General features: G+C 64.9%; 172 protein-coding genes, 1 tRNA gene and 15 pseudogenes (1 of these 188 running past the window's edge). 115 read left to right on the top strand and 73 right to left on the bottom strand.

Going from position 1 to position 197,984, the window contains the following annotated elements:
* Window positions 1-669 precede the first annotated feature (669 nt).
* Window positions 670-1,377 carry a hypothetical protein gene (locus tag KXC42_RS25475; RefSeq protein WP_064257648.1) on the top strand — a complete coding sequence of 236 codons (708 nt, stop codon included), beginning with the start codon at window positions 670-672 and terminating at the stop codon, window positions 1,375-1,377.
* Between the two features lie 639 nt (window positions 1,378-2,016).
* Window positions 2,017-2,349, top strand: a complete 333-nt coding sequence (locus KXC42_RS27670; RefSeq protein WP_306840015.1) for a hypothetical protein — start codon at window positions 2,017-2,019, stop codon at window positions 2,347-2,349.
* Between the two features lie 88 nt (window positions 2,350-2,437).
* Here the strand turns inward: KXC42_RS27670 and KXC42_RS25465 are convergent, their stop codons facing one another.
* The 3 genes from KXC42_RS25465 to KXC42_RS25455 all read right to left on the bottom strand — a co-directional run bounded on the left by KXC42_RS25465 (window position 2,438) and on the right by KXC42_RS25455 (window position 4,974).
* On the bottom strand, window positions 2,438-2,809 hold the full coding sequence (locus KXC42_RS25465; protein ID WP_064257650.1) for a helix-turn-helix domain-containing protein: 372 nt from the start codon (window positions 2,807-2,809) through the stop codon (window positions 2,438-2,440).
* A complete protein-coding gene (locus tag KXC42_RS25460; protein ID WP_064257651.1) occupies window positions 2,809-3,207 on the bottom strand; it encodes a hypothetical protein in 399 nt (132 codons plus the stop codon). Before KXC42_RS25460 ends, KXC42_RS25465 begins: the two co-directional genes overlap by 1 nt.
* Window positions 3,208-3,579: 372 nt before the next feature.
* The gene (locus tag KXC42_RS25455) at window positions 3,580-4,974 is read right to left on the bottom strand and encodes a DUF4041 domain-containing protein (RefSeq protein WP_064257652.1); all 1,395 of its coding nucleotides are present in this window, start codon (window positions 4,972-4,974) and stop codon (window positions 3,580-3,582) included.
* Window positions 4,975-5,894: 920 nt separating this feature from the next.
* Between KXC42_RS25455 and KXC42_RS25450 the strand changes: the two genes are divergently transcribed.
* From KXC42_RS25450 to mcrC, 3 genes are all read left to right on the top strand, one after another.
* The gene (locus KXC42_RS25450) at window positions 5,895-6,467 is read left to right on the top strand and encodes a hypothetical protein (protein ID WP_219130582.1); all 573 of its coding nucleotides are present in this window, start codon (window positions 5,895-5,897) and stop codon (window positions 6,465-6,467) included.
* Window positions 6,468-6,717: 250 nt separating this feature from the next.
* A complete protein-coding gene (locus KXC42_RS25445) occupies window positions 6,718-8,961 on the top strand; it encodes an AAA family ATPase (protein WP_082921202.1) in 2,244 nt (747 codons plus the stop codon).
* On the top strand, window positions 8,958-10,010 hold the full coding sequence (mcrC, locus tag KXC42_RS25440) for a 5-methylcytosine-specific restriction endonuclease system specificity protein McrC (protein ID WP_064257655.1): 1,053 nt from the start codon (window positions 8,958-8,960) through the stop codon (window positions 10,008-10,010). Before KXC42_RS25445 ends, mcrC begins: the two co-directional genes overlap by 4 nt.
* 10 nt (window positions 10,011-10,020) lie before the next feature.
* On the opposite strand, the gene KXC42_RS25435 is transcribed toward mcrC, so the two are convergent.
* A complete protein-coding gene (locus KXC42_RS25435; protein ID WP_156666277.1) occupies window positions 10,021-10,314 on the bottom strand; it encodes a hypothetical protein in 294 nt (97 codons plus the stop codon).
* Here KXC42_RS25435 and KXC42_RS25430 point away from each other — a divergent pair.
* The 4 genes and pseudogenes from KXC42_RS25430 to KXC42_RS25415 form a co-directional block, all read left to right on the top strand.
* Window positions 10,307-11,188, top strand: a pseudogene (locus KXC42_RS25430) (IS256 family transposase); the annotation flags it as partial. The gene KXC42_RS25435 and the pseudogene KXC42_RS25430 overlap by 8 nt on opposite strands.
* Before the next feature lie 137 nt (window positions 11,189-11,325).
* The gene (locus tag KXC42_RS25425; protein WP_068158111.1) at window positions 11,326-12,681 is read left to right on the top strand and encodes a helix-turn-helix domain-containing protein; all 1,356 of its coding nucleotides are present in this window, start codon (window positions 11,326-11,328) and stop codon (window positions 12,679-12,681) included.
* Window positions 12,678-13,499 carry an IS21-like element helper ATPase IstB gene (gene istB, locus KXC42_RS25420; RefSeq protein WP_068158116.1) on the top strand — a complete coding sequence of 274 codons (822 nt, stop codon included), beginning with the start codon at window positions 12,678-12,680 and terminating at the stop codon, window positions 13,497-13,499. The genes KXC42_RS25425 and istB (KXC42_RS25420) overlap by 4 nt, the downstream gene beginning before the upstream one ends.
* Window positions 13,500-13,561: 62 nt before the next feature.
* Window positions 13,562-13,996, top strand: a pseudogene (locus KXC42_RS25415) (transposase); the annotation flags it as partial.
* A gap of 24 nt (window positions 13,997-14,020) precedes the next feature.
* Here the strand turns inward: KXC42_RS25415 and KXC42_RS25410 are convergent.
* The 4 genes and pseudogenes from KXC42_RS25410 to KXC42_RS25395 all read right to left on the bottom strand — a co-directional run bounded on the left by KXC42_RS25410 (window position 14,021) and on the right by KXC42_RS25395 (window position 17,590).
* A complete protein-coding gene (locus KXC42_RS25410) occupies window positions 14,021-14,176 on the bottom strand; it encodes a hypothetical protein (protein ID WP_156666319.1) in 156 nt (51 codons plus the stop codon).
* Between the two features lie 125 nt (window positions 14,177-14,301).
* Window positions 14,302-14,538, bottom strand: a pseudogene (locus KXC42_RS25405) (transposase); the annotation flags it as partial.
* A gap of 44 nt (window positions 14,539-14,582) precedes the next feature.
* Window positions 14,583-16,538 carry a tyrosine-type recombinase/integrase gene (locus KXC42_RS25400; protein ID WP_064257806.1) on the bottom strand — a complete coding sequence of 652 codons (1,956 nt, stop codon included), beginning with the start codon at window positions 16,536-16,538 and terminating at the stop codon, window positions 14,583-14,585.
* Window positions 16,535-17,590 (bottom strand): tyrosine-type recombinase/integrase, encoded by a 1,056-nt coding sequence (locus KXC42_RS25395; protein ID WP_064257805.1) that lies wholly within the window; start codon window positions 17,588-17,590, stop codon window positions 16,535-16,537. The genes KXC42_RS25400 and KXC42_RS25395 overlap by 4 nt, the downstream gene beginning before the upstream one ends.
* Before the next feature lie 93 nt (window positions 17,591-17,683).
* Between KXC42_RS25395 and KXC42_RS25390 the strand changes: the two are divergent.
* A pseudogene (locus tag KXC42_RS25390) lies at window positions 17,684-17,941 on the top strand (transposase); the annotation flags it as partial.
* A 114-nt stretch (window positions 17,942-18,055) separates the two neighbouring features.
* On the opposite strand, the gene KXC42_RS25385 reads toward KXC42_RS25390, so the two are convergent.
* The 7 genes from KXC42_RS25385 to KXC42_RS25360 all read right to left on the bottom strand — a co-directional run bounded on the left by KXC42_RS25385 (window position 18,056) and on the right by KXC42_RS25360 (window position 22,531).
* Window positions 18,056-18,670 carry a DUF2510 domain-containing protein gene (locus tag KXC42_RS25385; RefSeq protein WP_024100410.1) on the bottom strand — a complete coding sequence of 205 codons (615 nt, stop codon included), beginning with the start codon at window positions 18,668-18,670 and terminating at the stop codon, window positions 18,056-18,058.
* A gap of 623 nt (window positions 18,671-19,293) precedes the next feature.
* Window positions 19,294-19,653, bottom strand: a complete 360-nt coding sequence (locus tag KXC42_RS25380) for a hypothetical protein (RefSeq protein WP_064257446.1) — start codon at window positions 19,651-19,653, stop codon at window positions 19,294-19,296.
* A complete protein-coding gene (locus tag KXC42_RS27525; protein WP_231912113.1) occupies window positions 19,650-19,937 on the bottom strand; it encodes a hypothetical protein in 288 nt (95 codons plus the stop codon). Before KXC42_RS27525 ends, KXC42_RS25380 begins: the two co-directional genes overlap by 4 nt.
* Before the next feature lie 14 nt (window positions 19,938-19,951).
* Complete coding sequence (locus tag KXC42_RS27520) at window positions 19,952-20,116, bottom strand: hypothetical protein (RefSeq protein WP_231912114.1); 165 nt, start codon at window positions 20,114-20,116, stop codon at window positions 19,952-19,954.
* A gap of 161 nt (window positions 20,117-20,277) precedes the next feature.
* Window positions 20,278-20,727 carry a hypothetical protein gene (locus KXC42_RS25370; RefSeq protein WP_064257447.1) on the bottom strand — a complete coding sequence of 150 codons (450 nt, stop codon included), beginning with the start codon at window positions 20,725-20,727 and terminating at the stop codon, window positions 20,278-20,280.
* Window positions 20,728-20,836: 109 nt separating this feature from the next.
* Window positions 20,837-21,508 carry a hypothetical protein gene (locus KXC42_RS25365; RefSeq protein WP_082921156.1) on the bottom strand — a complete coding sequence of 224 codons (672 nt, stop codon included), beginning with the start codon at window positions 21,506-21,508 and terminating at the stop codon, window positions 20,837-20,839.
* 9 nt (window positions 21,509-21,517) lie between these two features.
* The gene (locus KXC42_RS25360) at window positions 21,518-22,531 is read right to left on the bottom strand and encodes a hypothetical protein (RefSeq protein WP_156666232.1); all 1,014 of its coding nucleotides are present in this window, start codon (window positions 22,529-22,531) and stop codon (window positions 21,518-21,520) included.
* 70 nt (window positions 22,532-22,601) lie between these two features.
* Here KXC42_RS25360 and KXC42_RS25355 point away from each other — a divergent pair, with 70 nt between their 5' ends.
* The gene (locus tag KXC42_RS25355; RefSeq protein WP_082921157.1) at window positions 22,602-23,249 is read left to right on the top strand and encodes a TetR/AcrR family transcriptional regulator; all 648 of its coding nucleotides are present in this window, start codon (window positions 22,602-22,604) and stop codon (window positions 23,247-23,249) included.
* Window positions 23,250-23,822: 573 nt separating this feature from the next.
* Here KXC42_RS25355 and KXC42_RS25350 read toward each other — a convergent pair.
* Both KXC42_RS25350 and KXC42_RS25345 read right to left on the bottom strand, forming a co-directional pair.
* Window positions 23,823-24,560 carry a hypothetical protein gene (locus KXC42_RS25350; protein WP_197481929.1) on the bottom strand — a complete coding sequence of 246 codons (738 nt, stop codon included), beginning with the start codon at window positions 24,558-24,560 and terminating at the stop codon, window positions 23,823-23,825.
* Window positions 24,557-24,907, bottom strand: a complete 351-nt coding sequence (locus tag KXC42_RS25345; protein WP_197481928.1) for a hypothetical protein — start codon at window positions 24,905-24,907, stop codon at window positions 24,557-24,559. Before KXC42_RS25345 ends, KXC42_RS25350 begins: the two co-directional genes overlap by 4 nt.
* A 385-nt stretch (window positions 24,908-25,292) precedes the next feature.
* Here KXC42_RS25345 and KXC42_RS25340 point away from each other — a divergent pair, with 385 nt between their 5' ends.
* The 5 genes from KXC42_RS25340 to KXC42_RS25320 are packed head-to-tail and all read left to right on the top strand — an operon-like array spanning window position 25,293 to window position 28,695.
* Window positions 25,293-25,691, top strand: coding sequence for a helix-turn-helix transcriptional regulator (locus KXC42_RS25340; protein WP_064257451.1), 399 nt, complete (start codon window positions 25,293-25,295; stop codon window positions 25,689-25,691).
* Window positions 25,688-26,785, top strand: a complete 1,098-nt coding sequence (gene arsB, locus KXC42_RS25335; RefSeq protein WP_064257452.1) for an ACR3 family arsenite efflux transporter — start codon at window positions 25,688-25,690, stop codon at window positions 26,783-26,785. The genes KXC42_RS25340 and arsB overlap by 4 nt, the downstream gene beginning before the upstream one ends.
* A gap of 3 nt (window positions 26,786-26,788) precedes the next feature.
* A complete protein-coding gene (locus tag KXC42_RS25330) occupies window positions 26,789-27,202 on the top strand; it encodes an arsenate reductase ArsC (protein ID WP_082921158.1) in 414 nt (137 codons plus the stop codon).
* A gap of 16 nt (window positions 27,203-27,218) precedes the next feature.
* Window positions 27,219-28,265 carry an ArsO family NAD(P)H-dependent flavin-containing monooxygenase gene (locus KXC42_RS25325; RefSeq protein ID WP_064257453.1) on the top strand — a complete coding sequence of 349 codons (1,047 nt, stop codon included), beginning with the start codon at window positions 27,219-27,221 and terminating at the stop codon, window positions 28,263-28,265.
* A 22-nt stretch (window positions 28,266-28,287) separates the two neighbouring features.
* Window positions 28,288-28,695 carry a low molecular weight phosphatase family protein gene (locus KXC42_RS25320; RefSeq protein ID WP_064257454.1) on the top strand — a complete coding sequence of 136 codons (408 nt, stop codon included), beginning with the start codon at window positions 28,288-28,290 and terminating at the stop codon, window positions 28,693-28,695.
* 52 nt (window positions 28,696-28,747) lie between these two features.
* Here the strand turns inward: KXC42_RS25320 and KXC42_RS25315 are convergent, their stop codons facing one another.
* Window positions 28,748-29,239: an ArsI/CadI family heavy metal resistance metalloenzyme gene (locus KXC42_RS25315; protein WP_064257461.1), complete on the bottom strand. Its 492-nt coding sequence runs from the start codon at window positions 29,237-29,239 to the stop codon at window positions 28,748-28,750.
* A 97-nt stretch (window positions 29,240-29,336) separates the two neighbouring features.
* Here KXC42_RS25315 and KXC42_RS25310 point away from each other — a divergent pair, with 97 nt between their 5' ends.
* From KXC42_RS25310 to KXC42_RS25300, 3 genes are all read left to right on the top strand, one after another.
* Window positions 29,337-29,696 (top strand): Rv2640c family ArsR-like transcriptional regulator, encoded by a 360-nt coding sequence (locus KXC42_RS25310; protein WP_060654893.1) that lies wholly within the window; start codon window positions 29,337-29,339, stop codon window positions 29,694-29,696.
* Between the two features lie 535 nt (window positions 29,697-30,231).
* A complete protein-coding gene (locus KXC42_RS25305; protein ID WP_064257462.1) occupies window positions 30,232-30,459 on the top strand; it encodes an Arc family DNA-binding protein in 228 nt (75 codons plus the stop codon).
* Window positions 30,456-30,875, top strand: coding sequence for a type II toxin-antitoxin system VapC family toxin (locus tag KXC42_RS25300; RefSeq protein ID WP_064257455.1), 420 nt, complete (start codon window positions 30,456-30,458; stop codon window positions 30,873-30,875). Before KXC42_RS25305 ends, KXC42_RS25300 begins: the two co-directional genes overlap by 4 nt.
* Before the next feature lie 203 nt (window positions 30,876-31,078).
* On the opposite strand, the gene KXC42_RS25295 is transcribed toward KXC42_RS25300, so the two are convergent.
* The 6 genes from KXC42_RS25295 to KXC42_RS25270 all read right to left on the bottom strand — a co-directional run bounded on the left by KXC42_RS25295 (window position 31,079) and on the right by KXC42_RS25270 (window position 38,363).
* Complete coding sequence (locus tag KXC42_RS25295; protein ID WP_082921159.1) at window positions 31,079-32,083, bottom strand: DUF2637 domain-containing protein; 1,005 nt, start codon at window positions 32,081-32,083, stop codon at window positions 31,079-31,081.
* Between the two features lie 224 nt (window positions 32,084-32,307).
* Complete coding sequence (locus tag KXC42_RS27515) at window positions 32,308-32,748, bottom strand: hypothetical protein (RefSeq protein WP_257606234.1); 441 nt, start codon at window positions 32,746-32,748, stop codon at window positions 32,308-32,310.
* 274 nt (window positions 32,749-33,022) lie between these two features.
* Window positions 33,023-34,204, bottom strand: coding sequence for a hypothetical protein (locus KXC42_RS25285; RefSeq protein ID WP_064257457.1), 1,182 nt, complete (start codon window positions 34,202-34,204; stop codon window positions 33,023-33,025).
* A gap of 115 nt (window positions 34,205-34,319) precedes the next feature.
* On the bottom strand, window positions 34,320-35,729 hold the full coding sequence (locus KXC42_RS25280; protein WP_064257458.1) for a ParA family protein: 1,410 nt from the start codon (window positions 35,727-35,729) through the stop codon (window positions 34,320-34,322).
* Window positions 35,730-35,731: 2 nt separating this feature from the next.
* The gene (locus KXC42_RS25275) at window positions 35,732-36,082 is read right to left on the bottom strand and encodes a hypothetical protein (protein ID WP_064257459.1); all 351 of its coding nucleotides are present in this window, start codon (window positions 36,080-36,082) and stop codon (window positions 35,732-35,734) included.
* Window positions 36,083-36,206: 124 nt separating this feature from the next.
* The gene (locus KXC42_RS25270; RefSeq protein WP_219130581.1) at window positions 36,207-38,363 is read right to left on the bottom strand and encodes an FtsK/SpoIIIE domain-containing protein; all 2,157 of its coding nucleotides are present in this window, start codon (window positions 38,361-38,363) and stop codon (window positions 36,207-36,209) included.
* A gap of 990 nt (window positions 38,364-39,353) precedes the next feature.
* Here KXC42_RS25270 and KXC42_RS25265 point away from each other — a divergent pair.
* From KXC42_RS25265 to KXC42_RS25240, 6 genes and pseudogenes are all read left to right on the top strand, one after another.
* The gene (locus tag KXC42_RS25265) at window positions 39,354-39,662 is read left to right on the top strand and encodes a hypothetical protein (protein WP_064257743.1); all 309 of its coding nucleotides are present in this window, start codon (window positions 39,354-39,356) and stop codon (window positions 39,660-39,662) included.
* A gap of 47 nt (window positions 39,663-39,709) precedes the next feature.
* On the top strand, window positions 39,710-40,120 hold the full coding sequence (locus KXC42_RS25260) for a hypothetical protein (RefSeq protein ID WP_064257742.1): 411 nt from the start codon (window positions 39,710-39,712) through the stop codon (window positions 40,118-40,120).
* Entirely contained in the window at window positions 40,104-43,181 is a 3,078-nt protein-coding gene (locus KXC42_RS25255; RefSeq protein ID WP_064257741.1) for an ATP-binding protein, read from the top strand. Before KXC42_RS25260 ends, KXC42_RS25255 begins: the two co-directional genes overlap by 17 nt.
* A gap of 98 nt (window positions 43,182-43,279) precedes the next feature.
* A pseudogene (locus KXC42_RS25250) lies at window positions 43,280-44,638 on the top strand (hypothetical protein); the annotation flags it as partial.
* Window positions 44,639-44,709: 71 nt separating this feature from the next.
* A protein-coding gene (locus tag KXC42_RS25245) for an IS3 family transposase (RefSeq protein ID WP_153008490.1) occupies window positions 44,710-45,959 on the top strand; the annotation gives its coding sequence in 2 pieces (ribosomal slippage) (window positions 44,710-45,040 and window positions 45,040-45,959; 1,251 coding nt in all).
* A 12-nt stretch (window positions 45,960-45,971) separates the two neighbouring features.
* On the top strand, window positions 45,972-46,520 hold the full coding sequence (locus KXC42_RS25240; RefSeq protein WP_257606233.1) for a transposase: 549 nt from the start codon (window positions 45,972-45,974) through the stop codon (window positions 46,518-46,520).
* 519 nt (window positions 46,521-47,039) lie between these two features.
* Here KXC42_RS25240 and KXC42_RS27510 read toward each other — a convergent pair.
* Window positions 47,040-47,237, bottom strand: a complete 198-nt coding sequence (locus KXC42_RS27510) for a histone-like nucleoid-structuring protein Lsr2 (protein ID WP_231912171.1) — start codon at window positions 47,235-47,237, stop codon at window positions 47,040-47,042.
* A 116-nt stretch (window positions 47,238-47,353) separates the two neighbouring features.
* Here KXC42_RS27510 and KXC42_RS25230 point away from each other — a divergent pair, with 116 nt between their 5' ends.
* Complete coding sequence (locus KXC42_RS25230) at window positions 47,354-48,157, top strand: IS5 family transposase (protein WP_219130572.1); 804 nt, start codon at window positions 47,354-47,356, stop codon at window positions 48,155-48,157.
* 7 nt (window positions 48,158-48,164) lie between these two features.
* On the opposite strand, the gene KXC42_RS25225 is transcribed toward KXC42_RS25230, so the two are convergent.
* Together KXC42_RS25225 and KXC42_RS25220 are read right to left on the bottom strand one after the other, a co-directional pair.
* Entirely contained in the window at window positions 48,165-48,323 is a 159-nt protein-coding gene (locus KXC42_RS25225) for an Lsr2 family protein (protein ID WP_257606232.1), read from the bottom strand.
* A 307-nt stretch (window positions 48,324-48,630) separates the two neighbouring features.
* Window positions 48,631-49,904, bottom strand: a protein-coding gene (locus tag KXC42_RS25220; RefSeq protein WP_156354424.1) for an IS3 family transposase whose coding sequence is annotated in 2 segments (ribosomal slippage) — window positions 48,631-49,625 and window positions 49,625-49,904 — 1,275 coding nt in all. Because the reading frame shifts where the segments join, the coding sequence is not laid out codon by codon here.
* Window positions 49,905-50,509: 605 nt separating this feature from the next.
* On the opposite strand from KXC42_RS25220, the gene KXC42_RS25215 reads away from it, so the two are divergent.
* The 10 genes from KXC42_RS25215 (at window position 50,510) to KXC42_RS25170 (ending at window position 67,446) form a co-directional block, all read left to right on the top strand.
* Window positions 50,510-51,675, top strand: a protein-coding gene (locus KXC42_RS25215; RefSeq protein WP_112320133.1) for an IS3 family transposase whose coding sequence is annotated in 2 segments (ribosomal slippage) — window positions 50,510-50,782 and window positions 50,785-51,675 — 1,164 coding nt in all. Because the reading frame shifts where the segments join, the coding sequence is not laid out codon by codon here.
* Window positions 51,676-52,406: 731 nt separating this feature from the next.
* The gene (locus KXC42_RS25210) at window positions 52,407-52,751 is read left to right on the top strand and encodes a hypothetical protein (protein WP_064257745.1); all 345 of its coding nucleotides are present in this window, start codon (window positions 52,407-52,409) and stop codon (window positions 52,749-52,751) included.
* A 4,547-nt stretch (window positions 52,752-57,298) separates the two neighbouring features.
* Window positions 57,299-57,994, top strand: coding sequence for a ParA family protein (locus KXC42_RS25205; RefSeq protein ID WP_080597800.1), 696 nt, complete (start codon window positions 57,299-57,301; stop codon window positions 57,992-57,994).
* A complete protein-coding gene (locus KXC42_RS25200; protein ID WP_219130580.1) occupies window positions 57,994-58,902 on the top strand; it encodes a peptide transporter in 909 nt (302 codons plus the stop codon). Before KXC42_RS25205 ends, KXC42_RS25200 begins: the two co-directional genes overlap by 1 nt.
* 54 nt (window positions 58,903-58,956) lie before the next feature.
* Window positions 58,957-60,771: a hypothetical protein gene (locus KXC42_RS25195; protein WP_064257726.1), complete on the top strand. Its 1,815-nt coding sequence runs from the start codon at window positions 58,957-58,959 to the stop codon at window positions 60,769-60,771.
* Window positions 60,772-61,566 carry a hypothetical protein gene (locus KXC42_RS25190; protein WP_064257727.1) on the top strand — a complete coding sequence of 265 codons (795 nt, stop codon included), beginning with the start codon at window positions 60,772-60,774 and terminating at the stop codon, window positions 61,564-61,566. It begins immediately after the preceding gene.
* Window positions 61,567-61,760: 194 nt separating this feature from the next.
* Complete coding sequence (locus tag KXC42_RS25185; RefSeq protein ID WP_064257728.1) at window positions 61,761-63,752, top strand: cutinase family protein; 1,992 nt, start codon at window positions 61,761-61,763, stop codon at window positions 63,750-63,752.
* Window positions 63,753-64,165: 413 nt separating this feature from the next.
* Window positions 64,166-65,053 (top strand): replication initiation protein, encoded by an 888-nt coding sequence (locus KXC42_RS25180; protein ID WP_064257729.1) that lies wholly within the window; start codon window positions 64,166-64,168, stop codon window positions 65,051-65,053.
* Window positions 65,050-65,319, top strand: coding sequence for a helix-turn-helix domain-containing protein (locus tag KXC42_RS25175; protein WP_064257730.1), 270 nt, complete (start codon window positions 65,050-65,052; stop codon window positions 65,317-65,319). Before KXC42_RS25180 ends, KXC42_RS25175 begins: the two co-directional genes overlap by 4 nt.
* Before the next feature lie 1,041 nt (window positions 65,320-66,360).
* Window positions 66,361-67,446 (top strand): IS110 family transposase, encoded by a 1,086-nt coding sequence (locus tag KXC42_RS25170; protein ID WP_331712487.1) that lies wholly within the window; start codon window positions 66,361-66,363, stop codon window positions 67,444-67,446.
* Window positions 67,447-67,471: 25 nt separating this feature from the next.
* Here KXC42_RS25170 and KXC42_RS25165 read toward each other — a convergent pair.
* The 8 genes and pseudogenes from KXC42_RS25165 to KXC42_RS27665 all read right to left on the bottom strand — a co-directional run.
* Window positions 67,472-68,839 (bottom strand): annotated as a pseudogene (locus KXC42_RS25165) (ISL3 family transposase).
* 128 nt (window positions 68,840-68,967) lie between these two features.
* Window positions 68,968-70,365, bottom strand: coding sequence for an IS1380 family transposase (locus tag KXC42_RS25160; protein WP_064257011.1), 1,398 nt, complete (start codon window positions 70,363-70,365; stop codon window positions 68,968-68,970).
* 187 nt (window positions 70,366-70,552) lie between these two features.
* Window positions 70,553-70,782, bottom strand: a pseudogene (locus KXC42_RS27505) (acyl-CoA dehydrogenase family protein); the annotation flags it as partial.
* Window positions 70,783-70,915: 133 nt separating this feature from the next.
* A pseudogene (locus KXC42_RS25155) lies at window positions 70,916-71,347 on the bottom strand (transposase); the annotation flags it as partial.
* Between the two features lie 1,391 nt (window positions 71,348-72,738).
* Complete coding sequence (locus KXC42_RS25150; protein ID WP_156666130.1) at window positions 72,739-72,897, bottom strand: hypothetical protein; 159 nt, start codon at window positions 72,895-72,897, stop codon at window positions 72,739-72,741.
* A 28-nt stretch (window positions 72,898-72,925) separates the two neighbouring features.
* Window positions 72,926-73,833 (bottom strand): annotated as a pseudogene (gene fdhD, locus KXC42_RS25145) (formate dehydrogenase accessory sulfurtransferase FdhD).
* A complete protein-coding gene (locus tag KXC42_RS25140; protein ID WP_156666129.1) occupies window positions 73,821-73,979 on the bottom strand; it encodes a hypothetical protein in 159 nt (52 codons plus the stop codon). The pseudogene fdhD and the gene KXC42_RS25140 overlap by 13 nt, the downstream one beginning before the upstream one ends.
* A 12-nt stretch (window positions 73,980-73,991) precedes the next feature.
* A pseudogene (locus tag KXC42_RS27665) lies at window positions 73,992-74,272 on the bottom strand (hypothetical protein); the annotation flags it as partial.
* 387 nt (window positions 74,273-74,659) lie between these two features.
* Between KXC42_RS27665 and KXC42_RS25130 the strand changes: the two are divergent.
* From KXC42_RS25130 to KXC42_RS25085, 10 genes are all read left to right on the top strand, one after another.
* A complete protein-coding gene (locus KXC42_RS25130) occupies window positions 74,660-75,469 on the top strand; it encodes an ATP-binding cassette domain-containing protein (protein ID WP_064257010.1) in 810 nt (269 codons plus the stop codon).
* A 342-nt stretch (window positions 75,470-75,811) separates the two neighbouring features.
* Window positions 75,812-76,642, top strand: coding sequence for an ABC transporter permease (locus tag KXC42_RS25125; RefSeq protein ID WP_064257009.1), 831 nt, complete (start codon window positions 75,812-75,814; stop codon window positions 76,640-76,642).
* Entirely contained in the window at window positions 76,639-77,502 is an 864-nt protein-coding gene (locus tag KXC42_RS25120) for an ABC transporter permease (protein ID WP_156665294.1), read from the top strand. The genes KXC42_RS25125 and KXC42_RS25120 overlap by 4 nt, the downstream gene beginning before the upstream one ends.
* A 74-nt stretch (window positions 77,503-77,576) precedes the next feature.
* Window positions 77,577-78,566, top strand: coding sequence for an MlaD family protein (locus KXC42_RS25115; protein ID WP_082899731.1), 990 nt, complete (start codon window positions 77,577-77,579; stop codon window positions 78,564-78,566).
* Between the two features lies 1 nt (window position 78,567).
* Complete coding sequence (locus KXC42_RS25110; RefSeq protein WP_064257006.1) at window positions 78,568-79,563, top strand: MlaD family protein; 996 nt, start codon at window positions 78,568-78,570, stop codon at window positions 79,561-79,563.
* On the top strand, window positions 79,563-80,579 hold the full coding sequence (locus KXC42_RS25105; RefSeq protein ID WP_064257005.1) for an MlaD family protein: 1,017 nt from the start codon (window positions 79,563-79,565) through the stop codon (window positions 80,577-80,579). Before KXC42_RS25110 ends, KXC42_RS25105 begins: the two co-directional genes overlap by 1 nt.
* On the top strand, window positions 80,579-81,676 hold the full coding sequence (locus KXC42_RS25100; protein WP_064257022.1) for an MlaD family protein: 1,098 nt from the start codon (window positions 80,579-80,581) through the stop codon (window positions 81,674-81,676). The genes KXC42_RS25105 and KXC42_RS25100 overlap by 1 nt, the downstream gene beginning before the upstream one ends.
* Before the next feature lie 80 nt (window positions 81,677-81,756).
* Window positions 81,757-82,731, top strand: a complete 975-nt coding sequence (locus tag KXC42_RS25095; RefSeq protein WP_257606231.1) for an MlaD family protein — start codon at window positions 81,757-81,759, stop codon at window positions 82,729-82,731.
* Window positions 82,728-83,678, top strand: a complete 951-nt coding sequence (locus KXC42_RS25090) for an MlaD family protein (RefSeq protein ID WP_082899729.1) — start codon at window positions 82,728-82,730, stop codon at window positions 83,676-83,678. The genes KXC42_RS25095 and KXC42_RS25090 overlap by 4 nt, the downstream gene beginning before the upstream one ends.
* 16 nt (window positions 83,679-83,694) lie before the next feature.
* A complete protein-coding gene (locus KXC42_RS25085; RefSeq protein WP_064257003.1) occupies window positions 83,695-84,291 on the top strand; it encodes a hypothetical protein in 597 nt (198 codons plus the stop codon).
* A 57-nt stretch (window positions 84,292-84,348) separates the two neighbouring features.
* Here KXC42_RS25085 and KXC42_RS25080 read toward each other — a convergent pair whose 3' ends face one another.
* The 4 genes from KXC42_RS25080 to KXC42_RS25065 are packed head-to-tail and all read right to left on the bottom strand — an operon-like array spanning window position 84,349 to window position 88,119.
* Window positions 84,349-85,335, bottom strand: coding sequence for an alpha/beta hydrolase (locus tag KXC42_RS25080; protein ID WP_082921083.1), 987 nt, complete (start codon window positions 85,333-85,335; stop codon window positions 84,349-84,351).
* Window positions 85,332-86,192, bottom strand: coding sequence for a short-chain dehydrogenase/reductase (locus KXC42_RS25075; RefSeq protein WP_064257002.1), 861 nt, complete (start codon window positions 86,190-86,192; stop codon window positions 85,332-85,334). The genes KXC42_RS25080 and KXC42_RS25075 overlap by 4 nt, the downstream gene beginning before the upstream one ends.
* Window positions 86,189-86,641, bottom strand: a complete 453-nt coding sequence (locus KXC42_RS25070; protein ID WP_064257001.1) for an SRPBCC family protein — start codon at window positions 86,639-86,641, stop codon at window positions 86,189-86,191. The genes KXC42_RS25075 and KXC42_RS25070 overlap by 4 nt, the downstream gene beginning before the upstream one ends.
* Entirely contained in the window at window positions 86,641-88,119 is a 1,479-nt protein-coding gene (locus KXC42_RS25065) for an NAD(P)/FAD-dependent oxidoreductase (RefSeq protein ID WP_064257000.1), read from the bottom strand. Before KXC42_RS25065 ends, KXC42_RS25070 begins: the two co-directional genes overlap by 1 nt.
* A gap of 105 nt (window positions 88,120-88,224) precedes the next feature.
* On the opposite strand from KXC42_RS25065, the gene KXC42_RS25060 reads away from it, so the two are divergent.
* The 7 genes from KXC42_RS25060 to KXC42_RS25030 all read left to right on the top strand — a co-directional run bounded on the left by KXC42_RS25060 (window position 88,225) and on the right by KXC42_RS25030 (window position 97,682).
* Window positions 88,225-88,884 carry a TetR/AcrR family transcriptional regulator gene (locus KXC42_RS25060; RefSeq protein WP_219130578.1) on the top strand — a complete coding sequence of 220 codons (660 nt, stop codon included), beginning with the start codon at window positions 88,225-88,227 and terminating at the stop codon, window positions 88,882-88,884.
* Between the two features lie 192 nt (window positions 88,885-89,076).
* Window positions 89,077-90,594 carry an aldehyde dehydrogenase family protein gene (locus KXC42_RS25055; protein WP_082899726.1) on the top strand — a complete coding sequence of 506 codons (1,518 nt, stop codon included), beginning with the start codon at window positions 89,077-89,079 and terminating at the stop codon, window positions 90,592-90,594.
* Window positions 90,595-90,692: 98 nt separating this feature from the next.
* Window positions 90,693-92,450, top strand: coding sequence for a long-chain fatty acid--CoA ligase (locus tag KXC42_RS25050; protein WP_064256998.1), 1,758 nt, complete (start codon window positions 90,693-90,695; stop codon window positions 92,448-92,450).
* Between the two features lie 46 nt (window positions 92,451-92,496).
* Complete coding sequence (locus KXC42_RS25045; RefSeq protein WP_064256997.1) at window positions 92,497-93,639, top strand: acyl-CoA dehydrogenase family protein; 1,143 nt, start codon at window positions 92,497-92,499, stop codon at window positions 93,637-93,639.
* Between the two features lie 23 nt (window positions 93,640-93,662).
* Window positions 93,663-94,874: an acetyl-CoA C-acetyltransferase gene (locus KXC42_RS25040; RefSeq protein ID WP_064256996.1), complete on the top strand. Its 1,212-nt coding sequence runs from the start codon at window positions 93,663-93,665 to the stop codon at window positions 94,872-94,874.
* Window positions 94,875-94,885: 11 nt separating this feature from the next.
* Complete coding sequence (locus tag KXC42_RS25035) at window positions 94,886-97,066, top strand: 3-hydroxyacyl-CoA dehydrogenase NAD-binding domain-containing protein (RefSeq protein ID WP_064256995.1); 2,181 nt, start codon at window positions 94,886-94,888, stop codon at window positions 97,064-97,066.
* A gap of 13 nt (window positions 97,067-97,079) precedes the next feature.
* Entirely contained in the window at window positions 97,080-97,682 is a 603-nt protein-coding gene (locus KXC42_RS25030; RefSeq protein ID WP_064256994.1) for a TetR/AcrR family transcriptional regulator, read from the top strand.
* A gap of 49 nt (window positions 97,683-97,731) precedes the next feature.
* Here KXC42_RS25030 and KXC42_RS25025 read toward each other — a convergent pair whose 3' ends face one another.
* Window positions 97,732-98,667: an ABC transporter substrate-binding protein gene (locus KXC42_RS25025; protein WP_064256993.1), complete on the bottom strand. Its 936-nt coding sequence runs from the start codon at window positions 98,665-98,667 to the stop codon at window positions 97,732-97,734.
* Window positions 98,668-99,074: 407 nt separating this feature from the next.
* On the opposite strand from KXC42_RS25025, the gene KXC42_RS25020 reads away from it, so the two are divergent.
* Genes KXC42_RS25020 through KXC42_RS24990 form a run of 7 tightly spaced genes read left to right on the top strand, consistent with a single transcriptional unit; the run spans window position 99,075 to window position 105,908 of the window.
* Window positions 99,075-100,220, top strand: a complete 1,146-nt coding sequence (locus tag KXC42_RS25020) for a thiolase family protein (RefSeq protein WP_064256992.1) — start codon at window positions 99,075-99,077, stop codon at window positions 100,218-100,220.
* Window positions 100,217-100,999: an enoyl-CoA hydratase/isomerase family protein gene (locus KXC42_RS25015; RefSeq protein WP_064256991.1), complete on the top strand. Its 783-nt coding sequence runs from the start codon at window positions 100,217-100,219 to the stop codon at window positions 100,997-100,999. Before KXC42_RS25020 ends, KXC42_RS25015 begins: the two co-directional genes overlap by 4 nt.
* Window positions 100,996-102,003 (top strand): nitronate monooxygenase family protein, encoded by a 1,008-nt coding sequence (locus KXC42_RS25010; protein ID WP_257606229.1) that lies wholly within the window; start codon window positions 100,996-100,998, stop codon window positions 102,001-102,003. The genes KXC42_RS25015 and KXC42_RS25010 overlap by 4 nt, the downstream gene beginning before the upstream one ends.
* A complete protein-coding gene (locus tag KXC42_RS25005) occupies window positions 102,000-102,764 on the top strand; it encodes a crotonase/enoyl-CoA hydratase family protein (protein ID WP_064256990.1) in 765 nt (254 codons plus the stop codon). Before KXC42_RS25010 ends, KXC42_RS25005 begins: the two co-directional genes overlap by 4 nt.
* Window positions 102,761-103,795, top strand: a complete 1,035-nt coding sequence (locus KXC42_RS25000) for a CaiB/BaiF CoA-transferase family protein (protein ID WP_156665292.1) — start codon at window positions 102,761-102,763, stop codon at window positions 103,793-103,795. The genes KXC42_RS25005 and KXC42_RS25000 overlap by 4 nt, the downstream gene beginning before the upstream one ends.
* Before the next feature lie 16 nt (window positions 103,796-103,811).
* Window positions 103,812-104,960 (top strand): acyl-CoA dehydrogenase family protein, encoded by a 1,149-nt coding sequence (locus KXC42_RS24995; RefSeq protein ID WP_064256988.1) that lies wholly within the window; start codon window positions 103,812-103,814, stop codon window positions 104,958-104,960.
* Between the two features lie 36 nt (window positions 104,961-104,996).
* Window positions 104,997-105,908, top strand: a complete 912-nt coding sequence (locus KXC42_RS24990) for a LysR family transcriptional regulator (RefSeq protein ID WP_064256987.1) — start codon at window positions 104,997-104,999, stop codon at window positions 105,906-105,908.
* Here the strand turns inward: KXC42_RS24990 and KXC42_RS24985 are convergent.
* Window positions 105,842-106,738: a LysR family transcriptional regulator gene (locus KXC42_RS24985; protein WP_064256986.1), complete on the bottom strand. Its 897-nt coding sequence runs from the start codon at window positions 106,736-106,738 to the stop codon at window positions 105,842-105,844. The two genes, KXC42_RS24990 and KXC42_RS24985, sit on opposite strands and share 67 nt — an antisense overlap.
* A gap of 159 nt (window positions 106,739-106,897) precedes the next feature.
* On the opposite strand from KXC42_RS24985, the gene KXC42_RS24980 reads away from it, so the two are divergent.
* From KXC42_RS24980 to KXC42_RS24955, 6 genes are read left to right on the top strand one after another with little or no spacing between them, the layout of a single operon-like run.
* Window positions 106,898-107,971: an MBL fold metallo-hydrolase gene (locus KXC42_RS24980; RefSeq protein ID WP_064256985.1), complete on the top strand. Its 1,074-nt coding sequence runs from the start codon at window positions 106,898-106,900 to the stop codon at window positions 107,969-107,971.
* The gene (locus KXC42_RS24975) at window positions 107,952-108,848 is read left to right on the top strand and encodes an SDR family NAD(P)-dependent oxidoreductase (protein WP_064256984.1); all 897 of its coding nucleotides are present in this window, start codon (window positions 107,952-107,954) and stop codon (window positions 108,846-108,848) included. The genes KXC42_RS24980 and KXC42_RS24975 overlap by 20 nt, the downstream gene beginning before the upstream one ends.
* The gene (locus tag KXC42_RS24970; protein WP_064257017.1) at window positions 108,848-109,693 is read left to right on the top strand and encodes a MaoC/PaaZ C-terminal domain-containing protein; all 846 of its coding nucleotides are present in this window, start codon (window positions 108,848-108,850) and stop codon (window positions 109,691-109,693) included. Before KXC42_RS24975 ends, KXC42_RS24970 begins: the two co-directional genes overlap by 1 nt.
* Window positions 109,690-110,109 carry a Zn-ribbon domain-containing OB-fold protein gene (locus KXC42_RS24965; protein WP_082899724.1) on the top strand — a complete coding sequence of 140 codons (420 nt, stop codon included), beginning with the start codon at window positions 109,690-109,692 and terminating at the stop codon, window positions 110,107-110,109. Before KXC42_RS24970 ends, KXC42_RS24965 begins: the two co-directional genes overlap by 4 nt.
* The gene (locus KXC42_RS24960; protein WP_064256983.1) at window positions 110,106-111,242 is read left to right on the top strand and encodes a hypothetical protein; all 1,137 of its coding nucleotides are present in this window, start codon (window positions 110,106-110,108) and stop codon (window positions 111,240-111,242) included. The genes KXC42_RS24965 and KXC42_RS24960 overlap by 4 nt, the downstream gene beginning before the upstream one ends.
* Complete coding sequence (locus KXC42_RS24955) at window positions 111,193-112,839, top strand: AMP-binding protein (protein ID WP_219130577.1); 1,647 nt, start codon at window positions 111,193-111,195, stop codon at window positions 112,837-112,839. Before KXC42_RS24960 ends, KXC42_RS24955 begins: the two co-directional genes overlap by 50 nt.
* Before the next feature lie 194 nt (window positions 112,840-113,033).
* On the opposite strand, the gene KXC42_RS24950 is transcribed toward KXC42_RS24955, so the two are convergent.
* Complete coding sequence (locus KXC42_RS24950) at window positions 113,034-114,461, bottom strand: aldehyde dehydrogenase (protein ID WP_064257015.1); 1,428 nt, start codon at window positions 114,459-114,461, stop codon at window positions 113,034-113,036.
* Window positions 114,462-114,492: 31 nt separating this feature from the next.
* Complete coding sequence (locus tag KXC42_RS24945; protein WP_169833867.1) at window positions 114,493-115,506, bottom strand: zinc-binding dehydrogenase; 1,014 nt, start codon at window positions 115,504-115,506, stop codon at window positions 114,493-114,495.
* A 209-nt stretch (window positions 115,507-115,715) separates the two neighbouring features.
* On the opposite strand from KXC42_RS24945, the gene KXC42_RS24940 reads away from it, so the two are divergent.
* The 6 genes from KXC42_RS24940 (at window position 115,716) to KXC42_RS24915 (ending at window position 121,471) form a co-directional block, all read left to right on the top strand.
* Window positions 115,716-116,807 (top strand): ABC transporter substrate-binding protein, encoded by a 1,092-nt coding sequence (locus KXC42_RS24940; RefSeq protein WP_169833866.1) that lies wholly within the window; start codon window positions 115,716-115,718, stop codon window positions 116,805-116,807.
* Window positions 116,808-117,025: 218 nt separating this feature from the next.
* Window positions 117,026-118,219 carry a thiolase family protein gene (locus KXC42_RS24935; RefSeq protein WP_064256979.1) on the top strand — a complete coding sequence of 398 codons (1,194 nt, stop codon included), beginning with the start codon at window positions 117,026-117,028 and terminating at the stop codon, window positions 118,217-118,219.
* A gap of 11 nt (window positions 118,220-118,230) precedes the next feature.
* Window positions 118,231-118,995: an SDR family NAD(P)-dependent oxidoreductase gene (locus tag KXC42_RS24930; RefSeq protein ID WP_064256978.1), complete on the top strand. Its 765-nt coding sequence runs from the start codon at window positions 118,231-118,233 to the stop codon at window positions 118,993-118,995.
* 63 nt (window positions 118,996-119,058) lie between these two features.
* On the top strand, window positions 119,059-120,420 hold the full coding sequence (locus tag KXC42_RS24925; protein WP_082899721.1) for an AMP-binding protein: 1,362 nt from the start codon (window positions 119,059-119,061) through the stop codon (window positions 120,418-120,420).
* A complete protein-coding gene (locus KXC42_RS27850; RefSeq protein ID WP_169833865.1) occupies window positions 120,335-120,568 on the top strand; it encodes a hypothetical protein in 234 nt (77 codons plus the stop codon). The genes KXC42_RS24925 and KXC42_RS27850 overlap by 86 nt, the downstream gene beginning before the upstream one ends.
* A gap of 18 nt (window positions 120,569-120,586) precedes the next feature.
* Window positions 120,587-121,471: a LysR family transcriptional regulator gene (locus tag KXC42_RS24915; protein ID WP_064256977.1), complete on the top strand. Its 885-nt coding sequence runs from the start codon at window positions 120,587-120,589 to the stop codon at window positions 121,469-121,471.
* Here KXC42_RS24915 and KXC42_RS24910 read toward each other — a convergent pair.
* Window positions 121,427-122,299, bottom strand: coding sequence for a LysR family transcriptional regulator (locus KXC42_RS24910; protein ID WP_064256976.1), 873 nt, complete (start codon window positions 122,297-122,299; stop codon window positions 121,427-121,429). The genes KXC42_RS24915 and KXC42_RS24910 overlap by 45 nt on opposite strands.
* A gap of 120 nt (window positions 122,300-122,419) precedes the next feature.
* Between KXC42_RS24910 and KXC42_RS24905 the strand changes: the two genes are divergently transcribed.
* The 5 genes from KXC42_RS24905 (at window position 122,420) to KXC42_RS24885 (ending at window position 128,318) form a co-directional block, all read left to right on the top strand.
* On the top strand, window positions 122,420-123,226 hold the full coding sequence (locus tag KXC42_RS24905) for an enoyl-CoA hydratase/isomerase family protein (RefSeq protein ID WP_064257014.1): 807 nt from the start codon (window positions 122,420-122,422) through the stop codon (window positions 123,224-123,226).
* Window positions 123,223-125,205: an acetate--CoA ligase family protein gene (locus tag KXC42_RS24900; RefSeq protein WP_064256975.1), complete on the top strand. Its 1,983-nt coding sequence runs from the start codon at window positions 123,223-123,225 to the stop codon at window positions 125,203-125,205. Before KXC42_RS24905 ends, KXC42_RS24900 begins: the two co-directional genes overlap by 4 nt.
* On the top strand, window positions 125,202-126,431 hold the full coding sequence (locus tag KXC42_RS24895; RefSeq protein WP_064256974.1) for an acyl-CoA dehydrogenase family protein: 1,230 nt from the start codon (window positions 125,202-125,204) through the stop codon (window positions 126,429-126,431). Before KXC42_RS24900 ends, KXC42_RS24895 begins: the two co-directional genes overlap by 4 nt.
* The gene (locus KXC42_RS24890) at window positions 126,428-127,486 is read left to right on the top strand and encodes an acyl-CoA dehydrogenase family protein (protein ID WP_064256973.1); all 1,059 of its coding nucleotides are present in this window, start codon (window positions 126,428-126,430) and stop codon (window positions 127,484-127,486) included. Before KXC42_RS24895 ends, KXC42_RS24890 begins: the two co-directional genes overlap by 4 nt.
* Window positions 127,487-127,547: 61 nt before the next feature.
* A complete protein-coding gene (locus KXC42_RS24885) occupies window positions 127,548-128,318 on the top strand; it encodes an IclR family transcriptional regulator (protein WP_064256972.1) in 771 nt (256 codons plus the stop codon).
* A gap of 74 nt (window positions 128,319-128,392) precedes the next feature.
* Here the strand turns inward: KXC42_RS24885 and KXC42_RS24880 are convergent, their stop codons facing one another.
* From KXC42_RS24880 to KXC42_RS24865, 4 genes are all read right to left on the bottom strand, one after another.
* Entirely contained in the window at window positions 128,393-129,547 is a 1,155-nt protein-coding gene (locus KXC42_RS24880; RefSeq protein WP_064257013.1) for an acyl-CoA dehydrogenase family protein, read from the bottom strand.
* Between the two features lie 20 nt (window positions 129,548-129,567).
* A complete protein-coding gene (locus tag KXC42_RS24875) occupies window positions 129,568-130,845 on the bottom strand; it encodes an acyl-CoA dehydrogenase family protein (protein WP_197481880.1) in 1,278 nt (425 codons plus the stop codon).
* 43 nt (window positions 130,846-130,888) lie between these two features.
* Window positions 130,889-132,085, bottom strand: a complete 1,197-nt coding sequence (locus tag KXC42_RS24870) for an acyl-CoA dehydrogenase family protein (protein WP_064256971.1) — start codon at window positions 132,083-132,085, stop codon at window positions 130,889-130,891.
* A gap of 71 nt (window positions 132,086-132,156) precedes the next feature.
* Window positions 132,157-132,699: an ABC transporter permease gene (locus tag KXC42_RS24865; protein ID WP_257606238.1), complete on the bottom strand. Its 543-nt coding sequence runs from the start codon at window positions 132,697-132,699 to the stop codon at window positions 132,157-132,159.
* A gap of 106 nt (window positions 132,700-132,805) precedes the next feature.
* On the opposite strand from KXC42_RS24865, the gene KXC42_RS24860 reads away from it, so the two are divergent.
* Window positions 132,806-134,215, top strand: a complete 1,410-nt coding sequence (locus KXC42_RS24860; RefSeq protein ID WP_102032069.1) for an IS1380 family transposase — start codon at window positions 132,806-132,808, stop codon at window positions 134,213-134,215.
* 98 nt (window positions 134,216-134,313) lie between these two features.
* On the opposite strand, the gene KXC42_RS24855 is transcribed toward KXC42_RS24860, so the two are convergent.
* Both KXC42_RS24855 and KXC42_RS24850 read right to left on the bottom strand, forming a co-directional pair.
* On the bottom strand, window positions 134,314-134,565 hold the full coding sequence (locus KXC42_RS24855) for a hypothetical protein (protein ID WP_219130575.1): 252 nt from the start codon (window positions 134,563-134,565) through the stop codon (window positions 134,314-134,316).
* Between the two features lie 140 nt (window positions 134,566-134,705).
* The gene (locus KXC42_RS24850; RefSeq protein ID WP_260783036.1) at window positions 134,706-135,404 is read right to left on the bottom strand and encodes an ABC transporter ATP-binding protein; all 699 of its coding nucleotides are present in this window, start codon (window positions 135,402-135,404) and stop codon (window positions 134,706-134,708) included.
* A 1,655-nt stretch (window positions 135,405-137,059) separates the two neighbouring features.
* Between KXC42_RS24850 and KXC42_RS24845 the strand changes: the two genes are divergently transcribed.
* The 8 genes and pseudogenes from KXC42_RS24845 (at window position 137,060) to KXC42_RS24810 (ending at window position 148,662) form a co-directional block, all read left to right on the top strand.
* Complete coding sequence (locus KXC42_RS24845) at window positions 137,060-137,542, top strand: helix-turn-helix domain-containing protein (protein WP_231912074.1); 483 nt, start codon at window positions 137,060-137,062, stop codon at window positions 137,540-137,542.
* Between the two features lie 842 nt (window positions 137,543-138,384).
* A pseudogene (locus KXC42_RS24840) lies at window positions 138,385-139,401 on the top strand (IS256 family transposase); the annotation flags it as partial.
* 116 nt (window positions 139,402-139,517) lie between these two features.
* A complete protein-coding gene (locus KXC42_RS24835; protein WP_064257805.1) occupies window positions 139,518-140,573 on the top strand; it encodes a tyrosine-type recombinase/integrase in 1,056 nt (351 codons plus the stop codon).
* On the top strand, window positions 140,570-142,525 hold the full coding sequence (locus KXC42_RS24830; RefSeq protein WP_064257806.1) for a tyrosine-type recombinase/integrase: 1,956 nt from the start codon (window positions 140,570-140,572) through the stop codon (window positions 142,523-142,525). Before KXC42_RS24835 ends, KXC42_RS24830 begins: the two co-directional genes overlap by 4 nt.
* A gap of 47 nt (window positions 142,526-142,572) precedes the next feature.
* Window positions 142,573-142,812, top strand: a pseudogene (locus tag KXC42_RS24825) (transposase); the annotation flags it as partial.
* Window positions 142,813-143,438: 626 nt separating this feature from the next.
* The gene (locus KXC42_RS24820) at window positions 143,439-145,523 is read left to right on the top strand and encodes a transglycosylase domain-containing protein (RefSeq protein WP_057478324.1); all 2,085 of its coding nucleotides are present in this window, start codon (window positions 143,439-143,441) and stop codon (window positions 145,521-145,523) included.
* Window positions 145,524-145,636: 113 nt separating this feature from the next.
* Window positions 145,637-147,085, top strand: a complete 1,449-nt coding sequence (locus KXC42_RS24815) for a glycosyltransferase family 87 protein (RefSeq protein WP_064257180.1) — start codon at window positions 145,637-145,639, stop codon at window positions 147,083-147,085.
* Window positions 147,086-147,117: 32 nt separating this feature from the next.
* Window positions 147,118-148,662: a carboxylesterase/lipase family protein gene (locus tag KXC42_RS24810; protein ID WP_064257156.1), complete on the top strand. Its 1,545-nt coding sequence runs from the start codon at window positions 147,118-147,120 to the stop codon at window positions 148,660-148,662.
* Here KXC42_RS24810 and KXC42_RS24805 read toward each other — a convergent pair.
* On the bottom strand, window positions 148,655-149,521 hold the full coding sequence (locus KXC42_RS24805; RefSeq protein WP_057479216.1) for an Fpg/Nei family DNA glycosylase: 867 nt from the start codon (window positions 149,519-149,521) through the stop codon (window positions 148,655-148,657). The two genes, KXC42_RS24810 and KXC42_RS24805, sit on opposite strands and share 8 nt — an antisense overlap.
* Window positions 149,522-149,550: 29 nt before the next feature.
* Between KXC42_RS24805 and KXC42_RS24800 the strand changes: the two genes are divergently transcribed.
* Genes KXC42_RS24800 through KXC42_RS24790 form a run of 3 tightly spaced genes read left to right on the top strand, consistent with a single transcriptional unit; the run spans window position 149,551 to window position 151,238 of the window.
* Entirely contained in the window at window positions 149,551-150,351 is an 801-nt protein-coding gene (locus KXC42_RS24800) for a thymidylate synthase (RefSeq protein ID WP_064257181.1), read from the top strand.
* Entirely contained in the window at window positions 150,348-150,857 is a 510-nt protein-coding gene (locus tag KXC42_RS24795) for a dihydrofolate reductase (RefSeq protein ID WP_064257157.1), read from the top strand. Before KXC42_RS24800 ends, KXC42_RS24795 begins: the two co-directional genes overlap by 4 nt.
* 54 nt (window positions 150,858-150,911) lie before the next feature.
* Window positions 150,912-151,238 (top strand): cupin domain-containing protein, encoded by a 327-nt coding sequence (locus KXC42_RS24790; protein WP_032395790.1) that lies wholly within the window; start codon window positions 150,912-150,914, stop codon window positions 151,236-151,238.
* Here the strand turns inward: KXC42_RS24790 and KXC42_RS24785 are convergent.
* Both KXC42_RS24785 and KXC42_RS24780 read right to left on the bottom strand, forming a co-directional pair.
* The gene (locus tag KXC42_RS24785; RefSeq protein ID WP_064257158.1) at window positions 151,231-152,091 is read right to left on the bottom strand and encodes a universal stress protein; all 861 of its coding nucleotides are present in this window, start codon (window positions 152,089-152,091) and stop codon (window positions 151,231-151,233) included. The two genes, KXC42_RS24790 and KXC42_RS24785, sit on opposite strands and share 8 nt — an antisense overlap.
* 98 nt (window positions 152,092-152,189) lie before the next feature.
* Entirely contained in the window at window positions 152,190-153,221 is a 1,032-nt protein-coding gene (locus KXC42_RS24780) for an acyl-ACP desaturase (RefSeq protein WP_245687989.1), read from the bottom strand.
* A gap of 234 nt (window positions 153,222-153,455) precedes the next feature.
* Here KXC42_RS24780 and KXC42_RS24775 point away from each other — a divergent pair, with 234 nt between their 5' ends.
* The 9 genes from KXC42_RS24775 to KXC42_RS27660 all read left to right on the top strand — a co-directional run bounded on the left by KXC42_RS24775 (window position 153,456) and on the right by KXC42_RS27660 (window position 164,062).
* Window positions 153,456-154,655: a CdaR family transcriptional regulator gene (locus KXC42_RS24775; protein ID WP_230592574.1), complete on the top strand. Its 1,200-nt coding sequence runs from the start codon at window positions 153,456-153,458 to the stop codon at window positions 154,653-154,655.
* 87 nt (window positions 154,656-154,742) lie between these two features.
* Entirely contained in the window at window positions 154,743-155,444 is a 702-nt protein-coding gene (locus tag KXC42_RS24770; protein ID WP_057479335.1) for an ABC transporter ATP-binding protein, read from the top strand.
* Window positions 155,445-155,494: 50 nt separating this feature from the next.
* Complete coding sequence (locus tag KXC42_RS24765; RefSeq protein WP_156665550.1) at window positions 155,495-157,912, top strand: FtsX-like permease family protein; 2,418 nt, start codon at window positions 155,495-155,497, stop codon at window positions 157,910-157,912.
* A 170-nt stretch (window positions 157,913-158,082) separates the two neighbouring features.
* Window positions 158,083-158,709 (top strand): isochorismatase family protein, encoded by a 627-nt coding sequence (locus tag KXC42_RS24760; RefSeq protein WP_064257161.1) that lies wholly within the window; start codon window positions 158,083-158,085, stop codon window positions 158,707-158,709.
* Between the two features lie 114 nt (window positions 158,710-158,823).
* A tRNA-Arg gene (locus tag KXC42_RS24755) sits at window positions 158,824-158,899 on the top strand.
* 75 nt (window positions 158,900-158,974) lie between these two features.
* Window positions 158,975-159,733: a CPBP family intramembrane glutamic endopeptidase gene (locus KXC42_RS24750; RefSeq protein ID WP_156665549.1), complete on the top strand. Its 759-nt coding sequence runs from the start codon at window positions 158,975-158,977 to the stop codon at window positions 159,731-159,733.
* Between the two features lie 76 nt (window positions 159,734-159,809).
* Entirely contained in the window at window positions 159,810-161,165 is a 1,356-nt protein-coding gene (locus KXC42_RS24745) for an HNH endonuclease signature motif containing protein (RefSeq protein ID WP_082900148.1), read from the top strand.
* Between the two features lie 222 nt (window positions 161,166-161,387).
* The gene (locus tag KXC42_RS24740; protein WP_057479224.1) at window positions 161,388-162,791 is read left to right on the top strand and encodes a DEAD/DEAH box helicase; all 1,404 of its coding nucleotides are present in this window, start codon (window positions 161,388-161,390) and stop codon (window positions 162,789-162,791) included.
* Window positions 162,792-163,018: 227 nt separating this feature from the next.
* Window positions 163,019-164,062: a DUF2232 domain-containing protein gene (locus KXC42_RS27660; RefSeq protein WP_269454825.1), complete on the top strand. Its 1,044-nt coding sequence runs from the start codon at window positions 163,019-163,021 to the stop codon at window positions 164,060-164,062.
* A gap of 97 nt (window positions 164,063-164,159) precedes the next feature.
* On the opposite strand, the gene KXC42_RS24730 is transcribed toward KXC42_RS27660, so the two are convergent.
* Window positions 164,160-164,594 (bottom strand): hypothetical protein, encoded by a 435-nt coding sequence (locus KXC42_RS24730; protein ID WP_197481895.1) that lies wholly within the window; start codon window positions 164,592-164,594, stop codon window positions 164,160-164,162.
* Window positions 164,595-164,900: 306 nt separating this feature from the next.
* Window positions 164,901-165,359 (bottom strand): hypothetical protein, encoded by a 459-nt coding sequence (locus tag KXC42_RS24725; protein WP_064257162.1) that lies wholly within the window; start codon window positions 165,357-165,359, stop codon window positions 164,901-164,903.
* Window positions 165,360-165,525: 166 nt separating this feature from the next.
* Between KXC42_RS24725 and KXC42_RS24720 the strand changes: the two genes are divergently transcribed.
* From KXC42_RS24720 to KXC42_RS24695, 6 genes and pseudogenes are all read left to right on the top strand, one after another.
* Window positions 165,526-165,990, top strand: coding sequence for a hypothetical protein (locus tag KXC42_RS24720; protein ID WP_064257163.1), 465 nt, complete (start codon window positions 165,526-165,528; stop codon window positions 165,988-165,990).
* The gene (locus KXC42_RS24715) at window positions 165,990-167,870 is read left to right on the top strand and encodes a hypothetical protein (protein WP_064257164.1); all 1,881 of its coding nucleotides are present in this window, start codon (window positions 165,990-165,992) and stop codon (window positions 167,868-167,870) included. The genes KXC42_RS24720 and KXC42_RS24715 overlap by 1 nt, the downstream gene beginning before the upstream one ends.
* Before the next feature lie 17 nt (window positions 167,871-167,887).
* A complete protein-coding gene (locus KXC42_RS24710; RefSeq protein WP_156665547.1) occupies window positions 167,888-168,235 on the top strand; it encodes a hypothetical protein in 348 nt (115 codons plus the stop codon).
* Between the two features lie 138 nt (window positions 168,236-168,373).
* The gene (locus tag KXC42_RS24705; protein WP_064257166.1) at window positions 168,374-168,724 is read left to right on the top strand and encodes a hypothetical protein; all 351 of its coding nucleotides are present in this window, start codon (window positions 168,374-168,376) and stop codon (window positions 168,722-168,724) included.
* A gap of 616 nt (window positions 168,725-169,340) precedes the next feature.
* Window positions 169,341-169,792 (top strand): annotated as a pseudogene (locus tag KXC42_RS27480) (hypothetical protein).
* A 128-nt stretch (window positions 169,793-169,920) separates the two neighbouring features.
* The gene (locus tag KXC42_RS24695; RefSeq protein ID WP_169833943.1) at window positions 169,921-170,622 is read left to right on the top strand and encodes a restriction endonuclease; all 702 of its coding nucleotides are present in this window, start codon (window positions 169,921-169,923) and stop codon (window positions 170,620-170,622) included.
* Between the two features lie 179 nt (window positions 170,623-170,801).
* On the opposite strand, the gene KXC42_RS24690 is transcribed toward KXC42_RS24695, so the two are convergent.
* From KXC42_RS24690 to KXC42_RS24660, 7 genes are all read right to left on the bottom strand, one after another.
* Window positions 170,802-171,890 carry an IS630 family transposase gene (locus KXC42_RS24690; protein WP_071936304.1) on the bottom strand — a complete coding sequence of 363 codons (1,089 nt, stop codon included), beginning with the start codon at window positions 171,888-171,890 and terminating at the stop codon, window positions 170,802-170,804.
* Window positions 171,891-172,032: 142 nt separating this feature from the next.
* On the bottom strand, window positions 172,033-172,365 hold the full coding sequence (locus KXC42_RS24685; protein WP_064257168.1) for a hypothetical protein: 333 nt from the start codon (window positions 172,363-172,365) through the stop codon (window positions 172,033-172,035).
* 37 nt (window positions 172,366-172,402) lie between these two features.
* Window positions 172,403-172,639 carry a hypothetical protein gene (locus tag KXC42_RS24680; protein WP_064257169.1) on the bottom strand — a complete coding sequence of 79 codons (237 nt, stop codon included), beginning with the start codon at window positions 172,637-172,639 and terminating at the stop codon, window positions 172,403-172,405.
* A gap of 151 nt (window positions 172,640-172,790) precedes the next feature.
* Entirely contained in the window at window positions 172,791-173,615 is an 825-nt protein-coding gene (locus tag KXC42_RS24675) for a hypothetical protein (RefSeq protein WP_064257170.1), read from the bottom strand.
* A gap of 169 nt (window positions 173,616-173,784) precedes the next feature.
* Window positions 173,785-174,417 (bottom strand): hypothetical protein, encoded by a 633-nt coding sequence (locus KXC42_RS24670; protein WP_211270239.1) that lies wholly within the window; start codon window positions 174,415-174,417, stop codon window positions 173,785-173,787.
* Between the two features lie 179 nt (window positions 174,418-174,596).
* Entirely contained in the window at window positions 174,597-174,764 is a 168-nt protein-coding gene (locus tag KXC42_RS24665; RefSeq protein ID WP_156666162.1) for a hypothetical protein, read from the bottom strand.
* 217 nt (window positions 174,765-174,981) lie between these two features.
* Window positions 174,982-175,242: a hypothetical protein gene (locus KXC42_RS24660; protein WP_064257172.1), complete on the bottom strand. Its 261-nt coding sequence runs from the start codon at window positions 175,240-175,242 to the stop codon at window positions 174,982-174,984.
* A gap of 1,791 nt (window positions 175,243-177,033) precedes the next feature.
* Here KXC42_RS24660 and KXC42_RS24655 point away from each other — a divergent pair.
* Window positions 177,034-178,224, top strand: coding sequence for a DUF6461 domain-containing protein (locus KXC42_RS24655; protein WP_064257173.1), 1,191 nt, complete (start codon window positions 177,034-177,036; stop codon window positions 178,222-178,224).
* 20 nt (window positions 178,225-178,244) lie between these two features.
* On the opposite strand, the gene KXC42_RS24650 is transcribed toward KXC42_RS24655, so the two are convergent.
* Genes KXC42_RS24650 through KXC42_RS24640 form a run of 3 tightly spaced genes read right to left on the bottom strand, consistent with a single transcriptional unit; the run spans window position 178,245 to window position 180,465 of the window.
* Window positions 178,245-178,469 carry a hypothetical protein gene (locus tag KXC42_RS24650; RefSeq protein ID WP_064257174.1) on the bottom strand — a complete coding sequence of 75 codons (225 nt, stop codon included), beginning with the start codon at window positions 178,467-178,469 and terminating at the stop codon, window positions 178,245-178,247.
* A gap of 25 nt (window positions 178,470-178,494) precedes the next feature.
* A complete protein-coding gene (locus KXC42_RS24645; RefSeq protein WP_064257175.1) occupies window positions 178,495-179,613 on the bottom strand; it encodes a hypothetical protein in 1,119 nt (372 codons plus the stop codon).
* Window positions 179,614-179,634: 21 nt separating this feature from the next.
* Entirely contained in the window at window positions 179,635-180,465 is an 831-nt protein-coding gene (locus KXC42_RS24640) for a hypothetical protein (protein ID WP_156665545.1), read from the bottom strand.
* A gap of 846 nt (window positions 180,466-181,311) precedes the next feature.
* Here KXC42_RS24640 and KXC42_RS24635 point away from each other — a divergent pair.
* Complete coding sequence (locus tag KXC42_RS24635) at window positions 181,312-181,716, top strand: hypothetical protein (protein ID WP_219130573.1); 405 nt, start codon at window positions 181,312-181,314, stop codon at window positions 181,714-181,716.
* 480 nt (window positions 181,717-182,196) lie between these two features.
* On the opposite strand, the gene KXC42_RS24630 is transcribed toward KXC42_RS24635, so the two are convergent.
* A complete protein-coding gene (locus tag KXC42_RS24630; protein WP_064257178.1) occupies window positions 182,197-182,970 on the bottom strand; it encodes a helix-turn-helix transcriptional regulator in 774 nt (257 codons plus the stop codon).
* 185 nt (window positions 182,971-183,155) lie between these two features.
* Here KXC42_RS24630 and KXC42_RS24625 point away from each other — a divergent pair, with 185 nt between their 5' ends.
* A complete protein-coding gene (locus KXC42_RS24625; protein WP_064257179.1) occupies window positions 183,156-183,983 on the top strand; it encodes a hypothetical protein in 828 nt (275 codons plus the stop codon).
* Between the two features lie 750 nt (window positions 183,984-184,733).
* Window positions 184,734-184,976, top strand: coding sequence for a hypothetical protein (locus KXC42_RS24620; protein WP_064257834.1), 243 nt, complete (start codon window positions 184,734-184,736; stop codon window positions 184,974-184,976).
* A 438-nt stretch (window positions 184,977-185,414) separates the two neighbouring features.
* On the opposite strand, the gene KXC42_RS24615 is transcribed toward KXC42_RS24620, so the two are convergent.
* From KXC42_RS24615 to KXC42_RS24605, 3 genes are all read right to left on the bottom strand, one after another.
* A complete protein-coding gene (locus KXC42_RS24615; RefSeq protein WP_219130572.1) occupies window positions 185,415-186,218 on the bottom strand; it encodes an IS5 family transposase in 804 nt (267 codons plus the stop codon).
* Between the two features lie 127 nt (window positions 186,219-186,345).
* Window positions 186,346-186,564, bottom strand: coding sequence for an alpha/beta fold hydrolase (locus tag KXC42_RS24610; protein WP_257606237.1), 219 nt, complete (start codon window positions 186,562-186,564; stop codon window positions 186,346-186,348).
* 106 nt (window positions 186,565-186,670) lie between these two features.
* Window positions 186,671-187,944 (bottom strand): IS3 family transposase gene (locus tag KXC42_RS24605; RefSeq protein ID WP_156354424.1). Its coding sequence is split into 2 segments (ribosomal slippage): window positions 186,671-187,665 and window positions 187,665-187,944, totalling 1,275 coding nucleotides; the frame shifts between segments, so codons are not numbered across the junction.
* Window positions 187,945-188,405: 461 nt separating this feature from the next.
* Between KXC42_RS24605 and KXC42_RS24600 the strand changes: the two genes are divergently transcribed.
* The 7 genes and pseudogenes from KXC42_RS24600 (at window position 188,406) to KXC42_RS24570 (ending at window position 195,094) form a co-directional block, all read left to right on the top strand.
* Complete coding sequence (locus tag KXC42_RS24600; protein WP_012477009.1) at window positions 188,406-189,659, top strand: IS256 family transposase; 1,254 nt, start codon at window positions 188,406-188,408, stop codon at window positions 189,657-189,659.
* 218 nt (window positions 189,660-189,877) lie between these two features.
* Window positions 189,878-190,198: pseudogene (locus KXC42_RS24595) on the top strand (IS21 family transposase); the annotation flags it as partial.
* A gap of 173 nt (window positions 190,199-190,371) precedes the next feature.
* A pseudogene (gene istA, locus KXC42_RS24590) lies at window positions 190,372-191,933 on the top strand (IS21 family transposase).
* Complete coding sequence (locus tag KXC42_RS24585; RefSeq protein ID WP_064257509.1) at window positions 191,930-192,682, top strand: ATP-binding protein; 753 nt, start codon at window positions 191,930-191,932, stop codon at window positions 192,680-192,682. The pseudogene istA and the gene KXC42_RS24585 overlap by 4 nt, the downstream one beginning before the upstream one ends.
* A 193-nt stretch (window positions 192,683-192,875) precedes the next feature.
* Window positions 192,876-193,715: a hypothetical protein gene (locus KXC42_RS24580; protein WP_219130571.1), complete on the top strand. Its 840-nt coding sequence runs from the start codon at window positions 192,876-192,878 to the stop codon at window positions 193,713-193,715.
* Window positions 193,712-194,506: an IS21-like element helper ATPase IstB gene (istB, locus tag KXC42_RS24575; RefSeq protein ID WP_064257511.1), complete on the top strand. Its 795-nt coding sequence runs from the start codon at window positions 193,712-193,714 to the stop codon at window positions 194,504-194,506. The genes KXC42_RS24580 and istB (KXC42_RS24575) overlap by 4 nt, the downstream gene beginning before the upstream one ends.
* Window positions 194,507-194,713: 207 nt before the next feature.
* On the top strand, window positions 194,714-195,094 hold the full coding sequence (locus tag KXC42_RS24570) for a hypothetical protein (RefSeq protein WP_156665538.1): 381 nt from the start codon (window positions 194,714-194,716) through the stop codon (window positions 195,092-195,094).
* 44 nt (window positions 195,095-195,138) lie between these two features.
* Here the strand turns inward: KXC42_RS24570 and KXC42_RS24565 are convergent, their stop codons facing one another.
* The 4 genes in view from KXC42_RS24565 to KXC42_RS24550 are tightly spaced (at most 46 nt apart) and all read right to left on the bottom strand, a layout consistent with a single transcriptional unit that may run on beyond the window.
* Window positions 195,139-195,939 (bottom strand): IclR family transcriptional regulator, encoded by an 801-nt coding sequence (locus tag KXC42_RS24565; RefSeq protein ID WP_219130570.1) that lies wholly within the window; start codon window positions 195,937-195,939, stop codon window positions 195,139-195,141.
* A gap of 46 nt (window positions 195,940-195,985) precedes the next feature.
* The gene (locus KXC42_RS24560) at window positions 195,986-196,735 is read right to left on the bottom strand and encodes a class II aldolase/adducin family protein (protein ID WP_219130569.1); all 750 of its coding nucleotides are present in this window, start codon (window positions 196,733-196,735) and stop codon (window positions 195,986-195,988) included.
* Window positions 196,732-197,967, bottom strand: a complete 1,236-nt coding sequence (locus KXC42_RS24555) for an NAD(P)/FAD-dependent oxidoreductase (RefSeq protein WP_219130568.1) — start codon at window positions 197,965-197,967, stop codon at window positions 196,732-196,734. The genes KXC42_RS24560 and KXC42_RS24555 overlap by 4 nt, the downstream gene beginning before the upstream one ends.
* A protein-coding gene (locus KXC42_RS24550) for a ferredoxin (RefSeq protein ID WP_006897055.1) crosses the window boundary here: on the bottom strand, window positions 197,964-197,984 show its final stretch. It continues 177 nt past the right edge of the window; the window shows 21 of its 198 coding nt (coding positions 178-198); the start codon falls outside the window, past its right edge — the gene reads right to left on this strand; its stop codon occupies window positions 197,964-197,966. Before KXC42_RS24550 ends, KXC42_RS24555 begins: the two co-directional genes overlap by 4 nt.

Here is a 197,984-nt window from a genome sequence, read left to right as displayed (position 1 = left end):
CGCTGCGCGGCTCGACGGTACTCCCGTCACGTTGCCGCCGAACGCGTCGCTGCGCTCCGCTCAAAATCAAAATAACAGTCTCACCAACACAATTCATCGACACGCTATTGACTCCCCCCACCCGAATGAGAGACGGGGACGCACTGCCCCCGTCTCTCTCAACCCGTCCCGATGTCACGCACCCATCATACCCCACCACACCAGACACACCCGGACACTATACGAACCAGATAGCATTGAAATACTCATGCTACCAACCAAATACGACACAACACCAATGTTCCTATGCGCAAAGTCACTCAAAATCACTGTACGACAATATATTTATATAGATATATTGCAGCACAACATAATTCAAAAACGCCCAAAACCAGCATCACCAGGCCCCGCGCGCACCCCGACGCTCCGACCCCCGCACGCATCCGCCGGCCCCAGTCTCCGGCACCCCACCACAACGGGACATGGCATCACCCCAGGTCACAACCAAAAAACACCCACCAGCACCGACACCACACTGCAACCAACCCACCGGAGGCGGCCCGGGTTCCCCGGAGCGGTGGCGCAGTGCAATCCGCAACAAGGATCCACGCACGGCCCAACCAGCGTCAAACGGTGTGGAAGCCCTTACCGGCGATCTTTCTGTCAGGGGTAGTTGCTAGGTTGCCCGCCATGAGCGCACTCTCCGACTTCTTCACGCAGCCCGGCTTCTGGTGGGGCGTTCCCGCGGGCACCCTCCTCGGTGCGGTGGTAACTGGAGGATTCAACCTGGTCTCGACCAAGAAGAGCGACCTTCGCAAGATCGATCAGGAGAACGATCTCGACGCCCGAAAAGCGGAACGCGAGCAGGAGCAACGCAATCAGGCGATCGTCTTCGAAGCCGCCAGCAGCTACGCCACCACGGCATCAGACATGCTTCTCGCTGTCATCGATGAAAATAAACTCTTCAACTTTCTTCGCGACCAAGTGCTGTCCGATGCCGGAGAGATCGACCCAAATGCCATGGAGAAGATGGCGTTCGTGGAGACCCAGGTGACCGAGTTGAAACGTCTCGGTTTGTCGCTGAGCAACCTGAAGCTGTTCGCCTCCACTGAACTGCAGGATGCAGCAGTACGCGTCTTCGAGGCACTCCGGACGGTAGTCAGCCAGACCACCGAGCCGATGGCGAAGAACGCGGCGATGCAAGCCGCAGCGATCGAGCTGGACAAGTTCGTCAATGTCTTCCGCCAGGAACGCGGGCTACCCAAGTACGAGACTTCCGACGCGGCACGGGCGCAGGCAGGGTATGTCGAGACCTTAAAGGAACAGGTCGAGACGTTTCAGGAAGAAGCACGGCAACACATGCGTGCAGCAGGGTTCACCTCGACGCCGTGGGACTAACGAACACCCGCATTCAAGCTGCACGGCGCACCCCTTCCGCGGCAACGACGGGGGCATCAGTGCGTACCTCAGCTATCCAGCGCTCAACACCAACGCGCCCGCCTACACAGAAAACCGCCAACCTACACAGAAAACCGCCAACGTTCGGCAGGTCGACATCCGGGGCGTCGATATCGGCACGTCAATGTAGATGTCGTGATTCGGGTCATCCTCGGTGTTGGGCAGACGGTCCAGGCCGTACTGCTCCTCAAGCTCCCTAAGGCGCTCAGCTGCCTCCTGGGCTCGGCGTTCTTCATCAGTGCGACAGATCCTGGTGGCGCCGACTCTCATGTTCCATACAGACACTTCCGCACACCCTCGAGCGGATCGGTGCCTCGGTGGCCTCGGCCCGCTCCGCCGGTACCCGCCGCACCTACGCCCCGGTACGGCGGACATTCACCACCTGGTGACGAAGCGAGGGACACGCCGCGTTGCCGGCGCATCCGGTGACCCTCGCCGCATATCTGGTCTCCGCCGCCGACACCCTCACTCCGGACGGCACCCGCGCCTACGCCCCCGGCCACTTTGGCGCACCATCTCACGGCGATCGCGCATCATCACCGCGAAGCCGGACACTCCAGCCCCACCGGCGATGACCTGGTGCGGCAACGATGTCCAGGATCCGCCGCGACTACGCCCACCGCCGGAGACCGACCCCGCAATCCGCGGGCACCGCTACTCACCGCCGACGTCCTCACCATCGTCGACAAAGCCCGCTCGAGCTGCCGGAGTCGGGCCGATGAGGTTCTGGAACGCCGCGATGCCGCGATCCTGCTGCTCGGTTTCGCGGGGGCGGTCCGGCGCAGCGAACTCGTCGCCCTCACCTGCAGGGACATCGCGGTGCATCGGCTCGACGGGTTGCACATCCGGCTGCGCAAATCCAAGACCGACCAGGAGGGCCGCGGCACGATTCGGGCCCTCGCAGTGCACTGACGACTGACAATGACCGGCCCATGCGAGCAGCTGACAACCAGAACGAGACGGCGTCCCGGACGATGCCGTCCGGGACGCCGCTACCGCATCATGCGGGTGTCGATGACGCGAAAGTGTCGAGGTCGAGAGCGATCTCGACACCGTCCTTCTCCACGACGATCTTCGCGTGCACCGCACCGGTTGCGGCCAGGTACTGCCGCAGGGTCGAGAGCAGCAGATCATCCCGGTTCTCAATCCTCGACACTGTGCCCTGGTCGGTGTCGAGGATCTTCGCAACTTCGGTTTGCGTCAGGTTGCCAGCCTTGCGGATGTCCGCGAGACCTTGAGCATAGATCCGGTTGACCTCCGCACGTTCGGCCGCGTAACGGGCGACGTCGTCGGCGATTAGCGGGTCCGCGGCCAGTCGGTCGATACGGTCGTTTCCGCGGGTGAATCGGGTCCGGTCCAACGGTTCGGCCATCACTGATCTCCTTCTTCTGCCTGGAACTTCCATGCTCGGATCGCGGTATCGGCTCGGGGGCCGACACTGTTGTAAAACACGTCACCGATCCTCGACTTGTCGCCCGCAAACAGCGCCACCACCACGGTGTTGCTGTTCGGCGGGAACCAACAGATCAAGCGGAACGCAATGCCAGGGTCGAAAGGACGGGCTGTGCGCCACACCGGATACCGACCCAACTGACGTACCCGCTTGAGGTCAGGCTTGTCCTCGTCCGGAGGCCCGGGCAGATCCCGCAGCAGTTTCAGTGCGTCGACAGCCCGAGCAAGGATGCGCCGAGAATGCTCGTCACCTCCTCTGGCTTTGACTTCGATACGGTCGAGCCAGTCCCAGAACCCTTCCGGGGCATCTACGTCCACACCCCCAATATGGCATCAAAACCATATGTCGTCAAGGCCATACAAAGTGATGTGTCAGCCGCGACCTCGGCCCCAGATCAACACACCACCAGCAAGACGGGCCGACATCGCACCGGGTGCACACAAGGCGAACGAACCCCTCTGTCCAACCTGCCAGTGACGATGTCACCGCAGTCATCCCGGCACCGTCGCGCAGATCCGTCGGCGCCCGCAAACTGTAGACGAACAAGGGGCAGCGCTTGTCGTGAGTCACCATGAGCCTCACGGGATCGGGAGCTCTTGTCGATGGGTGTGCGTCGTCAATATTCCACGCACGCAGATGTATCCGAGCCGGCCCCAACTATCCGCCGGGGCCGCCCCACAGTCCACCGGTCAGAATGCGGCGTCCTTCTTCCCGATGCTGAGAAGGTATTCCTCCGCCTCGGGTTCGGCGGTGAACGAAAGCACCTCGCCGACGTGCCGACCTAGCACTTCGAGGACATCCTCGGGAGTGGCGTAGAAGAACTCGCGTCTCGGGTTCACCTTGTTGACCCGCCGTTCGGCGAATGCTTCGTGCAGTCTGGCTTCGACGGTCACCGCGTCCTCGGAGAAGAACAAGGCGTGCACGTCGAAGCGGAACGGCACCGATGCGTCACCGAGTTCACGCACCCTGTCCATCGGGTCGAGCCTGCGGGTCATCCCGATCTTGACCATGTTGATTCCGAAAGCGCCCATATTCGAGATGACGTAGACGTACCCGGCGCGGATGTTCGCTGCCCGATAGTCGACGTCATCGATGGCGCGCTGGACATCAACGAGCTTGGATCTCAGGCGTTCGGCAGCAGCGCTGTCGCCGTTCGCCTCCAACGTGGCCAAGGCCGATTGGTAGTGCGCCAATTCCTTGTCCAGCTTGGCGCGTTCGGCGGCCAGTTCCTGCTCGGCTTTGCGTTGCTCGCGCAACTCCTCGCGCCGCGCGCGTTCGGCTTCCTTTTCCTCCTGGACCTTCTGGTGGACATCGGCGGCCAGTTCGAGTTCCCGCAATCGAAGGCGGTGATAGTGATCTGTTACGCGTAGAGCGATCATCTGCCCCTGACGGGCAATCTGTTCGGAAGCCTTGAACAGTCGTGCGGACGCCGCCGCGAGATTTCCGGCCTTGACGGTCTTGACGCAGTTCTCCGCCTCGGCGTTGTAGGCGCGCAGCATGATCTTCGACATCTCCGAGACGAACTTTCGCCCCTGCGTTGCGGAGTTGTTGAACGTGAAGTTCGAGGTGGCGGTGATCGCGGTCTTGTCGCGCACCGCCTGTTTGATCGCTGCCTGCACGCGGGCGAGTTCATCCTTGAGCTGTACGGACGTTTCTGCCGGGTGGTGATACCGGTACAACGCCACGGTCTGGAGTTCTTGCTGACTGTGGGCTTCGACGAGTTCCGCTCGTGCTGCGGTGATCTGCGCGGCCAGGTTGGTGTGTTCGGCGCGCAACGCGGCAACCTGGTCGTTCAGGCGCGCGGTTTCGGCATCGAGCGCTGCTACCCCACCGAGCCCCATCTGATCGACCAGACGGCGCAAGCGATCCACCTCGGACTGCAGCTCCTGGGCACGCTTCTTCGCATTGAACAGCGTGATGCGCTGCTGCGAGGACTCCGGCGAGCTCGACGGCGGTAGGGACTCGGACGGCTGTACAGATTCCGGAACGAGCGGTTGGGTCGCAGAGGTCCACTGGGTTCCGTCCCACCAGCGCAGCTGCGCGGCGCCTTCGGGATCGGGATGCCATCCAGGTGGTGCAGTCATCGCCAACAGATATCAGATCCCACCGCGCTCGTGTCATCGGGGATATGCCATCTGCGTGGCATTTCGCCGTGCCCCACAGACAAGACCGGACAAATCCGGTAACCGTTCCGGACCGTCCGACGATCCACCGGATATGAAGACCGCGTTTCGACTTGCTGCCCTCGGGCTCGCCGCTTTCGGCGCACTCACGGCCTGCGGCAGCGGTGCCGCACCGAACCCCTCGATCCCGTCCCTGGCCAGCACTCCGAGCCACCACGCTCGCCGAGCTGGGACAGGTGCTCGGGCTCTCCCTCAGCGAGCTCGTGCGGTCGGTCCTGGGCCGAAACGGGGTGCGGGCACTGCCCGACGAGTTGATCGCCGAGGTCCGTGCCGCACGCATACCGGTCAGCGCGGTCCAGCGGTGGGTGTGTAGTCGGAAAACAGCCGGCGGTGGATCGCGTCCGTCATGTTCGGTCCGGGCGCGGTCTGCTCCGCCGTGGGGTCCGGCCGGCGCCGAGGCTCGCGCGGGTCACGGCGACGGTCGGATGCGTCGGTGCTGCGATAGTCCATGTGCCATCACGCTTTCTGCTCGATGAACGACGCGGAGGGAATCGGGGTCAGCATCGATGATGCCATCCCCAGCACCACACCGTCGTCGACCACGAGGCCGCATCCATCGACCCCGGCACCGAACCGCGCAGCGGAGAGCCGTCACCGGCGCTCGAATCACGTACGTCGGTACCGACGGAACACAATGGGGTTTCACCGTCGACGCTCCCGGCGGTGGTAGCGGTATCGCCCGGGCGAACGATGGCTCCATCGTCTACACGGTGGGAAGTTCGCTCTCACGTACGGGAGAGGTGGCGCCCGGCTGGGTGACTCGAATCCCTCCAGGTGGTGGTGCCGCCCAGATCCCTCTCGCAGTCCACAACCCCTGCGATGTGGCCACTGACAGCACCGAACTCGTGGTCCTCGACTGCGGGACCGGCAATGACGACGCGCAGGTCATCCGAGCGGACATCACCAGTGGCGACATCACTCAAACGGTCACCGGATTCGTACAACCACGCGGTGTCGATCTGGACCGGGCCGGCAACATCCTGATCGGGGATGCGCAGTTTCGGGACGGAGATTCGGCGGTTGTGACAGTCAGGCGTGATGGAACCCGCACCGAGACCGCGGTACCCGGGTTCGACCTGCTCGATGTCGCCGCTGCAACTGACGGATCGCCCGTGCTCGCGGGTGCAGAAGGCGACGCTCCCCGAATCGTCCGCCTCGGAGCAGATGGCACCCGCACTGCGCTGCCCTTCACCGGTGTCGTCTATCCTACCGGTGTTGCAGTCGGACCCCAGGATGCGGTCACCGTCTCGTATCTCGAGGGCAGCAGCACCACCTCCACCAGCCGTGTCGTGAAACTCGTTCCGGATCCCGCCCCCGAACCGGAACCAGAGCCGGAACCGGAACCCACCCCGGTATTACCGCCGATTCTCGGCAGCAGTGGCAGCAGCGAATAGCTGACATCCCGCCCTTTCCCGTCGTCGATCAGCATCGTGTCCTTGATCGACGACGGGCCAGCTGGTAGCACGATGCAGCTTTACGCAAAGTTTGGGCCGGAGTTCAGTGGAGAGCCCTTGCGTATCGGCTCGTTCGACCCCGTCGTCGACCAGAGCCCTGCGTCTTTGCCGCCGCGACTTGAGGTTTTCATCGCTAATCGCGGGGGGACGCCTATACCTTGCGCGGGTAACGATCGGGCAGACTGCAGACATGGCCAATGATCATTTTGATGTCGACTCAGAGTTTGCCCTCGAATCTTCACGGCCGGTCCCTGACATGAAGATCGCGCGCGAGATCGGCGAGGTGTTCACTCATATGCTCGGAGACGGTCGGTCCGTGATCGACCCGGCGACCACGATCTGGACAGCTGAGGCGGCAGAAGAACTTCGGGCCAGAATTGGGGACAACCCCATCGTCGGAAAGGACCAGGGCCAATGGGAAAAGCTCGACCGGCAACTTCAAGGAGCATCTCGTGAGGTCGTGCTCCTTGCGGCCGAACTCGTCTTCCTACGAGAGCACGCGCTTCGGTCGGCCCGCCCCGAGACACGCAGGGCCCATGTCGACCGGGTGCTGACGCATCTCGACTCCCCTTTGGCAATCCCGGAGCCAATGTCCACCTGGCTTGACCGCCCGGCCGGGACCGCAGGGTTCGACCCCGGTTCCTGGTACAACGGGGTACTGTGGCGACACGTCATTTGGGCTTCGACCTTCGTGCGCCACTGGACTGGCCTGTCGGAGGCCGAGCGCGAGTCAGCGCGGAGCGATCCGTGGGAGCTGCAGCGCGTCATGCTCGCCTCCGGTGACGACCGCTCCGACATCCGCAACGCCCTGCAGTTCCTTGCGCGACCCGATGTGTTCGAGCCGATCTCTTCGGCCTCGATGAAGGTGAAAATCCGTGATGGTCTGGCCGATCGAATCGGCGGGGCGTCAGGCGGCACCCCTGGCTCGATCGACCGCGATCTACTCGCGATCCGCGCCGCCCTCGCTCACGAGGTCGAGGGACCGTTCCACTTCTGGACACCTGGGGTAGCGGAGCTCTGGGACGCCTCCCGCGCTGAATCGACTCTCACAGACGTTGAAGTCGGTGAGCTGGTTGAGCCTCGTCCACGCCACTACTGGCTTTACTCCCCTGGGCCGCAAGCTTCGGAGTGGGAGGAGTTCTCGTCCAGCGGCATCATGGCGATCGGTTGGGACGAGCTCGACGACCTCGCTACGTACCCGAGTCGAGAGTCGATTCGACAGGCACTCGACGTCGAGGGGACCGGCGGGTCGTTGAGAAACGACGTTCTTGCAGTGTGGGAGTTCCAGAACGAGATCGCCGTGGGCGACATCGTCTATGCCAAGCGCGGGCGGCGCGAGATCGTCGGGCGCGGCGAGGTCACCTCCAGCGCCCGGTTCGAGCCGGGTCGCACCTCGTATCGCCATGTGCGCTCAGTGAAGTGGACCCATATGGGGTCCTGGGAGCACCCCGGGGATGCCGCAATCAAAACACTGACCGATATTACGAGCTATCACGACTACGTCGAGAACCTTGAAGAGCTCATCGCCGGCGAGGAAGAGCCGGAGTTGCTCGGGACTCCGACGCCACTTCCGGCTTACGACAAGACGGCATTCCTCAAGGAGGTCTATCTGCCGGAGGAGCGATACGAACGTTTGCGCTCTCTGCTGGCGCGGAAGAAGAGCGTCATCCTCGCTGGCCCGCCCGGTGTCGGGAAGACCTTCGCCGCAAAGCGCCTGGCATACTCGATCATGGGGGTGAAGGATCCGAGTCGGGTCCAGATGGTCCAGTTCCATCAGAGCTACTCGTACGAGGACTTCATGATGGGATACCGGCCCACCGAGACCGGTGGTTTCACGCTCACTGAAGGGCCGTTTTATCGCTTCTGCGAGAAGGCCCGCGCCGACGACACCGACCGGCCGTACTTCTTCATCATCGACGAGATCAACCGCGGCAACATCTCCAAGATCTTCGGCGAGCTGCTCATGCTCATCGAAGCCGACAAACGCGGACAAGACCTCCGACTGTTGTACAAGAACGAGACGTTCTCCGTCCCCACCAACGTCCACATCATCGGCATGATGAACACCGCCGACCGCAGCCTTGCCGTCCTGGATTACGCACTGCGTCGTCGCTTCGGATTTTTCGAGATGACCCCGGGCTTCCACTCTGCCGGATTCACCCGTTGGCAGCAAGACGCTGGAAGTCCCACCCTCGACCGCCTCGTCGAAGTGGTCATCGACCTCAACAAGACCATCGCCGACGACCCCGCACTCGGCCAGGGCTTCGCCATCGGACACAGCTTCCTCTCCAGCCCTCCAGAAGGCGCCACCGACGATGAATGGCTGTACTCGGTGGTCGAGGACGAACTCATCCCCCTTCTCGACGAGTACTGGTTCGACGAGCCGACCACGGCCGAGGAGTGGGCCAGCAGGCTCAGGGCCGCCGTCGCATGACCGAGAGGTCCATCGCTATCCGTAACGTGTACGTGATGATGGCCTATGCCTTTCGAGCGATCCGCAGCGAAGGCAACGACCGAATCGCGGCCGAGGCCTTCGACCATCTTCACGATCTGTTCGCGGAAATTCTCGTGCGTGGCGTCGGCACACAGGTCAAGCGCGGTCTTCATCGCGACTACCTGCACCGCAGCGAAGCGCTCGCCACCATTCGCGGACGTATCGATATCACTCGCACCGCAGCCACTCGCTCTACGTTCCGAGGAAGGCTGGTGTGCGAGTTCGACGAGTACGAGCTCGACACGCCCCACAACAGGGCGCTGAAGTCGGTCATCGTCCTACTCCTCCGCCACGGTGATGTCGCCGCGCCCCGCCGGGCTGCGCTGCGTCGGCTTCTGCCATACCTGGACGCGGTGACGCTGATCGCGCCGACATCGATCCGCTGGCGCACGCTGACCTACCACCGCGCCAACGCCACATACCGGCTGTTGCTCGGTGTCTGTGAACTGATCGTCCGCGGGCTCCTCCCCACACAGGATGCCGGAAGCACCAAGCTCACCTCATGGGTCTCGGACGACGCGATGAGCAGCTTGTATGAACGATTCCTGCGCGAGTACTACATCGTCCACCACCCCGAACTCTCCCCCACCGGCTCCACCGTCAAGTGGGACTACGACGATGCAGGCGCACTCGGAGCCGAACAGCTCCCGGCAATGCGCACCGATGTCACACTGCGGCGTGGACACCGGGCACTCATCATTGATGCGAAATATTACGGCCGATCGATGCAGGCCGGGATGTGGGGCAAGCCGACTGTCCACTCGACCAATCTGTACCAAGTATTGACGTACGTGAAGAACGCCGACGTGAACCGCGACGGCTCGGTCAGCGGGCTATTGCTCTATGCGCGTACCGAAGCACCTGCGCAGCCCGGACTGGACGTCGTCGTCCAAGGCAACCGCATCGGCGCTCGAACACTCGACCTCAACCGTCCATGGAACGAACTCAGCACTCAGCTCGAAGACATCGTCACATGGCTTCAGAACTAACACATTGTTCCTACAAGGACGTAATGCATCGAAGCTGACTTCCAACCCCGTATTTCCACCACAAAGAACTCTCGGCGGCGGCAGGTAAGGCGGAGAGCAGGGCACTGATCGACATCCACCGCGGGCTGACGTCATCGGCGCCGACCTTGTCGAACTTTGTGACACATCCGTACAGCGCACGAGCAATGATCAGAACCTGTGGATCCCGGGCGGGCGTGCCTTCCCGGAAGATGATCTGCAAGGAATCCGAATTCTGATCAAGACCAGCGTTGGCGCGCTGGCGGGAAGGCACGCCCGTGCTCACGGTAGTAGACAACAACGACGACTCCAACGAGACCCGCAATGCGGCCGGTGCGGGCCGGTCGTTGCTCGACCAGATCGTCCGCGACGGTGCCCGGCAGATGCTGGCCGCGGCGTTGCAGGCCGAGGTCGCCGACTATGTAGCCCGGTATGCCGGTGAGGTCGACGAACACGGCCACCGACTGGTGGTCCGCAACGGATACCACGCCGAACGTGAGGTCGTGACCTCGGCGGGTGCGGTGGCGGTGAAGGCGCCCCGCGTGAACGACAAGCGGATCGACCCCGATACCGGCGAGCGCAAGCGGTTCTCCTCGGCGATCCTGCCCGCCTGGGCTCGCAAGTCCGAGCAGGTATCGGAGGTGCTGCCGCTGCTGTACCTGCACGGCCTGTCAACCAGTGACTTCGGGCCGGCGCTCGAACAGTTCCTCGGCACCGGCGCCGGACTGTCCGCATCCTCGATCACCCGGCTCACGGCCCAGTGGCAGGACGAGGCGAAGGCCTTCGGCACCAGGGACCTCTCGCAGGTCGACTACGTGTACCTGTGGGTCGACGGAATCCACCTGAAAGTCCGCCTCGAGCAGGAAAAACTCTGCCTGCTGGTAATGCTCGGGGTCCGCGCCGACGGCCGCAAGGAACTCGTCGCACTCACCGACGGCTACCGCGAATCGACCGAGTCGTGGGCCGATCTGCTGCGCGGCTGCCGCCGCCGCGGGATGCGCGCCCCGGCGTTGGCGGTCGGCGACGGTGCGCTCGGGTTCTGGAAGGCGCTGCGGGAGGTGTTCCCCGACACCCGCGAGCAACGCTGCTGGTTCCACAAGCAAGCCAATGTTCTTGCTGCGCTCCCGAAGTCGGCGCATCCGGGCGCGTTGGCGGCGATGTGATGGCGCTCTTTGATCCTGCTCAGACCTGCTCACCGAAAGTGCTCACCCGTGTGGCTCCGCCGATGAGGGCGGGTCTCCTTCGATGCTGGTGGTCTCTGACCACGCACCAGCACCCCGAAGGAGACCGCTTTCTCATGTTGACATGGGAGGAAGACGTGGAGATCCACGCACTGCACAAACGAGGCTGGACGATCTCGGCGATCGCCCGGCACACCGGCCGAAACCGGCGCACGATCCGCAACTATCTGAACGGCACCACCACCCCCGGCATCCGTAAACCCGCTGGTGAGGATCCGTTCGAACCGTTCGTCGACTACGTCACCGCTCGTCTGACCGAGGATCCGCATCTGTGGGCACGGACCTTGTGCGACGAACTCGAAGACCTCGGCTACACCGCCTCGTATCAGACGCTGACCCGCCAGATCCGGCAACGCAAGCTCCGGCCCGTCTGCCAAGCCTGCGCGTGCGCGACCGACCGCCCCAACGCGGTCATCGACCATCCGGCGGGGGCGGAAACCCAGTGGGACTGGGTCGAGCTGCCGAACCCACCCGCCTCGTGGGGCTGGGGTAAGACCGCATATCTGCTGGTCGGATCGCTCGCGCATTCGGGTCGGTGGCGCGGGGTGCTCGCCCCGGCCATGACCCAGCCGCATCTGATCGACGGCCTCGACCGGATCTGCCGAAAACTCGGCGGCCTGACCCACACCTGGCGATTCGATCGAATGTCGACGGTCTGTTACCCCGACAGCGGAAAAGTCACTGCCTCCTTCGCCGGGGTCGCCAAGTATTACGGCGTGTTGGTGGCGATCTGCCCACCGCGGTCCGGCAATCGCAAGGGTGTCGTCGAGAAGTCCAATCACACTGCGGCCCAGCGATGGTGGCGCACCGTGGCGGACGAGCTCACCGTCGAGCAGGCCCAGGCGAGCGTGGACAAATTCTGTAGTCGACGCGCCGATGCCCGGATGCGGGCCACCGCCGACGGCAAGGCCCCGGTGCGCACCGTCGCCGACCGGGAACCGTTGACGTCGATGCCGAGCAGTCCGTATCCGGTGGTGCTCAGCGAACCGCGCACCGTCTCGAGGCAGGCGTTGGTGGCCTACCGCGGCAACCGCTACTCGGTGCCCCCGGAACTGGCCGCAGCGCAGGTCACCGTCACCCGGCAGCTCGGCGACGAGGTGATCGACATCGTCACCGCCTCGCAGATCACCGTCGCCCGCCACCGGTTGGCGCCGGACGGGGCCGGCGCCGTGGTGCGCGATCACGGCCACGTTCACGCCCTTGAACAGGCCGCGATGGCCGGTGCCGCGGCCGGAGGCCGACCGCACCGCCGCAAAGAACGCATCCCACCCGGACCCGAGGCGCTCACTGCGGCAGCAGCATTGCGCACCAACACCACGGACCGCCACCCACCGTCGACGACACCGCGATCGACGGTGGTCGACCTGGCCGCCTACGAGCGCGCAGCCCGCGGAAGGAACACCCTCGTATGACCACCACCCCCGACACCACCGCGACCTCGGCAAGTCTTTATCAGCGTCTGCGAGGACACTTGGCGACGCTCAAGTTGCACGACGCTGCCGAAGCGCTGCCGTCGGTGCTCGACCGAGCCCAGAAGGACGGTCTGTCGATGACCGCAGCGCTCGAACAGCTGCTGTCGATCGAGGTCGACGCCACCGAAGCCCGCCGCCTCGCCGGGCGGTTGCGGTTCGCGTGCCTGCCCACCCCGGCCTGTCTCGAGGACTTCGACTTCGACGCCGCCCCCGGCCTCGATCGGGCATTGATCGCCGAGTTGGGCACCTGCCGGTTCCTCGAAACCGCGACGAACGTCCTGCTCATCGGGCCGCCGGGGGTCGGAAAGACCCACCTGTCGGTGGGCTTGGCGCGGGCGGCCGCGCATGCCGGTTATCGCACCTACTTCACCACCGCCGCCGATCTGGCCGCCCGCTGCCATCGCGCTGCGATCGAAGGCCGGTGGGCGACGACGATGCGGTTCTACGCCGGCCCGACGCTGCTGGTGATCGACGAACTCGGCTACCTACCCCTGCCCGGCGAGGCCGCCTCCGCACTGTTTCAGGTTGTCGCGCAACGCTATCTGAAGACCTCGATCATCATCACCACCAACCGGGGTGTCGGAGAGTGGGGTGAGGTCCTCGGCGATACGACCGTCGCCGCCGCGATGCTCGACCGGCTTCTGCACCGATCGGTGGTACTCAACCTCGACGGGGATTCCTACCGGCTGCGTGATCACCACGCCCGGTCGGAAAAGCTCCGTCAAGCCACCACCGGCACCCGGCAACCGCTACAGTGAACCCGCCCACGAGTGGGCACTTTCGACGAGCACAAGCGAGCACCTTCGCTGAGCCTCATCAGATGAAGGAGATCTACAACGCGGAGGACATCGACAAGGCCCAGTTGGCGATCGCGGCGTTCGAACGCGACTACGGCGCGAAGTACCCGAAGGCGGTGAAGAAGATCACCGACGATGCCGACGTGCTGCTCGAGTACTTCCGGTATCCAGCCGAGCATTGGGTGCACCTACGCACCACCAACCCGATCGAATCCACCTTCGCCACAGTGCGATTGAGGACCAAAGTGACCAAGGGCCCGGGTTCGAGGGCGGCGGGGATGGCGATGGCCTACAAGCTGATCGAGGCCGCGCAGTCCCGGTGGCGGGCGATCAACGCGCCACACCTGGTCGCGCTCGTACGGGCCGGCGCTCTGTTCCACAAGGGCAAGCTCCTCGAACGGCCCGTCGATATCACCCCCGAACCGTCACCTGATTCGCCGGTGTCCGAGGTCGCCTGACGACCCTCGATCCACAGGATTTGACTATTTCTCACAGCGCACCGGGGCGGGAGTTGACAACAACAGATTGCCGTCCCGACCGGCGAACGGCACGAACTCGGGCACAAACGTCCCCGTCGCCTCACCCGTGGCATTACCGGTGAGCGATTCGGCGTCGGCGTCTTCATCGAGCTCGCCCACACATCTCCAACTCCAGTCGACGCTCGTCCACTACCCGATCCAGATCGAACGATAGCGCCCCGTGGAGTGGTGGACTTCGGATTGGCTCTGCAGCACACGTAGCGATCAACGAGTCGTGCTGAATACTATGCTGTTTCGCTTGAGCCGGTCAACGACAACGCCGGTTCGGTAGCGTGTTCCTTCGCGGCGATCACCGCACGGAGCTCGTCCATGCTCACATCCGAGACATAGCGGCGGGTGACCTGCCATTCGTCGTGCTGCTCGATGACCACCGCGGTCGCCAGACGCAGGAACGCCGCCGGGTTCGGGAAGATCTCCACGACATCGGCTCGACGCTTGATTTCCTTGTTCAACCGCTCGATTATCCGGCCCTCAGGGATGAGATCAACCCTGATCTCACATCGAATCAGCGATCGAGACGCTGCAAGTGGTCGGTCAACGCCTCAGCGACACGATGATGCCGGGCAGCTTCATCGGGCCATCCACGGTCACGAGCATCGACCTCGAGAGCCTGGATGTCGGTGCGTTGCGCCTCGAGCGCGCCGCGGAACTCAGGTCCGGTGACGAAGTTGTCGCAGGTCTCGCAGATGTTGGCATAGGGACACGCACCCGCGCTCTCGTGACGGGAACAGTAACCGTGGGCAACACGCGTTTTGAGCATCTCACTGCCGAGCCAACTCACCGCGTCGGGGACGATCGGTTTGCCGACCGGAGTGAGCGTGAACCGCCGCCGCATCTTGCCCATCGCCTGGTCATAGGCATCCCGCAACGTCGGTGAAGCCAAAGTGGCGTAACGCAAAGTCATCTGCGGAGTGACATGCCCGAGCAACGCCATCAACGCCTGCAGGCTCATCCCGGCGTTGGCGAGTTCGGTGGCCCAAGTATGCCGCAGCTGATGCGGGGTCACCACCAACGGCGCACCCCCGGCCCCACGCAGTCCGCAAGCCTCGACGGCAGCGAGCAGACCGTTGCGCAGCCGGGTCTGGCTGAGACGGCGGCCGTGTGCGACGAACAGGAAATCGGTCAACTCTCCGGTGCGGGGATGCGGCAATGGCCGACAGATACCACGCCCGCCGGTCCACTCGTCCAACGCGGCGATAGTGGTCGCCGAGAGCGGGACCATGCGTTCGGTGGCGAGCTTGCCCAACGGAACCTTGAGCCAGGTCCCGGCCGGGCCGTAATCGATGACGCTGCCGAGCTCGAGATCCAGTAGCTCCCCGACCCGCAGACCGGCTCCGCGCAGCACCGTCAACCCGATACGAGCGAACGAATCATCCAGCTGGGAAACCGCATTCATCACCGCAGCATCGATGTCGGGCGGCAATGCCCGCGGAAGCGGTTGGTCGAGTTTCGGGACGTCGGCGGCGAAGACCAGACGGCGCGGTGGGGCCTGCTCCCAGCCCCATTCGGTGATGTCCTCGAGCAGGTTGCGCACGCTCAGTACCGTCGATTGGATCACGGCCTTGGAGATGATGCGCCCGGCCCCGGCAGCGGCGCGTTGCCCACGCCAGGTGCGGGTGCGATTCCAGACGAGGAAGCCCTCGATGTGACTGCGGTCGAGATCCTCGAGGGAGGTGACCTCGGGATGGTTGGTGGTGAGGTAGTCCGCGAACGGCAGCAGGTCGTTGATCAGCGATTCGGCCGATTTCGGGCGGAGCACCGATGCCCGGACGGTGACGTAACGCAACAGGGCCTCGCGGATCGGATCGGCCATCGGGGCGTCGGCGAAGCGTTGGGCGTAGGTGCGGGCCCACGGTCGGCGCCGTGGTGGGGTGTCGACGATGCGGGCCTGAAACAGCATTTGTCGCAGTCCCGCGATACGGTTGCGGTAGGCGCGTTTCGATGTATCCGGGATTGACTGTGTGGCAGCCAATGCGGCGTCGAACTCGCCGACGGTCTCGGCGCTCACACCGCTGACGGAACCGCCGTGCCAGGCGAGCAGCACCGCCAGGCACTCGCCGAGGACGGTCTCGACCCATTGCGGTGTCCACCCCAAAACCAGGCCGGCGGCCCGGACCGCGGCGAACCCGTCCGGGTCGCGGTCCTCGACGGCCCGGCCGAGTCCGGTGAGGTTCTTGACGGCCGCGAGTTCGAGGTCGAGCCGCAGGTTGCCGCGTCCGATGAGGTGACACAGCAGTGGCCAGGCCCCGGTGCGGCGTAGTTCGGCCAGCCGGTCGGCAGCGGGTCGGGTCATCCAGTCCCGCAAGTCCGGATGCGTGGTGAGGAAGGTGGTCGCGATGAGGGTGCGAGCGCGCACCGACCTGTCGCTGAGCCCGAGGCTGGCGACGTGCTCGAGGTAGTCGGTGAGCACCGCACCCGGTCCGGCCGGCAGGACGACCGTCGCAACCACCGCGGTGCTCATTGTCGTGTTCCGGCGAGACTGGCGCGGGCCGCGCCGTATTCGGCGGCGAGCTGCTCGACCGACAAATGCACATATTCGGCAGTGGTGTCCGGAGACACATGCCCCATCAATTCTCGCAGCACCATCAGATCGATTCCGGCGGCAGCGAGTTCGGTGCCGTAGGTGTGGCGCAATCGGTGCGGACGCACCCTCGTCGCACCGGAGAGGTCCCGGTGCCGCCGGAACAGCGACCGCAGTCCCGCCTCGGTCACCGGCGCCCCCGCGGTGGGGCCGCGCAGCACCACGAAACACTCCTCGGTCGCCAACCCCGGTGGCCGTTCGAGGCGCAGATAGGCCGACAGTTCGGTGAAGAACACCGCATCGACCGGCACCACCCGTTCCTTGCAGCCTTTGCCGAGCACCCGGAGTCGTCGCTGGCCGAAATCGACGTCTGCCAACCGCAGGGATCGCACCTCGGCGTTGCGCAGCCCGCCGAACAGCATCGCCCACAACATCGCTCGATCCCGATGGGTGCGCAGCGACGCCGCAAACTGCTCGATCGCGTCGGCGTCGAGGGACTCGGGCAGTAGCCGCGGTTGGCGTACCAGCCTGCCTCCGGCTCGGGGTCGGCCCGGCCCGAGGTGTCCGAGCAGTCCTCGCGCTGGTGGTCGCAGTCCCTGTCCGCGCCGCGGTGAGGGCACCGGATTTTCGGTGCGTATCCCGGTCATCACCAGGTATTCGAACAATGCGCGTATCGCCGCGACTCGTCGGTTGATCGTCGATGCCGCAGTGCCCCGATCACCTCGTGTCGCCATGCCTGGGCGGGGTTTGCGGTGCACGTTCTGCCAGTCGACCCACTCGAACACCGTCACCGGCGTCACCGCAGCCACCGTGAGGTCGCGATCGAGCAGGAATCGGGCCAGATTGAGCACGTCGAACGCATATGCCCGCACCGTTGCCGAACTGAATCCGCGTCCGGCCAGATGCGTCAGGAACGCGTTTGCTGCTGCGCATCCTTCCCATTGGCCGTCGATCACATGCCCGTTGCTGCTGATGCGCACCCGAACGGTCATTGTCCGCCGCCTTTCGATCGGAGCCGACACCGCCAGCATGCGCCTCAACCGGTCGTCGGCTCAGGACCTCACGCTGCAACCGTGATCGTGTCGTGGGAGGGCCGGTTAACCGAGCGGCTCAACCGCGAGATCCGCCGCCGCACCGACGTCGTGGGCATCTTCCCCAACCGGGATGCCATCGTCCGCCTCATCGGCGCCGTCCTGGCCGAGCAGACCGACGAATGGGCCGAAGGCCGCCGATACCTCGGCCTAGAAGTGCTCAGCCGCTGCCGGCTCACCCTGACCACCAACACCGACACCAGCCAGGCGACGGAGGTGAGCACCGATGAACTGATGCAACTACCCGCCTGACCACCAACGAAGGATCAAAAACGAGTTACACCACTACCAGGGGCTTGACCCTCAGCAACACCCCTCACGCAGCACCGTGACGGCAGTCGGCGCCGGCATGAGCTCCTGCTGCGCTCAGAAGGTGTCGTTGATGGTGATCCTGTCGTACGTCGCTGGGAACTTGTCGCCACTGGAGCAGTTCAAGGACGTGGTTTGACCGACCGGGATCTGTTCTGTCGTGCAGTCGACGAGCGCCACTACCTCGTTTCCGTCCATGAACTTGATCTCCACGAACGCGCCGTCCCTGTCACCTCGCGCATTGGTCACCTTCAGGCCCTCTATCTGGACGTAACCGAGTCCGTCCTGCGTGACGGACCATCCGGGTGCGTACTGGAAGCCCGAAACCTCGAAGGGTTGACCCTCGGAAATCGTCAGGGGGTTATCGGGCCCGCCAGGGGCAGAGTCCTGGGCCTCCGCGGTTTCGATTGCCTCGTTGACCTCGTTCGCGGCAACAGCGAGGAATGCGATACAGCCACCGATCGCCAATACACCCACTGCGACCAGCGCCAATAAGATGTTGCGCACGGTGTGCGATTTCTTGGGCGGCTGAGGTGCCGACGGAGGCGGTCCGCTGTTCTGTACGCGATCGGTCCACCGGCTTCCGTCCCACCATCGCATGACACCGGATGGGTCAGGGTAGTAGCCGGGTGCGGGCGAACCGGCACCGCCGGGATTCGATGCGTCAGACATCAGTGGAATCCTTTCCGCTGGTGGACGTTCGGTTTCCATCGAACGTAGTCACGGGAAGTACGTTCGGTCGCGTTTTCGGTCACGATGTAGTCCCGCATCGGTGAGATGAATCCTTCGAGATGCACAGGCGCTTTCCGGTTGGGGTCTCGATGTCGCCGATGTTCAGGAGGATCCCTGAGCATCTCGATGGAGCGACCCGCACGACCATCAGCAGGATTGCCCGGACCGAGTTGCTCGTCGTGGGCGAGATCGGGATGCTGCCGCCGGGGTCAGGCTGCCGCCGAAGCGTTCACTGTCTCATCGGTGTTGCCGATTCGCGGCGCGGCGTCGTGGTGATCAGCAACCTGCATCTGTCCGGGATCGACACGATCGTGCCGAAATTCTCGCGTCGGCTGCCGTCGAGGGCTGTTTGCAGCGCGGCGGTACCGCGGCCCCCGCGAGATCGAAGCACGGGCGCACACAAAGGAAGCAGTACGCGCCAAACTGATTCCGCGTCGACAGATGCATCAGTCGGCGTGACGGGTCGATAAGGCCGGTCTGCGAAGCGAAGAACAACGCGGGACTGTGGTCCGCATAGTCACACAGCCGAGTACGCATTCGATGACAACGTCCTCCTTGAAAGATCACTCCATCTTTTCGGGGTGCGCTGTACCGGCATACCTCAACCACAACGTGCGCCGCTCGACGTCCATCAGATACCAGATTCGCCTGTCGGCAGTGACCTCGTACTGCCACTGCTCCCTCTCACTACCGTTGCGCACCCCGGACGCGAGCGTGCCTTCGAGCCGGTGATGACGCGTGGTGGGCACTTGCTCGACCTCGCGGCGCCGCATCTCCTCGTAGGCCACCAACGTGTTCGCCGGCGCCTGCCGACACAGCTCGTCCCAGCCTTTCGCAGCCTCGTTGGTCGCGAACCGCAGCTCCCACAGAGAATCGGAATCGGATGCCGGCAGCGCGACCTGCTTCCCTCGTTCAGGGCTCACAGCTCCGGCACCGGCACAGTTCCGAAATCGCCCTCGGATGGCGTCGACAGGATGCGGGCGAGCTCCGGGTCGGCATACACCTCCGCGGTATGACGCCACATCTCGATGGCGCGGGCCGCGAGAGCCGGATTGTCCAGGGATGAGCCTGCGCACAGCGATGTGATGAGCTCGTTGATGAAATCGGCGCCTTCCTCGTCGGAGAGGTAGCTCACCCACGGAAACGCCGCCTCGACGACAGTGCGGACAAGCCCGGGATTGTTCGCGTGCAGCAGGGCATCGACCATGGCCGTCGCCGCTGTCAGGACCGCACGTTCCTGTCGGCTCGGGTCGCTGTGATCAGGACCAGATCTTCGTCATCGCGTCGGGTCACGCGCAGCGGGCGCGTGCCTGAGCGCTGCCACGCCGACAGCGTCGCTTTGCCCTTGTTCTGGATGTCCGAGAACGGAACCTCATGCGCCGACATACTTTCAATTTACTTTTAAAGTATGCATTCGGCGAGGTGGTCCTAGGGGTAGGCCGTGCTCGGTGGGAGTCAGCCGAAGTCGACGCCGATCCCGCTATACCGTGCGCGTCGTTCCAGCGATCGGGGTCGAACGCGCTCGCGGGGCTGAGAGGGTCACCGGCTCACGTGTGCCGCCGCTGACGCTGTGTGGGGGCGCTCCTGGTCGTCGTGGAAGCCGGTTCAAGGGTGACCTGCACGCTGATCCGAGGTCCTTCCCGCTTGATCTCGACGCGGACCTGCGCCCCCGTAGGTGCCGGTAATGCCTTGTCGAGCAGGTAGGCGCAGATCAGGCGGTCGTGGATTTCCGGCGCGACGCCGAGTACGACTGTGCTCGAGACGGCTGCAGCGCCATTCGATGCGCGGAAGGCGGTAACGAGTTCGTCGACGATGCGGTCGAGCCGCAGCGCGGTTGCTGTGGTCACCTTCTGGCGGCGCCCCAGAGTGTTCGGTGCACCCTGGCGGGGTGCGACCCATCCTGCGCTGCCGAGTGTGGAGGTCCAGCGCGCGGCATGGGCACGCCGAAGTGCGGTGGACGCAGTCCGTGCACGCAGCGGCAGAGACGATCTCGCCATCAGTCGATCCTTATCCGTGGATGTAACGCTGGATCAGGGCGCCGAAGCGCGCATGCGCCATGCGCAGGCCGGTAATACGTTGTCCCTTGTCCGCCATAGTCGCTAAGCCTCAGAGGACACGCGCGGCGTCTTTTCGAGAACCTGTGCAGGGTTGGTCGAGTTTCCATACCTGGAGATCGTCTCGGTGTTGGTGGACGATGGCCATCAACGAGCTCAAGTCTTCGACATCCTTCGGGTGATGGCGGCTGTTCCAGGCGAGAGCTTTGAGCACGACCGCCGATTCCACGTCCGGTATGCATACGGTGAACGTGGTGGAATCACCGTTGTAGAGCTGGGCGTGGACCGTCACGTCGAGCGGCTGGGAGTGCAGTGCGAGGGACAGTCCGGGAATGGCGTCGAAGCCGAATTTCTTGTCGCCGAGGAATTTTGTTTCTCGTCCTTGTCCGGAGGTCGCTGGTACCAGCAGGTCGACTGCGAGGGGATGGTCGGGATCGCCGGAGGGGGCCTCCCATCTGTTCCCCCGGACGCGCGTGTATCCGCGGCCTACGAGTTTGGTGTCGAGGTCGGGACTTCCTGCGATTTCTGGCGAGATGCCGGCGTCCGCGTCGGCGGTGGCACGTTGGTGTGCGTCGCTGGTGGGATAGACGTAGGTGAGCAGATGGACCATGTGGCCACCGATGACCCGATAGTCGAGACCTGCGGCTGCGGCGGCCAGGTCCGCAAGGGCGCGAAGACCGAGATCGGCTGCGTTCGATGCTGATTGGACGACGATGTCGGTCACTGCCGGCGGCTATCTACGTACCGCGCCATGAAGGATCGCGTCCTGTAGGTGTTCGGCTGCGTCGAGTGCGTCTGTTCCTTCACCATGCATCACATCGTGCAGCGCAATGATCGGGTCGACGAACTCGGGGGTTGAGTCCGTGAGGACGGCGGCGGTACGCCAGAGGGTGGGATCTTCTGGGACGGTTGCTGTGAAAGTGTACTCCTCGCGGGAAGCGACGCTGAAGCCAGCAGGAACGAAATCGAGAAGTTCGCGCATATAAAGCGCCGCAGTGACCGGCATGCGCCACGGTGCGTAATGGTCAGCGGCGATGTCTCCCGTCTGGAGACAGCAAACGTCCATGTCGCGGCACAGTTGTCGTGCATCGGTGATCTGCCCAGTGGGCGCGTCGAGTCCGTACCAGTAGGTGCAGGCACCTCCCGGGCCGGGATATTCGTCGAGGAAGCGGGTCAACAGCTCTTGCCGTCGGTGGACCGTCCAGCCGCCTTCTACCGGTTCGACATACTCGTGGCCTTTGAGAGCTTTCGACACAGCTTGGGGTGTGGTGTGCAGGTGGCTGGCCAGGATCCTCTGGGGCAGCGGTTGGGGGGACAAGAGCAGGAGGCGTTCGATCGCCCACCGGATCCACGGCGGTCGCCCCCTGCGGCGGAGCGGTATGTGGTCGGGTGTGGGTTCTTGATTGATCGTCGTGGAGTAGTCGGTGCCGTCGACGATCAGACGCCGTTCATCTACAGCGAGCAGGTGGACGGCCGAAGCATGGGCCAACTGTGTGAGATGTGAAGTGGCGCGCGCAACAACGAGAAAGAGCTTCACGTCGCGTTGCTTCTTACGTTGCGCGTCGACAAGCTTTTTCAGGGCGCTGGGCGTGGGAGGCGACGCGGACGCTTTCATCCGCACCGGTAGTACTCGCTGGGCCGGAAGGGCGAGCATCCAGTCCCCGAGGGAGCCGTTCGTTTCCACCCGGACGTCGGCAGCGCGAAGCACGCTCAGTGCGTCCGTGACCAGCTCACTTGTCGATCGCATGGCTCCTACCAGATCAACTATTACTCTGCAAACAACTTATAGTGTAGACGACTGAATTAGGTTGATCAGCATGCCGCGCTGGCATTCATGGCTGGGTAAGCTCCTGCAAGGCCGCAGGGAAGAACTGTGCAGACGACGAGGGCCACATGCGTACAACCTCCGCCGGGCGCGGCCATCTCGTAGCTACATGTATCGGGAAGGCTATGCCGGTACGAAGCTGTCCGACATCGCGGAGATCGCCGGAATCAGGACCCCGGCGATCTACCGGTACTTCCCTTCACGTGAAGACCTCGTCGATGAGGTGATGGCCGTCGGGCACCACCGGTTCATCGAGCATGTGACTTCCGTGATCGACGCGCTTCCTCCCACGGCGACGCCACTGGACCGCGTACTCGCAGCGGTAGCCGGGCACCTCGAAGTCGCCTTGACGATCTCCCACTATGCAGCGGCGTCCACGCGCAATATGAGCCAGATGCCCGAGAGCATCCGGGATCGGCAACAGGAACTTCGCCGCGAATACGGTGCGATCTGGCGACGTCATCTCGTGGAGGCCGAGGAGGCCGGCCAGTTGCATCCCGATCTGGATCTGCGAGCTGCTCAAGGGCTGATCATCGGCGCGCTGAGCTGGTCCAATGAGTGGTGGGATCCTGAACGCGGCACCCTCCAATCGCTGATCCGCAATGCTCAAGCTCTCGTCCGCAACGGCAACGGCCGTTGAGACCTCATCCCGGAGGATCTGCGTTTGTTCTCCCCGGCCCAGCATGGTCGGGCCGGTAGTCGTACTCGGACAGTAGGTGCAGGCACCTCCGGCGTCGGATTCTCATCGAGAAAACGCGTCGACAGCCCCTGCCGTCCGTGGACCGTCCAGCCACCTTCTGCCGGTGCCACATACTCGTGGCCTTTGAGCGCTTTCGACCCAGCCTGGGGTGAGGTGTGAAGGTGGTCGGCCAGGACCTCGGGCTCGATGTCCGCCGTGCCCTCCTGGTGGATGCAGCACCTCGCACCGCACCTGCGGGTCATCCTCGATGGCAACATCGGACCGATGGCCAACGCCAAAGCCGACCGCAACTTCATGGGTTGGTCGGCCATGCCATCCGATCCCATACTGTCAGCGGTCCTCGACGCAATCTCGAGGCAGAAGGAAAGACGAGAGCAGGAACCAACGTGTAGTTCCTTCCCGCCGCGTCTCATGGATTCGGTTGATGCCGAACACCGTGGCCTCGCCGTCGGTGAGGCCGTCAACGCAACAGGTCGGGCCCCGACCTCCCGGGTGGGGCCGTCATCGCCAAGCTCAGGTTCCGCGCTGTTCCCCTCTCGGGTCCTTCGGTCCAACATCTGCTCGATCGGATGCGGATGCCCAAGGGAGTGCAGCTGTAATCTCGGGTCCAGCAGTCGGCGGTGACGTGGGTGTGGCGCGACTTCCGTCGGACCGCACCACAACCCGGCTCGACAGGTGGTCCAACCAGCTCTGAGCTCTGGCGAGGGACCGTTCCTGGTCTTCGATGTAGGTCGGTGGCCAGTCGATACCGCTCGCGATGCGGTCCTGGATCGCGGTGGCCGTGACGAGCTGTTCCGTCACGAGTGCCGCGACGAACTCGTAGTCCTTTTCTCTGCCGGCGATCGTCTTGGAAACGCACAGATCCACCGGGTCCAAGCACAACCCGGTCCGCCCGTACCGGGTGGACGCGTCGTCGTCGACGACGAAGTGGACGAGCCGATTGTCCCAATTCTTCGGGAGGACCACGACATCCTTGTGAATGCCTTCGACATAGAACCCGAAGGCAGTATGAAAAGGTGAGTCCTCACCAAGTCGGGCATCGAGCAGCAGCAGTTTGTCCTCGACCGAGGGCGGGTCCGTGATCCCACTCAACGGCAGAATGTCGACTTCACGAGACAAGAAGGTCGCCGGGGGCAATTCATCGGTGTCGAAACTGCCGAGGATCGATTGAGAGCCCAGGACGATCACACGCGGCTCGTCGAGGTTGGCACACGCAGCTTTGATCGCGCGCCCGAGTTCTTCCCGATTCACCGTGTCGCGGTACCCCTGAGCCGGGTTCCGAACTCGTTGAGCACACGTTGGCGTTCGTCGTCGCTGAGCAGCACCGACAGCGGCGACAGATTCCGCATCTCCCGGCTGGTGTCGTCGTCCGACTCGACGATCGTGCGGATACCGTCGATGTCGTTGTCGCGGACGATCCTGTCCCAGCGGTCGAGGTAGCGGTCCATCAGCGGACTGCGCCCCACCTGCCGGCGGATCGTCCGGAGGTTCCGGCGCACGGGTTCGGTGTCGACCGAGATGCCGCTGCTCATGATCTTGTCCAGGACCGCGGACTGCACGAGTTGTTGACGCAAGGTCTTCGGCGTGACGACGCTCATCTGCCTCACCCCTACTCCGACTTGCCGTGCTCTGCCGTGACCCTTCCCATGATAGGGGGGACTGTACAGCGGTTTTGAGGACCACTTCAGGTAAGCCGGCTCGGGACATTCCGACGCTGTCCTCGAACCTGGACTGCTCGAGGACAGCGGCAAGAAGCGCGAACCGCCGGTCGGTCTGGGACCACACCCGATCACGGTTCATCAGAGAGTCAGGATCATCCCAGGCATGCCTCGAATTCGTACGCTTCGGCTCCCCCGCCTGCGTCGTACGCCGCCACGTGGCTCCTGACCCAGTCGTTCGGGCTGAGCTCGCACTTTCCGGTCCTGCTCCGATGGGGCGTGGTCCCGGTTTGCCCGTTGATTCGATCACTGTCAATATTGATGGGTGTCGATTCAAATTGATAGTGACGACCTCTGTTGCGCGCCACTGGTACGGGAACCTCTGACGGAGGACTGGGCCGGAGAGTTGGCTCGGATGTTCAAGGCGATCGGAGACCCGGTGCGCCTACGAATGCTCAGCCTGATCGCCAGCCATGAGGGCGGCGAGAGTTGCGTGTGCGACATCAGCCCGGCCTTCGACCTGTCCCAGCCGACCATCTCGCATCACCTCAAAGTGCTGCGCGAAGCCGGTCTGCTCGACTGCGAACGCCGCGGAACGTGGGTGTACTACCGGGTGATCCCATCGGCCTTGGCCCAGTTGTCGGCCGTGCTGTCCCCGGAACGCGGAGTCGTACCAGGCTCGGACTGCGCCATCGTCAACGATGCAGCGGAGGCGACGCGATGACCACGACGAACACCGATCACCCGGCGGTCGTCGGGAAGATGTCGACCCTCGACCGATTCCTGGCCGTGTGGATCGGCGCCGCCATCGTCGTCGGCCTGCTACTGGGCCGGATGATCCCCGGACTCGGCGAGGCTCTGAGTTTCATCGAGATCGACGGCATCTCCCTGCCGATTGCCCTGGGCCTGCTGATCATGATGTATCCGGTGCTGGCGAAGGTGCGTTACGACCGTCTCGATACCGTCACCGGCGACCGCAAACTCCTCATCAGTTCCCTGATCTTGAACTGGATCCTTGGCCCCGCCCTGATGTTCGCCCTCGCCTGGCTGATGCTGCCGGATCTGCCCGAGTACCGCACCGGCCTGATCATCGTCGGTCTGGCCCGCTGTATCGCGATGGTGATCATCTGGAACGACCTCGCGTGCGGGGACCGCGAAGCCGCAGCAGTGCTGGTCGCGATCAACTCGGTCTTCCAGGTGATCATGTTCGCCGTCCTCGGCTGGTTCTACCTGTCGGTGCTGCCCGGCTGGCTCGGACTCGAACAGGCCACCCTCGATGTCTCGCCGTGGCAGATCGCCAAATCGGTGCTCATCTTCCTCGGAATCCCCCTGATCGCCGGTTTCCTCACCCGCCACTTCGGCGAAAAGGCCAAGGGCCGTACATGGTACGAGGACACCTTCCTGCTGAAAATCGGACCGTGGGCGCTGTACGGTCTGCTGTTCACCATCGTGATCCTGTTCGCGCTGCAGGGCGAGCAGATCACCTCCCAGCCGCTGGACGTGGTGCGCATCGCGCTGCCGTTGCTGGCGTACTTCGCGATCATGTGGGGCGGGGGTTATCTGTTCGGCGCCGCGATCGGCCTCGGCTACGAGCGCACCACCACGCTCGCGTTCACCGCGGCGGGCAACAACTTCGAACTGGCCATCGCCGTGGCGATCGGCACTTTCGGGGTGACCTCCGGACAGGCGCTGGCCGGAGTGGTCGGGCCACTTATCGAGGTGCCGGTCCTCGTCGCCTTGGTGTACGTCTCCCTCGCCCTGCGCAACCGCTTCACCCGTCACGAGTCGGCACACGTGCCCGCATCGAAAGAGGTTTGAGCCGTGAGCACACCGAGTGTGTTGTTCGTCTGTGTCCACAACGCCGGCCGCTCACAGATGGCCGCCGGTTTCCTCACCGCCCTCGCCGGTGACCGGATCGAGGTGCGCTCGGCCGGCAGCGCCCCGGCCGATCAGGTCAATCCGGCCGCGGTCGCGGCGATGGCCGAGGTCGGCATCGACATCTCCGGTCAGAATCCGAAGATCCTCACCACCGAGGCAGTGCACGCCTGCGATGTGGTGATCACGATGGGGTGCGGGGACACCTGCCCGGTATTCCCGGGCAAGTCATACCGGGACTGGGTGCTCGACGATCCGGCCGGTCAAGGCGTCGAGGCGGTGCGCCCGATCCGCGACGAGATCAAGGCCAAGGTCGAAGCCCTCGTCGCCGAGTTGACCACCCCGTCCTCACCGCGCTGACCTGCGAGGTTCTTCGATGACGACGAACGTCGAGGTGCTCGTGATCGGCGGTGGGCAGGCGGGTCTGGCTGCCGGCTACTACCTGCGCCGGGCCGGGCACCGCTTCGTGATCCTCGACGATCAGCACAGCCCAGGCGGGGCGTGGCCGCACATGTGGCCGTCGCTGCGACTGTTCTCCCCGGCGGAATTCGCGTCGCTGCCGGGGTGGCCGATGCCGCGCTGGCCGGACGGTTTCCCGCCGGCACGTCATGTCGTGGACTATCTCACCGCCTACGAAGCCCGCTACGGCCTGCCGATCGAGCGGCCGGTGCGGGTGCAGGCGGTGCGCCGCGACGGCCCCGCTGTGCTGGTCGACACCGACCGTGGGCAGTGGCGGGCGCGCCGGGTGATCAGTGCCACCGGCACCTGGCAGCGACCGTTTCGGCCGAGCTATCCGGGCGCGGGTCTGTTCGCCGGGCGGCAACTGCACACCGTCGACTACCGCACCCCGACCGAGTTCACCGGCGCCGATGTCGTCGTGGTCGGGGGTGGCAACTCCGCCGCCCAGCTCGTCGCCGAGATCTCCACCGTCGCGGCAACCACGTGGGTCACCACCCGTCCGCCGCGGTTCCTGCCCGATGGTGTCGACGGCCGGGCCTTGTTCGAGCTCGCCTCCCGCCGTGCGGTCGCTCTGGCTGCGGGCCGGCCCGATCCTGGTGGCATCGCCGCCCTCGGGGACATCGTGATGGTTCCGGAGGTCCTCGCTGCACGTGAACGCGGCGTCTTGACCGCCCTGCCGATGTTCGATCGGCTCACCGTCGACGGCATCGCCTGGGGTGAGCGCCATCAGCGGGCCGATGTCGTGTTGTGGGCGACAGGTTTTCGTCCCGCCCTCGCACACCTGCGGCCGTTGCGGCTGCGCGACCACACCGGCACGGTGCCGGTCTGCGGCACCCGCTCGTTGAAGGAGCCGCGCTTGCATCTGCTCGGTTACGGCGATTGGACCGGTCCCGGTTCGGCCACCATCCTCGGCGTCGGCCGCACCGCCAAGGCTGCCGTCGCCGACCTCGATCTCGACAATTGACCTGCGTGAAAGGGCCTCGCCTGTGAGCACACCCTCGGTGTTGTTCGTCTGTGTGAAGAACGGCGGAAAATCCCAGATGGCCGCCGGGCTGATGAAAGCCGCTGCCGGCGACACCGTCGCGGTGCACTCCGCCGGCACGAAACCCGGTACCAGCATCAACGCTCTGGCAGCCGAGGTGCTGCTCGAAGTCGGCGTCGATATCACCAGGCAGATCCCGACACCGGTCGATCCGCACTTGGTCCGCGATGTCGATTTGGTGGTCACCCTCGGCCGCGAAGCCCGTCTCGATCCGGTGGCCGGGACACGGTTCGAGAACTGGGACACCGATGAGCCATCCGAACGCGGCATCGACGGCATCGAACGGATGCGGCTGGTCCGCGACGACATCGCCGCTCGTGTCGCCGACCTCGCCCAGCGGCTTCGTCGCTGACGACATCGATGTCGGCCACCCGAACCTGGGTGGCCGACATGAGGTGGGTTGTTCAGCAGCAGGACGTTGTAGTTGGGGTCTGCTGCGTCCCTTCGGTCGGGGCGGCGGCGGTGCCGCAGCACACGCCGCCTTCGGCGGTAGCCGGGTCGTCGAGGTGCTGTGGGCTCGAGCCGAAGGTGTCCGAATCGGCGAGGACGGTGTAGACCTCCCATTTCTCCCCGGCGGGGCCAGTGACCCACACCTTGTCCTGGGTGGCGAAGCAGCAGGTGGTGCCGATCTCCTCGTCGGTGAACAGTCCTTCGCCGGTCAGGCGGGCGATCTCGGCGTGAACCTTCTCGCTGGATTCGACCTCGACGCCGAGGTGATTGATGGTGCCGCCCTTGCCGGGGTTTTCGAGCAGTACGAGCTTGAGCGGCGGTTCGGCGATCGCGAAGTTCGCATAACCGGGCTTGAGCTTGGCCGGTTCGACACCGAACAGTTTGGTGTAGAAGGTGACCGCTTCGGTCAGGTCGTCGACGTTGAGGGCGAGTTGTGCGCGGGACATGACATCCTCCACCTGTGTGACATATATCGAAGTACTGGACGCCTACAGAATGCGCCACCTTTTCGACGTATGTCAAGAAAGTAGATAAGCTCGAAGGATGCCGAAAGCCCTACCCGTCATCGACGTCAGCGCCCCCATCTGTTGCGCGCCGGTCTCGGCCGCCCCCATGAGCGACGATGCGGCCCTCGAACTCGCCCTGCGGTTGAAGGCCCTCGCGGACCCGGTCCGCATCAAACTCGTGTCGATCCTGCTCACCGCCGACGACGGCGAAGTGTGCACCTGCGATCTCGCCACCGGCGTCGACCTGACCGAATCCACCGTCAGTCACCACCTCGGCCAGCTCCGCAAGGCCGGCATGGTCGAATCCGAACGACGTGGGATGAACGTCTTCCACCGCGCCCGCACCGAAGCCCTCGACGCGTTACGTGCGGTGCTGGACCCGAACTGCTGCCGCTGACCCCTCATCGACCGCGTGGGCCGATCGTGTTGCCCGGCGTTCGAGGGCACGCCGCCGCGCAGCAGTGGCGCGGAAGCACCAGGAACGGGTGACCGCTCCCGCCCGAACTCACCGATCGAGCTCTGGTCCGCGCCCTCGGTCGACTCCGCAGGAAAAGGCGCCGTTGTCGTCGGCCCTCGGGGTCACCCTCGAGGACCGCCCCAGCATCTCCCGGAATGCTGCGGGGGTGAGCCGTCGCTGCGGCCAAAAGCCCGTCGAGCACAGCGCGATAGTTCTCGGCCGAAGGCTCGGCAACCGACTGCCCCACCTCCGCCGCGGGTGCCCGATCAGGAAGGAACGATCCGAGCCAGTTCGTCACGCGGGTAAGGACAAGATCGCGGTCATCGGTATAGACGGCCGGCCACTGAATTCCGACCGCGGCGATGCGGTCCAGGATGTCGCCAGCGCCGACGATGCCGTCCCGGATAAATCACCGGGTCGCGGTTCTCCGACATTCCTGGGTGATATCACTAGTGTGATATCGGAGGTGGTCACGGTGGAACAGATCCTGATCCGCAACCTTCCCGCGGGAACCAAGGCTGCCCTGCGGGCGCGTGCTGAGCAGCATCACCGGTCGGTCGAGGCGGAGGTACGCGACATCCTCGGCGAGGCCCTCGAGCGGGAGCCAGTCACGCTCGTCGACCTCTTGAGCACCGATGAGGGTGCCGACATCGAGTTCGAGCCCGAGCGCCTCGGTTTGACCGCCCGAACCGCCGAGTTGTGAAGTACGTTCTGGACACCAACGTGGTGTCCGCGCTGCGAGTTCGGGGCCGTAACCGGTCGGTCGAGATTTGGGCGGCGTCGGTGCCGGTGGCCGACCTGTTCGTGACGGCCATGACTATTGCCGAGATCGAACGAGGCGTAGTCGCCAAGGAGCGATCCGACCCGAATCAGGGAGTGGTCCTGCGCCGGTGGTTCGACGAACGGGTCCTGCCCGCCTTCGCTGACCGTGTGTTGCCGTTTGATCTGCCGGCCGCCCGGGTGCTGGCCACCTACCGGGCGCCCGAACATGCGCCGTTCGACGCCGCTCTCATCGCCGCTGTCGCCCAGGCCGCCGAGATGACCGTGGCGACGCGCAACACCAAGCACTTCGACCCGCTCGGTGTCCGGTGTGTCAACCCGTGGGAACCGAATCCCTGAAGGCCCGACTTCGGTGCAAACGCCCGTCGACCGGGCTCGAGTGCGGTCAATGAGGCTCGCTGAGCTGTCCGGTACGGCCGGCCTCGCTCAGGGGAGCATGAGGCACCGACGCATGACATCGCCCTGAAAGTGGGGACGCGAGCGGGAACGCGAAGTCGGGAAGGTTGCCGCTTCACGGACCGCAGCAACCCCTCAGACATGAGTCACGCGGGTTGCAGTTCCCGCACCGGTCCGGTGCTGTCGACCGCCGGGAGCGGCGGCACGGCGAAGCCTTCAGCTTCGGCGGCCGCAACGAACGAGCGCCACCGACGACTGACCGTGGACTTATCGACGTGCAACCGCCGCGCAACCTGGGTTTGCCGCAGGTGCGGCTCGTCGATGAGCATCGCCGCCACGCGTTTGACCGGGTCGGTGAAACTGCCGTCGGCGAGGAACTGCTGCAACCCGGCCGCGGTATGCGGGTAACCGTTGCGCGTTGCATCGGCGCCGCGGGCGTTCCCGACAACATCGGCGTCCACGGTCGTCTCGGCGAGGGCAACACCCGCAACGCCGGACTTGCGTGAGGTGCCGGGTGATGCACTCTGCGCTTCGTGGTGCACCTCGTGGGCGCGGCCGGCATCGATTGCGCTCTCCGGCGTTGCCACCGCGGCAAGCGTGAAATCGTGCTCCGTCGTCTTCTCGGTCGCGGGGCGGATCGGTGCAGCGGTGGTGCCCTCACGGTGCACGAGCTGATCCACCGTTGCAGCATCACGGCGTTGGGCGCGTTCGTCGATGACAACCTGCAACATCATGGTGAACAGGTGAAACAGTGCCAGCCACAACAGCGGGAAGATCGCCGCAATGACCGCGGCAATGGCTGGGGGTTGTGGGATGAACCCGAGGTGCTCACCCGCTGCAACGCGTGCGAGGTTGCGGGCGGCGAGTTGATAGGAGTGGTACGAGTTGCCCACCACACTCAACGCGACGGTGACGACCGCCAAGCTCATGCAGTAGCGCCGCGCCCAAAGGTGCCGGTTGGCAACGCGGAAGATGACGTAGCCGGCTGTTGCAGCGGCCTGTGCAACGTCGATGGCAACCGGGGCCATCCATGCACGACTCGGATGCACGTTGATTTCGATGGCCAGTGCCCGCAACGCATCGAACGACAGCGTGAACGCCAACGCCGCAAGAAGCAACGCCATCGTTGCCACCGCGGCGACACCGAGCATCTTCGAACGCACCGGCCGCGCATCGTGGCGCAACGGCGGTGCGGACTGAGGGGAGTCATCGGACACGACGGAAGCCTCTTTCTACGACATTCTCTAGAGGGGTGCTGATTCGACTACTGACACGTGCTCTTGGCATCTCACTCCCCTACCCGGGGTGCGGACAGGACATCGACGAGGTGCGCCGCACGAACCTCACGGAAACGGGCGGGTTGCCGAGTCGGTGGTCAGTTGAAGACGTCGACGAACCATGTGCCGTCGATCTGCTGGGTGGTGACGGTCTGGGTGATGCGTTGCACGCCGTCGGGGCGCAGTTCCGACAGGTCGACGAGATAGACATCCTCGGACAAGGCCTTGGTGCGGACGCAGTAATTGGTGCCGACGGGGATCTCGTCGATGAACGGCTGCAGCTGCTCGGCCGGGACGACGGAACTATTCGGGGTGGCCAAGGCGCGGGCGGCGACCGCGTCGCGCCGGACGTAATAGGCGTAGTTCCAGGCGGCGATCACCCCGGCGCCACTGCGCTGGTCACCCCGGTCGGCGCGGCAATCGTCATCGAGATCCGACGCCGGCGCCGTCGGCGTTGCGGACAGTTCGAGCATCGGTGTGCCCACATCGTCGGACGGCGGTGCTGCCGCTGCGGACTCTTCGCCGCGTGCATTCCACATCACCCCTATGGTGACGGCTGCAACCCCCACTGCAATGGCGATGGCAACCGCTGCAACGCGGCCGGTGCGCCTCGCTGTGCGCGGCACAGGTCGCTCGTGTGGGGTCACCGCCGGTGCAACCAATGCACCGTCGATCGCATCGCCGGGTGCAACCGGATCGGCGGTTGCACCCGAGGGTGGGGTGGGTGCACCGCCGAGGAGGTCGACGACGGCCGGATGCCGAAATGTTGTCTTGCCGAGTTTCATCGGGGTGCACCCACATCCTTTCGTACGGTCAGGCGGAGACCGGGGCGCCAGCGCCCTGTCCGACGGCGGTCGAGATCATCTCGGCGGCAGTGCCGGCCGAACCACCGAAGAACGCCTCCAGGGTGGTGTCCACGGCGGCGATCACGTTCTCGCCGCCGGGTTGCGCCGTGACCCATTCGCGGGCTTGTGAATCGATGTGCGGTGCTGTCTGCACCGCGCTGTGCACGACCTCCGCAGTGGCGGCACCGACCGGTCCGGAGGTCTGCCACTGCTCGACCGTCGCCGCGGTCTGCTCGGTGATCACGTCCTGCTGCACGTCCGGCAACTCGACCTCGATCGGCTGTCCTTCGTCGTCCCCGGCACCGAAGGCGGTACCGGCAGCGAGGCCGACTGCACCACCGACGAGCGCGCCGGGGACTGCGCCGACGGCGCCACCGATCGCCGCACCTGCCGCGGTTCCTGCGACACCGGTCGTGATTTCGGGCAGCACCGGGATCGGCAGCGGCACCACCCCGCCAAGGGCGGCGCCGCCGATGCCGCCGATGGTGCCGCCGATCAGCGCACCCGGTACCGCACCGGCCGCGGCGCCTGCGGTCGCTCCGGCGGCGACACCGCCGATCTGTGCGGCGGCGACGCGGTCGGCGCGATCAGCGTGGACACCGACGGAACGCCAGAAGGTGGCCACCTGGGATCGGGTCAGGCCGGCGGTGTTGTTGGTGCGCTCGCGGTCGGCGTCGGTGACCCAGTTCGGCTGGGTGAGGTGGTAGTCGCCGATCATGATCTTCTCGGGCGGGGCGATGTAGATCGGGGCCTGCTCGACCGGGGTCGGGGCGTGCAGCGTCGACAGGTCCAGCGGCGGGGTGTACGTGGTCTGCCGGTTGTAGCGGCCGGTGTCGTAGTCGTAGTTCGGCAGCGGCTCGTACTGCGGCTGCACTGCAGGCGGGGCGGACCAGTAGATCGGCTCGGACGGCGCCTGCGGCACAACTTCCACCTCGGTCTGCGGTGCCGGGGTCGCGGTGGTGCCGCCTTGCGTCCCGCCGCCGGTAGTGCCGCCCTGGGATGGGGCCGCACCGGCGGTCGGGGCCAGCACCAGTCCTGCCGCCACTGCGGCGATCGCGACGAACGCGGCCGTGGCCTGACGCTGGACTGTGCGGTGGCGACTGGCAGCGCGGCGTGCGGCGCGGTTCGGGGTGGGGTTGTCGTTACTCATCGGGCATTGCCTTTCATCGGTCGGCCACAGGGAGGGCCGGGTCTGGTCGGGGATCGAAAAGGATGACGTGGAGCAGCCTTAAGCCCGGACCGAAAATGGTTCCGGACCAACGGGATCAGGGGTCGTCTGCGATCAGGTCGACGACGGTGGCGGCGAGGACGGTCAACGCCTCGCAGGTGTCGCGTCGTAACTGGCTCAAGGTGATGCGCTCACCGGAGGCGAACAGCGGCTCGAACGGCATCCGGCACACCGGCACACCGAGTGCGGAGAACGCATCGACGGCATCGGTCTCGACCATCGGCACATCCCCCGGCCCCTCGGTGATGACCACGACCGTGCGGACGAGCACATCCGGGCGGACGGCGGAGATCGCGGCCAGGGTGCGCTGGGCAGCGACCGCGCTGTCGCGGCGCAGCGGCACCGGAACGATCACGGCGTGCGCAGCGGTGATCGCCCACCGCCAGCTGCCGGCGTGGCGCGAGTTGCCGGTGTCGGCGACCAGCAGGTCGTAGTGGTGTCCGAGGATCGCCGCCACCGTCGCGGCGTCGTCGTAGCTCACCGGTGCCACCGCCCCGATTCCGCCGGCGACGACATACGAGCCGCACGGCTGACGGGTCAGATACCGAGTGAGCACGGAGGAGCGCACCGGCTGCGCCTGATCACCGAGATCGGCGAGCAGCGACGCCACGTCCTGCCCTGCGGCCGGGGGAAGCGCGATCCGATCGGTGAAGCTGCCGCCGACCTCCCCGAGGTCCAGGCACGCGATCGTGGCGGGGCCGCGATACTCGGCCAGTGTCTCGGCCAAGCCGATCGCCATCGGGGTTTTACCGACGCCGCCTTTGACGTTGGCGACGGTGACGAGCGCGCCGTCCGGCAGCGGCCGGGCGATCGTGGTGTGCGCCGCGCGCAGCCGCATCTCGATCGAGTCGGGTTTCGGTGCAAGCGCCAGGCCGAGCATCGCGTTGAGCCGTCCCCGCATCCCGAGGCGGGCGGGTTCGCCGGCCGCTGGGTTGACGCGGGGTGCGGACAGCGCCGACAACGCCTCGATCCGGCCGCTGAGCGGCTCTGTGGCCAATTCTGGGGGTGGTATGGACTTCGGACCCCGCGATCGTGTCGGCGCGGCCTGTGCAGGCTCCTGAGCGGGCGCCCGGTCGACCAGTGTCGATGTCTCGTAGGTGAACGGTTCGGCAGCCACGGTCACCGGCGCGGCCAGCACTGTGTGAACAGCCTCGGCGGCCGCCGAAGCGGGTTCGCTCACCACGACCGGAATCGGGACGCTCGGAGCACTTTCGGTGAGCTTGCCGTCAGGGCCGACCGTGAGGAACCGGGTGTCCTTGCCGGTGCGATAGACGACCTCGACGGCGGACTGCTGCTTGGCTGCGAGGGTGCGCACGAAGTCGTGCACGACAGCGGCCAGCGCCCTGTCCTCGGTTGCCGCCAGTTCCATCGGTGGCACGTCGGCGCCGGTGAGCCTCGCGCGCGCGGTGGTCGCGGAGGTCGCCTCGATCTCGACGGTCGGCGCCATGGTTAGTTGATCCCGCCGAAGGCACCGGCGCCGGCCAGCGCGGTGTCCATCTCGTCGATGACAGCATCGGTCTGCTCGAGCTCGGCCAACGCGTTGGTGCGGGCTTTGCCGTCGGGCAGCGCTTCGATGACCACGCGGCGCTTGGCCGACGCCTCACGGATTTCGGCGAGGCGTTCGCGCGTGAGTTCCTGCCTCTCGTCGAGTTTGGCCAGCCACACCGGCGAGGTCTGTTTGAAGTACTCGCGCAGCGCCTTGATCACCGGATCGTTGGCGCCCTTGGAGACGAACGGGCCACGCAACGCGGCGACGTCCTCGGCAGTAGGGGTGATCGACTGAGAAATGCGACGAGTCATCGGGTTCCTTCCGGTGGTGATTACGGGCGTGGTTCACGGGGCCGACGAGCGGTCACTACGGGGTTGATGCGATCGCGACGACACGGACAGCGATCAGACTCTCGTGCGGTGGGTCGCCCGATGCTCATGCGCTGCGTCCCACGAGGTCGGGTTCGGGCAGGACAACGACGCCGTTCGCGTCGAAAGCAATGCGGGTGGTGACCCGGTCGGCGCCGATGGTCAGGACGGTCTCGATGACCTCGCCTCGGCTGCCGCGACGCACATCGACCGCATCGACGGTGACCGGCACCAGGTCGCCGTCCTCGTTGTCGATGAGCACGGTCTGCCCGGCGGTCACGCTCGAGGCCGGGATGACATCGGCGAAGTCCTCGTCCGCAGGATCAAGTTCCGGTGCGGCTTCGGCTCCAGTCTTGGCCATCGACACGGTGCCGATACCGCCCGTACTCGTACCGCCGAGGACGATCGGCTCGGGCACGCTTCCGTAGTTGCGTGCCCGCCGCGCCAGGGCGCGTTCGGATTCGATGAACTCGGCCAGCTCCGGCGAGTAACAGGTGAACTGCGGCGCCTCGGCCGGCATCAATCCGTCGATGATGGATTTCTCGTTCTCCGACAGCTGGTTCCACTTGTTCGGATGCTTGTCGACGTTCGGGGTCCACCACATCTGCGCATCGACGGGCGAGCCGTCGTCACCGAGCGCGATCCCGCGGCCCTTGACCGAGGTGTCGACCTCACGGCCCACCGTCGAATCCCCCCACATCATCAACGCCCCGTCCTGCGAGAGATTGCCGAGCGAGATGCGGGTGCCGAAGTTGTCACGCGCGTTGCCGGAGGCACCACCGAACAGGGACGCATCCGGACGCTGCACACCGAGCAACAACCGGATGCCGGCCGAACGCGCGAGCACCGCCAGATCCGCCCACGCACCGAGCGGATCGAGTTCCTTGAGCAGAGTCTTGGTTTCGTCGTCGCCGGTCTTGGCCAGACGCTGCCACTTGCCGGAGAGGATGAAGAACTCGTCGAGCACCGCGATCATCAGCGGCAGCTGCGAACCTTCGATCTTCATCTGATGGATGTAGGCGTTGCGCGCCATCATCTCCGTATGCAGGGCGCGCACGAACATCGCCGCGCGCAGCGCGTCGTAGATGATCGCCCCACAGCCGGGGTAGCCCTCGAGGCCGTCGAGTTCGATCATCTTCGGATCGACCCCGACGAACGGAACCCCGCGACGCGCCGCTTCGGTCAGCAGCGTGCGGATCACCGAGGTCTTACCGCCGCCGGTGGGGCCGACGATCAAGCAGTGCGGCTTGTTCGAACTCGTCGAGACATCCCAGAACATGATCCGGTCCGCCGCGCCGGTCGCATAGGGCAGGTGCCGCAGGTTCTCATCGACCAGTTCCAGGGGGTGGTCGACGCGCTCGGGCATGGCGGTGACCAGACGCATCACCAGATAGCCCTTGTTCGGATACCAATCGCAGGTCCAGTTCCGGCCGGATTCGTGCGGGCCGGCGAGCGAGGCGAGGGCTTCGTCGACCTTGGCCTGAAAGCCCGGTGCTCCGGCGTTCATCGACTTGGCGAAGGCGATGCGGTAGCCGGTCTCGATGCCGTCCTCGTCGATGGTGTCGACGCTGACCTTGGGACTTTTGAAGATCGTGGCGCCGTCGAGCGCATCCTGCAGGACCTTCTGTCGTTCGCTGCGGGTGTCCGGGGAGATCGGCGTGCGGGTGATGACGAGCCGGTCGCGGTGCGCGTCGTGCCGCACCGTCACCGCCGAAGTCTCGCTGGTCCCGAAGGCCGTTTCGACCGCACGCGAGAGCGCCTCGAATTGCTTGGGGCGGATCACTGCACCGCGCGAGAGCTTGATCGTCGCGCCTCGCATCGAGCGCCCGGTGGTGGGCCGCGAAATCGAGACCTTGGTGGGTATATGCCCGGTGCTCTGCTGAACCATCGCGTCGAGCATCTGTGACCACCGGTGAGTGCGGTGCCGCGAAATATCCAGGGCGATCAACGGAGCGGTGGCTACTGCCAGCGGCCACCGGTAGTCGTACAGCCCGGTCAGCGCCTCGACGACCGAAGCGTTTCCCGCGACAGAAGCAATGAGGATGGGGCTGGAGAAGGCAGCTGCGGCAGAGATTGCCGTCAGCGGCGAGAACGGCACGAAGCGGGACACGCACGTGGTCCGCCCGTCGCCGGTCCGATCGCCGCGAGCGTCGGTGGTGTCGCCGAACGTGTCGCGCCATGCAGCGACGAGCCAGTCCTTGAGTGGGTCTGGAGTTGCGCTCACTGCATGCGCCTTTCACTCGTGCTCGTCTTCGCCGGATGCCGTCCGGTGCGGTGTGCGAGCACAGTGGCAGAGGGGCCGAGTTTTCACCAAGCAGGTGACGGCATTCCGAACTGACGCAGGTGATGCGCTCGGATCCGCGAGTGCCCAGCTCGATGAATTTGTGCCTCAACGTGTTCGGCGCTCACCTGAGAAGATCTCCACCACAGCGCTTGCAACGCGATGTCACCGAGCGCTTTTTCGACTGCTGATCCCAGCGCTCGCATACCGGTTCAGCGAGCGTTCATCCGAGCATGCTTATGGGCACTTGCACGTGGTGTTCCGAACGCTCCACAGCCGCCCTCCCCGTGTGGTTATCGAGCGTGGGCACGACCGCCGCAGTCAGCGCTCCGAAGAGCGTTCGACGTGGTCGGTTGCGAATACCGTTGGCGCCGCGCGCAATTCTGGATTACACTCCCCCCAAGGAACGCCGGGGGGAGTGACCCCGTAAGGGGTGGGCGTCGCGAGCGCTCTGCGCAGCACTGGGATTCACCGCTCGAATCCATCGCCCATCTCACGCGCTCTGTCGAGCGCCATGATGCGCACTCCCCCACTCCCCCACGATCACCCCTGCCTCCCCCAGCCCGATCACGGCCCTGCGAACCTCTCTCGCACAGGGCACACACCTGGCGTTGATGCATGTTCGTCCACCGCCCCGGCCGGCACTATCGCTCGGGTCGCTGTTCAGGCATCGAAGACGCATCGACGATCACCTCGCTTCATGTGCGGTGACGGCGCGCGTGAACATCGCTGCTCCGCACTCCCCGCCACGTGCGCTCGGCATGGCTGTCCGGTCTCGATCGTGGAGGTGTTTCTCGCGCTCGTTCTTCCCCGTCGACCTCGCCGGATGTGTGCGCTGTGTGCATTCACCTGTTTGGGCGAGATCGCGTGCTCGTTTTACGTTCTCGGCCGTCGCCTTTCGGGCGTACCGACCGAACCATCACTGGAGTGCTCATGTCTCTCGCGCCAAGTCTTGCCGAACTGGCGATCACGACCATCCCGAGTGGTGACGTGCTCGCCCAGACCACCGAGGTCACCACGACCGGGGTCCGCGCTTGGATCGAAGACAACATCGTCTTCACCATCCTCGTGTTGATCGCGTGCGTGGTCCTGATGGGTGGGCTGCGCGGCAACCTCTCGAAGGTCGTCACCGTCGGCGGCCTGTCGCTGGTGGGCATGGCGTATCTGGGCATCGCGACGAACACCACCGCGGCAACCGGCATCGGCAATTGGCTCCTCGGTCTGGTCGGCATCCAGGTCTGACCACCGCACGCAAGTACCGGCCGACGACCGCAAAAGGGGTACCGATCGTGATCGACAACGACGACATGCTGCACCGCGTGGACCGGCACTATCTCGGCCCGACCGGCTTCACGCTGCCGTTCCGCCTCCGCTACGCCGCAGTCGGACTCGGCGCGCTCATCACCGCGACGGTGTTCGTCCTCGCCCGCGCGGTCGTGCAGGTGCCGCTCGGCTTCCAGTCTCTGGTGGTGATCGTCGGGATCGGTGTCGTGATCACTGCGCGGGTGACGAAGTACGTCAACGCCGACCGTTCGGTCCGGTCGGTGATCCGAGCTGCGTGGAACGACCTGACTGCACCGCGCCCGCCCAAGGCAGGACAGACCGTCGTCTTCACCATTCCCGCTGCTATGCGTGCCTCGCGCAGTACGCCCCCGCAGCGTCGAGCGAAGGGAACTGCTGACGATGGCTGTCCAGCCTGACAACGACATTGCCGCGTTGTTCGATCCGAATTTCGACGAGCCCGCACCGGCGATCGTGCCGCCGGGTGCGTTGCCCCCGTCGTGGGCGGCGGCGATGGCAGCACACCGCATCGCCTCCCCGCCCCCGGTTCCGGATCCGAATGCGGACGCGACGCAGGCCGCGGAGCTGGCGTGGTCCCAGGTGCCCGACAGCAGCATCACCGCCCCTGCTCCGGTGACCACTTCCACCACCGCAGCGAGTGCAGACGCACCGCCCGCACAGCGCAGGCGCGGCCGCACCAAGCGCGGCACGTCTGCCGACACCGACGCGGAGTTCACCCGGCAAACCAAGACCGCCGCCAAGCGCGCCGCTCGCACGCGCAAAGCAGTGCGGCTGCAACTGATCGGGGTCGAAGGCAACATCACCCGCACCCGTAGCCAGTCCACAGCGTGGTTCGTCCAACCACCAGGGCCGTGGAACATGCGCCCGGTCGCCCGGCAGCGCCGCTACATCCGCAGCGAAGCGTTGGTGCTGGCGAACCTCGCCGAAGCCGGCGTCACCGGTCTACACCGCCGGCTGGTGCGTACCCCGTGGCCGGTGCGCCAGTGGGCGCAAGCTCACGACGGGTGGGCCGAACCGATCGCGGATGTGCCGCGCGCGTTGTCGTGGCCGGACTATCTGCGCGGTCAGCAGCACGCCATGCTGTGGGGCAACCCCACTCTCAAGGGCCGCTACTGGGGCATCGAACTACCCCCGCGCTCGGCGCTCGCGGTCGGGCTCGACACCATCTCCGAATGGTTGCTGCCCGCCGTCGATACACCGCTGCTCGGCCGGATCGCGAGACTCGTCCGCTCGTGGGCGCACACGGCGTTCCTCAACGAGCAGAAGGCGCTCGCCGAGCACCTCGCCACGATCGAACGCATCCTCTCGGGACAGGGGGTGCGTGCCAAGCCCGCCACCGCCGCGCAGATGGACTATCTGCTGCTGCGCTCGGCCTCACTGGGGTTGCCGCTCGATGCCGAGGGCGTGATCTCCGGCGGTGGGGACTGGGAACACTCCGATGTTGCTGCGCTCGAGGACCTCACCGACCTCGAATTGACCCCCGGTGACGGGTACACCACTGTGCGCGGACAGGTCGGTGGCCGGGACTACACCGGCTACGCGATCGTGCTCACGGTCGGGCGCATGGCGCCGTTGCCGATCCCGGAGCGGATGCTGCCCTGGCAGGTCATCGGCGACTCCTCCGGTGAACCGCTCGAATGGTCCGAACGCATCCGGTTGAAGACCAAGAGCCAGACCATCCGCAGTCTGCGCCGGCTCACCGCGCGCATCGAGGCGCAGTTCGACCACTACACCGTCGAACACGACCAGGTACCACCGCAGGAACTCGCCGAACAGCACGCGCTCGCTCAACGGGTGCTCTCCGACATCGAAGACGACCACTCCGGCCTGTCGGTGCGCACCGACGGCTGGTACCGGGTGCTTGTCGTCGGCTCGTCCCCGGACGAGGCGAAGCAGAAGGTCTCGATGCTTCAGGAGATGTACGCCCCGCGCATCCGCCTCGAACACGAGCACGGCCAGTACCAACTGCTGCGCGAATTCCTCCCCGGTGAGCCGCTCGCCAACATCGCGCACTGCCGGCGCATGAGTGTCGAAACCGTCTCCGCCGGGATGGCCGCGGTCGGCGACCGGATCGGGGACCGCACCGGCGTGGTGATCGGCGAAACAGCCTCGATCGCGCCCCGACCCGCGGTGTGGGATCTGTTCGCCGCGCATGAGAAGAAACACAAGTCCGGTCTGACCCCGATCGTGGCGGTACCCGGCTCGGGCAAAACGTTCCTGGCCGGGATCCTCGTCTACCAAGCGGTACGTGCCGGCGCCTACGGGGTGGTGCTCGACCCATCCGGACCGCTCAAGAAACTCGCGCAGCTCCCCGAGTTCCGGGGTATCGCCGAAGTTCAGGCGTTGACGGGGCGCACCTCGCGGCCCGGCTCCCTCAACCCTTATCGGGTGATCGTCGATCCGCGCCGCGACGACCCCGACTACGACCCGACCAATCCGGACTACGCCGACGATGCCGATCCCGTCACCGCAGCCCAGTCGCAGTACGAAGCCGACCTGCGGGCCGCGCAGGCCGAGCGGATCTCGGTGGCGGTGTCGGTGCTGAAGATGATGCTCTCCCCCGCCCGGCTCGAGCACGAGTGGACCGAAACCGTCCTGCAGACCGCGGCGAACACCGTCGGCGGCGGACGGCACCACAACCTGCGCGAAGTCCTCGACGCGATCGCCGCGCTCGGTCGCGACGACGAGAACCTTGATCTGCGTACCTGTGCGCGCAGCGTGCATCAGGAGTTGTCGATGATGGCTGATCTCGCCGAGGCCCGCGTGCTCTTCCCCGAAGCGGGCACCACCGGTGAGCCGGAGGACATCGTCGACAACAACACTCGACTGACGGTGTTGACGATGCCCGGCTTGCAGCTCCCACCCACCGGCACCGACCCGTCGCAGTGGACCCCGCAGCAACGCATGGCCGGCCCGCTCATGCACATGGCCGCGTGGCTTGCGAACCGGCTCGTCTACGAACTGCCCCGCTTTGAGCGCAAGGTGCTGTTTCTCGACGAGAACAAGTACCTCGAACAAACCGGTGCCGGCCGCACCCTGAATCTGCGCATCGCCCGCGACTCGCGCAAGTACAAGGTTCGCGCGTTGGTGTGCTCGCAGCTGCCCGACGACTATCTCGGCGTCGGCGGCAGCGACGACAAGTCCGCATTGACCTACGAGGTCATCATCGGCGATCTCGGTGGCAACACCCATGCCATCGACGGCGCCCTCAAACTACTGAACCTTCCTGCCGGGGAAGGCTACGAAGCGTTGTTGGCCGATCTCGGTGGTGGCGGAGAAGACACCCTCGATGAGGACACCGACACCGAGCACCTCGACCAGGCACGCCGGTTCATCGTGAAGATGGCTGACGACATCGAACTGGTCCGCTCGGACTGGACCCACTTCGTCCACCTGGCACACGTATTCGCCGCGCTCGATTCCCGCGCGACCCGCGCCGCGATGGACACTCCTGCATGAGCGCGCAACGAGCACGCCGGATTCTCCCGGCACTGTCACTCTCCGTCCGCTACGTCGGGCAGCCTGTGGGGCTGGTGGTCCGTGTTCTGGTCGTACTGATGTTCGCTGCGGTCGTCCTGATTGGGGTCGGCACCGGGGTGGCCACAGCCAGCGGCTTCGACTGCAAGGACGTACCGGCCCCGGAGTTCCCCAATGAGACCGTCGAGACGACCTTCGACTCGTCCAGCGCCAACCGGCCGCCGATCGAAGGTGGGGGTGGCACGGGTTATGAAAGCTACGGTTGGGCCGGACTGAAATGGCACACCTACGACCTCGGCTGCGGTGAGGATCTAGTGCGCGCTCCCGGCGCGGTCAACGACACCACGCTGGGCAACACCTTCCTGACGATCGGGAAGTCACTGGCGGCCGCGGCGTTCTGGCTCGACGACCAAACCAAGACCGGACGCGACGCGCTTGATGCCGGGGTCGACTCGGCACTCGAACAGTTCGACCGGATCGTCTACTCGATCAGCGACGGCATGCGCGGGGTCTACGGACAGTGGCTGGGGATTGCACTGACTGTCGTCGCTGTGATCGTGCTGTGGAAGTCGCTGAAGGCAGACACCGCCGGCGTTACCCAAACCTCGGCAATCGCAGCGGCCGGGCTGATGCTCGGGGCGCTGATGGTCGGTGCACCGCAAAAGGCGGTTCAGGTCACCGACGACACGTTCGGCTCGCTGATCACCGATACTCAGGATCAGATTTTCTCGGTCCAGTTCGGGGACGGCCCGGGCGGCGGCACACTTACCGGTGGACCGACCGACCCGCGCAACGTGCTGATCGACCAAGTTTTCCTTCCCGATTGGCGCACGGGTTGGTTCGGCACCAATTACGACGATGCGGACACAGCCGGGCTCGGTCCGAAGTTGCGTGATTCGCTGGCGTTTTCGTACGAAGAGCAGGAGCGCGTCAAGAACGACCCGGACGCCCAGGCCGAACTCGCCGCCCAGAAGGCCGACACGTTCCGCGAGATCGTCGCGTCGCTGGAATCCGACCATCAGTTGTCCTACTACCAGTTTCAGGGCAAAGACTCCGGCCGCACCTCGACCGGTTTCATCGGCATGATCAAACTGGCGATGCCATCGATGCTGTGGATCGGCGCCTCGATCCTGAAGATCACCGCACTGCTCGCGATCCGCTTCGCCATCCTGTTCGCGCCACTGTGGGTGCCGTTCGCGATGATCGCCGGTGGTTGGCTGGGCCGCATCCTGCGCATGCTCGCCACCGCCTATGTGTGGGGCGTGGCCGGTGCAGTCATCGTCGCGCTGTACCTGATGGCGCTCGTGCAGCTCTACGTCGATGCCGACGGACAGGTCGACGGGTCCTGGCGATTGTGGTTCATGGTGCTGCTCACCGTTGTGTGCTGGGCGATCATGCGCCCATTCAAACGGGTAGGCCAGACGTTCACGCAGAACAGCTGGGGGTAGCCCCTGGGTGGTGAACACGCTGACACTGGCCCATACTGGGCCGGAGAATGCAGGACATCACCATGACGAAGAAGAAATACTCTGACGAGTTCAAGGCCGACGCCGTGCGACTCTACGAGAGTCGCCCGGAAGTGTCGTACTCGTCGTTGGCCGCGGATCTGGGAGTCGCTCGGGGGTCGTTGAAGACGTGGGTGCATTTGGCGCGTAAGAAGGCCGCGATGGCGCGGTCTGCGCCCGAGAAGAGCGTGGATGCCTCGGAGACACCCGAGGAGCAGTGTGCGCGGATGCAGGCCGAGATCGAGCAGATTCGGGCCCGCAACCAGGCTTTGGTCGCGGAGAACGACAAGCTCAGCGAGGAACGAGACATCCTGCGCAAGGCCACGAAATATTTCGCGGCAGAGACGAACTGGTGATCCGCTTCCGGTTCGTTGACGACCACCGAGACACCCATGAGGTGAAGCGGATGTGCACGGTGCTCGGCATCCACCGGTCGAGCTACTACAAGTGGCGAGCCGGAAAGGCGGCTCGGCGTGCCCGCCAGCAGGCCGATGCGGCGCTTGTCGACCGAATACGTGCCCACCACCAGGAATGGGACCACACCCTCGGTTACCGGCGGATGACCGCCGAACTGGCCGATGATGACGCGGTGCCGGGCACGGTCAATCACAAGCGGGTAGCCAGGTTGATGCGACAGAACAACATCGTCGGTGTGCACCTGCGTAAACCGAAGAACACGACGATCAAAGATCCTGGGGCGCAGGTCTTCGAAGACCTGGTCAACCGTGATTTCACCGCTGACGAGCCTGGACGAGTATTCGTTGGTGACATCACCTATCTTCCGCACAGCAGCACCGGTGAGTTCCTCTACCTGGCGACCGTGATCGACGTGTGTTCCAAACGGCTCGTCGGCTGGTCGATCGCAGATCACATGCGTACCGAGCTCGTGGAGAACGCGCTCGACAATGCGGCGGCGGCCCGAGGGTCGCTGGAAGGAGCTATTTTTCACTCCGACCACGGCCGTCAATTCACCTCCTCGGACTACCAGGCGACATGTCGCCGGCACGGCGTGCGGCAATCGATGGGCCGGATCGGGTCGAGCGCCGACAACGCGATGGCCGAGTCCTTCAATGCGTCGTTGAAGCGGGAGACGCTTCAGGGCGCGAAACGCTGGATCGACGAAGCGCAATGCCGCACCGAGGTTTTCCGCTGGATCACTCGATACAACACACGCCGACGGCACTCATCACTGCGGAACCGATCACCACTTGACTTCGAGGTCGACCATGGGTCTACCCTCGATCAGGCCGCTTGACGTACACACCCAGTGTCCACTATCCAGGGGCCACGCCCGTGCACCGATGGCACCCGCCTGACGGCGGAGATCACCGAATGCGGCTACCGGGGTAGTGCCAAGACCGTCCGTCGGTTCCTGGCACCACTGCGTGCTGCGCATCGGACGCGCCCGGCACCGCCGCCGGTGCCATCCGTCCGGCAGGTCACGGGGTGGCTGACCGCCCGACCCGACCGTCTCACCGACGTCGACAGCCACCGTCTCGCCGACATCCTCGAACGCAGTCCCGCACTGAACGCGCTGCAGGGACACGTTCGCGGCTTCGCCGAGCTCATGACCGAGCGGCGCGGACACGAACTCCCCGAGTGGATGAGCGACGTCGATGCCACCGGATCACCGGCCCTGCAGTCCTTCACCACCGGCCTGCGCCGTGACCTCGATGCTGTCACCGCCGGACTAACCCTCGAACACAACTCCGGGCCGGTCGAAGGGCACGTGAACAGAATCAAAATGCTCAAGCGGCAGATGTACGGGCGAGCCAACCTCGACCTGCTGCGCAAGCGCGTCATCCACCTCGAATAACGAAGCGTGGCAGTGACTTCACGGAAAGTGCGCCAGATCCAATTACGCGACGGTCGACAGCACCGCCCGTATCAAAGCGGCATTCGAGATAGACCACACCCGGCGAGAGACGACGGTGCGGTTGCGGACTCGCACATCACCCGAGGGCCTACGCTCTGCCGTGTGCCCCAAGACGCCGGGACAGTAACTACCGAAACAGCTGAATGGATAGCGACGACATCGGTCAGCATCGAAGGACGTCGATACTCTCGACGCGAGCACCTCACCGCGCCCTTCTTATCCCTGACATTCTGTCCGCGACAAAAACACAAAAGTGCCCTGCCGATCGGATACGGCAGGGCACTCGAGCAGTGTCGTCCAGTTATCGCCACCCGAAGACGGCCACGCATTCTCCCTATTTCCTCATTGTCGATCGCACTGACTCGACCTCCCTAGATTTGGCCCATCACGAGTGCTCCAACCACGGTGGACGAAGACGGCGCGAAGCAGTGAGCCGATGCTACTGCAGAGAGCTAGTTGTCAGTGAGCAGCGACGTACTCGTCGACGAGGGATTGAGGCAGACGTCCTCGGGCGGGAACCTCGAAACCTTCTTCAACCGCCCACTCTCGAATCTCCTTGGAGCTCGGAGAATTCGGATCGGATGACCGAGCCGTTCCGGCTCGCTTCTTGCGTCCTCCGACGCGGGTCGCACGCTCGACGTAGTGAGGTTTTCTCACCAGAGAGTCACCGACGACAGCAAAGACATCCGAACGGTGTGGCGTGAAAAGAGGACGTGGGGTCCTGCCTGGTAGGGATTGTTTCGAGCAAGAAGCAACCCGGAGCAGGACCCCACGTGATTACCTATCGTGCCACGCTCGACGTGCCCGAGCACACCCTGACCTTCGTCGCCCGTATCCTCGCTGCCCACCGCCGCAGGACCGATCGCCGGCCGTGGCAGCGGGCCGCGACCGTCTACGTCCAGGCTCTGATGGTGCTGCGGTGGTTTCGCGACGGCACCGCTGTCGCCACCCTGGCGCGCGATGCCCGCATCTCGCAGGCCACCGCCTACCGGTATCTCCATGAAGGTATCGACGTGATCGCTGCGCACGCCCCGGACCTGCACGACGTGCTCGAACGTGGGATCGAGTCCGGCTGGGAGCATGTCTGTCTCGACGGCACCCTCATCGCCTCGACTCGCTGCCGGGAGCGTTCCGAGTCCGGGCACGACGTGTGGTACTCGGGTAAACATCGCCGCCATGGCGGCAACGTCCAGGTCCTGACCGATCCGACCGGCTACCCGATCTGGGTGTCCGAGGTTGCCCCCGGTTCGGTGCACGACCTCACCGCTGCTCGTCGGGGCGGGATCCTCGGCGCCCTCTACCACGCTGCCGCCGGCGGGATGCCCACCCTCGCCGACAAGGGGTACACCGGTGCCGGGATCGGTGTCCACGTCCCGACGAAAGGCCATGGTCTCGATGCCGGCGCCCGTTGCCGCAACACGGTGTTGTCTGCGATGCGTGCTCCGGCCGAACGCGCGAACGCGCTGCTGAAGACCCGGTGGAAGGCGCTGCAGCGAATCAGTCTGTGTCCGTGGAGGATCGGCTCGATCGCTGCTGCGGCTCTCGTTCTTCTTCACCTGCAAGCACCGGCCTGGTGAGAAAACCTCAGTAGTCGATCTTCTTCCGGAAGTCGCGAGCGTTCTTCTTGTTCAGGTCGATGGTGTACTCCACCCCATCGACAGCGAAACTGATGGTTTCTCCGTCATCGTCCAACGCAGTTCCATCGATGTCGTCGAAAGTCTCAACGATTGTTCTACGCGCCACAGGTTGATCTCCTCTTCGAATGCATCCGGCCGGAGTCTAAGTAGCCTCTTGTCACCAAAGCCAAACCAACTCCGAAACCCACATCATTGACATGAACAACTCTACTCAGAAATTATCGCACGACTGCGACGATCCAGCGCCTCAGAACTCATGGCCGACAAGCCACATAGAGGTCCGTAATCCCATGCCTATCGCGGTTCGTCACCGCATGCGACATCAGACGACCGAGGCCTTTCTGTTTATGCAGCCCGTCACACGCCACCTCGGCCCGTGAGAGCACTGATCCCTCCCGGCGTTTCCGGAGAGCTCATGGTGTGAGCGCTTCCTCCGGATTGAGGGTGCGCATGCGATCGTAGTGGAGTTGCTCTGCCCGGTCGGGGGTGAGGTCGTGGCAGTAGCTGTGTGGTCGTTCTCGGTTGTAGAACGCCACCCATTCGGCGGTGCCCAGCGACAACTCAGTGGCTCCATGGAACAGGGGCTGGTTGTCGACCAGTTCGTTCTTGTAGTCCGAGTTCACCGATTCGGCCAGGGCATTGTCGAAACTGTCCCCGACGGTGCCGATAGAGGCCGCGATCCCTTCCTCGGCCAATCGCTGCCCGAACACGATGGCAGTATACTGCGATCCGGCGTCGCTATGATGGACGAGTTTGCTCAAATCGACTACCCCGCAACGTTTTCTGTTGTCGATCGCATTGTTGATCGCATCGGTCACCAAGTTCACCGTCATCTCCGTGGCCACCTTCCAGCCGACGATCTTGCGGGCGAACACGTCAGTCACGAAGGCTGTGTACGCCCAACCGGATTCGGTGCGGCAGTAGGTGAAATCGGCCACCCACAGGCGGTTGGGTGCCGCGGCATAAAACTGCCGGTCGACCAGATCCGTCGGCCGCTTGGCCGCCGCGTCAGGGATGGTCGTGCGCACCCGTTTCTTCTTGATCGCGCCGTGCCATCCCATCTCCCGCATGACCCGTTCAACCGTGCAACGGGCGACATCTAATCCGTTGCTGCGCAGCATTATCCATGTCTTTCGTGAGCCCAGAACGCGGGTCAGGGGTTTGTTCTTGCGGAGCATGAAGATCGCATCGATGACCTGCGCGTCAGCGAGCATACGGGCGCTCGGCCCGCGGTTGATGTGGTCGTAGTATGTGGACGGGGCGATGCGCCAGCCGTGCTCAGAGAGCACGGCGCACATCGAATCGACACCCCAGATAAGACCATCCGCACCCACCCGATGTCCCTGGTGGGTGCGGATGAAGTCCACAATTACCGGTGTGGCCGGTCGATTTCGGCCGCGAAGAAAACCGACGCCGCTTTCAGGATGCCGTTGGCCCGTTTGAGTTCGGCGACCTCCTGTTTGAGCCTGCGGATCTCCTCGTTGTCGGCCCTCGAGGCGCCTTCCGCATCAGCGGCCGGGGCCTTACGAACCCACTGACGGACAGTCTCCGCCGAGGTCACCCCCAACAGATCTGCGGTCTTGCGCATCGCCGGCCACTCCGCCGACCCGTGGGCCACCAACTGGGCCACCATGTCCACGGCGTCTCGCTTCAACTCAGCCGAGTACCGCTTCGATCCTGCTGCCATAGGTTTCATCCTCCCTTGAGAGGAGCCCTCCGGAAATCCCGGGAGGGATCACACCGTGATCCGCAAAATAGTTGAGTAGACGCGACCACACAAAACAGCGGCAGCGGTCCGGATCGCGTCCTTCGCGTACTCCGCGCCCATCAGGTCCATGCCCTGCGCCCGAGATGCCATATGGGCGATCGCATCGACCCTCAATTCCTACAGCCACGTTCGCCGCTCGGGAACCCCGCGAATCAGCAAGCACGACACCAGACTTCGAAACAAAGGTACGTCTTGTAAACCCTCTGGCATCGCATCGGCCACGAAAGTGTTCGATTGGACACCACCGCAGTAACCATCGCGGCCGGCCGGAACGAATCCGCAATTCGGTTCGCGCAGCGGCCCATCGGTGTCGTTCGCACCACCGCCAGAGCGAGCGATCCGAAGCAACCAACAAGCTTCGACGTAGTTTCACGTCCCCACGACAGGATTTCAACGACCGACGCGTAGGGATTCTGAACACAAACGTTCTCACTTGATCGGACCGCCGGAAATATGGGACTGCTGCACGGATAGGTGACATCTGAACTGTGGTGCCGTGAGGCACTGCTGGAAGGATGGACCCCGTGCCCAAGCCCTATCCGAAAGAGTTCCGCGACGACGTCGTCCGCGTGGCCCGCAACCGCGAACCAGGTCAGCACCTGCGGCAGATCGCCGCCGACTTCGGCATCAGCGAATCCTGCCTGACCAACTGGCTCAGGAATGCCGACGTCGAGGACGGCACCAAGCCAGGGACGACGAACGAGGAGTCCAGAGAGAACCGCGAGCTGAGAAAGCGGATCCGGTTGCTTGAGCAGGAGAACGAAGTGCTGCGGCGGGCCGCGGCGTATCTATCACAGGCGAATCTTCCGGGAAAATGATGTACCCGCTCGTCCGCGAGCTGGCCGCCGGCGGGATTCCCGTCGCGGTGACGTGCCGGGTTCTGGGGATCGCGCGCCAGCCGTACTACCGGTGGCTCGCCGACCCGGTCACCGACGCCGAACTCGAGGAGGCGTACCGGGCGAACGCCCTGTTCGACGCCCACCGCGAGGACCCGGAGTTCGGCTACCGGTTCCTCGCCGACGAAGCCCGCGATGCGGGCGAGTCGATGTCGGACCGCACGGCGTGGCGGATCTGTTCGACCAACAGGTGGTGGAGTGTGTTCGGCAAGAAACGTGGCTCGAAGAAGGGCCGCTCCGGGCCGCCGGTGCACGATGATCTCGTCGGCCGCGTCTTCACCGCGGATGCTCCAAACACTTTGTGGCTCACCGATATCACCGAACACAGAACCGAGGAAGGCAAGCTCTACCTGTGTGCGGTCAAGGACGTGTACTCGAACCGGATCGTCGGCTACTCGATCAGCGATCGGATGAAATCCCGTCTGGCTGTCACGGCCCTCGAATCGGCAGTGGCACGGCGGGACTCGGTTGCCGGATGTGTGGTTCATTCCGACCGTGGATCGCAATTTCGCAGCCGGAAATTTGTCCGCGCCCTCGCCCGCCACGACCTGGTCGGATCGATGGGTCGGGTGGGTGCGGCCGGCGACAATGCCGCGATGGAATCGTTCTTTGCGCTGCTCCAGAAGAACGTCCTCGACCGGCAGAGATGGGCCACACGCGAGCAGTTGCGCATCGCGATCGTGACTTGGATCGAGCGGACCTATCACCGCCGGCGACGTCAGCTCCGGCTCGGCAGATTGACGCCTGTCGAGTTCGAGACCATCATGACCACACCAGCCACACAGGCTGCGTGACCGAATCTGTCACCGGATCGTGCAGCAGTCCCTATGACCCCGTGAGCCGATCACGGTTCGAGCCGGACTCCCCGTCAATTAGCTCAGCACCGGCCACGACCTGATGCCTGGACCAACACAGTGAAGAAACCGGCAACAGTAGGTGCGGCCTACGAAAGCCAGCCATCTCACATCACGATCGCGCACGACTACTGACGCCACACTCCACAAGGGACCGCAGACACTGCAGCGAAGGCCCAATAGAACCCGAACCCTTGCCCCGACAGTAGCGACGGGTTGATCGAGCCCTTCCTCATCATTGGGCGACAAGAACTGTCTACGGCTCGTCCTTCCAGCAAGACCAGCCTTGGCACGGGTCCCGCATCGCGAAGACCCGAACGCGGACCGCGGACTGCACCGATCCGCAGCTGCGTTCACCAGGCCACTCCCCCACTCGAGTCGACACCGACCCACTCGAAGCTGACTCCGCCCAGTTAGGTGCTCATCCCGGACAGGTTCCCTGAATTCAAGCTGCCGCACGACGAACGTCAACTCTCCTGCACGCGTGAGGCACCTCCGGGCGACCCTGTCGGCGACGCACGAACCACTAGTACACCCGACTCGCAGACACCCTGAATCGCCCCGAGATCCGTGTCCGCTCTCCCGCGCGACACCAGCAACTCGAGGTCACCCACTGCGATCGTGCGCGCAGCGCAGGCGTCACGCCGGACCCTGTCCCCTACTCCGTACGGATGAAGTACGCTCCATCCGCCACCGCCCAGCGACTCATCGAAGCCAAGGCACTACCCTCGGACTCCTCGACCCCCGGACTTCTCGACCCCCGGACTCCTCGACGCAGTTTCACCCGAGCACGGCGCGCAGAGACCTACTCCCTCGGAGAGTCCAAGGAGCCCATCTCTGCCGACATCCACCGCGCGGAGGGACGTGTTCTCCTCCACGACGTGCTCGTCGGCGACTTCGTCTACGGCCACACCTGTACACACGCTCCGCCCTGGATCATCCACGCCACTCCTGTGCGATTCGAGGACGTCGAGAGCGGTCCGATCGCGTGCTTCGGCCGTCTCACTGTCAGCTAGTAACGTGCGCCGCCGGTTCGCCTACGACCTGCGCGGCGCCCGCCCTCGAGTGCGCACCGCGCCCGATGTCGCTGCAAGATGGCTCACGGCACGCCGGGTACGGTAGGCACTGATCTTTCACTCCCTCCCCCTGATTTCACCGGTCTCCGCGAAATCGGGGATGTGAGGGCACGATTCGTAATTACAGTCCGTCAATGCGTCTGCCCGACTCTCGCATACCATCGACCCGTGAAAATAAATTCGAGCCGGTGCGCGACATGAGAGGGATCATGTGATGAAATTACTGCCAGGAATATAAACCGACGGGAGGAGATCGAACCGTACCCATCGCACACAACTACATGACGCTTGGACAGCACATGACAAAGCCCCCTTGCGGAGGCTCGTCATTCGGTCGAACTTTGCCGAGATCGACCGGAACTCCGAACACCTAACGGCGTTAGTTTTCACCCTCACCGTCAGGTGTCCTTTTGGGGACGAAGTTGCCGCTTCGACTCCATTTTGTGCTTTCACCAGGGATTTCCTTGCCGAGATCCCCGATTCCCCGAAGGGACTTACCGTGCCTGGTACGTCTCAGGGTACCCCATGCCCTGAACAGCAAACAACCTTTTCGACGACCTCCGATGAGCAGATCACACGCCCAGAGGACGAATTCGCCGTTTCCCCTGTCGCCAATTTCGGCGATATTCAATATTCCGACGCCGTATCTCGGGCTAAAGAAAATATCGAACGCGTCGAAAAAATGAATGAGGAAAGCGATCAGCGCGGCCGCACGTGGTCAATTCCCGTCTCGCCGCAATTGCAGGCCAAAACCCCAATATGGTCAGGTCGCACACAATGGCAACGCCAAGTCCGCGAGATTCTCAACCGCGAAGAGGGCAGAAATCTCTGCCGGCGCCATCACGCCGACCCCGAACGTGTCTTTGCCGTCGCGGTGAGCATGGCATCGTTCGCGGATCAGCGGACAGGCCGACGCGTCACAGCGTCCCGCGAAGTACTCGCAGAACGCGCAGGGGTGTCTGTCACTGTTCTCAAGCGCGCTCGACGAGTGCTGGTCGAGTTCGGGTTGGCCCGCGAGATGGTCCGAGGACGTTTCCTACGTACACTCGAACAGTGGGCAGCTGAAGCGCATCATGGACGTAAACAGATCAAGGCCACCAGCGTCTGGGCTCTGCTCTCCCCCAGATCAGTCGTCCTTCGGACCACCCGCGACCGCCTGCCCCAGGCGACGTCTCCCGCGCAGCGCTGGACCAGGACGCCCGCGGCAACCAACGAACCGCGGCGGCCGCGTTATCCCCAGAGCCGGGACCGTGGCCCCCAATCTGTTGCTCTATCTTTTAGTACTTGTACTTCTGTTAAGAAGTACAAGACAACGCGCGCGAGCGCGCGCTGGCAGGATGACTCTCAAGAACAGCCCCGAGAGCCGCGCCCAATCAGCCTCCAGAAGGCTGCTGCGGGATTAATTGCGCATGCTCCATGTCTGGACACCGGCGAGCATATCGGGTCCGTCTGTGAGGCTCTCAGAGACCATTACGTCGATCCGGAGCGTTGGAGTGGTCGCGATATCGCCGTTGCGCTCACTGAAGACACTCGGCGACGTGGTTGGATGTGGCCTACGCGAGGTTCGCTAAAGCATCCTGTCCGATACCTTCGATGGAGACTCTCCGCGATCGACTGGTCACTCCCCTCCCCCACCGAGCGTGCCGAGGCCGCGAAACGACGTCGCGATGCCGAACGTCATGCAGCTGCACTCGCGATGGTGGAACGAGCGCAAGAGACTGCATCGGAAAGCGTTCGGCGTACCGCGATGGCGCGGATCCGCAGCGTGTTGCAAGAGAAACGCGCTTAGGACGCCCGGAATGTGTTGACTGACGGCACGCTCGAGTGTCGCCACCAGCAGGTAAGTTTGACGAACCCAGACCTCATCCTTGAGCGGTGTGTCGGCCCAGCGATGAGTGCGTGCCCATGGTTTACCGCGGTAAACCATGAGATTTCCCTGTGCGGCGGAGTGGGCTATTGCCAAGGTGCGTCTTCGCGTAGGAGTTGACTCCGCGGTTTACCGCGGTAAACCCGACCTCTCCACCCCCTCATCTGATCTCCAGTGATCTCGTCCTGTTCTCCGTGGCGGTGATGGCTATCACTTCCGAGCCCGCTATGGGCTCCTAGGCTGTGCTATCGCGGTCAGGCGGCAAGGTGGTTCAAAAGCACGTCTCGGACGAGCCCAAACCACCTTAGGTGTGTCTTCGGTTTACCGCGGTAAACGACAGGCTCGACGACCACCGGCTTACCTCTGAGTTGCTCGACGGCGGGATACCCTGCCTCCGCTTAATTGGTTTACCGCGGTAAACCACGGGCAAGAAGCGAATCCTCTCGCCGGCTATTCACCGACCATGGCAGTTGCTCGACCGTCTGCGCCCTTCGATCGGTTGCGCTTCGCATCAACGATCTTCTTGCAGCGGCCCGCTGTTTACCGCGGTAAACAGCAAGTCCGTGTCCAGTCGACGTCCACCCCTGAACCGTTCCTGGTTTACCGCGGTAAACCAGGAACAGAATCTCCTGAGCGAGAGCGCCAGGATGCGAGCTTGATCAATGTTGTCGCGGTACTGGTTTACCGCGGTAAACCAGTACCGCGGAAGACAGTCCTGCTCCGCTGTTCGCATCTCGGCTTGTTCAGTGCATTGCCCCTTCCTTGCCGGTTGCACCCAGACCGCTAAGAGACATCGCATCTCGGACAGGTCACTGACATCGAGGGTATGTTCCGTCGAGACGAGTAATCTTCGGTCCCGAATAACTCGCCTTGGCGGTTTACCGCGGTAAACCGCCAAGGCGAGTTGGATTCTGCTAGCGCACTAGAGCTGGAGAAGGACACGATCAGATAGTCCGGGGCCAGTGCGGTTTACCGCGGTAAACCGCACTGGCTATAGGGGTTCTGACATAGAGCGTCTCGGTATCTATAGTGAGATCCACTCTCGCCGGCACGAATCGGAGCCTCGGTTGTAGGAGTGAGCTACGCGGAGGACCGACCACAGGTCCGCGTTGTTTACCGCGGTAAACAACACCAGTGCACGGTGGGAGAGGCGAATCGAACACGAGACGCACGTTCGGTGCATTCTGTCTCACCTCCCGTCAACCGTGACTCTGCTGCAACAGGTTGCCCCGAAACCCGTTCAGGCGGGGGAGTGGGGCAGGGATTCGTTTACCGCGGTAAACCCGCATAGATCGACCCACGCCTCATGATCTCGCGGACGGATATCGGCGGATAACGGAAAGGCGGATTGAGCGGCACACATTCGTCACTGGAGGACATAGGCTGGGCTGGTTTACCGCGGTAAACCCCTTGCGGATGTTGTCTGTCCAGAGGTGAAGCGCATCTGATGCGGGCCGCGACGAGCTCCCAACGCAAGCTAGAGGCGACCTTTGCGACTGCCTCGTTTACCGCGGTAAACGAGGCAGTCGCATCGAGACACGACATGCGACGACACTCCGCGGATGCACTCACGCAGTCCAGTTTTGTAGGGATGGGTTGCTAGGAGTGGTGGTCGGGGAGGATTGAGAAACCAACGCCACTGTAGTTAGATCCGTGCCACCGGGCATCGGCCAAGGTTCGGTTGTTCCTTGGTTGTGAGGAGCCGGGGAGGTCACGCGTTCGGCTGTTCGAGCCCTGAGTCGACCCGTGTATGAACGAGCAGCGCAGGTGACACATCGGTTGCGTGCTCAAGACAACGGCATGGAAATGAGGATCTTCCTGATAATATCCGTCGATGGACGGAGCGCCGAGGCCAAAACCTACGGCAGTTTACCGCGGTAAACTGCCGCTTCGGCAAACGGTATCGGGCGACCATTGAAGCGGAATGCGCCGATCGGCGACGGCGCAAGGAGCGCCGGGATACTGTCCTCCTTCAGCGAGTTCCACCAGGGCAGTGTTGCGTATAGCGCCGAAAAGCATCGTGCACGCTTTGTCGCGCATGACGGTCGGCGTGATAATTCATCGTCACTGTGACGAAATGGAATCAGGGTAGAGGTAACCCTCGAACGGTAGAATCAACACCGCGTTCCGCCTCATGCATGATGCCTTCGCAACGGTGCCGGTGACACGCCGAAGCGATCAAAGTTTTTCGGCCCAGAACCGAGGCGGACTCGAGTCGGGGGAGTGCCCTTGTGTACCCTTCGACCTCGACCCGGCCGCGTTTCCATCCACGCGTCGACAGTCTCAGGGAGCCAACCGAACCGGGGCCCGATCGACGCATCGGCTTGCGGCAGAACGCCTTTCCGTAGATAGCCTTTGGCGGTGTTGTAGGTGATGCCGACACGGTCGGCAACTTCGTGCAAAGTCAGGTAGCGAAGCACATCTGCGATGATACGGCGAAAGCTTGTTCGGTAGACCCGTAAGGGTCTATTGTACGAGTTGCGCGCCTCATGAAACTGCATCGGAACCGTTACAGTGGTGCAGGCGCAATCGTCATCTCCGCCAAACGATGACGACGCGAGTCCGAAGTAGCCCCACCCTGGGGTGAAGCATACGGAGGTAACCTGTGGCTGTTCATGTCATGCTCAACCAAAAAGGTGGCGTCGGAAAATCGACGCTCACCATGAACCTCGCCGCCGTCAAAGCGGATGTCCTCACCGCAGGTGACGACGACGATGTTCAGTCCCCGGTCGCCGCGATCTCGGTCGACCCCCAGGGCTCCGCAGTCTGGTGGGCTTCGCGCGTCGAGGAGTTGCCGTTTCTGATCGATCAGGTCCACGACAACCTCGACGTGCTACGTAATCTCGACAAGCTGCCCGGCATCAAGCACGTCTACGTCGACACCCCGGGCTGGATCGACCTGTCCGGCGCCGACGACGGCACCGATGTGCTCGGCACCGGCAGTTCCGCCGACGCCCTGCGCGCCGTGCTCGAGGTCGCCGATCTCGTCATCGTTCCGATCGAACCCGAACCGCTGTGCTTCGATCCCACCGCGCGCACCATCAAGCAGGTCATCGAACCGCTCGGCAAGAAATTCATTGTTGTGGTGAACAATTGGGATCCCCGCGACGGCAAGGTCGACCTCGAGCAGACCCGCGAGTTCGTCCAGGCCAACGGCTGGCCGCTGGCGCGAACGGTGGTGCGGCACTACAAGGTCCACACCCGCGCCGCTGCCGAAGGCCGTGTGGTCACCGAGTACGAAGCCAACCGCGTCTCGTTGCAGGCGCGGGAGGATTTCTACAAGCTCAGCCTTGAGCTCGCGGACGGTGGTCGCTGATGCCGCCCAAGGGTGGGCGCGCGAACTTCGCCTCCCTCGTCGGAGCAGTCGGCGACAATTCTCCGGTCGACCGCAAGCGTACCCCCACACCCACGAAGACGAAGACGACGATCGAGCCGCTCGAAGGCCAACTGCTCGCCGATGTTCCGGTCGATCAGCTCATCGCCAACCCCCGCAACCCGCGCGACGAACTCGGTGATCTGTCGGATCTGGCCACGATCGCCGACCGGCAGCTGCAACCCGGCACCGTCGTCAGCCGCACAGCCTGGCTGAAACTGTGGCCCGAAGACGAAGACGACCTCGGTGCAGCGCAGTACATCGTTGTCAACGGCAACCGCCGGCTCGCCGCCGCCCAGAAATACGGCCGCCCCGGCCTCGATGTGGTGCTACGCGACAGCATCGCCGTCGACAAGGGCGAAATCCTGTGGGCGGCAACGAGTGAGAACATCGACCGCCGCGACTTCGACGTCCTCGAAGAAGCCAAGGCCGTCGAGTTGATGGTCTCCGAGTTCGGGAGCGCAGACGCGGCAGCGAAGAAACTCGGCCGGTCCAAAGGCTGGGTGTCCCAACGCCGCGCTCTGCTCAAACTCGCCCCCGAGCTGCAAGCAGCCCTGCGTGCAGGTGATCTCGCTGTGCGCCAGGCCCGCTCGTTAGCCCGGGTTCCGCTCGAGGAGCAGGTCGCGGCGTGGGAAGCGGCCCAGAATCCGGAGCCGGAAGCCGACGCAGAGACTGCGGAGCCCGACGCGCCGCAGCCGAAAGAGCCTGCGAGCAAGCTCGAGCCGGTGGACAAGGTGGCTCAGGCGCTCAAGCGTCTGGGGGCGGATCCGGATGTGCTGGCCGCGGCGGTGCGGAAGCACTTCACCGACGACGAGCGCCGCAAGCTCATCGATGCACTCGAGCTCCGGTAACCGCGACTCGGAGACAGGTTCGGTGGATCGCAGAAGGACTGCAGTGGTGAGCCGATGAGCGGAATCGACGACCAGATCGCCCTTTTCGACCTCGACCCCGAACCTGAAAAGCCGCTGAACGGTTCGGTCGCACCCGAAGACACAGCGACCGAGGCACCACCGCCACCAGCAAAGGACGACCTGCAGTCGGCCGATGCAGAAACCGCCCCACCCGACCCCGTTGACGTTGCCGACATCGATGAGGTGGAGAAGCCGGCGACCGAGGTCCGCCCGTGGGAATCCCTGCCTGTGACCGAGGACGCGGACGGTCACGCGATCATTGTCACCGCCGCAGCGACGTACACACCCTCGGGCGTTCGGCTGACCGGGCCGGTCGACTCGATCGAGAAGCTGGACAAGCTGCTGCACTGGGCAGCGCTGACCCCCCACGGACTCACCGCCCAGGTGTGGTTCGTCGGTATCGACTCCTGCGCCCAGCTCGGATGGACCATCGATCCCGGCAGCGAAGACGACGTCGACGACCTCGAACAACTCCGTCAACGCGCAGCGACCGAACTGACCCACGCCATCGCCGCAACCCTGCCGCCTCTGATTGCTGCAGGATGGGAACTCCGCGGCGACCCCGGCTACGTCATCCACCTCATCCGCAAGGTCGGCAAGGCCACCCAGATGGTCGACCTCGTCCTCGAGCCCTACGTATGGACGTATTGGAACAAGGACTTCGGTTGGGGAAACCGTGTCGGAGACATGGGCATCCTCGGCAATCCCGCCGCTGGCACCTATCTCCCTGACGACGACCTTCCCGCCGCCCGCGAACTCGGCCGCCGCCTCGCCTGGTCCATCAAACACCTCGACACCCTGCCCGGACCGACTCCCGCCCGCACCGGCGCTGCAGTCCTGGACAAGATCCGCCGCGAACGCCTCCGCACCGGCAAGGGCATCGTCGTCACCGCCGGCGGCCCGATCCCACCGATCGACGGAGCCCCACGCGGAGACTTCGAACCCCCCGCCGGCTGGTCCCGCATCCCGGATACCGACGATCTCGACGGTGCCACCTCACTGGTCACCATCGACCAGCGCGCCGCCTACCTCGCCTCCGCAGGAATGTTGTCCTTCGGCTACGGCCGAATCCGCAACCTCCTAGGTGCCGACGCCGCGGCCGCGGCAGCAGTCGACAAGCCGGCATTCGGAATCTGGCGCGTGACTCTGCCCGCCGCCGCGCAGTACGCGCTGCCGGAAAAACTGCCGCTGCCGCACCCGGCGATGCTCGACGACCAACCCGTACGAACATGGATCACCACCGTCAGCCTCGACGGATTGTGCGCACCCATCGCAGACGGCGGGATGGGCCTGGACGTCGATGACCTCGACATCACCGAGGCCTGGGTCTACGAAGAACAAGGCCGCGCCCTCGACAAGTGGGCCAAAGTGCTGCGCGAGGCCCGCGCTGTCACGGCCGAGACCGGCGATGTAGCGATGAAACGGTTCCTCGGCGCCTGCTACAAGGGCTACGTCGGCCGGATGGTAAACCCCGACATGTGGACCGCCACCCGCATGCAGCACCACCACCAGCCCCTGTGGCGTGCGGCGATCATGGCGCACTGCCGCTGGCGTGGACGCCGAGTGGCGATGCGCATCGCCCGTGAAACCGGACGCTGGCCGATCCGCACCATGACCGACTCCTGGGTGTATCTAGTGGGGGAGGAGCAGGATCTCGCCGACGACAGCGACGCGCTCGGCAAGATGACCTTGGAGAAGCAAGTAGCGCTGACCGACGAGATGCTCCTGGCGTTCGCGGCCGCAGAGACCACCCATGACGTTCGTCTCGCGATCGCCGCAGCCTACGGTTCACCGGACCAGGAGGACTAGGTGGCACTGCACCTACCGAAGCCGCGGTCGAAATCCGTCCCGCAGAAAACCGTCGGCCTCGACGGTATGAACGTCACTGTTGCGGCTGCGGCAGCCGAGGGAGTCGCCAAAGCACAACAAACAAGTAGGGGGCTGGCCGGATTGACCTCGAGGGTCTCGGTCAGACAGCTCCGGACCGAGATCGGGAACGACGGTTTGCGGCAGGCCGCCATCGATGCCGGCCGTACACCGCCGTCGGACCGGACTCTGCGCCGCTGGGCGCAGCAAGGACGCATCCCCCATGCCGAGGTGGTCGAGTTGGCCCAACGTCGCGCCGCCATCGCACGGCTCGGGGGAGTGAACGAGGTAGCCAAGAAGATCGGCCGCAGCCCGTCCTCGGTACGCAAGTACATCTCCGGAAAGACCAACGAGCTGCGCAACGATGCACGGTCGAAACTCAAGGATGTCAAGGCCAAGGACATCATGGGCAAGGCCGGGGTTCTCAACCCCGACGGCACACCGAAGATCGCCACCATCCGGGTCACCGGACGCGTGCACGTCCGCAACGGCGATGAATCCGGCTACGATTACCGCACCCGCACACTGGATTTCGGTAACTCCGATATCCCCTTCAGTGCCGCAGAATCGCAAGCGTTGGCTGCAGCGCTGGCCAACGACGACCAAGCCCGAGTCGTTGCTATCCTCGAACGCCACGCGACGATCGACTATCCCGAGAACAAGGGATTCGATGTCTACAGCGATCAGTTCGGCTTCCACTTCGACGCCATCGACAAGATCGACGTCACCTGGCACTGAGGCAAGGTCACCGAGGGCCGCTTCCGCTATGCGGGGCGGCCCCTCCACGGTTCGGCGCGTGTCTTTGAGGCCGGTCATGTGCGCGGTTCAAGCAGCGAAAAGCGGGTCCGAGAAGTAGTTCACCCCGTTGGGAAAAACCCCGGTTGTGGGTGAACGTATGCAGGCACATCCCCATTCGGTCATCAGAGGTACCCATGCCTGTCAGACATTCGAGGTCCCGCCGCACTGTTGCGCTGGTTGCCACCGCGACCGTCGCGAGCGGAAGCGCGCTACTCACTGCACCTGTGATCGCGCATGCGGCTCCGACCAAGTGCGCGGCGACGTTCAACCTCTTCATTCCCGGCACCTGGGAGACCGACGAAAACGCAGACCCCAGTCAGCCGGTGGGCATGCTCAAGCCGATCGCCGACGCGCTTGAGAACACCCACGGCAGTGCCGTCGAGGTCTACACGTTGCCGTACATGGCCAGAGCCTTCGACAACGGCCACACCTACGCCGACAGCAAGGCCGACGCGGTGTCGAAGGCCAAGCAGGTCCTCGCAGACGTCGCGAACTCGTGCCCCCGAACCAAGTTCACGATGATCGGCTACTCGCAGGGCGCCGATGCCGCCGGCGACATCGCTTCCGACATCGGCAATGGTAGAGGGCCCGTCGACGCCAGCCGTGTACTCGCAGTCGGTCTGTTGGCAGATCCTGGGGCAGGAACGAAAGGGTCAGCGACCGTGGGCCCGCGCACGTCCGGGCAAGGCATCGCTGATCCGCGACCCCAGGGAATGGGGGCCCTGTCCGGCCGCGTCGCCTCGATCTGCGACCCGGGGGATCTGTACTGCTCGATCGAGAAGGGATCGAGCCCGTTGCTCGGCTCACTGGGGTCGATCCTGAGCAAGAGCTCGAGCGTCGGTGCTGTCCCCACTGCGGAATCTGGGGTCCACACGCAGCTCGCCGCGGCCCTGACCTCCGACTTCTCTGATGCGGATCTGCCGGCCCTGGGGACCGAGGTGGCCACTGTTGGGCAGCAGCTGACGGCACCGACTGTCGATATCGACCAGGTGGCCGACACCGCCCGATCCATCGCGAAGACCCTCGCTCCGCTGACCGATCTCCTCAGTTCCGGTGCAGCGAACCCCGCGGCGAACGGCCAGCTCCTCGCCGCGCCGGTCGGGACCGCCGAGCACACTGCTGGTGAAGTCCTCACCCGCGCGGGGCAATCCGACCTCAAAAGTGCCTTCAACGCGGCCCTCGAGATCGCGGACACCGCGAGTACCCTTGCCGGGGGCGCCTCCGCCAGCCTCCCGTCCTCTGCGCCCGAGATCCAGACGCTTGCCGACAATGCAAACCTGCTGACCGGCCAGGTCGGACCGCTGGTTTCCACCCCCGCTGAGGCGCTCAGTTCGGCCACCAGTGTGCTGTCGGTGCTCAAACCGACCGTGGTCGTCAACCAGGTTCTTAACGTCGCGACCGGCGTGACTTCCCTGGACCTGCCCGGCATTCTCAACAACCTGACCCTGCTGCCGCAGAAGGTCGCTGCGCTCGACGCGCACGGAGCCCACCAGATCGCAGGCGAGCTGAACAACCAATTCTCGCCGTTGGTGACGATGGCCGCGGAGGTCGACATGCGATGGGTCTCGCACATCCTTGCGGTCATCCCGGACCCATCCGGCGCGACGCAGATCGCTGCCCTCGTGGCGTCGATCTTGTCGAACGTCGATGTGATCAGGCTGGCCAACATCGTCGGCCAGATTCAGGAGATCGCCTGGGCAGCTCTCGAAAAGCTCTTCCCGCCGCCGGGGATCGCGCCTGATCCAATCGGTGCGGGGGCTGCCATGACCGGCCTGCTGCCGGTGGGGCTGGATCTGGCATCGGTTGCGGTTGACATGCTCTCGGGTAAGGCCACCAAGACCCCGCCGGAGCTGCTGGGCAAGCAGACGAACGCGGTGTCGACGAGTATCACCACCGAGGCCGCGAACCTGGATCTTCCGCAGCTGTCGGACTCTGTGGTCACGCTCTCGCAATCCCCGGGTGCTCAGGATCTTGCCGCACTGGTCAGTGAAGGGCTCAGTGCTGCGAGTTTCTTCACCTCCGGTGCTCACACCAACTACAACACTCTCGTGGTCGACAACGCCGGGCGAAATGCCATCCAGTGGCTTTCCGACTGGCTCAATCTTCAGATCGGACGTGCCGTATGAGTTCCCGTGCCCACAATCCGTCTGCCCGCTGGATCTGGTGCGCTCCATGCGCTCACCGGGGATATCTCACCCGTGGTGACGCGCGGGCGGTCCGAAAGCGTCACCGGGGGGAGAAGGGTCTGGCGGTGTTCGCGTGCCCTCACATCGACGGCCTGTTTCACATCGGGCACCGTCCTGACGCGTTGAGTAGCGGGGAAATAGGTCGTGGCCTGCTGCGCACTCAGGCGGTGCGGGCTGCGGCGGCAGAGCGGTGGACGTCGTGAACAAGGCTGTGCTCGTGGTTTGGGGTGCATTCGCTTTCGTCGAGCTCGGCGAGGCGAGAGGTCCGGGGACCAAGGACTCCCCGGGGATACCTGATATGGCTCGGCTTGGCCTACCCGAACAAATGATCTTGGTGATGCACAGTATTCGGCATGGATACCGCGAAGGTGTTGCTCCTCAGTGATGAACAGTGGGGCAGCGAGGTGCTCCTTCCGCATCGTCCGTTCGCGACGAAGCAACTCGAACACGGTCAATACAGGATGAGCCGCGACGACGCCTTGACGATGCGTTACATCCAGCACTCCCCACACGCCTTGCTCGGATCGATCGTCATCGACTGCGACCACCCCGACGCGGCGCTGCGGGCGTTCGAAAAACCCTCGGATCATCCGGCACCGAGCTGGGTGTCCCAGTCCCCGTCCGGTCGCGCGCACCTGGGCTGGTGGCTCGGCGACAACCGCATCTGCCGCACCGATTCGGCGCGCATGATGCCCCTGCGCTTGGCGCATCGCATCGAGCGGGGCCTATGCCTGTCCGTAGGTGGGGATTTCTCCTACGGCGGGCAGCTGACCAAGAATCCGATTCATCCCGACTGGGAAACCCTCTACGGGACCGCCGATCCGTACGCCTTGCGGGACTTGGTCACCATCCACACCCCGCGTCAGGCGCCGCGCCGACCAGACCGCTCTGCCGGGCTGGGCCGCAACGTCACCATGTTCGACACCGCCCGCAAGTGGGCCTATCCGCAGTGGTGGAGCCACCGCAACGACACCCTCAACCAGTGGCTCCAGCTCGTGCTGCAACGCTGCCACGCCGTCAACACCGAGTTCACCGACCCGCTGCCCTTCGTCGAAGTCCGCGCCACCGCGTATTCCATCGGCAAATGGATCTGGCGCAACTTCGACGAGACCACCTTCCGCGCCCGTCAGGCCGTACGAGGCAGCAAAGGCGGCAAGGTCATGACCGAGGCCAAGCGGGAGGCCAACCGTAAACGCGCCACCAAGTTCGATCTGGCCACGGCCTTGGAGTACGCGCTGTGACCGGCGGAGCGAGGGCGAAGCAACGCCGAGCCATCACCGCCAAAGAACTCGCGCAGCGGCTCGGCTCCTCCGAACGCACCGCCCGGCGATTAGTAGCCGAGCCCCGAAAAGACTTCCTCGAACGCGCGCAAGCACGCCGTACACAAGTCGTCGAACTACGTGAACAGGGGATGAAGTACCGCGAGATCGCCGACCAAATGGGTATCTCCACCGGCGCGGTCGGCAGGATCCTGCACGATGCCCGCGAAGCGAAAAGAAAGCACTAGTAAATTGCCGAGTGTTGACACTGATGTCAGCGCTGAGCCAGCACGCCCACGTTGTTCATGAATATATTTCTCGGTTCAGTGATACGACATGTTCCGGTATCATATGGAATATTAGCTGTCATATGGACTATTAGTGCCCATAGTGGTGGGTTAGCGTCCCCGACGGACTGATGGTCGTTGAAGTCGACGCGTCAGAGAACGCAGCGGGAGGGAATATGAGCAACGCCAGAGATCGAGAAGCGCACTATGCGCGGCATTGCTGATGCCGTAAAGGCTGGCGCCTACGAGGTGGTCGATCACTCCGTGGAGGTTCGTCCGGGCTATCGCCCCCGCCGGCCGCGCCGTGGGGACGCGGCCGAAGAAACCTGGCCCCTGGCTGTTCGACTGACCGACGCCGATCGGCAGCGACTGGCGGAGTATGCCGATCGGATGGGCAACCGATGAGCGCGGTCATCCAGGCGGCTATCGACGAGTACCTCGGCAACCACCCAGCCGCCTGAGCTCGCGAATCGAACCTTCACGTGGGTCGTAACCGCGTCACCGGCCGCGCAGCGTGTCGCATGAGCGGATCGTCAAACGCGACACTCGTCGCGCGGCTGAAGACCGCTGCTCTGATTTGTGCATTCGGCTGGATTAGGCGCTGCGAATACCTACATCTAAGCCTGAATCCACCGACTGGCCGTTGATGTAGGCGTTCGGAAGTGCACGGCGGTCCGGTGGTGGCCGAGACCGGGGGGGTATCCGCTGGTCTACCCAGCTTTTCCGGCTCTTCACTATGGATCTCGTGGACCGGTTGGTCTGACTCCTTGATGGGCGTGACGGTCTCGGCTCGGTGGGCGCAGGATGGGTCTGGTGGGCGGGTCTGGCTCACGGCTCTTCTGACGCCACTGCAGGTTGGTGGCTGTCCTGTCTGCGACGTGTCGACCGGCTCGGCTCACTCGTTTGAGTGCAGCCCGGCGGGCCGTCATGTCCTGATAGGAGTCTGGCGAGATCCCCGATAGTGAACTGACTGACGCCCGGCCGGACTGCGCACCCGACAAGATGGAAGGGCGCAGTCCCATGGTGAATCAGGATCACCTCGAGGTCTACGGCGGAATCGATACCCACGCCGACACCCACCACGTCGCAGCGATCGATGCCACCGGACGACGACTGGCAGATGTACAGGTCCCAGCGACCGCGGCCGGCTACCAGGCGGCGTTGCGGTTCCTGCGGTCCTGGCCTGGGCTGGTGAAGGTAGGCATCGAGTGCACCGGCTCGTACGGGGCTGGGGTCAGTCGTGCGATGCAGGTCGCGGGCATCGCGGTCAGTGAGGTCAACCGCCCCAACCGGTTCGATCGCCGGATTCGCGGCAAGAGCGATCCCTTCGACGCCTATTCGGCCGCTGAGGCGGTGCTGTCGGGTCGAGCCAGCGCCGCACCCAAGGGTGGCGATGGGTTGGTGGAGTCGCTCCGGGTGCTGCGCACCTCGAGGTCGTCTGCACTGACCGCCAGGACAGCGACGATCAACCAGATCAAGGGCATGCTGATCACGGCGCCAGAGGAGCTGCGTTCGCGTTACCGGGGCCTGTCGAACACCAAGTTGATCGCTGCGCTGGCGGCGTCACGACCGACACCTGCGCCGGTGACCGCAGCCGAGGCCACGGCCTACAGCCTGCGGCTGCTGGCGCGGCGCTGGCAAGCACTGACCGAGCAGATCGAGGACTTGTCCGGGCACCTGCAACGGCTACTCGAAGACCATGCCCCGGACCTGATGAGCGTCTTCGGCTGCGGCCGAGACACCGTGGCGCAGCTGCTGATCACCGCCGGCGACAACCCTGACAGGCTACGCTCGGAAGCCGCGTTCGCGGCACTGGCCGGAGCCTGTCCGATACCGGCGTCGTCGGGCAAGACCAACCGTCACCGACTCAACCGCGCAGGCGACCGGCAGGCGAACTCAGCGCTCTACCACATCGTGCTCGTGCGGCTGCGCTACGACCAGCAGACCCGTAACTACGCGACACGACGGATCGCGGAAGGCAAGACGAAGATGGAAATCATCCGCTGCCTGAAACGGTATCTCGTTCGGCAGCTCTATCCACTCATCGTCCAGACGCTGCAGCCTCGACGCCAAACGACCGCCGCTTGACAGCAAGTCAATAGGAGTGTCGCAGTTAGCAGTGGCATTGGCGCCGGCTGGATGCGACCCGACGTGATCGACGAGTGCAGGCCCACCGTACCCGGCGGCGTTGGTTCTCCGGGGTACGGAATCCGAACGCGATGCGGCCGACGTGCTTGACGATGCGGTTGTAGCCTTCACTGCGCGCATTCGACAGGCCGGAGGTGATCGCCAGGATCATCGGTTCCTGCCACGCCGAGATGGTCGTCGCCAGCTTGCCGATCTCCGGGACCCGGCATGCCGCGCAGAACGTGTAGAACCGGTGCAGCGCATCTCGGATCTCGTATCGCAGACCACCACGGTCGGTGCAGCGCAACACATCGCGCAGCAGTTCCTTCGCTATCCATGCGGCGGCGATGTCCCCGTGCGGGTCGGCGGAGGTCAGCTTCTCGAACAGTGTCGATCGTTGCTCATCGGTTAGGCGCTCCGCGGCCCGCAGCAGCCGGCGGCGATTAATCCATTCGACATCGCTCTTGCGGCCGCGCCGACCCCGCTCGGCCTGGGTGACCCTGCGCCGGACGGTATCGACCATCTCGTTGGCCTTCTTGACCAGGTGGAACCGGTCCACCACCAGCTGCGCGTGCGGCAGTGCCTCGCGCACCGCCTTCGCATACACCGACGACATATCGATCGCGACATGGGTGATCTGCGCCTTCCATGCCTCGTCGCGGGCGTCGAACCAGTCGATCACCACGGCGGAGGTGCGTCCGTTGACCTGCGCCAGCAACCCTTGATCGCCGGTCAGGTCGACCAGTCCGGTGTCCCACCGGTCCACCCATCTCCGTTCCCCGGTCTCGGGGCAAGTTTCCCATTTCGCCTTCCCGCGTCGGGTCTCATCGATCCCGAGGACGACCACCGGTTCGGGTTCGTCGCCAGGGCGGCGTCGGCGACCACGACGAGGTGGCCGTGGACAGTGTGCCAGGCGCACCCGTAGTCGCCGGCGACCGCGGACACCGACCGGTCCCCGTCGAGGACCGCCTCGACCAGCAGCGCCTTCGCTCGGGGCGTGACCCGTGCCCGGGACGGCACCCCCGGCGTCGACTCGGTGAACACCTTACGGGCACAGGAGGTATTGGTGCACAACCATTTCCGTTTCCGCCACACCAACAGCGGACGGTCGGGTCCGACCTGCACATCCCGCGGTCTGGTGGTGACCCAACCCTTCGAACGCGTGGACTTCTGCCCGCACTGCGGGCAGACCCCGACCCATTCGGGTGCCGTTGCGATCTGCACGATCCGGCTGCCCTCGACCGTGCGCTGCACCGATTCGACGATGACGCCGTCGAGATCGAGCAGCAATGAACTACCGTGGTGCATGCCCGCGTTCCTTGCTGTCCTGGATGCCTGAGAACACCCAGCTCACAAGGGCGCGGGCCCTTTTTCAATCACCGACACGGCAACGGGGTCGATCGGCACCAGCCCCTACCAAGTGCGAAGAGCCGCTTTTCCACTGCGAGCGAGTTCGACCGACGGTGTCGGGGATGGTTGAGGTCAGGCAACCACAGAGGGCCGATAGTCGATCGTGTTGCGCCACAACTGCAACCAGTGTGAGGCGTACGGCCAGTGGCTGGGTAGGTGCAGGATCGGCTTTCGTTGCGGCCGGGCCAGGCGTGCCGGGACGGCGACGATCTTGCGGCGCAGCGTCGCTCCTCGGGCGCGGCCGTATCGACCGCCGGCGAGGACGCCGGTGGCGCGCAGCAGATTGTGGGCGATCGCGGCGCAGAGCACCCAGGCGGAGTTCGCCCCGAACGACCCGGACGGCATGTGGGCGAGCGGACCGTCGATCAGGTCGGCGAACACGGTTTCGATGATCGCGTGTCTGCGGTGGACGAGGTCGGCCTCGGTGGTGGGCAGGGTCGAGTTGGTGAAGAACGGGTGATACCGCCACACCGGGATCAGGGCATCGGGATAGCGGGCGTCCTTGACGCGGCGCACCACCAATCGGGCGGTAGTGCGGTCTTTCGTGTAGGCGAAGGCGGTGTAGGAGATTTCGGCGACCTCGGCGTCGGAGATCCAGGCTCCGGTGTCGGGGTCGCGGACCGCGTTCGGGTATTGCACCGGCGTCCATGCGTTGTCGTCGATCGCGGCGATCGCCTTCTTGATCGCCGGATTCTTCGTCATCACCAGGGAGAACTGGGCGTCGGTGCGCAGGCAGGCGCGCACGACCTTGCGGGTGCCGTAGGCGGAGTCGCCGCGCACCAGGACGCGTCCGGTGGCACCGGCGGCCCGGGCGGTGGCGATCGCTCCGGCCACCATGTGCCCGGCGCCCTTGCCGGATCCGGTCTTGCCCGAGCGCAGTCGCATCCCGGCGATCACCGGGGCACAGTCGTCGGTGCTGAGCACCGCGGCGAGCGGGGACAGACCTTTGCGCAGCACCTGCTTGCCGGCGATCTTGGTGTGTCCGTAGCTCGCGCCCTGCTTGGCGTGGCCGTAGACCGGGCGGAGCAGCGAGTCGATGTCGAGATACACCTGCTTCGTGCCGCCGGGCAGCAGATCGACCCGGTCCGAGAGGGCGGCCAGATGTGTACGCAGCACCGATTCGAGTTGGCGGGCGTGTCCGAAGCTGAACTCGCGCAGCAGGGTTCCGATTGTCGACGGCGCGTACACCCGATCGAACAGGGTGGTCATGCCACCGGAGCGCAGCACATCGACATCATCGATGCTGTCCGCGCCGGCGCACATTCCGGCGATGAGTGTGGTCAGTTTCGGGGCCGGGTTCGCCGCTCCGGATGTGATCTTCGAGGTGGTGATCGTGACCTTCTCGGCCAGCAGATGCGGCAGGCCGGTCTGTTCGGCCAACGTCATCACCGGCACCAGGCCGCCGTAGGACACGAGGTTGTCGTCGTCGAACATCGCGGACCTCGCGCCGAACCTGTGGGACACTTGCACCGGAAGTGCCTTTCTCGAACCGGACCGATTGTTGCCTGAAGAACATCAATCATCCCAGTTCAGGGGGCACTTTCTTCAATTCGACACGCCGCTATCGGACATTGCCGTCGGTGGATTGAGGCTAAGGCCTTCAGGTCTTGGGTTTCAGGCGCTACGGTCTCCGCTCGCCGGCCACCCTTCGCGACGGTTACCGATATTTGCGGAGTTCGTTCTTGGCGAGGGCCTGCACGTGGACTTCGTTGGGGCCGTCGACGATGCGCATGGCGCGGTGTCACCCGTACATCACGGCCAGGGGGACGTCGTCGCTCACACCGGCACCGCCGTGGACTGGATGGCGCGGTCGATGACTTCCAGCACCACGCGGGGAACTGACACCTTGGCGGCCGAGGCGTACGGGGCGGCGGCCTTGTTGCCGTGCCGTGGAGCGTACGCATCCCGTCACGCCAGTGGTCGTAGAGAGACTCGCGCATGAGCGCGATTCGGTATATCACGGCGTTGAGTTGTCAGTTTCCTTTGCCTGAGAGGCGATGTCGAGGATGATTCGACGACCATCGAGGCCCGCGCAGATCCGCGAGACCTCCGACCTCGAAATCCCTGACCTGACCCCCAACGCGCCGACCACATCGTCGACGCTGCGGGTGGAGACGCCGTGCACATAGGCCTCCATAACGACCGCGTACAGGGCCTTGTCGATGCGGCGGCGCCGCTCCAGCAAGGATGGGAAGAACGACCCCGACCGCAGTTTGGGGATCTTGACCTCCACATCGCGGCTGGTGGTGGCCACGGTCTTAGTGCGATGGCCGTTGCGATGGGTGGTGCGGGTGTCGGTGCGCTCGTAGCGGCCGGCGCCGAGCTTGTCGGTGGCTTCGGCTTCGATCAGCGCCTGCAGGCCGGTGCGGATCAGTTCGGCGAACACGGTGGCGCTGTCGGCACCGGTGAGTGCGTCGTGTTGGGCGAGCAGTGCAGAATGGTCGTGGGTCATCGCGTGGTTGCTTTCTGTGCGTCACTTTGGTCGGTAACTCGTTGATCACTACGCGATGGCCCACTCTCGGCGAGGGAGCGACACGCCACGGACCTGGCCCGATGCCCTCAACCGATTCCCACCACTCCCTGGGACTTACCCTGGTCGAGCCTTCGAAAGACGCAGCACTATGGCAGATTACAATCGTGAAGGACGCCTTGGCAGAGCTACTGAAGGTTGAACAGGCAGAAGCTCCCCGGAAGTGATGAAGCTTCCCGTTCGCTGGAGCAGGAAAGTGGACCCACCGCCATGGCCCTTGCAACGCTGAACGGTCGGACCGACCGAGTTCCGTCTGCGAATCCGGCACCAGCAGCGGTATGGGAGTCGACCGCGCGGCCTGCACCGTCACCACCGCCGAAGTTACGCACGAGTGCGCACGTAGTTGCGCACACTCGCCGGCTCTGGCATCGTGGACTGTGCCCAGGGCAGTAGCACTGGTGGAGTGGACCCGGCAGCCTTCCGGACGGTTGGCGAGCCGGGTTTCGCGTTTCTATTCCACGATCATCGTCTTGCCGATCAGCGGCCGCACGTGAGCGGACCATTCGCCCCCTTTTGGCCAGGCACCACGCGACCGCATCCGGAATCCACAGCATCAATTCCTGCTTGGCCCGCAGATGGTGATAGGTCAGCCGGTCACGCAGCCCGTGCTTGCCGGTGCCATCGAACAAGACTCGCCGATCGGACCTGACCGTCGAATCGTCCTCCTCGAGCACCAACCGGGAGAGCGGTAGCTCGGCCAGGTCGCCGACGAGTGCTTCGAGGCATCGGGGACGTCCGATTTTGGGTGCGAGTTCGGCGGCATGGTAGACGCGGACGTGTATATCCAAGGTCACCAACGCCGAGCAGATCGCACGCCGGCGTGTGTCGCGCTCGGACTTGAAGTGAATGCGTTCTTGGCCTTTCAGTCGCAACGCCGTCAATGTCCGACGGGCCCGGTCCAGCGGACGGGTCGGCCACCGTAGCGACCACCATGATGCCGCGGACGGTGTTTTCGTCGATGAAGGCCTGCACGGCTACCGAGCCTAGAACGAACGCGATCACCGTCTGCCGAGCCTACCGCTGAGACCGGCAAGACGGGCTGACACGAAGGTCTTCTATGGCAGGAACAGCGCGTGTACGCATTGCACGCATTGCACGCGGAGCGTGGGACGCAACCATTGCCAGCATTGCTGGCGACGAGTGGGGATCGTCAGCAAAAGCAGTACCGACGTGACGGTGTGCGTTTCATGCCGAGGGGCCGGGCCCGGTATGGAATGGAATGAGTACCGAGAGCCGTCGATCCGGTGATACGCGGGGTGTCCAGGGTTGGCCGCCCAGTCGAGGGGTCCTCGCGACCGTCCCGGCCTCGGTGATCAGCGGCGAGTGTCACGTCGCGGTGCGCGGTGCTTTGAGTCAGATTCGGCATAGTCGAAGGATTCGCCGGTCAGAGCCTCGACCACTGCGGCGAGGTCGGTGTCGGTGAGAGCGTTGTTGTCGGTGACGGGGTCGACGGTCTTGCGGCGGTATGTCATCTGGAGGTCCTGTGCTCGATGGGAGTGTCTATCTGTGTTCTCGTACAGATGGTCGAAGGGGCAGGTCAGGTCGGGCTCTGGTGCAGAGGAGCGAAGCATTGATGGATCGGTCGCAACTGTGTAGCCGGTTCGGGTGGGTGTAGATGTTCATGGTGTTCCCGCGGAGGAAACCGACGAGGGTCGGTCCGGCGTCGTGGGCGAGGTCGAGGGCCCGGGAGGAGGGGGCGGAGACGGCGGCCAGGATGGGGATGCCGACCATGACGGCTTTCTGGTCAGTTCGAAGGAGGCGCGTCCGCCCACGACCAACACGGTGCGGCGCAGCGTTAACCGTCGATTTTCGACGGCCCAGCCGATGATCTTGTCGACGGCGTTGTGCCGTCCGATGTCTTCGCGCAGGTCAAGCAGGTCACCGTCGGTAGTGAACAGGCCAGCGGCGTGCAGTCCCCCGGCGCGGTCGAAGGTCGTCTGGGCGTGTCGGAGCGTGTCCGGCATCGTCACCAGGACGCCCGGATCGACGACGACGGGGTCGTGGGCGGGGGAGTGGCGGGTGCGTTGGCGGATCGCATCGAGGGAGGCTTTGCCGTACACCCCGCACGAGGAGGTGGTGTAGAAGTTGCGTTCGAGGCCGGTCTCGGGCAGGTCGACGCCGGGGGTGAGGTCGATGTCGAGGACGTTGTAGGTGTTGCGTCCGTTCTCGTCGGTGCTGTTGCAGTAGCGGATCGCGGTGATGGCGTCGCGGTCGGTGATGATGCCCTCGGTGAGCGGGAATCCTTGGGCGAGTTCGATGTCGGAGCCGGGGGTGCGCATCGTGACCGACAGTGCGGTGCCGTTGAGGCGGAGTTCGAGGGGTTCTTCGACGACCACGGTGTCCGATCGCACCGACCGGCGTTGCGCCTCGAGTCGGGTGATGCGGGTGTGGGTGGTTACTCGTCCCATGGATCGAAGCCATCTTCGTGAATGCCGTAATGGCCTACCGGTACTCGCTGTTCGATCCCGGGTGCAGGCAGCGGTACGGACACCCCGAGGTAGCGCAACGGCAGGTGGATGGCCGCAACGACGGCGTGGGCGATCAAGGTCAGCATCGGACATCGGCCTTAGATGGGAGTGGGTTCGAGTTCACGGCGGGAGATCTCCGGTGTGTCCTTGGATCTCGTGTGGGGTTCGAGGCGGATGGTGATCGCCTTGGAGACGGGGGTGTTGGATTTGCGGGCCACGTGATCCAACGGGACGAGGGGATTGGTTTCGGGATAGTAGGCGGCGACGTTGCCGGCCGGGGTGGATAGGAGACGAACCGGAAGTTCTCGGCCCGGCGTTCCTCCACGGCTCCGTCGGGGCGGGTCCATTCGAAGATCAGATCTACCCGGTGGCCCGGAGCTGTAGGATCTCCCGCCCCCAGGCACCGGCAACCAGTACAGATTGTTAACCGCGAACATGGCTTTTCCGGCTCTAAAACTGCAGGAGGTTGTTGACGGAGGGTTCACCAGTCTGGAGGTAGGTTACCGCAGAATTCAATCGACCGAAAGACTCACCGCGGCAGATCTATTCGGGTTCAGCATAAGGTCACGCATTCGTGGGCCTGCTTCACCCTGAACGGGATACTGCTGCCTCGACGCAGGGACCGAGGGGCGGCTGAAATGGGACGGATGATGCGAGATGGGGGACTGGGGTAGGGAGGTCTCCACTGAGGTGGTGTTGACAAATTGGCGTGACCCGGGTCATAGTCATTCCTAAGTACGCATGGACGTTCCTATATAAGCATGGAGTGAGCGTGGATCAGGTATCGCAGGGCTCGATCGATCTGCCGCAGCCGACCGGATACCCCTCCGTACCGTCGCTGCGCTTGGTCGACATCAAGAAGTCCTTTAGCGGGAACGCGGTTCTGGCGGGGATCAACCTCGACCTTCGGGGCGGTGAGATCGTAGGGCTGATGGGCCCCAATGGCGCCGGCAAATCGACCCTGATCAAAGTGCTCGATGGCTACTACACAGCGGATAGTGGTCACGTGGAGGTCGATGGACGGCAGGTCGATTCCCTGGCAGGACGCCCGGATGTTGCCTTTATTCACCAAGATCTGGGGTTGGTTGAGGATCTGAGTGTTGCCGACAACCTTCGACTCGGACAGCCGAATACCTCACGGTTCGGTCCACTAATCGACCGCCGAAGGGAAGCTCCTCTTGTGCGTGCGGCCTTGCAGTCAGTCAGCCTCGACATCGATCCGTCGGTTCTGATTAGGGAGCTGTCGCCAGGGCAGAGGACCTTGGTTGCGGTTGCTCGTGCTCTCGCACTGGGAGCGAACAAGGTGTTCGTCGATGAGGCGACCTCGAACCTCACTAAGGCTGACTCGCTGCTGGTCCTCGGAGTCCTTAAAGAACTCGCCGCAGCGGGAGCTTTGATTGTTGTAGTCACGCACAAGCTATCGGAGGTGTTCGAGTGCGCGCACCGCGCCGTGATTCTCATGGACGGTGCGATCGCCGCCGATGACCGGATGAGTGATCTGGACCGACCCGCCCTCGTGAGCAAGTTGCTCAAGCATGAGGAGGAAGCAGGGGCTGCCCTGAGCGCTGGGAAGTAGTGCCCCATAGAGTGGTGTAACTCGGTGGCCGAGATCGCTCGAATCGGCTGGCTTGCATGCTACGGCCCGGTTCCGCCGAACCTCAGCTGACGGGGTGTCTCTGTCGTGGTGAGAGTCGTCAGAGTCGAACGAGAAGCGCGCAGGGTTCAGCAGGCTCCGGGGATCCGGTGCCACATTCGGATCCGCTCGTCAGCGGAAGCGCGCGCCGCCCGGGGTTGGCGAGATGACCCTCGCGCGGCCACAACAACTGCTTGACGCTCCAGAAGAGGGGCATACATACTGTCGGACATTGTGTTCGATTCGGCGGGTGTCGTAGAGAACTTGTCGATCAGGGGGTTAACCATGGACGGTTCGATGCGCGCTGCCGCACAGGTACTCCGGACCAACTTCACCGATGTCGTGGAATCCGGACTGCGAACGTTCGGGCGGGCCGTCGAGCTTGCGGCAACCGTTGTCGGCGGTTCGGTCACCGACACAGTGCGAGGACGGTTCCGCTGGAAGGACGCGCTTCAGCAGGCGTGGTTCCTGGTGACCGTCACCGCGGTACCAGCCGTGCTCATCGCGATTCCCTTCGGAATCATCGTTTCGATCCAGGTCGGAAACCTCATTGAACAATTGGGCGCTGATGCATTGCTAGGAGCCGCAGGTGGTATGGGCGTGATCAAGCAGGGCGCCCCCATGGCGACCGGCTTCCTGCTGGGCGGGGCCGGCGCGGCCGCGATCGCCGCCGATCTCGGTGCACGAACGATTCGCGAGGAGATCGACGCTCTACGAACACTCGGCATCGACCCAGTGCGTCGCCTGGTGGTACCCCGTTTCGTTGCCATGGTCGTCGTAGCCCCGATGCTCAACGTCCTGATCATGGCGGTCGGCATCCTGTCCGGCTATCTAGCGGCAGTCATCGGGCGTGGCGTCACCCCCGGCAGCTACTGGGGAACGTTCGGCGCGTTCGTCACCACGAGCGACATCTGGGTCTCACTCGGAAAGTCGGTCGTCTTCGGGTTCCTCGTCGTGATCATCGCCAGTCAGCGTGGCCTCGAAGCGAAGGGGGGGCCGCGAGGAGTGGCCGACGGCGTCAACGCGTCGGTCGTTCTGTCGGTCGCCTCGATCGTCCTCGCGAACCTCGCGATCACGCAGATTCTTGCGCAGCTGCTGCCCCCGAGGCTGGCGTGATGGCGTCGTCGTACGTGCCCCGTGGTCTCGAGGGTGTCGTCCGTGCCGCTCGTGCGGGTCTGCGCGTCAACCCTGTCGAGTCGCTCGGCTTCACCCTCGTCTTCTGTTGGCGGGTGATCGCGTCGGTTCCATTCACTGTCGTCCACTACCGGCATCAGACGGTGCGCGCGATCACTGACATGACATGGGGTCGCGGATCCGTTTTCGTCGGTGGCGGCACTGTGCCGTTGCTCGCTGTTCTCGGGCTGGCGATGGGTGCACTGATCGGTATCGAGTCCTACACGACCCTGAACATGGTCGGACTCGGCCCGCTCACCGGGATCGTCTCATCGTTCGCAAGCACTCGCGAACTCGCGCCCATCGCCGCCGCAATCGGTTTCGCGGCGCAGGCTGGCTGCAGGATCACTGCCGAGATCGGATCCCAGCGAATCTCCGAGGAGATCGACGCTCTCGAGTCGATGGGACTGAGGTCGCTCCCGTTCGTCGTCACGACACGCGTGGTCGCTGGTGGTGTGGCGATCGTGCCCACCTTCCTCATCACGCTGATTCTCAGCTACTTTGCGTGCCGGTTGCTGACGATCACGGTGCACGGTCAGTCAGGTGGCGTCTATGACCACTACTTCCTGCAGTTCGTCAGCGGACCGGACATCCTCGCCGCCACGGCGAAGGCGGTCGTCTTCGGTGTGGTGGTGATCATGATTCACAGCTACCACGGCTTCTTTGCCTCGGGTGGCCCGGAAGGGGTGGGGTTGGCCTCAGGCAGGGCCGTGCGCGCCAGTTTCGTGGCGATCGTCGCTCTCAACATGCTGATGAGCCTCGCGCTGTGGGGATTCAACGCGACAATCATGTTCACGGGGTGACGACGATGCCAAATTACGCAGTGCCGGGAGTCCCCACGACCCGACCGGAAGCCACGAGGACCGGAGTCGTCGTCGTGGTTCTCGCCGTTGCCATCCTCCTGGTGTGGCTTGGACCGTTGACGTCCGCCGACGACCCGCGCATGCACGTTGTGGTGGAGACGGAGCTGCTCGGCGACGGAGTCGGCGAGGGCACTTCGGTGCGCTCCCGCGGAGTGGACGTCGGAACTGTCGAGGGTGTCACCGCCGCCGGCAATGGGATCGTGACACTGGATCTGGCGCTTGACCGTGATCGCCTGTTCGGGATCGACGACAGTCTTCGCGTCGATTACGCGCCATCGAACCTGTTCGGAATCAGCGGGGTGGAACTGGTGTCCGGACCCGGTGGCGCCGAGCTTCGAGACGGAACGACGATCGACCTGACCGGTCCCCGCGCTGGCGACGTCTACGACGCCACGATGAGTGCGTTACTGCGGCAGTTCTCGAGCATCACAGGTCAGGCTCTGACCCCGCAGCTGACATCGGCCCTGACACAGCTGTCCGCCGGCATCGATTCTTTCGCACCGCTGCTGCGGGCGGGCATCGCTGTCGCCAGCGTGGTCGAAGAGACTCAATGGATGCCAGCCTCGGAACTGGCGGGGGAATATGGCCGCGCTGCTACGGGGCTGGGCGACTTCACGGCCGCCACCATTGGGGTCTTCGACGTGCTGCGATCCAACCAACCGCTGCGTGAGGACCGCGAGCACTTCGACGCCACGGTGGACGCGATCGTGAACGACCTGCTACCTGCCGGCACCGCTCTCGGACTAGCCGGCGAGGACAACCTCACAGGATTCACAAATCTTGTTGTGCCCCTTCTGAATGCGGCGACCGCCTCGGTGTCGACGCCGCAACGGACCTCTGCGGAGCTTGCCGAGCTTCTCCGTCGGCTGAACCGGGGATTCACCGACGGCCCCGCCGGGCCGGTCTTGCAGGCCGAGGTGAACGTCGACACCGCGCCCGGAGTGGCGCACGTGCTGCTCGGACCGCTGGCCTCGATGGCGGCCCCGAAACCTGTGGGGGAGTGACATGTTGCGAACCGGAATGAAACTGGGCATCTTCGGCGTCCTGATCGTGGTCCTTCTCACGGCGGTGATCACCGCCGTGCAGCGACCTGTCGATGGGGACACCGACAGTTACGAGGGCATGTTTACCGATGCCAGTGGCCTTGCGACCGGTGACGACGTCCGAATGTTCGGTGTCGCCGTGGGCAAGGTGGAGTCGGTGGTCCTCGCGGGCAGCCTGGCCCGCGTGCGGTTCACGGTGCTGTCGAACCACTCGGTATTCGACAACTCGACGCTCGCGATCCGCTACCAAAATCTGACCGGTCAAAGGTATCTGGATGTGCAGCAGGCACCCGAGCCTGGGTCGCAGATCGGCCCTGGTACGTCGATCGACACATCACAGACGGTGCCCTCGTTCGACATCACCTCCGTGTTCAACGGGCTTCGACCGGTGTTGAAAGAGCTGTCCCCGGAATCGTTGAATCAGTTGACACGCAGCGTGATCGCAGTCATCGAAGGCGACGGCACCGGCATCGGCCCGGCGATGGATTCAATCGGCCAGTTGAGTGAATACGCGACCGACCGCCAAGTGGTCGTGTCGACGTTGATTCGCAATCTGTCGATCATCTCCGAACAACTCGGAGGTCGGTCCCCTCAGGCCATCGTCCTGCTCACCCAACTCGCCAATCTCTTCGACGAGTTGCAACGCAAGGTAGAAGGCGTCGTCGACTTCGCCCTCACGGCGCCAGCCGTGATGGCGCCGCTGGACAGTCTTTTGGCGAACCTTGGGTTGACGCCGGAGTCGAATCCCGATCTCGATGAACTCGTCCGAACTGTTTTTCCGAACCCAGCCGCGGCCGTGGACTCGCTGCGCAGGCTCCCCGTGGTGCTCCAGTCACTCGACATGCAGGCTGCGACCGGCGGGACAGGTCTCGACCTCGGATGCAGTCGAGGGCCAGCGGAGTTGCCGACGCAGCTTCAGGTCTTGATCTCGGGGCAGCGAGTGGTGGTGTGCCAGTGATGGTTCGACGGCTTCGCGAGCGCCGGTCACGGGAATCGCAGGCAGGTTTCACAGAGCGCCGCGAACTCCGGCGAGGGTTGCTCGGTGTCAGCGTGGTGGTTGCCCTTCTCGGCGCTGCGGGCCTGTTCTCGGTGCTTCCGGTCGGCAAGCACACGTACACGGCTTTCGCGACCGAGGCTCAGTCGATCGCGGTTGGCGACGGGGTGAGAGTCGCCGGAATATCCGTCGGCACGGTCACCGAACTCGAACTCGAACCCGACCACGTGCGGTTGACGTTCACCGTCGACCGTGACGTCTTTGTCGGCCGTGAGTCGAGTCTCGACGTGCGCATGCTGACCATCGTCGGTGGCCACTACATCGCACTGCAGCCGGCTGGCGACCAGCCCTTGGGAGATCAGCCGATACCTGCAGATCGAGTGCGGTTGCCGTACAGCCTCAACCAGGTCTTCCAGGACGCGATCCGCCCATTGGACGCCGTCGACGGCGGCTCGGTCAACGAGTCACTGACACTGTCCGGCGCGGCGCTCGAGGCCGCACCAGACAGTGTGCGACAGGTAGTTGAGGGGCTAACGTCGTTCGCCGACATACTCGACCGCCAGAGCGACCAGGTGTCAGAGGCCCTCGCGGTTGTCGAGGAGTACTCCGGTGCACTGGAGCAGACCAAAGCACAATTGGCGAGATTCGTCGTCAGCGTGAACCAGTTGGAGACGACGGTACTGGACAAGCAGGCCGAGATGCAGTTGGCCGGAACGCTGACAGTGAGCGCCATCCAGCGGATCGAGGGCCTGGAACCCGCGTGGCAAGCGACGGTGAAGCCCCTCGTCCCCGTGTTGAAGGAACTGGCCCCAGAACTTGTCCGCATCAGCGAGAACCTCGACACGATGCTGGCCACAGTCCGGTCGCTCGCGACGCGGACGGACCAGATCCTCGCCACCGATGACCCTGTCATCGACGACTCCGGCACCGTCGTCGTCGCACCTCGCCTGTGTGTACCCGTCCCAGGAAGAAGCTGCTGATGATCCACCGCCTGCTCGGCTCCCGGGCACTCATGTCGATCATCGGAACCGTTGTTCTTGCCCTCGTCGTGATCGTCGGCTTCACCGTCTATTCCGGTCCAGACGCGCGCAGTCTGTCGTACTGCGCGTTGATGCCGGATTCGATCGGACTTCACAAGGACAGCAAGGTAACCATCCGCGGCATCGACGTCGGTGCCGTCACCGCAATCCGTGGCAACGGCGCCACGGTTCGTGTCGACTTCACGGTGGAGGAGAAGCACGCACCGGTGGGCGAGGTGTCGGCGACGACGGTCTCCGACAGCATCGTCGCCGACCGTGATCTCACGGTGTTCAGCGACGGTGCCGGACAGGCGTGGAATCCCGACACATGTATCACCAGTACGTTGACGCCACAGAGCCTCACCACTGCACTGGACGCCGTGGCCCACCTATCGGACGAGCTTCGTGGGACCGAAGTCGGCACCGAGTCGGATCTAGGAGAGTCGCTGCGGGCCCTGGACAATGCGCTGTCGGGTACCGGTGGCGAGGTGAACACGATGATCAACACGCTCGGAGGAGCGCTGGGTTCGGCTGATGTCGACATCGCACGGATCGGCCGGATCATCGATGCGTTGTCGTCGCTCGCAGCGAGTGCGAACCGCGGGTGGACGGACATCCAGGCAATGTTCACCCGGTTCCCCGAGACCTTCGAGGTGCTCGACAACCAGCTGTTCCCGATGGTCGTGGAGTTGGGCGACGCACTAGCGAAGGTGCTCCCGATGTTGAACGAACTGAGTGTGCTGGCCGGAGGATCTGTGAGTAAGGAGCTCGAATCGACGGTTCCATTCCTGCGGTGGGCGGCGGCGAACGTCGACGGTCTGCGTGGTCTCCTGGACATGGTGCCAGGCATCGCGGCCGGGTTCGGGAATGTCACGGACCCTGTCACAGGGCGGGTCTCGATCGGATACGCGGCACCGAAAGTCGCGCTCCGCGGCGACGAGGCGAGCGCTCTGTGCACCGCAGTGAACGCGGCCACTCCCGGCCGCTGCCGGGACGTCGACGGTATACCGACGACGGACCTTGCGCAGTTGGTGCTCGGGGCGGTGACGTCCCGATGAGGCATCCCTCGACGGTGGCGCTATGCGCTCTGTCAGCGGTGGCGGTCACTGTCGCTGGCTGCGGAGTGGACCCGGCGACAGTGCCCGTCCCCGGCACCGGCGTGACGGGCGACACCTACACGGTGCACGTCGAGTTCACCGACGCTTTGAACCTGCCGATGCGCGCCAAGGTGTTCGCGGACGGCGCGCAGATCGGCACCGTGATGGATGTCTCGGTGGTCGACCCGTCGCCCGGACCGGAACCCGAAGCCGGCTACGCCGTTGTCGATCTCGAGTTGCTCGAGTCGGTCAGGCTCCCTGCGACGACCCGAGCGGAACTGCGACAACAGACCATCCTCGGAGACATCCACGTTGCGTTGATGACCAGTGGAGACGACCAATCGGGCGATGCCCTCACCGACGGGGCGACCATTCCTCGCAGCCGGACCCGGCCGACGAATCAGATCGAGGACACCATGGCCGCGCTCGCGCTGTTCGTCAACGGCGGCGCGGTCACCACTTTCCAGGAGATCGTCGACGAGCTGAACTCCGTTCTCCCTGCGGACGCGGCGCAGACGAGGCGGATCTCGGAGAATCTGGCTGCAAATGCGCGGGACCTGGCGTCGAACCAGGACGATCTCGACGTCTTGCTCGACGGGCTCGGCGGCGCGACCCAGCAGGTCGCCGACAAGTCCCCGCTCCTGGCGGACATTCTCACTGACGGTGAGGTGGAACAGCTCGTGGACGCGGTGTCGTCGCTCCTCAGCGCGCTCGGGCTGTTCGGCCGCATCGCCGAGATCAGTCGCGCTCTGTCCTGGCTGGCCCCTGTGCTCACCGCGAGTGACGGCGCAGCGGAGGCGTTCATGCCGTTGGCGTTCGCTGCCCGCCCGTTCAACCTGGACGACCCGTCGAACCTGAAGCTATTAACGGAGCTACTGCGGGACAAAATCCTGCCGTGGTTCCAGTACGGCCCGAAGGTGAATGTGCAGACTGTCACCGTGGGCGACCCGATGTCGACGGACGACCAGGTGGATCAGATCGTCGACACTCTCCGGATGATCGGGGTGGTCCGGTGACCCGCGGGATGTGGTTGTCGCTGGGCGCTATTGCTGCGGTTTTCGTTCTCGGCGCCTCCTATCTGTTCCTCGGCGTGGCGCAGATCGATCCGTTCCGGCGGCATATCACCGTCATGATGGTTCTCGACGATGCCGCCGGTCTCCTTCCAGGGTCACCTGTGCTGGTACGCGGAATCGAGGTAGGGGAGGTGAGTGCCGTCGACGTCGCGCCCGGCGGGGTGCAGGTTATGCTTGCGCTCGACGAGGCTGAACAGGTTCCCGCTCAAAGCTCGGTTCGCGTCGAGAACCTGTCGGCACTTGGCGAAACGTATGTCGACTTCCGTCCGTCGACTACCGACGGGCCGTATCTGATTGACGGTCAGCTCGTCTCATCGGAGTTGATCGACGCCTCGATGTCGATTCCGATGGTGGCGCGGTCGGTCACCGGCTTGCTTAACGAACTCGACCCGACAGTGCTCGCGTCCTTGACGAATACCCTCGACGAATCGCTCGCCGGCACGGGTAGCGTGACACCGAAGCTCCAGCGTTCGGCGGAACTGTTGTCCGCTACGTTGCTGACGCGGCTGCCGGAGATCAGGCAGTTGTCGGTCGACTTGCAGGCGATGGGCGGGAACATGTCGTGGCTGGAACCGTCCGCCCGGGCGTCGTCGCCGCTGTGGACCCTGTTCGCGCAGCGTTTCAGTGAGATCGTCGACTCCCTGGCTCGTGTCTCGAAGGCCGGTGACGCGCCGCGGATGTACGTCGAGGGCGACGGCCTGATACCTCAGCTGGAGCGCGTCACCGACTGGGTCGAGCGGGAGGGGCCGACGCTGGCCGCGATCGCCCCGGTCCTGCAACCCCTGGTCAGCGGTGGGCTGCAGCCGATCGACCTCAGTGCGCTGATAACACAGGCATTGGGCGCGGTCGACGAAGATGGCGCGGTTCGCGTGGAAGTGAACCCGAAATGACGAACGGAGTTTGGTAATGGACAAGACGCCGTCGGCCCTCGACGAGTCGCCGGCCGAGGGGGGCTCCCAGGCAACGCAGCCCGGGCCCGCTACGGTGACCCTCCGGCGGTCCGTGCTGATCTGGGCAGGTGTCGGCGGTGTCGTTCTCGCCGCGGCGGCGGCCGTGTTCGGTTCGCTCTACGTGTCAGAGAGTGGAGCACGGAACGACGACCGCGCTGCCGCAGCGGACCGCGAGCACGCAGAGCAACTCGCCGAGGACTACGCTGTCGGTGCCGCGACCGTGGACTTCCAGGATCTGGACGCGTGGCTGGGCCGACTCAAGGAGGGGACATCGGACGAGCTCGCTGCTCGCTTCGAGGCGACGTCCCCACCCCTACGGGAGATCCTCCTACCTCTGCAGTGGAAGTCGACTGCGAGCCCCATCGCTGCGACCGTCGAGACGGAGGCGGACGGGGTTTACACGGTGAACGCGTTCGTGGATGTGGACTCGACGAGCGTGCAGAACCCGGACAGCGCGCAGTCCACGGTCACCTACTCGGTCACGATCGACCGGAACGCTGGGTGGGAGATCACCGACGTCGGCGGACTTGACGGTGCGATTCCTGGACGGTGAGCGACGCCGCCGACCGGATGGGCCGATCGGCGGCATCGAAGAGGTGGTTTGGTCGCACTACCCGGCGATCCGGTCGGCCCCTGGCCTGACCAGAGGGAGTACGAACTGCGCGGCGGCCCGGTGCGCTCGCGTGGCTTCGGGAACCAAGTTCACGAGTAGTTGGAAGACGTGCATCTGGCCCGGCCACAGTTGCAACTCGCAGCTGGCTCCCGCGCGACGCAGTCGGTCCGCGAGTTCGACTGCGTCGCCGGTGAAGAGCTCGCAGTCGCTAGCCTGGACGAGGACAGGCGGGAGGGCGCTGCCGGGGGTCGGCCGCAGGTCGGGCACCGCGCTCCGGCCGTCGAGGTAGTGGGCGACTGCGGCCCGCGCGACCTTCAGGGACAGCAGGCCGTCGTCGTTCGCCCGGTCCGGGGTGACGAGACCGAGGCCGAGGTCGGTCATCGGGGAGAACAGCACCAGTGCTGCGGGCGGGGTGAGACCTCGATCTGCCCGTGCCAGCATCAATTCGGTCGCGAGGTGACCGCCAGCAGAGTCTCCGGCGACGACGATGCGATCCGCGGCGAAGCCTTGTCGGACAAGCCATTCGAAGGCCGCGTCGATGTCGTCTCCGGCAGCCGGATTGCGGTGTTCCGGCGCCAATCGATAGTCGACGACAAAGACGGGCAACCCGAGTGCCGCGGTCAGCCGTCCCGCGACACCCCGGTAGCCGCGAGGTGACCCGGCGACGAATCCGCCGCCGTGCACGTACAGGACGGCGGCGTCGCTGGAGACGACCGGCGGCCTGGTCCATTCGCCCCGGACCGTTCCTGCGACGACGACCTCCACCGTCGTGCCGTGCACGGGGAACGCCGTCAGGCGCATGACCTGGTCGATCACGACTCGCGCGCGCCGGATCGCCCGGGGGTCGACCTGTGCTCGATCGGCCAGACGCTTGACTGTCGATCGTGAGGCGCCGCGGAGCAGTCGTGAGCGTACGGACGGCCGCAGCGGGACGAGGTTCGAGGTGTAGGAAGGGTAATCGGAGGTCGGGCGTCGCCGCTTCACCGCTCGCGTTCCTCCAGCGTGCGCAGCAGACCCTGTAGGTGCCGGTCGGCGCTCATGCGGTGATCGAGTAGTGGGTTGACTATTCCGCGTAGCCACGAGTACTGCCGCCACCCCGCGGGGGCGATGGTGGTGGGGGCTCGGTTCACCATGCCGTCGACGATCGTCTTGGCGGCCTGCCGTGCCGTGATGCGGCGGCTGAGCGGCCAGGGGAGGAGTCCACCGATCTCCTTGCCGAGGTCGTCGGAGTCGAGCATGTCGTGGGTCATTGCGGTGTCCACGATGCCGAAGTAGGAGACTCCGGCGGTCGCGCCGTGCACTGCGAGTTCCACACGGAGTGCCCTTCCGAACTGTTCGATCGCCGACTTGCTGATCATGTACGGCGATCCGCCCGCGCCTGGGGCGAACGCCGCACATGAGGAGACCACGACGACGTGCCCTCTCTGCTTGATGATGTGGTCGAGGGCGGGGCGGACCGTGTTGTAGACGCCGGTGAGGTTGATGCCGATCACGCGGTCGAAGTCGGCATCGTCCATGGTCCGGATGGTGGACGGAGACGGTGTCACGCCGGCGTTCGCGACAACCGCGTCGAGGCGGCCGAAGTGGGCAACGGTGTCGGCGACTACCTTGGCCATCGCGGACCGGTCCCGGACGTCGGCTACCAGGCCGAGCGCGTTGGGCCCGAGCGTGGCAGCCGCCAGGTCGACGGCGTCCGGGTTCACGTCCACCAACGCGACTGCAGCGCCGCGTCCGACGAGGATCTCGGCGACGCCGAGCCCGATTCCTTGCGCGGCACCTGTGACTAGGACGGTTCGGCCTCGGAGGTCCAGTTGAGTTCGCTGTGGTCGCAAGATGGTCATGGACGAATCCGTTCCGCGTTCAGGGACCGCTGCGCGGCCGCGAGGATGAAGAGAAAGCCGGGGGCGAGCAGCGCGCCGAGCAGGAAGCCGGCCAGTGGACCGACGACGGGTACGTCGATGCGGGTGTCGAGCCGCCAGCGGACGCGGGTTCCCTTCGGGGTCTCCGTCAGGGAAACTGTCGCTCCCCGGTGGGGTAGTCGGGGCCGCGTCTTCTCGACGGTGTAGGAGATTCGGATGGGGCGTGCGAATTCGGTTACCACCTCGTCGAATTCGACGCCGGCGGCGCAGATCGTTCGGCGGGAGCCGACTCCAGACGGTTCGGTGCTGCCGGGCCCAGTCAGGTCGACGCGGGTGATCGGTAGTGCGGCAAGGTAGTTGGTGGCGTCTGCAAGCCAGTCGAAGACGCGGTCGATCGGTGCGTCGAGTGTACGGGCGATGGTAAACGGCATCAGCGGGTACTCACCGTGTAGGCGTCTGAGTCGAACTTCTCCACGCGGCGCTTGTACTCGAAACTCCACCCTGGGTAGAGGCCGGCGTTCTTGCCGTCCGCAGTGTGGTAGTAACTCGTGTCGCAGCCACCGGTGAGCCAGACCGTTCCGTCGCTGCGCCGGTTCATCTCGTCGACGAATCGATCCTGGACGTCGTCTCGGACCTCGACGCGGGTGAGTCCACGGCGCCGCATGGTGCTGACTGCGTCGACGATGTACTTGACCTGGGCCTCAATCATGTAGATCACCGACTGGTTGCCTACGGCACCGAATGCGCCGAGTGTGTTGAAAAAGTTGGGGAACCCGGCCACGGCCATGCCGAGATAGCTCTGCGGGGCCTTGCGGTACAGGTCTGCGTAGGTGATTCCGTTCACGCCCTGGATCCGCTCGTAGACGGCGGGGGGAACCTGGAACCCGGTGCCGTAGACGATGGTGTCCACCTCATGCTCGATGCCATCGCGGGTGACGACCGAGTGCGGACGGATCTCCGCGATGCCGGTGGTGACGACGTCGACGTTCTCGCGGGTGAGCGCCGGGAGGTACTCATCGGAGAAGATCGCGCGCTTGCAGCCGATCATGTAGTCCGGCGTCAGTGTCTTGCGCAGTTCGGGGTCGCGGACCTGGCGACGCAGCTGGTAGCGGCCCATCAGCTCGTAGGGGAAGCGGAACTTGTTGCTGACGAAGCCGACCAACCCGAACCCTTCGATCACACCGTAGAAGAGCGCGCGCATCGCCTTGCCGACGAGCGGAATGCGGCGAATCAACTGGCGCTCGAACCGGGAGGTGATCCGATCCATCCGGGGGATGATCCATGGCGCGGACCGCTGGAAGACCAACAGCCGCCGCGCCGTCTTCTGCAGTTCGGGGACGAACTGGACGGCCGAGGCCCCGGTCCCGATGACGGCGATCCGATCGCCCGTCGGGTCGTACGAGTGGTCCCAGTGCAGCGAGTGGAACGCGGTGCCGGTGAAGGTGTCCCGGCCCGGGATGTCGGGGTACTTGGCCTCGCCGTATACGCCAGCGGCGGTGACAACCACACGTGCAGTGACGGTGCCGGCACTCGTCTCGAGCGTCCACATCCGATCGGCTTCGTTCCACTGCGCGCCGAGCATCTCGACCTCGTACCAGATGTGCCGTTTCACATCGTAACGGTCGGCAACCTGGTGCAGGTAGGCGAGGATCTCCTCCTGTTTGCCGTAGGTCCGGGTCCAGTCCGGGTTCTGTGCGAACGAGTAGCTGTAGAGCTGTGACGGGACGTCGCAGGCGCAGCCAGGGTAGGTGTTGTCGCGCCAGGTGCCACCGAGAGCGGCGGCACGCTCGAGGATCACGAAGTCGTCGATCCCCGCTTCGCGGAGTTTGACGGCCATCGCGATGCCGCCGAAGCCAGCGCCAATGACGACGATCTCGTGGTCGGCTGCGGTCACATTCTGATCAGGCATCGGTGTCCTTGGGTGTCGAGCCGGTGGTGTCGAGGCGGGGGTCCGCGCCTCACTGGAAACGTATGTTTCCAGTACTGTTGGCATTGAGTCAAGAGTGCGATGGCCGTGAACTGCGATACCTGGGAGGGTGAAGGCATGGAGAGTCCCACTGTCTGGCGTGGTAGCACCCTGGGCGAGCGTGCGCAGGATCGCCGCGAGCAGTTCATAGCAGCGGGCTTTCGGCTGATCGGCGCGGACGGCACAGGGGCGGCCGCCGTGCGCGCCCTGTGCCGCGAGGCCGAATTGAGCGCGAAGTACTTCTACGAGACCTTCGACAGTCGTGGCGATCTCGTCATCGCGGTCTATGACCGGGTGGTCGGGGAGCTCGTCGAGGTGATCGGTGCCGCTGACATCCATGGCAAGTTGCCCGAGCGCCTGCGTATCACGTTCATGGCGGCGGCGGCGTACTTCGAGGAGGATCCGCGGCGCGCCCGCATTCTCTTCCGGGAGACGCTCGTTGACGACGTTCTCCGCGACCACGCTGTGGCGGCGATCCCGGTATTCGTGCTCCACGTCGCGCAGGTGGTGTGGCGGGACGGCGGCAGCGCGGGCCTCGCCGACCCGGACAAGCTCGGCCTCGTCGTCAGCTCATTGTCCGGGGCGCTGGTGATGGTCTTCCTGAACTGGCTCGAGGGTCGGATTTCCGCGACGGCCGATGAGGTCGCGGATCACTGCACCGACCTCGTGCTCGCCCTGCACGAGTTGGGGACCCGTACGCGCGGCTGATTCGCAGACTTGTTGACGCGGCGCCAATAGGCTGTCTATATTTGGCGCGGCGTCAACAGAGTGGACGTGAGGGTCGGTGCGGGGTAGGGGGCCGTGCCGGCGGCGACCGCTGATCCTCCTGTTACAGGCGAGATTTCGACTCCTTGTTGACGCCGTCAACGTCCACCTTGCGTTGTTTCGAGGAGTGGCCCCATGACAACCGATCCGACTTCAGCCGTCCCCATGCCGAATCCCGGGCAGGGCTCACTGACATCGCGCGAGCCCGCCACCGGCGAGATCGTCGCCGTGTTCCCGGTGCAGTCCGCACGGGATGTCACCGAGGTCGTCGATTCTGCGCGTGCAGCAGCGTCGTGGTGGAGCGTTCAATCGGTCAACGAGCGCAGCAGGCACCTCGAACGCTGGCGCCGCCACATCTGGCGGCGTCGGCGTGAACTCGCCGATCTGATCCACCGGGAGAACGGCAAGCCCGTGGACGACGCCATCGTCGAGATCGGGTTGACCGTCGAGCACATTCGCTGGGCGGAGCGTCACGCGAAACAGGTCCTCGCTTCGCGCCGGGTGTCGCCGGGGATTCTGCTGGCGAACTTCGCTGCTCGGGTCGATCACGAGCCGCTTGGGGTGGTCGGTGTGATCTCGCCGTGGAACTATCCGCTCTATGCCGCGAACAGTTCGACGGCCTTCGCTCTCGCTGCGGGCAATACGGTGGTGATTAAGCCGAGTGAGTACACCCCGGCCGTTGCCGACTGGTACGCCCGGGCGTTCGGATTCGCGAATCCCGCTGCGCCGACGGGCATTGTCACGGTGGTGACAGGTTACGGCGACACCGGTGCCGCGCTGTGCAGATCCGGGGTCGACAAGATCGCGTTCACCGGGTCCACCGCGACCGGTCGCGCTGTGATGGGGGCATGCGCGGAGACGGTGACGCCGACGGTGCTCGAACTAGGCGGAAAGGACGCCGCGATCGTGGCCGAGGACGCGGACCTCACCGAGGCCGCGAAGGCTATCGCATGGGGTGCCTTCACCAACGCCGGTCAGACCTGTGTCGGAGTCGAACGCGTCTACGTGGTGCGCTCTGTCGCTGACCGGTTGCTCGACCTTCTCATCTCAGAACTGCGCGGCGTCCGCGTCGGCACCACCTACGGTGCGATGACGATGCCGAAGCAGATCGACACCGTGCAGCGGCACCTTGCGGACGCCGTCGCAGTAGGCGGCGAGGTTGTGTTCGGAGGTATCGAGACCCCGCGCACCGATGGATTCCTCGACCCGGTCCTGCTCGCGAACGTTCCCGAGTCGTGTTCGGCAATGCGCGAGGAGACCTTCGGCCCTGTCCTCACAGTCAGGACGGTGGAGTCGATCGACGAGGCAGTCGAACTCGCGAACACTGGTGACTACGGTCTCAGCGCCTCGGTGTTTGCAGGTGAGCAGCGCGAGAAGATCGCGCGCCGCCTCGACGCCGGCCAGGTCTCCATCAACTCCGTTGTCGCGTTCGCGGGCATGGGTGCAGTACCGATGGGCGGAACGAAGGGCAGTGGCTTCGGTCGCCTGCACGGCCGCGAGGGACTGCTCGAATTCGTCCGGCCGAGGGCAGTGGTGCGTAAACGCTTCCGCATACCGGGTTTCGAGCCGATCACCTTGCACCGACAGCGTCACGTGGTACCCCTGACCGCCCTCGTTCTCAGCCTGCGCCACGGCGGGCTCCGCCGCCGGTAACCGACTCCGTCACAGCAGAACATGTCGCCGAAGGATCTGCTCGGCGCGTCCATCTTCACCCGCAGCGAATCGATGCGGGTCCCAGCAAGGAGGCAGAGTTGTCGGACAGCTTGTGCACGCACTTCCAGCGGCGCGTCGCCCGGAACGGCCACCAACCCGCCGTTCGCAATGCGGACGGCACCGTCGCGTACACCTGGGCGCAGTACGGTGCCCAGGTCCGTGAGCTCGCCGCCGGACTCGTCGCACTCGGCGTACGGAGCGGTGACACCGTCGGCATCATGCTGACCAACCGCCCTGAGTTTCACCTCGTCGACGCCGCGGTGATGCACCTCGGCGCCGTCGGGTTTTCGATCTACAACACAAGCAGCGTGAACCAAATCGCCTACCTGCTCGGCAACGCTGCGCCACGAGTTCTGGTGACCGAATCCCAGTTCCTGGAACGGATTCGAGAGGCAACCACAGACCGTGCGATCTCGACGGTCTGTGTTGACGCGACCGAACCGGACACGATCGGCCTGGACGAGATGATCGCCAGCGCCGATCCCGGCTTCGACTTCGACGCGGCATGGCAGTCGATCGGCCGCGACGATGTCCTGACACTCATCTACACGAGCGGCACGACCGGAAATCCGAAGGGTGTCGAGCTCACCCACGGAAACCTGCTGTACCAACTGGGGGTCGTCGAAGAGATCATCGGCGACCTCACCGCCGGTCGAGTCGTCTCATACCTGCCGGACGCGCACCTGATCAACCGGTGGCTGTGCCAGTACGCCCCCATGTACTTCGGCATGTCCGTGGTCGACGTCGAGAACCCGAAGACACTCATCGACGTGCTGCCCCAGGTGCGGCCGACGGCGTTCGCCGCGGTGCCGATGCTCTGGTACAAGATCAAGGGCAGCGTCGAAACCACACTGGCCGCCGAGTCCGGCATCAAGGGTGCCCTGGCGCGATGGGCGGTCGCAGCGGGTCGGAAGAAGGCGAAGGCGACCATCGCCGGCACGCCGCTCGGACGAGTTGACACGCTTGCCGCCACGCTTGCGGACAAACTGGTGCTCTCCAAGCTGCGAGCGAAGCTCGGGTTGGACGCCATCGATTCGGCCGTGTCCGGGGCCGCCCCGATCGACGTCGCGGCGCTGGAGTTCATGCTCGCCCTCGGAATCCCGGTGATGGAGGCCTGGGGTATGTCCGAGACCTCCGCCGTCACCACCGTGAACCCCGCCGCGCGGCCGAAGTACGGCACTGTCGGCAAAGCCATTCCCGGTACCGACGTGAAACTTGCGGAAGATGGAGAAATCCTCGTCCGCGGCGACGGCGTGATGCGCGGCTACCGAAACGATCCCGACCGGACGGCCGAGGTCCTCGACGGCGCCGGGTGGATCCACACCGGCGACGTCGGGCTGCTCGACAACGAGGGCTACCTGACGATCATCGACCGCAAGAAGGAACTGATCATCAACTCCGGCGGAAAGAACATGTCGCCGAGCAACATCGAGGGAGCGCTCAAAGCAGCGAGCCCACTCGTCGGCTCCGTCGCCGCGATCGGCGACAACCGACCCTATGTCACCGCGTTGATCACCCTCGACCCCGACGCGGCCGCGGCGTTCGCCGACCGCCACGGCATCGCCGACCCGACACCGGACACCCTCGCGAAGCATCCTGAGGTCCTCGCCGCGCTCGACGAAGCCGTCACAACGGCCAACGGACGACTCTCGCGCGTCGAAGGCATCCGTCGGTGGAAGGTGCTGCCGACCTTCTGGTTGCCCGGCGGCGACGAACTCACCCCGACCATGAAACTGCGCCGAGTACCCATCCGAGACAAGTACGCCGCAGACATCGCCGCGCTCTACGAACGCTGAACGCCAACAGCGCATCTCCACCACATCCTCGAGAGGAACCCCAGTCATGTCGCTGGACCATTTGACGACCGAACTTGACGATCTCACCGCACTCGCCCGCGACTTCTTCACCAAGGAGGTCGCACCCCGGCGCGAGGAGTTCGCCGAATCCGGGCAACCCGACCGCGCGCTCTACCGCAGGGCCGGTGAACTCGGCCTGCTCTGCATGTCCGTGCCGGAGGAGTACGGCGGCGGCGGCGCCACCTTCGCGCACGAAGCGGTGCTGTTCCGCGAGCAGGTCCGCGGCGGAGAAATGTCGATGCAGCTCGGCGTGCACACCGGCATCGTCCCGCACTACATTCTCGCCTACGCCAACGAAGAGCAGAAGCGACGCTGGCTGCCGAAGCTCGCCAGCGGTGAGTGGATCGGCGCGATCGCGATGACGGAGCCGGGAACCGGCTCCGACCTCCAGGCGATCACCACCCAGGCCGTCCGCGACGGCGACGACTACGTGATCTCCGGTGCCAAAACGTTCATCTCCAACGGCGCCACCTGCGACCTGATCATCATCGCGGTCAAGACCGACCCCAAGCAGGGCGCATCCGGGATCTCGCTGCTCGCCGCCGAGGTGGGCGACGAGACCCCGGGCTTCGTCCGCGGCCGCAAGCTCAAGAAGATCGGCCAGAAGGGCCAGGACACCACCGAGCTGTTCTTCGACGGACTCCGGGTACCGGCCGCGAACCTGCTCGGGACCGCCGAGGGGCAGGGCTTCATCCAACTGATGCAACAACTGCCCCAGGAACGCCTCATCGTCGGCGTGGCGGCACTCGGCGCGGTCGAGTCGGCATACGAGCACACACTCGCCTACGTCCGGGAACGTCACGCGTTCGGCAAACCGCTGTTCGCCCTGCAGAACACCCGCTTCGAACTCGCGGAGATCACCACGACCCTCGAGGTCATGCGAACCTTCGTCGACGATGCCATCGAGCGGCACCTGCGCGGCGAACTCGACGTCAAACGCGCCGCAATGATCAAGCTCTGGTGCTCCGACCGGCAGACCGAGGTCATCGACCGATGCCTGCAGCTGCACGGCGGCTACGGCTACATGGAGGAGTTCCCCATCGCCCGCCTCTTCGTCGACGGCCGCATCGCCCGCATCTACGCCGGCGCCAACGAGGTCATGAAAGACCTCATCGCCCGATTCCTCTGACCCCGAACGCACTGGAGCAGAACATGACCCACGCCTTCATCTACGAGGCCATCCGCACCCCGCGAGGCCGCGGAAAGAAGACCGGCGCACTGCACGGCGTCAAGCCGATCGACCTCGGCGTCGGACTCGTCCACGAGTTGCTCGCCCGTCACCCGCAGCTCGACCCAGCGACCATCGACGACATCGTCTTCGGTGTCGTCTCCCCGGTCGGCGACCAAGGCGCCGACATCGCCAAGACCATCGCCCTGCGCGCCGGACTCCCCGATTCCGTCGGCGGCGTCCAGCTCAACCGCTTCTGCGGTTCCGGACTCGAAGCGGTCAACACCGCCGCGCAGAAGGTCGTCTCCGGATGGGACGATCTCGTCCTCGCCGGCGGCGTCGAATCGATGTCCCGCATCCCGCTCGGCACGGACGGCGGCGCCTGGCCGATGGACCCGATCACCAACTACGAGACCTACTTCATCCCGCAGGGTGTCGCGGCCGACCTGATCGCCACCATCAACGGCTTCACCCGCGACGACGTCGACGCCTACGCGGTGCGCTCGCAGCAGCGGGCCGCGGCCGCGATCACCGGCGGCTACTTCGCCAAGTCGATCGCGCCGGTCCGTGACGTCAACGGTGCAGTGGTGCTCGACCACGATGAACTTGTCCGCGGCAACACCACCGCGGAAGCACTTGCAGGACTCAAGCCGTCGTTCGCCGACATGGGCAAGCTCGGCGGCTTCGACGCCGTCGCCCTGCAGAAGTACCACTGGGTCGAGAAGATCGACCACGTCCACCACGCCGGCAACTCGTCCGGTATCGCCGACGGCTCCGCGCTGGTGCTCGTCGGCAGCGAGGCCGCGGGCGAGGCCGCCGGACTGACGCCGCGGGCGCGCATCGTCGCGACCGCCACCAGCAGCGCCGACTCCACGATCATGCTGACCGGTCCCGTCCCGGCGACCGAGAAGGTGCTGGCCAAGGCCGGACTCACGGTCGACGACATCGACCTGTTCGAGCTGAACGAGGCGTTCGCGTCCGTCGTCCTGAACTACCAGCAGCACTTCGGCATAGCCGACGACGTCATCAACGTCAACGGAGGTGCGATCGCGATGGGCCACCCGCTCGGCGCCACCGGAGCGATGCTGACCGGAACCATGGTCGACGAGCTCGAGCGTCGCGGCGCCCGCCGCGCCCTGATCACCCTCTGCATCGGCGGCGGCATGGGCGTCGCCACCATCATCGAGCGGGTCTGAGGAGAACCGTCATGACCAACAACCACACCGACGTCATTCGCTGGGAGCAGGACGCCGACGGCGTCGTCACGGTCACCATCGACGATCCCGGCCAGCCCACCAACACCATGACCGACTCGATGGCAGTCGCACTCCGGTTGATCGTCGAACGCCTCGAGGACGAGAAGGACCGCATCACCGGTGTCGTCGTCACCTCGGGCAAGGACACGTTCTTCGCTGGCGGCGACCTGAACAAGCTGATGAACGCCGGTCCCGCCGACTCCGCCGAGATCGCTGCCGGGCTCGATCATTTCAAGGAGTCGTTCCGCCGCCTCGAGACCCTCGGCCGGCCCGTCGTCGCCGCGATCAACGGCACCGCGCTCGGCGGCGGCTTCGAGGTCGCGCTCGCCACGCACCACCGGATCGCCCTGGACAAGAAGGGCAGCCTGCTCGGCCTGCCCGAGGTCACCCTCGGCGTCCTGCCCGGCGCCGGCGGCGTCACCCGCGTCGTCCGCATGCTCGGCGTGACCCCCGCGATCCTGAACGTCGTCGGCCAGGGCCAACGGATGAATCCGTCGAAGGCGCTGAAGGTCGGCATCGTCGACGAGGTCGTCGCCACGGCCGACGAGATGCTCGCCCGCGCGAAGGCGTGGATCGCCGAGAACCCCGATGCTGCGCAGCCCTGGGACCGCAAGGGCTACAGAATCCCTGGTGGGGCCCCGAGCTCACCCGCCCTCGCCGCCCACCTGCCCGCTGTGCCGGCCAATGTACGCAAGCAGCTCAAGGGTGCACCGATGCCGGCCCCGATCGCCGTGGTCGCCACCGCGGTTGAGGGTGCACAGGTGGACATCGACACCGCCTTCGCCATCGAGACCCGCTACTGCACGAACCTGATCTGCGGCCAGGTGTCGGCGAACATGATCAAGGCACTGTTCTTCGACCTCAATGCCGTGAACAAGGGCCAGACCCGGCCCACTGACTACCCGGAGCGCCGCGCCGAGAAGGTCGCCGTCCTCGGCGCCGGCATGATGGGCGCGGCAATCGCCTATGTGGCTGCGCTATCTGGTGCTGAAGTGGTTCTGCGGGACATCACCATGGATGCGGCCGAGCGCGGTAAGGACTACTCCCGACGTTTGCTCGACGCGTCCGTGGCCAAGGGGCGTATCGACGAGGTCAAGCGCGACGCTGTTCTCGGCCGGATCCTCGCAACAGACAACATCGCCGACGTCAAGGATGCCGACCTCGTCGTCGAGGCGGTGTTCGAAGATGTCGAGCTGAAGAAGAAGGTCCTCGCCGAGGTCGCCGCCAACGTAGGCAACGACGACGTGCTACTTGCCTCGAACACCTCAGCCCTGCCGATTGGCGAGATGGCCTCCGCCGTCGACCGCCCGGACAACGTGATCGGTCTCCACTTCTTCTCCCCTGTCGACAAGATGCCGCTCGTCGAGGTCGTCGTCGGCGAGAGCACCTCCGACGAGGCACTGGCCCGCGCACTCGACTTCGTCAAGCAGATTCGCAAGACACCCATCGTCGTCAAGGACGTGTACGGCTTCTACGCGAACCGCGTCATCGCCAAGTTCGTGGACGAGGCGCTGTCCCTCGTCGCAGAAGGCATGCATCCGGCGAGCGCCGAACAGGCCGCGCTGCAGGCCGGATTCCCTGCTGGCGCACTGACACTCTTCGACGAGATCAACATGAAGACCATCGCGAAGATCCGCGCCGGATTCATCGCCGACGCGAAGTCCCGTGGCATCCCGTTCGTACCCAGCGCCTCTTACCCGCTCGTCGACCGGATGCTCGAGGAGTTCGACCGACCGGGGCGACTCGAGGGCCGCGGCTTCTACGAGTACGACGGGCCGGCGGGCAAGCGGCTGGGTCTGTGGCCGCGAATAGCCGAGGACTACCACCGCCCGTTCGTCGACATCCCGTTCGACGACGCCAAGGAGCGGATGCTCGTCGCCGCAGCGATCGAGGCCTACCAGTGCTACGACGAGGGTGTGATCACCACCGTCGCTGAGGCGAACATCGGCTCCATCATGGGGATTGGATTTCCCGCCTGGACGGGAGGCGCGCTGCAGTACATCAACCAATACAATGGTGGTCTCGCCGGATTCGTTGCCCGCGCCGATCAACTTCGGGAACGCTACGGCGACCGGTTCGTGGTCGCAGGTTCGCTACGTGCGTCGGCTGCGAGAGGCGAGCGGCTGCTGTGACAGCATTGACGCCATGACGACCAACCTCGAACCTCGGTGGCGACGCCTGGAGCCGGATGAGCGGCGGTCTGCGATCCTGACTGCCGCCATCCGGGTCTTCGGTGAGCAACCCTACGGGTCCGTCCAGATGGCGGCGGTCGCCAAAGAGGCCGGTGTCGCCCGAGGGCTGCTCCACCACTACTTCGGGACCAAACGAGACCTGTACCTCGAAGTCGTGCGTGCGATGATGTTCGTCCCGATGCTCGACGACGTGGACCTCCCTGAGGGGACGCTGCGCGAGCGGGTGACCGCGTCCGTCGACTGGCTGATGAAGGTTCTGGCGGCCCACGGTCGGACCTGGCTCGCGGTCGGCGTTGATGGGGGAGGCAACGACCCTGAACTGCGGGCGATCCTCGACGAGGCCGACAACCAAGCGGCCGATCGGGTTCTCGAGGCGATCGGGTTCACGGGCACCGGGAGCGCGCGGGTCACCGCACTGGCGACCATCCGTGCGTACGGCGGGATGGTGAAGGCCGCAGTGCGGGAATGGGTGGACCACGAGACCCTCACACAGGATCAGGTGCGGGAGGTTCTCAGCGAGACGCTGGTAGTTCTGGGCGAGCGAATCGTCCGCTAACCGCGACGGGTGGGGGTTGAGGGGAGTGTCGGCCCCCACCCGCCGACGGTCAGCCCTGACGGCAGGCCGCGGCCGCGGCTACCGTCTCCGTGTCCACCAGTCGGTCGGTCGGAACGGGTGTGTCGTACTCCAGGTTGCCCTGGGCCATCGTCCACTCCTGCAGCTCCTCGACGTACGTGTCAGCGCCGTCCATGCTGAGGGTTGGATCAAACGTCAACGGAACACCCTCGCGCAGCGACGCCTCGTCCTGGTCGAGTGCCGCCGCGAGCAACCGCACCGTTTCCGGGTTCCCGCGGTAGTTGCCTTGCAGATACTTCTCGGACACGTCCCCGACCACCATCATGAACCGCTTGAGAACCTCGGGGCGGTCACCGAGCGACGGGCCGGCGAGCAGTGCGCTGCCGTTCACGCCCGGCTCGTACGTCCCGAGCAAACGGAGGTTCTCGTCCTTCGCTGCCATCCGCTCGAACGGCTGCGACAGCCACGCCGCCGCCACCGCGCCGTTCTCCAGTGACGCAAGCGAATCCGCGCCGCTGAGCACCGTCCACTTTACGTCGTCAAGGGTCATGCCCTGTTCAGTCAACGACTTCTCGAGCAGCTTGGCACCCGCGCCGGTCCCGGCCGGCGCGACAGGCGTCGCGATCAGCTGACCCTTCAGACCTGACAGGTCGAGTTCGTCACCTGTCCCCACGTACCGGATGTTCGCCCAGTATCCGGGCAGCTCCTCCGTCTCTTCCGTCGACGGCAGCTCGTACAACGGCATCACCCACCGCAGGTTCATCCCGCTGTTGGCCATGTTGAAGTTGGCGGTACTGAACGACGTCATCTGCCCGTCGAGTCTGCGTTGCGCGATCTGGGGAAGGGCGTCCGCGGTGGGCAGCGGCTCGATCTTGACATCCAGGTTCGCCTCATCGAACGCTCCGCTTTCGATCGCGAGCAGCACAGGCGCCATTCCCTCGATCAGTTGCCCGGCGGCGAGCGTCACCGATTCGCGAGCCGACGACGTGGGGCATGCCTCGGACGAGCCACCTTCCGCTGCAGTGGAATTGGTTCCTTCGGGTGTGGAGCAACCAGTCAGAGCGAGGGGTACGACCGCCGCGAAGGCGGCAGTGGTGAGCACATTTCTCAGTGGGCGCATGTGGGGGCCTTCCGTGGGAACGGGTCATGGATGTGATGAGACGCAGACCACATCACGGCGCTGTGTGGTGTCAACGAACGGGAGCGTCGCGCCAACCCGCCGTAGCCGGCCTCCGCAGCCCTGACCTGCTCCTTCGCGGAACCCATTCAATTCTCCGGCACCGCCCGTCGGCAACTGGTCCTTGTTCGGCGCTGGTCGGGCCGCATTCAATCGGAAGAACCCGAAAGTCCCGGAATTGGAAAGGTGGAACCCCTATGCGTGACGTCGTCATCGTCGAAGCCGTGCGGAGCCCCATCGGTCGCCGCAGGAAGGGCCTCGCCGATGTGCATCCCGTGGAACTCGCGGGTCAGGTCCTGCGCGGTCTGATCGACCGGTCGGGCCTCGACCCCCTCCTGGTGGACGACGTGATCATGGGTTGTGTGTCCCAGGCAGGGGAACAGGCGGGGAACATCGCACGGATGGCTGCGCTCTCCGCAGGGTGGCCGGAATCCGTTCCCGGCGTCACCGTCGACCGACAGTGCGGATCATCGCAGCAGGCAGTACATTTCGCCGCAGCGTCGATCCTGTCAGGTATGCAGGACATCGTGGTGGCCGCGGGAGTCGAGTCGATGACCAGGGTCCCGATGGGCACCGCCCGGATGGGGGTGGAGTCGGCACTTGGGCCCAGCCTGGAACAGCGATACGGGATCACCCGTTTCAATCAGGGCACCGGCGCCGACCGGATCGCCGAAGAGTGGCAGCTGTCGCGACGGCAACTCGACGAACTGTCCGCCGTGTCCCACCACCGTGCGGCCGAGGCGCAACGCACAGGAACGTTCGCCGACGAGATCCTTCCCGTCACCACCCCCAACGGCAACGTGGTGGCGGCCGACGAGGGCATCCGACCCGAGACGACCGCCGAGACCCTCGCCGCGCTCGAGCCCGCATTCGGCGGGTTGCACACTGCCGGCTCCGCGTCCCAGGTCTCGGACGGGGCCGCGGCCCTGCTCCTGATGACGTCGGAGCGCGCCGCCGAACTCGGCCTGACCCCGATGGCGCGCCTGCACTCATTCAGTGTCGTTGGCTCCGACCCACTCACGATGCTGACCGGCCCGATCCCGGCGACGGCGGCCGTGCTCGCCAAAGCGGGTCTCGGGATCGACGACATCGACACCTTCGAGGTGAACGAAGCGTTTGCGTCGGTCCTCGGAGCCTGGCTGACGGAAACAGGCGCCGACCCAGCACGCACGAATCCGCAGGGCGGCGCCATTGCTCTCGGGCACCCGCTCGGTGCGTCCGGCGCCCGGCTCATGACCACGATGGTCCATCGCATGAAGCGGGAGGGCAGTCGCTGGGGCCTGCAAGCCATGTGCGAGGGCGGCGGCATGGCGAACGCGACGGTCGTGGAGGCTCTCGCATGAGCACACCCAGTGTGCTGGTCGCCCGCGACGGTGCGGTCACGACACTGACCCTCAATCGCCCCGACCGCAAGAACGCGCTCGACCGATCCGCGTGGATCGCGCTGCGCGAGGCCGTCGAGGATGTGGCTGACGACGGGACCACGCGAGCGATGGTGGTGCAGGGCGCCGCGGACACCTTCTGCTCCGGCGCCGATGTCACCGCGGGTGGGGGTCCGGCGGCGCACCCGTCCGCCCGGATGCGGTTGATCACCAGTGCCGTCGTCGCGCTGCACGAGATCCCGGTGCCGACGATCGCCAAGGTCGACGGCGACGCGGTGGGCGCGGGCTGGAACCTTGCTCTCGCTTGCGATCTCGTCGTCGCCACGACCCGTTCGCGATTCTCCCAGATCTTCGCCCGGCGCGGCCTGTCGGTCGACTGCGGCGGATCGTGGTTGCTGCCACGGATGGTCGGGGTGCACCGCGCGAAGGAACTCCTGTTCCTGCCGGACCTACTCGACGCGACGGCGGTCCATCAGCTGGGGCTGGTGAACCGGCTGGTGGACGCGGCCGATCTCGAATCCACGGTTGCCGAGCTGGCGGCACGGATCGCAGCCGGACCACCAGTCGCGCTCGCGCAGAACAAGGCGTTGGTCAACGCTGCGTTCAACGGCACGTTCGCCGAGGCCGTCGCGCGCGAGAACGACGCCCAACTCATCAATTTCGCGACCGACGCACCGGTCGGTCGCGCCGCTGCGGTGGCCCGCGAGACACCGCGATTCGAAGGACGGTGGCAACTGTGACCACACCCGGACCGATACGCACACCCTTCACGGAGCTGTTCGGGATCGACGTACCGCTCGTGCAGGGCGGGATGCAGTGGGTCGGACGGGCGGAGATGACCGCCGCCGTCGCCAACGCTGGAGCTCTCGGCTTCCTCACTGCGCTCACCCAGCCGTCTCCGGCCGCGCTCGCAGCGGAAATCGAGCGGACCCGAGGGCTGACCGATCGCGCCTTCGGCGTCAACCTGACGATCCTGCCCACGATCAATCCGCCCCCGTACGACGAGTACTGCCGGGTGATCGTGGACAGCGGGGTCAGGATCGTCGAGACAGCAGGCAATCTGCCCGCTCATATCGTCGAGATGCTGAGCCCGCACGGCGTCAAGATCATTCACAAGTGCACGAGCGTCCGGCACGCGATGAAGGCCGAGTCCCTCGGCGTTGCCGCGATCAGCATCGACGGCTTCGAGTGCGCGGGCCATCCCGGTGAGGACGACATCGGAGGACTCGTGCTGATACCGCGCACCGTCGAAAGCGTGTCGATTCCCGTCATCGCCTCGGGTGGCATCGCCGACGCCCGAGGGCTCGTCGCGGCCCTCGCGCTCGGCGCCGATGGGGTGAACATGGGGACACGCTTCATGTGCACCCAGGAGTCGCCGATCCACCCGGACATCAAGGACGCCATCGTCAACGCCGATGAGCGGGCAACGGAACTCATCTTCCGTCAGCTGAACAACACGGCGCGCGTTGCCAGCAATGACGTCAGCCGGGAGGTGGTCCGGCGCCTGAACGACGGTGCAGTGTTCGAAGACATTCGCGAACTCGTCGCAGGGGCCAGGGGGCGCCGGGTGTACGAGAACGGCGATCCCGACCTGGGTATCTGGACCGTCGGCACGTCGCAAGGCCTGATTCACGACGTCCCCACAGTGGCGGAACTCGTCGAGCGCATTGTCCTCGAAGCCACCGATCTCATCGCGAACCGGCTCGCTCCGCTGGTTCCCGTTCCGAACGGACAGTTCGCATGACCGACGAAGTACTGATCGAACGCACCGACGGTGTACTACTCATCACCCTCAACCGACCGGACGCGCGCAATGCCATGACGCTCGCGATGGCCGAGCGCATCGGGGCGGCCGTCGACGACCTAGAGTCGGACGACACCTTGTCGGCGGCGGTCATCGCTGGAACGGGGACCGCGTTCTGTGCGGGAATGGACCTCAAGGGCTTCCTCCGCGGTGAGAAGCCGTCGATTCCCGGTCGCGGGTTCGGCGGGATTGCACAGCGGCCGCCGACGAAGCCGCTGATCGCAGCGGTCGAGGGATGGGCGCTGGCGGGAGGATTTGAACTCGTGCTGGCATGCGACCTGGTGGTCGCCTCTGAAACCGCCCGATTCGGGCTTCCCGAGACGAAACGTGGCCTGGTCGCGGCGGCAGGTGGGCTCTTCCGCCTTCGCGAGCGCATCCCGGCCAACATCGCGCTCGAGCTCATTCTGACCGGTGAGCCCATCGACGCGGGGCGCCTACATCACTACGGCCTGGTCAATCACGTGACCCCCGGCGGGCAGGCGCTGGATCGAGCACTCGAGCTGGCAGCCACCATCGCCGCGAACGGGCCCCTCGCCGTCGCGGCGAGCAAGCGAGTATTCGTGGAGTCCGTCGACTGGGATTTGGAGGACAGGTTCGCCCGGCAGGCGCCGATCACCGCGCCGATCGCGACGAGCAACGACGCGCGTGAGGGTGCCGCGGCGTTCGCCGAGAAGCGGCGCCCGGTGTGGACCCGGTCATGAGCCCGGCGCCGCTGACCGGCATTCGCGTGGTAGAGCTCGGCGGTGTCGGCCCGACACCGTTCTGCGCGATGATGCTGGCGGACCACGGTGCAGAGGTGACCCGTCTCGTTCGACCCGGCGCCGTGCCGCGCCCGGCCGTCCTGGACCGCGGAAAGCGGATCGTCGAGATCGATCTCAAGGATCCGAGCTGCCGCCAGGAGGTTTTGGCGCTCGTCGCAGACGCGGACGCCGTGATCGAAGGATTCCGTCCCGGCGTCGCGGAACGGCTCGGCCTCGGACCAGACGACGTGGCCGGCGTGAGGCCCGGGATCGTCTACGGCCGTATGACCGGGTGGGGGCAGAGCGGCCCACTTGCCGACAGTGCCGGGCACGACATCAACTACATCGCGGTCAGTGGCGTACTCGGTTCGATTCGCCGGGAGCCGGACCGACCGGTGGTTCCCCTCAACGTGGTGGGTGACTTCGGAGGCGGTGCGATGATGCTCGCGTTCGGTCTGGTCAGTGCGCTCCTGAGAGCCAAAGACACCGGTGTCGGTGCCATCGTCGATGCGGCGATGGTGGACGGGTCCGCTGCCCTCATGGCCATGACGTGGGGATTTGCCGCGGAGGGTCGGTGGTCGGAGCCCGCAGGCCGGAACCTGCTCGATGGGGGCGCACCCTTCTATGACACCTACACTTGCGCCGATGGTCGTCATGTCGCAGTAGGGGCCATCGAACCGCAGTTCTATCGCGAGCTCCTGGACGGTCTCGACCTGACGGACCAGGTGGACCCCCGAGACCAGCACGACCGCGATGCCTGGCCGCAGCATCGCCGACTCTTCGAGTCCCGGTTCGCAACTCGCGACCGGGACGGATGGGTCGAGCACTTCGCTGGGCGCGACGCGTGCGTGTCGCCAGTTCTGGCCATGCATGAGGCCCCGCATCATCCTCACAACCGTGAACGCGCTGTCTTCTCCACGGACGCCAACGGATTCGCGTTGCCGGAACCCGCGCCACGGATTACCGCACTCGGCTCCTCTCGCCGGGACTGACAATCAAGGAGACGCCATGACCACATCGATCTACCAGCCTGAACACGAGGCGTTCCGCGGGTCCGTGCGGACCTTCCTCGAACGCGAGGTGGTGCCGCACTTCAACGAATGGGAGAAGTCCGGCAAGGTGCCGCACGACTTCTACACGAAAGTCGGCGATCTCGGCCTGTTCGGACTGCGAGTGCCGGAGGAGTACGGGGGCGGCGGATTGGAGAACAGCTTCCTGTATCAGTCGGTGTGGACCGAGGAATGCAGCCGCGCGGGTGTGGCTCTCGGGGGAGTGGGGACCCATGCGAACCTCGTCATTCCCTACATCCTCGCCAACGGTTCCCCAGAGCAGAAGAAGCGCTGGTTGCCGGACATGGTCGACGGACGTCGCATGGGCGCCATCGCGATGACGGAACCGGCGACGGGTTCCGATCTGGCCGGCATGCGGACGAGCGCCCGAAAGGACGGCGGCGACTGGGTACTGAACGGGCAGAAGACGTTCATCACCGGTGGCATCAACGCCGATCTGGTGATCGTCGCGGCACGCACGAGCACGCACGAGGAGCGCCGTAAGGGGCTCTCCCTGTTCGTGGTCGAGTCGCACTTCGACGGATTCAGCCGAGGTCGCAACCTCGAGAAGATGGGTCAGAAGGCCACTGACACCGCCGAGTTGTTCTTCGAGGACGTGCGGGTCCCCATGGGCAACCTCCTCGGAGAGGAGGGGGCGGCGTTCAGCTATCTCGCCCACAACCTGGTCGGTGAACGCTTGGGTATCGCCCTCGGAGCCCAGGTTTCCGCGGAGACCGCGCTGCGCATCACAATCGACTATGTCAAGGAACGCAAGGTCTTCGGCCAGCCGGTCGCCGGCTTCCAGAACACGAAGTTCGAACTTGCCTCCTGCCGAACCGAGATCGCCGCAGGTCGAGCACTGATCGACCAGTACATGCTCGCGCACGAGGCCGGCGAGCTGACCGCCTCCGAGGCGTCCATGGCGAAGGTGTACTGCACGGAGTTGCAGTCGCGTGTCATCGATCGGTGTCTGCAACTGCACGGAGGGTACGGGTTCATGAGTGAGTACCGGATCAGCCGGATGTACACTGACTCTCGAATCTCTCGCATCTATGGCGGCACCAACGAGGTGCAGCGGGGCATCATCGCCAAGTCGATCGGGCTGTGATCTCCCCGGCTCCGCCCGACCAGGATCGGAGGGGCAATGGAGCTGCAGCAGCTACGCTTCTTCGTGGTGGTCAGCGAGCAAGGAAGCATCAGCGCCGCCGCCTCCGTGCTGCAGGCCTCCCCGGCCACCATTTCGGAGGCACTGCAGACGCTTGAGCGCAAGCTCGGGACACCGTTGTTCTACCGGCTCGGCACCGGGATGGCCCTGACCTCGGCCGGGTACGCGATGCTTGGAACCGCGCGGCGCCTGACACGACTTGCCGCAGCAACCCCCGAGGCCATCCGACAGGACGGCGGCGCTGCCGCGGCTCGGCTCACCGTCTGTCTGATCGACAACTCGGCCTCGGGGGCGGGGCCACGGTGCATCGCCAGTTTTCTTCGACAGAGTTCACGGGCATCGGTGGTCACGACCCGCGCGGCGAACGCGACGGACGCGGCCGATCTCGTCAAGAGTGGGATGGCCGACGTCGCGATCGTCGTTGTCGGGCGGACGGCCGCCCAGGCGAACGATCTCTCCTCGCTCGTTCTGGACACCGAAACCGTTCTCGCCGTTCACCCTCCCGGCACCGTGGTTCCGGCGGAGGGATTGACCCTGGAAGATCTCTCCGAACGCCCGCTGGTTCTGTCCAGTTCGTCTTCCGACATCTATCCGGCATTGGCGGAGCACTTCAGCCTGCTCGGTTCACCGCGGCGGGTTCCCCTACGCGCCTCCCGCCGGGAGGACCGCTTGAGTTTGGTCGCCGCCGGGCTGGGGTCGAGCTTCATCACCGACCGGGACCGGGCCCGTGCGGAGCACATCGGCGCCGTGGTGTGCCCGTTGAACCCTGTCCTCGAACGTGACGTCCACCTGCTGTGGGCCGAGGATCGGGAATCAGGCGTCACTCAGGACTTCGTCGAGGTCTGCAGGGCGGAAGCGGAGACCAATCTCGCCGCGCGGACGAAGGCTTGAGCTGCGGGTGTCAGCGGTCCAGTGCGATGGACCAGTCCGACGTCGCGGAGCAGGGGCGGAGAGAGCGACCGACGTGGTGTCCCCGGGAGCACGATGTCGGCGGCTGCGTCTGAGACGAAGGTCGCAACTGCTCCGTACGACACTACGTCCCAAAGGGTTTCGCGCTCGGCTGCGGTCAGGAGCACTCGCTCGGCCACCGCGACGATGTGCCGCGCGGAACGCGACTGTCCCGCGCTCGCGCGGTCGAGCAGCGCAAACGGCAGCAGCCGGGTCTGCGCCTTGGTCAAGGGTTCCGCCCCGTCGCCGATAACCGACTCGGCGCCGACCACGACAATCTCCTCGCTGCCGAGCAGGTGGGTGACCAGCGACTCCTCATGCATCGGCAGCTCGACGAAACCGAGCTCGGCCGCACCGTTGCGAACGAGCGTCGCCGCTCCCTCCGGGGACCGGCCGTCGAGCACGACAACCTGTATCTGAGGATGGCGCGCGAGCATTGCCCGTGCGATGGCCGGGAGCGGAAACACCCCGAAGGTGCTCGACGTCGCCACCGTGACCCGCCCGGTCCGCAGCTGAACGACCTCTTCGACCTGGGCGCGGGCCAGATCGACCTGTTCGATGATCTCGCGGGCTTGCACTTCCAGTTCGCGGCCCTCCGGCGTCAGTTGTAGCTGCCGCCCGACCCGGGTGAACAAGGTGACGTCGAGGCGCTTTGCGAGAGTCCGCATAGCCTGCGACAGCGACGGCTGCGACATGTAGAGGGCCTGCGCCGCAGCGGTGACGTTCCCGTGATCGATTACCGCAACAAAGTACCGAAGCAGCCGTAGATCCATGGCATCAGCCTACAAGGATCGTGACGGAATCCATACTCGCTCACAGCCTTTACCCAGCCATAGGCACTTCCGACCGACGATTTCGACGTTTGGACTTTGTGTGACGTGCTCCACTTCGGCTTGGCTTCAGGGCAACGCCAAACAACGCGGAGGACTGTCATGATTTGCACAGGTAGTCGACAACGGGACGCCTGGTCTGCCCGCAGACTTCCCGCCGTCGAGCAGATCGCTCCCGACGTGTGGGCTGTTCCGGTGCCCGCCGGCAGCCTCCCGATCCGATACACACTCTGCTACCTGATTGCGGATGACGACGGTTGCGTCCTTATCGACCCCGGCCTGAACACCGACGAGGCGTGGACCACGCTCGTGCGCGGAGCCGCCGAGTGCGGATTCGACCTCGCTGACGTGACCCGTGTCCTGATCACACACATGCACCCGGATCATTTCGGCCTCACACCGCGACTGCTCGAGCACGCGCCGCAGTCGAGGGTGTGGCTCCATATCGCGGACGCGGACACCGTGCGGCCCGACCGGTCTGCGTTCAACGAGGCACGAACGGCCGTATGGCGGAGTCTCATGGCGACGACAGGGTGCCCGGACCCTGTCCGCATCGGCGAGCGCGCGCTCCGATCGCCGCGGCTGGCACCAGACCTGCTGCACCGCGTGGACTTTGTGGCCGACGGTGATCGAATCGAGGTCGCGGACCGCACCCTCACGGCGTGGTGGACCCCCGGTCACACCCCAGGCCACCTCTGCTTCGCGGACGAGCGTGCCCGCGTGCTGTTCAGCGGTGACCACCTGCTGCCGACGATCTCGCCGAACATCAGCCAGCTGTACCACCTCGAGGACGACGTGCTGGCGCTCTACCTCTCGTCGCTCGACCGCGTCGCGCTGTGCGATGAGTGGGAAGTGTTGCCCGCCCATCAATTCCGATTCCGAGGGGCGCGGGAGCGGGTGCGGGACTTGCAGGAACACCACACCGACCGGCTCGACGAGATCGCGACGGTGTTGCGAGTGCGCGGACCGATCTCCTGCTACGACGTGGCACTCGCGCTGAGCTGGCACCGGCCGATCGGTGAGCAGGACTTCCGCGCGACCAACCTCGCGGTGAAAGAGACCCTGGCGCACCTTGTACATCTGCGAAGGCAAGGACGCGCAGTACTCGACGCCGGCGAACGCTGGCGCCCGAACTCAACGAAAGAGAGTGGAGCAAATGACCGTAGCTTCGTGTGAAGGCCGGGTGGTCATCGTCACCGGCGCAGGGCAGGGACTCGGTGCCGCGTATGCGGAACGGCTCGCCGCCGCGGGCGCGAAGGTGGTGGTCAACGACCTCGGTGTGACTCTTGACGGTAGGCCTGACCCTGATGCGCCCGCCGCATCCGTAGTCGACCGCATCACCAGCGCGGGAGGCGAGGCGATCTTCAGTGGGCACGACATCTCGAACTGGAACCAGGCCGAGGACCTGATCCGGCTAGCGGTGGACACCTGGGGACGGTTAGACGTCCTCGTCAACAACGCTGGGGTCCTGCGCGACCGGACCATCGCGAAAATGACGGAGGCCGAGTTCGACGCGGTGATCAACGTCCATCTGAAAGGTACGTTCAGTACGCTCCATCACGCCGCAGTGCACTGGCGGGAACGCGCCGACGCCGGCGAGAAGGTGGATGCGCGGGTCATCAACACGACATCGGTGTCGGGGCTCTTCGGCAACGTCGGGCAGGCCAACTACTCGGCAGCCAAGGCGGGTATCGCCGCGATGACGATCGTCGCCTCACTCGAACTTGCCCGCTTCGGCGTGACCGCCAACTGCATCAGCCCAGGAGCCGCGACCAGGATGGTCGCCTCGATCCCCGGCCGGGATCCGGCCACCGTGAACGACGAGATGTCACCCCGCTGGCCCGCAGCGGTGGTGGAGTGGCTCGCTTCGCCACGCAGCGCCGACGTCACCGGGCGGGTCTTCCTCTCCTCCGGGCGAAAAGTGGCCGTCGCCGAGGGCTGGTCGCACGGTCCCAGCGCCCCGCCTGCGGATGACATCGACACGCTCGACAAGACGCTCCACGAGTTGCTCGAGATCGCTCGCCCGAACGCAGACATGCGCGGGCCCAAGTGATGTTGCTCTACGACAACGTCGGGGCCGGTTCCGAACCGTGGAGTGCCGACTGGACGACGGACGACACGCTGCTCTACAACCTCGCGGTCGGCTCCGGCCCGCAGGACCTGCACCTCGTCACCGAGAACTCGCAGGGCATTGAACTGCAGGCACTCCCGACCTTCGCGGCGGTGCTGGGCGGCTCGCTGCGGCCGGTCAAACACCTTGTCGGCGAGTTCCCCTCGCACTGCATTGTTTTCGCGGGGCAGCGGGTGGAGTTGCACGCGACGCTGCCGGCAGAGGGACGGATCGACGTCACCACGAGCATCGTGTCGATGACCGATCGTAGTACGGGCGTGGTACTCGAGACGGCAGCCATGGCTCGCAATCATGCCGACGGGACGCCGCTGTTCACGTCACACTCGTCCTACTTCCTGCGGGGTCTCGGCTCGAAGCCGATGTCGAGCGGCGAACGTCCGGCCCTAGTCGAGCAGATGTGGGGCGCGAGCGTGACGGCGTCCACCCGCGACGACCAGGCGTTGCTCTACCGGCTGTGCGGTGATCGCAATCCGTTGCACAGCGATCCGACATTCGCCGCCCGTGCCGGTTTCGGCCGGCCGATCCTCCACGGGCTCTGCACCTGGGCGACCGTTGCGCGCACGGTGATCGGCAGGGTACTCGGCTCCGACGTCGGTGCGGTGGCCGAGATCGACGGACAGTTCCGCAACCCGGTGTTTCCCGGTGAGTCCATCGAGATCGACGTGGCACAGGTGGATGAGTGCGAGTTGGTCTACCGAGCACGCGTGGGCGAACGTGTCGTCGTCGACGGCGGCCGGATACGCACGACCAGGGGGGTGACTCTGTGACCACGGAGCCCATGCCGGTGCCGGAGCCGACGCCGCTCACCGCGCCGTACTGGGACGCGGCGCGACGGGGAGAACTGCACCTGCAGCGATGCGCGCGCTGCGACGAGGCGATCGGATACCCACGGCTGAACTGTCCGAGCTGCGGGGGCAGGGAACTCGGGTGGTTCCGGGCACAGGGCACGGGGCGCATCTGGAGCTACGTGGTCGTCGAACGGACCGAGCCAGCGTTCGCCGCCGCCGCGCCGTACGTTGTCGCCGTTATCGAGTTGGACGAGGGCCCGCGGTTGCTCTCCGTGATTCGAGGAGTGGAGGCCCGACACGACATGTCTCTCATGGACCGGCGGGTACGGGTGGAGTTCGAACCACGCGGGAACCAGCAGATCCCGGTCTTCACGGTTCAGGAGGAGCACGCATGACCACCGGTTGCCACATCATCGGTGCCGCGGAAACCGAACGGCTCGGCCGCATTCCGGACCAGTCCGTGCTGGAGCTGAACGTCGAGGCTGGCCTGAGGGCACTCTCCGACGCGGGCGTGGGGATCGGGGACATCGACGGTGTCGCGGGGGCCTACTCACCCCACCAGGTGGCACACGCCCTCGGCGTGCAGCCCCGATGGGTCGACACGACCAATGTCGGCGGGTGCTCATTCATGGCCCACGTCCGCCACGCCTCGGCCGCGCTGAGGGCCGGGCACGCGAACGCGGTGCTCATCACCCACGGTGAATCGAACCGATCTCGGGTCGGTGTACCCCCCCGGCCCCGCGATCCTGCCGCCCTGGTTGGGCAGTTCGAGGAACCGTACGGGGCACGCGCCCCGTACACGAAATTCACCCTGCCCGCGCTTCGCTATATGCACGACCACGGTCTGACCGAGTCCGACCTTGCGGCGGTTGTCGTCGCGCAGCGGGAGTGGTCGCACCAGAACGCGCGGGCGGGACGCCGCGACCGAGTCACGATCGACGAGGTGCTCGCGGCGCCGGTCCTGGCGTGGCCGTTCCGGGTCCCGCAGGTCTGCATGGTGACGGACGGCGGTGGAGCCCTCGTGCTGGTCCGGGCGGAGGACGTCGGTCCTGCCCAGAAGGGCAGGGCGGTCGAGGTCCTCGGCACCGGCGAGGGCACGGATTCGCTGATGGTCGCGTATATGCCGGACGCCGGCGTCTCGCGTGCGGCTCGGCAGGCCGCAGGCGACGCCTTTGCCGAGGCGGGGCTGCAGCACTCCGACATCGACCACGTGATGAACTACGACGCCTTCGCGCACTTGCCGTGGATCGGACTAGAAAGCATGGGCTTCTTCGAACCCGGCGCAGCGGCACGGTTCATCGCCGACGGCGGCACGAGCCCGGGTGGTGCGCTCCCGCTCAACACCAACGGAGGCGGCCTCGCCTACACACATACCGGCATGTACGGGATGTTCGCGTTGACGGAGTCCGTGCGCCAGATCCGGGGCGAGGCGGACGCCGACGCGGGGGTGGTTGGTACCAGCCTCGCCCTCGGGTTCGGTGGAATGTTCACCGCTGCTGCCGTCACCATTCTCGGCCGTCCCCGTTGACTGGACATATGGATATAGTGAAGGAGAAATTATGCGCAGCTTCTATTCGTACGCCGAGACCACGCCCGATCGAGCGGCGGTCGTAGACCCCGACGGCACAACCACTTCGTTCGGCGACCTCGCGGCCCGGGTGAATCAGCTGACTCACCTCATTGTCGCCCGTGACCTCGATCCCGGCGCGTCGGTCTGCGTGCTGCTGCCCAACGGCGCGGCTCTGTTGGCGGTACAGCGCGCTGTTCTTCAGCAGCCGTTGTACCTGACGACGATCAACTGGCACTTCGCCGCCCCGGAAGTGGCTCACATCCTCCAGGACAGCGATGCGCGGATCGTATTCACCACTGCGGAGTACGCCAGACTCGTCCGGGAGGCGTGCCTGCTGGCCGGCCTCCCGACCGATCGCATCGTCGAGCTCGACCGGACCGGAGGCAACGCAGAAGTCGAGGCGCACCCGCTGACCCGACCGGAGTCTTCCGCTGGCGGAAGCAGGATGCTCTACACCTCAGGAACCACCGGCAAGCCGAAGGGGGTTCGTCGCCCGCTGCCTGCAGGCGGGCCGGACGCGGTCGCCGCGGCGGCCGTCGAGCGGGCCGAGAAGTATGACGTGAACCACGAGGGTGGGGTGTATCTCTCGGTCGCTCCCATGTATCACGCCGCCCCGCTGTCGTACGCCGACCAGGCACTGGAGGTCGGCCACACGGTCGTCATCCTGCCTCGCTGGTCTGCTGTGACCGCGCTCGACGCCATCGAGCAGTACCAGGTGACCTGGGCATACCTCGTCCCACTCATGATGCAGGACATGTTGGAGGTCAGGGATTCCCACCGAGTCGACGTATCCAGTCTCCGGACCGTCATCCACACGGCGGCGCCGTGCCCGCCGTCGGTGAAGCGGGCGATGATCGATTGGCTCGGTCCCGTCCTCAACGAGGTGTACGGAGGCACCGAGGGGTCGGCCACGCTCATCACCTCCAAGGAGTGGCTGGCCCGACCAGGATCCGTCGGACGTGCGCGGGCCGGGGTCCGGATCACCATCCGGGGGGAGAACGGTGAAGGGTTGCCACCCGGCGAGATCGGGGCGATCTACTTCGAGAACGCCAAGACGCCGTTCGAATATCACAACGCGCCCGAGAAGACGAAATCGTCACGCATCGCGAACGAGATCACGCTGGGCGACATCGGATATCTCGACGACGACGGGTACCTCTACCTCTGCGACCGCACCGCAGACACCATCATCTCGGGTGGTGTGAACGTCTATCCCGCCGAGATCGAACACGCATTGGTCGAGTTGCCCACCATCCGGGAGGCCTGCGTGGTGGGCCGGCCCGATCCGCGATGGGGCGAGTCGGTCCACGCCGTTGTCGTGACCGCGGAGCCAGTCGAGGATCACGACTCGCTGCGCGCGGAGGTGGAGACGGCACTGCGGACGAAGATCGCGGGCTACAAGGTTCCCCGCACGTTCGAGTTCGTCGACGAGCTCCCGCATTCGGAGGTGGGCAAGCTGCTCCGCCGGGTGGTGCGTGAGCGGGTCGTCGCGGAGTCCGGTTTCGCGAACGGCGGCGCACTGGCGAGCGCGCTTGGTGTCGACGGTTCGAACTGAGAAGTGCTGAAGCACAGTCGGTTCCGACTTTGGCGGGTGTTGAGAGTGGACCCACTCTCGACACCCGCCAATGTCATGTGCATTGTTCATGTGCATCGTAATGTCAGGTCCATCGACTGCCCGCGGGCATGCGTAAACTCCCGCCGGCGTTCTGCCGACGGGAGCACGTTCGGGGCGGTGTCGCGGGTGCGCGGCTAGGAGTCCCGGGCGATCAACGCCTGCAGGTTCGTGTAGGCGTCCAGGGCGTACGTGCCGCCCGTCCGTCCGATACCGCTGTGCTTGTTGCCGCCGAAGGGTGCCAGTGGATGCCGGGCCGTGGTGTTGATGCCGACCTGTGCGGCGTCGAGTCGGGATGCGACGGCTTCGGCAGCCTCGAGATCGGCGCTGAAGACGTAGTCGTACAGTGCGAATTCGAGGCTGTTGGCGATCTCGACGGCCTCCTTGTCGCTGCGGACGGTGCTGAGCGCCATGATTGGTCCGAATGCCTCGATGCGCATGACGTCGTCGTGCGCATCGGCTCCGGCCACAAGCGTCGGCGCGGTCCAGAATCCCTTGTCGGGGAGATCAGTGAACTGATGCACCCGCCGTCCCGCGGCCGCGGCGGACCCGACGAGCCGCTCGATGTGGTCACGCTGTGTCGCGGAGATGACTGGCCCAACCGACGTGTTCGGGTCGCGCAGGTCTCCGCTCCGCAGCGTGGTGAGCACGGTCGCCAGTCGATCCTCCAGACGGTCCGCCACCGACTCGTGGGCCAGGATCCGTGACGGCGTCAGACACACCTGGCCGGACTGCAGAGTCCAGGTCCGGGTGACGTTGGCGACTACCTGGTCTAGGTCGGCGTCTGCCCGCACGATGACGGCGCCCTTGCCCCCGAGCTCCAGCAGAAGGCGTTTGACCTGAGGCGCAGCGTTGGCGAAGATCGCGCGACCGACATGGGTGCTGCCCGTGAAACTGATCGCGCCCACCCGGGGATCGGCGACCAGTGCCTCGCCCGTGGCCGGAGTCGATCCGGTGAGCGTTCCGACGACACCGGGGTCCAGGCCCAGCTCGCCGGCGGCCAGGGTGGCGATACGACCCAGCTCCATCACCAGCAGCGGGTCCTGGGGCGCGGGCTTCATGACCACCGCGTTCCCGGAGAACAGTGCGGCGCTCACCTTCGCAGACATCGCGAGGAGCGGGAAGTTGTACGGGCTGATACAGCCGACGATCCCGACCGGGCGACGGTACAGGCGGGCAGAAACACCTGCGGCGTCGGCCGGCGCTGCGGGCGTGAGGGCCTCAGCCGGGGTGCGCGCCCACTGGCGGAACCGCGCCACCGCGCCGTCGACGTGCAGCGTGCGGGCAACGTCGATGCGAGCGCCGGTGTCGCGAATCGCCAACTCCGTCAGCGACTCCCGATCGGTCTCGAGGTGGTCGGCGATCCTATCCAGAAACTTGCGCCGAACGTCGAGGTCGGTGGCCGCAAAGCTGCGGCGCGCACGATCCGCGGCATCGATCGCTCGTTCGGTGTCTGCAAGGCTGCATTCGGGTACGGAGGCGATCTCCGCACCCGTCGCGGGGTCGTAGACACCGTAGGTCGCGGTAGATGTGATCGCGTCGCCGTCGATCCAGGTCGTGTACATCAACTCATCCTTCGTCTCGGACGGTGCTTCGTCAGTGGCCACGGAAGTCGAGATACCCGCGGGCAAGCTCGCCCCTGCCGAGTGCCGTGATCAGGTCGTTCACATTTTGTGGGGGAACGAGAGCGGAGACGACAGGTGACAGGTCGAGTTCTCCCCGCTCGATCGAGGCGGCCAGCTGGGGGATGAAGTGCTGCGGCGACACCGAGCCCATCCGGCATCCGTGGAGCGACTTGTCGTTGAAAAAGTCGCGGATCTCGAGACCCACATCGGTGCCGTGAGCGGGCAGGCCCACGATGACGCATCTGCCGCCCCAGCCGAGTGAGTGGAAGGCCTCCCGCAGCACCGGTGCCGCCCCCGTGCACTCGAGCACGACGTCAAATCCCTCCGCGGGTGCGATCGACGCGATGGCGCCGGCCGTCGTGGGTGTGTGGAACTCGTCCGCTCCGCAGCGGAAGGCCAGTTCACGTTTGCTCTCGTGCACGTCGTATGCGGTGATGTGGCGCGCCCCGTAGTGCCGAGCGGCGATGATCGAGTTCAGGCCCACGCCCCCGACACCCGTGACGAGGACGCTGTCACCTTCGCCGATGCGCGCCTGCTGCTTGGCCGCGCCGAACGCGGTGACCGTGGCGCACCCGAGCATCGCGCCGACGAGCGCGTCGAGGGACTCGGGCAACTCGATGAGTTGCGACACCCCGACCACCGTGCGGGACGCGAATGCCCCGAGTCTGACGAACTGGTGCACGGGGCGGCCATGCCTTGTGAACGGCGACGGTGCGGGTGCGGCACTCGCCCGGCACCAGTGTTCGCGTCCGCTGGAACAGAACTCGCACGTTCCGCATGACGGGAGGACGGTGAGCGTCACGCGTTTGCCCAGCCAGGCTGGGTTTACGCCCTCCCCGAGACCAGCGACGCGACCGATGGCTTCATGGCCCAGCACGACCGGCGTCAGTTGCGGGATGTCGCCCGCCACCGGCTTGAGATCGCTGTGACACAAGCCAGCGATGTCGATGTCTACGGAGACCCGACCGGGGCCAGGTTCGCCCACCTCTAGATCCTCCACGTACTGGACCTCATCGCCGGTCCACAGTATGCCCTTCACGGCTCACCAGATTTCACTCAAAGACATTTGCTTTCCTTCATTGGAAGTTAGCACATCACACTATTCGTACTATGTGGTTGACATCACAAACTAACCACCCATAGCATTCAGCTGGATCTAATCAGATTCCACTGAATGAAAGGTATGTGATGTACGTGCCGAATCGTCGAGCCGCAGCGCTCGCCGCCGCCTCCGCCTTGTTTGCAGCTGGTCTCGCTGCGTGCAGCAGTCCGACAACGTCGGCGAACGGTGGTGGCTCCGCTGGCGCCGCGTGCCCGGATGCGTCGACCACCGGCGAGATCGTCATCTCGGCCGGATCCAACCTAGGGGTGTTCTCGTCGGTACTCCTCGCCGAGGCGACCGGGGCGTTCGACAAGGCCGGGCTCAACGTGACGCTCGAGAAGATTCCATCCGCCGAAGCGATCCCGCTCGTGGCACAGGGGCGAATTGACGCCCAGATGACAAGCTACTCCGCCGCGCACTTCAACGCCGTGGACAGCGGTGTCGACGTGCAGTGGATGATGCCGTTCGATACACAGCAGGAGTACGAACCCGGCACGCCGCTGCCGGGCTACTGGGCGCACGTGGACTACGTCGGCACCGGACCGGAACCGGATCTCAAGGGCCTTGCCGGGCAGAGCGTCGGATCCCCGACATCCGGAACTGGGATCGGCGGTCTGATCCTCGACAACGCGCTCGCCAGCGTCGATCTGGACATCGGCGATGTCACGCTGAAGCAGCTGGTCGGTGCTGACGCGCTGGTCGCGCTGGAGAACAAGGCCGTCGCCGCCACCTGGATTGCGTCTCCGCTCGAGGTGGAGGCCGCCAAGAACAACAACCTGCGCCCCATTGCGAGCTACGCACCCGGCGTCACCGGAACGTCGCTCATCGCCGGCCCGAAGTTCCTGGATCGACCGGAGACGGTCGTGAAGTTTCTCCAGGTGGTGAGCCGCACCATCGAGGAAAACCTGCAGGGTGACTACCGTCAGGATCCTGAGGTGCGTGCCCAACTCGCAGCCCTGCTCGAGACGGACGAGTCGGTCGTCGAGCAGTCCCCGCTCCTCTACTTCGATCCGACACTGTCGATGGACGGAGTCGACGAGTTCCTCACCGAGTTGCAGGACTTCTCGCTCGAGAATGGTGGACTCGAGTACGGCGAGCCTCAGGACGTGACGACCCTCTTCGACCCGAGCTTCGTCGAAGCTGCGAACACCTGCTCACGCGACTGGATGACCGGGTCGAGCTGACGAACTGCTCCGCAGGGCACGGCGGTCCGCACCCCAGAAGGAGCGTGCGGGCCGCCTGGCATAGGTATCCCCGAGGGGGTGCGTCGGATTTCCAATCCGTGAAAGCCGTTGACTGCCAGGCTGTTTGAAAACAATGCTCGTGTCGTGATCTCGTCACGAGGAAGGAAGGACCCCATGGTGCGCGACTTGAACCACGTACAGGCGGCGGTGGCACGTCGATGAACCGACTCGAGGAGGTCGTCATCGTCGATGCGGTGCGCTCGCCGATGGCGAAGGGCAAGCCTGGCGGCGAGCTGTCCTCACTGCATCCCACAGAACTACTCGGGCAGGTGCTGTGCGAGCTGATTCGCCGCAGCGATCTCGACCCTGCGCTGGTCGACGACGTGTTGACCGGATGTGTCACCCAGGCGGGTGAGCAGGGTGGCACGGTCGGGCGGGTGGCGTGGCTGGCCGCGGGCCTTCCGCTGCACGTTCCCTCCGCGACGATCGAGCGCAAGTGCGGCTCGGGTCAGCAAGCTGTCGTCTTTGCCGCGCAGGCAATTGCGTCCGGCCAGGCGGACATCGTCATCGCCTCGGGCGTCGAGTCCATGAGTCGCGTGCCGATGGGCGCGGCGAAGCTCGGACAGGACGGCTACGGCCCGGCGATGCGCGCGCGGTTCCCGCACCTGACGAGCCAGGGTGTGGCGGCGGACCGGGTCGCCGCCGCTTTCGGGCTCGGGCGCGAGGACCTCGATGCCTACTCGGCGGAATCGCACCGGCGCGCCCAGTCCACGGTGGACGGTGGCGGATTCGACAACGAGATCGTCCCCGTCACCGTGGCCGACGGTGCGAGGGTGAACACCGACTCGACGATCCGCCCGACCACCTCGGTCGAAGGCCTGGCGAAGCTCGCGCCTGCCTTCGCGGGGGGCGAGGTGGCGACCACCTTCCCCGACCTTCAGGGGGTCACCACGGCGGGCAGTTCCTCCCAGGTCACTGACGGCGCAGCGGCAGTGCTGCTGATGTCGGCTTCGCGAGCGAACTCCCTCGGGCTGGCCCCGCGGGCTCGGCTGGCGTCGAGCACCGCATGTGGTGACGATCCCGAGATGATGCTCACCGCGCCGATCCCAGCCACCCGCAAGGTGCTCGCCCGGGCCAACCTCACCCTCGACGACATTGACATTTTCGAAGTCAACGAGGCATTCGCATCGGTGCCGATGGCATGGATGACAGCCCTCGGCGTCGACCATGGTCGGGTCAATCCGCGCGGCGGGGCCATCTCGCTCGGACATCCACTCGGAGCGTCCGGCGTCCGACTCCTCACGACTTTGATCAACGCACTCGACCAGTCTGGCGCACGCTACGGACTACAGACGATGTGCGAGGCGGGCGGAATGGCCAACGCCTACATCGTCGAGTCACTCACTCACTAAGGAAGTCAAACATGAAGCTGGACAATGCATCCGTCGTCGTCACCGGCGGGGCCTCTGGTCTCGGCCGCGCCAGCGCCGAGCGCCTCGCCGCGCGGGGCGCCGAGGTGGTCATCGTCGACCTGCCGACGAGCGCGGGCAGCGACGTTGCCGAGGCTATCGGTCCGAACGTCCGATTCGCGCCCGCCGACGTGTCGAACGCGGACCAGGTCGAGGCAGCGGTCGCTGCCGCGGCCGATCGTGCGCCGCTGCGTGGCGTGGTCCACTGTGCAGGTCGGGGAGGGACCGTGCGCCTGGTCGATCGGGAGGGCCAGCCGGGCTCACTGGAGACGTTCGCGGCCGTGGTGAACACCAACCTGTTCGGCACCTTCAACGTGCTCCGCTTCGCCGCGGCCGCGATGGCCGGGAACGACGAGGTGGACGGCGAACGGGGCGCGATCGTGCTGACCGCGTCGGTTGCCGCGTACGAGGGCCAGATCGGTCAGATTCCCTACGCCGCCTCGAAGGCGGGCGTCGTGGGCATGACGATCGTGGCTGCTCGGGACCTCTCCAGCAAGCTGATCCGGGTGTGCACGATCGCGCCCGGCGTCTTCGACACCCCTATTCTCGGACGAATGGGCGAAGACGCGCGGGCACGCCTCTACGGCGCCGTTCCGCATCCTCGCCGACTCGGGAACGCCGGCGAGTTCGCACAACTGGCCGAGAACATCCTGGACAACCCGATGCTGAACGGTGAGACGATCCGCCTCGACGGCGGTCTGCGCATGGGCCCGAAGTGACCGGGCGTCCGGCATAGCCCCGCGAGTCCGCACCCACCCCCGCAGTCCTGTAGGAGGACGACCGTGCGCTCCTTTGAGCACTACGCCCTGAACGACCCCGGACGGGTCGCGCTCGTCGCCGACGGTCGCACGACCATGACCTTCGGAGAAGTTGCGGCGTCGACGAACCGGATCGTGAACTTCTTGGCAGAGCAGCCCTGCCTCGGCGAGGGGAGCAGTGTGGCGGTGCTGATGCCGGACGGTCCTGAACAGATCGTCGCCCAGCGCGCGGTTCTCCAGCGGCCGCTCTATCTGACTCCATTGAACCGTCATCTCACACGCAGCGAGATCGCTTACGTCATAGCGGATTCGGATGCGAGAATCCTGCTGACGACCGCTGAGTTCATGGACCTCGCCGCCGCCGGTGTTGCAGATGCTGGGACCGACTGCGTCGTCATCGACGTCGGCGATCTTACTGGCGACGGTGCGAACGGTTGGTTCCACGACGAGTCGACCGAGGTGACGGCAACGACGGCGGCGGGCTCGCGAATGTTCTACACCTCGGGGACTACGGGACGCCCCAAGGGGGTACGCCGCGCCCTCCGTGGTGTCACCCCGCAGGAGGCCGCTCAGCTCGCGGTCGCACGCGGCGACACGTACGGCGTCGACGTCGAGAATGGCGTGTTCCTCAGTACCGCACCCATGTATCACACCGCTGGCTCGGTGTTCGTCGACCAGGCGTTGGCTCTCGGGCACGCCGTGGTCGTCGCACCGAAATGGGACCCGCGCATCTGCCTCGACCTGATCGGTCGGCACGCCGTCACCTGGACCTACCTCGTCCCGATGATGATGTCGGATCTGTTGGCCCTCGATGTCGCGGACCGCAGCCGGTACGACACCCGGTCGCTCCGCCGCATCGTGCACACCGCGGCGCCGTGCCCGCCCGTGGTGAAGCGGGGGATCATCGAGTGGCTCGGACCCGTGGTCACCGAGATCTATGGCGGCACAGAGGGGACCGCGACGTTCATCACCAGCGAGGAGTGGCTTGAGCATCCTGGAAGTGTCGGGCGGGCTGGCCAGGCGACAGAGCTGTCCGTCCGGGACGAGCACGGAAATCCTCTCTCAGCGGGAGAAGTGGGACTGATCTACTTCCGCTCGACCTTGCCCACATTCCTATCACGGCGACGCGGACAAGACGGAAAGGTCCCGGTTGAACGGGACGATCACGCTGGGGGACCTCGGATACCTGGACGAGGCTGGCTACCTGTACGTGACCGGGCGCGACGCCGACCTGACCATCTCGGGCGGGGTGAACATCTATCCCGCCGAAGTCGAGCACGCACTACTCGAAGTTCCAGGAGTGATCGACGCGTGTGTAGTGGGGCGCAAGGACGAACGGTGGGGCGAGAGTGTCCATGCCGTTGTAGTGGGTTCCGACCCCGTTGACGTTGAAGTCCTGGAAGTTGCCCTGCGCGAGCGCCTTGCGGGCTACAAGGTCCCGCGGTCCTGGGAAGTGCGGGACGCAGTGCCGCGGTCCGAGGCGGGCAAGTTGCTGCGCCGAGTTGTGCGGGCGGAGGTGAACGGAGATCGGTAGCGGGCTAACGTTCTCGGTATGGAGCTATCCCAGCTGAGGTACTTCCTGGCTGTGTGCGACAGCGGCAGCGCACTCGGTGCGTCCGCCCGGCTCGGCGTGCGACAGTCGAGTGTCTCCACTGCGATCCGTGCACTCGAACGCGATCTGAACGCAACCCTGTTCCATCGTGTGGGCAGGGGGATGATTCCCACTCCGGCAGGTCACGCCCTGGCCGGTCCGGCACGCCGGATCATGCGCGAGTGCGACCAGTCGACCGAAGTGGCGGCCGGTCCGACCCGGCGGGTTGCCGGCGGACTTGAAGTCGCTGCGCTGTCTACCGCGGTCAGTGGTCCGTTCGCCACTCTTGTTGCGTCGTGGCTCGCCGACACCCCCGATGCCGTTCTGCATGTCCACGACCTCGCCCGGGAGGATGACGTCGTGGACGCCCTGTCCTCAGGGTCGGTCGAAATCGTCTGCACCCGACTACCGCTCGCTACGTCGCTCGAGAACGCCTACCGCGTGATCTCCCTCGGCAGGGGCGACCTGCACGTGGCCGTCCCCCCGACGTCGACCGCACCGCCCGACCGGGTCCTCAACTTCCAGGATCTCGCCGCCATGCCGATGGTCCTGGTCCCGCCTGGTCGCCGGTCCGAGTTTGAACGCACGACCGCCCGACGACCCCTCCCCGTCGCGGCAGTCGTGGAGCAGCGAGAAGCGCGCACGGCATTCATGCTGGCGGGAATCGGCAGCACACTGGTAGGCGGGAGCCTGGTTGGTGAGGTCCGGGAGCGGGGCGCCCACGTCCGGCGGCTGGAGCCTCGGTTCCGGCAGGAACTGGGTCTGGTGTTCGCCGCCGACCAGCTCAGCCCGGTCGCGAGGTCATTCGTTGATGCTGCCGTCGAGTACGTCAGCCGCCGCTCGTAATGCCTCGCCGGCGGGAGAAAGGATGCCCCGCCGCCAGATCAGCGCGGGGGTGCGCCACATCGGCGGATCAAGCGGACGCAGAATGGTGTTCGGGAGGATCCTCTCGGCACTGAACTTCCCGATCAAGGCGGATGCCGTCCCGGCGGTGACCAGTTCCCAGAGCAGCTGGCGATGCGCCGTCCGGATTCGGGTCGATACAGCAGCGTCGGCGAGAAGCGCACCAAGTTCCGTGGACCTGTCCGCATCTGTTGTCGGCACTCCGACGCCGTGTGAATGCACCTCGTCCCGCCGGACGGGCCCGATGTCGCCAATGTCCTTCCCTGCGAGCACGATCTCCTCCCGGGGAAGGGCGCGCACCCCCCATTTCGGGTCCTCGACGGGAAGGTCGACGACTCCGATTTCAGCCGCGTTGCGGGTGAGTCGCTCCATCACCTCGGGTCCAGTCCCGCCGTCGAGCACATGCACTTCCAGACCGGGGTACCTGTGGCGCAGCGCTGCGACAATCGGCGTCAGGGGATAGACCGACAGCGTGGACGCCGTCGCGACTACGACCCGTCCGACCGTGAGGTCGGAGACCTGACGGACGCGCTCGCGGGCCCTGTCCGCCTCTCCGAGCACCCGCCGGGCGACCCCTGCCAGCTCGAGTCCGGCGTCCGTCGGCTTCGCAAATCGCCCTGACCTGTCGAGCAAGTGCACACCGAGCTCCGATTCGAGCAGCCGAATCGTCTGGGACAGCGAGGGTTGGCTGACGTAGAGCGCTGCTGCGCCCCGGCTCACCCCCTGGTGGTCGACGACCGCGAGAAAGTACCGAAGCGCACGCAGATCCATGGAACGGATGCTAGACGTACATAGGCTCTGTCGATAGCTTCTCTCGGAACTACCTTCTTGTGCCGACCTCGCGGTGCGACGACAGTGAAAGTCACCAGCAAACGCATCCACGGAGGAGCCATGACAGAACGTCACGTCAGTGTCGAGACCAAGGGCAGCACCGGCATCGTCTATCTCGACCGTCCCGATCGCCGCAACTCGTACACCCCGGTGATGGCGAATCAACTACAACAGGCGCTCGTCGAACTTGACAGCGACCAAGCGGTGTCCGTGATCGTCGTGACCGGTCGCGGGGAACACTTCGGCGTCGGTGCGGACCTCGGCCTGGACTGGCGCGACGTCGACGCGCACGCCGTAGAATCACTGACCCGACCGGACCAGGCACCGTGGCGGCTGCAGACGCCGATCATCGCGGCGATCAACGGCGACGCAATCGGAGTGAGCCTGACATGGGCGATGCAGGCCGACATTCGGGTCGTGGCATCCACGGCGCGGTTGGCCTTCTCGTTCAACCGGGTCGGCATCATCCCCGATCGCGGATCGATGTGGCTGTTGCCGCGCCTTGCCGGCTTCGGCGTCGCGATGGACCTGCTGCTGACCGGCCGCACCATCGACGGCCGGGAGTTCACGACGCTGGGCCTCGCCACACACTGCGTTGCCAGCGAGGACGTCCTCGTGACCGCGATCGACCTCGCCGCCGACATGGCCGAGCGGTGCGCGCCGGCGTCGATGACCGTCACCAAGCAGCTGATGTACGAGTTCCTCGAGACCACCGACCGGTTGCACGCCTACAACCGGGAGCGTCGGACCCTCAACTGGGTGCGCACGCTTGGCGAGACGTTGCGGGGGATCGCGGCATTCAAGGAGAAGCGAGCGCCGGAGTGGCAGACCACGAAGCACACGACCATCCCGGCGGAACTGCGATGAGTGCTCCCGCCACGTCGGAGGACCGGACCGCGACCGCAGTACCCGACCTCACCCCGCTGCTGCGCCCAGAGTCGATCGCGGTGCTCGGCGGAACGTCGAAGCCGACCGGACTCGGCAGCCGCACCCTCGCCCACCTGCGTGCGGCTGAGTATCCCGGCACTGTCGTCGTGCCCGCCCGCGGCGAGCCGCTGGACCGGGACGTCGACGTCGCAGTCATCGCGGTCCCCGCGGCCGCGGTGCACGACGTGCTCGACTCGGTCGACGGTCGGACCAAGTTCGCGGTGATCTTCAGTTCGGGGTTCGAGGAGGTCGGCGGCGAGGCGCTGCGTACCTCGCGCGGAACGGTCCTGATCGGACCGAACACGGTTGGGCTCTACCACGCCCAGTCCCGTGCAACGCTTACCTTCGCACAGGCCTTCGACTCGCTAGTCGACTGCCGGCACGGCAGCGGGGCGTTCCTTGTGTCGCAGAGCGGCGCATTTGGAGCCCGAGTGGTCAGTGCCGCAGCCCGTTTCGGGCTTCATCTCGACGGTTTCATCGGTTCGGGCAACGAGGCTCACCTCGACGCCTGCACACTCGCGCGTGGAGCTCTCGCGGTGGCTCAGCCGAAGGTCCTTATGCTCTACCTGGAGGGGCTGCGCGACGCAGTCACGCTGGAGGCGCTCCTGGCCGACGCGCGAAACGCCGGTGTGCCCGTTGTGTGTCTTCTCGGCGGCCTCTCCGATGCTGGGGCAAACGCCGCCGCGTCACACACCGCCGCGGTCAGTGCCGACGCGGCGGTGGTCGACGAACTGTTCCGCGCTTACGGTGCGACCCTGGTCAGGTCCGACCGCGACCTCATCCTGTCGGCGCTCGCGTACTCCGTGTTGGGGACGGCACGGGGACGCCGCGTCGGAATCGTGACGGGATCGGGTGGCGCGGGCGTGGTGGCGTCGGACCTGCTGAGCACGGCGGGCGTGACGCTTCCTGCGCTGTCCGCGCCCACCCGGTCCGCGCTGGCCGCGCTGCTGCCCGCGATCGCGACGACGGGAAACCCGGTCGATGTCACCGCTCAGACCGTCGGTGACGACGTTCTGCTCGGAAAGGTATGTGATGAGCTCCGCAACAGCGGTGAGGTGGATGCGATTCTCGTTGTGGGCAGGGAGGACCAGGCCCGCTCGATCGGTGCGGTCGCCGGAGCTGCGGTACCCACCGTCCTTGCCTGCCTCGATCGCGAGCCTGCGAATGTGCGCCCGCTGATCGAGGCAGGTGAGATGGTGCTGCCGGATCTGGACTCCGCCTGCAAGGCGGTGGCCGCGGTGACGCGGTTCGCTGGGCCGCGGAACTCGGCAGTACCGCGAAGGGAACCGACTCCCGGGCCGTGGCAGCGCCTCGACGGCACGCCCTCGGCCGCGGAAAGCCTCTCGCTCGTCGAGGACGCAGGCGTGGAGACGGCGGACTGGCAGCTGGCACGCAGCGTCGGGCAGGTCGCGGAGATCGGTGAGACGCTCGGTTGGCCGGTGGTGCTCAAGGCGGACAGTGCCGCCGAGGTGCACAAGGCTCGCGCCGGCGGGGTGAAGCTCGACGTTGACCGGGCGCGCGCAGGCACGGCGGCGGAGGAGCTTTTCGCCTCGGGAGCGGGTGGCGTCATCGTCGCGAAGCAGCTGCGGAGCTCGATGGAGCTGTTCGTCGGAGTCCGCCGTGACCCGCAATGGGGTCTGGTCGTTTCAGCGGGGCTCGGCGGCGCGAACATCGAACTCCTCAACCGCACGGTCGCCCTTCCCGCCTTCCTCGGGGAGGAGCATCTGGCGGCGCGGCTCGAGGAGGAGATCTTCTTGCGAGTACCGGGACGGTACTCCGACACCGGTCCAGCTCTGGCGCGAGCCGCCACCCGCCTGGTTCGACTGGCCGCGGCCACCGGAGCCGCCCTGGTCGAATGCAACCCGCTGGGATGGGTCGACAGTCGACTCGTCGCTCTCGACGCACGGGTCGTGCTGTGAGCGCCGCGGACGAGCTGCGTGCGACGCTGGCTCGGATCCTCCCTCCATCGTGGACCGCGTTGGTCGCCGGGGACGACCGCGAAGGGTTGGATGAGATGATCGCCGCGACCGACCCCGCCGAGGTGTCCGAGCTCGTGCGCATGGTCGCCCGGGACGGATGGTTGGTGCCAGAGTGGCCCTGCGAGCTGGGAGGCCGCGCCCTCGGCGCCGACGAAACCGTGGACGTGCGAAGAGAACTCGCGAGGTGGCGGGTTGGCACTGTTGAAAGTGCCATCGGCACCGGCTGGGTGGGTCCGGCGATCCTGAAGTACGCGAGCAGTGACGTCGCGGAGGAGTTGCTTCCCCCGATCGCCCGAAACGAGGCACTCTGGTGTCAGCTATTCTCCGAGCCGGACGCTGGCTCCGACCTCGCCGCGGTACGAACCCGCGCCACCCGCGACGGTGACGTCTGGACGGTGACGGGTCGCAAGATATGGACGAGCCGTGCGGACAGGGCGGGATGGGGGCTGGCGGTCGCACGCACCGACGCGAGCGTTCCCAAGCATGCCGGCCTGACCTGCTTCCTGGTGGACATGAGGTCCGCCGGCGTGAGTTTTCGACCGATTCGTCAGATGACCGGGGATGCAGAGTTCTTCGAGGTGAACCTCGGCGATGTTCGGATCCCGGATCGCTATCGACTCGGTGAGGCCGGGCAGGGCTGGGAAGTGGTGCGCGCCGTGCTGGCGCTCGAACGGGTAGCCGGATCCGGCGCCGGCGCTGCGACACCCGGGTCAATGGTCGGCCGACCGATCGAGGAACTGGTCAGCAACTACCTGCCCACCGCGTCGGAGCTGGAAGCGGACAGGATCGCCCGGCTGTGGGTGGAGTCCCGCGCGATCGCCTTCAACAATCGGCGGCACGCGTTGCACCGGACGGAGAACCTGCCACCCGTCGCCAACGGCACGCCGTACAACAAGGTCATGCAGGCCGAGCACACCAAGCGCTTGCAGCGGGCGTTCCTGGACTTCGGTGAACTCGGTCTGCTCGCCCACGCACCGGACGCCCGGGGTGCCGCCTACGACGTCTGGGCCTACCTGCGGGTACAACCCAAGACGGTGGCCGGAGGAACCTCCGAGGTGCTGCGGGATCAGATCGCGGAGCGCGGGCTCGGGATGCCTCGCGGTACCGACCCGAGCCGGACTCAGTCCTGGCGTTCCTTCATCGACTCTTCAGGAGCAAGCGCATGAGGCTTCCATCGACAGAACAGCGTGACTTCGTTACCAGCGTCGAAGCGATCGCGGAGAAGCACGACCCGCTCAGCGCCCTGCGCGCGGGCGATCCCGGACCGCGGGTTCTCGACGAGATGCTGTGGCGTCGTCTTGTCGACGTCGGTGTCCTCGAGCCACTACAGGACGGCGACGTCCAGACCACCTGCCTGGTCGCGGAGGCGTTGGGGAGGTATGCGACTCCCGTGCCCTACCTGGCCCGCACCGTGTCCCGGTATGCGCTGTCCGTGCTCGAACAGACCGGGGTCAGCGAGGCCTACACGTTCGGGTTCCTCGGTGCCGACGGCGGGTTCACCGCGGCTCCGCTGGAGATGCGCGACGCGCGGGTCAGCGGAACGCTGCCATTCGTGCCCGACGCCGACGTGTCGTCGGAGGTGGTGGCGCTCGCCGTCGACGACGGGGAGACACGCGCCGTCGTGATGGACGTCGCCGACGCTGACGTGAATGCACTGGTCTGCCTCGACGGAACGCAGCCGATGAGTTCGGTCCAGTTCGACGCTGCACCGGCCCGAGTGCTCGCATCGCGGGATGCAGCACTGGCCGAGGGGCTCGAGCGGGTCCGGCACGTCGGGACCGCGATTCACTGTGCATCGCTGGTCGGTGCGATGTCGTGGCTGCTGGACACGACCGTCGACTATGCGGGCCAGCGGGTTCAGTTCGGTCAGCCGATCGCGTCGCGGCAGGCGGTCAAGCACGCCTGCGCCGACATGCTCGCCAGGACCGAGTCCAGCCGGGCGATGGTCCTCGAGCTGGCGGGTGTCCTGCAGGAGGGCTCGTCGAGTGCGGTGTCGACGGAGTTGCTCGTCTCGACGGTGAAGTCGTTCGTCTCGGAGGCGGCCGACGAGTGTGCGTCGCGCGCTTTTCAGCTGCACGGCGGCATCGGCTTCACCTGGGAACACGACCTTCATCACTACTTCAAGCGGTGCACGGTGGGGTCGACGCTGTTCGGCACACCGGCCGCTCACCGGACGGTAGTAGCCCGGTGCCTGCGCGGCGAGTTGACTCCGCTCAACTGAATTGACTTCAGCTTGACGGAATCCTGCTACGATACGCCTGGTATCGAGCTGGAAACTGAAGGTGGGGTGGGTCGTGGCAGAAGGCGCGATAGCCAGGACGCTTCGTGTCCTCGAAGTCGTCTGCGCGAAGGGTCCGCAGTCGTTGAAGGCGCTCAGTGACGATTTGGATCTCGCGCCGCCGACGCTGCTTCGAATCCTGCGGCTGATGGCAGAGGAAGGTTACGTCACCCAGCTGCCGGACCGGACCTGGCGTGGCACGATGCTCGTCTGGAGCCTGGGCTGCGCCGTCAACGCGACGGTGGGGGTGTCGACGCTGTCCCAGGAGCACACCGACACCTTGACGACGGAACTGGACGAGACGTCCGTGTACGCGGTGTACGAGCAGGGTGCGGTGACCTACGCCGCGCACTCCGAACCCGCCAAGCCGGTCCGGGCCAACGTGCGGCTCGGCCGGCGTCACGGACTGCTGTCGACCACCACCGGCCACGCCGTCCTCGCGTGGCTCGACGACGCGCGACTCGAGGCGGCGGTTGCCGAGCAGCCACAGTCCGCAGACCCGCTCGACTTCGATGAGGCATCCCGGCTGATGGCGCGGATCCGCGCCGACGGCTACGTCAGCGGGTCCGGCGTCAAGTGGCCGGACCTTTGGGCCGCCGCGGCTCCGGTGTTCGACGCCTCGGGCCAGGTCGTCGGCGCCCTCGGCGTGTCGATCCCGGCCGCCCGTGCGGACGAGGCCCAAGACCGGGCTATCGAGGCCGTCGTGCGCGAGGCGGACGCAATGACGCGGCGATTGGGTGGATCGGTGTCGCACAGGACCACGCTCGAAGCCTGACCACCAACCGAACTGGCCCCGATCTCTCACGGAGATCGGGGCCGGTTCGGTTTGGTCGGTTCGCGTGGAGCGTGTCAGCGGTCGACGAGGTTCAAGGTGCGGGCAACGATACCCTTCATCACCTCGGAGGTACCCCCATAGATCCGCGCGACCCGCGCGTCTGCGTACATGCGACAGATGTCCTGTTCCCACGTGTAGCCGTACCCGCCATGGAGTTGCAGGCAGGCGTCGACCACCGCGCCGTGGAGCTCCGTGCAGAAGAGTTTGACCTTCGCCGCCTCCGCCGGGTCGAGCCGTCCCCGTTCATGCCGGCCCATCGCGCGATCGACCAGGGCTTGACCGGCACTGACCCTGGTCGCGAGATCGGCGAGCACGAACTTCGTGTTCTGGAAGGTGCCGAGCGTGGTACCGAACACCTTGCGATCCCGCACATACTCGCAGGTGACGGCGAGCGCGGCGAGAGCCTGGGCCTGCGAGTTGACCGCGATGGACAGGCGCTCCTGCGCGAGATGCGACGACAAGTAGGTGAATGCACGGCCGGGCTCGCCCAGGATGTTGTCCGCTGGCACGACGACGTCGTCGAAGAACAGTTCGGTGGTGTCCTGCGCCTTGAGCCCGAGCTTCTCCAGCGGCGCACCGCGGGAGAAGCCGGGCGTCGAGGCTTCGACGACGGCCAGGGTGAGCCCGTGCCGACGGTTCTCCGCCGCCTCGGACCTGGCCACCACGATCACCAGGTCGGACTGCGCACCACCGGTGATGAACGTCTTCGAGCCGTTGAGTACCCAGTCCGAACCGCGACGATCGAGGCTCGTTCGGATACCGGCCAGATCAGAGCCGGCGCCAGGCTCGGTCATGGCGATCGAGGTCATCAGCTCACCGTTGGCCATGCCCGGCAGCCAGCGCTGCCGTTGATCGCTCGTGGCCAGGCTGAGCACATACGGTGTGACGACGTCGGTGTGGACCCGCAGCGAACCCATGGTGGAGCGTTCGTACGCGACCTGCTCGGTGACGACGCAGTTGAACAGGAACCCGTCCTGACCGCCGCCACCGAACTCCTCCGGAATCTGCAGGCCCACGATGCCCAGTTCGCCCGCGGCCCGGTAGACGTCCCGATCGATCATCCCGGCCTTCTCGAACTCGCCGATCCGAGGCGTCACCGTCTGCCGCAGGAAGGCGGCGACGCTCTCGGCGAAGTCGGAGTGTTCATCCTGGTAGACGTCGCGCTCCACGATGTCGACGCGCATCGCGCTCACCGCCGCCGCTGGCTGCCGCTCACGCCGAGGACCTGCGCGCCGAGCACGTTGCGCATCACCTCGGCAGTGCCGCCCCCGATCGCGAGACCACGACCGTCACGGAAGTAGCGTTCGACGGGCCACCGCCGCGAGTAGCCGCGTGCCCCGTGGATCTGGATCGCCTCGTTGGTCACCCGCTGGACCATCTCGCTGCTGTGCAGCTTGGCCATCAGCGTCGCGGTCTGATCGGGGAAGCCATCGGTCCCGGTGCGCGCCGCCCGCCACAACAGCACCCGGGCGACGTGGACGTCCATCGCCATGTCCGCGATCTTCCACTGCAGCCCCTGGAACGTCGCCAGCGGCCGTCCAAACTGCTCGCGCGCGTTGAGATGACCCACGCTGGCGTCGAGCGCCGCCTGAGCGAGCCCGGTGCACATCGCTGCATTGCCGCAGCGCTCGGGATTGAACTGGTTGACCAGAACCCCGGTGCCCTCCTTCGAGTCGATCCGAGGCCAGATCAGCACGTTCTCCGGCTCGATGCGGACGTTGTCGAAGTGCACCAGACACTCACCGACCCCGCGAATTCCCATCTTCGGGTCGACGACGAAGTCGCTCATCCCCTCGGGGCGACCCTGGACAATCACCGCACCGATGCCGAAGGGGCCTTCGCTGCCGGCAATGCGACAGAACACGATGATCGTGTGGGCCTCACGGCCACCGGTGATCCAACACTTGGTGCCGGTGAGACGAAACCCGTCTCCCTCCGGGGTGAGCGTTGTGCGCAGGTCGGTGCCGGCGGTGCCCGCAGCCGGTTCGCTCATCGCGATCGCGAAATGGTTGGTCCCGTCCGCCACGCCCGGCAGTAGCCGCTGACGCAGATCGTCCGTGCCGAGAACGTTCACCGCCCGCCACGGACCGTTCAGGAACGGCTGTACCGCCATGGCAGTCGACAGGCAGGCCCGGGCGAGTTCCTCGACGACGATGCATCCCTCGAGTAGCCCTTCTCCCTGCCCACCGAACTCCTTCGGAACCGTCAGGCCGATCAGGCCGGTCTCGAGCACTGCTTCGAACGTCTCCCGCGGGAACGTCTCCGACTCGTCCCACAGGTGCGCGCGGGGTCGGAGTTCGGTGACCGCGACCTCGCGGGCGATCTCCCGAATCTCACGCTGGCGCGGAGTGAGCTCGGCCCATGCTCCGTCCCAGGTGATCTCGGGATCGAGCTGCGCTGGCTCCCACACGTCACGCTGGTAGTCGAACATCAGATCTTCCGTGGACTGCACGGCGTCGAGAGTCATCGTTAATGGCCTTTCGGAACATGTGGTTGAAATGTGGGCACAGTCAGTCGTGCTTCCCGGCGCGCTGGTCGAATCCACGGCCGAGTAGTTCGGAGACCACGCGGATCCGCTGCATGTTGGGCGTGCCTCCCGCCAGCGCCCAGCCATGCGCATCACGGTGCATCCGCTCGAGCCCGTACTCCTCGGAGTACCCGTTGGCGCCGTGCAGGGTCATCGCCATGTCGGTGACGCGCTTGGCCATCTCGTTGGCCGCGCACTTCGCCAACGACACTTCGAGAGTGCTGGGCCGACCCGCGTCCAGTCCCGCAACCGCCCGGTCTCGCAGCAGCCGCGCCGACTCCACCTGCAGCGCCATGTCGGCGAGAGTGAGCTGGACCGACTGGAACTCGACGATGGGGCGACCGAACTGGAGGCGCTCCTGGACGTACGCGATGCTCTTGTCGAGCGCGGCCTGGCCGAGCGCGAGGCTCATGGTCGTGTTGCCGAGGCGCTCGATCGAGAAGTTACTGAACAGGGTGCGGAAGCCGTCCGGAGGGGACACGACAAGATTCTCGATCGGGACCTCGACGTTGTCGAGAATGACGTCCGCTGATGGGATTCCTCGGAATCCCATCAGACGTTCACGTTTGCCGAACGACACCCCTGGTCGATCGGATTCGACGATGACCGCTCCGATCCCGCGTGAGCCAGGGGCCTCGCCCATGCGGGCGTACACGAGGTAGCGGTCCGCCTCTCCGCCGTTCGAGATCCATCGCTTCAGACCGCGGACCACGACGGTGTCGCCCTGAACCTCGGCCCGGGTCACCATGTCTGTGGCGGCCGAACCGGCGTCCGGCTCGGAGATTCCGACCGCCATGGTGTTCTCGCCACTGATGATCCCTGGCAGGAACCGCTGCAGTTGTTCCTTCGTGCCGATTCGGGAAAGATGCTGGGCAGGACCGACATTGGCTTCGAATACCTGAAATGCTGCTGGCGGATAGACCTTCGCGAGTTCCTCGACCACCGTGAGCGCCTGCGTGAAGCTGCCACCGGCGCCGCCGTACTCCTCGGGAAGGGCGATGCCGAGCCAGCCGAGCTGCGCCAGGTAACGTCGCTCGTCCGTTGAGATGGTCTCGCGGTCGCGATCCCATTGCTCGACGAACGGCGCATAACGCTCCTGCGCGACTTGTCTCACGACTGAACGCAGTTCGTCCAACTCCTCCGCGCCGGACGGCTGACTCGGGACAGTGACGGTACTCATTGGGATCCTTCAGTAGTTTCTGTGCGGGTGGTGTCGTCGCCGTATGGCGCCGCACCGTTGTGGCTGGGTGGCTAGCGCTGCTGGCCGTACTCGCCGTCGGCCCAACGCACCATCCGTCCGCCGGTGAATCCGATCAACGCGCTGAACAGGACTCCGACGATCGAGATGGTGACGATGCCGACGTACATGCGGTCGGGGATGAACATCTGCCACGAGTGCCACGTGTAGTAGCCCAGGCCCTCCTGAGCGTTGACGAACTCGACTCCGATGACGAGAAGCATCGAGATGCCAGAGGCTAGTTTGAGGCTGGAGACAATCTGCGGCATACAGGCGGGGATGATCATCCACCTGAACTGCTGCGGCCTCGACAGCCCGTACGACCGGGCAACCTCGTGATAGGCCGTTGGGATCATCATCGCAGCGGACAGCGTTGTGAATGCAACGATGTAAAACGTACCCAGGCCGATGAACACTAGCTTGGGAAGTTCGCCAAGGCCGAAAATCAGCAGGAAGACCGGGAGCAGAGCGAGTTTGGGGATCACGTAAAGCCCGCGCAGCAATGGCTCCAGCATCCACCGGATCGTCCGGGACTGACTAAGCCTCGATCCACCGATGGGGAGGCTTGCTGAGTTGGCGTCGTAACGCAGAAATGCCCCTCTGACCAGGAAGAATAGAGCTTGTCTAAGGTCCTATTTCCCGAGTCTGAGAGGCATCTCGTAGGTGCAATTCAAGCATGCTCCCGTTGCCGTGTCGGCTGTGTTCGATGATCCGAATCTCGTGTCGGTCGCGGGGCTGGTCCCGATGCTCCGTCTTGCCCGTTCTGCGGGGCTTGATGAGCTCGCGCAGTCGCGATTGAGCGTCCCGACGGACAAGGGTGCGAACGCCGGCGGCAAGGTGATGGCGCTGGTCGCGGGGATGCTCGCTGGCGCGGACTCGATCGACGACATGAATCTGCTGCGTCATGGCGGGATGGGCCGGTTGTTCGATCGGACGTATGCACCGTCGACGCTGGGCTCGTTCCTGCGGGAGTTCCGGTTCGGGCACGTCCGCCAGCTCGATGCCGTCGCCTCACGGACGCTGGTGAACCTCGCATCGGCCGCGCCGCTGCTGCAGATCCGGGACGGTGAGCGGGTGATGGTCGACGTGGACGACACGATCATCGAGGTCCACGGGTACCAGAAGCAGGGAGCGTCGTTCGGGTACTCCGGCGTCCGCGGCCTCAACGCCCTCGTCGCGACAGCGTCGACGACGACCTCAGCGCCGGTGATCCTCGCCCAGCGGTTGCGGCAGGGGAAGACCGGTTCCCCGAAAGGCGCGGCCAGGATCGTCGCCGACACCCTCGCCACGCTTCGCCGCATGGACCTGGGCAGCAGTGTTCGGCCGTTGCTGCGGGCGGACTCCGCGTTCTACGGCCACGCCACCATCGGCACCGCGATCAAGGCCGGCGCGGACGTGTCCATCACCGTTCGGATGGACCCCGCGGTGAAGACGGCGATCGCGACGATCCCCGAGGACGGGTGGGAGACGATCGAGTACCCGAACGCGATCCGTGACGAGGTCACGGGCCGGTGGATCTCGAAGGCCGAGGTCGCCGAGGTGCCCTTCGTCGCGTTCCGTTCCCGGAAGATCGCCGAACGGGTTGAAGGACGACTGGTGGTCCGACGGATCCCAGACCTGAACCCCAAGCAGGTCGAGCAGCCGACCTTGTTCGACAGCTACCGGCACCACGCGTTCTTCACCACCACCGACAAGCAGACAATGGGAACCGTCGCGGCGGACAAGACCCACCGCGGGCACGCGATCATCGAGCAAGTTCACGCCGACCTGAAGGCGGGCCCGCTCGCTCACCTGCCCTCGGGAGTGTTCACCGCGAACAGCGCATGGCTCGTCCTCGCCGTGATCGCATTCAACCTCACTCGCGCCGCTGGACTCATCGCCGACCGAGGCGGGCGGCTCGCCCGGGCAACGACCGCGACGATTCGCCGCACCCTCATCTCAGTGCCGGCACGACTGGCACGGACGGCGCGCCGCATCATCCTGCACCTGCCGGACGCCTGGCCCTGGCAGACCGCGTTCGACCGACTCTTCACCGCGACGCACGCACCACCACCACCGGCCGCGGCCAGCTGACCACCGCCGCCACCAGCGGCACGACCGAGAACGAAGTGGACAACCGGGATGAGACGCCCGGAACTCACCCCTGCCCGCAGCCGATCACGCCGCGCCCATCACGCCGACGCCACCCGCCGAAGGCTCATCGGTGGATCGAGGCTAAGAGCGAGGCCGACCACGACACCGGAGACGGAACCGACTACGTAGCCGGTGAGTAGTCGGACCAGGGTGATGCGGAGTTCCTCCCACAGTAGGCCCGACGAGATGTCCTCTGCTGCCTTGGCTGCGACCGCGCTCGGCTGACTGAAGAATCGAGGGTCGATCCAGCCGGCGCGGGCCGACAACTCCCAGATGACCAGTGCGCCCACCGGAATGAGGAGACCAAGGAAGACCCGAATCACGAGGTCGCGGCGAGCCTGCTCGTTGGTGGGTCTGCGCTTTGCCTCAGGACGCCGCACGACCCAGTTGGCTTTGCTGGTCCCTCGTGTTTGTTCAGTGTCGAGACTCATCATGCACCTCCGGCGGCGACTGAGACGTCACCGCGCAGTCGGGACCACAGGTCCTCTTCCATACGGACGAACTCGCGGTCCTGTCGGAGTTCGGGTTTGCGTGGGTGCTCGAACGGCACGTCGATGAGCTCCCGAATGTGCCCCGGGCGTGCGGACATCAGCGCGATACGATCCGACATGAGGAGCGCCTCGTCCAGGTTGTGTGTCACGAAGAACACGGTGTACTGGTGCTCACGGACGATGGAGAGCAATTCCTCCTGCAGTACCTTGCGCAACTGCGCGTCGAGCGCCGCGAAAGGCTCGTCCATGAGCAGGATCTCGGGCTCGACCACGAAGGCTCGAGCGAGCGCCACCCGCTGCTTCATCCCGCCCGAGAGGTTGCCGGGGTAGGCCTTCTCGAACCCGGTCAGCCCGACTCGGTCCACCCACTTCTGGACCCGGCGGTCGGCCTCTGCGCGGTCGACTCCCGCGGCGTCCAATCCGAGACGGACGTTGTCTTCGACGTTGCGCCAGGGGAAGATGCTGTACTCCTGGAACACGGGTGCGACAAGCGGACGCGATTGATCGTCCTGCTGGAGCCGAACCTGACCCGTCGTCGGCTTCTGGAGACCAGCGATGACTCGAAGCAATGTCGATTTGCCGCACCCTGATGGGCCGACGACGGACACGAATTCGCCTCGGCGCACCGCCAGGTCCACGCCTTCGAGTGCGACGACTTCTGCTCGACCGCGGGGTTGGTACCGATACTCGACGTTTTCGACACTGATCTTGTCATCCACCTCACGTTCGGGTGGGATCCCGGGGTTCCCAGGCGGACGGGTGGAGCCCGTCTGTAGTTCGGACACTTTCGCTCCAATTCGACTCACCGAAATTCACTTCTGCTGAAGTGAATAATCTCGTGATCTGGGGAGTATGTCAAGGGTCACAATGGCCTGACAGAAGGCTGGCTCGCGTTGAGCAGACTCACGGGGTTCGTCAGAAGGTCGTCGCCAGATGGCGCAGAAGGATGGGAATCTCGCTGGTATGAACTCGCCGTTCGGCGATCGGAGCTATGGGGGCGGGCCCGCCGTCGAGCGAATCGGTCGGTGCCGGGCAAGCCTGCTGGACGTCGCACTCACGGATACGGCGGAGCCCCGTTGACGGTCGGCGAACAGTGGCCGAGATCTGCACCGAACTGTCCGAACAGGAGAAGGAGAGCGACCGGGAGCACGTTCGCAAATATCGACCCACCATCATCGATGCGCTCACACGGTGAGGCCCGCTGACCGCGTGGTTTGTGCCGACTAGCTGTACTGCCCAGGCAGGTTGGTTGAGGGAATGCAACGACACGTGATAGCCGGTCGTTGAACCACGATGGTCTCCCGTCGTGAAGTGGAGCAAGAACGGGAGACCTCCGTGGTTCACCGCCCCGAAGGACCGCCTGCCCGTGCGCATTCGCTCACTGCAGGTCGATCCAGACGTGGTCGACGACTGTCGATCCGGTCGGGTACTGCGCTGCACCTCGCGGTATGCCATGGCTCCTGGAAGCCTCCACCCCGGAGAACCGTTGTGGCATCTCCTCTGCGACCGCACTCATGTATTGCTGGTTCGGTCATGACCGTTCTCGACACTGCGATCCCGCGCCACTGACGACAGGCAGATCGAGGGAATCCGGTCACACCGCGGAAGTAGCCGTTTTGCGGCCGTCTGAGGGGGACGACCGCTCGCATCAGGTGCCCCGGCCTGCGCTCACAGGCCGGGGCACCAGATTTGCAGAGGGACAAGGAGCATATCGGTCGTCGGATTGGTGATTGTGTACGCAGAAGGGTCGAGTTGAGGACGGCGCACGAGCAAACACTTCCTCCGAAATCTATGTACTCCAACGCTTGGCATCGGCGCGTGCGATCGACAGAGGTTCCTCGTCGGAGTGCCCGGCCGCAATCCATTCGACGGCGCTGCGGTCGGCGAGTCCGGACTGAGGAGCCAGGAGCCAAGCCGTACACGTCCACGAATCAGCGCGCGAATGCAGAGTCCTCCACAGTGCGACTAAACCTGGGCGAACCGAGCGTTCGTTCGTGAACTGCCGAATGGGGTACACCCATCTGGCAGTTGTCGAGGCGGAGGATGTTCGGCTTGAGTGGCTGAGGCTGTGGGCGACACCGGCGTAGGCCGGTGGGGAATTCCCCTTCGCTCGGTAGCATTGATTGGGGTTGTCCGCGTTTCGAGGTGGTAGGCGGTAAATGGCCAGGCGCCGGTAGCGGACGGCTACCTGCGCGGTGACCTTGACTTTGAGGATGCCCTGCCGGAGGTGACTGGGGTCGACCAAAGTCGCGGGGACCTTGTGGAGGTCCTGCGTAGCCTTCGCACGTCGTGCGTGAAGGCAACTGTGATGCCTGCCTGCGACGCGCAGAGTCTCGCCGATGCCGGTTTTGCCGCCGATTTGCCTTCCATACTGTCGGCTCGGCTGGATCGCGGCATCCGGATGGCGAGTTTGGTCGCGTCCTCTTTGTCGGTTGATTCTGCAGCTGACCGGCTCGACGTCAGCCCGGCACGGGTTCGGCAGTGGATCGACGAGTGCCGTCTGTGGGTGTTCGGCTTGGGCGGTGATCGTCTGCTGCCCTCTGCGCAGTTCACCGTGACCGGTGTCGTCCCGAACCTGGAGAAGGTCATGCCCCAGATGTCGAAGGGCCTGCACCCGCTGACGGTGCAGGCCCTGCTCACCCGTCCGCAGCCGTCGCTGACTGACGGAGGGCGGCCGATGTCGATCACGGCGTGGTTGACTGCATGTATTGGCACCGATTCTGAGATCAAGCAGGTCCGTGACATCATCGCGGCTGCCGAGTGGGAATCGAGCTAGACCCCGCGGTAGTCCATGGAAAACCTTTTGTCTCAACTTTATTCGATAGATCATGGTCGATCTTGTGTCGCGCCAGCGAGTGGGATGCAACCTTCAGCGTCATACGGCTTGCAGTCGGTTTGTTCCCAGGTCTTCCGATGCACTCCCGATCTGCACTACGGGGAAGCATCGCGCTGGCAGGTGACATTCGCGAGTACCTGATACGTCGAATTGCGGGCACCCAACTTGCGGCCAGGGAGTGCCCGTCGCGGTTCAATGCAGTCGGATCGTTGAAAGCCACTGTTGCCCAGGAGCGCTGCTATCGCGGAGCCTGAGGCTCCATGTGCGGCTAGTTGGTTGGCGAAGGTTTCGCGGAGGGCGAGGGTCGCGACTCCTCGGGGTATTTGAGCATCAATTCCGGCGCGTTTGTAGGCGGTGGTGACGGTCCATCTGAGTCCATTTCGGGTGAGTGGTTTGCCTCTGTGTCCCAGGAACAGGGGAGCGGTGGGGAGCGAGCTGCAGTGCAGTGCTCCCGCTTGTTTCGTCGGTCGTCGGGAATCGTGATGCTCGTTCGGCCAGGTACGCGGCGAGGATTACGGTCAGCGGTGACTCGATGGGGAGGGTTCTGGCGGGCCTGCGGCTGTCGTGGGCCACGACGATCGCCTGGTGACGTGCGGTGCCGACGAGGTCTCCGATTTGTGCCGCGCACATTTCTGAGGGGCGTAGCCCAGTAGTGCCCCATAGAGTGGTGTAACTCGGTGGCCGAGATCGTCTGCGATTCCGTGTTGTGCACGGGTGTAGAGCGGCCACCGTGTGATCCTTCGAGTCAACCTTCTACCGAATCCTCGAACGGAGTCATCACGATGACCGCACCTCATATTGTCGACCCTGCAGGCCTGCTTGGCCAAGCCCTCGCCGACGCGTCGCCGGATCTGATGCGCGAGCTACTGCAGACCATGATCAACGCATTGCTCTCCGCCGATGCCGACGCCGTGTGCGGCGCCGAGTGGAACGCCCGCTCGGAACAGCGCACCAACCACCGCAACGGCTACCGCCACCGGCCCCTGGATACCCGGGTCGGCACCGTCGACGTCGCCGTCCCGAAGCTGCGCTCGGGCAGCTACTTCCCCGAGTGGCTGCTCGAGCGCCGCAAGCGAGCCGAGTCCGCGCTGATCACCGTCGTAGCCGACTGCTATCTGGCCGGGGTGTCTACCCGCCGGATGGACAAGCTGGTCAAGACCCTGGGTATCGACTCGCTGTCCAAGTCGCAGGTCTCACGCATGGCCCAGGACCTGGACGAGCAGGTCGCCGCGTTCCGGCACCGCCGCCTGGACGAGGCCGGGCCGTTCACCTTCGTCACCGCCGATGCGTTGACGATCAAGGTCCGCGAGAACAAGCAGGTCGTCAAGGCTTCCGTGCTGCTGGCCACCGGCGTCAACGGCGACGGCCACCGCGAGGTGCTGGGCATACAGGTCGCCACCAGTGAGACCACGGCCTCGTGGAACACCTTCTTCGCCGACCTGGTTGCCCGCGGCCTGGGCGGGGTGCGGCTGGTGACCTCCGATGCCCACGCCGGGCTCATCGAGGCGATCGCGGCGAACCTGCCCGGCGCCGCGTGGCAACGCTGCCGCACCCACTACTCGGCGAACCTCATGGCCGTGTGCCCCAAGTCCATGTGGCCGGCCGTGAAGGCGATGCTGCACAGCGTCTACGACCAGCCCACCGCGGAGGCGGTCAACGCGCAATTCGACCGGCTGCTGGAGTACGCCGAGCACCGGCTGCCCGAGGTCGCCGACCACCTCGGCGACGCCCGCGAAGACCTGCTCGCCTTCACCGCATTTCCCGACGACGTGTGGCGACAGATCTGGTCCAACAACCCCATATCGGTTAACCGGCCCTCCCACGACACGATCACGGTTGCAGCGTGAGGTCCTGAGCCGACGACCGGTTGAGGCGCATGCTGGCGGTGTCGGCTCCGATCGAAAGGCGGCGGACAATGACCGTTCGGGTGCGCATCAGCAGCAACGGGCATGTGATCGACGGCCAATGGGAAGGATGCGCAGCAGCAAACGCGTTCCTGACGCATCTGGCCGGACGCGGATTCAGTTCGGCAACGGTGCGGGCATATGCGTTCGACGTGCTCAATCTGGCCCGATTCCTGCTCGATCGCGACCTCACGGTGGCTGCGGTGACGCCGGTGACGGTGTTCGAGTGGGTCGACTGGCAGAACGTGCACCGCAAACCCCGCCCAGGCATGGCGACACGAGGTGATCGGGGCACTGCGGCATCGACGATCAACCGACGAGTCGCGGCGATACGCGCATTGTTCGAATACCTGGTGATGACCGGGATACGCACCGAAAATCCGGTGCCCTCACCGCGGCGCGGACAGGGACTGCGACCACCAGCGCGAGGACTGCTCGGACACCTCGGGCCGGGCCGACCCCGAGCCGGAGGCAGGCTGGTACGCCAACCGCGGCTACTGCCCGAGTCCCTCGACGCCGACGCGATCGAGCAGTTTGCGGCGTCGCTGCGCACCCATCGGGATCGAGCGATGTTGTGGGCGATGCTGTTCGGCGGGCTGCGCAACGCCGAGGTGCGATCCCTGCGGTTGGCAGACGTCGATTTCGGCCAGCGACGACTCCGGGTGCTCGGCAAAGGCTGCAAGGAACGGGTGGTGCCGGTCGATGCGGTGTTCTTCACCGAACTGTCGGCCTATCTGCGCCTCGAACGGCCACCGGGGTTGGCGACCGAGGAGTGTTTCGTGGTGCTGCGCGGCCCCACCGCGGGGGCGCCGGTGACCGAGGCGGGACTGCGGTCGCTGTTCCGGCGGCACCGGGACCTCTCCGGTGCGACGAGGGTGCGTCCGCACCGATTGCGCCACACCTACGGCACCGAACTCGCTGCCGCCGGAATCGATCTGATGGTGCTGCGAGAATTGATGGGGCATGTGTCTCCGGACACCACTGCCGAATATGTGCATTTGTCGGTCGAGCAGCTCGCCGCCGAATACGGCGCGGCCCGCGCCAGTCTCGCCGGAACACGACAATGAGCACCGCGGTGGTTGCGACGGTCGTCCTGCCGGCCGGACCGGGTGCGGTGCTCACCGACTACCTCGAGCACGTCGCCAGCCTCGGGCTCAGCGACAGGTCGGTGCGCGCTCGCACCCTCATCGCGACCACCTTCCTCACCACGCATCCGGACTTGCGGGACTGGATGACCCGACCCGCTGCCGACCGGCTGGCCGAACTACGCCGCACCGGGGCCTGGCCACTGCTGTGTCACCTCATCGGACGCGGCAACCTGCGGCTCGACCTCGAACTCGCGGCCGTCAAGAACCTCACCGGACTCGGCCGGGCCGTCGAGGACCGCGACCCGGACGGGTTCGCCGCGGTCCGGGCCGCCGGCCTGGTTTTGGGGTGGACACCGCAATGGGTCGAGACCGTCCTCGGCGAGTGCCTGGCGGTGCTGCTCGCCTGGCACGGCGGTTCCGTCAGCGGTGTGAGCGCCGAGACCGTCGGCGAGTTCGACGCCGCATTGGCTGCCACACAGTCAATCCCGGATACATCGAAACGCGCCTACCGCAACCGTATCGCGGGACTGCGACAAATGCTGTTTCAGGCCCGCATCGTCGACACCCCACCACGGCGCCGACCGTGGGCCCGCACCTACGCCCAACGCTTCGCCGACGCCCCGATGGCCGATCCGATCCGCGAGGCCCTGTTGCGTTACGTCACCGTCCGGGCATCGGTGCTCCGCCCGAAATCGGCCGAATCGCTGATCAACGACCTGCTGCCGTTCGCGGACTACCTCACCACCAACCATCCCGAGGTCACCTCCCTCGAGGATCTCGACCGCAGTCACATCGAGGGCTTCCTCGTCTGGAATCGCACCCGCACCTGGCGTGGGCAACGCGCCGCTGCCGGGGCCGGGCGCATCATCTCCAAGGCCGTGATCCAATCGACGGTACTGAGCGTGCGCAACCTGCTCGAGGACATCACCGAATGGGGCTGGGAGCAGGCCCCACCGCGCCGTCTGGTCTTCGCCGCCGACGTCCCGAAACTCGACCAACCGCTTCCGCGGGCATTGCCGCCCGACATCGATGCTGCGGTGATGAATGCGGTTTCCCAGCTGGATGATTCGTTCGCTCGTATCGGGTTGACGGTGCTGCGCGGAGCCGGTCTGCGGGTCGGGGAGCTACTGGATCTCGAGCTCGGCAGCGTCATCGATTACGGCCCGGCCGGGACCTGGCTCAAGGTTCCGTTGGGCAAGCTCGCCACCGAACGCATGGTCCCGCTCTCGGCGACCACTATCGCCGCGTTGGACGAGTGGACCGGCGGGCGTGGTATCTGTCGGCCATTGCCGCATCCCCGCACCGGAGAGTTGACCGATTTCCTGTTCGTCGCACACGGCCGCCGTCTCAGCCAGACCCGGCTGCGCAACGGTCTGCTCGCTGCCGTCGAGGCTTGCGGACTGCGTGGGGCCGGGGGTGCGCCGTTGGTGGTGACCCCGCATCAGCTGCGGCATACTTGGGCCACCGAACTCGCCAACGCCGGGATGAGCCTGCAGGCGTTGATGGCGTTGCTCGGGCATGTCACTCCGCAGATGACTTTGCGTTACGCCACTTTGGCTTCACCGACGTTGCGGGATGCCTATGACCAGGCGATGGGCAAGATGCGGCGGCGGTTCACGCTCACTCCGGTCGGCAAACCGATCGTCCCCGACGCGGTGAGTTGGCTCGGCAGTGAGATGCTCAAAACGCGTGTTGCCCACGGTTACTGTTCCCGTCACGAGAGCGCGGGTGCGTGTCCCTATGCCAACATCTGCGAGACCTGCGACAACTTCGTCACCGGACCTGAGTTCCGCGGCGCGCTCGAGGCGCAACGCACCGACATCCAGGCTCTCGAGGTCGATGCTCGTGACCGTGGATGGCCCGATGAAGCTGCCCGGCATCATCGTGTCGCTGAGGCGTTGACCGACCACTTGCAGCGTCTCGATCGCTGATTCGATGTGAGATCAGGGTTGATCTCATCCCTGAGGGCCGGATAACCGAGCGGCTCAACCGCGAGATCCGCCGCCGCACCGACGTCGTGGGCATCTTCCCCAACCGGGATGCCATCGTCCGCCTCATCGGCGCCGTCCTGGCCGAGCAGACCGACGAATGGGCCGAAGGCCGCCGATACCTCGGCCTAGAAGTGCTCAGCCGCTGCCGGCTCACCCTGACCACCAACACCGACACCAGCCAGGCGACGGAGGTGAGCACCGATGAACTGATGCAACTACCCGCCTGACCACCAACGAAGGATCAAAAACGAGTTACACCACTACCAGGGGCTTGACCCGTCCCGACGTGCCAGGGCCGCCGCGCGGCAGCAGGCATTCCGATCCGCCCGGACGTCGTCCCGTGCCTCCGCCCGGGCAGCGTCCGATGTCTGCGCCCGGTCAGCGTCCGATGCCGCCGCAGGGTCGGCCTCCGATGCCGCCACCCGGTCAGCGACCCGGACCTCCTCCGGGGCAGCGTCCGATGCCACCGCAAGGTCGGCCTCCGATGCCGCCACCCGGGCAGCGACCCGGACCTCCTCCGGGGCAGCGTCCGATGCCACCCCAGGGCAGGCCACCCATGCCGCCTCCCGGGCAGCGCCCAGGGTCTGCGCCCGGTCAGCGTCCGATGCCGCCGCAGGGTCGGCCCCCCGGTGAACGCCGCTATGGGGAGCCGCCGGTCACGCCCGCTGCGCGCTCCGCGGTAGGGCCGGGAGCCGCTGCGGCCGGGATCACCCGATCGGGATCCGTCCCACCCCCGTACGAACCGAACGATCCATCAGCTAGCTCCTCGGGCAACGAGCCGCCCGAGCCGCCCGAAAGAGGTTCCGCCGCGAAAACGAAGAAGAAGTCCAAGTGGCGGGTTGTTCGGCGCACGATGTACGCGTTGATCGCCTTGGGCCTGATCGTGCCGATTCTGGCGTTCATGGTGGCGTACACGCTGGTGGACGTTCCTCGACCCGGTGACCTCAGAACCAACCAGGTCGCGACGATTTTTGCGTCCGACGGTGCGAGCGTGCTCGGCAAGGTGGTGCCCCCCGAGGGCAACCGGACCGACGTGACGATCGACCAGATCCCGGAGCACGTACGCAATGCCGTCCTTTCGGCCGAGGACCGCGACTTCTACTCCAACCCCGGATTCTCGGTCACCGGATTCGGCCGGGCTCTGCGCGACAACGTGCTCGGACGCGACAGCGCAGGTGGCGGCTCCACGATCACCCAGCAGTACGTGAAGAACGCGCTGGTCGGTAACGACCGGACGCTGACTCGCAAGATGCGTGAGCTGGTCATCTCCTCCAAGATGGCGCGGCAGTGGTCCAAGGACGACATTCTCGCGGCCTATCTGAACACCATCTACTTCGGTCGTGGCGCGTACGGCATCGCAGCCGCGTCCACGGCGTATTTCGGTAAGTCCGTCGATCAACTGTCGGTCGAGGAAGGTGCTGTGCTGGCGGCAGTCATCCAGCAGCCCTCCAACCTCGATCCCGAGGTCAACCCGACGGGAGCGCAAGCTCGGTGGGATTACGTCCTCGACGGCATGGTCTCGCAGGGCCAGCTCGACTCCACCCAGCGAGCCGCGATGATGTTCCCCGCGGTGGTTCCGACCTCCCAGGTGGACACCGGTGACGCGGACGACGCTGGTCCCAACGGCCTGATCAAGGCCCAGGTACTGCGCGAGTTGTCTGCTGCCGGAGTCAGCGAGCAGGACCTCAACACCGAAGGTCTGCAGATCACGACGACAATCGATCCGAAGGCGCAGGCTGCTGCGATCGAGGCCGTGAACAGCAACCTCGAAGGCGAGCCGTCGGAACTGCGAACGGCATCGGTATCGGTCGATCCGCGCAGTGGTGCGGTCCGGTCGTACTACGGCGGCGCGGACGGGCGCGGATTCGACTTCGCGCAGTCGGGCCTGCAGACGGGATCGTCGTTCAAGGTGTTCGGTCTGGCCGCCGCGTTGGATCAGGGCATCCCGCTCTCGAAGATGTACGACAGCTCTCCGCTGGACGTCAACGGCATCGAGATCAGCAACGTCGAGGGTGCCTCCTGCGGAACGTGCACCATCGCCGAGGCGCTGAAACGTTCACTGAACACCAGCTTCTATCGCATGATGCTCGGGATGGACAACGGCCCGCAGGCCATCGCAGACATGGCGCACAAGCTCGGCATCCCGCAGGAGATCGACGGCGTCGGCCCCACCCTGACCGAGCCCGACAACGCGGGTCCCAACTACGGAGTTGTGCTCGGCCAGTACCAGTCTCGCGTCCTCGACATGGCCTCCGCCTACGCGACATTGGCTGCGTCCGGCGTATATCACACCCCGCACTTCGTGCAGAAGGTCGTCACCGCCGACGGCACCGTGCTTCTCGACCGCGCTCCCGAAGCCGGCCAGCAGGTCGTCTCGGCCGCGGTCGCGGACAACGTGACCTCGGCGATGCGACCGATCGCCGGGTACTCGAACGGTCACAACCTCGCCGGTGGTCGTCAGTCGGCAGCGAAGACCGGTACCGCTCAGCTGGGCGACACCGGGCAGAACAAGGATGCCTGGATGGTCGGCTACACGCCATCGTTGTCGACGGCCGTGTGGGTCGGCACCGAGCAGGGTCTGCCGCTCGAGAACAGCTACGGCGGACCGATCTACGGATCGGGCATACCGTCGGACATCTGGAAAGACACGATGGACGGCACGTTGGAGGGCACCTCGAACGAGACCTTCCCGACGCCCGAAGCCATTGCCGGTCAGGCCGGAGTGCCGCAGTACTCCGCGCCCGCACCGACGGCCACGGTCGCACCGACGACTGCTCCGCCGCAGGTGACCCTGCCGATTCCGACGGAGATCTCCCCGCCCGTCGTCATCACGCCACGGCAGGTTGAAATTCTGCCCGGAGTGACGATTCCGCTTCCCGGGTTGGCACCGGCTCAGCCGGCACCGGCCGCGCCCGAACCGGCTACTCCCGGGCAGTAGCGACTCCACCGGTGACGACCGAACCCGACCGCAAGGGTCGAGCATTGGCGAGCCCCGGTCGCCTCGACGCGGCGAGCGAGAATGACCGAGATCTACCCAGTCGGACCGATCCGATGGCCGGGGAATTGTCCTCGGTCATCGGCGGTCCGGTCGGACGTCACGCGGTGATCGGACGGCAACGGTGGTTCACCGCACTGCGGGTGATCCTGCTGTTGGCGGTGATCTTCCTGTGCTTCGGTTGGTTCGCGAAGGCGGCGTGCATTCAGCAGGCTCCGGTCGGTCCCAACGGTGAACTGGGACTGGATTGGAGTGGCAGCCGGCAGTACGTGGCCATGTGCTATTCGGACACCGTGCCGCTGTACGGTGCCGAGCGACTCGACCAAGGCGCGTTCCCGTACAAGAAGTCCTGGGAAGAAACCAAGGCCGACGGCTCGACCCAGGTTCGATACATGGAGTACCCGGTGCTCGCGGGGCTGTACCAGTACGGCTCGATGGTCGTCGGGAAGATGTGGAACTCGCTGAGTTTCCTTCCCCAGGCCCTGCCCGTCGTCGTGTATTTCAACGTGGTTGCCCTGGGTCTCGCCGTCGCCTGGCTCGTCACCGTGTGGGCCACGGCAATAGCTGCGGGACGGCGGATCTGGGACGCGGCCCTGGTCGCCGCGTCGCCGCTGGTGATCGTCCACGGCTTCACCAATTTCGACGCTCTGGCCGCGGCTTTCGCGCTCACCGGTCTGTTGGCATGGGCCAAGAAGAGGCCGGTTCTCGCCGGTGTGCTGATCGGACTCGGCGGTGCCACTAAGCTCTATCCCCTGCTGTTCCTCGGTCCGCTTCTGGTGTTGTGCTGGCGGACCGGCCGGATGCGGGAGTGGGGCCTCACCGCGAGCGCTGCCATCGGAGCCTGGCTGGCCGTGAATCTTCCTCTGGCGCTGCTGTATCCGTCGGGGTGGTACGAGTTCTTCCGGCTCAACTCCGAGCGCGGAGCCGACCCCGATTCCCTGTACAACGTGGTCACCTCGTTCACCGGCTGGCCCGGTTTCGACGGTCCGCTCTATGCAGGCGCCAAGCCCCTGATCCTCAATGCCGTGACGCTGGTGTTGTTCGCCATCGTGTGTGCGGTGATCGCCTACATCGGCACGACGGCCCCCGTGCGGCCGCGGCTCGCGCAGTTGATATTCCTGGTGGTCGCCGGCTTCCTGCTCACCAACAAGGTATGGAGCCCGCAGTATTCGCTGTGGCTGGTTCCACTGGCCGTGCTTGCGTTACCGCATCGCCGAATACTGTTGGCGTGGATGACGATCGACGCGTTCGTCTGGTTCCCGCGGATGTACTACTACTTGGGCGTGGAGAACAAGGGCGTGCCCGAGCAATGGTTCACCGCAGCCGTCGTGGTGCGCGATATCGCGGTGATCGGGTTGTGCGCGTTGATCATTCGGCAGATCTACCGGCCGTCCGAAGACCTCATTCGAAACGGCAGCGCCGTCGACCCGCTCGGTGGCGTTCTCGACGGCGCTGCAGATCGGGTCAGGGCCCGCCCGGTCACATATAGCGGCCCAACTGCTTGACGGCTTCACCGGCGTGCTTGTACACTCGCGACATGGTTGTGACGACACGCGTGACCACCTCCGACGGCATCATCGAGGGAAAGCCCGTCGGTGACCTCACCACCTGGCGAGGCATTCCCTACGCCGCCCCACCCGTCGGCCCACTGCGTTTCCGGGCGCCGCAACCCACCGAACCGTGGGACGGCGTGCGCGACGCCACCGAGTGGGGCAATGCCTCCGTTCAGCACAAGCGAGGCACGATGCTCGCGATCGGCAAGTACCAGCCGTCCAGCGAGGACTGCCTGACGCTCAATGTGCTCGCCCCCAGCGCACCGAGCGCGAACCCGCGTCCGGTCATGGTGTTCATCCATGGCGGCGCGTACACCTTCGGCACGTCCGCTACTCCCCTGTACGGCGGCGGCTCCCTGGTGCGCCGCTCGCTGAAGGACGGCGACGGCATCATCTACGTCTCGGTCAACTACCGACTCGGCGCTCTCGGCTACCTCGACATGTCCCAGTTCTCCACTCCCGAGCGGCCGTTCGACTCCAACCTCGGCTTGCGAGATCAGGTAGCCGCTCTGGAATGGGTGCAACGCAACATCGCCGAGTTCGGCGGCGATCCGAGCAACGTCACCGTTTTCGGTGAGTCTGCCGGCGGCAACGCCGTCACCACCCTGATGACGGTTCCCTCGGCCAAAGGCCTTTTCGCTCAGGCCATTTCCGAGAGTTCCGCTCCCGGCATGACCGCCACCAAGGAGCGCGCCGATCAATGGGCGCGGGAATACGTCGGCTACCTCGGCGGCACCGTCGAGAACGCTGCCGAGACCCTCGAGAACGCCGAGGTACTACGGCTCGGACGCGCGGGGACCAAGCTGGATCTCACCACGTGGCACCGCACTCCGGGCCTGTTCCCGTTCGGCCCGGTGATCGACGGCGACTTCCTACCGATCAGCCCGGTCGAGGCGTATGCGAACGGAACCGCGCACCGCGTGCCGCTGATCATCGGTACCAATGCCCGTGAGGGAACGCTGTTTTCGAAGTTTCTCCACACGGTGCCCACCAATCCAGAGCGCATCACCAAGCTGTTCTCACTCACCGATCCCGACGCCGAAGCGGTGGTCACTTCGGGCTACCGGGGCTACCCGAACGAGCGTGCCGCCATCGACTTCGGCGGCGACTTCACCTTCTGGAAGCCGTCACTGGAAGTGGCCGAGGGACATTCGCGTCACGCACCGACGTACTTCTACCGATTCGACTTCGCGCCGCGATCGATGAAGCTGCTCGGATTGGACGCCACCCACGGCTTCGAATTGTTCGCCGTGTTCGGGATCAGTGAGACCTTGTTCGGTAAGGCGCTCACCCTGGCCGGCGGACGCAAGGCGTTCTCCGAGGTCACCGAGCAGGTGCAATCGCACTGGATTGCGTTCGCCACCAACGGAAAGCCGTTGGAGTCGTGGCCGGCGTACGACGAAGGCGACCGAAAGACACTGATCTTCGACACCCGCACTCGGGTGCAGAAGGATCCGCGGAGCGACCGCCGCAAGGCGTGGGAAGGCTACCGCGGCTACGCCAGCCAGAAACTCGAACCCTTCACTTGAGCAGACGTGACATTCGACGGTCGGCAAGAATTTTGCCGGCCGTCTGGCACGTGGCGCAGTACTGAAACGATCGATCGACGTACGCGACTTCGCGTACCGGATCTCCGCACACCGGGCACGGCAGCCCAGTTCTGGCGTGCACCCGCATACCAGATCGCTTCTCCCCCTTCAGCCGCGCCGCGTCCTGCCCGGCCGAGCGGGCCACCGCGTCGGACAGCACCGAGCGCATCGACGCGTAGAGCGTCGCGACGGATTCGGGATCGAGCTTGCTCGACGACGCGAACGGCGAGAGCTTCGCGACGTGCAATATCTCGTCCGAGTACGCGTTGCCGATACCGGCCAACAGAGATTGGTCCACCAACGAGGTCTTCAGTCGCGCGGTGGTGCCGGCGAGTATTTCGGCGAACTCGAGCTCGGTGACCGTCAGCGCATCGGGTCCGAGGCGAGCGACGCTCGCCACCTGCGCAGGGTCACGGACCACCCAGACCGCCAATCGCTTCTTGGTACCGGCTTCGGTGAGGTCGATGGCGGGCGTCGCGCCTTCGGGAGTGAAGAAGTGGATCCGCAGTGCCAACGGACCTTTGCCGGGCTTGGGCGGCGCGGCGCTGGGATTGTCCACCCACCGCAGCCAACCGCCGCGCGAGAGATGCGTGATCAACCACAGGTCGCCGGCCCGCAGTGCCAGGTGTTTACCGAACCGCGCGGCATCGGTGACGTCCTGGCCCTGCAGTTCGGTGATCGGCGGATCGAACGTCTTGAGAACACTCAGCGCGGCGATGTCGATGCGGCCGATGACGGCACCGACGGCATGTTCGCGCAGGAAGCCGGCAAGGGCTTCGACCTCGGGCAATTCCGGCATGAAACCAGTATGCAGCTACGATGACCGTCGTGATGGTTCCGACTCCGTACGAAGATCTGCTGCGCCGCATCATCGATACCGGGACGGCGAAGTCCGACCGCACCGGGACCGGCACCACCAGCGTGTTCGGGCATCAGATGCGCTTCGATCTGGCAGCGGGCTTCCCGTTGATCACCACCAAGAAGGTCCATCTGAAGTCGATCGTGTACGAATTGCTGTGGTTCCTGCGCGGCGACTCCAACGCCACCTGGCTGCAGGAGCACGGCGTGAGCATCTGGGACGAGTGGGCAGCTCCGGACGGCGAGCTCGGCCCCGTCTACGGAGTGCAGTGGCGGTCGTGGCCCACCCCGTCCGGCGAGCACATCGACCAGATCAGCCAGGTCATCGAGACCTTGAAGACCGATCCGGATTCGCGGCGCATGATCGTCTCGGCCTGGAACGTCGGCGAGATCCCGCGGATGGCGCTTCCGCCCTGCCACGCGTTCTTCCAGTTCTACGTGGCCGACGGCAAACTGTCCTGCCAGCTGTACCAACGCAGCGCAGACATGTTCCTCGGTGTGCCGTTCAACATCGCCAGCTACGCGCTGCTCACGCACATGGTGGCGGCCCAGACGGGTCTGGAAGTGGGCGAATTCGTGTGGACCGGCGGCGACTGCCACATCTACGACAACCACCGCGAACAGGTTACCGAGCAGCTCTCCCGCGAGGCGTATCCGTACCCCACTCTGAAACTGGCACAACGAGATTCGATCTTCGACTACACCTTCGAGGACATCGAGATGGTGGACTATCAGCACCATCCGGCCATCAAGGCTCCGGTCGCAGTGTGACTGCCCCGCAATTCGTCGGTCTGATCTGGGCTCAGAGCCGGGCCGGGGTCATCGGCGACGGGGGTGGCATCCCCTGGCGCATTCCCGAGGACATGGCGCACTTCAAAGCCACGACGGCCGAGCACCCGGTGATCATGGGGCGCAGGACCTGGGATTCGTTGCCGGCGAAGTTCCGCCCGCTGCCGGGCCGTCGCAACATCGTGGTCACCCGTAACGCGTCGTGGACCGCCGACGGTGCCGAAAGCGCACCGAGTGTCGCCGACGCTGTGGCCCTGGCGAGCGGAAGCCCGGTTTGGATCATCGGTGGCGGCGAAATCTATCGCAGTGCAGTGAGTATCGCGACGCACCTCGAAGTCACCGAGGTCGATCTCGACATCTCCGGCGATACCGTCGCCCCCGAGATTCCGGACGGCTGGACCGCGAAGGCCGGCGAGTGGCAGAACAGCCGAGTGAACGACACTAGATTTCGCTACGTCGAGTACGGACAGGCTACCCAACCTTCCTGAGCGCGTTCAGGATTCCCCCGTCGCGACCGCAGACCGTGCGTCATACTGACGATCATGGACAAGAAGTCACTCACCGCACTTGCCCGCCAACAACTCAAGCTCGCCGTCGGTGCGTCGAGTGGCCGCAGTTCGCAGACGGTGTACGGCGGTCACCGACGCCACCTGAGGCAGACTGTCGTGGCGTTGGCCGCCGGTAACAAGTTGGCCGAACACGACCTGTCCGGCGAGTCGACGGTGCTGGTGCTGAGCGGAAAGCTCGAGCTGATCAGCGGCGAGCGATCCTGGAAGGGCTCGACCGGCGATCTGCTCGTCATCCCCGACGCCCGCCACAGCGTCGAGGCCCTCGAAGACGTGAGCTTTTTGCTGACCGTCGCTATGTGAGTGCTTTTCGCACTACCAACACCGGGCAGTCCGCGGTGTTGACGAGAGCGAAACTCGTGGACCCCAGCAGCATTCCACCGAATCCGCCGCGTCCCCGGTTGCCCACCACTATCAGTGCTGCGGTTTCGGACAGGCCACTGAGTACCCGTACCGGTCGGTCCTGCGCCACGATGCGCTGCACCTCGACCTCGGGGAACCGCTCCTGCCAGCCGGCGAGGCTCTCTGCCAGCAGTGCCTCTTCGCCGTCGGCAATGGCGTGCCAATCCTTGGGCGCGCGGCCGAACGATTGCGTCAGATCCACATCGGACCACACGTGTACCGCGATCAATACGGCATCGCGCGCCGACGCTTCGACGAACGCCGACTCGACGGCAGTCTGATTGACGTCCGATCCATCGATGCCGACAACGACCGGGCCCTCGGCGACCCGACGACCGTCGATGTCACGGCCCCGCACCACTGCCACCGGCGAGACGCTGTGGGCCGCCAAAGACAATGTGACAGCGCCGGTTTCACTGGCGCCGATCACCAGAATCTCGGCCTGCGCCGAGACGCCGATGAGAACGTCCATGACGCCGCCCTCGATGGCGCTCGACGTCACCTCGAACGCGGGATCGTCGACGACCAGCGCGGCCAGGGTCTCTGCCGCCACCAACCTGGACTTGGCCGTCGCAACGAATTCCGTTGCTTCTCCGGCGAATTCGCTCAGATCGACAACTCCCGGCATGTCGACGGCAGTGACGATGTGCAACCGCCGATCGCGTCGATGCGCGCACAAGGCCGCCCAGATCACTGCCTTGTCCGCCGCGGCGGATCCGTCTATACCGACGATGATCGGTCGAGAGCCTGTCACGATGGGGGCCTCCGGTCGTTGCCCCGAACACAAGGTGTGGAGCGTGAAGAAGAGTAGGAGTTCAGGTTAGTCGATCCACCCCGTCGAGGTAAGTGGTGTCAGCTGGCGCGCAATGCGTTTGCGTACTCCCGCGTTCGCACAGAGCTGCGTTCGATGGTGGCGGCCTGGGCATCGAGATGGTCCAAGTAGTCCGCCAATTGATCGCGACTACGCGCCCCGGCACCGAGATCTGTCCGCTCGAAGATGCGCCACTGGGCCAACATGGGCCGCAGTACCTCGTCGAGATGGCGCGCAAGGTCGTAGATGCCGTCGCGCGCGATGAGCATCGCACTGCGCGCGAAACCGGGGAGGTTGGTACCCGGTAGCTGGAAATTCATGACGACCTCGGTGATGGCGGTGACCGTCAGGCCGGGTGCCACGGTGAGCGCTGCCGAGACCAAGTTCGCGAAGAATCGGACGTGCAGTTCCTGATCGGCGACGATGCGTCCGAGGAGACGATCCGCCACCGGATCATGGCACTGGTCCGCGGTGTTGCGATGACTGATAGTCGAGACCGACTCGTCGAGGACCACCTGAACCAGTGACCGAAGCAGGTGTGCACCGTTCATGGGGGCGTCGAACCCCACCGTCATACATTGCGCTCGAGCTCGTCCGAGGGCGACCGGATCGACGCTGCGGGTGGCGACCAGGTAATCGGTGAGGGCCACCGAGTGCCGACGTCGTTCGCTGCTCCAGTCGGTGAGCCAGGACGGCCAGGCACCGATCTCGGTTGCCCCTGCATCTCGGCGGTAGAGCGGAATGTTCTGCTCGACCAGAAGATTGGTCACCAACGCGGCTTTGGCAGTTTCGGTCAGCGGCGAGGGACGCGATCCCCAGTACATCTCGGCACGCACGAAATCGGCCGGTACCCACTGAACCGACTCGACACGGTGACGGGCGAGATTTTCCTCGATCGTCGGGCGCAACTCCCGGAGGACAGTGAACTGACCGATATCACTGTGCATGCTCGTCCCTTCGTTGCCCACTCCCGACGGGATCAAGGTAGATGTGCGCCGCGTGCGCCGTGAACAGCTTCCCGATTGTTTAGGGCAAGTCGCAGCCGGCCACGTCGGTCGCTCGAGATAGATCACAACGAGTTTTGCCGAAACCATGGATCACACGTAGATAACAACCTATGATCGATCCTGTTAGAGGCCAGGAAACAAACTTGAAGTACGAAAACGACGCGGTTTCAGGTTCGATTGTTTACATTGAGCCATCGAAGCGCGTTGATACGCGCCAGTAAGTTTGCAGTCCGTATGACCTGAAGAACCAACACGAAGGGTTGATCTGTGACCGTTCACAACTCGACTAGCCTCGGAATCATGGTCGCGGGTCAGCCTGCGTCGGCTCCTCTTCGCGATTTCCGCGCGGTGGCGCGGCTCCTGGTAGGACACTTCGCAGCCAACACTCCCTGCGGGTCGTTGCCAGGCGAACAGCTCCACGGCGACGTCACCGAATTCACCGTCAAATGCATCAGCATCGCGGTCCAGATGCTCGACGAGCGCCGCGCCCCGGCGGAATCCGACCTGGCCGAGCTTCGCGCCAAGGCCAGCCAGTGGGCTCGCGAAGGAGTTCCGCTCGAATCGGTGCTCAGCGTCTACCACGAGGGCATCCAGATCGGCTGGAATCTCGTGTCGAAGCGAGCGGGTGAGGGCGATGCAGCGCAGCTGATCGAGGCCGCGCGCATGTTCGTGCTGCTGTCGGAGAAGGTATCCATCGCCGCCAGCAAGAGCTATGTGGAAGAACTGCAGGCCGTGGCCAGCGAACACCACACTGCAGCGCACACTCTGGTCACCTCACTTCTCAGCGGCCACAACGCGGTGTCGATGGCACGTCAGTCCGGCATCGAACTCGCCGACAGCTACCTCGTGCTCGCCATCTCGGTGCCGCCGCACCCGGACGAGAACGACCCCAACATCCAGAAGACGGTCGCCGCTCGCAGAAAGCTGCGTCGTGTCCAGGCCGAGCTGGCCACGATCTGCGGCCGCACTCCCCTGTCCTTGCTGAGCACCGAGGGTGGCACCGTCCTGATTCCCGGTGTCCACGACGACGAGTGGGTCGAGGCTCTGGTGCATCGCATCGGTACCGCCGCCGAGGTGCCCGTCACCGTCACGGCCGAGCAGGCCGCCACTGCGGACATCCCCACCGCAGCCGATCAGGTCCACGAACTGCTGTCTCTGGCCCATCAACTGCACCGCCCGTCCGGCCTGTACCGCATGGACGATCTCGTGCTGGAGTACCAGCTGACGCGTCCGGGCCCCGGCCGACGCCACCTGACTCAGATACTCGAGCCGCTCGATTCGTCACCCGAGCTGCTCGAAACCCTGGAGATCCATATCTCGCACGATCTGAACCGTCAGCGGTCTGCTCGTCAGCTCCATCTGCACACCAACACCGTCGACTACCGCCTCAAGCGGATCGCACAGCTCACGGGCTTCGACCCCACACGTCCGTCCGGAATCCGACACCTGCAGGCCGCGCTGGTGGCCCGCCGACTCGAATCCTCGCGCGGCGCAGCTTGATCTGAGAGTTCCGAACGGTTTCTCGATCCGACGGCAGGTAGCGTCGAAGATACATTCGAGAAGCAAGGGGATTCGTCCGTGGCGAAGTTGATGCTGGAGTTGTCCGGGGTGGTCAAGGAGTACCCCACCGGAGAGCAACCGGTGCGGGCGTTGGACGGCATCGATCTCACGATCGAGGGCGGCCAGTTCGTCTCCCTCGTCGCACCGTCCGGTGCCGGCAAGTCGACGCTGCTGCACATGCTGGGCGCACTCGACACACCGACGTCGGGTTCCATCAGGTTCAACGATGTCGAAGTCACCACCCTCGACGACAACGCCCAATCCGATTTCCGACGCCACCAGGTGGGCTTCGTCTTCCAGTTCTTCAATCTGTTGCCGACGATGTCGGCGTGGGAGAACGTCGCCGTCCCCAAGTTGTTGGACGGCACTCCCATCAAGAAGGCCAAGGCCGACGCGATGCGACTGCTCGAGATGGTCGGGCTCTCGCAACGCTCCGAGCACCGGCCGGCGCAGCTGTCCGGTGGTCAGATCCAACGCATTGCGATCGCCCGAGCACTGATGATGAATCCGGCACTGTTGATCGCCGACGAACCCACCGGCAATCTCGACTCGAAGACCTCCCACAACATCCTCGAAATACTGGCGGACGTGGCACACGCCAGCGAGGGGCGTCGAGCAGTGGTGATGGCGACCCATGACCTCGAGGCGGCGCGCTCCACCGACCGCATCGTCAGCATGATCGACGGTCGCGTCGAGACCGACACACCGACGGCCGGTCTCGATCGGTGATCGGTACCGCTCTCAGCAGATTTCGAGTCATCAGCCTTCGCGACCTCCGCATGCACTGGGTGCGTTCGCTCGTGTCCGCGGGTGTCGTGGCCGTCGCCGCCGGGCTGCTCATCGCCGTCCTCGGCACCTACGGGTCGTTGACCGGATCCGTCGAACGTCTCGCGGTGACGATCGCAGGAAACGCGAGTTACGAAGTCGTCGGTGTCACCGACTCCGGCTTCGACCAGAGCGAACTCGACGTGGTGCGCTCCGTTCCCGGTGTCGACACGGCGGTTCCCCTGCTGCGCAGCACCGTTCGATCCGACGTCGGAGATCTGACGGTCCTCGGTGTCGACTCGTCCATCACGGCACTGCAGTCGGATCTGCAGGGCGCGGTCGGCAACGCGGCGGGACTGTTGTCCGATCCTTCCGGTGTATTGGTCGGAGCCGCAACGGGTCTGAATCAGGGAGACACCGTCACGATCGACGACGTTCCGACGGCGGTGGTCGGCGTGATCGACGGCCCCGGCACGCAACGCATCGGTGGGGGCATGTTCGCGGTTGCGCTCCTTCCCGCTGCGCAGGCACTCACCGATCGCCCCGATCAGCTCGATTCGATCTTCGTCCTGGGCAACGGCGACACACTGCGGTCCGACCTCGACGCCGCACTCGCCGGCCGAGTGTCGGTGATGAGCCCCGACTACCGGGCCGACCGCGCGAACCAGGCGATGAGTCTGACGCGCAATGCCACGCTGATGGTCTCGCTCATCGCATTCGTCGTCGCGGCCTTCCTCGTCTTCAACGTCATGAACATGGCCATCGCGAAGCGTCGACCCACCATTTCTCTCCTTCGCGCCGTCGGTGGACGCCGCGCGGATATCGTCCGCGACCTGCTGTTCGAGTCCGTCCTGGTCGGACTGGTCGGCGGTGCCGTCGGTGTTCCACTCGGAATCGCGATGGGCCGCATCGCCATCGAGAGCCTTCCGCCGTTCCTGTCGCAGGCATTCGACGCTCGAATCGAGTACGTGTTGCCAGGTTTTGCCATTCCCGTGGCGATCGCAGCGTGTGTACTGGCCTGCGTCGGAGCCTCGGCCGTCGCTGCGGTACAGGTGTATCGCATCTCGCCGATCGAGGCACTCGCCGTCGGCGGCGGAGAAACGGCAGGTGGACCACGTCGTCGATTCGTCGCTGCAGCCACCGCGTTCGGCCTCGTCGCCATTGCCGGATCGTTCGTGTTCGCCGTCAACGTCGACGGCCAACTGACCCTCGGTGCCGGAGCGCTGTTCATGTTCGGCGTCGTTGCGCTGTGCGTCGGGGGGACGGGACCGATCGTGTCGGCCACGGCGGCCGTCCCTCGCCGCTGGGGTGGTGCCGGCCGGCTGGCCACCGCCACCATCGAACGTGCCCCGCGACGGATCTGGGCAACGGTCATGACGATCGTGATTGCGGTGGGAGTCAGTGTCGGAGTGTCGGGTTCGTTGGCCAACATGACCGACTCGGCGGCCGAATCGCTGTCGTCGTTGGCGAACACCGACCTGTACGTGTCGATGTCCTCGCCCGACGCCATACCGTCGGGCCCCATCGTTCCTACGGAGGTGGCAGACGCCGTCCGTTCGACGCCCGGTGTCGCTCGCGTCGTCGAGGGGCAGTGGGCATACGCAACGATCGACGGCGAGACGGTATCCATCCAGGGCGTCGCCGACGGCAGCAATGCGGTGACGCTCGCATCGCTCACCGACACCGTGCGGTCCCAGGTGCTCGCAGGTGACGGTGTGGTGCTGTCCCAGGGGTTCGGCAGGACGTTGGGTGTATCGGTGGGCGACTACATCGATCTGCCGACGCCGACGGGCGTGAAGAACGTGCGAGTGCTGGATCTGGTCCAGTACATCAATGCCGCGGGCGGCACGATGGCAATCTCGCTGGACTCGATGCAGCGTTGGTACGACCGACCCGGCGCGACCTACCTGGAGATCGGCGTCGACGGAGACGTTGCGGCCGTTGAGGATTCGTTGCGTTCGACACTGCCGCCCGAGGTCTTCGTGTACACCGGCGCTGCCGCACTCGAGGGCACCAGCGCTGCCATCAGACAGTCCGGCGCACTGGCCATCGCGTTGCAGTGGATCGTCGCGCTCGTCGCCGCGGTCGCGTTGCTCAACACGTTGACGCTGTCGGTCCTGGAGCGTCGACGCGAACTCGGCGTACTGCGAGCCATGGGCGGTGGACGGGGAACCCTGGCACGAATGGTGTTGGCGGAGGCACTGTCGGTCGGCATCGTGGGCGGCGTGCTCGGCCTGATCATCGGCGCGGGTCTGCAGTATCTGAGCACCTTGATCCTCGGCGCCAGCATCGGAATCCCGGTTGCCTACACCGCCGGTTGGTCGGTGCTGCTGTACGGCCTCGTCGCCCTGGGCCTGTCGCTGCTGGGCTCGGCTCCACCCGCCGTGCACGCCTCGCGACTGAACATCGTGGAGGCCATTGCGGCGGACTAGGTTGTGGGCGGGGCCTCTGGATTCGGCGGGTCGGCAGGATTCGCGGGGCCTCTGGATTTCGCAAACGCGCGCGCGTTTGCCAGGTGCGAGCGGAATGGTCAGCGGACGTATAGCAGGACTGCGCGCGCCTAGCGAATGCGCGCGCGTTTGCGGGAGGGAAGGGTTGTCGGATGGCCACATTCAGCGTCGCAGCAGAGGACTACGACGCCGACGCTCTGCTCGACTGCTCGGGCGGCCCGGAGTGGGAGTTGGTTCCTCAGCGAGCCGCCCTCCTGGTCCACGACATGCAGCCGTACTACCTCAACGTGCTCGACGACTCTGTCCGCTCGAAAGTGTTTGCGGCGGCATCGGAGGTGGTCGCGTGGGCGCGGTCGAGTGGGGTACCCATTCTGGCCAGTGCTCCACGAGCGGCGAGTGACGTCGCCCAGCGGGGACTGCTGGGACCGATGTGGGGGTTGGGCCCAAACGCCGAGGAGGTAGCGATCACCGAGCCGGACTTCGCTCCGATCGCAAAGCGAAGTTACAGCGCCTTCTACGCCACCGATCTGGAGGTCGAATTGCGCCGACGCGGCCGTGACCAGCTCATCATCGTGGGCGTGTTCGCGTCGGCGGGAATTTTGGCGACGACGTTCGACGCTTCCGCCCGCGATATTGAGTGCTTCGTCGGCGTCGAAGCGATTGCCGATTACACCGCTCACCAGCACCGCACCGCATTGAAGCTGATTGCGTCACTGACCGGTCGAGTGGCGTCGATCCAGAACCTGCTTCCCGATCCGCGGGGTGGGCCGCTAGACTAGCGAGCGCGATGTGGGTCGGCTGTGCACTCTGGCAGCAAACCTATCCGCAACCGATTGTTCCGAAAATCGAAAAATGTTGCGCTGCAGCAGTTTACGATCAACGGACAGTTACCAGCCTTCGTAGCTCAGGGGATAGAGCAACCCTCTCCTAAAGGGTAGGTCGCAGGTTCGAATCCTGCCGAGGGCACCACAGAGCGCTGCAAGACTGCCATGATGCCCGGGTGCGGCACTTGCGGAGGCGAGCGTATGGCGAAATAGTGCAGGTGTGGACCACTCCCCTGACGAGCATGCGCCACTCGTCCACCTGAACCACAAGAGTTTCCCGCAATTCACCGGCTCGCCACTGCCTACACCCACCGTGGGCGACGTCGCGTTGGCCTTCGTCAGCGGGTTCGGGGGAACGACGATCGGCGGACTGATCGGGGCCGTGGCGGGGTTCATGATCGGCGGGGTCGCCGAGGCAGCTTTGCTCGCCATGGTTCTGGCCGGCATCATCGGATGCGCCGGCCTCTATTTCGCGTTGATCCGTCGACGTCGATGGTCGCTGTCGGACTTGGGTTTTCGATCCCCCGCGCACAGCCTCCTCCATCTCCTGTGGCAGGTTCCGCTCCTGATGCTCCTCGCCGTGCTGGCCACGGCCGGAATTGGCGCACTCCTCGACGTCGCACCGGACGGCAATCAGAACGCGATAGTGAAGGACGCCGTAGAAATCGGACCGGCCTCGATCGCCGCGATACTCGTGCTGATCGCGGGCGTTGTTCCCTTGATAGAGGAAATAGTGTTTCGCAGGATCCTGCTCGATTGGCTCAGGTCCAAGATGCCGACAGCGGTCAGTGCTGCGCTTGTCACCATCGTCTTCGCACTGTGCCACATTGCACCGCCGGCGATGCTGTACATCCTCTTCCTGGGCACCGGCCTTGTTGCACTCCGTCTCTGGTATCGATCGCTCTGGGCTCCGCTGATTTTGCACGCATTCAACAACGCCGTTGTCAGCTCCATCGCCATCGCAGTAGTGCTCACCTGACGTCCGAAGCAGGTCTTGCGTACCATCGAATTCACCCGTACTATCGAACATGCATTCGAGTACTGGGGAGGAACTCGTGGTCACAGCTTTGAAAAATTTGCCGCTGACACCTGATGAGGTGTTGCGTTTCGTCGCACGTCTTCAGGCGTCCGATGTCGTTGTCGACGCAGCAGCAGGCATCGATTTGATCTCCGCTCTCGAGACGGTCAAGTGCGTCAGCGTGGCAACGCAAGCCGTGGTGACCGATGCCGTCGCAACAGCCATCAGCAACGAACGCAAAGAGCTCGGCAAACCGAAAGCTCAGTGGCGCAGCGGGATTGCGTCACAGATCGGCTTGGCCCGACGCGAATCGCCGAACCGTGGCGGCACTCACCTCGGACTCGCACGCGCGCTGGTGCACGAAATGCCGCACACTCTCGCGCGCCTGAAAGCCGGCGAACTCAACGAGTGGCGGGTCATGATTCTTGCTCGCGAGACGGCGTGCCTCACCGTCGACGATCGCCGCACCATCGACGAACGATTGTGCGCAGACCCCGCGACATTGGCCGGTGCCGGCGACCGCACCATCGAGGGTCGCGCTCGCGCACTTGCCAACGAACTCGACGCCGCCTCCCAGGTGAAGCGGCGTGCGAAGGCATACGCAGCTCGGCGCACCAGCACCCGCCCCGCACCCGAATCCATGGGTTTCTTCACCGTCCTCACATCGATGGAGAAGTCCGTCTGCATGTGGGCCACGCTGCGACGAGATGCCGACACCATCATCAACTCGGGCGGCGACACACGCACGCGCGACCAGATCATGGCCGACCTCGTGTTCGAGCGGGTCACCGGCGCGTCAGCAGCCCAAGGCCCGCCAGTGACCGTCGACATCGTCATCTCCGATTCGACGCTGCTCGCCGGCGGTGACACGTCCGCATATCTGCACGGCTACGGCGAAATCCCGTCCGATGTCGCACGGCAACTGATTCGAGACGCGCTCGACGACGCACAAGGCAATGAGACGCACGTCGCATTACGTCGCCTCTATGCCCATCCGAAATCCGGAGCGCTGACGGCAGTGGAGTCCACGTCGCGAGGTTTTCCCACCGCGTTGGGACGCCTCATCGACCTCCGAGATCGCACCTGCCGCACCCCGTGGTGCGACGCGCCGATCCGACACCACGATCACATCCGGCCACACTCCGCGGGTGGTAAAACCAGCGCCGAAAACGGCGCAGGCCTTTGTGCCGCATGCAATTACGCGAAAGAAGGGGAAGGCTGGACGGCCGAAGCGCGGCGAGACAAACGCAACGCGCGACATCGGTACAGGCTCATCTCACCCACCGGCCACACCTATGACTCGAGTGCCCCGCCCATGCCGGTGGTCGAGCTCTACAACTCGCGAATCGAGAACGTGATGATCACGGGTCTCTTCGACGACGGCGCCGCGTGACGAACATGCACGGGAAGAGACCGAGCCACAACTCGGTTACACTCGGTGACGACGCGCGTAGCTGCACGTCAGACGTCGTGGAATGCTCCCGAATCACCATGTGCACCCCGCACAGGCTTCTCTTACGGCGATCGAAACTGCCCACCGGCAGTCTCGCCACCTTGCATCTCGGCCCAAGGCCCGCAGGTGCAACACCCTGCCCGAAAGGCACTTTTCATCACTATGACGACCCCACAAACATTTGCTGCACTCGGTGTACCCCAGGCCATCGCGGATGTACTCGCGAGCCAGGGCAAGACCGAAGCCTTCCCCATCCAGGCCGATACGCTCCCCGACACACTGCAGGGACGCGACGTGCTCGGACGCGGAAAGACCGGCAGCGGAAAGACACTCGCCTTCGCGATCCCGATGGTCGCTCGGCTCGCAGGCCAGCTTCCCGGCAATCGCAAGCCCGGCCGCCCGCGTGGCCTGATTCTCGCTCCGACGCGTGAGCTCGCCACCCAGATCGCCGTCGCAATCGAGCCCCTCGCCGCCGCGTACTCGCTGAAGGTCACCACGATCTTCGGTGGTGTGTCGCAGGTTCGCCAGGTCTCCGCGCTCAAGGGTGGAGTCGACATCGTCGTCGCCTGCCCCGGTCGCCTCGAAGACCTGATGAAGCAGCGCCACCTCACGCTCGACGGCGTTCAGATCACCGTCCTCGACGAGGCCGATCACATGGCCGATCTGGGCTTCCTGCCTGTCGTCACCCGCATCCTCGCCGCCACCCCGGACAAGGGTCAGCGCATGCTGTTCTCGGCGACACTGGACAACGGCGTCGACAAGCTGGTCAAGCGCTTCCTACACAACCAGATCACGCACTCCGTCGACGAGGCCACCTCCCACGTCGAGGCCATGACGCACAGCGTCTTCGAGGTCGACGGCGTCGAAGCCAAGAAGAAGCTAGTCCATCAGCTCGCCTCGGGCACCGGACGACGCATCCTGTTCATGCGCACCAAGCACCAGGCCCGCAAGCTGGCCAAGCAGCTCACCGACGCCGGAATCCCGTCCGTCGACCTGCACGGCAACCTCTCGCAGGCCGCACGTGACCGCAACCTCGCAGCCTTCTCCTCCGGCCAGGCTCGCGTTCTCGTCGCCACCGACGTCGCGGCCCGCGGCGTCCACGTCGACGACGTTCAGCTCGTCGTCCACGTCGATCCCCCGGCCGAGCACAAGGCGTACTTGCACCGCTCCGGCCGCACGGCGCGCGCCGGCAGCGCTGGCGACGTCGTGACCGTCGTCCTGCCCGAGCAGCGCAAGGACACCGCAGTGCTGCTGCGCAAGGCCGATATCAAGGTCACCCCGATCCGCGTCACCGCCGATTCGCCCGCAGTGGCGAACCTCGTCGGCGAGCAGGCCCGCTACGTCGAGCCTGCACCGCGAGTCGAGCAGGCACCCGCCCGCACCGGAGCCCCGCGCAACAGCAACGCTCGCCGCGGCGGCCCGGCCCGTTCGGGTGGTCAGCCGCGCAGTGGTGGTCAGCCGCGCAGCGGTGGCGGACAGCCCCGTTCCGGTGGACAGCCGCGTAGCGGTGGCGGCGGCCACAGCCGTCGTGCAGCAGGACCGGCTACGAGCCAGCGCAGCCGCTGATCTCGGCCTGAGCGCGGAAAGCCCTTTTTACGAGGGCTTTCCGCGCTTTTCTGTTCTCACGCTCACCACCGCAGCAACTGCGCAAAGACCGGCCGGCCCGAACCACGGAAGTCACGTCGAACAGTGTGTCTCGGTCGAGCTGGCACACTGGAGCGGTGACCGTCAGTTCTTCTCGCACTCCGAAGTCAGGGCCCCTCGGTCCTCAGGAATTGGCGACCGCCGCGGTCATGAGCAGCTTCACAGTCGCATTGACGGTGATCGGTGTGCTCGTGCCGATGGCAGCGATTCTTCAAGTCGTCGCGGCCGTTCCGATGTCGGTGGTCGCACTTCGGTATCGGACCCGTGCGCTTCTGACCGCTGCGGTAGCAGGCACCCTCGTCGGATTCGTCGCTGCCGGTACACAGACGGCACTCACCGTGGCGAGCGCGGCGCTGTTGGGCGGCCTGGTCGGGCGAGCGAAGCGCAAGAAGCAAGGCCTGTTCGGTGTGCTGGTCACCTCGATGGTCGTCGGGCCCGCACTGGGAGCCCTGACGGTGTTGCTCTTGCTGATCCTCGTTCCGCTGCGAACGTTGTTCCTCGACACCCTTCGCAACACCCTCGAGGGCGTGTCCAGGTTGCTCGAGCGCACGTCGGCCTTGCAGGGTGCCGCCGATGTGCTCCGCAGCAGCTCCACCGCGGTGCTCGACAACTGGTGGTGGTGGGTCGGCGGTTCCATCGCGTTCGGGATCGTCACCGGAACACTGTTCGCCTGGCTGATCCTCACCGCCATCCTCGACCGTCTCTCCACCATCCCCACCCCCGAAGCTCTTGTCTCGAGCACCGACGACGACGAGATCGGGCCGTTGCCGGTCACCCTCGCCTCGGTCGGTTATCGGTACCCGGGAAGCGCCACAGCTGCATTGACCGGAGTCGACCTACACATCGAACACGGTGAGTTCGTCGCGATCGTCGGTCACAACGGCTCCGGCAAATCGACCCTGACGAGGATCATCGCCGGCCTCGAACCGTCGGAAGGCACCGTCAGCGTGGCGTGGATGTGGAATGGCACGACCGGACCTGGTGTCGTTGCCCAACCGCTGAATCGGTCCAATACGGAATTTCACTATTCCCTCGAAGATGATCCGAGTATCTGGCTCGAAGGCAGAACGACGGCAGCGACACTTTCGCACGGATTGGGCATGTCGATTCCGGCGTTCATTGCCGCCGTCATCGCTCACCCGAAGGTGACCGGCAAAGATGCGACGGCCTGGCCGAAACCGGTACAACCCTGAGCCGTGGGCGATGGTCCTTGGGTACGCGGCGGAGTGCCGCATGAACGTTGTTCGCGTTGTCGCCGCCGATCGAGCAGGATGTGGCGTGGTGGGCTCGCTATTGAGCCAAAGAGCTGACCCGGTAGGTGATCTTGTTGGTGGTCGTTGTGGGCATGTCGTTGAGATACGAACTGAGCGCACGCGCGGCGTCGTTCGCGAGTGCCGTTGCAGCGCCGGGTGTTCGTGCGCGAGCAGTCACCGCGATCCCGGCGATGTCGGAGGCCCCAGTAATGGTCAGATCGGATTCGTAGTCTGCTGCCGCGCCGCCGCGTGTGTGTGCGAGGAGTTCAGCGGTCTTGGCGAGGTCCTCGGGGGTTGTCTGGATCCCGACGAAGACGTAACTCGTGGTTCCGGCATCGGGTTGCGTCGGTGTAACACTGAACTCGACGAGAGCCGTGCGGGTGAACGCGATCGTCTTCGTCCACCACAACCCGCCGAATACTGCGAGCACGAACACTGTTACGAGGACGATCAGGCGTTGCGGGCGTGTCACGGACTGCTCCTTCGTTCCTACAGCCGTCGGCGACGCGCGTGCGTCCCAGTATTCATCACGGGGCTCTCGGGCCGAGCTTCCGCTACCGCCCCGGGACCGCGGGCGGTAGCGGGGACTGTGCAGTGATGGGGCCGCATTGACAGGCGTGGCCTGTGTGCGGGTGAGAGTCCGTACGGTCCGGTCAATCCGAGTAGTCCTTTAGGGCTAATACTTTTGGCGGGGAAGCGCTTACGGCGTCGGCCCGGCGGGGAACGTCCTGCCCCTCGGAATACATGGATGTGACGGTGTGAAGGGCGGACAGAGAAGTTAGTCGGTGAACACCATGAACGCGACACGCGCCTGGCCGGTGTGCGCGAAGACTGCTGCGTTGACTAAATCGCAGAGGGCCTCGGCGCCGTAGTTCGCGATCCGTTGAGTCGAGAGTGGCGTCCGGCCGCGGGCGTACACCACCTTCCCCGCGACAGCCGTTGTGTCCTTGATGGTCAGACTCGACGCGTATTCGGATCTGTTGCCGCCGTATGTGTTTACGATCCGCTCGGCGACAAGCCTCACGATCTCGTCGTTCGAGAACGGGAAGGCCGCGATCACTGTGGGAGTGATGTCAGAAGGATCGCCGCGCGGAACGTAGACGAAGGTTTCGGCCGTGAACGCGACCGGTGATGAGCGGGTGAAGGCAATCGTCTTCGTCCACCACAGTCCGCCTATCGCGACGATCACGACAGCGACGACGATCAGAATGCGGTGTCGAACGACCAGAGGTCTCATCGGTTAGTTGTACCGTGCCGGACGCACTCGACAGGTCAACGTGGCCAGCGGCATTCGCGTCGGTGCGAGTCGATATGGTGCACGACATGATTCGCTACCGCTTTGGCGCTTCCACAATCACGTTTGGCGACGACCTGTCACTGCGTGGCGGACGGAGGTCGAACTGATGGCCGACGCACCAGCAACTCTCGACGAAATGCACAAGCAGATCGCGGACATCCAGGACAAGATCCGGCGACTGCGCCGGGAGCGGATGGACACCGAGAACACCACCCCGAACCCCGAACCGCTCCGCGTGGCCATCCGCCAAGCGCACCGGGACCGGGACGCCGTGGTCAATCCGAAAGTCGAGGACTTGCGCTCACGGGCGGGTGAACTGACGGACGCGATCGATGAAGTCTGGGCGAGCTGCGACCACATTCGGTGGTCGCTCTACCGCTTGGACCGCACCGGGGTCATCGCGAGGATGTCGTCCTACGGCAAGGACACGCTCAACTCGCTGCAGCAGTCCTTGGAGGAGGAAGCGGTGATGCGGACCCAAACCCTCGAATCGCTCGAAGCGCAGGGCGTCTCGGAGTTCCCGGTACCGAAGCCGTTTGCCATGTACCCGGCGAACCGTAGGGAGTTCTGATGGCGCGCGGCAAGCACCGTCAGGCCAAGCACAACCGCGACATGCGGGAAGCGCAGGACAAGCTCGCGACTGTCCGGGCGGAACTCGCCGAGGAAGAGCGCCTGCACGAGGCGGCATTCAAGGCACGCGCCGAGGCGGATGAACTCAAACGCGAGTTGGACGCTGCGTGCGTGGACCGGGACAGGGCGTGCCAGGCGGAAGTCGATCGACTCGGCAACGAGATCGCCGCGCTCGGCCTATGGGTGAAGTCCCATCGCGCGCTGCATCAGCGGGTCCACGATCGCTGGGGGAGGATGCTGGATCCCATCACCGACGCCCTGGGGGGCGGCAAGACCGAGAGCTTGGAAGCCTTCATGGCGGTGATCGGCGCCGAGGACAGCGTGACTCTTCAGCTCGATGTCGCAGACCGGCGACAAATCTCGCAGGAAGCAGCCACGGCGATTCAGCGCGCTCGCGGCGGACGACGATCGGCTCAACCGAAAAAGCACTACACCGAGGCCCAGAAGCAGATGCGGAAGGAGCTACTCGTCTCACGGTTGCCTGCGGATGATCATCGCGCGGACGCCGATGTCGACGACGACACACGGCAGCGCGCTCTCGGTACCCTCTTCGATCGCACTCCAGCGGCGGTCAGTGCTTGGCATCCGGCCTCGTGGATCGCCGAGCCCAGCCCTGAGTCGGCTGGGTCGGCGCAGGCCCTGGGACTGGTCCTGGGCGAGGAACACACCGACTTCCCGGAAGGGCCTTCCATCCCGACGCAAGCGCACGCGACACTGAGTGCGGCGACACGCAATGCGTTGTCCGGGTTGCCGCCCCGTCAAATATTTACGACGTGGCAGCGTGCGTACGGTGCGGGAACCGAGCAGGCTCTCGATTCCCGGATTCGCCTCCCGATCGCTGCGATGCCTCGTCATCCCATTCCCGCGGACGCGGCCTCGCTGCAGCACTGGTACACCGCGGCAGCATGGGGGAGTGCGCTCCGCTACGCCGGTGGCGCTGGGTCGTGTGCGCCGTCGAGGATCGCGGTCGCCACACAAGCGGCCGTCCCCTTCTGGCTCCCGCCCGGACACACACTGAACTATGCAGATTCGGAGCCGCTCTCAGCCGACGATCGCGCCGACATCCGGTTGCCTTATGCGCAGGTGTTCCTCGCATTCGCTGATCCGCTCCGACTCGACGCCGCCGCACCGTCGACACCTGAGGTGGACGAGTCGTGGGAGTGGATGACGCGCGTCGTCACGGACATCTTGGGCCGCGGTCAGACAAGGTCCCTGGGATCGATGTTGCTGGCCGGAACACGAGGATTCACCGCCGACCGGGTCGACCTCTGCGACATGATCGAGCAGCGCGGGGCAAGGATCGAAGGCCTCGTCCTGCTCGCCGACGCCGTAGGGCGGCTCGACGACGAGTTCGCTTGGTGCGTAACGATCCCCGCCAAGTCCAGCGGCGTGCTCGGGCGATGGACCCTGCCCGCGTCGTTGGACAGCACCGCGTTCCGCGATCAGGTGATCAACCTGGCGGCGGTCGCGGCATGGGGCGATTGGCACAGTGCAGCGGAGGAAACCGACGGGCATGTCACAGTTCGGGAGTCTGCGGACGGCGAGTCAGCCGAACGCAAGGACGGCGCGGTGCGGGTCCTGAACGTGAAGGCAACCGGGCGTGCGGAGTCCGGGGCTGCGCAGGGGACCGGCGCGCAGGTGGCGCCTCATATCCGGCGTGGGCATTGGCGGCGGCAGCGGTACGGGCCGAAGCGTTCACTCGAACGGCGAGTGCGGATCGCGCCGGTACTCGTGAACGCTGCTCGTGGCGACATCGGCCCGCGGGTGTACCGGTTGCCGTCGTTGCCGCGCGAGGGCGCAGCTGTGACGCGTCAGCGGTGAGCGCGCGAGCACTACGGGTGAGTCAGGCATCGCTGGCTATCTCGGTGGTCCTGCTGGTGCTGGTCTATTTCTGGGATCTGCTGTCGTTGCGACTCCAACACCAACCCAGCTGGTGCATGGATCACTACGGAACCCCGGCGCGGTTCGCCAATCTGCTGCCCGACCGCGCGGAGCGGGTAACGGCAGGAGTTACGGACTTCTGGGGATGGCTCCCGCCAGGTGTGAGCTGCACCTTCACCGACGTAATGACCAAAGAAAGCGAGACCCTGACACCGGCCGCGGACAGGTCGTTCTTCGTCGTGGTCCTGGTGGCGATGGTCCTGATTTCAACTGCAGGCATCGTTTTCACCCGGCGAAGGCACTGAACACCAGGAGGTACTGGGCGGTCAGAGCCCCGTCGGCACTGTGGTGGCCGCGGGGCCACGCCGACTCCGCGAAATCACTGAATCGCGTGTAGAAATAGTCACGAAAGACCCACCCGTAGAACGAGAAAGGATCCGCACATGGGGACCTACCATCATGTGGTTTTGCGTTCGGCGGCTGGCGAATACGTCGCCAGAGTGAGGCCGAGCGCATTCGGATGCGACGTCAAAGTCGGTAGTGGAGGATACTTCGATCAGAACGTCCTCCCTGCTGTGACGGCATTCGCGGAGAAGCATTTCGGCACTTCCCTCACTCCCATTTGGGTTGACGACATGTCGTGTGACGGTTGGGAATACAACCCAACACTCGTCGCTCCCTGGGATGGCCCGGTGTCCCTGGACGACGAACCGGAACTTCCCCACCTGGTGCCAGCCAGTCAACAGGGTGCTGCTGTCCGCGCACATCCGGACATCATCGTCGCCGGGATGTAGCCGCCCCCGCTAGCCGGTAACCAGGAAACCGCGGATACATCGCGCGCAGTGTCGTTCTAGGTTCCGTTCAATGCGGCGACGGATTGCTCGTGTTGCAGTTTGGAGTCGACGGGCTCAAAGCAGTTGGGGGAGAATGTATGAACGGATCGAGAACCGTTCCGATTCATCAACTTCGACTGCTGGGAGATCGACGCCAATGCGCAACTGGATTGTGTACGACGACGAGAACAATCACATTGGTACGGTGACCGCCGACGACAGGTATTCGGCGCAAGACAAGGCGCAGGAGATCGAGGGTTGCTCCTGGATCGAACCCGAAGATGCACCGCACACACCGGTCCCCTAAACGGGCCGCGCTCACGCAATAAGGGGATTCGAACCTATTGGTTCGAGTCCCCTTTTCTCGGTGCATATTTGGGTTATGCCGTCGCGCGCTGGCCAAGGCGGCACCCAGGGTGCGGTCGTTGGCGGAGGCATGGGATCCAAGAAAACCGGTCCAGTTGGTCTCGTTTCATGTCAAGATCAGTCGACGACATTTGATGCTGAACGAGAAGGAGATTCGATGCGTTCGATCACACGCGCGGCCCTGGTCGGTGCTGCAGCTCTTCCCTTGGCTATGGCAGCTCCCTCGCTGGCCTCGGCCTCGACGGCTGCCGACGTCACCTTCGCATACAGCGCGTCCGGGTCCACGGTGAGCAATACCATCACCAACAACTCGGGCGGTCCTCTGCAGTGCACCACGGGCCTCGGGACGCCCCTGGTGGCGTGTTGCCGCCGATCGAAGACACGATCGGACCAGGACAAACGATCTACGAGACCGGCGTGATCCCGACGGGCACAACAGTTCAGACAGTCACCGGCATCCCGGACGGCGCTTACGTCGTCTTGGCGTCCTGCGGCAGCCTCGACGAACCGATGAGCATGTGGGCCTCGGACTACCCAGGACTCGAGACATACCTGGCGATGTTCCCGTTCACCACCTACGCCGTGCAGCAAGCGTCCTGGGTGGTCACGCTGCCCGCCGCTGGTGCGCCCGCAGCAGCCCCAGGCGTGAACTTCGGGAGCTGACCCGGCAGCAGGTCTGTAGAACGGCGCGCGTCACCGACGGACGAGATTTCGTCGGCGATGCGCGCCACTTTCATTGGTAGGCGAGGATGCCAGCAGGCATGGATCCCCGGGTTCGTAGAATGCAAGCCGTGGAGGAACTCTGGCTGTGTGGCTACTGCGGTGGACCGCTCGTCCTCGGGCTATCCGCTCGTTGTCGACTGTGCCTACGTGAGGTGAAAGGTCTCAAAGGTGAAGTGCGATGGCGTGACGAGTCGGCCGCGCGCTACCTGGACTCGCGAGGGCCAGGCCTCGGCCAGTGGTACCTCGCGAACAAGGCCCGTATCAAAGCCCAGGCCCGGACGAAGCCAACGGCTTTTGGCGATCCGAAGTATCGGCCAGTTCTCAGTCCCGATGACGCGGAGCATCCATTTCCGTTCCCGTTCGACCTGCCCTCGTCGCAGTCGGACGAGACAGACCAACCATCTCCCACAGTGGACGCGGACGCCCCGCCGCCACGTGTGCGGCTCCGTGGTCGTCCGCTGCTCACGTGGGAGGACGCAGAGGACTTCGCCGAGGACTGGATGCGCAAGAACGGCTACCCCGACGCCAGGAAGACGAAGGCGGGGCCGGACGGCGGAATCGACGTCACATCCGCTCGGGCGGTCGCCCAGGTCAAGTTCTTCTCCTCCAAGATCGCGCTCCACGAAATTCAGCGGCTGAGTGGAATCGCGCACGCGGAGGGCAAGGATGCGATCTTCTTTTCCCGTACCGGCTACACGAAAAAGGCCAAAGAATGGGGCGATCGTCACGGTGTCCGGTGCCTGACATTTCAACCGCGACAACGCCGTTGAATTCGAACGTGGTATCGCAAGTGTTTACCGGGTAAACGCTATGACGTCGCAACCGGTGCGCTTCGTCCGTCAATCATGCTGCGGTCCACCGCAAGTAGCGGCGGATCTGGGCACAAAAAATGACCCCTCCGAGAAGCTCGGAGGGGTCACATCTGTTCGCGGATGGCGCTAGTGGCTCGTCACGCAACCTTGGCCGGGTAATGCGGGTACTCGGTCCACGACCGGATCGGTGAGTCGGGAGCGAATCGGGTTTTCGGTTCGGCACGGGCATTGCGCCACCGCATATACGCCCCGATCGCAGTGTTCTGCTCGGTGTGGCTGCGGTGATCGGTGCCGTTGAGGGCGAAGTACCGCAGTGCCGCGAATTCGGATTCGATCCAGTTGAGCCACGACCCGTAGGTCGGCAAAAACACCAACTCGACGTCATGGTCCTCAGCCCACCGGCGGACGGTCAGGTGCCGGTGCGGGGAGAAGTTGTCGAGCACGACATACAACTTCTCCCCGGGCCACCTGGCCCGCAACATCTTGAGCAGCTCGAGGAACTCGCCGGCGCGTTTACGTGGCTTGATTCGGTAGTACATTCTGCCGCTGGATAAGTCGAGCGCGGCGAGCATGTGCATCACGCCGTCGTAGCGGTGATACGTCGCCCGCAACCGAAGCGGAGACGTCGCCGGCCGCCACGATTTCCCTTTACGGGGTTGCAGGTTCAGCGGCCCGAATTCGTCGACGCAGACGACCCGCCCGTCGGCTGGCGGGGTGTCATACAGCTTGAGGATCGCGTGCATCTTCGACAAAAAATCCGGGTCGGTCGAGGCCTTCCACGTCGTGGTCGACTGCCAGGTGACCTTGCCCTTGCGCAGGATGCGGCGCAGCGTCTCACGACTGATGGCCGGCACGATCTTCTGCGCGATCAGGTGCTCGGTCAGCTTGGTGAGACTCCAGGTGGAGAACGCGGTGATTTTCCAATCGGAGGGGGACGTCCGGGCGATCAAGCAGATCTTCTCGCGAGTCTGCTCATCGATCGTCTTCGGACGTCCCCCGTTCCATTTTGGGTGCAACGCCTCGAATCCCTGCTCGTTGAACGCATGGATGACATCGCGGACGTAATCGTCGCTGACCTGCATCAACGAGGTGATGTCCTTGACGGTCTGGCCTTGGGCGGACATCAGCACCACGATGGCTCGTCGTAGCTTGATCGGGTCCTTGGCGGTGCGGCTGATCTTCTGCAGCCGTCGCCCTTCCTCCATGGTCAACGATCGGACGAACACGCTGGGTTGACGTGCCACGACCACCTCCTTGTCTCGACTCGGAGACAGTCTGCCGTGGACGTGTCGGTCAGCCGCGGATTACCCGGTCAACAATCCGTGACGAGCCACTAGCGCGTCACATCGGGCACGGCGGAGGGAGGGCTCACGCTACGCCAGGCACCGACGCGTCCGGGTACTTGGCGCGGATTTTCTGCTTCGCATCGTCGGACAGAGATGAGCGCCAGGTCTGTTCCACCGGATCGTAGAAGGGCCGATCCGTTGCCATCCGCGACACAACGGCCCAACCTCGGCCGATATTGTCGGAGTCGTTCGACACCAGCCGGTACCCAGCTCGCCCGAGTTGGTTGTCGAGGTCGTCGGATGGTTCGAGAGGAAACGGTGCGGTGATGAACCTGTTGGGGTCGTTGTCATCCCAGCAGACGGAGACCTGAAACCTCTTGCCGTCCTTCGCGATGAATGCTTTGTAGGTGCTCATGAACCTGCCTTTCGTTTCGTAGCGAGCGGGGAAGGGACTACCGGCCGAAGGGAAAGCGGACAGAGTCGGGCAAATCATCGCCGTAGGCGTCACAGCACAGCCCGTACCACGTCTCGTCGTCGGTGTCGGGGTCCCGGATGATCACGACCTCGGTTTGTCGGCCGCAGGCCGAACAGTGCGCGATGTCCTTTGCAGGCGTCATCTTGCGGAAGGGGCCGTTGGCGTCGGTGCCGTCCTCGACCGTGTCATCACTGTTGATTGTGTTCTCCGGCATCACAAAAGGCCTCTCTCGGGGAAGGGTGATAGAGGAAGTCTAAAGCGGATGTCGGATGCGTAGTCGGATGCGAATGGCAGCGGCGGACACGGCGACGAGTTCAGCGTGGACCCGTGCGCCGGAACGGCAGGTCTCCGGATCCGCGCTCGCGTTAGGTCTCTGTGCTCGGGTCCAGGTAGCTCACAGCGGACTCGAGGGCGCGAAGGGCGGCGGGAAGCAGTTCGTTGTTCCGGGTCGTGAAAGGTGTGCAGACGAACAGATTCCAGACCTCTTTGAGGGCCACGGTGTGCGGCGTCAGCGTGATTTCGGGATTGGTGGACGGCCAGATCGGGGTCAGTCCGATATCGGCTGCGGCCTTGTCGATGAGGGAAATGTGGTCCGGTCCCGACGACCATGTTGGTCCCAGAACCATCACGACGAGGTTGCCGACCCGCAGGACGGCGGCGGCTGTTTTTGCTCCTGAAGGGCGGTAGCCGGTGGGGAAGTTTGCGTGGTCGAGGATCACTCGCGGGTCGTTGCGCAGAAGTATCGAGTACTGGGCGCTCAGGGTGCTGGTTTCGTCTTCGTTAACCAGGGCTGCGTACACCCTGGTGCCTTTGGGGACGCCCCCACCCGAGCGGTCGCTGAAGCGTGACTGCAATCGCTGACGTGCGTCTTCTATCGGCCAGACGTCTCCGCCCCGTTTCACGCCCAGCAGCAAGGTGATCCAGACGATCCAGAAGGCGAGGGCGCGGAGGGTGTTCTGCGAGACCGGTGCCCCTGTCTCGATCAAGTCGAGCAGGTCCGTGTTGTTGTGCAACTTGCTGGTTGCGGTGTTGCAGTCGTTACACAGCGATGTCGTGAACGGATGATCGGCAGTGGTTGCGGGTTCGACTCCCATTCGCAGCAGCAGTGCCTGCGGGATGATGTGTTCGAGAGTGGGATTGTCGAGATCTCCGCAGATGACGCATGGGCCTAAGTTCGCGTCTGTCGCCACTTCTGCACTCCTTCGATCGTCAGCGAGCCGGATCGGTCCGCCGTGAAGAATCGAACAGTATTCGACGAGGGTGCAGTCGAGGATGTCGGTGTTGTCGAGCGAGCGGGGGAGAGGATCCGTCGAGGGCGGTCACAACACCGGTGCCTCCCCGCGACCTCCCTAATGCGCGCTATCGCAGAGTGGAAAACTCGACGTCGATGTCCGTCCATGCTTCCACAGCGTCGAGGCGTCCCGGCCGATACGCCGACACGCGCAACTGCATCACCGAAGCATCCTGAGGCACCACGAAGATCAACTCGGCGCCCTGTGGAGAGCCGAACCGTGCCCGTTTCTTCACCGGCTCCACCGGATCGGGGCTGGTGACCGAGAAGTCGTATGGTGCGAAGTTCAGCTCGAAAGTCTCGGTGAGGTCCGCGCGCCCGCATGCGCCGAGTTCGCCTGTGCATCCTCGTTTTTCGATGATCCAACTCGTGGTGGCTGGTGCCGAGCTGATCACGACGTACTTCTTTCCATCCGGTGCGGGTGCACTGTCCGCCGTCAGCTGCTGCGTGGAGTACACCTCGAGGTCGGCCGTCAGCTCGTACGGACTGGCTGTGAGGAAGCCGTGCATTTCGGTGCGGTCCGGGTTGTCGATTCTGCCTTCCATTCGGGCAGGTAACGTGTCCTCTACCGCGTCGACGGCGGGTGCTTCGCTGGTGACGGCTGACGTCGGTGATCCGTCACTACTGCCACATCCTGAGAGAGCGAGTGCGGCGGTGAGAGCAGCTGCGGCGAACGTGGCAAAGCGGGTGGTCGGCGGCACTGTGTTCCTTGCGTGTGGGGGATATTTACTCGCTGCTGAATCGCTGTGTGCTGTCGCTGCGTTACGCGACGCGCAGGTCCTGAACGGGCGCGTGCGGCGCGGAAGTGACCGCCCACCTTCTGATGTCAGGGGACGCAATAGAACTCGTGAGGGCGTTAATGGGCGGGCCAGATGGGCGGCTAAGGGGGCGCACCGTGTGTGGCGGCGCGTTCAGCGCGCGCGTTGGGCTGAGCAAGCGGTGCGGACAATGCGCGGTGCCTGCCGCCGGTGAAGACGATGCCGAAGAGGAGACCAGTTGCGGCGTTGAGCGGCTCGACAATGGTCGTCTGGTACTCGGTTGCGTTCATTGGACGGATGCCTTTCGGCGCGACTGCACGGTATTTCCCTTGCTGCGTCGAGGCTTTCGCTGGCAATGGTGCCGACGAGCTGGTTGTTCGGACGCGGACATACGAAACTGGCACTCGACTTCGAATATGAAGTCGAGTGCCCATACGTTCATGTGAGAGCGACAGCAAGCGCGCCGTTGCAGCCGAGATTCGATATCGCTGTCTGTTCGTCTGCGGTCTAGTCCTTTTCGGCGAGTTCTTTTCCGAGTTGGTCGAATTGTGCGGCCATCCGGTACATCGCCTCGACTTCCTGCTCGGCTTTGCTGTCGAAACCCTGTCTCCATGCGATGACGGCTTGCCGCGATATGGCGTTGTACGTGTCTGTCCACGAGTCGGCCCAGACGACGCCGTTCCACCGGCGATAGCCGTACGGAACGGGTTCGTCATTGGTCATGCCCGGGGGGAGTCCGTCCCGAACAAAGAAGTCTTCCGCTGCCATGGAGTCCAATCCTCTCGATGCGTAATCTGCGCGTAGGTAACGCATTCCGTGAGCGTATCCAGACTGTGCGCCCCGTGGGCGCAGCCGATGCGGTGCGCCAAGCCCGCCGCAAGGCAAGACGTGAGCCTCGCATCCCGCGACCGGAAAAGGGACACGATGATCGCAGATTTGGATCGCGCCGGATTGGGTGAGCGCTCGCGCCGAGCGGCAGATAGTGTTTCGCCCAGCCGGAATCTTGCATGAAACGAGAGAGGTACGAGATGTCGAAAGTTGTTATTGCGGAGGTAAACAAGGTCGATCTGACCGGAGATGGATCATTCGAGGTCGTCGAGACCCGCCTGATCGTCGCGGGCGAGGACTCAAGGACCGCTCAGGCGTCCGAATAGGTGCTCCGTCGTCGGTCGACACAGGGCAGGGCGACGGCGTCGACTCTGGCAACTTGCCATTCGGCGGTGAAACCTATTGCGCAGGAGATGAAACATGGCCATGAAGGTCAGTGCGGACCGCGTCGCGTAGGCAGCGCAAACCCTTGCCGAGATGGACGAGGAAATAGGAGACGGAAGTCTCACGAACTGGACTGCGCGCAGACTGCGAGAGGAAGCCGCGAAGCGTAGAGCGGGCGAGGCTTGACCCGGATCCGCTGACGGCCGGAACAGTGTACAGGCCTGTGTTCCCTTGGGCCGGTGCACCTTTCTGTAATTGCTGACAGCGACGGCATTGTCGCAGGAGGGTAGCTGCGGGACGGATTGGCCGGACAAGTGGGGACCGTCAGCTCACGGCGGCGCGAGAACTGGCGCCGCTTCTGTATATTCGGACGAGTGAGTGGTACGAGCTTCCGACTTCGATCGGAAGCGGTCAGGGGCAGTTGCGTCGCAGGCAGGCGAACGACAGTTTCGACCAGTCATAGTGGTGAGGTAGACAGGCGAGTCGGGCGAAAGCAGCAAGAACGGTCGCAATCCGTTCCGCGAAAGCTGCTTTCGTCCGGCTCGTTTCTATTCGATACGCTTGGGTCGTACGCACTCAAGGCTGGCGTATGTGCATCCAATGCGTCTGAGCCGACGTTTGGTTCATCGTTGTGGGACCCACCATGATCGACTTCCGGCGTTGGGAAGCCCCCGAGTTGGTTGGTGTGCCTTACGAACCGAACGCGAGGGAGCCGGTAGGTTCAGGCCTCGGTTCAGGCCCGACCAGAATTTCGTACTGGACTCGTTCGGAAAGTTGTCCGGAGCCCCACATCCATCCGCCCCCGTGGCTCATTTGGCCGCATAGTCCGAACAGGCTGTATCGACCCTGGGGGAGGCCAGTTCGTGTCACCGTGACCGTCTGTCCGGCCTGAGGATAAATGGTGGCGTCAGTGGGGTCTGACGGGTGGTTTTGCCAGTCGGGGTTTTCGAAGGGGAGGACAGAGTCGCTGAAGCCTTCGGGGCTGCCGTCAATCGAGAGGGTGCAGGTGCGCGTGTACCCCTTGACGACACGAGGTCCATTCGGGTTTGTGATGGTCGCGGTGATTGACGAGTCGCCGCTGGTGAGTGTCACCACTGGAGGCAGTGTCGAATCAGTCGGTTGGGCGCTCGCCACAGCGGGGAATGCGAGCGGCGCGAGCGCTGCAATGGCCACAACAAAGGGTCTTTTCATGGGTATTTCGTATCACGTCCCTTCACCGGGATTGGCGGTGCCGCCGGTTAGTATCCCGCCGCGAATCCGCCCGCACGGGGGGAGCGGCTTCAATATGAGCCGGGGGCACTTCGGCATTCGCTGCCTGTTGGCGGTCTTCCGTGAAACTGTGGAGCTGTGGCTACCTACCGCGATTACTCCTGGCTCCAACCGTATCGGGACGGCAGTCTCGCTCTCGGATACTGCGTCGCCGCCATCCCCGGCCGCACCCCCGCACAGGTGTTGGACACGCTCGGCGCTGCCCATGTGACCGAAGCGATCGGTATTGCTGAACTCAGCGGGGTGGCACTGGACCTCGCCGAACAATCCGACGTCCCCGGCCCGAGCGATGTGGTCGCCGTCGCCATGGTGGACGAGGAGAACACCTTCTTGCTGCAGCTCAACGGCGGAACATTCGCCGTCACGGATGAGTTGATGCTGCCACTGCTCCCCGATCGTGAGGTCGTCTCGCACTACCTCAGTGTGAACGCCGACAGCGAATTCGTCTGGTGGTCCAATGGCGAACGGGTCGCCCATGTCGAACTTTTCGGTTCCAACCCGGTGATCGGGGACGAGCGGCTCGTGGACCTGATTCTCGATGTCGGCGGCATCGGCATCGATGACGATGCGAGCAGTGAGCCCGGCGAGCATGCAGTGGAAGGTGCCTTCGCCCTGGCCGAACGAATCACCGGCGTAGCAGTACCCGCTGCCGTGTTCGAGGCGGGCGTCTTCAGCGTCGCCGTCGTCCCCAGGGACCAACAAACTACCTCCCCCGACCCCCACACCCTCCCGGGGCGCGACAACCCGTCGTCGTGGAGGGCAGTCGCGCACCGCTACTGGGGCGCGGATCGAACCCCGCTGCATGCTGTCATCACCAAAACACGATCTCGTGGGCGTCCCGGCGCTCAACTCGAATTCTGGTACAAACCGCGCAGCTGCATCCGTCTGGCAGACCAGCAGGGGACGCTGTATCTGCAGAACCGGCAACGACAGACATGGTTCCGCACCGACGGAACACTCCAACGACGAAGCAGCGGATACAGCCTCGACATCTACCTCGAACAACTCCTCCTCGTCCACCTCTCGTGGCCGTCCACACGGTTCACAGATCTACTCCCACCGGACACGATCGGCGATGCAGTGGAGGTGAACGGGCGCCCGGCATGGGAATTCGCGATGCCACCGGACGGACTCGGCCTCGATTCCACAGCCGCGTTCGACGCACAAACAGGTATCCCCCTGAGGTGGGTGGACAAGTCATTTACGCTCGAACTCTCGGACGTGGAAACCGGCATTCATGTCGACGACGACTTCTTCACCGGCCCTTGACGACCGACAGGGGCGATCGCTCAGGTGGGACTGGGACCGTCCTTCTGCGTGATTCCGCGTGCACGTAGGTACTCCTGCCATCCGCACACGGGACAGCTGACCCGATATTCGTACATGTCGTTGTCGCCGTGGCCGAGGGATTCGACGTTCGTGTCGGCATCTCCGTTTTGCGGGCAGGTGTTTCCGGTGAAGTAGTCCTGCCCCACGCGGATGGCGAGAGCGATCGACTTCTCGTGAAATCTCATGCCTGAACTGCGTTCACGTATGTCGTCATTGCTGCGATTCCAGCGTCCAGGCGGGCTGGTCGGTCACGTCCGAGCCATTGTGCAGAACCCAAACACACGGCTCGGAACTGTAGGTGGCAGCGTCGGTGAACCAGTATGTTTCGTCGGGTGCCCAGCCCGCGATGACGCTCGCTGTGTCGGCATCGACGTCGATCGCGGTTCCTGCCGCCGCGAGGTATCCCGTCACGGTAAGGTGCACTCCCTCAGAACTTTCCGCGACCTGCACCCAGTCCGGGATGACCCACCTGCCTGATCGGCCGGTAGTCCGGTACCAAACCTGCCGCGTTTCTGCGGTGACCTCGAGTGGGAACCGTCTGCACAGATCCGCCCAGGCTTGTGCACTGTCGATCTCGTAGATGCGTGCGCCATTCGGTGGCCGCAACGCTCGCACGACGGCCCGTTCCCATCCCATGCTGTCTTCGACGAACCACAAGCCCGCCGCTGTCCCGTCGAACAGCGCCCTCGTCGAACACTGAGTGGGTGGATCCGACCACCAATAACCTGACCAGTTCGCTGCGGGATCCACCGGGCGGTCACGTTCGGCTCTCGCTTCCGATTCCAGGGTGCTCGTGCGCCACTCGCTGAGGAGTTGTTGCGCAGCAGGCACTTCGCCTGTGTTCGCAGATTCGTCATCTCGGCACCCGATCGTCCATTGGTCGGGCGCGGCAAGCGGGCTGCTCCACCATTGCGCCTGTTCGGATCCGGCAATGTGCTCCGCGACGCGTCGAAGCTCATCTTGCATAACCTCGGTGGCGACGAGGACGTCTTCTCCGTCGGGTTCCTGCCAGTAGCGTGCCGCATCGACGGCTTCTGCGAGGGCGGAGCGTAGATCGACGGCGGTGACGTCGGGGAGCGAGATTTCCGAGAGGCTACGCGCCACATCCTCGGCGGTGACTATTGTCCGCCGGGCCTCTTCGGCGCCCGGGCCGAACAACACTCGGGAGGTGCCTTGCCCGACGTCGAGGTGATAAGCCGCCCGGTGAGCGCTGATGCGGAACATGCCGTCGCCTGGCTCGGGCCGCAGGGCGCGTTCGGCGTCGATCGCGTACGCGAGCAGCATCCGGCGCCCCCGCGGGCCCGCCAGCAAAATATCCGCACTGAGCATCAGTTCTCCCGTTCTCCCGGTTCAGGTGACGGTAGCCGAGGTCGGTGAGACCGAGAATTCACTCCCCGCATTGTCGGAGCATTGGACCGTGTCATCACGCACGACGCAGGCGTAGTCGCCGACGCGGAGAGTTTCGTTGTTGTTCAGGACAGTTGCGGTACTGCCGTTGGCGTACCGCTGCCGTTCAGCTTGCTGGATGCCTTTGGAAGTGGCGGAGATGAAGATCGTGTTCGGGGTGCAGTCAGCGCCGGTGGACGTGCCGCCGACGGTGCACGCGGCGTCCGTGGGGATTGCGCCGTGACATCCCGCGCCTTCTGCGATCCCGGACAGGTTGATTCCGCAGGTGAAGTTTCCGTCGCTGGTCGTGAACTGGTAGGACCCTGCTTTCGTTGGGTTCGCGAACGTCTCGGGATCCACTGCGGCAGAGCGTGGTTCCGTCTCGAACGTGCTCGTGAATGCGCCGCCGTCCATAGCGATGTCAGAGTCGGTGGCGGAGCAGTTTTGGGTTGCGAACATGAACAGCCCCATATTGCTCGGGCCGGTCTTGGGCGGACCGCCGTTGGGGCCTTCTATCGGCAGGCGGTATGGATCGCGCGGGATCGCTTGCTTGCTCGAGACCTGAACGTCCGGAGCGAAGACCGGCTCGCGCAAGACCGCCGGAAATTGAGCCAGATCGACCTCGGCAATCAGATCGTTTCCGATCACACGGGATGAATCCACGGTGCCGACAACACTCTCCAGATCGAATCCCGATTTCGCGCGTTCCGGGGTCAGGGTGCGGCTTCCGCTGACCGTCCAGACGTTTTGCGTATCTCGTTGGAAGAACAGGCTGTAGTCGTTCGGGCCGTTCATCCCACTCGGGTACACGGCAAACGAGAAATCGACGGATCCTGGCTGTGCGATCGTCTGGCTTCCGACCCCGGGCACCTGAAGGGGCGGCGGGGGAGGCGGAGCCAGAAACGACAAGCTGATCTTGACCCGATCACCAGTGGTGTGTTCGACGGTCGCTGCCCGGACCTGCACTTCCGCAGGCGGAGGCGTGTTCGTCGCGAACGAATCCGGATCCGGGTTCGTCCACACGCTGCATTCAGTGGCGAAGGAGGACGGGAGAGAGTCCCAGTCCAAAGCCCCGGCATCGCTGCTTCCGGAGCTGCAGCCCGCGAGGAGCGCGACCGACACTATTCCGAACATGGCAGCCGGAGCGCGTCGGCGGCGAGGCTTCCGCAGGGGAGTGAACGCTGTAGGAATGGGCACGCATGATTGTGACAGACAGGGCGCACTGGCCTTGTGGGATGAACACGAACATGCAAGTCCCACAGGCACACGCAAGAGCGGCATCCCACCGACCGCGGCGTGGGCAAGCAACTCGGCGCTGCACCAGCACGCCCCGGAGGTGTGCCGATAGGTGCGGGTCGCACATTCCGATGACCCGGACCTGCCAGACTGGATTCATGGCAGCGATACACGTGGCAGTCAGCCGATGGACCTGCAGAGGTCCATGGTGGCGCGGCTGGCGCCGACAGAACGGACTCGAACTCCACATCGAGGGGCACGGATACACGCAGACATACGGAACGCGAGATCTCGACGTCGCCCGAATGATGGTCCTCGACTACCTCGCAACAGTTGACGCGCCAGCTCCGCACGACGCGGAGATTCAGTGGACCGACAGCGGAGGGTAGCGCATCGCAGCCGTGGATGGATGAGGAAAATCGTTACGCGGCTGTCGACCGCCGCATGACGAGAAATAGCGAATACCGGCCGGTGGAACGTAGTCCTGAAATCCGGGCATCCCCAATCTGCGATAGTTTGATCACCAGCTTGCAAGTCTCACAGTCCGCTTCGACGCCGATACAACGGAATGGGAACATACACATGGCCTTTGAACTACCCGCACTCACCGACGAGCAAAAAGAAGCAATCGACCACTGGCAGGACCAGTCTCCCGCTGGCGACTGCTTCGTCAGCCCGGCGAACAGCGACGGCGCAGTGAAATTGCTGAAGATCACTGACGGCCGCGAATTGATGTGGATCATCAACCCTGACGGATACTTCATGCCGAAGTCTCGGAAATCGGGCGGCGCGTGGGAGGATGTCCTCTGACGACGCCGGGGGAGACCAGTGATGACAAAGAAAGACGCCGGGGAGTATGACGAAAGTTGCTCTCGGATCTGGTTCTATCCTCAGTAACCCGAAGCCCTTGTTGATATTCCATTGTCAACAAGGGCTTCGGGTTTCGTTCGGCAGATAGGGTTCGCACGCCGCCGACTGTTCGAGAAGTCAGAAAGCTACTGCTGTGCTTTGAGCGCAGTTTCACCCTCGCTCGTGAGGTAATAGGCTGGCGCTCGCCGTTCTGAAGCGTGGACTTCTTTGGGGTAGGTATTAACCCATCCATTCTTGACGGCTGTTGCAAGTGAGCTTCTGGATCCCCCGGACTCCGTAACTTCTCCGGCTGTGGTTCCCCGGCCGATTATGGACTCGTAGCCGTTCAATGCGCTGAGGGTGATTTTCATCTTGTCGGACATCATGGCGCTTCTCCCGTTTTGTGTTGGTAGACAGTGGATTGCGTGCTGGTCTGCACGGCTAGCTGCTGAGCTGAGCGTCTGAACTACTTTGTGGGAGTGAAGGCTCGATCGAATCGGCGATCGCTCGTTGTTCTGCGACCCATTCTCGATGCCCCAGATGATGGCGTTTGCTGCCCATCCATCCACAAGTGCATTCGTCGTTGGAGAACAGGTGATTGTCTGTTCCCTCGGGGCTGGTCAAAGGAGTAACTGTGTCCCGGATGTGGAGAGCCAGCGCACGGAAGCGTTCCCGCACGGTGTCTTCGGGATACAGCGGGTAGCCGCCGATGTCGTGCAGCACGGCTTTGAGGGCGTGCACGGCGTCGCGGAGCTTGGGCCGTGCCGCCTCGATCAGCGCTCGACGTTGGAACGGCAGATCGACGGCGGGGGAATCGACCGAGTGGTCGCCGTGGGCCGCTGCGGCGGAGAGGGCGTTGAGCGATTCGTTGAGCTGGTCGATGGCCAACGTGATCGATTGCTGGGTATGGTGCGCGGTCTTTGACACAAGGTCGAGACCGGCGTTGGGGTCGTACGGACGGGGATTGCCGATGAGGTCGTCCAGTGTGGTGTCGAAGATGCGCGCAAGCGCAGCGGCCTCGTCGAGTCGGATGGTGCGGGGGTGTGCGCTGTCGCGGGTTTCGATCTTCGCGATCGTCGTCGAGTGAGCGCGGAGGCCGTTCCTGCTGAGCAGTTTCGCGAGGTCAGCCTGGGAAAGGTTCCTGGCCTCGCGTTCTATGCGGACCCGACGCGCGAACCGTTCTTCGGTTCCATCCGCAGATGTCTCGATAGCCATATTGGGAGTGTAACCAATTTGGGATGGTTGTGGCAGATCGACGCCGAATTGGGCTGTCAACAGTGGTGAGTCAATGCTCCGACCGACTTCGCACAAACGCTGACCAGGCGTGCTCTGCTGGATGCGATCGGTGCGATCTGCGAAGGTCAAGCAGCGGAGAGCATCTAGGCCGGAAGGAAACGCGAATGGATGGAGGGAAGATGCTGACGCAGGACCAGTCGATCGAGCTGCTTACCGAACTGGGAGCCGAACTCGCATCTCGTGGAGTGCGAGGTGCGTTCTTCGGCGACGGCGGCGCAGTCCTATCCGTGGCATTCAACACCCGTCGATTGACAACCGACGTCACCGCCGTTTTCGAGCCGACAAATGTAATCTCCGAAACTGCCCGTGTGGTGTCCAGGCGACGCGGGAGGTTGTCCGACGCGTGGGTCAACGACGTGGTGAAGGGATTGTTTCCCGAAACGGAGCCCGCGCAGCAAGTCGTACTGGAAGTTCCAGGGCTCAGTGTTTGCGTACCAACCCCGGAATACGTTCTCGCACTGAAAAACCATGCCTCACGGGTCGACCACAACGCGGACGACATCAAGTTCCTCGAAGACTTCCTCGTACCTCGGGCCAAGAACAATATCGACGTCGCGATACGCGGCTACCCACGTACGGCGACTTCCCCGAAAGCTCCGGCGGCGCTGGCCAATGCCCTCCGGTCAGTCGAAGAGAACGAGTACGTGCGCTTCACCGCTCATTGGATTTCCGAGGCAGGCAACGTGGATGACGAACCGGACCTGACCGGAAACGACGTCGTCGATGCTGTGGTGTCCGCGGCTTCCGCGCTTGTGGGGATGCGCCGCAACGGAAACGAGCCCGAATGGACTACGCGACCAGGTCGGGGACTCCGGTCGAGGCTCTGGCACCCGGGGAACCCCCGAATGTTCGCGTACTCGCTCGTTCACGCCCCCGCCTCCTTCGCTATCCGAGGTGTAGTAATCGAAAAGGATTCGTTGGCGAGCGTGTGACGGCCGATCAACGACGACAATCGAATCCGCATGAACAGCAGGGTTACATCACATCGCCCCATCCTGGCCCGCATGCCACGTCTCGGTAGATCAGAATGAGGGGTGACATCCGGTGGAATTTCTGAGAGGGCCTGCCATTCACCCGGGCACTGGACATCAATGAAAAGTGTTGAGACCTAGTAGGCTTCGAACCGCTTAGTAGACAAGCTCCGCGTCGGCGAACTCGTTCGCAAACGGATCGAGCGGCGAGCCGAAATTCAAGATCGTAGACAGTTCAGGAATAGGAGAGAAATCATGGGGACGTGCCGATGGTTTGCGATGTGCACGAACGAAGCAACAACCACGTTGAAGCATCCAGTTCTGGGGGAAGTGCCAACCTGCAAGCGCTGCAAGGACAAGGACGCGAGACTCAACGCTTCCTGAGGTCGGACAAGCTGGCGTCGGACAAGCTGGCAAAGCCTCACCAACCTCCCGCGGGTGAGGCTTTGCCATGATCAGAGAAGCGCCGCCACTGATCGCCGCCGCTGATGTCGGTTCGCGAACCCCAGATCCCGCAGATCAACGCTCACCGCCAGCAGTCGCACAGCGGCACCTACACGGACCACCGGCCTCATCGCCCAAGCAGAACGCCCGCACCGGCCCTCGCTGCCACCCTTTGAAAGGGCCAGCGCCGGACAAACAATTGCCTCCGCTTTGGCTACCCACCCGGGCCTGCGCCGCAGGTCGATAAGACGACAGGAGACCGAAACGATGGTCGAGCAAACCTCATCCAGCCCCGAGAGGGTGACCTACCGCGCTGAGAACCGCAAATTTGAGAGTGTTCCACTCGCGGAAGGGATGTGGGCACTGTGGGAGGAAGTTGAAGGCAACTGGTTCACCCGTGCAGACGGCTGGATCGCGCCCCTCGACCAGATCCCCGCCCTAATCGAACAGGAACTGGTTGAAACCGCAGCACAGGCCGAAAGCACGAAACTGGAGCGGTTCGGCCGATAGTCGGCGTCGGTCATCCCGGACGACGAACTAACCCGACGACACCCGCGCGGTGACGCCGAGTCGGCCACGCGAGCCTTTGGCAAGGATGGTGAGTGAGCTTCGGCTACCGATCGCTCTTCGGATCCGGTCGGCCAGTTGTCGAGTTCGGGCGTGGCAGGAGCGCGGGCGTTTGGACGCTACACGCACGACAGACGTAGTGACAGCGAACTCGACCTACCCATGGCCTAGGCAGAGATCATTCCAGTGTCGCCTTCACGATGTGCCTTCTCGCGTTCTGTCCTACGGTCACGTCCCTGAGCTCGAAACTGTAAAGTCCGCCGATGATCAGACTGTCGGCAAGATCTTCATCACCTGTGTTCAGGATTCCGCATGACGTGACGACCGAGACAGGTTCTTTGTTTTCGTACCACTCCGGGTGGACGACATAACGAGGTTTTCTCACCAGGCCGGTGCTTGCAGGTGAAGAAGAACGAGAGCCGCAGCAGCGATCGAGCCGATCCTCCACGGACACAGACTGATTCGCTGCAGCGCCTTCCACCGGGTCTTCAGCAGCGCGTTCGCGCGTTCGGCCGGAGCACGCATCGCAGACAACACCGTGTTGCGGCAACGGGCGCCGGCATCGAGACCATGGCCTTTCGTCGGGACGTGGACACCGATCCCGGCACCGGTGTACCCCTTGTCGGCGAGGGTGGGCATCCCGCCGGCGGCAGCGTGGTAGAGGGCGCCGAGGATCCCGCCCCGACGAGCAGCGGTGAGGTCGTGCACCGAACCGGGGGCAACCTCGGACACCCAGATCGGGTAGCCGGTCGGATCGGTCAGGACCTGGACGTTGCCGCCATGGCGGCGATGTTTACCCGAGTACCACACGTCGTGCCCGGACTCGGAACGCTCCCGGCAGCGAGTCGAGGCGATGAGGGTGCCGTCGAGACAGACATGCTCCCAGCCGGACTCGATCCCACGTTCGAGCACGTCGTGCAGGTCCGGGGCGTGCGCAGCGATCACGTCGATACCTTCATGGAGATACCGGTAGGCGGTGGCCTGCGAGATGCGGGCATCGCGCGCCAGGGTGGCGACAGCGGTGCCGTCGCGAAACCACCGCAGCACCATCAGAGCCTGGACGTAGACGGTCGCGGCCCGCTGCCACGGCCGGCGATCGGTCCTGCGGCGGTGGGCAGCGAGGATACGGGCGACGAAGGTCAGGGTGTGCTCGGGCACGTCGAGCGTGGCACGATAGGTAATCACGTGGGGTCCTGCTCCGGGTTGCTTCTTGCTCGAAACAATCCCTACCAGGCAGGACCCCACGTCCTCTTTTCACGCCACACCGTTCGGATGTCTTTGCTGTCGTCGGTGACTCTCTGGTGAGAAAACCTCAGTCCATGTCGGTTCCGACGGGCGGCGCCGGTGCCGCAGTCGCACTGCTGATGATGACCAGCTTCTTTACCATCTCAGGGTACTTCAACGCGAGAAGGACCGCCGTCATGCCGCCGCGCGAGTGACCCACCAGGGTCAGGTTCTTGAGCCCCAACTGAGTTGCAAAGTTCGCAACGTGTTCGGCGACCGCGTCGACAGTCCAGTCTTCGTCATTCAGCGGGAGACCAGTCTCGCCCTGACCGAGTTTGTCGACCGCGAGGACACGGCCGTACTCGCCGAAATCCTCTAGAGCGTTGTGATCCCTCCCGGCGTTTCCGGAGAGCTCATGGTGTGAGCGCTTCCTCCGGATTGAGGGTGCGCATGCGATCGTAGTGGAGTTGCTCTGCCCGGTCGGGGGTGAGGTCGTGGCAGTAGCTGTGTGGTCGTTCTCGGTTGTAGAACGCCACCCATTCGGCGGTGCCCAGCGACAACTCAGTGGCTCCATGGAACAGGGGCTGGTTGTCGACCAGTTCGTTCTTGTAGTCCGAGTTCACCGATTCGGCCAGGGCATTGTCGAAACTGTCCCCGACGGTGCCGATAGAGGCCGCGATCCCTTCCTCGGCCAATCGCTGCCCGAACACGATGGCAGTATACTGCGATCCGGCGTCGCTATGATGGACGAGTTTGCTCAAATCGACTACCCCGCAACGTTTTCTGTTGTCGATCGCATTGTTGATCGCATCGGTCACCAAGTTCACCGTCATCTCCGTGGCCACCTTCCAGCCGACGATCTTGCGGGCGAACACGTCAGTCACGAAGGCTGTGTACGCCCAACCGGATTCGGTGCGGCAGTAGGTGAAATCGGCCACCCACAGGCGGTTGGGTGCCGCGGCATAAAACTGCCGGTCGACCAGATCCGTCGGCCGCTTGGCCGCCGCGTCAGGGATGGTCGTGCGCACCCGTTTCTTCTTGATCGCGCCGTGCCATCCCATCTCCCGCATGACCCGTTCAACCGTGCAACGGGCGACATCTAATCCGTTGCTGCGCAGCATTATCCATGTCTTTCGTGAGCCCAGAACGCGGGTCAGGGGTTTGTTCTTGCGGAGCATGAAGATCGCATCGATGACCTGCGCGTCAGCGAGCATACGGGCGCTCGGCCCGCGGTTGATGTGGTCGTAGTATGTGGACGGGGCGATGCGCCAGCCGTGCTCAGAGAGCACGGCGCACATCGAATCGACACCCCAGATAAGACCATCCGCACCCACCCGATGTCCCTGGTGGGTGCGGATGAAGTCCACAATTACCGGTGTGGCCGGTCGATTTCGGCCGCGAAGAAAACCGACGCCGCTTTCAGGATGCCGTTGGCCCGTTTGAGTTCGGCGACCTCCTGTTTGAGCCTGCGGATCTCCTCGTTGTCGGCCCTCGAGGCGCCTTCCGCATCAGCGGCCGGGGCCTTACGAACCCACTGACGGACAGTCTCCGCCGAGGTCACCCCCAACAGATCTGCGGTCTTGCGCATCGCCGGCCACTCCGCCGACCCGTGGGCCACCAACTGGGCCACCATGTCCACGGCGTCTCGCTTCAACTCAGCCGAGTACCGCTTCGATCCTGCTGCCATAGGTTTCATCCTCCCTTGAGAGGAGCCCTCCGGAAATCCCGGGAGGGATCATTGCCCCAGGATTCAATTCCGAGCGGTACGAAGAACCCGAAATGCCCCCCATGGATGAGGAGGATCGGATCCTTGTCCTGACCGTCGTCGAAATAACGCGTCTGAACCCCTCTCACATCGACGGTATGGAGCTTCTGGGTGATTGAAGAGCTTGGCAAGGGTAACGCCTTTCTGTGCACGATAACGATTGAACAATTCATCGCAGTTCGACCCCTACCGACGTGGTAGTTCTGGCCAGTAGAAACCTCTTCTGCGAGTGCCTGAAAGCTACGCGCCAGTAGTGCCCCATAGAGTGGTGTAACCCGGTGACCAGCACCACAACCGACAGCGTGTCGCTGCTGGACGTGAAACGGTCACCGCGTGATCCTTCGAGTCAACCTTCCACAGAATCCTCGAACGGAGTCATCACGATGACCGCACCCCACATTGTCGACCCTGCGGGTGTATTGCACCAAGCCCTGACCGACGCGTCTCCCGACCTGATGCGCGAACTGCTACAAACCATGATCAACGCCCTGCTGTCCGCCGAAGCCGACGCGGTCTGCGGCGCCGAATGGGGCCGACAGTCCACCGAACGAGTCAACCAGCGCAACGGATACCGACGCCGCCCGCTCGACACCCGCGTCGGCACCATCGACGTCGCCGTCCCCAAACTCCGGTCCGGGACGTATTTTCCCGAATGGCTCCTCGAACGCCGTAAACGCGCCGAAGCGGCATTGATCACCGTGGTCGCCGACTGCTACCTGGCCGGGGTCTCCACCCGCCGGATGGACAAGCTGGTCAAAACCCTCGGCATCAACGCACTGTCGAAGTCCCAGGTCTCACGCATGGCCGAAGACCTCGACGAACAGGTCGCCGCGTTCCGGCAACGCCGACTCGATCACGCGGGCCCGTTCACGTTCGTCGCCGCCGACGCATTGACGATGAAAGTCCGCGAGAACAAGCAGGTCGTGAACGCAGTCGCGATGGTCGCCACCGGAGTCAACGCCGACGGGCACCGCGAAGTGCTGGGCCTGCACGTGGCCACCAGCGAGACCGGGCCGGCATGGAACACCTTCTTCGCCGACCTGGTCGCCCGCGGTCTGAGCGGGGTCCGGTTGGTCACCTCCGATGCACACCGTGGTCTGGTCGATGCGATCGCGGCGAACCTGCCCGGTGCTGCGTGGCAGCGATGCCGGACCCATTACGCGGCGAACCTGATGGGTGTGTGTCCGAAGAGCATGTGGCCGGCGGTCAAGGCGATGTTGCATTCGGTCTACGACCAGCCGACCGCCGATGCGGTCGATGCCCAGTTCGATCGTCTTGTCGAGTACACCGAGGACCGGCTCCCGGCGGTCGCCGAGCACCTGGGCAATGCCCGCCAGGATCTGTTGTCGTTCAGCGCATTTCCGAAGGATGTGTGGACTCAGGTGTGGTCGAATAATCCGGCCGAGCGTCTCAATCGAGAGATCCGACGTCGGACCGATGCGGTGGGGATCTTCCCCAACCGTGACGCGGTCGTCAGGTTGGTCGGTGCTGTTCTGGCCGAGCAGACCGATGAATGGACGGAGGGCCGGCGGTATCTCGGGCTCGAGGTGCTGGCTCGTTGTCGTGCTGTGGGCACCGCGCCGGAGAGTGTCGGGGAGGTGGTTACGGAACCTGCTGCCGCGATTCCTGCTGCATAGTCAGGACAGGAGAAGGGATCACCGTCCTACACCACCTTCTGGGGCTTGACCTACGCGCCTCCGCATCGACTGTCAATAGAAAGCGCTGTGGAAGCCGCGAAAGGACTGGACTTCCTTGCACCAACGGGCGTGCCCTCTACGTTTGTCGACGGCGGGTGAATACTGACCCCCGGGTGACGGGTGAATCTTGACCCCTCCCGACCCTGGGAGGGTGATTGGTGGAGCAGTGGGCCGAGATACGCCGGTTGCATAACAGCGAGGGTGTGCCGATCAAGGAGATCTCCAGGAGGCTGGGGATAGCGAGGAATACGGTGCGATCAGCGTTGGCCTCATCCGAGCCGCCGAAGTACAAGCGAGCCCCGAAGGGATCGCTGGCCGATGCGTTCGAACCGGAGATCCGCAAGCTTCTGGCGGAGTATCCGACGATGCCGGCCACGGTGATCGCCGAGCGGATCGCCTGGCCGCACTCGATGACCGTGCTTAAGGACCGCGTGCGAGCGATCCGCCCCGAGTACCGCGGGGTTGACCCGGCGGACCGTATCGAGCACAAGTGAATATTCGTCTCACTGGGGTCCACCGGTATTGCCTCCGGGGGCCAGTGGCCGGGATCGCGAATATTGCGCTTGGGGGCCAGCAGTAGCGCCCGTGGGGGCCACCCGCTTCTAGGCTCCTTCCGCCGCGTGTATAGGGCACGCGGCGGAAGGAGCAATCCGTGACTGTACGGAAGATCAGGGCGAAGCTCGTGTTGCAGCTTCGCGCCGAAGGCCTGTCCGGGGGGCAATTGCCGCCTCGCAGGGCATGTCCCGCAAGAGCATCACCGCGGTGCTGGAGGCCGCCGATGCGACCGAGACGAGCTGGGACGACGTCGCCGAGCTGACCGATGAGCGGGTGTACGCCCGCCTGTTCCCGGGGCGCGGTGAGCACGAGAGCGTGTTCGCCCAGCCGGACTGGGAGCAGGTCCACCGCGAGATGGCCCGGGTCGGGGTCACGCTCAAGCTGCTGCACGGCGAGTACACCGACCGCTGCGCCCACGCGAAAGCGCCGGCGATGGGATATGACCGGTGGTGCAAGACCTACCAGCGACACGTGATGGTGACCGGCGCCGCCTCCCGCGTGGGGCACAAGGCCGGCCAGACGGTCGAGGTCGACTGGTCCGGCCCCACGATGGAGGTGACTGACCCGGTCACCGGGGCGACGCGGAAGGTGTATCTGTTCGTGGCGTGCCTGCCGTTCAGCCGGTACGCGTTCGTCTGGCCCAGCACCGACATGCAGCAGGACGCGTGGCTTCGGGCTCACGTGGCGATGTTCGACGCCATCGGCGGGTCGGTACCGCGGATCGTGTGCGACAACCTCAAGACCGGCGTGGTCAAGCACCCCCGCGACGGCGAGATCGTCCTCAACGACGCCTACCGGGAGATGGCCGCCCACTACTCCGCAGCCGTTCTGCCAGGCCGGATACGGCGCCCGAAGGACAAGGCGAGCACCGAGAACACCGTGGCGCACGTGGCGACCTGGGTGATCGCCGGCCTGCGGGACCGGACGTTTCACACGGTGCCCGAACTGGCCGAGGCGATCGGTGAGCGGATGGACGCCTAAAACCGCGAACCATTCCAGAAACGCCCCGGCTCGAGACTGAGCGTGTTCACCGCCGAGGAGCGGCCGCTACTCACGCCGCTGCCCGCGGTGGCGTTCGAGATCAGCCGGTGGCTCTACGGCCGCCGGGTCGGCCGCAACGGGCACGTGGTGTTCGAGCGCAACTTCTACTCCGCCCCGCTGGCCCACATCGGTACCAAGGTCGATGTGCGGATCACCGCCCGCACGCTGGAGATCTACCGCGGCACCGAGCGGATCTCCAGCCACCTGCTGCTCCCAGCTGGAGCCGCCGGGCAGTACCGCACCAACGACGCCGACCTGCCGGCCGGCCGCCAGTACCAACAGTGGGATGCACCCCGGGTACGGGAGTGGGCCGAGCGGGTGGGGCCAGCGGCGGTCATCGTGATCAACCGGATCTTCGAATCCGTACCCGTCGACGAACAGGGCCTCGACGCCGCCCTGGCGGTGCTGCGCCTTTCGCGGCGGTTCTCAGCCGAGCGCGTCGAAGCCGCCTGCGCCCTGGCGCTGACCGGGCCCGTGCGCTCGCCCCGCTACGCGCATATCCACCCGATCCTGGCCACCGGCCAAGACAAGACCGCCGCCCTACAGCCACGCACGAAGCCCGAACAGGCCGGCGGGTACGTCCGCGGCGCCGACTACTACGCCAGGAGCACCCGATGAGCAGCATCGATAGCGAGACCAAGCGCAAGCTCCGCGAGATGGGCGCCCAGCCACTGCTCGAGGCGATCGAAGCGCAACACGACGACCACGTGGTCGGCATGAACTTCGGCGAGCGCCTGCAGCTGGTCGTCGACCACGCCCACGAGAGCTTCAACCACTCCAAGATCGACGGACTCATCCGCCGGGCCAACCTGCGCTACCCAGCAGCCGATCTGCGGCGCGTGGACCTGGTCGAGGAACGCGGCCTGGACCGCGCCGTCCTCGCGCAGCTGGCCACCTGCTCGTTCATCCAGCGCCAACAGAACGTCGTCTTCCAGGGCTTCACCGGCTCGGGCAAGTCCTACCTCGGCTGTGCCCTGGCCAAGCAGGCATGCCAGCACCGCTTCCGGGCGCACTACATCCGAATGCCCGACCTCGAAGAAGCCTGGGCCCTGGCCAAAGGCCGACCCCAAGGCCAGAACAAATTCCTCAAAAAGTACGCCGCGTTCTCCCTGCTGGTGATCGACGAATGGCTCCTAGACCACCCCGACGAGACGATCAGCAGAATGCTCCTCGAGCTCCTTGAACGACGCTACGACACCGGGTCGACCGTGTTCTGCACCCAGTATTCCAAGAAGGACTGGCACCAGCGCCTGGGCTCCGGAGTACACGCCGACGCCGTCATGGACCGCATCGTGCACAACACCATCTGGATCGACACCGGCACCCACAACATGCGCGAGCATGCGGCCGCTGCCGGGAGTCAGTAAATAATCCCCGAGACGGGGCCGGTGGTCCCCACAGACGCGATCACCGGCCCCCAACGGCAATACTGCTGGCCCCCAAACGCAATATCCGATGGCCCCCAAGCCTCCAAATACTCACAAGCCCGGCGATACGACGCAGTGCGATCTGTGGTTCCCGAAGACGCTGATTCCGCTGGGCGCAGGTCAGAGTGCTCAGATGCCGGTGTTGGTGATGACGCTGGCGTTCTCGAGGTACATCTCGGCGACGATGATCCCCTCCCGGATGGCCGGGGACATCCTGGCCGGCATGTGGCTGCTGCTGGGCCAGCTCGGGGCTGTATCCCATCGCCTGTGGTGGGACCGGGAATCGGCGATCGCGACCTCGGCGGGCAAGCCGACGGTCGATGCCGCGGCGTTCGCCGGGACATTGTCGTCGAAGCTGGTCATTGCCCCGCCGCGGGACCCAGAGTTCAAGGGGATGGTCGAACGACACAACGGCTACCTCGGCCAGTCGTTCATGGCGGGCCGGACCTTCACCGGCCCCGAGGACTTCAATGGCCAGCTCACCGAGTGGCTGGAAACAGCCAACTCGCGCACCGTGCGAGTGTTGGGAGCTCGACCCGTCGACGCACTAGTCGAGGACCGGGCCCGGATGCTCGCCCTTCCGCCGGTCGCACCGACCACGGGCCTGCGCACGACGGTGAGACTGGCGCGGGACTACTACGTCCGTATCGACTCGGTGGACTACTCAGTCGACCCCCGCGTGATCGGTCGCCTGGTCGAGGTAGTCGCCAGCCTGCATACGGTGACGGTGAACTGCGCGGGCGCCCTGGTGGCTGAGCACCGCCGCAGCTGGTCCCGCCGCGGGACGGTCACCAACCCCGAGCATGTGGAGCTGGCAAAGCAACTGCGCGTGGACTACTGGCAGCGGACCCGCGAGCAACCACCGATGAGTTCGTTCACTGATCCGGTGGTGCGCCCGCTGCGCGACTACGACGACCTCTACGACGTCGACTTCGCCGGGAACGCAGCATTGGATTCGGAGGTGTCGGCATGAGCGAAGACGCCTCGTCCCAGGTCGCCTACGCAGCCCGGGTGCTCAAGACCCCGACCATCTCGGGCGTGTTCGCCGACCTCGCCGATACCGCCCGTAGGCAGGGCTGGACCTACGAGGAGTACCTGGCCGCAGTCTTGGGCCGCCAGGTCGCCGACCGAGAGGCCTCCGGCATCCAGGTCCGCACGCGAGCGGCACACTTCCCGCAGGTCAAGACGCTCGAGGACTTCAATGTCGACCATCAGCCCACCTTGCGCAAAGACGTGCTCGCGCACTTAGCGACGAGCACTTACATCGGCAAGGCCGACAACGTAGTCCTGCTCGGGCCGCCCGGAGTGGGCAAGACCCACCTGGCGATCGCCCTCGGATACAAGGCGATCGCCGCCGGCTACGCCGTGCAGTTCGACACCGCCGTCGGCTGGCTCGCCAGGCTTCAGGCCGCGCACGCCGAGAACCGCCTAGAGGCCGAGCTGCGCAAGTTGCGCCGCTACAAGCTGCTCATCATCGACGAGGTCGGCTACATCCCGTTCGACTCCGACGCCGCCAACCTGTTCTTCCAGCTCGTGGCTCACCGCTACGAGCAGGGCTCGATCCTGGTGACCTCGAACATGCCATTCGGCCGCTGGGGCGAGATCTTCGCCGACGACATCGTCGCCGCCGCGATGATCGACCGTCTCGTCCACCACGCCGAGGTCCTCACCCTCGGCGGCCAGTCCTACCGGACCAAAGCACGACGAGACCTCATGACCGCACAGACCAACAACCAGAGGGGTCAGAATTCGCCCGTCACATAGGGGTCAATTTTCACCCGCCGTTGACAACGTTCAACACATTGCACGGGCCATACGTGCCCGTTCGCCGCCGCTATGATCGGCGACCGCAACGGGGAGTTCAACGCACACAAGGGGACCCGCTCCCGTGCGGCCCCTCAGCGGGGGCACGTTCGATTTCCGAAGCGGGGCGTGCGTCCCCGCGCCTCACCGCTACAGCAAACCTCCGGCGTGTCAGCACTTTCTCTGATCCAGACAGCACTCATCGTCTGCGCCGTCGGGCTTTCACTCATGGCGATCCCCACCACCTGGAGCTACGTGGTAGGTGTCCTGCTAGCGGTGGGCCTGGGGTGGGGGTGGCCAGGTCTGGTGCACTTCCTCATCTCGCACATGGCGCCTGGGGCCACCGCAGCGGCCACCGACATTGTCCAGACCGGCACGTACATCGGCAATACCATCGGCCCCATGCTCACCGGGGTGGCCCTTAGCCTCGGTAACTCGACACTGACCTGGGCGATGCTCGTCACTATGGCAACCGTCGCCGTGGTCATTTCCTTCTTCTTCGGGCTCCGACTGCGGAGAATCGACTCTCTAGAATCGCCGCTGAGCTGAGGTGGTCCTGTCCACAGCACCACCGTCACTGGCCGTCGAGATCCTTAAACGAGCAAGTTCTGGATTTCTTTGGCGGCTGTCTGGAGCATAGCTCCGAGTTCTGTGCGGAGTTGTTCAGTCATGCGGTGAGCGGGCACGGATACATTGATCCCGTAGTATCCTCCGCTCGGGCTGGTGATGGGAACAGCGACTGACATGACGCCGTCTTCGCTTTCTTCCTGGCTCGTTGAGTATTCGGTTTGCCGAATCGTTTCGAGGGCACGCTCCAGATCGGAACGGGAAATGATAGATCCCTTGGTGAGACCCGGGAGCTCCTCATACGGGTACAGGGCATGCAGTTGTTCCGTGGTGAGTAGGCTCAGCATTGCTTTGCCCGTTGCAGTGCAGTTGGCGGGAAGCATCGCACCTTGACGTGAGGCAACGCGGACGGCGCGTTGACTTTCGATGGCCTCCAGAAAGTGTGTGTTCGAGCCTTTGAGCTCGGCAAAGTGCACCGTCTCTCCGGTTGCCTCGAATACCCTTTCCATTGCTGGACGAATTAGCGTTCCGATGTCGACGTGGCGCCGTATGGCGAAGGCGATGGAGCTGAGTGCTTGTCCGGGTTCGTACGCTTTGGTCTGAGGGTTCTGCCGTACGAAACCTCGGTAGAGGAGCATCCCCATGAGGCGATGGGCCGTGGATGACGCCACTCCGAGGTACTTGCTGGCATCGGTGAGCCGGATGCTCGGCCGAGTCTCGAAGAGCAGCAACAATCGGAGTGCGTTGTCGACGGATTCGATGGGGTACTGCGGAGGAGGGCCGTATCTGGAGTCGTCCTCCGCCCGTGATGCGGACATGAGCTTCATGTTACTGACCGGGGGTTCAGTCTCTGTCCGGCTAGGGCGCAGGCCGTCAACGAGGCTCACCAAGTCGTGCGAGTTCATGTCTCCAGGCAGTCTCTGTGTTGAATGCTCCTCCGAGGTCGGGCAGTTCGGCCATATCGGCGTCGGGCAGGTCGACGAGGTGCCCACCAGCCGAAGTCACTTGCAGTGCCAACCCGGACAGGCCGTCCACGCTGATGGCCTGGAGAACTGCTTGCTCGACGGTTTCGGCCGCGCTGGTGAGGCCGTGGCCCCGCAGCACAACAACGGGCCTTGTTCCCATAGCATCGGCCATTTCGGTGGCGAGCCGACGGTCGCGGATGAGTACTCCGCGGGGATAGACGGGCACCCCGTTGGCGGCGAGGCGGGCTCCGGGAATGTCGTACGCCCCTACGATGGGGCGTACTGCAAGCCCTGCCAGGTCGGCGGCAACCACTCGCGGGGGATGGGCGTGAACGACAGCCCGGATGTCTGGGCGGCGCCGGAAGAGCTCGGTGTGCAGCGGCAGTTCGTTGGGGACCGTGTACCCGTCCGCGAGCTCGCCGTCGGCGGCGGGATTGCCGTCGAGGTCCACCATGCGGATGTCTTCGGCTTGCGTATACGCCAGTCCGCGTTCGTACGGGCCGCGACAGCGCACCAGCAATGTGCTGTCGGTAATTTTCAGGCTGATGTGACCCAAGATTCCATCTGCAAGGCCCCGATGGGCCAAGACCCGGCAGGCGAGGGCGATACGTTCCCGGGTGACGCTCTCGGTCTGGGGCAGCAAGTTCCCGGGTGTCATGACGCCCTCCTCGCCGGTGGCTCCAACTGGGGTTCGAGCTTGGCGCGCAGATCCTGCACCGTGATGCCCCTGGCCATGCCCAGACGGCAGGCAATGAGGGCTTTGGGCCAGTTCACGATGGCTGCGCCCCGGACGGTGGTGCCGTCGATGGTGTAGAGGGCGGCGAACTTGCCGTGGACCTGCGGGTGTCCGATGAGGACGTGGTCGACATTGCCTCCGACGCGTCCCACGACCTGGATCTTCCAGTCGTGCTGGTCGCTCCACACGTATTCAATGGGCGTGTAGGCGCGCGGCTGTTCCGGATGGATGATGTTGTAGGCCACGCATGCGGCCTGTTCCACCGCGTTAGTCCAGTGCTCGGTCCTGACGTCCTCGCCGTGCTTCTGGTGGCGCCAGCGGGCTACGTCGCCGACGGCGTACACGTTCGCAGCGTCGAGGGCTTGACAGTACTCGTTGAGCACGACCCCGTTGTCCACCAGCAGGCCAGATGCGCTGAGCCAGGAGTCATTGGGGATGACGCCAATACCGATCAGCACGGTGGCCGCCTGAACGCTCTCACCGTTGGTCAGGTGGAGGGAGAAGTTGCCCTCCTCGCCTTCGATAGCTTCCACTCCGGTGCCGAACATGGTGTTGACCCCGTTGTCCTGGTGAAGGTCTGCGAACCACTGGCCGATCTCAGGGTTAAAGAGGCGGCTCATGGGCACGGGCACCGGGTCGATGACGGTGACCTCCAATCCCAGGCCGCGGGCGGTGGCTGCCGCTTCGGCGCCGATGAACCCTGCCCCGATGACGGCCAGCGCCCCACCCCGGAGAAGGTCCCCACGTAGTTCGCGGGCGTCCTCAAGGGTGCGCAGCACGTGAATCCCTGGAGACTGGCCCCAGGGAGAGGGCCGGGGTGATGCTCCGGTGGCAATGACGAGGTTGTCGTAATGAAGGGGGTCATGCCCTTCAAGCTTCAGCAGGTTCTCGGCGACGTCTAAACCGACAGCGCGGTGTCCCAGCAGGAGTTGGATGTCCTCGGCATCGGCCTGCTCCTGTGTCAGCAGCCGGATAGAGTCCTCGTCGGCGGATCCCGCAAGAACGGATTTCGACAATGGCGGCTTATCGTAGGGAAGTTCGGTCTCTTCTCCCACGAGGATGATCTCCCCCTTATAGCCTTCCAGCCGGAGGGACTGCGCGGTGCGCACCCCGGCAATGGAGGACCCGACGACGACGACGGTGCCCGGGCTCATGCGTCCTCTACCACCAG

This window comes from Rhodococcus sp. LW-XY12, from assembly GCF_019317345.1.
Taxonomy (GTDB): domain Bacteria; phylum Actinomycetota; class Actinomycetes; order Mycobacteriales; family Mycobacteriaceae; genus Rhodococcus; species Rhodococcus pyridinivorans.
The sequence above is the reverse complement of the archived record's forward strand: the minus strand, read 5'-3'. Positions and strand labels throughout refer to the sequence as shown.

Coding starts and splice junctions, on each gene's coding strand:
- KXC42_RS25475 (WP_064257648.1), top strand. CDS start 670: ATGAGCGCACTCTCCGACTTCTTCACGCAGCCCGGCTTCTGGTGGGGC.
- KXC42_RS25465 (WP_064257650.1), bottom strand. CDS start 2,809: ATGGCCGAACCGTTGGACCGGACCCGATTCACCCGCGGAAACGACCGT.
- KXC42_RS25455 (WP_064257652.1), bottom strand. CDS start 4,974: ATGACTGCACCACCTGGATGGCATCCCGATCCCGAAGGCGCCGCGCAG.
- KXC42_RS25445 (WP_082921202.1), top strand. CDS start 6,718: ATGGCCAATGATCATTTTGATGTCGACTCAGAGTTTGCCCTCGAATCT.
- mcrC (WP_064257655.1), top strand. CDS start 8,958: ATGACCGAGAGGTCCATCGCTATCCGTAACGTGTACGTGATGATGGCC.
- KXC42_RS25425 (WP_068158111.1), top strand. CDS start 11,326: ATGTTGACATGGGAGGAAGACGTGGAGATCCACGCACTGCACAAACGA.
- istB (WP_068158116.1), top strand. CDS start 12,678: ATGACCACCACCCCCGACACCACCGCGACCTCGGCAAGTCTTTATCAG.
- KXC42_RS25400 (WP_064257806.1), bottom strand. CDS start 16,538: ATGAGCACCGCGGTGGTTGCGACGGTCGTCCTGCCGGCCGGACCGGGT.
- KXC42_RS25395 (WP_064257805.1), bottom strand. CDS start 17,590: ATGACCGTTCGGGTGCGCATCAGCAGCAACGGGCATGTGATCGACGGC.
- KXC42_RS25385 (WP_024100410.1), bottom strand. CDS start 18,670: ATGTCTGACGCATCGAATCCCGGCGGTGCCGGTTCGCCCGCACCCGGC.
- KXC42_RS27525 (WP_231912113.1), bottom strand. CDS start 19,937: ATGGTCGATGCCCTGCTGCACGCGAACAATCCCGGGCTTGTCCGCACT.
- KXC42_RS27520 (WP_231912114.1), bottom strand. CDS start 20,116: ATGTCGGCGCATGAGGTTCCGTTCTCGGACATCCAGAACAAGGGCAAA.
- KXC42_RS25370 (WP_064257447.1), bottom strand. CDS start 20,727: ATGGCGAGATCGTCTCTGCCGCTGCGTGCACGGACTGCGTCCACCGCA.
- KXC42_RS25360 (WP_156666232.1), bottom strand. CDS start 22,531: ATGCGATCGACAAGTGAGCTGGTCACGGACGCACTGAGCGTGCTTCGC.
- KXC42_RS25355 (WP_082921157.1), top strand. CDS start 22,602: ATGCCGCGCTGGCATTCATGGCTGGGTAAGCTCCTGCAAGGCCGCAGG.
- KXC42_RS25345 (WP_197481928.1), bottom strand. CDS start 24,907: ATGAGCGTCGTCACGCCGAAGACCTTGCGTCAACAACTCGTGCAGTCC.
- arsB (WP_064257452.1), top strand. CDS start 25,688: ATGACCACGACGAACACCGATCACCCGGCGGTCGTCGGGAAGATGTCG.
- KXC42_RS25325 (WP_064257453.1), top strand. CDS start 27,219: ATGACGACGAACGTCGAGGTGCTCGTGATCGGCGGTGGGCAGGCGGGT.
- KXC42_RS25315 (WP_064257461.1), bottom strand. CDS start 29,239: ATGTCCCGCGCACAACTCGCCCTCAACGTCGACGACCTGACCGAAGCG.
- KXC42_RS25310 (WP_060654893.1), top strand. CDS start 29,337: ATGCCGAAAGCCCTACCCGTCATCGACGTCAGCGCCCCCATCTGTTGC.
- KXC42_RS25295 (WP_082921159.1), bottom strand. CDS start 32,083: ATGCTCGGTGTCGCCGCGGTGGCAACGATGGCGTTGCTTCTTGCGGCG.
- KXC42_RS27515 (WP_257606234.1), bottom strand. CDS start 32,748: ATGTGGAATGCACGCGGCGAAGAGTCCGCAGCGGCAGCACCGCCGTCC.
- KXC42_RS25285 (WP_064257457.1), bottom strand. CDS start 34,204: ATGAGTAACGACAACCCCACCCCGAACCGCGCCGCACGCCGCGCTGCC.
- KXC42_RS25280 (WP_064257458.1), bottom strand. CDS start 35,729: ATGGCGCCGACCGTCGAGATCGAGGCGACCTCCGCGACCACCGCGCGC.
- KXC42_RS25275 (WP_064257459.1), bottom strand. CDS start 36,082: ATGACTCGTCGCATTTCTCAGTCGATCACCCCTACTGCCGAGGACGTC.
- KXC42_RS25265 (WP_064257743.1), top strand. CDS start 39,354: ATGTCTCTCGCGCCAAGTCTTGCCGAACTGGCGATCACGACCATCCCG.
- KXC42_RS25255 (WP_064257741.1), top strand. CDS start 40,104: ATGGCTGTCCAGCCTGACAACGACATTGCCGCGTTGTTCGATCCGAAT.
- KXC42_RS25210 (WP_064257745.1), top strand. CDS start 52,407: ATGAAGTACGCTCCATCCGCCACCGCCCAGCGACTCATCGAAGCCAAG.
- KXC42_RS25205 (WP_080597800.1), top strand. CDS start 57,299: ATGCTCAACCAAAAAGGTGGCGTCGGAAAATCGACGCTCACCATGAAC.
- KXC42_RS25200 (WP_219130580.1), top strand. CDS start 57,994: ATGCCGCCCAAGGGTGGGCGCGCGAACTTCGCCTCCCTCGTCGGAGCA.
- KXC42_RS25195 (WP_064257726.1), top strand. CDS start 58,957: ATGAGCGGAATCGACGACCAGATCGCCCTTTTCGACCTCGACCCCGAA.
- KXC42_RS25185 (WP_064257728.1), top strand. CDS start 61,761: ATGCCTGTCAGACATTCGAGGTCCCGCCGCACTGTTGCGCTGGTTGCC.
- KXC42_RS25180 (WP_064257729.1), top strand. CDS start 64,166: ATGGATACCGCGAAGGTGTTGCTCCTCAGTGATGAACAGTGGGGCAGC.
- KXC42_RS25170 (WP_331712487.1), top strand. CDS start 66,361: ATGGAAGGGCGCAGTCCCATGGTGAATCAGGATCACCTCGAGGTCTAC.
- KXC42_RS25150 (WP_156666130.1), bottom strand. CDS start 72,897: ATGACATACCGCCGCAAGACCGTCGACCCCGTCACCGACAACAACGCT.
- KXC42_RS25140 (WP_156666129.1), bottom strand. CDS start 73,979: ATGCTGACCTTGATCGCCCACGCCGTCGTTGCGGCCATCCACCTGCCG.
- KXC42_RS25125 (WP_064257009.1), top strand. CDS start 75,812: ATGGACGGTTCGATGCGCGCTGCCGCACAGGTACTCCGGACCAACTTC.
- KXC42_RS25110 (WP_064257006.1), top strand. CDS start 78,568: ATGTTGCGAACCGGAATGAAACTGGGCATCTTCGGCGTCCTGATCGTG.
- KXC42_RS25105 (WP_064257005.1), top strand. CDS start 79,563: ATGGTTCGACGGCTTCGCGAGCGCCGGTCACGGGAATCGCAGGCAGGT.
- KXC42_RS25100 (WP_064257022.1), top strand. CDS start 80,579: ATGATCCACCGCCTGCTCGGCTCCCGGGCACTCATGTCGATCATCGGA.
- KXC42_RS25085 (WP_064257003.1), top strand. CDS start 83,695: ATGGACAAGACGCCGTCGGCCCTCGACGAGTCGCCGGCCGAGGGGGGC.
- KXC42_RS25075 (WP_064257002.1), bottom strand. CDS start 86,192: ATGACCATCTTGCGACCACAGCGAACTCAACTGGACCTCCGAGGCCGA.
- KXC42_RS25070 (WP_064257001.1), bottom strand. CDS start 86,641: ATGCCGTTTACCATCGCCCGTACACTCGACGCACCGATCGACCGCGTC.
- KXC42_RS25065 (WP_064257000.1), bottom strand. CDS start 88,119: ATGCCTGATCAGAATGTGACCGCAGCCGACCACGAGATCGTCGTCATT.
- KXC42_RS25055 (WP_082899726.1), top strand. CDS start 89,077: ATGACAACCGATCCGACTTCAGCCGTCCCCATGCCGAATCCCGGGCAG.
- KXC42_RS25045 (WP_064256997.1), top strand. CDS start 92,497: ATGTCGCTGGACCATTTGACGACCGAACTTGACGATCTCACCGCACTC.
- KXC42_RS25040 (WP_064256996.1), top strand. CDS start 93,663: ATGACCCACGCCTTCATCTACGAGGCCATCCGCACCCCGCGAGGCCGC.
- KXC42_RS25035 (WP_064256995.1), top strand. CDS start 94,886: ATGACCAACAACCACACCGACGTCATTCGCTGGGAGCAGGACGCCGAC.
- KXC42_RS25030 (WP_064256994.1), top strand. CDS start 97,080: ATGACGACCAACCTCGAACCTCGGTGGCGACGCCTGGAGCCGGATGAG.
- KXC42_RS25020 (WP_064256992.1), top strand. CDS start 99,075: ATGCGTGACGTCGTCATCGTCGAAGCCGTGCGGAGCCCCATCGGTCGC.
- KXC42_RS25015 (WP_064256991.1), top strand. CDS start 100,217: ATGAGCACACCCAGTGTGCTGGTCGCCCGCGACGGTGCGGTCACGACA.
- KXC42_RS25005 (WP_064256990.1), top strand. CDS start 102,000: ATGACCGACGAAGTACTGATCGAACGCACCGACGGTGTACTACTCATC.
- KXC42_RS25000 (WP_156665292.1), top strand. CDS start 102,761: ATGAGCCCGGCGCCGCTGACCGGCATTCGCGTGGTAGAGCTCGGCGGT.
- KXC42_RS24995 (WP_064256988.1), top strand. CDS start 103,812: ATGACCACATCGATCTACCAGCCTGAACACGAGGCGTTCCGCGGGTCC.
- KXC42_RS24990 (WP_064256987.1), top strand. CDS start 104,997: ATGGAGCTGCAGCAGCTACGCTTCTTCGTGGTGGTCAGCGAGCAAGGA.
- KXC42_RS24985 (WP_064256986.1), bottom strand. CDS start 106,738: ATGGATCTACGGCTGCTTCGGTACTTTGTTGCGGTAATCGATCACGGG.
- KXC42_RS24980 (WP_064256985.1), top strand. CDS start 106,898: ATGATTTGCACAGGTAGTCGACAACGGGACGCCTGGTCTGCCCGCAGA.
- KXC42_RS24975 (WP_064256984.1), top strand. CDS start 107,952: ATGACCGTAGCTTCGTGTGAAGGCCGGGTGGTCATCGTCACCGGCGCA.
- KXC42_RS24970 (WP_064257017.1), top strand. CDS start 108,848: ATGTTGCTCTACGACAACGTCGGGGCCGGTTCCGAACCGTGGAGTGCC.
- KXC42_RS24960 (WP_064256983.1), top strand. CDS start 110,106: ATGACCACCGGTTGCCACATCATCGGTGCCGCGGAAACCGAACGGCTC.
- KXC42_RS24950 (WP_064257015.1), bottom strand. CDS start 114,461: ATGTACACGACCTGGATCGACGGCGACGCGATCACATCTACCGCGACC.
- KXC42_RS24935 (WP_064256979.1), top strand. CDS start 117,026: ATGAACCGACTCGAGGAGGTCGTCATCGTCGATGCGGTGCGCTCGCCG.
- KXC42_RS24930 (WP_064256978.1), top strand. CDS start 118,231: ATGAAGCTGGACAATGCATCCGTCGTCGTCACCGGCGGGGCCTCTGGT.
- KXC42_RS24915 (WP_064256977.1), top strand. CDS start 120,587: ATGGAGCTATCCCAGCTGAGGTACTTCCTGGCTGTGTGCGACAGCGGC.
- KXC42_RS24910 (WP_064256976.1), bottom strand. CDS start 122,299: ATGGATCTGCGTGCGCTTCGGTACTTTCTCGCGGTCGTCGACCACCAG.
- KXC42_RS24905 (WP_064257014.1), top strand. CDS start 122,420: ATGACAGAACGTCACGTCAGTGTCGAGACCAAGGGCAGCACCGGCATC.
- KXC42_RS24900 (WP_064256975.1), top strand. CDS start 123,223: ATGAGTGCTCCCGCCACGTCGGAGGACCGGACCGCGACCGCAGTACCC.
- KXC42_RS24890 (WP_064256973.1), top strand. CDS start 126,428: ATGAGGCTTCCATCGACAGAACAGCGTGACTTCGTTACCAGCGTCGAA.
- KXC42_RS24875 (WP_197481880.1), bottom strand. CDS start 130,845: ATGACTCTCGACGCCGTGCAGTCCACGGAAGATCTGATGTTCGACTAC.
- KXC42_RS24870 (WP_064256971.1), bottom strand. CDS start 132,085: ATGAGTACCGTCACTGTCCCGAGTCAGCCGTCCGGCGCGGAGGAGTTG.
- KXC42_RS24835 (WP_064257805.1), top strand. CDS start 139,518: ATGACCGTTCGGGTGCGCATCAGCAGCAACGGGCATGTGATCGACGGC.
- KXC42_RS24830 (WP_064257806.1), top strand. CDS start 140,570: ATGAGCACCGCGGTGGTTGCGACGGTCGTCCTGCCGGCCGGACCGGGT.
- KXC42_RS24820 (WP_057478324.1), top strand. CDS start 143,439: ATGTACGCGTTGATCGCCTTGGGCCTGATCGTGCCGATTCTGGCGTTC.
- KXC42_RS24815 (WP_064257180.1), top strand. CDS start 145,637: ATGGCCGGGGAATTGTCCTCGGTCATCGGCGGTCCGGTCGGACGTCAC.
- KXC42_RS24810 (WP_064257156.1), top strand. CDS start 147,118: ATGGTTGTGACGACACGCGTGACCACCTCCGACGGCATCATCGAGGGA.
- KXC42_RS24805 (WP_057479216.1), bottom strand. CDS start 149,521: ATGCCGGAATTGCCCGAGGTCGAAGCCCTTGCCGGCTTCCTGCGCGAA.
- KXC42_RS24790 (WP_032395790.1), top strand. CDS start 150,912: ATGGACAAGAAGTCACTCACCGCACTTGCCCGCCAACAACTCAAGCTC.
- KXC42_RS24775 (WP_230592574.1), top strand. CDS start 153,456: ATGGTCGCGGGTCAGCCTGCGTCGGCTCCTCTTCGCGATTTCCGCGCG.
- KXC42_RS24765 (WP_156665550.1), top strand. CDS start 155,495: ATGCACTGGGTGCGTTCGCTCGTGTCCGCGGGTGTCGTGGCCGTCGCC.
- KXC42_RS24760 (WP_064257161.1), top strand. CDS start 158,083: ATGGCCACATTCAGCGTCGCAGCAGAGGACTACGACGCCGACGCTCTG.
- KXC42_RS24740 (WP_057479224.1), top strand. CDS start 161,388: ATGACGACCCCACAAACATTTGCTGCACTCGGTGTACCCCAGGCCATC.
- KXC42_RS27660 (WP_269454825.1), top strand. CDS start 163,019: ATGAGCAGCTTCACAGTCGCATTGACGGTGATCGGTGTGCTCGTGCCG.
- KXC42_RS24725 (WP_064257162.1), bottom strand. CDS start 165,359: ATGAGACCTCTGGTCGTTCGACACCGCATTCTGATCGTCGTCGCTGTC.
- KXC42_RS24720 (WP_064257163.1), top strand. CDS start 165,526: ATGGCCGACGCACCAGCAACTCTCGACGAAATGCACAAGCAGATCGCG.
- KXC42_RS24715 (WP_064257164.1), top strand. CDS start 165,990: ATGGCGCGCGGCAAGCACCGTCAGGCCAAGCACAACCGCGACATGCGG.
- KXC42_RS24705 (WP_064257166.1), top strand. CDS start 168,374: ATGGGGACCTACCATCATGTGGTTTTGCGTTCGGCGGCTGGCGAATAC.
- KXC42_RS24685 (WP_064257168.1), bottom strand. CDS start 172,365: ATGAGCACCTACAAAGCATTCATCGCGAAGGACGGCAAGAGGTTTCAG.
- KXC42_RS24680 (WP_064257169.1), bottom strand. CDS start 172,639: ATGCCGGAGAACACAATCAACAGTGATGACACGGTCGAGGACGGCACC.
- KXC42_RS24665 (WP_156666162.1), bottom strand. CDS start 174,764: ATGAACGCAACCGAGTACCAGACGACCATTGTCGAGCCGCTCAACGCC.
- KXC42_RS24660 (WP_064257172.1), bottom strand. CDS start 175,242: ATGGCAGCGGAAGACTTCTTTGTTCGGGACGGACTCCCCCCGGGCATG.
- KXC42_RS24650 (WP_064257174.1), bottom strand. CDS start 178,469: ATGAGATTTCACGAGAAGTCGATCGCTCTCGCCATCCGCGTGGGGCAG.
- KXC42_RS24645 (WP_064257175.1), bottom strand. CDS start 179,613: ATGCTCAGTGCGGATATTTTGCTGGCGGGCCCGCGGGGGCGCCGGATG.
- KXC42_RS24640 (WP_156665545.1), bottom strand. CDS start 180,465: ATGAACGGCCCGAACGACTACAGCCTGTTCTTCCAACGAGATACGCAA.
- KXC42_RS24635 (WP_219130573.1), top strand. CDS start 181,312: ATGGATGAGGAAAATCGTTACGCGGCTGTCGACCGCCGCATGACGAGA.
- KXC42_RS24630 (WP_064257178.1), bottom strand. CDS start 182,970: ATGGCTATCGAGACATCTGCGGATGGAACCGAAGAACGGTTCGCGCGT.
- KXC42_RS24625 (WP_064257179.1), top strand. CDS start 183,156: ATGGATGGAGGGAAGATGCTGACGCAGGACCAGTCGATCGAGCTGCTT.
- KXC42_RS24620 (WP_064257834.1), top strand. CDS start 184,734: ATGGTCGAGCAAACCTCATCCAGCCCCGAGAGGGTGACCTACCGCGCT.
- KXC42_RS24600 (WP_012477009.1), top strand. CDS start 188,406: ATGACCGCACCCCACATTGTCGACCCTGCGGGTGTATTGCACCAAGCC.
- KXC42_RS24585 (WP_064257509.1), top strand. CDS start 191,930: ATGAGCAGCATCGATAGCGAGACCAAGCGCAAGCTCCGCGAGATGGGC.
- KXC42_RS24580 (WP_219130571.1), top strand. CDS start 192,876: ATGCCGGTGTTGGTGATGACGCTGGCGTTCTCGAGGTACATCTCGGCG.
- istB (WP_064257511.1), top strand. CDS start 193,712: ATGAGCGAAGACGCCTCGTCCCAGGTCGCCTACGCAGCCCGGGTGCTC.
- KXC42_RS24565 (WP_219130570.1), bottom strand. CDS start 195,939: ATGAAGCTCATGTCCGCATCACGGGCGGAGGACGACTCCAGATACGGC.
- KXC42_RS24560 (WP_219130569.1), bottom strand. CDS start 196,735: ATGACACCCGGGAACTTGCTGCCCCAGACCGAGAGCGTCACCCGGGAA.
- KXC42_RS24555 (WP_219130568.1), bottom strand. CDS start 197,967: ATGAGCCCGGGCACCGTCGTCGTCGTCGGGTCCTCCATTGCCGGGGTG.